Annotated in this window: 227 protein-coding genes, 4 tRNA genes and 1 other RNA gene (2 of these 232 cut by a window edge); 114 read left to right on the top strand and 118 right to left on the bottom strand. The window is 61.7% G+C overall.

The features are described 5' to 3' along the window. Window positions 1–207, bottom strand: partial view of a CreA family protein gene (locus tag LGQ03_RS02860; protein ID WP_090159573.1) — the start only. 249 nt of this gene lie to the left of the window's left edge; the window shows 207 of its 456 coding nt (coding positions 1–207); it begins with the start codon at window positions 205–207; the stop codon falls past the left edge of the window. 100 nt (window positions 208–307) lie between these two features. Between LGQ03_RS02860 and LGQ03_RS02855 the strand changes: the two genes are divergently transcribed. The 32 genes from LGQ03_RS02855 to LGQ03_RS02700 all read left to right on the top strand — a co-directional run bounded on the left by LGQ03_RS02855 (window position 308) and on the right by LGQ03_RS02700 (window position 29,327). Then, window positions 308–1,471, top strand: coding sequence for an isovaleryl-CoA dehydrogenase (locus tag LGQ03_RS02855; protein WP_226747152.1), 1,164 nt, complete (start codon window positions 308–310; stop codon window positions 1,469–1,471). Continuing rightward, complete coding sequence (locus LGQ03_RS02850) at window positions 1,468–1,755, top strand: hypothetical protein (protein ID WP_226747151.1); 288 nt, start codon at window positions 1,468–1,470, stop codon at window positions 1,753–1,755. The genes LGQ03_RS02855 and LGQ03_RS02850 overlap by 4 nt, the downstream gene beginning before the upstream one ends. Next, window positions 1,752–2,255: a lysozyme inhibitor LprI family protein gene (locus LGQ03_RS02845; RefSeq protein ID WP_090159570.1), complete on the top strand. Its 504-nt coding sequence runs from the start codon at window positions 1,752–1,754 to the stop codon at window positions 2,253–2,255. The genes LGQ03_RS02850 and LGQ03_RS02845 overlap by 4 nt, the downstream gene beginning before the upstream one ends. After that, the gene (locus LGQ03_RS02840; RefSeq protein ID WP_319004442.1) at window positions 2,252–3,811 is read left to right on the top strand and encodes a carboxyl transferase domain-containing protein; all 1,560 of its coding nucleotides are present in this window, start codon (window positions 2,252–2,254) and stop codon (window positions 3,809–3,811) included. Before LGQ03_RS02845 ends, LGQ03_RS02840 begins: the two co-directional genes overlap by 4 nt. Before the next feature lie 4 nt (window positions 3,812–3,815). Beyond that, window positions 3,816–5,738, top strand: coding sequence for an acetyl-CoA carboxylase biotin carboxylase subunit (locus LGQ03_RS02835; RefSeq protein WP_226747150.1), 1,923 nt, complete (start codon window positions 3,816–3,818; stop codon window positions 5,736–5,738). Further along, window positions 5,735–6,391 carry a glutathione S-transferase family protein gene (locus tag LGQ03_RS02830; protein WP_226747149.1) on the top strand — a complete coding sequence of 219 codons (657 nt, stop codon included), beginning with the start codon at window positions 5,735–5,737 and terminating at the stop codon, window positions 6,389–6,391. Before LGQ03_RS02835 ends, LGQ03_RS02830 begins: the two co-directional genes overlap by 4 nt. A gap of 120 nt (window positions 6,392–6,511) precedes the next feature. Continuing rightward, window positions 6,512–6,877 carry an NADH-quinone oxidoreductase subunit A gene (locus LGQ03_RS02825; RefSeq protein WP_090159566.1) on the top strand — a complete coding sequence of 122 codons (366 nt, stop codon included), beginning with the start codon at window positions 6,512–6,514 and terminating at the stop codon, window positions 6,875–6,877. Window positions 6,878–6,999: 122 nt separating this feature from the next. Beyond that, complete coding sequence (locus LGQ03_RS02820; protein ID WP_056034579.1) at window positions 7,000–7,533, top strand: NuoB/complex I 20 kDa subunit family protein; 534 nt, start codon at window positions 7,000–7,002, stop codon at window positions 7,531–7,533. Beyond that, window positions 7,533–8,003, top strand: coding sequence for a hypothetical protein (locus LGQ03_RS02815; protein WP_226747148.1), 471 nt, complete (start codon window positions 7,533–7,535; stop codon window positions 8,001–8,003). The genes LGQ03_RS02820 and LGQ03_RS02815 overlap by 1 nt, the downstream gene beginning before the upstream one ends. After that, complete coding sequence (locus LGQ03_RS02810; RefSeq protein ID WP_090159564.1) at window positions 8,000–8,635, top strand: NADH-quinone oxidoreductase subunit C; 636 nt, start codon at window positions 8,000–8,002, stop codon at window positions 8,633–8,635. The genes LGQ03_RS02815 and LGQ03_RS02810 overlap by 4 nt, the downstream gene beginning before the upstream one ends. Further along, on the top strand, window positions 8,632–9,870 hold the full coding sequence (locus tag LGQ03_RS02805; RefSeq protein WP_090159563.1) for an NADH-quinone oxidoreductase subunit D: 1,239 nt from the start codon (window positions 8,632–8,634) through the stop codon (window positions 9,868–9,870). The genes LGQ03_RS02810 and LGQ03_RS02805 overlap by 4 nt, the downstream gene beginning before the upstream one ends. Next, window positions 9,867–10,208: a hypothetical protein gene (locus LGQ03_RS02800; RefSeq protein ID WP_226747147.1), complete on the top strand. Its 342-nt coding sequence runs from the start codon at window positions 9,867–9,869 to the stop codon at window positions 10,206–10,208. Before LGQ03_RS02805 ends, LGQ03_RS02800 begins: the two co-directional genes overlap by 4 nt. A 47-nt stretch (window positions 10,209–10,255) precedes the next feature. Beyond that, on the top strand, window positions 10,256–11,665 hold the full coding sequence (gene nuoE, locus LGQ03_RS02795) for an NADH-quinone oxidoreductase subunit NuoE (protein ID WP_226747146.1): 1,410 nt from the start codon (window positions 10,256–10,258) through the stop codon (window positions 11,663–11,665). A 142-nt stretch (window positions 11,666–11,807) separates the two neighbouring features. Beyond that, window positions 11,808–12,716 (top strand): hypothetical protein, encoded by a 909-nt coding sequence (locus LGQ03_RS02790; protein WP_226747145.1) that lies wholly within the window; start codon window positions 11,808–11,810, stop codon window positions 12,714–12,716. 3 nt (window positions 12,717–12,719) lie between these two features. Then, entirely contained in the window at window positions 12,720–12,929 is a 210-nt protein-coding gene (locus LGQ03_RS02785) for a DUF5337 domain-containing protein (RefSeq protein WP_056034556.1), read from the top strand. A 39-nt stretch (window positions 12,930–12,968) separates the two neighbouring features. Continuing rightward, window positions 12,969–14,249, top strand: a complete 1,281-nt coding sequence (gene nuoF, locus LGQ03_RS02780; RefSeq protein ID WP_090159560.1) for an NADH-quinone oxidoreductase subunit NuoF — start codon at window positions 12,969–12,971, stop codon at window positions 14,247–14,249. Window positions 14,250–14,369: 120 nt separating this feature from the next. Further along, complete coding sequence (locus tag LGQ03_RS02775; protein ID WP_226747144.1) at window positions 14,370–14,639, top strand: hypothetical protein; 270 nt, start codon at window positions 14,370–14,372, stop codon at window positions 14,637–14,639. Continuing rightward, a complete protein-coding gene (locus LGQ03_RS02770) occupies window positions 14,639–15,121 on the top strand; it encodes a DUF3291 domain-containing protein (protein ID WP_226747269.1) in 483 nt (160 codons plus the stop codon). The genes LGQ03_RS02775 and LGQ03_RS02770 overlap by 1 nt, the downstream gene beginning before the upstream one ends. Window positions 15,122–15,170: 49 nt before the next feature. Continuing rightward, window positions 15,171–15,563 (top strand): DUF5333 domain-containing protein, encoded by a 393-nt coding sequence (locus LGQ03_RS02765; RefSeq protein WP_090159558.1) that lies wholly within the window; start codon window positions 15,171–15,173, stop codon window positions 15,561–15,563. A gap of 109 nt (window positions 15,564–15,672) precedes the next feature. Then, a complete protein-coding gene (gene nuoG, locus LGQ03_RS02760) occupies window positions 15,673–17,691 on the top strand; it encodes an NADH-quinone oxidoreductase subunit NuoG (protein WP_226747143.1) in 2,019 nt (672 codons plus the stop codon). Between the two features lie 5 nt (window positions 17,692–17,696). After that, the gene (locus LGQ03_RS02755; RefSeq protein ID WP_090159556.1) at window positions 17,697–18,071 is read left to right on the top strand and encodes a hypothetical protein; all 375 of its coding nucleotides are present in this window, start codon (window positions 17,697–17,699) and stop codon (window positions 18,069–18,071) included. Window positions 18,072–18,088: 17 nt separating this feature from the next. After that, the gene (gene nuoH / locus LGQ03_RS02750) at window positions 18,089–19,126 is read left to right on the top strand and encodes an NADH-quinone oxidoreductase subunit NuoH (protein WP_056035024.1); all 1,038 of its coding nucleotides are present in this window, start codon (window positions 18,089–18,091) and stop codon (window positions 19,124–19,126) included. Between the two features lies 1 nt (window position 19,127). Continuing rightward, window positions 19,128–19,616: an NADH-quinone oxidoreductase subunit NuoI gene (nuoI, locus tag LGQ03_RS02745; RefSeq protein ID WP_090159555.1), complete on the top strand. Its 489-nt coding sequence runs from the start codon at window positions 19,128–19,130 to the stop codon at window positions 19,614–19,616. Further along, entirely contained in the window at window positions 19,613–20,011 is a 399-nt protein-coding gene (locus LGQ03_RS02740; RefSeq protein WP_056034537.1) for a carboxymuconolactone decarboxylase family protein, read from the top strand. Before nuoI ends, LGQ03_RS02740 begins: the two co-directional genes overlap by 4 nt. Then, window positions 20,008–20,613, top strand: coding sequence for an NADH-quinone oxidoreductase subunit J (locus tag LGQ03_RS02735; protein ID WP_090159553.1), 606 nt, complete (start codon window positions 20,008–20,010; stop codon window positions 20,611–20,613). Before LGQ03_RS02740 ends, LGQ03_RS02735 begins: the two co-directional genes overlap by 4 nt. 76 nt (window positions 20,614–20,689) lie before the next feature. Continuing rightward, a complete protein-coding gene (nuoK, locus tag LGQ03_RS02730) occupies window positions 20,690–20,995 on the top strand; it encodes an NADH-quinone oxidoreductase subunit NuoK (protein WP_056034531.1) in 306 nt (101 codons plus the stop codon). Between the two features lie 4 nt (window positions 20,996–20,999). Further along, complete coding sequence (gene nuoL / locus LGQ03_RS02725) at window positions 21,000–23,129, top strand: NADH-quinone oxidoreductase subunit L (protein WP_226747142.1); 2,130 nt, start codon at window positions 21,000–21,002, stop codon at window positions 23,127–23,129. After that, window positions 23,129–24,679 carry an NADH-quinone oxidoreductase subunit M gene (locus LGQ03_RS02720; protein WP_226747141.1) on the top strand — a complete coding sequence of 517 codons (1,551 nt, stop codon included), beginning with the start codon at window positions 23,129–23,131 and terminating at the stop codon, window positions 24,677–24,679. The genes nuoL and LGQ03_RS02720 overlap by 1 nt, the downstream gene beginning before the upstream one ends. A gap of 1 nt (window position 24,680) precedes the next feature. Continuing rightward, window positions 24,681–26,114 (top strand): NADH-quinone oxidoreductase subunit NuoN, encoded by a 1,434-nt coding sequence (nuoN, locus tag LGQ03_RS02715; RefSeq protein ID WP_226747140.1) that lies wholly within the window; start codon window positions 24,681–24,683, stop codon window positions 26,112–26,114. After that, on the top strand, window positions 26,104–26,865 hold the full coding sequence (locus tag LGQ03_RS02710; RefSeq protein ID WP_226747139.1) for a biotin--[acetyl-CoA-carboxylase] ligase: 762 nt from the start codon (window positions 26,104–26,106) through the stop codon (window positions 26,863–26,865). Before nuoN ends, LGQ03_RS02710 begins: the two co-directional genes overlap by 11 nt. 12 nt (window positions 26,866–26,877) lie before the next feature. Further along, on the top strand, window positions 26,878–27,651 hold the full coding sequence (locus LGQ03_RS02705; protein ID WP_226747138.1) for a type III pantothenate kinase: 774 nt from the start codon (window positions 26,878–26,880) through the stop codon (window positions 27,649–27,651). Then, complete coding sequence (locus LGQ03_RS02700; RefSeq protein WP_226747137.1) at window positions 27,648–29,327, top strand: ribonuclease J; 1,680 nt, start codon at window positions 27,648–27,650, stop codon at window positions 29,325–29,327. Before LGQ03_RS02705 ends, LGQ03_RS02700 begins: the two co-directional genes overlap by 4 nt. 56 nt (window positions 29,328–29,383) lie before the next feature. Here the strand turns inward: LGQ03_RS02700 and LGQ03_RS02695 are convergent, their stop codons facing one another. Both LGQ03_RS02695 and LGQ03_RS02690 read right to left on the bottom strand, forming a co-directional pair. Continuing rightward, complete coding sequence (locus LGQ03_RS02695) at window positions 29,384–29,998, bottom strand: hypothetical protein (protein WP_226747136.1); 615 nt, start codon at window positions 29,996–29,998, stop codon at window positions 29,384–29,386. Between the two features lie 87 nt (window positions 29,999–30,085). Continuing rightward, window positions 30,086–31,690, bottom strand: a complete 1,605-nt coding sequence (locus tag LGQ03_RS02690; protein WP_226747135.1) for a DEAD/DEAH box helicase — start codon at window positions 31,688–31,690, stop codon at window positions 30,086–30,088. 180 nt (window positions 31,691–31,870) lie between these two features. Here LGQ03_RS02690 and LGQ03_RS02685 point away from each other — a divergent pair, with 180 nt between their 5' ends. Then, a complete protein-coding gene (locus LGQ03_RS02685; RefSeq protein WP_226747134.1) occupies window positions 31,871–32,299 on the top strand; it encodes an OsmC family peroxiredoxin in 429 nt (142 codons plus the stop codon). Here LGQ03_RS02685 and LGQ03_RS02680 read toward each other — a convergent pair. The 4 genes from LGQ03_RS02680 to LGQ03_RS02665 are packed head-to-tail and all read right to left on the bottom strand — an operon-like array spanning window position 32,247 to window position 35,727. After that, a complete protein-coding gene (locus tag LGQ03_RS02680; RefSeq protein WP_226747133.1) occupies window positions 32,247–32,960 on the bottom strand; it encodes a hypothetical protein in 714 nt (237 codons plus the stop codon). The genes LGQ03_RS02685 and LGQ03_RS02680 overlap by 53 nt on opposite strands. After that, entirely contained in the window at window positions 32,905–33,498 is a 594-nt protein-coding gene (locus LGQ03_RS02675; RefSeq protein ID WP_226747132.1) for an exopolysaccharide biosynthesis protein, read from the bottom strand. Before LGQ03_RS02675 ends, LGQ03_RS02680 begins: the two co-directional genes overlap by 56 nt. Before the next feature lie 23 nt (window positions 33,499–33,521). Then, entirely contained in the window at window positions 33,522–34,088 is a 567-nt protein-coding gene (locus tag LGQ03_RS02670; protein WP_226747131.1) for a hypothetical protein, read from the bottom strand. A gap of 40 nt (window positions 34,089–34,128) precedes the next feature. Further along, window positions 34,129–35,727 carry a peptide chain release factor 3 gene (locus LGQ03_RS02665; RefSeq protein WP_226747130.1) on the bottom strand — a complete coding sequence of 533 codons (1,599 nt, stop codon included), beginning with the start codon at window positions 35,725–35,727 and terminating at the stop codon, window positions 34,129–34,131. Window positions 35,728–35,886: 159 nt separating this feature from the next. Between LGQ03_RS02665 and LGQ03_RS02660 the strand changes: the two genes are divergently transcribed. The 3 genes from LGQ03_RS02660 to LGQ03_RS02650 all read left to right on the top strand — a co-directional run bounded on the left by LGQ03_RS02660 (window position 35,887) and on the right by LGQ03_RS02650 (window position 37,975). After that, window positions 35,887–36,573, top strand: coding sequence for a transferrin-binding protein-like solute binding protein (locus LGQ03_RS02660; RefSeq protein WP_226747129.1), 687 nt, complete (start codon window positions 35,887–35,889; stop codon window positions 36,571–36,573). Window positions 36,574–36,686: 113 nt separating this feature from the next. Beyond that, window positions 36,687–37,325: a HupA family protein gene (locus LGQ03_RS02655; protein ID WP_226747128.1), complete on the top strand. Its 639-nt coding sequence runs from the start codon at window positions 36,687–36,689 to the stop codon at window positions 37,323–37,325. Window positions 37,326–37,387: 62 nt separating this feature from the next. Beyond that, complete coding sequence (locus LGQ03_RS02650) at window positions 37,388–37,975, top strand: hypothetical protein (protein ID WP_226747127.1); 588 nt, start codon at window positions 37,388–37,390, stop codon at window positions 37,973–37,975. Window positions 37,976–37,981: 6 nt separating this feature from the next. Here the strand turns inward: LGQ03_RS02650 and LGQ03_RS02645 are convergent, their stop codons facing one another. Beyond that, window positions 37,982–38,983 carry a Hint domain-containing protein gene (locus tag LGQ03_RS02645; protein ID WP_090159536.1) on the bottom strand — a complete coding sequence of 334 codons (1,002 nt, stop codon included), beginning with the start codon at window positions 38,981–38,983 and terminating at the stop codon, window positions 37,982–37,984. Between the two features lie 157 nt (window positions 38,984–39,140). On the opposite strand from LGQ03_RS02645, the gene LGQ03_RS02640 reads away from it, so the two are divergent. Both LGQ03_RS02640 and LGQ03_RS02635 read left to right on the top strand, forming a co-directional pair. Continuing rightward, the gene (locus tag LGQ03_RS02640; protein WP_226747126.1) at window positions 39,141–39,920 is read left to right on the top strand and encodes an SDR family oxidoreductase; all 780 of its coding nucleotides are present in this window, start codon (window positions 39,141–39,143) and stop codon (window positions 39,918–39,920) included. 57 nt (window positions 39,921–39,977) lie between these two features. Then, window positions 39,978–41,054: an ABC transporter ATP-binding protein gene (locus LGQ03_RS02635; protein ID WP_226747125.1), complete on the top strand. Its 1,077-nt coding sequence runs from the start codon at window positions 39,978–39,980 to the stop codon at window positions 41,052–41,054. 54 nt (window positions 41,055–41,108) lie between these two features. On the opposite strand, the gene LGQ03_RS02630 is transcribed toward LGQ03_RS02635, so the two are convergent. The 5 genes from LGQ03_RS02630 to LGQ03_RS02610 all read right to left on the bottom strand — a co-directional run bounded on the left by LGQ03_RS02630 (window position 41,109) and on the right by LGQ03_RS02610 (window position 45,720). Continuing rightward, window positions 41,109–41,795 carry a M48 family metallopeptidase gene (locus LGQ03_RS02630; protein ID WP_090159533.1) on the bottom strand — a complete coding sequence of 229 codons (687 nt, stop codon included), beginning with the start codon at window positions 41,793–41,795 and terminating at the stop codon, window positions 41,109–41,111. Between the two features lie 52 nt (window positions 41,796–41,847). After that, a complete protein-coding gene (locus tag LGQ03_RS02625; RefSeq protein WP_226747124.1) occupies window positions 41,848–43,032 on the bottom strand; it encodes a vWA domain-containing protein in 1,185 nt (394 codons plus the stop codon). Beyond that, entirely contained in the window at window positions 43,032–43,202 is a 171-nt protein-coding gene (locus LGQ03_RS02620) for a hypothetical protein (protein ID WP_090159531.1), read from the bottom strand. Before LGQ03_RS02620 ends, LGQ03_RS02625 begins: the two co-directional genes overlap by 1 nt. Window positions 43,203–43,215: 13 nt before the next feature. Continuing rightward, window positions 43,216–44,565 (bottom strand): DUF2927 domain-containing protein, encoded by a 1,350-nt coding sequence (locus LGQ03_RS02615; RefSeq protein ID WP_226747123.1) that lies wholly within the window; start codon window positions 44,563–44,565, stop codon window positions 43,216–43,218. Window positions 44,566–44,880: 315 nt separating this feature from the next. Next, entirely contained in the window at window positions 44,881–45,720 is an 840-nt protein-coding gene (locus LGQ03_RS02610) for an AAA family ATPase (protein ID WP_090159529.1), read from the bottom strand. A gap of 186 nt (window positions 45,721–45,906) precedes the next feature. Between LGQ03_RS02610 and dksA the strand changes: the two genes are divergently transcribed. Both dksA and LGQ03_RS02600 read left to right on the top strand, forming a co-directional pair. Next, window positions 45,907–46,329, top strand: a complete 423-nt coding sequence (gene dksA, locus LGQ03_RS02605) for an RNA polymerase-binding protein DksA (RefSeq protein ID WP_090159661.1) — start codon at window positions 45,907–45,909, stop codon at window positions 46,327–46,329. Window position 46,330: 1 nt separating this feature from the next. Further along, window positions 46,331–47,428 (top strand): FAD-dependent oxidoreductase, encoded by a 1,098-nt coding sequence (locus LGQ03_RS02600; RefSeq protein ID WP_226747122.1) that lies wholly within the window; start codon window positions 46,331–46,333, stop codon window positions 47,426–47,428. On the opposite strand, the gene LGQ03_RS02595 is transcribed toward LGQ03_RS02600, so the two are convergent. The 3 genes from LGQ03_RS02595 to LGQ03_RS02585 all read right to left on the bottom strand — a co-directional run bounded on the left by LGQ03_RS02595 (window position 47,425) and on the right by LGQ03_RS02585 (window position 49,108). Next, complete coding sequence (locus tag LGQ03_RS02595; protein ID WP_226747121.1) at window positions 47,425–47,688, bottom strand: hypothetical protein; 264 nt, start codon at window positions 47,686–47,688, stop codon at window positions 47,425–47,427. The two genes, LGQ03_RS02600 and LGQ03_RS02595, sit on opposite strands and share 4 nt — an antisense overlap. 77 nt (window positions 47,689–47,765) lie before the next feature. Next, the gene (gene xth, locus LGQ03_RS02590; protein ID WP_226747120.1) at window positions 47,766–48,545 is read right to left on the bottom strand and encodes an exodeoxyribonuclease III; all 780 of its coding nucleotides are present in this window, start codon (window positions 48,543–48,545) and stop codon (window positions 47,766–47,768) included. A 239-nt stretch (window positions 48,546–48,784) separates the two neighbouring features. Next, window positions 48,785–49,108: a HesB/IscA family protein gene (locus tag LGQ03_RS02585; protein ID WP_090159660.1), complete on the bottom strand. Its 324-nt coding sequence runs from the start codon at window positions 49,106–49,108 to the stop codon at window positions 48,785–48,787. 71 nt (window positions 49,109–49,179) lie between these two features. Here LGQ03_RS02585 and LGQ03_RS02580 point away from each other — a divergent pair, with 71 nt between their 5' ends. The 7 genes from LGQ03_RS02580 to scpB all read left to right on the top strand — a co-directional run bounded on the left by LGQ03_RS02580 (window position 49,180) and on the right by scpB (window position 57,459). Then, the gene (locus tag LGQ03_RS02580) at window positions 49,180–50,352 is read left to right on the top strand and encodes a deoxyguanosinetriphosphate triphosphohydrolase (protein WP_226747119.1); all 1,173 of its coding nucleotides are present in this window, start codon (window positions 49,180–49,182) and stop codon (window positions 50,350–50,352) included. Then, entirely contained in the window at window positions 50,342–52,180 is a 1,839-nt protein-coding gene (locus LGQ03_RS02575) for a cation:proton antiporter (RefSeq protein WP_226747118.1), read from the top strand. The genes LGQ03_RS02580 and LGQ03_RS02575 overlap by 11 nt, the downstream gene beginning before the upstream one ends. 64 nt (window positions 52,181–52,244) lie before the next feature. After that, the gene (argS, locus tag LGQ03_RS02570; protein WP_226747117.1) at window positions 52,245–53,987 is read left to right on the top strand and encodes an arginine--tRNA ligase; all 1,743 of its coding nucleotides are present in this window, start codon (window positions 52,245–52,247) and stop codon (window positions 53,985–53,987) included. 60 nt (window positions 53,988–54,047) lie between these two features. After that, the gene (locus LGQ03_RS02565; protein WP_226747116.1) at window positions 54,048–55,073 is read left to right on the top strand and encodes an SPOR domain-containing protein; all 1,026 of its coding nucleotides are present in this window, start codon (window positions 54,048–54,050) and stop codon (window positions 55,071–55,073) included. After that, window positions 55,063–56,052 carry a glycoside hydrolase family 3 N-terminal domain-containing protein gene (locus LGQ03_RS02560; protein ID WP_226747115.1) on the top strand — a complete coding sequence of 330 codons (990 nt, stop codon included), beginning with the start codon at window positions 55,063–55,065 and terminating at the stop codon, window positions 56,050–56,052. Before LGQ03_RS02565 ends, LGQ03_RS02560 begins: the two co-directional genes overlap by 11 nt. Before the next feature lie 10 nt (window positions 56,053–56,062). Further along, entirely contained in the window at window positions 56,063–56,848 is a 786-nt protein-coding gene (locus tag LGQ03_RS02555; protein ID WP_090159520.1) for a segregation and condensation protein A, read from the top strand. Further along, complete coding sequence (gene scpB, locus LGQ03_RS02550) at window positions 56,845–57,459, top strand: SMC-Scp complex subunit ScpB (RefSeq protein ID WP_226747114.1); 615 nt, start codon at window positions 56,845–56,847, stop codon at window positions 57,457–57,459. The genes LGQ03_RS02555 and scpB overlap by 4 nt, the downstream gene beginning before the upstream one ends. 63 nt (window positions 57,460–57,522) lie before the next feature. Here scpB and LGQ03_RS02545 read toward each other — a convergent pair whose 3' ends face one another. From LGQ03_RS02545 to LGQ03_RS02510, 8 genes are all read right to left on the bottom strand, one after another. Next, window positions 57,523–58,605 (bottom strand): 2'-deoxycytidine 5'-triphosphate deaminase, encoded by a 1,083-nt coding sequence (locus tag LGQ03_RS02545; RefSeq protein ID WP_226747113.1) that lies wholly within the window; start codon window positions 58,603–58,605, stop codon window positions 57,523–57,525. 51 nt (window positions 58,606–58,656) lie between these two features. Then, a tRNA-Pro gene (locus LGQ03_RS02540) sits at window positions 58,657–58,733 on the bottom strand. Window positions 58,734–58,796: 63 nt separating this feature from the next. Beyond that, window positions 58,797–59,405, bottom strand: a complete 609-nt coding sequence (locus tag LGQ03_RS02535; protein WP_226747112.1) for a MerR family transcriptional regulator — start codon at window positions 59,403–59,405, stop codon at window positions 58,797–58,799. A 4-nt stretch (window positions 59,406–59,409) separates the two neighbouring features. Beyond that, window positions 59,410–59,712 (bottom strand): integration host factor subunit alpha, encoded by a 303-nt coding sequence (gene ihfA, locus LGQ03_RS02530; protein WP_083484339.1) that lies wholly within the window; start codon window positions 59,710–59,712, stop codon window positions 59,410–59,412. Between the two features lie 84 nt (window positions 59,713–59,796). Next, entirely contained in the window at window positions 59,797–60,768 is a 972-nt protein-coding gene (locus LGQ03_RS02525; protein WP_226747111.1) for a beta-ketoacyl-ACP synthase III, read from the bottom strand. Continuing rightward, the gene (gene plsX / locus LGQ03_RS02520; RefSeq protein WP_226747110.1) at window positions 60,765–61,847 is read right to left on the bottom strand and encodes a phosphate acyltransferase PlsX; all 1,083 of its coding nucleotides are present in this window, start codon (window positions 61,845–61,847) and stop codon (window positions 60,765–60,767) included. Before plsX ends, LGQ03_RS02525 begins: the two co-directional genes overlap by 4 nt. A gap of 21 nt (window positions 61,848–61,868) precedes the next feature. Next, window positions 61,869–62,069, bottom strand: a complete 201-nt coding sequence (rpmF, locus tag LGQ03_RS02515; protein WP_056034425.1) for a 50S ribosomal protein L32 — start codon at window positions 62,067–62,069, stop codon at window positions 61,869–61,871. A 162-nt stretch (window positions 62,070–62,231) separates the two neighbouring features. Beyond that, window positions 62,232–62,795, bottom strand: coding sequence for a YceD family protein (locus LGQ03_RS02510; protein ID WP_226747109.1), 564 nt, complete (start codon window positions 62,793–62,795; stop codon window positions 62,232–62,234). An 83-nt stretch (window positions 62,796–62,878) separates the two neighbouring features. On the opposite strand from LGQ03_RS02510, the gene LGQ03_RS02505 reads away from it, so the two are divergent. After that, window positions 62,879–63,352 carry an outer membrane protein assembly factor BamE gene (locus LGQ03_RS02505; RefSeq protein WP_226747108.1) on the top strand — a complete coding sequence of 158 codons (474 nt, stop codon included), beginning with the start codon at window positions 62,879–62,881 and terminating at the stop codon, window positions 63,350–63,352. Window positions 63,353–63,394: 42 nt separating this feature from the next. Here LGQ03_RS02505 and msrB read toward each other — a convergent pair whose 3' ends face one another. Continuing rightward, window positions 63,395–63,790, bottom strand: a complete 396-nt coding sequence (gene msrB, locus LGQ03_RS02500) for a peptide-methionine (R)-S-oxide reductase MsrB (RefSeq protein ID WP_226747107.1) — start codon at window positions 63,788–63,790, stop codon at window positions 63,395–63,397. Between the two features lie 67 nt (window positions 63,791–63,857). On the opposite strand from msrB, the gene LGQ03_RS02495 reads away from it, so the two are divergent. Beyond that, window positions 63,858–64,583 (top strand): GNAT family N-acetyltransferase, encoded by a 726-nt coding sequence (locus LGQ03_RS02495; protein WP_226747106.1) that lies wholly within the window; start codon window positions 63,858–63,860, stop codon window positions 64,581–64,583. Between the two features lie 69 nt (window positions 64,584–64,652). Further along, window positions 64,653–66,464, top strand: a complete 1,812-nt coding sequence (locus LGQ03_RS02490; protein WP_226747105.1) for an ABC-F family ATP-binding cassette domain-containing protein — start codon at window positions 64,653–64,655, stop codon at window positions 66,462–66,464. 99 nt (window positions 66,465–66,563) lie between these two features. Here the strand turns inward: LGQ03_RS02490 and LGQ03_RS02485 are convergent, their stop codons facing one another. Further along, entirely contained in the window at window positions 66,564–67,568 is a 1,005-nt protein-coding gene (locus LGQ03_RS02485) for a Fe(3+) ABC transporter substrate-binding protein (RefSeq protein WP_226747104.1), read from the bottom strand. Between the two features lie 60 nt (window positions 67,569–67,628). After that, window positions 67,629–68,447: a nucleoside triphosphate pyrophosphohydrolase gene (gene mazG / locus LGQ03_RS02480; RefSeq protein ID WP_226747103.1), complete on the bottom strand. Its 819-nt coding sequence runs from the start codon at window positions 68,445–68,447 to the stop codon at window positions 67,629–67,631. A 60-nt stretch (window positions 68,448–68,507) separates the two neighbouring features. On the opposite strand from mazG, the gene LGQ03_RS02475 reads away from it, so the two are divergent. The 5 genes from LGQ03_RS02475 (at window position 68,508) to LGQ03_RS02455 (ending at window position 72,919) form a co-directional block, all read left to right on the top strand. Continuing rightward, window positions 68,508–69,659, top strand: a complete 1,152-nt coding sequence (locus tag LGQ03_RS02475; protein WP_226747102.1) for a M20 aminoacylase family protein — start codon at window positions 68,508–68,510, stop codon at window positions 69,657–69,659. Between the two features lie 78 nt (window positions 69,660–69,737). Further along, entirely contained in the window at window positions 69,738–70,199 is a 462-nt protein-coding gene (locus tag LGQ03_RS02470; RefSeq protein ID WP_226747101.1) for a DUF1499 domain-containing protein, read from the top strand. Window positions 70,200–70,230: 31 nt separating this feature from the next. Next, the gene (gene prfA / locus LGQ03_RS02465) at window positions 70,231–71,292 is read left to right on the top strand and encodes a peptide chain release factor 1 (RefSeq protein WP_226747100.1); all 1,062 of its coding nucleotides are present in this window, start codon (window positions 70,231–70,233) and stop codon (window positions 71,290–71,292) included. Further along, the gene (prmC, locus tag LGQ03_RS02460; RefSeq protein WP_226747099.1) at window positions 71,289–72,137 is read left to right on the top strand and encodes a peptide chain release factor N(5)-glutamine methyltransferase; all 849 of its coding nucleotides are present in this window, start codon (window positions 71,289–71,291) and stop codon (window positions 72,135–72,137) included. The genes prfA and prmC overlap by 4 nt, the downstream gene beginning before the upstream one ends. Before the next feature lie 194 nt (window positions 72,138–72,331). Beyond that, entirely contained in the window at window positions 72,332–72,919 is a 588-nt protein-coding gene (locus tag LGQ03_RS02455; protein WP_090159503.1) for a DUF4167 domain-containing protein, read from the top strand. A gap of 22 nt (window positions 72,920–72,941) precedes the next feature. On the opposite strand, the gene rsmA is transcribed toward LGQ03_RS02455, so the two are convergent. The 6 genes from rsmA to lptF are packed head-to-tail and all read right to left on the bottom strand — an operon-like array spanning window position 72,942 to window position 80,351. After that, window positions 72,942–73,781, bottom strand: a complete 840-nt coding sequence (gene rsmA / locus LGQ03_RS02450) for a 16S rRNA (adenine(1518)-N(6)/adenine(1519)-N(6))-dimethyltransferase RsmA (protein WP_226747098.1) — start codon at window positions 73,779–73,781, stop codon at window positions 72,942–72,944. A 48-nt stretch (window positions 73,782–73,829) separates the two neighbouring features. Continuing rightward, entirely contained in the window at window positions 73,830–74,804 is a 975-nt protein-coding gene (gene pdxA, locus LGQ03_RS02445) for a 4-hydroxythreonine-4-phosphate dehydrogenase PdxA (protein ID WP_226747097.1), read from the bottom strand. Continuing rightward, the gene (locus LGQ03_RS02440; protein WP_226747096.1) at window positions 74,801–76,006 is read right to left on the bottom strand and encodes a peptidylprolyl isomerase; all 1,206 of its coding nucleotides are present in this window, start codon (window positions 76,004–76,006) and stop codon (window positions 74,801–74,803) included. The genes pdxA and LGQ03_RS02440 overlap by 4 nt, the downstream gene beginning before the upstream one ends. A gap of 27 nt (window positions 76,007–76,033) precedes the next feature. Next, window positions 76,034–78,139, bottom strand: a complete 2,106-nt coding sequence (locus LGQ03_RS02435) for an LPS-assembly protein LptD (protein ID WP_226747095.1) — start codon at window positions 78,137–78,139, stop codon at window positions 76,034–76,036. Next, entirely contained in the window at window positions 78,136–79,230 is a 1,095-nt protein-coding gene (gene lptG, locus LGQ03_RS02430) for an LPS export ABC transporter permease LptG (protein ID WP_226747094.1), read from the bottom strand. Before lptG ends, LGQ03_RS02435 begins: the two co-directional genes overlap by 4 nt. Beyond that, window positions 79,227–80,351 carry an LPS export ABC transporter permease LptF gene (lptF, locus tag LGQ03_RS02425; RefSeq protein WP_226747093.1) on the bottom strand — a complete coding sequence of 375 codons (1,125 nt, stop codon included), beginning with the start codon at window positions 80,349–80,351 and terminating at the stop codon, window positions 79,227–79,229. Before lptF ends, lptG begins: the two co-directional genes overlap by 4 nt. A gap of 132 nt (window positions 80,352–80,483) precedes the next feature. Here lptF and LGQ03_RS02420 point away from each other — a divergent pair, with 132 nt between their 5' ends. The 3 genes from LGQ03_RS02420 to LGQ03_RS16625 all read left to right on the top strand — a co-directional run bounded on the left by LGQ03_RS02420 (window position 80,484) and on the right by LGQ03_RS16625 (window position 82,657). Beyond that, a complete protein-coding gene (locus tag LGQ03_RS02420) occupies window positions 80,484–81,950 on the top strand; it encodes a leucyl aminopeptidase (protein WP_226747092.1) in 1,467 nt (488 codons plus the stop codon). Next, window positions 81,950–82,414 carry a DNA polymerase III subunit chi gene (locus tag LGQ03_RS02415; protein WP_226747091.1) on the top strand — a complete coding sequence of 155 codons (465 nt, stop codon included), beginning with the start codon at window positions 81,950–81,952 and terminating at the stop codon, window positions 82,412–82,414. Before LGQ03_RS02420 ends, LGQ03_RS02415 begins: the two co-directional genes overlap by 1 nt. A gap of 120 nt (window positions 82,415–82,534) precedes the next feature. After that, on the top strand, window positions 82,535–82,657 hold the full coding sequence (locus tag LGQ03_RS16625; RefSeq protein ID WP_264194468.1) for a hypothetical protein: 123 nt from the start codon (window positions 82,535–82,537) through the stop codon (window positions 82,655–82,657). 427 nt (window positions 82,658–83,084) lie between these two features. On the opposite strand, the gene LGQ03_RS02410 is transcribed toward LGQ03_RS16625, so the two are convergent. Next, window positions 83,085–83,531, bottom strand: a complete 447-nt coding sequence (locus tag LGQ03_RS02410) for an iron-sulfur cluster assembly scaffold protein (RefSeq protein WP_226747090.1) — start codon at window positions 83,529–83,531, stop codon at window positions 83,085–83,087. Between the two features lie 64 nt (window positions 83,532–83,595). On the opposite strand from LGQ03_RS02410, the gene hisI reads away from it, so the two are divergent. Next, window positions 83,596–83,949, top strand: coding sequence for a phosphoribosyl-AMP cyclohydrolase (gene hisI, locus LGQ03_RS02405; RefSeq protein ID WP_226747089.1), 354 nt, complete (start codon window positions 83,596–83,598; stop codon window positions 83,947–83,949). An 84-nt stretch (window positions 83,950–84,033) separates the two neighbouring features. Here hisI and gluQRS read toward each other — a convergent pair whose 3' ends face one another. The 7 genes from gluQRS to rocF form a co-directional block, all read right to left on the bottom strand. Next, window positions 84,034–84,831 (bottom strand): tRNA glutamyl-Q(34) synthetase GluQRS, encoded by a 798-nt coding sequence (gene gluQRS, locus LGQ03_RS02400; protein ID WP_226747088.1) that lies wholly within the window; start codon window positions 84,829–84,831, stop codon window positions 84,034–84,036. Next, window positions 84,828–86,189, bottom strand: a complete 1,362-nt coding sequence (gene trmFO, locus LGQ03_RS02395) for a methylenetetrahydrofolate--tRNA-(uracil(54)-C(5))-methyltransferase (FADH(2)-oxidizing) TrmFO (RefSeq protein WP_226747087.1) — start codon at window positions 86,187–86,189, stop codon at window positions 84,828–84,830. Before trmFO ends, gluQRS begins: the two co-directional genes overlap by 4 nt. 39 nt (window positions 86,190–86,228) lie before the next feature. Next, window positions 86,229–86,930: a porin gene (locus LGQ03_RS02390; protein ID WP_226747086.1), complete on the bottom strand. Its 702-nt coding sequence runs from the start codon at window positions 86,928–86,930 to the stop codon at window positions 86,229–86,231. Between the two features lie 138 nt (window positions 86,931–87,068). Continuing rightward, entirely contained in the window at window positions 87,069–87,821 is a 753-nt protein-coding gene (locus LGQ03_RS02385) for a hypothetical protein (RefSeq protein ID WP_226747085.1), read from the bottom strand. Between the two features lie 124 nt (window positions 87,822–87,945). After that, window positions 87,946–90,693 (bottom strand): DNA gyrase subunit A, encoded by a 2,748-nt coding sequence (gene gyrA / locus LGQ03_RS02380; RefSeq protein ID WP_090159492.1) that lies wholly within the window; start codon window positions 90,691–90,693, stop codon window positions 87,946–87,948. Between the two features lie 161 nt (window positions 90,694–90,854). Further along, on the bottom strand, window positions 90,855–91,898 hold the full coding sequence (locus LGQ03_RS02375; RefSeq protein ID WP_226747084.1) for an ornithine cyclodeaminase: 1,044 nt from the start codon (window positions 91,896–91,898) through the stop codon (window positions 90,855–90,857). Continuing rightward, window positions 91,895–92,824, bottom strand: coding sequence for an arginase (gene rocF / locus LGQ03_RS02370; RefSeq protein WP_226747083.1), 930 nt, complete (start codon window positions 92,822–92,824; stop codon window positions 91,895–91,897). Before rocF ends, LGQ03_RS02375 begins: the two co-directional genes overlap by 4 nt. A gap of 87 nt (window positions 92,825–92,911) precedes the next feature. Between rocF and LGQ03_RS02365 the strand changes: the two genes are divergently transcribed. Beyond that, window positions 92,912–93,331 (top strand): Lrp/AsnC family transcriptional regulator, encoded by a 420-nt coding sequence (locus tag LGQ03_RS02365; protein ID WP_226747082.1) that lies wholly within the window; start codon window positions 92,912–92,914, stop codon window positions 93,329–93,331. Here the strand turns inward: LGQ03_RS02365 and LGQ03_RS02360 are convergent. Beyond that, complete coding sequence (locus LGQ03_RS02360; RefSeq protein WP_226747081.1) at window positions 93,328–93,777, bottom strand: disulfide bond formation protein B; 450 nt, start codon at window positions 93,775–93,777, stop codon at window positions 93,328–93,330. The genes LGQ03_RS02365 and LGQ03_RS02360 overlap by 4 nt on opposite strands. Next, window positions 93,774–94,352: a YqaA family protein gene (locus LGQ03_RS02355; RefSeq protein WP_226747080.1), complete on the bottom strand. Its 579-nt coding sequence runs from the start codon at window positions 94,350–94,352 to the stop codon at window positions 93,774–93,776. The genes LGQ03_RS02360 and LGQ03_RS02355 overlap by 4 nt, the downstream gene beginning before the upstream one ends. Window positions 94,353–94,476: 124 nt before the next feature. On the opposite strand from LGQ03_RS02355, the gene ypfJ reads away from it, so the two are divergent. The 3 genes from ypfJ (at window position 94,477) to LGQ03_RS02340 (ending at window position 105,573) form a co-directional block, all read left to right on the top strand. Continuing rightward, the gene (ypfJ, locus tag LGQ03_RS02350) at window positions 94,477–95,331 is read left to right on the top strand and encodes a KPN_02809 family neutral zinc metallopeptidase (protein WP_226747079.1); all 855 of its coding nucleotides are present in this window, start codon (window positions 94,477–94,479) and stop codon (window positions 95,329–95,331) included. Between the two features lie 47 nt (window positions 95,332–95,378). Then, a tRNA-Leu gene (locus LGQ03_RS02345) sits at window positions 95,379–95,464 on the top strand. 623 nt (window positions 95,465–96,087) lie between these two features. Beyond that, window positions 96,088–105,573, top strand: a complete 9,486-nt coding sequence (locus tag LGQ03_RS02340) for an Ig-like domain-containing protein (RefSeq protein WP_226747078.1) — start codon at window positions 96,088–96,090, stop codon at window positions 105,571–105,573. Window positions 105,574–105,675: 102 nt separating this feature from the next. On the opposite strand, the gene LGQ03_RS02335 is transcribed toward LGQ03_RS02340, so the two are convergent. From LGQ03_RS02335 to hemB, 3 genes are all read right to left on the bottom strand, one after another. Further along, the gene (locus LGQ03_RS02335) at window positions 105,676–106,284 is read right to left on the bottom strand and encodes a nucleotidyltransferase family protein (RefSeq protein WP_226747077.1); all 609 of its coding nucleotides are present in this window, start codon (window positions 106,282–106,284) and stop codon (window positions 105,676–105,678) included. A gap of 4 nt (window positions 106,285–106,288) precedes the next feature. Further along, entirely contained in the window at window positions 106,289–106,852 is a 564-nt protein-coding gene (locus LGQ03_RS02330; protein ID WP_226747076.1) for a lipid-binding SYLF domain-containing protein, read from the bottom strand. A gap of 95 nt (window positions 106,853–106,947) precedes the next feature. Further along, window positions 106,948–107,952 carry a porphobilinogen synthase gene (gene hemB / locus LGQ03_RS02325; protein ID WP_226747075.1) on the bottom strand — a complete coding sequence of 335 codons (1,005 nt, stop codon included), beginning with the start codon at window positions 107,950–107,952 and terminating at the stop codon, window positions 106,948–106,950. A 150-nt stretch (window positions 107,953–108,102) separates the two neighbouring features. Here hemB and LGQ03_RS02320 point away from each other — a divergent pair, with 150 nt between their 5' ends. Together LGQ03_RS02320 and mfd are read left to right on the top strand one after the other, a co-directional pair. After that, window positions 108,103–108,600: a component of SufBCD complex gene (locus tag LGQ03_RS02320; protein WP_226747074.1), complete on the top strand. Its 498-nt coding sequence runs from the start codon at window positions 108,103–108,105 to the stop codon at window positions 108,598–108,600. Between the two features lie 37 nt (window positions 108,601–108,637). Then, window positions 108,638–112,087 carry a transcription-repair coupling factor gene (gene mfd / locus LGQ03_RS02315; RefSeq protein ID WP_090159482.1) on the top strand — a complete coding sequence of 1,150 codons (3,450 nt, stop codon included), beginning with the start codon at window positions 108,638–108,640 and terminating at the stop codon, window positions 112,085–112,087. Window positions 112,088–112,103: 16 nt separating this feature from the next. Here mfd and LGQ03_RS02310 read toward each other — a convergent pair whose 3' ends face one another. The 4 genes from LGQ03_RS02310 to LGQ03_RS02300 form a co-directional block, all read right to left on the bottom strand. Then, a complete protein-coding gene (locus LGQ03_RS02310) occupies window positions 112,104–112,748 on the bottom strand; it encodes a DsbA family oxidoreductase (protein ID WP_226747073.1) in 645 nt (214 codons plus the stop codon). A 221-nt stretch (window positions 112,749–112,969) separates the two neighbouring features. Then, window positions 112,970–113,314 (bottom strand): hypothetical protein, encoded by a 345-nt coding sequence (locus tag LGQ03_RS02305; RefSeq protein ID WP_090159480.1) that lies wholly within the window; start codon window positions 113,312–113,314, stop codon window positions 112,970–112,972. Window positions 113,315–113,608: 294 nt separating this feature from the next. Beyond that, on the bottom strand, window positions 113,609–113,737 hold the full coding sequence (locus LGQ03_RS16620; RefSeq protein ID WP_264194459.1) for a hypothetical protein: 129 nt from the start codon (window positions 113,735–113,737) through the stop codon (window positions 113,609–113,611). Further along, entirely contained in the window at window positions 113,734–115,539 is a 1,806-nt protein-coding gene (locus LGQ03_RS02300) for an extracellular solute-binding protein (RefSeq protein ID WP_404807326.1), read from the bottom strand. Before LGQ03_RS02300 ends, LGQ03_RS16620 begins: the two co-directional genes overlap by 4 nt. Window positions 115,540–115,915: 376 nt before the next feature. On the opposite strand from LGQ03_RS02300, the gene LGQ03_RS02295 reads away from it, so the two are divergent. Together LGQ03_RS02295 and LGQ03_RS02290 are read left to right on the top strand one after the other, a co-directional pair. Beyond that, window positions 115,916–116,695, top strand: a complete 780-nt coding sequence (locus LGQ03_RS02295) for a 3-hydroxybutyrate dehydrogenase (protein WP_226747072.1) — start codon at window positions 115,916–115,918, stop codon at window positions 116,693–116,695. Next, entirely contained in the window at window positions 116,692–117,723 is a 1,032-nt protein-coding gene (locus LGQ03_RS02290; protein WP_226747071.1) for a patatin-like phospholipase family protein, read from the top strand. The genes LGQ03_RS02295 and LGQ03_RS02290 overlap by 4 nt, the downstream gene beginning before the upstream one ends. On the opposite strand, the gene LGQ03_RS02285 is transcribed toward LGQ03_RS02290, so the two are convergent. The 5 genes from LGQ03_RS02285 to LGQ03_RS02265 all read right to left on the bottom strand — a co-directional run bounded on the left by LGQ03_RS02285 (window position 117,716) and on the right by LGQ03_RS02265 (window position 121,816). After that, a complete protein-coding gene (locus LGQ03_RS02285) occupies window positions 117,716–118,318 on the bottom strand; it encodes a LysE/ArgO family amino acid transporter (protein WP_226747070.1) in 603 nt (200 codons plus the stop codon). The genes LGQ03_RS02290 and LGQ03_RS02285 overlap by 8 nt on opposite strands. Further along, window positions 118,315–119,034 (bottom strand): DUF502 domain-containing protein, encoded by a 720-nt coding sequence (locus tag LGQ03_RS02280; protein WP_226747069.1) that lies wholly within the window; start codon window positions 119,032–119,034, stop codon window positions 118,315–118,317. Before LGQ03_RS02280 ends, LGQ03_RS02285 begins: the two co-directional genes overlap by 4 nt. A 137-nt stretch (window positions 119,035–119,171) precedes the next feature. Further along, complete coding sequence (locus LGQ03_RS02275; protein WP_226747068.1) at window positions 119,172–120,083, bottom strand: pseudouridine-5'-phosphate glycosidase; 912 nt, start codon at window positions 120,081–120,083, stop codon at window positions 119,172–119,174. After that, window positions 120,080–120,973, bottom strand: a complete 894-nt coding sequence (locus tag LGQ03_RS02270) for a PfkB family carbohydrate kinase (RefSeq protein ID WP_226747067.1) — start codon at window positions 120,971–120,973, stop codon at window positions 120,080–120,082. The genes LGQ03_RS02275 and LGQ03_RS02270 overlap by 4 nt, the downstream gene beginning before the upstream one ends. Before the next feature lie 39 nt (window positions 120,974–121,012). Next, window positions 121,013–121,816 (bottom strand): DUF4198 domain-containing protein, encoded by an 804-nt coding sequence (locus LGQ03_RS02265; protein ID WP_226747066.1) that lies wholly within the window; start codon window positions 121,814–121,816, stop codon window positions 121,013–121,015. Between LGQ03_RS02265 and LGQ03_RS02260 the strand changes: the two genes are divergently transcribed. From LGQ03_RS02260 to LGQ03_RS02245, 4 genes are all read left to right on the top strand, one after another. Next, complete coding sequence (locus LGQ03_RS02260; RefSeq protein ID WP_226747065.1) at window positions 121,815–123,149, top strand: HupE/UreJ family protein; 1,335 nt, start codon at window positions 121,815–121,817, stop codon at window positions 123,147–123,149. The genes LGQ03_RS02265 and LGQ03_RS02260 overlap by 2 nt on opposite strands. A gap of 174 nt (window positions 123,150–123,323) precedes the next feature. Then, on the top strand, window positions 123,324–124,115 hold the full coding sequence (rpsB, locus tag LGQ03_RS02255) for a 30S ribosomal protein S2 (RefSeq protein ID WP_056038556.1): 792 nt from the start codon (window positions 123,324–123,326) through the stop codon (window positions 124,113–124,115). 114 nt (window positions 124,116–124,229) lie between these two features. Further along, entirely contained in the window at window positions 124,230–125,102 is an 873-nt protein-coding gene (tsf, locus tag LGQ03_RS02250; protein ID WP_090159652.1) for a translation elongation factor Ts, read from the top strand. A gap of 208 nt (window positions 125,103–125,310) precedes the next feature. Beyond that, the gene (locus LGQ03_RS02245) at window positions 125,311–127,305 is read left to right on the top strand and encodes an RHS repeat domain-containing protein (protein WP_226747064.1); all 1,995 of its coding nucleotides are present in this window, start codon (window positions 125,311–125,313) and stop codon (window positions 127,303–127,305) included. Window positions 127,306–127,377: 72 nt separating this feature from the next. Here the strand turns inward: LGQ03_RS02245 and LGQ03_RS02240 are convergent, their stop codons facing one another. Together LGQ03_RS02240 and LGQ03_RS02235 are read right to left on the bottom strand one after the other, a co-directional pair. Continuing rightward, window positions 127,378–128,739: a TrkH family potassium uptake protein gene (locus LGQ03_RS02240; RefSeq protein WP_226747063.1), complete on the bottom strand. Its 1,362-nt coding sequence runs from the start codon at window positions 128,737–128,739 to the stop codon at window positions 127,378–127,380. Continuing rightward, the gene (locus LGQ03_RS02235; RefSeq protein ID WP_226747062.1) at window positions 128,739–129,401 is read right to left on the bottom strand and encodes a potassium channel family protein; all 663 of its coding nucleotides are present in this window, start codon (window positions 129,399–129,401) and stop codon (window positions 128,739–128,741) included. Before LGQ03_RS02235 ends, LGQ03_RS02240 begins: the two co-directional genes overlap by 1 nt. A gap of 219 nt (window positions 129,402–129,620) precedes the next feature. Between LGQ03_RS02235 and gndA the strand changes: the two genes are divergently transcribed. Next, window positions 129,621–131,021: an NADP-dependent phosphogluconate dehydrogenase gene (gndA, locus tag LGQ03_RS02230; RefSeq protein ID WP_226747061.1), complete on the top strand. Its 1,401-nt coding sequence runs from the start codon at window positions 129,621–129,623 to the stop codon at window positions 131,019–131,021. Window positions 131,022–131,027: 6 nt separating this feature from the next. Here the strand turns inward: gndA and phoB are convergent, their stop codons facing one another. From phoB to LGQ03_RS02175, 11 genes are all read right to left on the bottom strand, one after another. Further along, window positions 131,028–131,714, bottom strand: a complete 687-nt coding sequence (gene phoB, locus LGQ03_RS02225) for a phosphate regulon transcriptional regulator PhoB (protein WP_056038547.1) — start codon at window positions 131,712–131,714, stop codon at window positions 131,028–131,030. A gap of 3 nt (window positions 131,715–131,717) precedes the next feature. After that, window positions 131,718–132,431 (bottom strand): phosphate signaling complex protein PhoU, encoded by a 714-nt coding sequence (gene phoU, locus LGQ03_RS02220; protein WP_056038544.1) that lies wholly within the window; start codon window positions 132,429–132,431, stop codon window positions 131,718–131,720. A 12-nt stretch (window positions 132,432–132,443) separates the two neighbouring features. Further along, the gene (gene pstB, locus LGQ03_RS02215; protein WP_090159469.1) at window positions 132,444–133,208 is read right to left on the bottom strand and encodes a phosphate ABC transporter ATP-binding protein PstB; all 765 of its coding nucleotides are present in this window, start codon (window positions 133,206–133,208) and stop codon (window positions 132,444–132,446) included. A gap of 18 nt (window positions 133,209–133,226) precedes the next feature. Beyond that, window positions 133,227–134,549 (bottom strand): phosphate ABC transporter permease PstA, encoded by a 1,323-nt coding sequence (pstA, locus tag LGQ03_RS02210; protein ID WP_226747060.1) that lies wholly within the window; start codon window positions 134,547–134,549, stop codon window positions 133,227–133,229. Continuing rightward, entirely contained in the window at window positions 134,546–135,751 is a 1,206-nt protein-coding gene (gene pstC, locus LGQ03_RS02205; RefSeq protein WP_226747059.1) for a phosphate ABC transporter permease subunit PstC, read from the bottom strand. The genes pstA and pstC overlap by 4 nt, the downstream gene beginning before the upstream one ends. A 75-nt stretch (window positions 135,752–135,826) precedes the next feature. Continuing rightward, a complete protein-coding gene (locus LGQ03_RS02200; RefSeq protein ID WP_226747058.1) occupies window positions 135,827–136,858 on the bottom strand; it encodes a substrate-binding domain-containing protein in 1,032 nt (343 codons plus the stop codon). A 129-nt stretch (window positions 136,859–136,987) separates the two neighbouring features. Then, the gene (locus LGQ03_RS02195; RefSeq protein ID WP_226747057.1) at window positions 136,988–138,010 is read right to left on the bottom strand and encodes an ATP-binding protein; all 1,023 of its coding nucleotides are present in this window, start codon (window positions 138,008–138,010) and stop codon (window positions 136,988–136,990) included. 5 nt (window positions 138,011–138,015) lie between these two features. Beyond that, complete coding sequence (locus tag LGQ03_RS02190; RefSeq protein WP_226747056.1) at window positions 138,016–139,206, bottom strand: trans-sulfuration enzyme family protein; 1,191 nt, start codon at window positions 139,204–139,206, stop codon at window positions 138,016–138,018. Further along, the gene (locus LGQ03_RS02185; RefSeq protein WP_226747055.1) at window positions 139,203–139,727 is read right to left on the bottom strand and encodes a gamma carbonic anhydrase family protein; all 525 of its coding nucleotides are present in this window, start codon (window positions 139,725–139,727) and stop codon (window positions 139,203–139,205) included. The genes LGQ03_RS02190 and LGQ03_RS02185 overlap by 4 nt, the downstream gene beginning before the upstream one ends. Continuing rightward, window positions 139,724–140,365 (bottom strand): guanylate kinase, encoded by a 642-nt coding sequence (gene gmk / locus LGQ03_RS02180; RefSeq protein ID WP_226747054.1) that lies wholly within the window; start codon window positions 140,363–140,365, stop codon window positions 139,724–139,726. Before gmk ends, LGQ03_RS02185 begins: the two co-directional genes overlap by 4 nt. A 3-nt stretch (window positions 140,366–140,368) precedes the next feature. Then, window positions 140,369–141,259, bottom strand: a complete 891-nt coding sequence (locus LGQ03_RS02175; RefSeq protein ID WP_226747053.1) for a YicC/YloC family endoribonuclease — start codon at window positions 141,257–141,259, stop codon at window positions 140,369–140,371. 175 nt (window positions 141,260–141,434) lie between these two features. On the opposite strand from LGQ03_RS02175, the gene LGQ03_RS02170 reads away from it, so the two are divergent. Beyond that, window positions 141,435–142,064, top strand: a complete 630-nt coding sequence (locus tag LGQ03_RS02170) for a PAS domain-containing protein (RefSeq protein WP_226747052.1) — start codon at window positions 141,435–141,437, stop codon at window positions 142,062–142,064. 49 nt (window positions 142,065–142,113) lie between these two features. Here the strand turns inward: LGQ03_RS02170 and LGQ03_RS02165 are convergent, their stop codons facing one another. Then, window positions 142,114–143,484: a class II 3-deoxy-7-phosphoheptulonate synthase gene (locus LGQ03_RS02165; protein ID WP_226747051.1), complete on the bottom strand. Its 1,371-nt coding sequence runs from the start codon at window positions 143,482–143,484 to the stop codon at window positions 142,114–142,116. A 151-nt stretch (window positions 143,485–143,635) separates the two neighbouring features. Here LGQ03_RS02165 and LGQ03_RS02160 point away from each other — a divergent pair, with 151 nt between their 5' ends. From LGQ03_RS02160 to ssrA, 7 genes are all read left to right on the top strand, one after another. Beyond that, window positions 143,636–144,637 (top strand): GlxA family transcriptional regulator, encoded by a 1,002-nt coding sequence (locus LGQ03_RS02160; protein WP_090159650.1) that lies wholly within the window; start codon window positions 143,636–143,638, stop codon window positions 144,635–144,637. A gap of 204 nt (window positions 144,638–144,841) precedes the next feature. Further along, window positions 144,842–146,038: an ABC transporter substrate-binding protein gene (locus tag LGQ03_RS02155; RefSeq protein WP_090159458.1), complete on the top strand. Its 1,197-nt coding sequence runs from the start codon at window positions 144,842–144,844 to the stop codon at window positions 146,036–146,038. A gap of 56 nt (window positions 146,039–146,094) precedes the next feature. After that, window positions 146,095–146,880 carry an ABC transporter ATP-binding protein gene (locus LGQ03_RS02150; protein ID WP_090159457.1) on the top strand — a complete coding sequence of 262 codons (786 nt, stop codon included), beginning with the start codon at window positions 146,095–146,097 and terminating at the stop codon, window positions 146,878–146,880. Then, window positions 146,877–147,701 (top strand): ABC transporter ATP-binding protein, encoded by an 825-nt coding sequence (locus LGQ03_RS02145; protein WP_090159456.1) that lies wholly within the window; start codon window positions 146,877–146,879, stop codon window positions 147,699–147,701. The genes LGQ03_RS02150 and LGQ03_RS02145 overlap by 4 nt, the downstream gene beginning before the upstream one ends. A 62-nt stretch (window positions 147,702–147,763) precedes the next feature. After that, complete coding sequence (locus LGQ03_RS02140) at window positions 147,764–148,774, top strand: branched-chain amino acid ABC transporter permease (protein ID WP_090159455.1); 1,011 nt, start codon at window positions 147,764–147,766, stop codon at window positions 148,772–148,774. Continuing rightward, complete coding sequence (locus tag LGQ03_RS02135; RefSeq protein ID WP_226747050.1) at window positions 148,771–150,102, top strand: branched-chain amino acid ABC transporter permease; 1,332 nt, start codon at window positions 148,771–148,773, stop codon at window positions 150,100–150,102. Before LGQ03_RS02140 ends, LGQ03_RS02135 begins: the two co-directional genes overlap by 4 nt. Continuing rightward, window positions 150,103–150,452: a transfer-messenger RNA gene (ssrA, locus tag LGQ03_RS02130) on the top strand. 9 nt (window positions 150,453–150,461) lie between these two features. Here the strand turns inward: ssrA and LGQ03_RS02125 are convergent. Continuing rightward, window positions 150,462–152,099 (bottom strand): glycoside hydrolase family 13 protein, encoded by a 1,638-nt coding sequence (locus LGQ03_RS02125; protein WP_226747049.1) that lies wholly within the window; start codon window positions 152,097–152,099, stop codon window positions 150,462–150,464. A 93-nt stretch (window positions 152,100–152,192) separates the two neighbouring features. Here LGQ03_RS02125 and LGQ03_RS02120 point away from each other — a divergent pair, with 93 nt between their 5' ends. The 5 genes from LGQ03_RS02120 (at window position 152,193) to LGQ03_RS02100 (ending at window position 155,355) form a co-directional block, all read left to right on the top strand. Further along, a complete protein-coding gene (locus LGQ03_RS02120) occupies window positions 152,193–152,834 on the top strand; it encodes a DUF1194 domain-containing protein (protein ID WP_226747048.1) in 642 nt (213 codons plus the stop codon). A 63-nt stretch (window positions 152,835–152,897) separates the two neighbouring features. Continuing rightward, complete coding sequence (locus LGQ03_RS02115) at window positions 152,898–153,377, top strand: SspB family protein (RefSeq protein ID WP_090159648.1); 480 nt, start codon at window positions 152,898–152,900, stop codon at window positions 153,375–153,377. A 60-nt stretch (window positions 153,378–153,437) separates the two neighbouring features. Continuing rightward, window positions 153,438–154,829, top strand: coding sequence for a class II fumarate hydratase (gene fumC / locus LGQ03_RS02110; RefSeq protein WP_226747047.1), 1,392 nt, complete (start codon window positions 153,438–153,440; stop codon window positions 154,827–154,829). 117 nt (window positions 154,830–154,946) lie between these two features. Further along, window positions 154,947–155,129 (top strand): DUF4169 family protein, encoded by a 183-nt coding sequence (locus LGQ03_RS02105; protein WP_090159451.1) that lies wholly within the window; start codon window positions 154,947–154,949, stop codon window positions 155,127–155,129. After that, window positions 155,122–155,355, top strand: coding sequence for a ribbon-helix-helix domain-containing protein (locus tag LGQ03_RS02100; protein WP_090159450.1), 234 nt, complete (start codon window positions 155,122–155,124; stop codon window positions 155,353–155,355). The genes LGQ03_RS02105 and LGQ03_RS02100 overlap by 8 nt, the downstream gene beginning before the upstream one ends. Window positions 155,356–155,641: 286 nt before the next feature. Here the strand turns inward: LGQ03_RS02100 and LGQ03_RS02095 are convergent, their stop codons facing one another. The 3 genes from LGQ03_RS02095 to LGQ03_RS02085 all read right to left on the bottom strand — a co-directional run bounded on the left by LGQ03_RS02095 (window position 155,642) and on the right by LGQ03_RS02085 (window position 159,040). Continuing rightward, entirely contained in the window at window positions 155,642–157,000 is a 1,359-nt protein-coding gene (locus tag LGQ03_RS02095) for a cytochrome P450 (RefSeq protein WP_226747046.1), read from the bottom strand. Continuing rightward, the gene (locus LGQ03_RS02090; RefSeq protein ID WP_226747045.1) at window positions 156,997–158,223 is read right to left on the bottom strand and encodes a hypothetical protein; all 1,227 of its coding nucleotides are present in this window, start codon (window positions 158,221–158,223) and stop codon (window positions 156,997–156,999) included. The genes LGQ03_RS02095 and LGQ03_RS02090 overlap by 4 nt, the downstream gene beginning before the upstream one ends. 61 nt (window positions 158,224–158,284) lie before the next feature. Continuing rightward, a complete protein-coding gene (locus LGQ03_RS02085) occupies window positions 158,285–159,040 on the bottom strand; it encodes a cytochrome c biogenesis CcdA family protein (protein WP_226747267.1) in 756 nt (251 codons plus the stop codon). Window positions 159,041–159,133: 93 nt separating this feature from the next. Here LGQ03_RS02085 and LGQ03_RS02080 point away from each other — a divergent pair, with 93 nt between their 5' ends. Beyond that, window positions 159,134–159,361, top strand: a complete 228-nt coding sequence (locus LGQ03_RS02080) for a sulfurtransferase TusA family protein (protein ID WP_056038484.1) — start codon at window positions 159,134–159,136, stop codon at window positions 159,359–159,361. 55 nt (window positions 159,362–159,416) lie between these two features. On the opposite strand, the gene LGQ03_RS02075 is transcribed toward LGQ03_RS02080, so the two are convergent. The 8 genes from LGQ03_RS02075 to purC all read right to left on the bottom strand — a co-directional run bounded on the left by LGQ03_RS02075 (window position 159,417) and on the right by purC (window position 168,660). Beyond that, window positions 159,417–162,200, bottom strand: a complete 2,784-nt coding sequence (locus LGQ03_RS02075) for an Rne/Rng family ribonuclease (protein WP_226747044.1) — start codon at window positions 162,198–162,200, stop codon at window positions 159,417–159,419. 406 nt (window positions 162,201–162,606) lie between these two features. Then, window positions 162,607–163,242, bottom strand: coding sequence for a hypothetical protein (locus LGQ03_RS02070; RefSeq protein ID WP_226747043.1), 636 nt, complete (start codon window positions 163,240–163,242; stop codon window positions 162,607–162,609). Between the two features lie 74 nt (window positions 163,243–163,316). Beyond that, the gene (locus tag LGQ03_RS02065; RefSeq protein ID WP_056038479.1) at window positions 163,317–164,657 is read right to left on the bottom strand and encodes a sigma-54-dependent transcriptional regulator; all 1,341 of its coding nucleotides are present in this window, start codon (window positions 164,655–164,657) and stop codon (window positions 163,317–163,319) included. 10 nt (window positions 164,658–164,667) lie between these two features. Next, window positions 164,668–166,422, bottom strand: a complete 1,755-nt coding sequence (locus tag LGQ03_RS02060; protein WP_226747042.1) for a sensor histidine kinase — start codon at window positions 166,420–166,422, stop codon at window positions 164,668–164,670. A gap of 43 nt (window positions 166,423–166,465) precedes the next feature. Further along, window positions 166,466–167,131, bottom strand: coding sequence for a phosphoribosylformylglycinamidine synthase subunit PurQ (gene purQ / locus LGQ03_RS02055; protein ID WP_226747041.1), 666 nt, complete (start codon window positions 167,129–167,131; stop codon window positions 166,466–166,468). Further along, a complete protein-coding gene (locus LGQ03_RS02050; RefSeq protein ID WP_226747040.1) occupies window positions 167,128–167,658 on the bottom strand; it encodes a 5' nucleotidase, NT5C type in 531 nt (176 codons plus the stop codon). The genes purQ and LGQ03_RS02050 overlap by 4 nt, the downstream gene beginning before the upstream one ends. After that, on the bottom strand, window positions 167,658–167,888 hold the full coding sequence (gene purS, locus LGQ03_RS02045; RefSeq protein ID WP_090159442.1) for a phosphoribosylformylglycinamidine synthase subunit PurS: 231 nt from the start codon (window positions 167,886–167,888) through the stop codon (window positions 167,658–167,660). Before purS ends, LGQ03_RS02050 begins: the two co-directional genes overlap by 1 nt. Before the next feature lie 10 nt (window positions 167,889–167,898). Beyond that, window positions 167,899–168,660 carry a phosphoribosylaminoimidazolesuccinocarboxamide synthase gene (gene purC / locus LGQ03_RS02040; protein WP_090159441.1) on the bottom strand — a complete coding sequence of 254 codons (762 nt, stop codon included), beginning with the start codon at window positions 168,658–168,660 and terminating at the stop codon, window positions 167,899–167,901. Between the two features lie 132 nt (window positions 168,661–168,792). Here purC and LGQ03_RS02035 point away from each other — a divergent pair, with 132 nt between their 5' ends. Further along, window positions 168,793–169,110: a DUF1476 domain-containing protein gene (locus LGQ03_RS02035; protein WP_090159440.1), complete on the top strand. Its 318-nt coding sequence runs from the start codon at window positions 168,793–168,795 to the stop codon at window positions 169,108–169,110. A gap of 89 nt (window positions 169,111–169,199) precedes the next feature. Next, window positions 169,200–170,213: a betaine--homocysteine S-methyltransferase gene (gene bmt, locus LGQ03_RS02030; protein ID WP_056038457.1), complete on the top strand. Its 1,014-nt coding sequence runs from the start codon at window positions 169,200–169,202 to the stop codon at window positions 170,211–170,213. Here bmt and LGQ03_RS02025 read toward each other — a convergent pair. Together LGQ03_RS02025 and LGQ03_RS02020 are read right to left on the bottom strand one after the other, a co-directional pair. Continuing rightward, a complete protein-coding gene (locus LGQ03_RS02025) occupies window positions 170,210–170,809 on the bottom strand; it encodes a class I SAM-dependent methyltransferase (RefSeq protein WP_226747039.1) in 600 nt (199 codons plus the stop codon). The two genes, bmt and LGQ03_RS02025, sit on opposite strands and share 4 nt — an antisense overlap. 22 nt (window positions 170,810–170,831) lie before the next feature. Next, a complete protein-coding gene (locus LGQ03_RS02020; protein WP_226747038.1) occupies window positions 170,832–171,914 on the bottom strand; it encodes a PA0069 family radical SAM protein in 1,083 nt (360 codons plus the stop codon). A gap of 143 nt (window positions 171,915–172,057) precedes the next feature. Here LGQ03_RS02020 and LGQ03_RS02015 point away from each other — a divergent pair, with 143 nt between their 5' ends. After that, complete coding sequence (locus LGQ03_RS02015) at window positions 172,058–172,759, top strand: corrinoid protein (protein ID WP_226747037.1); 702 nt, start codon at window positions 172,058–172,060, stop codon at window positions 172,757–172,759. A gap of 236 nt (window positions 172,760–172,995) precedes the next feature. After that, window positions 172,996–173,625, top strand: a complete 630-nt coding sequence (locus tag LGQ03_RS02010; protein ID WP_226747266.1) for a DUF1638 domain-containing protein — start codon at window positions 172,996–172,998, stop codon at window positions 173,623–173,625. On the opposite strand, the gene LGQ03_RS02005 is transcribed toward LGQ03_RS02010, so the two are convergent. The 4 genes from LGQ03_RS02005 to purM form a co-directional block, all read right to left on the bottom strand. Next, on the bottom strand, window positions 173,622–174,026 hold the full coding sequence (locus LGQ03_RS02005; RefSeq protein WP_226747036.1) for a SufE family protein: 405 nt from the start codon (window positions 174,024–174,026) through the stop codon (window positions 173,622–173,624). The two genes, LGQ03_RS02010 and LGQ03_RS02005, sit on opposite strands and share 4 nt — an antisense overlap. A 51-nt stretch (window positions 174,027–174,077) precedes the next feature. Continuing rightward, window positions 174,078–175,235, bottom strand: a complete 1,158-nt coding sequence (gene rnd, locus LGQ03_RS02000) for a ribonuclease D (protein ID WP_226747035.1) — start codon at window positions 175,233–175,235, stop codon at window positions 174,078–174,080. Window positions 175,236–175,317: 82 nt separating this feature from the next. Further along, window positions 175,318–175,914 (bottom strand): phosphoribosylglycinamide formyltransferase, encoded by a 597-nt coding sequence (purN, locus tag LGQ03_RS01995; RefSeq protein WP_226747034.1) that lies wholly within the window; start codon window positions 175,912–175,914, stop codon window positions 175,318–175,320. Beyond that, window positions 175,911–176,951, bottom strand: coding sequence for a phosphoribosylformylglycinamidine cyclo-ligase (purM, locus tag LGQ03_RS01990; protein WP_226747033.1), 1,041 nt, complete (start codon window positions 176,949–176,951; stop codon window positions 175,911–175,913). Before purM ends, purN begins: the two co-directional genes overlap by 4 nt. Before the next feature lie 139 nt (window positions 176,952–177,090). Here purM and LGQ03_RS01985 point away from each other — a divergent pair, with 139 nt between their 5' ends. After that, window positions 177,091–177,366 (top strand): hypothetical protein, encoded by a 276-nt coding sequence (locus tag LGQ03_RS01985; RefSeq protein WP_226747032.1) that lies wholly within the window; start codon window positions 177,091–177,093, stop codon window positions 177,364–177,366. A gap of 40 nt (window positions 177,367–177,406) precedes the next feature. Further along, a tRNA-Ile gene (locus LGQ03_RS01980) sits at window positions 177,407–177,483 on the top strand. Window positions 177,484–177,566: 83 nt separating this feature from the next. Here LGQ03_RS01980 and LGQ03_RS01975 read toward each other — a convergent pair. From LGQ03_RS01975 to LGQ03_RS01935, 9 genes are all read right to left on the bottom strand, one after another. After that, window positions 177,567–177,643: transfer RNA gene (locus LGQ03_RS01975), tRNA-Arg, on the bottom strand. Window positions 177,644–177,688: 45 nt separating this feature from the next. After that, window positions 177,689–178,909, bottom strand: a complete 1,221-nt coding sequence (locus tag LGQ03_RS01970; RefSeq protein ID WP_226747031.1) for a cysteine desulfurase — start codon at window positions 178,907–178,909, stop codon at window positions 177,689–177,691. After that, entirely contained in the window at window positions 178,909–179,478 is a 570-nt protein-coding gene (locus LGQ03_RS01965) for a YIP1 family protein (protein ID WP_226747030.1), read from the bottom strand. Before LGQ03_RS01965 ends, LGQ03_RS01970 begins: the two co-directional genes overlap by 1 nt. Beyond that, the gene (locus LGQ03_RS01960; RefSeq protein WP_090159429.1) at window positions 179,475–179,972 is read right to left on the bottom strand and encodes a YIP1 family protein; all 498 of its coding nucleotides are present in this window, start codon (window positions 179,970–179,972) and stop codon (window positions 179,475–179,477) included. Before LGQ03_RS01960 ends, LGQ03_RS01965 begins: the two co-directional genes overlap by 4 nt. Then, window positions 179,972–181,258 (bottom strand): SufB/SufD family protein, encoded by a 1,287-nt coding sequence (locus LGQ03_RS01955; protein WP_226747029.1) that lies wholly within the window; start codon window positions 181,256–181,258, stop codon window positions 179,972–179,974. The genes LGQ03_RS01960 and LGQ03_RS01955 overlap by 1 nt, the downstream gene beginning before the upstream one ends. Continuing rightward, complete coding sequence (gene sufC, locus LGQ03_RS01950; RefSeq protein ID WP_090159427.1) at window positions 181,258–182,013, bottom strand: Fe-S cluster assembly ATPase SufC; 756 nt, start codon at window positions 182,011–182,013, stop codon at window positions 181,258–181,260. The genes LGQ03_RS01955 and sufC overlap by 1 nt, the downstream gene beginning before the upstream one ends. Window positions 182,014–182,071: 58 nt before the next feature. Further along, complete coding sequence (gene sufB, locus LGQ03_RS01945; protein WP_090159426.1) at window positions 182,072–183,595, bottom strand: Fe-S cluster assembly protein SufB; 1,524 nt, start codon at window positions 183,593–183,595, stop codon at window positions 182,072–182,074. Between the two features lie 21 nt (window positions 183,596–183,616). Then, window positions 183,617–184,651 (bottom strand): cysteine desulfurase family protein, encoded by a 1,035-nt coding sequence (locus tag LGQ03_RS01940; protein ID WP_226747028.1) that lies wholly within the window; start codon window positions 184,649–184,651, stop codon window positions 183,617–183,619. 64 nt (window positions 184,652–184,715) lie between these two features. Further along, complete coding sequence (locus LGQ03_RS01935; protein WP_090159424.1) at window positions 184,716–185,177, bottom strand: Fe-S cluster assembly transcriptional regulator IscR; 462 nt, start codon at window positions 185,175–185,177, stop codon at window positions 184,716–184,718. Between the two features lie 163 nt (window positions 185,178–185,340). Between LGQ03_RS01935 and LGQ03_RS01930 the strand changes: the two genes are divergently transcribed. The 7 genes from LGQ03_RS01930 (at window position 185,341) to LGQ03_RS01900 (ending at window position 190,210) form a co-directional block, all read left to right on the top strand. Next, window positions 185,341–185,994: an alpha/beta hydrolase gene (locus LGQ03_RS01930; protein WP_056032026.1), complete on the top strand. Its 654-nt coding sequence runs from the start codon at window positions 185,341–185,343 to the stop codon at window positions 185,992–185,994. Next, window positions 185,994–186,218 (top strand): hypothetical protein, encoded by a 225-nt coding sequence (locus tag LGQ03_RS01925; RefSeq protein ID WP_090159423.1) that lies wholly within the window; start codon window positions 185,994–185,996, stop codon window positions 186,216–186,218. The genes LGQ03_RS01930 and LGQ03_RS01925 overlap by 1 nt, the downstream gene beginning before the upstream one ends. 26 nt (window positions 186,219–186,244) lie before the next feature. Next, complete coding sequence (locus LGQ03_RS01920) at window positions 186,245–187,114, top strand: CPBP family intramembrane glutamic endopeptidase (protein ID WP_226747027.1); 870 nt, start codon at window positions 186,245–186,247, stop codon at window positions 187,112–187,114. 36 nt (window positions 187,115–187,150) lie between these two features. Then, window positions 187,151–189,313: a DEAD/DEAH box helicase gene (locus LGQ03_RS01915; protein ID WP_226747026.1), complete on the top strand. Its 2,163-nt coding sequence runs from the start codon at window positions 187,151–187,153 to the stop codon at window positions 189,311–189,313. 128 nt (window positions 189,314–189,441) lie between these two features. Further along, window positions 189,442–189,588, top strand: coding sequence for a hypothetical protein (locus LGQ03_RS01910; RefSeq protein WP_177172686.1), 147 nt, complete (start codon window positions 189,442–189,444; stop codon window positions 189,586–189,588). 68 nt (window positions 189,589–189,656) lie between these two features. Then, window positions 189,657–189,830, top strand: a complete 174-nt coding sequence (locus LGQ03_RS01905) for a YqaE/Pmp3 family membrane protein (protein WP_090159420.1) — start codon at window positions 189,657–189,659, stop codon at window positions 189,828–189,830. Beyond that, entirely contained in the window at window positions 189,827–190,210 is a 384-nt protein-coding gene (locus LGQ03_RS01900) for a DUF4112 domain-containing protein (RefSeq protein ID WP_090159419.1), read from the top strand. The genes LGQ03_RS01905 and LGQ03_RS01900 overlap by 4 nt, the downstream gene beginning before the upstream one ends. A gap of 33 nt (window positions 190,211–190,243) precedes the next feature. On the opposite strand, the gene ndk is transcribed toward LGQ03_RS01900, so the two are convergent. After that, window positions 190,244–190,666 (bottom strand): nucleoside-diphosphate kinase, encoded by a 423-nt coding sequence (ndk, locus tag LGQ03_RS01895; RefSeq protein ID WP_056032011.1) that lies wholly within the window; start codon window positions 190,664–190,666, stop codon window positions 190,244–190,246. A gap of 135 nt (window positions 190,667–190,801) precedes the next feature. Between ndk and LGQ03_RS01890 the strand changes: the two genes are divergently transcribed. Genes LGQ03_RS01890 through LGQ03_RS01870 form a run of 5 tightly spaced genes read left to right on the top strand, consistent with a single transcriptional unit; the run spans window position 190,802 to window position 195,490 of the window. Then, entirely contained in the window at window positions 190,802–192,241 is a 1,440-nt protein-coding gene (locus LGQ03_RS01890) for an alanine/glycine:cation symporter family protein (protein WP_226747025.1), read from the top strand. Between the two features lie 42 nt (window positions 192,242–192,283). Next, a complete protein-coding gene (locus LGQ03_RS01885; protein ID WP_226747024.1) occupies window positions 192,284–194,137 on the top strand; it encodes an ABC-F family ATP-binding cassette domain-containing protein in 1,854 nt (617 codons plus the stop codon). 23 nt (window positions 194,138–194,160) lie between these two features. Further along, complete coding sequence (locus tag LGQ03_RS01880; RefSeq protein ID WP_056032005.1) at window positions 194,161–194,787, top strand: MarC family protein; 627 nt, start codon at window positions 194,161–194,163, stop codon at window positions 194,785–194,787. A gap of 16 nt (window positions 194,788–194,803) precedes the next feature. Further along, window positions 194,804–195,382: a retropepsin-like aspartic protease family protein gene (locus tag LGQ03_RS01875; protein WP_226747023.1), complete on the top strand. Its 579-nt coding sequence runs from the start codon at window positions 194,804–194,806 to the stop codon at window positions 195,380–195,382. A 9-nt stretch (window positions 195,383–195,391) separates the two neighbouring features. Further along, window positions 195,392–195,490 carry a DNA polymerase III subunit chi gene (locus tag LGQ03_RS01870; protein ID WP_090159414.1) on the top strand — a complete coding sequence of 33 codons (99 nt, stop codon included), beginning with the start codon at window positions 195,392–195,394 and terminating at the stop codon, window positions 195,488–195,490. On the opposite strand, the gene recG is transcribed toward LGQ03_RS01870, so the two are convergent. From recG to sciP, 4 genes are all read right to left on the bottom strand, one after another. Then, on the bottom strand, window positions 195,487–197,577 hold the full coding sequence (gene recG / locus LGQ03_RS01865) for an ATP-dependent DNA helicase RecG (protein WP_226747022.1): 2,091 nt from the start codon (window positions 197,575–197,577) through the stop codon (window positions 195,487–195,489). The genes LGQ03_RS01870 and recG overlap by 4 nt on opposite strands. Next, window positions 197,574–199,835 (bottom strand): NAD-dependent DNA ligase LigA, encoded by a 2,262-nt coding sequence (gene ligA / locus LGQ03_RS01860; protein ID WP_226747265.1) that lies wholly within the window; start codon window positions 199,833–199,835, stop codon window positions 197,574–197,576. The genes recG and ligA overlap by 4 nt, the downstream gene beginning before the upstream one ends. 175 nt (window positions 199,836–200,010) lie before the next feature. Further along, entirely contained in the window at window positions 200,011–200,724 is a 714-nt protein-coding gene (gene ctrA, locus LGQ03_RS01855; RefSeq protein WP_226747021.1) for a response regulator transcription factor CtrA, read from the bottom strand. Window positions 200,725–200,813: 89 nt separating this feature from the next. Continuing rightward, window positions 200,814–201,092, bottom strand: a complete 279-nt coding sequence (gene sciP / locus LGQ03_RS01850; RefSeq protein ID WP_226747020.1) for a CtrA inhibitor SciP — start codon at window positions 201,090–201,092, stop codon at window positions 200,814–200,816. A gap of 123 nt (window positions 201,093–201,215) precedes the next feature. Here sciP and mnmA point away from each other — a divergent pair, with 123 nt between their 5' ends. From mnmA to LGQ03_RS01820, 6 genes are read left to right on the top strand one after another with little or no spacing between them, the layout of a single operon-like run. Continuing rightward, complete coding sequence (mnmA, locus tag LGQ03_RS01845) at window positions 201,216–202,355, top strand: tRNA 2-thiouridine(34) synthase MnmA (RefSeq protein WP_056031986.1); 1,140 nt, start codon at window positions 201,216–201,218, stop codon at window positions 202,353–202,355. Between the two features lie 50 nt (window positions 202,356–202,405). Then, a complete protein-coding gene (locus tag LGQ03_RS01840; RefSeq protein ID WP_090159643.1) occupies window positions 202,406–203,269 on the top strand; it encodes an ATPase in 864 nt (287 codons plus the stop codon). Window positions 203,270–203,306: 37 nt separating this feature from the next. After that, window positions 203,307–204,230 carry a homoserine O-succinyltransferase gene (locus tag LGQ03_RS01835; protein WP_090159409.1) on the top strand — a complete coding sequence of 308 codons (924 nt, stop codon included), beginning with the start codon at window positions 203,307–203,309 and terminating at the stop codon, window positions 204,228–204,230. Further along, window positions 204,214–205,215, top strand: a complete 1,002-nt coding sequence (locus LGQ03_RS01830; protein WP_319004438.1) for an alpha/beta fold hydrolase — start codon at window positions 204,214–204,216, stop codon at window positions 205,213–205,215. The genes LGQ03_RS01835 and LGQ03_RS01830 overlap by 17 nt, the downstream gene beginning before the upstream one ends. A 39-nt stretch (window positions 205,216–205,254) precedes the next feature. Beyond that, the gene (ppk2, locus tag LGQ03_RS01825; RefSeq protein WP_226747019.1) at window positions 205,255–206,136 is read left to right on the top strand and encodes a polyphosphate kinase 2; all 882 of its coding nucleotides are present in this window, start codon (window positions 205,255–205,257) and stop codon (window positions 206,134–206,136) included. Then, window positions 206,129–206,746: a TetR/AcrR family transcriptional regulator gene (locus LGQ03_RS01820; protein ID WP_090159642.1), complete on the top strand. Its 618-nt coding sequence runs from the start codon at window positions 206,129–206,131 to the stop codon at window positions 206,744–206,746. The genes ppk2 and LGQ03_RS01820 overlap by 8 nt, the downstream gene beginning before the upstream one ends. On the opposite strand, the gene LGQ03_RS01815 is transcribed toward LGQ03_RS01820, so the two are convergent. The 6 genes from LGQ03_RS01815 to LGQ03_RS01790 all read right to left on the bottom strand — a co-directional run bounded on the left by LGQ03_RS01815 (window position 206,743) and on the right by LGQ03_RS01790 (window position 212,293). After that, window positions 206,743–207,990, bottom strand: a complete 1,248-nt coding sequence (locus LGQ03_RS01815; protein ID WP_226747018.1) for an ABC transporter ATP-binding protein — start codon at window positions 207,988–207,990, stop codon at window positions 206,743–206,745. The two genes, LGQ03_RS01820 and LGQ03_RS01815, sit on opposite strands and share 4 nt — an antisense overlap. Continuing rightward, window positions 207,987–208,787 carry an ABC transporter permease gene (locus tag LGQ03_RS01810; RefSeq protein WP_056031971.1) on the bottom strand — a complete coding sequence of 267 codons (801 nt, stop codon included), beginning with the start codon at window positions 208,785–208,787 and terminating at the stop codon, window positions 207,987–207,989. The genes LGQ03_RS01815 and LGQ03_RS01810 overlap by 4 nt, the downstream gene beginning before the upstream one ends. Further along, window positions 208,784–209,659, bottom strand: a complete 876-nt coding sequence (locus LGQ03_RS01805) for an ABC transporter permease (RefSeq protein WP_226747017.1) — start codon at window positions 209,657–209,659, stop codon at window positions 208,784–208,786. Before LGQ03_RS01805 ends, LGQ03_RS01810 begins: the two co-directional genes overlap by 4 nt. A 94-nt stretch (window positions 209,660–209,753) precedes the next feature. Then, window positions 209,754–210,260: a 30S ribosomal protein S9 gene (rpsI, locus tag LGQ03_RS01800; RefSeq protein ID WP_226747016.1), complete on the bottom strand. Its 507-nt coding sequence runs from the start codon at window positions 210,258–210,260 to the stop codon at window positions 209,754–209,756. Next, window positions 210,260–210,721 (bottom strand): 50S ribosomal protein L13, encoded by a 462-nt coding sequence (gene rplM / locus LGQ03_RS01795; RefSeq protein WP_056031966.1) that lies wholly within the window; start codon window positions 210,719–210,721, stop codon window positions 210,260–210,262. The genes rpsI and rplM overlap by 1 nt, the downstream gene beginning before the upstream one ends. A 171-nt stretch (window positions 210,722–210,892) precedes the next feature. After that, entirely contained in the window at window positions 210,893–212,293 is a 1,401-nt protein-coding gene (locus LGQ03_RS01790; RefSeq protein WP_090159405.1) for an aminotransferase-like domain-containing protein, read from the bottom strand. Window positions 212,294–212,384: 91 nt separating this feature from the next. Between LGQ03_RS01790 and LGQ03_RS01785 the strand changes: the two genes are divergently transcribed. Further along, entirely contained in the window at window positions 212,385–212,612 is a 228-nt protein-coding gene (locus LGQ03_RS01785; protein ID WP_226747015.1) for a DUF1127 domain-containing protein, read from the top strand. A 6-nt stretch (window positions 212,613–212,618) separates the two neighbouring features. On the opposite strand, the gene LGQ03_RS01780 is transcribed toward LGQ03_RS01785, so the two are convergent. Beyond that, a complete protein-coding gene (locus tag LGQ03_RS01780; protein ID WP_090159403.1) occupies window positions 212,619–213,041 on the bottom strand; it encodes a PaaI family thioesterase in 423 nt (140 codons plus the stop codon). Window positions 213,042–213,092: 51 nt separating this feature from the next. Between LGQ03_RS01780 and LGQ03_RS01775 the strand changes: the two genes are divergently transcribed. Next, the gene (locus LGQ03_RS01775) at window positions 213,093–213,872 is read left to right on the top strand and encodes an enoyl-CoA hydratase (RefSeq protein ID WP_226747014.1); all 780 of its coding nucleotides are present in this window, start codon (window positions 213,093–213,095) and stop codon (window positions 213,870–213,872) included. 74 nt (window positions 213,873–213,946) lie between these two features. Here the strand turns inward: LGQ03_RS01775 and LGQ03_RS01770 are convergent, their stop codons facing one another. The 4 genes from LGQ03_RS01770 to LGQ03_RS01755 all read right to left on the bottom strand — a co-directional run bounded on the left by LGQ03_RS01770 (window position 213,947) and on the right by LGQ03_RS01755 (window position 217,880). Continuing rightward, complete coding sequence (locus LGQ03_RS01770; protein WP_226747013.1) at window positions 213,947–215,152, bottom strand: carboxypeptidase M32; 1,206 nt, start codon at window positions 215,150–215,152, stop codon at window positions 213,947–213,949. Beyond that, complete coding sequence (gene ctaA / locus LGQ03_RS01765; RefSeq protein ID WP_226747012.1) at window positions 215,149–216,294, bottom strand: heme A synthase; 1,146 nt, start codon at window positions 216,292–216,294, stop codon at window positions 215,149–215,151. Before ctaA ends, LGQ03_RS01770 begins: the two co-directional genes overlap by 4 nt. A gap of 77 nt (window positions 216,295–216,371) precedes the next feature. Next, a complete protein-coding gene (locus LGQ03_RS01760) occupies window positions 216,372–217,088 on the bottom strand; it encodes an SGNH/GDSL hydrolase family protein (protein ID WP_226747011.1) in 717 nt (238 codons plus the stop codon). 63 nt (window positions 217,089–217,151) lie between these two features. Further along, a complete protein-coding gene (locus tag LGQ03_RS01755; protein WP_226747010.1) occupies window positions 217,152–217,880 on the bottom strand; it encodes an RNA methyltransferase in 729 nt (242 codons plus the stop codon). Window positions 217,881–218,089: 209 nt separating this feature from the next. Between LGQ03_RS01755 and LGQ03_RS01750 the strand changes: the two genes are divergently transcribed. Further along, entirely contained in the window at window positions 218,090–218,713 is a 624-nt protein-coding gene (locus tag LGQ03_RS01750; protein WP_226747009.1) for a thiamine phosphate synthase, read from the top strand. Here LGQ03_RS01750 and LGQ03_RS01745 read toward each other — a convergent pair. The 3 genes from LGQ03_RS01745 to LGQ03_RS01735 all read right to left on the bottom strand — a co-directional run bounded on the left by LGQ03_RS01745 (window position 218,685) and on the right by LGQ03_RS01735 (window position 220,589). Further along, complete coding sequence (locus LGQ03_RS01745) at window positions 218,685–219,518, bottom strand: lysophospholipid acyltransferase family protein (protein WP_226747008.1); 834 nt, start codon at window positions 219,516–219,518, stop codon at window positions 218,685–218,687. The genes LGQ03_RS01750 and LGQ03_RS01745 overlap by 29 nt on opposite strands. Beyond that, window positions 219,502–220,272, bottom strand: a complete 771-nt coding sequence (locus LGQ03_RS01740; protein WP_226747007.1) for a GNAT family N-acetyltransferase — start codon at window positions 220,270–220,272, stop codon at window positions 219,502–219,504. Before LGQ03_RS01740 ends, LGQ03_RS01745 begins: the two co-directional genes overlap by 17 nt. Window positions 220,273–220,406: 134 nt before the next feature. Then, the gene (locus LGQ03_RS01735) at window positions 220,407–220,589 is read right to left on the bottom strand and encodes a DUF3553 domain-containing protein (RefSeq protein WP_056031934.1); all 183 of its coding nucleotides are present in this window, start codon (window positions 220,587–220,589) and stop codon (window positions 220,407–220,409) included. Window positions 220,590–220,621: 32 nt separating this feature from the next. On the opposite strand from LGQ03_RS01735, the gene LGQ03_RS01730 reads away from it, so the two are divergent. After that, complete coding sequence (locus LGQ03_RS01730; protein ID WP_226747006.1) at window positions 220,622–221,266, top strand: histidine phosphotransferase family protein; 645 nt, start codon at window positions 220,622–220,624, stop codon at window positions 221,264–221,266. Here the strand turns inward: LGQ03_RS01730 and LGQ03_RS01725 are convergent. The 3 genes in view from LGQ03_RS01725 to obgE are tightly spaced (each overlapping or abutting the next) and all read right to left on the bottom strand, a layout consistent with a single transcriptional unit that may run on beyond the window. Further along, window positions 221,226–222,482 (bottom strand): glutamate-5-semialdehyde dehydrogenase, encoded by a 1,257-nt coding sequence (locus tag LGQ03_RS01725; protein ID WP_226747005.1) that lies wholly within the window; start codon window positions 222,480–222,482, stop codon window positions 221,226–221,228. The two genes, LGQ03_RS01730 and LGQ03_RS01725, sit on opposite strands and share 41 nt — an antisense overlap. After that, window positions 222,479–223,603 carry a glutamate 5-kinase gene (proB, locus tag LGQ03_RS01720; RefSeq protein ID WP_226747004.1) on the bottom strand — a complete coding sequence of 375 codons (1,125 nt, stop codon included), beginning with the start codon at window positions 223,601–223,603 and terminating at the stop codon, window positions 222,479–222,481. Before proB ends, LGQ03_RS01725 begins: the two co-directional genes overlap by 4 nt. Next, a protein-coding gene (gene obgE, locus LGQ03_RS01715) for a GTPase ObgE (protein ID WP_226747003.1) crosses the window boundary here: on the bottom strand, window positions 223,591–224,509 show its 3' portion. 128 nt of this gene lie beyond the right edge of the window; 919 of the gene's 1,047 nt are visible here — the last part of the coding sequence; the start codon falls outside the window, past its right edge; its stop codon occupies window positions 223,591–223,593. Before obgE ends, proB begins: the two co-directional genes overlap by 13 nt.

The raw sequence follows: 224,509 nt of genomic DNA, 5'->3' as shown, positions 1-224,509 counted from the left end.
GTCCTCGAACCAGTTTCCGTTGGACAGACGGTCGATGATCGACCGTTCGAAATAGGCCAGGTGGCAGGTGACGCCCTGCACCTCGGGGTCGGTCAGCGCCTCGATAATGATGTCGTTGCCGACCCAGTCGACGCCGACCTTGCCGACTTCTTCTGCATGGGCGGTTGCGGGCAGGGCGAGCAGGGCAGCGGTGAGAATATGTTTCATGAGGTGCGACATATGGTGCAGGGTGAAAAGGGCAAGGCGCTTGACCGGAGTGGGGGCGCTGGATTAGGAATTGAACAAGTGTTCAATAAAGGGGCAGGTCATGTTCAACGCGTCGATGACTTTTGATCTGGGCGAGGATGTGAACGCCCTGCGTGACATGGTGCACGACTGGGCGCAGACCCGTGTCAAACCGATGGCCGCCGACATTGACCGCGACAACGCTTTTCCATCCGCGCTGTGGCGCGAAATGGGTGATCTGGGCCTGTTGGGTGTCACGGTACCAGAGGAATACGGCGGGGCGGGCATGTCTTACCTCGCGCATACGGTCGCGATCGAGGAAATCGCGCGCGCCAGTGCCTCGGTCAGCCTGTCCTATGGTGCACATTCCAACCTGTGCGTGAACCAGATCAAGCTGAACGGGACCGACGCGCAGCGGGCGAAATACCTGCCCAAGCTGGTGAGTGGCGAACATGTGGGCGCACTGGCGATGAGCGAGGCGGGGTCGGGGTCGGACGTCGTGTCCATGACCCTGACGGCGGAAAAGCGGAACGATCATTACCGTCTGAACGGCACGAAATACTGGATCACCAACGGGCCGGATGCCGATACGCTGCTGGTCTATGCCAAGACGGACCGCGACGCGGGGTCCAGGGGGATCACCGCGTTCCTGATCGAAAAGGACATGACCGGTTTCAGCACTAGCGCGCATTTCGACAAGCTGGGGATGCGCGGATCGAACACGGCGGAACTGGTGTTCGACGATGTGCAGGTGCCGTTCGACAACGTGGTGGGCGAAGAAGGGCGCGGCGTGGCCGTGCTGATGTCCGGGCTGGATTACGAACGCGTTGTGCTGGCGGGGATCGGGCTGGGCATCATGGCCGCCTGTCTGGATGAAATCATGCCCTATCTCGCGCAGCGCAAGCAATTCGGACAGCCCATCGGGTCGTTCCAGCTGATGCAGGGCAAGATCGCGGATATGTACACGGCGATGAATTCGGCCCGCGCCTATGTCTACGAGGTTGCGCGCGCCTGTGATCGTGGCACCGTCACGCGGCAGGATGCAGCGGCCTGCTGTCTGTATGCGTCAGAACAAGCGATGGTGCAGGCGCATCAGGCGGTGCAGGCGATGGGTGGTGCGGGCTTCATGGCCGATGCGCCCGTGGCCCGTCTGTTCCGCGACGCCAAGCTGATGGAGATTGGTGCCGGCACATCCGAGATTCGCCGGATGCTGGTGGGGCGCGAATTGATGAAGGCGATGGTGTGAACAGGTTGCTGTTCCTGCCCATGGCGGCCTTGACGCTCGCGGTGGGATACGTCGGGTTCCAACTGGGCCAGCCGGTGACCGAGACGGATATCATCACGCGCTATGCTGCCCGCTATGTGTCAGAGGCGCCAGCGGGTGCGGCCATGACCGATTGTCTGGCGACGCCGGGTGTGGGTGATGTGCGTCTGACCGTCATTTGCGCCCACCCGGGTGGTGACAGCTTCGTCTATCCCGCAGGACCGCGCGGCGGACTGATCCGCGATACCGGAGGACCCGACACATGAAATTTGTCTTGATCTGTGCCCTGGCGCTGTCGGGGGCCACGGCTGCGACCGCACAGGATCTGGTCTATTCCAACGCGGCGACCGAGGCCTGTCTGGCGACCGTCACCGGGCTGGATCGTCTGGGGTGTGTCGGTGCCTCTGCCGGTGCCTGCATGGTCGACACGCCCGGCGGTGATACGACCGTGGGCATGGGCGGCTGCTTCGACCGGGAACGGCAATTCTGGGATGACGCCCTGAACGAGGCCTATGCCGCGCTGATGGTGATCTATACCGAAAGCGATGCATTCGCCGCATCCGAGGGGATGAACCTGCCCGTCCAATCCGATGCGCTGCGCGACATGCAACGCGCATGGATCGGCTACCGCGATGCGCGGTGCGATTTCGAAAGGGCGAAATGGGGCGGGGGGACCGGCGGTGGACCGGCCACGATCCAGTGCCTGATGGGTTTGACGGCAGAACAGACCTTTGTGCTGCGCGATGGGATGGACGGTTTACAGTGACACGACAGGCACATGAAGAGGCGCTGGCGCTGGTGAAACACGCGGCTGCTGCGGCGGCGGCAGGCGGCGGGGCGCGGTCGCGCGAACGTCATGTCAGCCGGGGCAAGATGCTGCCGCGCGACCGGGTCGCGGGACTGCTGGACCCGGGTGCGCCGTTTCTGGAAATCGGGGCGACAGCGGCGCACGGCATGTATGACGATGCGGCCCCCGGCGCGGGTGTCATCGCGGGCGTGGGGCGGGTGCATGGCCAGCAGGTGATGGTCGTCTGCAACGATGCCACGGTAAAGGGCGGCACCTATTTCCCGATCAGCGTGAAAAAGCATCTGCGCGCCCAGGAAATCGCGGCCGCCTGCCGTCTGCCATGCGTTTACCTTGTCGACAGTGGCGGGGCGAACCTGCCGCAACAGGACGAGGTGTTTCCCGATCGCGACCACTTTGGCCGTATTTTCTACAATCAGGCGAATATGTCGGCGGCGGGGATTCCGCAGATCGCTGTCGTGATGGGGTCCTGTACGGCGGGTGGGGCCTATGTGCCCGCGATGGCGGATGTGTCGATCATCGTGCGCGATCAGGGGACGATCTTTCTGGCTGGTCCGCCACTGGTCAAGGCCGCGACCGGCGAGGTCGTCAGCGCCGAGGATCTGGGCGGCGGCGACGTGCACACGCGCCTGTCCGGTGTGGCGGATTATCTGGCAGAGGACGATGCCCATGCGCTGGCCCTTGCGCGGCAGGCGGTGGCGTCCTGTGCGCTGGGTGATCACGGCACGGTTCAGAGGATCGCACCCCGTCCACCCGTCGAGGACCCGGCGACCCTGTTCGACGTGGTGCCTGCCGATCTGCGCACGCCCTATGACATTCGCGAGGTCATTCGCCGCATCGTGGACGGGTCGGATTTTGATGAGTTCAAGGCCCGGTTCGGGGACACGCTGGTCACGGGCTTTGCCCATATCGACGGCTGGCCCTGCGGGATTGTCGCCAACAACGGCGTGCTGTTTTCCGAGGCCGCGCAAAAGGGCGCGCATTTTGTCGAACTGTGCAGCCAGCGGAAAATTCCGCTGATTTTCCTGCAAAACATCACCGGGTTCATGGTGGGTCAGCAGTATGAAAACGAAGGGATCGCACGCCACGGGGCCAAGATGGTGACAGCTGTGGCGACGACCCGCGTGCCCAAGATCACGTTGGTTGTCGGTGGCAGCTACGGGGCGGGCAACTATGGCATGGCGGGGCGCGCCTATTCACCTGATTTCATGTGGACATGGCCTACGTCGCGCACCGCCGTCATGGGCGGCGAACAGGCGGCGGGCGTGCTGGCGACCGTAACCCGCGACGCCAAGGAACGCCGCGGAGAGGCGTGGTCCGCCGCCGAGGAGGCCGCATTCAAACAGCCGACGATCGATCAGTTCGCACGGCAGTCGCACCCGCTCTATGCCTCGGCCCGGCTGTGGGACGACGGTGTGATCGACCCGCGCGACAGTCGCGCCGTGCTGGCCCTGTCGCTGGCCGCAAGCTGCAACGCGCCCGTAGAGGAGACACGTTTCGGCGTGTTCAGGATGTAATCGCATGTTCACCCGTCTCCTGATCGCCAACCGGGGCGAAATTGCCTGCCGGATCATCCGAACTGCGCGTGCGCTGGGTGTTGAAACGGTGGCCGTCTATTCCGACGCCGACGCAGACGCGCTGCATGTGCGCATGGCCGATACCGCCGTGCGGCTGGGGCCTGCGCCCGTGGCCGACAGCTATCTGCGCGGTGATCTGATCATTGCGGCGGCACGGGACACGGGCGCGCAGGCGATCCATCCGGGCTATGGATTCCTGTCCGAAAACCCCGATTTCGTGGATGCAGTGGTGGATGCGGGGCTGGTGTTCATCGGTCCCAGTGCCGATGCGATCAGCAAGATGGGACTCAAGGACGCGGCCAAGACTTTGATGGCCGATGCCGGCGTGCCGGTCGTGCCGGGCTATCAGGGTGACAATCAGGATGCGGATCATCTGGCCGGGCAGGCGGCTGACATCGGCTATCCGGTGCTGATCAAGGCGGTCGCAGGCGGTGGCGGCAAGGGGATGCGACTGGTCGAAAGTCCGGGCGATTTCGCCGAGGCGCTGGCCAGCGCGCAGGCCGAGGCGCGCACGGCATTCGGCAACGCGCGGGTATTGATCGAGAAATACATCCAGCAGCCGCGCCATATCGAGGTGCAGATCTTTGGCGACGGCACCGATGCGGTGCATCTTTTTGAGCGCGACTGTTCGTTGCAACGCCGCCACCAGAAGGTCATCGAGGAGGCACCAGCGCCCGGCATGACCGCGCAGGTGCGCGCCGCGATGGGCGATGCGGCGGTGGCTGCGGCCCGCGCGATCGGCTACGCGGGTGCAGGCACCGTGGAATTCATCGTGGACGGGGCAGGCGGGCTGCGCCCCGACGGGTTCTGGTTCATGGAAATGAACACGCGCTTGCAGGTCGAACACCCCGTGACAGAGGCGATCACCGGCGTGGATTTGGTCGACTGGCAGTTGCGCGTGGCGGCAGGTGCGCCGCTGCCTTGTGTACAAGACGATCTGACCATTACCGGCCATGCGTTCGAGGCGCGATTATACGCAGAGGATGTGCCAGCGGGCTTCCTGCCTGCGACAGGCACGCTGGATCATTTGCAGTTCCCCGCTGATGCCCGGATCGACAGCGGGGTCGCGGCCGGATCAGAAATTTCGCCTTGGTATGATCCGATGATCGCCAAGGTGACCTGCCATGGCCCTGACCGGGCAACAGCATTGGGGCGGTTGTCGCGGGCGCTGGCCGACACGCAGGTCGCGGGCTGCGTGACAAACCTGGGGTTTTTGCAGCGGCTGGCGGCGCAGCCGGATTTCGTGGCAGGGCGTGTCGATACCGGGTTGATCGCGCGGCACGATGACCTGACGGCGGCGGTCGTGCCGACGGCGGCCCATACGGCGCTGGCTGCCGTTCATGCCGCGGGTCTGGATGCAGTGGTGCCACACGGCGGTTTCACGCTGTGGCAGCCCCTGCGCCATCTGGTGAACCTGCGACTGGCCGAGGCCGATCTGAAGGTTGCGCTGACCGTTCAGCGCGACGGGATCGCGGCAGAGGTTGCGGGCGAGACGGTGATGCTGCGCCGGGTCGCGGACGGTTGGACCTGTGACGGTATGCGCATGCCGCAGGTCGCGGTCCACGCGCGGCAGATCACTGTGTTCGGTCGTGATCCCGTGACCTTTGACCATCCCGATCCGCTGGCGCGCAGGGGTGCGGGCGCGGGCGGCGACGCCGTATTGGCGCCGATGCCGGGTCTGGTGCAATCGGTCGCCGTGGCGGTCGGTGACAGTGTTCAAGAGGGCGCGCGGATGGTCGTCCTCGAGGCGATGAAGATGGAACACGTGTTGCGCGCGCCGCGTGACGGGATCGTCGCCAGCGTCACCGCAGCCCCCGGCGATCAGGTCAAGGCAAAGGCCACTCTGATCACGCTGGAACCGTCATGATCCGTCTGCACCATAGCCCCGGCACGCGCTCGGTCCGGACCCTGTGGCTGCTGGAAGAGCTGGGCGTGGATTACACGCTGGTGAACTACGCGCTGGACAAGAGCCTGCGCGAACCGGGCTACCTGTCGCTGAATCCCGCAGGCCGTGTGCCTGCGCTGGAAATCGACGGTGTTGCCCTGTTCGAGAGCGGGGCCATCGCCGAGGTATTGTGCGAACGGTTTTCGCCCGACAGCTTGGGCAGGCCTGCAGGCCACGCGCAGCGGGCGCAATGGCTGCAATGGGTGCATTACGCCGAAACGATCAGCCAGCACTGCGCAAATCTGACCCAGCAGCACCTGATGCTGCGCGAGGACCACATGCGCAGCCCGATCATCATGCAGCTGGAATCAAAGCGTCTGGCCAAGACCATCGGCGTGCTGGAGGACGTTCTGGCGCAGGGGGACTACATGCTGGGCACGTTTTCCGCCGCCGATATCGGCGTGGCACAGGCCGTGGGCATGGGGCAGAAATTCGTGCGGCTTGATCCGTTTCCCCATGTTGCAGACTGGATCGACCGATTGTCGCAGCGGCCCGCATGGGGCGTGGCGATGAAGGACGCCGATCTATTTTATCCGCAGGATTTCTATGACCCCTGGCCATTGCCGGACAGCTAGGTCGTGCGACGGTCTGCATGGAATTTGCGCGGCGGGTGCAGTTGACCCTGTCCCGGCAGCGGACTAAACCCTTGCCAACCAACCGGGCCAGTGGCCCGCAAGCCAAAGGGGCGTTCCGCAATGGAATTTCTGCTGTCCGAATATTTGCCGATCATGATCTTTCTGGGTCTTGCCATTGCATTGGGGCTGATCCTGATACTGGCAGCTGCCGTTGTTGCCGTGCGCAACCCGGACCCGGAAAAGGTGTCGGCCTATGAATGCGGCTTCAATGCCTTTGACGACGCACGGATGAAATTCGATGTGCGTTTCTACCTCGTGTCGATTTTGTTCATCATTTTCGACCTTGAGGTGGCGTTCCTGTTTCCTTGGGCGGTGGCGTTTCAGGATATCTCGATGACGGCGTTCTGGTCGATGATGGTGTTCCTCGCGGTGCTGACCGCAGGTTTTGCCTACGAATGGAAAAAGGGCGCGCTGGACTGGGAGTGATCCCGGCCCATGCGGCTGGTGCGGGACAGGGTGTCGCCTTGACCTCTGACAGCGCCGGTCATAGGTCCAAGGATGACGGGCGAGGGTGCCCAGCACGATCTTACTGGCAGGAGTGAGCGACCATGGGTATCGCGACAGGTGTTAACGATGCGGGTTTCGACCGCGAGGTCGGCACACAGGCCCTGAACAAGGAATTGACCGACAAGGGGTTTCTCGTGACCTCGACGGCGGACATGATCAACTGGGCGCGCACCGGATCGCTGCACTGGATGACATTCGGTCTGGCCTGTTGCGCGGTCGAGATGATGCACACCTCGATGCCGCGCTATGATCTGGAACGGTTCGGCACAGCGCCGCGGGCGTCCCCGCGTCAGTCCGACCTGATGATTGTGGCCGGAACCCTGACCAACAAGATGGCCCCCGCGCTGCGCAAGGTCTATGACCAGATGCCGGAACCCCGCTATGTGATCTCGATGGGGTCCTGTGCGAATGGCGGCGGCTATTATCACTACAGCTATTCCGTCGTGCGCGGATGCGACCGCATCGTGCCGGTCGACATCTATGTACCCGGATGCCCGCCAACGGCCGAGGCGCTGCTGTACGGTATCCTGCAATTGCAGCGCAAGATCCGCCGCACCGGAACAATCGTTCGCTGATGCTGCGTGCGGCCATACTGTCCGCGACCACCGTGTCGCTGGTCCCGGTGGCAGTGCAGGCCGGTGCCGCGCATGATGCCCGGCGGGCCTGTCTGGCAGCACAGGTGCCGTTGCAGAATGCGGCGCTGGTGCAGACCGAAGCGGGAACGCATCGTATCGCGGTTACCGTCAGGAACGATCTGGACTGGCCCATCAACGGCATCCGCATCGCATGGGATTTCAGTGTCGCTGGCGAAATCGTCCTGAGCGATGATATCGGATCGTACATCCCCGATACGATTGCCCCCGGCGAAAGCCGCGATTTCAGTTTCTACGCCCCCACGCCGCCGGTATCTGCAGACCGTGGCACATTGGCCGCTGTCACGATCGACGTGGCGGACACGCAGGGCAATCAATACGTCAACGACGTCCGTGTCATGGGCGGCGGCTGGACAAACCTCACATCCGCGATGGAGTGCAACCTATCATGAGCCAGACACCTGCAAACGCGCAGACCCAAGCCCTGAGCGAACTGGGCCAGCACCTGGAACTGAAACGCAATGACTGTGTGCTGTCCTGGGACGTGGCCTTTGGTGAACTGACGATCAAGGTCGCGGTGGCGAACATCGTGGGCTTTGTCGAGTTTCTGAAGAACGATCCGGCGTGCAAGTTTTCGACACTGGTCGATATCACCGCCGTCGACCACCCCGAGCGGCCCAAGCGGTTCGAAGTCGTCTATCATTTTCTGTCCATGTATCAGAACCAGCGTATCCGGTTGAAGGTCGACATCCGCGAAGAGGACATGGTGCCGTCGATCATTTCCGTGCACCCCAGTGCCAACTGGTTCGAGCGCGAAGTGTTCGACATGTTCGGCATCCTGTTTTCGGGCCATCCCGATCTGCGGCGCCTGCTGACCGACTACGGTTTCCGCGGCCACCCGCTGCGCAAGGATTTCCCGACCACCGGCTACACCGAGGTGCGTTATGACGAAAAGCAAAAGCGCGTCGTGTATGAACCCGTGAGCCTCGTGCAGGAATACCGCCAGTTTGATTTCATGTCCCCCTGGGAGGGGGCGGAATATATCATGCCCGGCGACGAAAAGGCCAAGGAGGCCGCGAAATGATGGACGGTGATATTCGTGTAAACACCTACGACGACGGGTCCACGGACGCGCGCACGGGTGAACAGCAAATCCGCAATTTCAACATCAACTTTGGTCCGCAGCACCCTGCGGCCCACGGCGTGTTGCGTCTGGTGCTGGAACTGGACGGCGAAATCGTCGAACGCTGCGATCCGCATATCGGTCTGCTGCACCGTGGCACCGAAAAGCTGATGGAAAGCCGGACCTACCTGCAGAACCTGCCGTATTTCGACCGGCTGGATTACGTCAGTCCGATGAACCAGGAACACGCCTGGTGTCTGGCCATCGAACGGCTGACCAAGACCGAGGTGCCGCGCCGGGCACAGCTGATCCGTGTCCTGTTTTCCGAGATTGGCCGCATCCTGTCGCACCTGCTGAACGTGACCACACAGGCGATGGACGTCGGCGCGCTGACGCCGCCGCTGTGGGGATTCGAGGAACGCGAAAAACTGATGGTGTTCTACGAACGCGCCTGCGGTGCGCGTCTGCACGCCAATTATTTCCGCCCCGGCGGCGTGCATCAGGACCTGCCCGACCAGCTGGTCGAGGATATCGACACCTGGTGTCAGGACTTCCCGCGCGTGCTGGCCGACATCGACGGATTGCTGACCGAAAACCGGATTTTCAAGCAGCGTAATGCCGACATCGGCATCGTGACCGAAGAGGAAATCCAGGAGTGGGGATTCTCTGGCGTGATGGCGCGGGGATCCGGCCTTGCGTGGGATTTGCGGCGTGCGCAACCCTATGAATGCTATGACGAATTTGAATTCCAGATCCCTGTCGGCAAGAACGGCGATTGCTACGATCGCTACCTCTGCCGGATGGAAGAGATGCGCCAGTCGATCCACATCATGCGTCAGGCCTGCGAAAAGCTGCGCGTGGAAAAGGGTGACGTGATGGCCCGCGGTAAAATGACCCCGCCGACACGTAGTCAGATGAAAACCGACATGGAAAGCCTGATCCACCACTTCAAACTTTACACCGAAGGGTTCCACGTGCCCGCAGGTGAGGTTTACGCCGCGGTCGAGGCCCCCAAGGGCGAATTCGGCGTGTATCTGGTGGCTGACGGCACCAACAAGCCCTATCGCGCAAAACTGCGCGCGCCGGGTTACCTGCACCTGCAAGCGATGGATCATGTCGCCAAAGGGCACCAACTGGCGGACGTCGCCGCGATTATCGGCACGATGGACGTCGTTTTCGGAGAAATTGACAGATGATCCGCTTTGTTATCGCAGCGACCGCATTGGCCGGTATGGCCGCCTGTTCACCTGGCATCCCGCGTTTGGGCAACAACATGCCGGCTGATCCGATGGACCGCGTGGCCCCGCCACCCACGATCCAGCAGCCCGCGTTGCTGACCGCAAAGGAACGTCTGGTGCAGGGCATCGAGGCCAATGGCTGCGAGCTGACCACTGCCAACGCCGGTGCCGTTCTGAATGACGCCACGATCAGCCAGGCAGAGCTGGGATCGCTTATTCCGCAACTCGAAAGCGAGGGCCGGGTCGAGGTCTCTGGCGACAGTTCCATCCGTGTGGTAAGCGACCGCTGCATTTGATCCGACCTCTGACGATCTGCCTGAAAAAGACCTGAAAGACCCTGACCATGCTGCGACGCCTGTATCACGACCAGCCTGAAACCTTTGCCTTTACCGACGCCAACAAGGCTTGGGCCGAAGGTCAGATGACCAAGTTTCCCGAAGGGCGGCAGGCGAGCGCGGTGATTCCGCTGCTGTGGCGCGCGCAGGAACAAGAAGGCTGGCTGACACGACCCGCCATCGAGTACGTGGCCAAATTTCTGGGCATGGAATATATCCGTGTCCTCGAGGTGGCGACGTTCTACTTTATGTTCCAGCTGCAACCCGTTGGTTCCGTGGCGCATATTCAGGTTTGCGGCACGCTGTCGTGCATGATCTGCAACGCCGAGGACCTGATCAGCGTCTGCAAGGACAAGATCGCCCCCAAGCCGCATCAACTGTCCGCTGACGGCAAGTTTTCGTGGGAAGAGGTCGAATGCCTGGGGTCCTGCGCCAACGCGCCGATGGCCCAGATCGGCAAGGACTATTACGAGGATCTGACCGCCGAAAAGCTGTCTGACCTGATTGACCGCATGGCCGCGGGCGAGGTGCCGGTGCCCGGCCCGCAGAATGGGCGTTTCGCGTCCGAACCGTTGTCCGGCCTGACCAGCCTCAAGGATCATGACAGCGGCAAGGCACAGTACAACGCCAGTGCGCAACTGGCCGTTGATATCGGTGACACGCTGAAACGCATCGACGGCACCGAAGTGCCGCTGTTGACGCCCTGGAACACCGCAAAGGCCGCAGACAAGAACACCAGGGCCGCTGCACGTGATGACCTGATGTCGCCCGAGGGGCCTGATGGCAAACAGGGTGGTCGGGTCAGCGGTGATGCACCCGCGCCGCGCAATGTGGGTGCTGCCTCTGACGGCACAGCCGAGGCCCCGGGCGAGTCGCCAGCCGATGCAACCGCGGCCAAACCGGCCGAAGGCAGCGTCGCCCCCAAGGTAAAGACCGATACCAAGGCTGCGTCCAAGCGTGCGTCCACCACCGATGCAAAAGGTGCCTCTGCAACCTTGAAAGGTGCGGCAGGCAAGGATGGGTCGGACACGCCCGCACCCGGACCCCGCAAGGCCGGTGCAGGGGCCGTGACGGGTGCCGCTGCATCATCTGCTGATAGGACGGATGGAACGGGTGTTCCCGGTGCGGCGACGGCCAAACCGGCGACAGCCGCTGATAACCCGCTGGAAGGCGTGGTCGAGGAAAAACCCGTGACCCTGGACGCGCCGCGCGATGGCGGTCCTGATGATCTGAAACGGATCAAGGGTGTCGGGCCCAAGATCGAAGGCATTCTGCACGAATTGGGTTTTTACCATTTCGACCAGATTGCGGCCTGGACGACCGCCGAAATGGCCTGGGTCGATACGCGGCTCAAGTTCAAGGGCCGCATTCTGCGCGACGATTGGGTCGGTCAAGCCAAGGTCCTTGGGGCCGAGTAAACCCTGCGGTTCGCAAAAATTCTATGTCTCACGTAAAAGTTGCTTTAAGACGGCCCTAGGGCCGTCTTTTTGCGCTGCGCGTTGACGGCATTTGAAAATACCGGACCTTGTGGGTTCGTGTGACTTGCAGGGGGAATTGCAAATGAAAACAACTGCACCAAAGGAATTGGGCATCCTGGTCGTGGCCGGGGTGTTTGGTCTGATCGCAGGTGGCGTCGCGCTGGCTGTTTTTAGCACGGGATTTATCGCGGCATTGTTCATCGCCGGACTGGTGGCGGTGATCGTGGCCGTGGTGCTGTGGTTGGGATGGCGTGAACCTGCGGGTCGCAACACCCAGCCCGGCCTCACATCCAAGGGCGAACCGATCGGCGCAGACGCAGCAGCGCGTGCCGCAGGTGCCGCAGCACATGGCGTTGGCCATGCGCCTGCAACCACGGCGACCTCTCCCGTGGTCGCGGCGGGTGCAACTGCCGCGACACCCGAAACCGCCGGCAAATCCAGCACTGCAGAGACCAAGGCCGTCAGTGCAACACCGGCCAACGAAAGCGCCGCTGCATCAGCCCCGAAGGCCGGAACATCGGTTGCAGGCGACCCGAATGCGCGGACAGTGCATGCAGGGGCTGGCGCCGCTGGCGGTATCGCAAGCGAAGTGTCCGGCGACGCAGGCGCATCGGTCGTCGAGGCCAAGCCCGCCGCTGCCGCACCCGTCAAGGCAAAGCCCGGCAAGCCCGGCACCGCATCGGTCGAGGCAGCGCCGTCTGATGCCGACAAGCCCAAGCTGCTGGATCAGGCGCGTGAAGGTGGCCCCGATAACCTGAAGGAAATCAAAGGCGTCGGCCCCAAGATGGAAACCATGCTGCACGGTATGGGCATCTATCACTTCGATCAGGTAGCGTCCTGGACGGACAAGGAACTGGCCTGGGTCGACAGCAACCTCGAAGGGTTCAAGGGCCGCGCGAGCCGGGACAACTGGGTGTCCCAGGCAAAGATCCTGGCCGCCGGTGGCGATACGGAATTTTCCAAGAAGGTCGACAAGGGCGGCGTCTACTAAACCATGTCGAATCACACAGACGATACAACGCGACAGGGGCGGATCGCCGCCCTTGTCATCGCTGGCGCGGGTTTGCTGGCGATCCTCGCGCCGTGGTTGGTGGCCGTGACGGGGCTGGCACCGCGGTTTGAAATCCTGTTCTACCTCATCTCCCTGGCTGCGTTCATTTGGTCACTGGTTGTCACCGTCAGAATCTGGCAAAAGACGCGGTAACGGGCGCAACACGCCAACCAGAACTTGAGGACCCGCACCATGTTGCAAGATCAGGACCGCATTTTCACGAACCTTTACGGGATGCATGACCGCTCGCTCAAGGGCGCGCAGGCGCGTGGCCATTGGGACGGAACCAAGGATATCATCGCCAAGGGCAAGGACTGGATCGTCGACGAGATGAAGGCATCCGGTCTGCGTGGTCGTGGCGGTGCGGGTTTCCCGACGGGCCTGAAATGGTCCTTCATGCCCAAGGAATCGGATGGTCGTCCCAGCTATCTGGTTGTGAACGCTGACGAATCGGAACCCGGCACCTGCAAGGACCGCGAAATCATGCGCCACGATCCGCATACGCTGATCGAAGGCTGCCTGATTGCCAGTTTCGCGATGCAGGCCCATGCTTGCTACATCTACATTCGCGGCGAATACATCCGCGAAAAAGAGGCGCTGCAAAACGCCATCGACGAAGCCTATGACGCGGGTCTGGTCGGACCGAACGCCTGTGGTTCCGGCTGGGATTTCGACATCTATCTGGCGCACGGTGCCGGTGCCTATATCTGCGGCGAGGAAACCGCGCTGCTGGAATCGCTCGAAGGCAAAAAGGGTATGCCCCGGATGAAGCCGCCCTTCCCGGCGGGCGCGGGTCTGTATGGCTGCCCGACCACGGTGAACAATGTCGAATCAATCGCTGTAGTGCCGACGATCCTGCGCCGTGGCGGTGCATGGTTCGCAGGCATGGGCCGACCGAACAACGCGGGCACCAAGCTGTTTGCGATTTCCGGTCACGTCAACAACCCCTGCGTCGTCGAAGAAGAGATGTCGATCCCGTTTCAGGAACTGATCGACAAGCACTGCGGCGGCATCCGTGGCGGGTGGAAAAACCTCAAGGCGGTGATCCCGGGCGGATCATCCGTGCCGTGTCTGACGGCGGAACAGATGGACGGCGCAATCATGGATTTCGACTGGCTGCGCGAACAGCGGTCCGGTCTGGGCACGGCGGCGGTCATCGTGATGGACCAGAGTACCGACATGATCAAAGCGATCTGGCGGCTGTCCAAGTTCTACAAGCACGAGAGCTGCGGCCAGTGCACGCCCTGTCGCGAAGGCACTGGCTGGATGATGCGCGTCATGGAACGTCTGGTCAAAGGCGAAGCGGCCGTCGAGGAAATCGATATGCTGCTGGACGTGACCAAACAGGTCGAAGGCCACACGATCTGCGCACTGGGCGACGCGGCGGCTTGGCCGATCCAGGGTCTGATCCGCAACTTCCGCGGAGAGATCGAGGACCGGATCAAGCACAAGCGCCCCATCGCGGCGGAATAAGGTCAAAGGATCACATCTGACGCTAAAAAAACACCGCTGCGGCGGTGTTTTTGTTTGTGGATGTTGCGTCACAGGCGCGTGAACGCCTAGCCTGACCCTACGTCGCCGTGAGGGGTTGTGATGGATTTTTTCGATTTCAGCAATTTGGCAGCCGAGGGCACGCCACGTTTGCGCCGGATAACGGCAGCGATCGGTGTCATTCCGGGTGCGGGGATGGGATATCTCTTCGCGGACGTGCAGAACGGGTCCGGTATTTTGTATACCCTGGCAGGGGCTGTGTTGGGTGCTGGGCTGGGCTGGCTCTTTGCTGCATTCGTCGTCTTGGCCGTCCTTGCACTTTCTGCCGCATGCGTCGTCATGGCTTATGTGTGGATCACAGCGGGACCATGATGCATCTTGCCGAACTCAACATCGGTCGCCTGATTGCGCCGACCGACGATCCGCGCGTGGCGGAATTCATGGACAACCTCGATCGGATCAACGGACTGGGCAAACGGATGCCGGGTTTTGTCTGGATGATGGAAGGGTCGGGCGAGCCGGGCACGGGCAACACGGAGGCCAAGATCGACGGCGACCCGCAGTTCGTGGCCAACCTGACGGTCTGGGCCGATTTCCCCAGCCTGCGCACTTACGTCTTTGATACGTTGCACGCGCGGTTCATGAACCGGCGCGCGGAATGGTTCAAACGGATGACCGACCAACATTTCGTGATGTGGCCTGTGCCCGTCGGTCATAAACCCACGCTGTCAGAGGCGCTTGCGCGGCTCGAAGACTTCAAACGTGACGGTGATACGCCAGCGGCCTTTGGCTGGACTTGGGCGCGGGCCAATCTGGGCGAGACATCGCCTGACGGTGCCCCTGATATTGCATAGCCGCCACTGCGGACCGATATCCTGATCAACAAAACAAAGGATTATCGAGATGCGCAACCTGATGATTGCCGCGATTGCCGCCACCGGGCTGACCGGTCCTGCAACCGCACAGGGGTTGGCCGACGAGGCAGAAATTACCAATGGCCTGCTGGTCGTAGGCATGGCCTATGAAATCAGCCGCCAGTGCGACGACATCGACGCGCGGACCTTTCAGGGAATCCGCACGTTGCTGAACCTCAAATCGCGGGCGCGCGATCTGGGCTATTCCAGTGATGAGGTGGACGCCTACATCGACGACGACGCACAAAAGGACCGCTTGGAAGCGATTGCGCGTCGCCAGCTTGTGCAACTGGGGGCCGTGACCGGCGATCCTGCAAGCTATTGCGCCGTGGGACAGGATCAGATTGCCAAGGGCAGCGGGGTCGGCAGGCTGCTGCGCTAGGTCGCGGTATCGCCTGCGAAAAAGTCGTCCGCGCGTCTGGCATCAGCCTGTCAGGCGCGTTAGAACCCCGGATAACGCACTTTGGTGCACTAGCTGTCCGGAGCCTCTCATGTCCGACCTCAAGAAAATCAACATCGACGGTCAAGAGATCGAAGTCGATGGTGCCATGACCCTCATTCAGGCCTGTGAACTGGCAGGGGTCGAAATCCCCCGGTTCTGCTACCACGAGCGTCTGTCGATCGCGGGCAACTGCCGGATGTGTCTGGTCGAGGTCGTGGGCGGCCCGCCCAAACCGACCGCGTCCTGTGCGATGCAGGTCCGCGACCTGCGCCCCGGCAAGGACGGCGAACCGCCCGTCGTGAAAACCAACAGCCCCATGGTGAAAAAGGCCCGCGAGGGCGTCATGGAATTTCTGCTGATTAACCACCCGCTGGATTGCCCGATCTGCGATCAGGGTGGCGAGTGTGATCTGCAGGATCAGGCGATGGCCTATGGCGTCGATTTCAGCCGTTTCCGCGAACCGAAGCGCGCGACCGAGGATCTGGATCTGGGACCGCTGGTCGAAACGCATATGACGCGCTGCATTTCCTGCACGCGCTGCGTGCGTTTCACGACCGAGGTCGCGGGCATTCACCAGATGGGCCAGACGGGCCGGGGCGAGGATGCGGAAATCACGTCCTATCTGGGCGAAACCCTGAATTCCAACATGCAGGGCAACATCATCGACCTGTGCCCCGTTGGTGCGCTGGTCAGCAAACCCTACAGCTTTACCGCGCGTCCGTGGGAGCTGACGAAAACCGAATCCATCGACGTGATGGACGCGATGGGGTCCAGTATCCGCGTCGATACCAAGGGTCGTGAAGTGATGCGCATTCTGCCGCGCAACCACGACGACGTGAACGAGGAATGGATCAACGACAAGACGCGCTTTGTCTTTGACGGCCTGCGCCGCCAGCGTCTGGACACGCCCTACATCCGCGAGAACGGCAAGCTGCGCAAGGCCGAGTGGCCCGAGGCACTGGCCGCCGCGGCAACCGCCATGCGCGGCAAGAAGGTCGCCGGTCTGATCGGTGATCTTGCCTCTGTTGAAGGTGCCTATGCGCTGAAACAGCTGGTCGAAGGTCTGGGCGGTGTCGTGGAATCGCGTGTTGACGGTGCTGCACTGCCTGCCGGCAATCGCGGGGCCTATGTTGGCAGCGCGACCATTGCGGACATTGATACGGCCGAAAATATCTTCTTGATCGGCACCAACCCCCGTGTCGAGGCCGCTGGCCTGAACAGCCGCATTCGCCGCGCCTGGTCGCGCGGTGCAACCGTGGGTCGGATCGGCACACCGGTTGATCTGACATACGACGTCGTCGAGCTGGGCACTGATCGTGCCGCGCTGGAAAAGATCGCGGCGATGGATCACAGCGACAAGGCCGACAAGGCCGGTGTCATGATCATCGGGCAGGGTGCCTTGACGGGTGATGACGGTGCCGCGGTTCTGGCACTGGCCCTGAAAACGGCGCAGGCGGCCAAGTCCAAGGTCATGATCCTGCACACGGCCGCCGGTCGCGTCGGCGCGATGGATGTGGGTGCCGTGACCGAAGGCGGGCTGTCCGCTGCATTGGACGGGGCAGAGGTGATCTATAACCTTGGCGCGGATGAGGTCGAAATCCCCGGCGGTGCCTTTGTCATTTATCAGGGCAGCCACGGTGACCGTGGGGCGCACCGCGCCGACGTGATCCTGCCCGCCGCCGCCTATACCGAAGAAAACGGCCTGTTCGTCAACACCGAAGGTCGCCCGCAGCTGGCGATGCGCGCTGCATTCCCTCCGGGGCAGGCCAAGGAAAACTGGGCGATCCTGCGGGCATTGTCCGCCGAACTGGACGCCACGCTGCCATTCGATTCGCTGGCCCAGCTGCGCCGGGCACTGGTCGCGGCGCATCCGCATCTGGGTCGCATCGACGAAGTGGCCGAAAATGCGATGGTGCTGCCGGAGACAGGCACGTTGGGGCAGGGTGATTTCGCCTATGCCGTGCAGGACTTCTACCTGACGAACCCGATCGCGCGGGCCTCTGGCCTGATGGCGGAACTGTCGGCCAACGCCAAGATGCGTCTCACGGACAAGATCGCGGCGGAGTAAGACCGATGCGCCGTGCTGCCGTGCTGATCCTGGGTCTGGCCGCATGCGCGCCAATGGCCTCGAATGCTGTGCGCCCCGACTATATGGGCGTGCAGACCGATCTGCTGGACGGCGATCTGGTGAACTTCCGTGTCGCGCTGCGTGGCACCGACGATCCGGCATTGGTCGAAAATTATGCAGAATGCGCCGCGGCACAGTATGCGCTGATCCGGGGGCAGGCTTTCACCCGATTGGTGCGGGTGAATACGTCCAAAGAGGGTGGCACTTGGCGGTCAGATGCTGTTTACACCATCTCGCCGGACCTGCCGCGCGGCCGCGCGTCGATTGACGCCGTGGTCAAGGTTGCAGATTGCGGCGCATCGGGTATTCCGACCGTCTGACGCTTGAGGAAACGGATATGATCAACTTCTTCACCACGACCAACACGGGCCAGGTCCTGTTGATCCTTGGCCAGTGTTTGCTGGTGCTGATTCCCTTGCTGCTGGCATTGGCGATGCTGATGTATGCCGACCGCAAGGTCTGGGCCGCCGTGCAGATGCGCCGCGGTCCCAACGTGGTCGGCCCCTGGGGCGTGCTGCAATCCTTTGCGGATTTCCTTAAATATATCGTCAAGGAAATCGTGGTGCCCGCCGGCGCGGACAAACCCGTCTATTTCATCGCGCCGATGATCACATTCGTCATGCCCGTCATCGCTTGGTCGGTCATTCCGTTCAACGATGGTTGGGTGCTGTCCGACATCAACGTGGCCATCCTGTTCGTGTTTGCCGTCTCCTCGCTCGAGGTCTACGGCGTCATCATGGGGGGCTGGGCGTCCAACTCCAAATATCCGTTTCTGGGATCGCTGCGGTCGGCGGCACAGATGATTTCCTACGAGGTGTCGCTGGGCCTGATCATCATCGGCATCATCATCTCGACGGGTTCGATGAACTTTGGTGCCATCGTCGAGGCGCAGCGCGGTGCGGGCATCTTTAGCTGGTACTGGGTCGCGCATTTCCCGATGATGTTCCTGTTCTTTATTTCGGCGCTGGCCGAAACCAACCGTCCGCCGTTCGACCTGCCAGAGGCGGAATCGGAACTGGTCGCAGGGTATCAGGTCGAATATTCATCCACGCCATTCCTGCTGTTCATGATCGGCGAATTGATGGCCGTCGTGCTGATGTGTGCGCTGGTGTCGCTGCTGTTCCTGGGTGGCTGGCTGTCGCCCATTCCCGGCCTGCCGGACGGCGTGCTGTGGATGGTGCTGAAAATGGTGCTGTGCTTCTTCATGTTCGCCATGGTGAAGGCCATCACCCCCCGCTACCGCTATGACCAGCTGATGCGGATCGGTTGGAAGGTGTTCCTGCCGATGTCGCTGGCTTGGGTCGTGATCGTAGCGTTCCTTGCGAAATTTGAAGTGTTTGGGGGCATGTGGGCCCGCTACACGATCGGAGGCTGATATGGACTATACCCGCGCCGCCAAATATTTTCTGCTGCAGGACTTCTGGAAGGGGTTCGGTCTGGGGATGAAGTATTTCTTTGCCCCCAAGGCGACCGTGAACTACCCCCATGAAAAGGGTCCGCTGTCGCCGCGTTTTCGGGGTGAACATGCGTTGCGTCGTTATCCCAATGGCGAGGAACGCTGCATCGCGTGCAAGCTGTGCGAGGCCGTGTGCCCCGCACAGGCGATCACGATTGACGCCGCACCACGCACCGATGACGGCAGCCGCCGCACGACGCGCTATGACATCGACATGACGAAATGCATCTACTGCGGCCTGTGCCAAGAGGCCTGCCCGGTGGACGCCATCGTCGAGGGGCCAAATTTCGAATTCAGCACCGAAACCCGCGAAGAGCTGTATTACGACAAGGAAAAACTGCTGGCGAACGGCGACCGCTGGGAAGCCGAGATTGCACGCAACCTTGAAATGGATGCGCCCTACCGATGAGCGACGAAAACCCCTTTGCCAAGATGATGCAGCAGGGTCAGGACTGGGCGCGCCAGTTCAACCCTGACATGTCGTCATTCGTGCCCAAGGGATTTGCCGATCTGTTTCCGACCATGTCAGCCGACATGATGGAGACTTTCTTTGGTAAGGGGTTGAACCCGGACGGGCTAGACGCCAAGACGCGGCTGCTGCTCACGCTTACGGGCTTGACCATCACCGGTGCTGCAGCCGAGGACCAGATCCGCATCACGGTGCGCCATCTGATCGCGGCCGGTGCCACACGCCAGGAAATCGCCGAGGCGATTGCGCAGGCAGGACTGTTCGGCGGTGTGCCGGCAATGACAACGGCGATGACCCTCGCCACCGAGGAACTGAGCAAGGACGACGACGCATGACGGTCATGGCCTTTACGTTTTATATGTTCGCGATCACCACGTTGCTGGGTGGTCTGATGACCGTGTTGTCACGCAACCCGGTCCATTCGGTCTTGTGGCTGATCCTGGCGTTCTTGTCGTCGGCGGGTCTTTTCGTGGTGCTGGGCGCGGAATTCGTCGCGATGCTGCTGATCATCGTCTACGTGGGCGCGGTCGCGGTGCTGTTCCTGTTCGTCGTGATGATGCTGGATGTGGATTTCGCCGTACTCAAGGCTGAAATGTCGAAATACCTGCCGATCGGTCTGCTGATCGGCATCGTGATCCTGATGCAGCTCGCCGTTGCCTTTGGCGTCTGGGAATTCTCGAACGAGGTTGAAACCCGGTTGGCGGCCCCCGCTGATATCGGTGAAAACACTGCCCTGATCGGCCTGCTGCTGTATGACCGTTACATTCTGCTGTTCCAGCTGGCGGGTCTGATCCTGCTGGTCGCAATGGTGGGTGCAATCGTGCTGACACTGCGCCACCGCGTGGACATCAAGCGTCAGAACGTCTTGGCCCAGATGCACCGCGATCCGGCCAAGGCGATGGAACTGAAGGACGTGAAACCGGGGCAGGGCCTGTAGGGCGCGCCACCACTAGACCACCGGGGCCCGGCCCCGACCCAAAGACTTAGCGGGGCGCCACCCCGGAGGGACGTATATGATCGGACTTGAACATTATTTGACGGTCGCCGCGGCGCTGTTCGTGATCGGGATCTTTGGCCTGTTCCTGAACCGCAAGAACGTGATCATCCTGCTGATGAGCATCGAATTGATGCTGCTGGCGGTGAACATCAACTTTGTCGCGTTTTCCAGTTTCCTCAACGACATGGTCGGGCAGGTTTTCACCCTGTTCGTGCTGACCGTCGCCGCCGCCGAGGCCGCGATCGGCCTTGCGATCCTTGTCTGCTTCTTCCGCAACCGCGGGACCATCGACGTTGAAGACGTCAACGTGATGAAGGGCTGAACACATGTTTTCGATCATCCTGTTTGCGCCGCTGGTCGGCGCGCTGATCTGCGGTTTCACCTGGAAGATCATCGGTGAAAAGGGCGCGCAGTGGACGGCGACCTCGCTGTTGTTCCTGTCCGCCGTCCTGTCGTGGGTGGCATTCGTGACCTTTGACGGAACGACCAATTCGATAAGCCTGCTGCGCTGGATCGAAAGCGGGTCGCTGGCGACCGATTGGGCGATCCGCGTCGACCGCCTGACGCTGATCATGCTGATCGTCATCACGACCGTGTCCAGCCTCGTGCACCTGTATTCCTTTGGCTACATGGCGCATGACGACAATTTCAACGACGACGAAAGCTATCGTCCCCGTTTCTTTGCCTATCTGTCGTTCTTTACCTTTGCGATGCTGATGCTGGTGACGGCCGACAACATCGTGCAGCTGTTTTTCGGCTGGGAAGGCGTGGGCGTCGCCTCCTATCTGTTGATCGGTTTCTACTTTAAGAAACCCAGCGCCAATGCCGCAGCCATCAAGGCGTTCGTGGTGAACCGCGTCGGTGACTTTGCCTTCTTGCTGGGGATCTTTGGCCTGTTCCTGTTGACCGACGGTATCAGCTTTGACGTGATCTTTGCGCAGGCACCGCAGCTTGCGGAAACGCAGATCCAGTTCCTGTGGCGCGAATGGAACGCGGCAGAGGTCATTGCATTCCTGCTGTTCATCGGCGCGATGGGTAAATCGGCGCAGTTGTTCCTGCACACCTGGCTGCCCGACGCGATGGAAGGGCCGACACCCGTATCCGCGCTGATCCACGCCGCAACCATGGTGACAGCCGGTGTGTTCCTGGTCTGCCGGATGTCGCCGATCATGGAATTCGCGCCTGTGGCGACAGGGTTCGTCGTGTTCCTGGGTGCGACGACCGCATTTTTTGCCGCAACCATCGGTCTGGTGCAGAACGACATCAAGCGGGTCATCGCCTATTCGACCTGTAGTCAGCTGGGCTACATGTTCGTGGCCGCTGGTCTGGGCGTCTATTCCGTCGCGATGTTCCACCTGCTGACACATGCCTTCTTCAAGGCGCTGCTGTTCCTCGGGGCGGGATCGGTCATCCACGGGATGCACCACGAACAGGACATGCGGAACTATGGCGGTCTGAAAGACAAGCTGCCCAAGACGTTCTGGGCCATGATGATCGGCACGCTGGCGATCACGGGCGTGGGCATTCCGCTGCTGTACGTCGGGTTCCCCGTCGGTTTCGCGGGTTTCGTGTCCAAGGATGCCATCATCGAGAGCGCCTATGCGGGCACCGCCGGTGGCTATGCGTTCTGGATGCTGCTGATCGCTGCGGGCATGACCAGTTTCTACAGCTGGCGTCTGATGTTCCTGACGTTCTACGGCAAACCACGTGGCGACAAGCATACGCATGAACACGCACACGAAAGCCCGACGGTCATGTTGGTGCCGCTGGCCGTGTTGGCGTTCGGAGCGATCTTTTCCGGCATGGTATTCTACAAGCCGTTTTTCTCCAACGACACCAATGTCGCGGTGTTTTTTGGCGCGGCTGACAAATCCGAGGTCCACGTCGAAGAAGATCACGCCGCTGGTTTCAGCCTGATTGCGCCAGCCTATGCGGCGACGGCAGAAACCGAGGGCGAGGGGGCAGGTGACGATCACGGTGCTGATGTCTGGCCTGCCGAACCGGGCAAGGGTGCGATCTACAAGGCCCCTGACAACCACGTCCTGCATGAGGCGCATCTGGTGTCCAAGTGGGTCAAGGTGTCGCCATTCATCGCGATGCTGCTGGGTCTTGGACTGGCCTATCAGATGTACATCCGGCGTCCCGATCTGCCTGCAAAACTGGCCGAACAACAGGCCCCGTTGTACAACTTCCTGCTGAACAAATGGTACTTTGACGAACTCTACGACTTTGTCTTTGTGCGTCCCGCAGTCTGGATCGGCGGGTTTTTGTGGAAACGCGGTGATCAGGGGACCATCGACGGCGGGATCAACGGTCTGGCCATGGGGATCGTGCCGTTCTTTACCCGTACCGTGAACCGGATGCAGTCCGGCTATCTGTTCACCTATGCCTTCGCCATGGTTGTCGGGATCGCGATCCTGCTGACATGGGTCACGTTCACCGGAGGGGCCAACTGATGGGCAACCTACTCTCGCTCACCACCTTTATCCCGCTGATCGGTGCGGCGATCCTGGCGCTGTTCCTGCGGGGCGATGACGCTGCCGCACAGCGCAACGCCAAGTGGGTGGCCCTGGCCGCGACCGTGGCATCGTTCCTGGTGTCGCTGTTCATCCTGGCGGAATTCGATCCCAGCGATACCGGTTTCCAGATGGTCGAACAGGCCGACTGGCTCTTGGGGATGCAGTACAAGATGGGCGTGGACGGCATTTCGGTGCTGTTCGTGATGCTGACCACATTCCTGATGCCGCTGGTGATCGCGGCCTGCTGGAACGTGGAAACGCGGGTCAAGGAATACATGATCGCCTTCCTCGTGCTGGAAACGCTGATGCTGGGCGTGTTCATGGCGCTGGACCTGATCCTGTTCTACCTCTTCTTTGAGGCAGGCCTGATCCCGATGTTTCTGATCATCGGGATCTGGGGCGGCAAGGATCGCATCTATGCCTCGTTCAAGTTCTTCCTTTACACCTTCCTCGGCTCGGTGCTGATGCTGGTTGCGATGGTGTCGATGTTCAGCATCGCTGGCACCACCGACATTCCGACACTGATGACGACCGAATTCCCGTCCGAAAGTTTCAGCCTGTTGGGCATCAACATCGTGGGCGGTGTGCAGACGCTGATGTGGCTGGCATTCTTTGCATCATTTGCGGTGAAAATGCCGATGTGGCCGGTGCACACCTGGTTGCCTGACGCACACGTGCAGGCCCCGACGGCCGGTTCGGTCGTGCTGGCGGCAATCCTGCTGAAAATGGGTGGCTACGGTTTCCTGCGGTTCAGCCTGCCGATGTTCCCCGTGGGGTCCGAAGTCATGGGGCCGCTGGTGCTGTGGCTGTCGGCCATCGCGATCGTCTACACCTCGCTGGTCGCCCTCGTGCAGCAGGACATGAAAAAGCTGATCGCCTATTCGTCGGTCGCGCACATGGGTTACGTCACGATGGGGATCTTTGCCGTCAACCAGCAGGGGATCGACGGTGCGATTTTCCAGATGATCAGCCACGGGTTCATCTCTGGCGCGCTGTTTCTCTGTGTTGGCGTGATCTACGACCGGATGCATACCCGCGAGATCGATGCCTACGGCGGTCTGGTGAACCGGATGCCGGCCTATGCGCTGATCTTCATGTTCTTTACGATGGCGAACGTCGGTCTGCCGGGCACCTCGGGTTTTGTCGGGGAATTCCTGACGCTGATGGGCGTGTTCCAGGTCAACACCTGGGTGGCATTGGTCGCCACGTCCGGCGTGATCCTGTCGGCGTCCTACGGGCTGTGGCTGTATCGCCGCGTCGTCATGGGCGACCTGATCAAGGAAAGCCTGAAGTCGATCACGGACATGAATGTGCGTGAACGCTGGATTTTTGCACCGCTGGTCGTGATGACCCTGCTGCTGGGCGTTTATCCGGTGCTGGTGACCGACATCATCGGGCCAAGCGTGACTGCGCTGGTCGATCAATACGAATCCGCGACGGCGGCGTTCAACGCCGCCAATGACGTCGCCGCAAGCGAGGTGAACTAAGATGGGTTCCGATATTTCCATCGCCCTGCCGGAAATCGTCCTGGCGCTCTATGCCATCGGCGCTTTGCTGGCGGCGGTCTATACGGTCAAGGACGCGGCGGCGGGCCTGCTGGTCTGGGTGACGGCTGCGGTTTTCGTGGTGTTGGCCTTCTGGATCGGCATGGATGACAGCGCGGCACAGACGGCGTTCAACGGCATGTTCGTGGCTGATGGGTTCGCCCGCATGGCCAAGGTCATGATCCTGCTTTCAGCGGCTGCGGTTCTGGTCATGTCCAAGGTCTACATGGAACAGCGCAACCTGCTGAAATTCGAATATCCCGTGCTGGTGTCGCTGGCTGTTGTCGGCATGATGGTCATGGTCAGTGCCAACGACCTGATGACCCTCTATATGGGTCTCGAGCTGCAATCGCTCTCGCTGTATGTCGTGGCGTCCCTGCGTCGGGACAGCGTCAAATCGACCGAGGCCGGGCTGAAATATTTCGTGCTCGGCGCGCTGTCCTCGGGCCTGCTGCTGTATGGTGCATCGCTGACCTACGGTTTTGCGGGCACCACCCAGTTCGAAGGCATCATCGTCGCCGTCCAGGATGACGTGTCGCTGGGTCTGCTGTTCGGCCTGGTGTTCCTGATCGCCGGTTTCGCGTTCAAGGTCTCGGCCGCGCCGTTCCATATGTGGACGCCTGACGTCTACGAGGGTTCGCCCACACCGATCACCGCGTTTTTCGCAACCGCGCCCAAGGTCGCGGCCATGGCCCTGTTTGCCCGCGTGATGTTTGACGCCTTCGGCGGCGTGACCGGCGACTGGCAGCAGATCGTGGCCTTCCTGTCGGTCGTGTCGATGTTCCTGGGCGCAATCGCCGGCATCGGTCAGCGCGATATCAAGCGTCTGATGGCCTATTCGTCGATCAGCCACATGGGGTTTGCCCTGATGGGTCTGGCGGCGGGTACTGCGTTCGGCGTGCAGGCAATGCTGATCTACATGGCGATCTACGTCACGATGAACATCGGGACCTTTGCATTCATCCTTGGCATGGAACGCGACGGGCGTCCGGTGACGGACATCCAGAGCCTGCGGATGTATGCGTCCCGCTATCCGACCCGTGCGCTTGCCATGCTGGTGCTGATGTTCAGCCTTGCGGGTGTGCCGCCACTGGTCGGTTTCTTTGGCAAGTTCTACGTGCTGCGTGCCGCTGTGGATGCAGGCCTGGGTTGGCTGGCTGTCGCAGGCGTGATCGCATCTGTCATCAGCGCGTTCTACTACCTGCGGATCGTCTATTTCATGTACTTCGGCGAAGAAACCGAGGCACTGGACGCGCCGTCCCAGCCGCTGCTGGGTGGGTTCCTGATCGCATCGGCCGCGATCATGGTCTTTGGCGTCGTGAACCTGTTCGGGATCGAACCCTGGGCCGCTGCTGCTGCAGGCACCCTTGTCAACTGATCCGACCCAGAACCCCCTCTGGCCAGAGGGGGTTTTGTGCCGTCATCTGCAATCGGTCGATTCCACAATGGCCGAGGCGGCGCGCATTGCGCCGACGCTGACGGCACCGACCTGGGTCGTGGCAGATACACAGACCGCATCGCGGGGCAGGCGGGGCCGCACCTGGGAATCGCCTGTCGGCAATTTTGCAGCCACTCTCGTCTACAAACCCAATTGCACGCCGCAACAGGCAGGCCTGCGATCCTTCATGGCTGCCAACGCCCTGTTCGAGGCGCTGGCCATGTCCGTGGACCGGACCAAGCTGTCGCTGAAATGGCCCAATGACGTGCTGCTGAACGAGGGCAAGGTCGCGGGGATCCTGTTGGAATCCGCTGGATCGGGCGCGTACGTCGATTGGTTGTCCATCGGGATCGGCGTGAACCTGTCGGATGTGCCGCCCGGCATTACCGACGCAGCCTTTGCGCCCGTTTCGCTGACGGGCGAGGGTGGTACGCCCACCGATCCGATGCAGCTCCTTGCCCGGCTCGCCGCAGATTTCGCCACTCAAGAGGCTAAGCTGTGGGAGTTCGGCTTTGACATCATCCGCGCCGATTGGCTGCGCCACGCCGCCCGTCTGGGCGAGGTCATCACCGCACGCAGCACCCGGTCAGAGCTGACAGGCCGGTTCGAGACCATCGACGCCGATGGCAATCTGGTCTTGATCACCACCGATGGGCCACAGGCAATACCGGCGGCGGACATCTATTTCTAGGGAACGCTGCCGATGCTGCTGACGATTGATTGCGGAAACACCAACACGACCTTTTCCATCTGGGACGGCGGTGCGTTTTTGGCGACCTGGCGCACCTCGACCGAATGGCAGCGCACGGCGGACCAGTATTACGTCTGGCTGTCTACCTTGATGAAGGTGCGCAATCTGGACGTGACGATCACCGATGTCATCGTCAGCTCGACCGTGCCGCGCGTGGTTTTCAACCTGCGTGTGCTGGCGGATCGCTATTTCAACTGTCGCCCGCTGGTGGTGGGAAAACCTGAATGCCGCCTGCCGGTCGCCCCGCGTGTGGATCAGGGCACCGCAGTCGGTCCGGACCGGTTGGTCAATACCGTTGGTGCGTTCGACCGTCACGGTGGCGACCTGATCGTCATTGATTTCGGCACGGCCACCACTGCGGATGTGGTCGACACCGACGGCGCCTACGTCGGTGGTGTCATCGCCCCCGGCGTGAACATCAGCCTGGAGGCGTTTCACATGGCAGCGGCTGCATTGCCCCATGTGGACGTCAGCAAACCCGACCGCGTGATCGGCACCAACACCGTGGCCTGTATGCAGTCCGGCGCGTTCTGGGGTTACATTGGGCTGGTGAAAGAGATAACGCAGAGAATTAAGAGTGAACGAGGACGCCCGATGACCGTGATCGGAACCGGCGGCCTCGCATCGCTATTCGCCCAAGGCGACACCCTATTTGACCGGGTCGAGGATGACCTGACGATGCACGGTTTGACCGTGATACACCGATACAACAAGGACACGACATGAGTGCTGCAAAAGCAAACGACAGACTGATTTACCTCGCCCTGGGTGGCGCAGGGGAAATCGGTATGAACTGCTACGTCTACGGATACGGCAAACCCGGCAAGGAGCGACTGATCGTCGTCGACCTTGGCGTCACATTTCCCGATATGGACGGCACGCCCGGTGTCGATCTGATCTTTGCCGACATTGACTGGTTGCGTGAACGCAAGGCGCAGATCGACGGCATTTTCATCACCCACGCCCACGAAGACCATGTCGGTGCCGTCGGCCTGTGCTGGGAAGAGTTGGGCGCACCGATCTATGCGCGCAAATTCACCGCCAACATTGCGCGCCGCAAGCTGCAGGAACGCGGTCTGCCCGACAACGTCGTGCAGGTCGTGGATGCCTGGCCTGCGGTGACGAAATGCGGGCCGTTCACGGTAGGCTATGTGCCGATCAGCCATTCCATCCCCGAAAGCGCGGGTCTGGTGATCGACAGCGACGGTGGCCGCATCGTTCACACCGGTGATTTCAAGGTCGATATGACACCCGTGGTCGGTGACCCCTTTGACACCGCCCTTTGGGAAGAGATCGCCAAGCCCGGCGTCAAGGCGCTGGTCTGCGACAGCACCAACATTTTCAGCCCGAACCCCGGCCGGTCTGAGATGTCGATCGGTCCTGCGATCACTGACCTGATGCGCGATTGCAAGGGCATGGTCGTCGCCACGACCTTTGCATCCAACATCGCACGTCTGAAAACGCTGGCCACCGCCGCGACAGAGGCGGGCCGCACGGTCTGTCTGCTGGGCCGGTCGATGCAGCGTATGACGCAGGCCGCGATGGAAACCGACCTGCTGCACGATTTCCCCGCGACCATCAGTGCCGAGGACGCGCAGAATATCCCGCGCGAAAACCTGATGCTGCTGGTCACCGGATCGCAGGGCGAACGCCGCGCCGCATCCGCGCAACTGAGCCAGGGCAGCTATCTGGGTCTGTCACTGAAAGAGGGCGATACGTTCCTGTTCTCGTCCAAGACGATTCCCGGTAACGAAAAGGGTGTCATCCGCATCATGAACCAGCTGTCAGAGCTGGGCGTGGACATCGTGGACGACGACGGTGGCAAATACCACGTGTCCGGTCACGCGAACCGTCCCGATCTGGAAACCATGCACCAGCTGATCAAGCCGCAGTTCCTGATCCCGATGCACGGCGAACACCGTCACCTGCGCGAACACGTCAAGGTCGCTGGCCTGCACGGTCTGCCGGGGATCGTCGCGGTGAACGGCATGATGGTGGACCTGTCAGGCAACCAGCCCAAGGTCGCAGAATACATCGAAACCGGTCGCACCTATCTGGACGGTGCCACGCATGTCGGTGCCATGGACGGCGTTGTGCGCGACCGGATCCGCATGGCGCTGAACGGTCTGGTCGTGGTCACGTTGATCCTGGACGAAAACGACGAATCGCTGGGCGACCCTTGGGTCGAACTGTCGGGTCTGGCCGAGGATGGCCGGTCCGATGCCAGCCTTGCCGAGATCATGGAAGAAGACCTGTCCCAGTTCATCAACCGCGCCAACAAAAAGACGCTGGCCGACGACGTGAAACTGGAAAAAGAGCTGAAAACCATCGCGCGCAAGACGGCGCAGGCCGAAATCGGCAAAAAACCCGAAGTCATCGTGGTCATCAGCCGTCTGAACTGATGCAGCATTAGCTTGCAAGACAGGCGCGGCCCAATGTGGGCTGCGCCTGTTTTGATTCAGTCGGCGCAGATGTAGATCGCGCCACCCACTGCCACGGCTGTGACAGCGGCAGCGGTCAGCGCGATTGGGGCACCGACTGCGGCCGTCACGCCTGTGACCGCACTTCCCAGCGCGCCGCTGATGGTTGCGCCTGTCCCGGACAGCACCATGGCACCGGTTGTATGCGTGACCTTGCTGAGGGTTGAATCACCCGTCCCCAATGCGACATCGGTGATGGCGACGGTCGCAGTCGCCACCGCATCGCGGGTGCCGTTCACCTTGGTGCAGACCGTGCTGGCGTTGCAGCGCCCGCGAAAATTGCGCGGGCCGGGTACCAGCAGAAACCCCGTTTCCGCATCGGTGTAGCTGAGACATTTGTCATCGACCGTTTCGACCTGCGCTAGAAAGGCAAAGACTTCTTGGCTGGTGCAGGCGCGCTGATCACGGGTGATGAAATCGAACGACCGCGCCGGAAAGTTCAGCAGACGTTCGCGCCGCGTCGTCGGTGCCGGGGCCACGGCCAGCGTTTCCGTGTCGATCTGGACGGTGATCGCCTCGATCGTGCTTTGGCAGATGTCTGCGGCGGCTGCCTGACCACATAGAATCAAGGCCGCAACGAATGGTCTGAACATGATAACACCTTGGTTTTCGGCCAAGGTGGCCGATGTGATCGCACCCGTCGAGGGGGGCGCGATCACATCGGCGAAATCAGGCGCGGCCTAGCTGTTGGCGCGCTCGGCAAAGCTTTTGGCGATGAACTCGGGCATGTCGTCGCCCATGCCGACCGGCGCGTCGTTCCGTCGGCCACCACGGTTGCGGTTGTCGTTTCCGCCACGCGGGGCGCGATCGTGATCTGCGCGCCGCTCTGTCGGGGCGGGTGCCTCGGGTTCCGGTGCTGTCGGTGCGGCGGCCTCGGTCTGTTCCTCTGCGGGTGCGTCGGTACGCCCACGGCCACGGCCACCCCGACGCGACCGCGATCTGCCGCCTTCGGCTGTGGGTTTTGCTGGCGTCTCGGGTGTCGCCTCGGCGGGCACCTCTGCGGGTGCGTCAGCCGCGACGGTGTCGGGCGTCGGGGCGTCCGTTTTCGGCTTGCGGCTGCGCGACCGGCTGCGGCGGGGCTTTTCTTCGCCCTGCGCTTCTGGTGTCGCGGCGTCCGACGTGGTGTCCGGTGTGCTGCCCAGCGGATTGTCGAGACGCGGGATTTCTTGCTGCACCAGACGTTCGACATCCTCGAGGTTCTTGGTATCGCGCGGGTTGCAGATCATGATGGCCACGCCTGACCGTCCGGCGCGGCCCGTGCGGCCGATCCGGTGGACGTAATCCTCGGCGTGGCTGGGCACGTCGAAATTGAACACGTGGGTCACGGCGGGAATGTCCAGACCGCGGGCGGCCACATCGGATGCCACGAGGAACCGGATTTCGCCATCTCGGAACCCTTCGAGCGTGCGGGTCCGGTGCGACTGGTCGAGATCGCCGTGAATGGGGGATGCGTCAAACCCGTGCTTTTTCAGCGACTTGGCGACCATATCGACATCGGATTTGCGGTTGCAAAAGATGATGGCGTTGGAACAGGCATCGCCTTCGGCCTCGATCAACTTGCGCAGCAGTGCGCGTTTTTCGGCGTCGGCCTTGGTCCGGTTGGACCCTTGGAACATCACCACACCCTGTTTGATGTTCTCGCTCGTGGTCGCGGCGCGTGCGACCTCGATCTTGGCGGGGTTCGACAGGAAAGTGTTGGTGATCCGTTCGATTTCCGGGGCCATCGTGGCCGAAAAGAACAGCGTCTGACGGGTAAACGGCGTGCGTTTGAAGATTTCCTCGATGTCGGGGATGAACCCCATGTCGAGCATGCGGTCGGCCTCGTCGATGACCATGACCTTGACGTCGGTCAGGATCAGCTTGCCGCGTTCGAGGTGGTCCAGCAGACGACCGGGGGTCGCGATCAGCACGTCCACACCCTTGTCGATCAGCTTGTCCTGATCCTTGAACGACGTGCCGCCGATCAGCAGCGCCTTGGTCAGTTTGGTGTACTTGGCATAGGCGTCAAAGTTTTCGGCGACCTGTGCAGCAAGTTCACGCGTGGGGGCCAGCACCAGGCTGCGCGGCATCCGCGCGCGGGCACGTCCACGGCCCAGCAGCGTGATCATCGGCAGCGTAAAACTGGCGGTTTTTCCGGTGCCCGTCTGCGCGATGCCCAGGACGTCGCGACCTTCAAGGGCCGGGGGAATGGCACCCGCCTGAATGGGGGTGGGTGTTTCATACCCGGTGTCGGCGATCGCTTTGAGAACCTTTGCATCGAGGTTCAGGTCGGAAAATTTGGTCATCAAGGGCCTTTCGCTGCGGCGGCTAGTTGGGCCGCAGTATTGCGCGGCCAAGGCCCGACCGGATTGTCGGGCGTATTGATAGCGTCGCGTTACGCCTTTGTGCGGTGTGGGTCAAGGTTTTCGGGGAACACATGCGGTTGCGGCGCGTTATCTGGTGAACCTAATGAAAGGATGATCACGATGATCAAGAAGTATGGCACAGCGAATTGGCAGGGCGCACTCAAGGACGGCATCGGCAAGGTGTCGACGGAAACGGCGGCGCTGACCGACCATCCCTACGGGTTTACCGCCCGGTTCGAGGGTGGCAAGGGCACCAACCCCGAAGAGCTGGTCGGTGCGGCCCACGCAGCCTGTTTCGCGATGGCGCTGTCGATGGGTTTGGGTGAAAAGGGTTTCACTGCTGACAATATCGACGCGAAATCGACGATTTCGCTCGAGCAAAAGGACGGCGGTTTTGCCGTGACCAAGGCGCATATCGAAGTGACGGCCACGATCCCCGACATTTCCGAAGCGGAATTCATGGAAATCGCCAAGGCAACCGAGACGGGTTGCCCGATCAGCAAGCTGCTGACGGCAGAGATCTCTTTGGACGCCAAACTGGTGTCATAAGTGTGTGATGCAGCGCCGGAGCATATCCGGCGCGCAGAATCTCCAGATGGGGGGCAGGGGTCAGGATGATCACCTCTGCCCCCTTTTTGCTGCGCGGCCCCTGATAGCCTGCGGGCGTATAGGGCCAGAGAGCTTCCTGCCAGATCAGATGAGGCTGACCGCCGGTCACGATCATTGTGCCGTCGGGCAGTGATGCAAGCGCGCCGTTCATGCGGGCCTGCCCCCGTGTCGCGGGATCGATGCGGGCAGTGTGCAACGCGTTATCCATCTGCGGGGCGCGCAGGTTGTCGCCCGTAGCCGTAGCCCAGGCATCGCGGTAGCGGTTATAATCGGCCCGCCTGCAATAGGCACATGGGCGATGGCCCGCAGCCAATGCCGTGGCCTCGTCCAGAAAAAACAGTTCCGTCCATTTGCGACCGGTCATCAGCTGACGCCTGCGGCCCTGCCAATCAAGCGTGCAGCAGATCCATGCCTTGGATTTCCAGCGGGCGCGGCCCATGACGCCGTCGGCGATATGCAGAATGCCGCGGTTCCCGGTCAGTGTGCCCCGCGCGGGGTCTGCAACGATCTCTTGGGTCGGTAGAACGCGGTTTTGCAGCGGCACATCAGCCTCCGGGCAGGGATACCCACCCGGTATAGACCCCGGCCAGACTTGCTGCATAGCCAAGACCGACCAGCACGCCGTCCCGGGCCGTGACACCGACACCCAGCAACAGCGTCGCCAAGCCAAGCAACGCAGGCACGAATGGAATGAACCCCAGCGGCACCATCAGACAGCCTGACAGGATGATGCACAGCGCGATGGCACGGGTGGCAATCGGTCCGTTTGTTAGCGGATCAAGGCGCGGGCCTATGATGCCTTCCAGCCGCTCTGCCCAGGGGCGCGCCTTGTCGACGGATTTTTTCAACGTCGCGCAGTCCAACTGAAAACGCTCGATCATGTCGGGGAACCACGGCCGATCCTTGCCGGCCAACATCTGAACGCCCTGCAGGACCAGGATGATGCCCACGACGGCGGGCACGCCCGGGATGGCGCCCGTTGGCAGGATGCAGAACGCGGACACAAGCGCGATCAGCGGTCCATAGCCGCGTTCCTGCACCCGGTCGAGCACATGGCCAAGCGCGATGCTGTTGCCGCCAGTCTGCTCGCGAACAGCGTCAAGCGTATCCAGCAGTGGGGCGTTTTCCTGTTTTGTCATGTTGCGACAACCCGCCGCAGGCCTCAGGGTTCCGTATCGATCGTGGGGACCATCACGTCACGGATCTGTTGCAGCGACCCTGGCGCATCCGCCGCCGCGCGCACGTGGGCAAATGCCTCTGCCGGGACAGTGCCCTCGTAGGACTGTCGCGCGCCATCAGCCAGAAGATAGAGCCCGTCGCGTTCGGCCGTGCGAAAGTCAGCCTCTGACAGGTAAATCGCGCCGATTTCAGCGCGTTGGCAGCCGTCGATGCAATGGGAATAGATACGATCATGCCTACGATAGTCCAGCAGGCGATCATGCGTTGCAACATGCACCAGCCGCGGCCCGTTCGGCGCGCGCCTGCGCACATTGGTTAGCACGGCGTACTGCCGCAGCGTGCCGCGTTGCAGGATCACGGGGCGCGCCGTCATGATCCCGGTCGCATCTCGATAGATTTCGCGTTCCTGCGTGGTGAACCGCTGGATACCTGATTGCGATCCCTGCTGCGCGATGACCTGCGACCCGACAGGCACGCCAAATCGCGCACCCGGATGGGGCGTATAGGTGCAGCCGGACAGGGCCAGCAAAAACAGAAAACCGCGCAGCATGCCCCCATGCTGCGCGGCAAAGGTTAACCGAGCGTTAGGATCAGCCGACCATCATTTCCTTGGTCGCGGACAGGGTCACGTCCGGATAGTCGCGCTGCACTCGGTCGATGTCCCATTGCAGGCGCGTCAGGAACACGGTGTCGCCGTCGTTGTCCAGCGCGATGTGCTGTTTGTTGGCGGCGGCAAATTTGTCGATCGCGTCCTTGGTCCCGTGGACCCAGCGGGCCGAGGTGAATTGCGACCCCTCGAACCGGACGGGCAGGCCGTATTCCAGTTCGATCCGGCTGGCGAGCACCTCGAATTGCAGCGCTCCCACGACGCCCACGATGAAACCGGAACCAAACGTCGGCTTGAACACCTTGGCGGCACCTTCTTCGGCGAATTGCATCAGCGCCTTTTCCAGGTGCTTGGCCTTCATCGGGTCGCCGGCGCGGCAGTTTTGCAGCAGTTCGGGCGCAAATGACGGGATGCCGCTGACGCGGATCGCCTCGCCCTCGGTCAGCGTATCGCCGATGCGCAGCTGTCCGTGGTTCGGGATGCCGATGATGTCGCCGGCCCATGCTTCTTCTGCCAATTCGCGGTCGGCGGCGAGGAACATGACCGGGTTGGTCACGGCCATCTGCTTTTTGCTGCGCACGTGGGTCAGCTTCATGCCGCGCGTGAAATGGCCCGAGGCCATGCGCACGAATGCGACGCGGTCACGGTGTTTGGGGTCCATGTTGGCCTGCACCTTGAACACGAAACCTGCGACCTTGTCTTCTTCTGGCGCGATGTTGCGGGGCTGGGCGGTCTGGATCTGCGGTTCCGGCCCGTAGGTGCCGATGCCGTCCATCAATTCCTTGACCCCGAAAGAGTTCATCGCGGAACCGAACCAGATCGGCGTCATCGAGCCGTTCAGCACGCTGGCCGGGTCGAGTTTCGGCAACAGCTCCATCGCCATTTCGATATCTTCGCGGAATTTTTCCAGCAAATGGGCGGGGACATGTTCGGACCATTTGGGATCGTCCAGACTGTTGATCGAAATGCTGGCGGCGACCTTGTTTCGGTCGGCGCGGTCCATGATTTCCAGCTTGTCGCGCAGGATGTCGTAACATCCCATGAATTCGCGACCCACGCCGATCGGCCAAGAGGCCGGGGTGACGTCGATGGCCAGGTTTTCCTGAATCTCGTCGATGATCTCGAACGTATCGCGGCTTTCGCGATCCATCTTGTTACAGAACGTCAGGATCGGCAAATCACGCAGGCGGCAGACCTCGAACAGCTTTTGCGTCTGGGATTCCACACCCTTGGCCCCGTCGATGACCATGACGGCGGCGTCGACAGCCGTCAGCGTGCGATAGGTGTCTTCGGAAAAGTCAGAGTGACCGGGCGTGTCGACCAGATTGAAGCGGAATTTTTCAAAGTCGAAAGACATTGCCGACGCGCTGACGGAAATGCCACGGTCCTTTTCCATCTGCATGAAATCGGACCGGGTGCGGCGTGCCTCGCCCTTGGCGCGGACCTGTCCGGCCATCTGGATGGCGCCACCATACAGCAGGAATTTTTCGGTCAGCGTCGTCTTGCCGGCGTCCGGGTGCGAGATGATCGCAAAGGTCCGGCGGCGGGCGATTTCAGCGGGAAGGTCGGGGCGATTTGACATGGATACGCCTTAGCCCGCGGCCCGCGCGGGCGCAATGACTGCCGGGGTGCTCGCTTCGTGAAATAGCCACGTTTGTGCAATCAGGCCGCCGCATTCACCACGCATTAACCAGGGTAAATCTCTTGTTGTCAGCGGCCTGCGTCGCAAAAGGATATCCGAATGCCCCTGTTTCGTTGTGTTGCCCTGTCTGCGATCTGCCTTGTGACGGCCTGCGGTGGTGGTGGTGGCGGCACGACCGAGGCGGCAGCCGCTGCCAGTGCAGCCGCAGGCACGACAGCGTCCAAGGCCGCCGAGACGACCAAGACCGCGACCGCGGTGAAATCCTACACGCTGCTGCGCAACGAGGGTGCGACACTCTTTGCGGCCTATGAGGACCAGTTGAACAGCGACCGGTTCACGGATCCGGGTGATTTGCCCGGTGGCGGCAAAGCTTCATTCGACGGTGTTGCGGGTTATGTCGTGGGCGCGGTGCAATCCCTGTCCGAAGAGGCGCTGATCGCAAATCCCGATTACCTGTCCCGCGTCGATCTGGCCATCGACTTTGGTGCGGACCGGATCACGGGGTCTTTTGACGACTTTGTCGATGCAAGGACGCAAAAAGAGATCAAGGGCGCGCTGGATATCGACGCACAGATCAACCGGTCCGCCAATCTGACATCAGAGGTCAGCGTGACCGGCTCGGCCGCGGGTCGTATCTCTGGCTCTGGTCTGAACGGTGATGTGACGCTGGACCTGAACGGTGATTTTCTGTCGGATGGTGCGGCCCTGTCCGGTCGTCTGGAAGGCACAGGCCAGACCAGCGATGGCTTGCGCAACGTGCAGGGCGCATTCATCGCCACCGACTAGGCTGTTATGCGATAACCGGCGGGTGTTTTTGTCTTGCCTGACCGCCTGATCCAGATGTGACCCAAGGCCCCGGCAACGCGTCAGGGCTATGGTCCATCTGAAAGGTCACTGCCATGAACATCCAATCGTCTCGTCCTGCTCTTGTTGCAATCGCGCTTGCCGCTCTGGCTGCCTGTTCGGGCGGTGGTGGTGGCGGGGCCGTCACGGGCGGTGCTGCTGCGGCACGCGCCCTGGATCCGCAAGTCAACGACCGTCTGGATTTCGCTGAAATCGCGCAGGTCGCCGAGGATGTGAACGACGGTTATGCCGCCGTGTCCATCTCACCCAAATCACTGGTGCCGACCGCCGGTCGGGCGACCTACAGCGGCGCTGTTGGCGGTGCGCTCAGCGTGCCGGGGCGCAGCACGGATGTGGCCGGCCTGATGCAATTGGGGGTCGATTTCGGCGCGAACCGCGTGGGCGGCACGCTGGGCAATTTCGTCACCCGTGACGGGTCCGAGATCGACGGCGTGCTGACGGTCAACAACGGTATTCTGAACCGGACGTCGAACAGCCAACAGGTCGCGATCTTTGGCGATGTGGATGGCAATCTGCGCAGCGCCAGCGGTGAGCGCATCGCGGTGGACGCCCGCCTGCGTGAAAGCGGGTTCAAGGGCCGCGATGTGGAATTCGTGGGCGGCAAGATTCAGGGCGACATCAACGTGGATGGTGTCCGTGGTGCAATCGACCTTGATGCGCAACTGGAGCGTTAACGCTTAACCAGCTGTTAACGATGATGCGGGATGCTGGGCAGGTTCTTTGACAGGGCCTGCCCATGCCGCGTTTCATCAGCCTGATCCCCTTCTTTATCTTTGCCGCCTGTGGCGGTGGCGGCGGCGGCGATGACGACGCCGGCCCTGACCGCTTTGCCGTGGCCGACCGGTTGGAAAGCCGCCTTGCCGAACAGGATGTATCTGACCCCGGAACGCTGCCTGTCACGGGGCGCGCCAATTATACCGGTTTCATGCGGGCAGGGTTGCCGACCGGGGCAGGCGGTGCGCGTGTCGAATACCTGGGCGATCTGCGCATGGACGTAAATTTCGGTGCGGCCCGCGACGAGGTGGCAGGCAGTGCTACCGGTTTCCAGACGGGCGCGGGCGACCGGTTGTCCGGCACGCTGACGATTTCGGATGGCGACCTGTTCCGCGACACCGACCCGGATGAAAACTACACCTTTACCGGCGATGTGGACGGCACATTGAAACGGGGTGCTGACAGCTACCGGATCGACGCCGAGATCGAGGGCGAATTCAAGGGGCGCGACCGTGAGGGCGTCAGCGGCCTGCTGTTCGGTGATGTGCGCGGTCCCGATGGTCAGGATGTGTTCGACGGATCATTCGCCGCGGTCAAGGAACAGGAATAAGGCAGCTCAGCTCATCGATGCCTTGCGCAGCATTTCGACCGCATCCGGCTGTGCCAGCAGGTTTTCGCGCACCTCGTAGTCCATGTGGTGCCTGTGGCTGTGGCCTGCGCGCGCAGGGCTGTCCAGATGGTCGGGCAGGGCGGCACGGGTGCGTGGATCGATCAGCAGGGATTCAGCGGCGATCCCTTCGGCATAGATGATCTGGTGCTGATCGAACAACAGCTGGAAATAATCCACGAACCCGCCGTCCTGCTGGTAGACGGTATCGCCGTTGATCAGGTGCCGCACCTTGACCAATACCTCTGGACGACCCGCCCCCAGACGGTCCTGTCTTTGGTACACGAACAGGCGGTGATCGGGGCTGAGCACCAGGTCGTCGTTGTTGTGCAACGCACCGGCCTTGATCACGACGGGTGCGAATTCACCCACTGCGCGCAGGGTGGTCTGGCCGATCCAGCGGACAGCCTGCGGACCATCGTCGCGGGTCAGGACCCGGTCGCCCACGCGAATATCCTCTATCGGCCGCTGCGCGCCGGATGCCAAGGTGATCTTGGTACCGCGGGTGAACGACACGCTGGCGACCTCGGCAAAGCGGGTGGTCGCGATCTGGCGGTCGACACCCACCAGCCGGTAGGGTGTCGCGGGAACGAGGTTTGCCAGCGGAAGCAGGTACACCGCCTCGACGCCGCCCGATACCACCTCGACCAGAACAAGCGCCTCATAGGTGCGGCTATCCTGGCCCATCAGCGTGATGCAGCAATCCAGATAGACATCGCTGCCGGTCAACCCCACATCAGATCCCGTCGCCACGCGGAATGCCTCACCGGCCTCGGGCAGTTCCAGCGCAAGGGACTTCGGATGGGCCTTGGACGACAATTCATAGCTGTCATCCAGGACCAACTCGTCGGCGAAACTGATGGCATCGCCATCGGCCACGCCATCCGTCACGCGGAAATGATCCGCGTGCCAGACTGAAACGCTTTGCACCTGTTTTCGAAGACCTGTCATCGCCTACCCGCTGCCCCGACAGAAACTAACGCGATTGACGCCAAGTGCAACGCCATCCGCACAGACTAGGACGTGTCTTTTTGAACCAAACGTCCTAACTTGCCTCGCACAGTGCAGGCGAACGGCCTGCTGCATCATAGACAAGTGAGGATTTTCAATGGATCTGGGCATTTTGGGAAAAACCGCGTTGGTTTGCGCGTCGTCGCGTGGTTTGGGACGCGCCTGCGCGCAGGCTCTGGCCGAGGCCGGCGTCAATCTGGTGCTGAACGCGCGCGGTGCCGAAGATCTTGAAAGGACCGCACAAGAGATCCGCGAAACCTACGGCGTGACCGTGACCTGCGTGGCGGCCGACGTGTCCGACCCCGACGGTCGCGCCGCCTTGCTGGATGCGGCCATGGGCGTCGATATCCTGGTGAACAACGCAGGCGGACCGCCGCCGGGGCTCTGGTCCGACTGGGACCGCGACGATTTCATCAAGGCACTGGATGCCAACATGCTGGCCCCCATCGCCCTGATCAAGGCGCTGTTGCCCGGTATGATCGACCGCGGCTGGGGCCGGATCGTCAACATCACCTCCGGGTCGGTCAAGGCACCGATCCCGCAGCTGGGTTTGTCGAATGCGGCGCGCGCAGGCCTCACGGGGTATGTCGCGGGCACGTCCCGTCAGGTTGCCCCGCACGGCGTGACCATGAACAACCTGCTGCCGGGAATCCACGCCACCGACCGCGCCGACTCGCTGGATGCCGGCGTGTCCAAGGCCGAAGGCATCTCCATCGCCGAGGCCAAGGCCAAGCGCGAGGCGACGATCCCCGCGCGACGCTATGGCACGCCCGAGGAATTCGGCGCGATGTGCGCATTCCTGTGTTCCAACAAGGCCGGGTTCATCGTCGGGCAGAACATTCTGCTGGACGGTGGCGCGATCAACGCGACGCTGTGACCTTGCAGGGGTGCGGCGGGCTTGCTACTCAGCCCTAGTATTTTGCTAAGGTATTCGATGACGCAACCGCCGCGCCTCGAGGTCACGCACCTCGCCAAGTCCTTTGACCGCCGTCGTGTGGTCGATGACGTCAGCCTCTCGGTGATGCCGGGGCAGGTGACCTGTCTGCTTGGCCCCTCGGGTTGCGGCAAATCCACGACACTGCGGATCATCGCCGGTGTCGACAGGCCCGACGCAGGCCGGATTGCGGTGGACGGTGCCCTGATCTGCGACTCCACGACCTCGGTCCCGCCAGAGGACCGGTCCATTGGCCTCATGTTTCAGGACTTCGCCCTGTTCCCGCATCTCAGCGTGGCGCAAAACGTGGCCTTTGGTCTGGGGCGCGGGCGCGATGTGGCACCACGCGTCGCCGAAATGCTGGCCCGCGTCGATCTGCCGGATTACGGCAATCGCTATCCGCACGAACTTTCGGGGGGCGAACAGCAACGGGTCGCACTGGCCCGCGCCATCGCGCCGCGTCCGCGGATCATGCTGATGGATGAACCGTTCTCGGGCCTTGATGACCGATTGCGCGACGAAATCCGCGACCAGACGCTCGACGTGCTCAAGGCCGAAGGCACAGCCGTCCTGCTGGTCACCCACGAACCCGGCGAGGCGATGCGTATGGCCGATGAAATCGCGCTGATGCGCGATGGCCGGATCGTGCAGCGTGGCGCGCCGTACAATATCTACAACACGCCCGTCGATCTCGCGGCCGCTGCATTCTTCAGCGATATCAACGTGATCCAGGGCAAGGTGCGCGGTGCGCTGACGGATACGCCATTCGGCCAGTTCCTGACGCCGGGTCTGCCCGACGGCACGCTGGTCGATATCTGCATCCGGCCGCAACATCTGAAAATCGACTTTGACCGTGCAGGCCGCGGCCCCAGTCCGACCCCGATGGAAGGCTCGCCCGCGCGGGGCATCGTGCAGCGCGCCCGGTTCATGGGATCAGAGAGTCTGGTCGAATTTCGCATGGACCATGACGGCACGATCCTGACGGCCAAGGTGCCATCCGTCTTTCTGCCGAAACCCGGGACGCCGCTGTGGCTGATGCTGCGGCGCGACCGCTGTTTCGTGTTTCCGCGGGCCTGACTTCTTCTGGTCAAAAATATCCCGGGGTCCGGGGCAGCGCCCCGGTTCCGACGTCTATTCCACGCGCCACTTCGCCTCGTTGCGCTCAATCGCGGCAATGCGGTCCGGCGTCTTGGGATGGCTCAGCATCCAGGCGGGGGTGCCGCGTCCCGCGCCACCGGTCAGCGCCTCCAGCTTTGTAAAGAGCGACTTTTGCGGTTCTGTCCCGATCCCCGCCTTGACCAGCAGCGCACTGGCATAGGCGTCGGCCTCGAATTCGTCGGCACGTGACAGGCGTGCGGCCAGCAGCGACATCAGCGCATTGGCAATCAGCGGACCGATGCCCGGCAGAAACCTGTTCAACACCATGGCGATGGCCGTCCGCATCGCGTTCTGCGCCGAAAAATCCGTCATCCGGCGGCGTGAATGACCCAGGGCCACGTGCCCCAGTTCATGGGCAATGACGCTTGCGATTTCGTCAGCTGTTACGTCCCCCGCGCGGTAGCGATCATAGAACCCCCGCGTGATGAAAATGCGCCCGTCGGGTGCGGCAAGGCCGTTGACCTGTGACACCTCGTAGATGTGGACACGAATGCGGTCGATCTCCAGTGCGCGGGCCATCTGGTCGCACATCCGGCGCAAGGTGCCATCGGCCAGTTCCGTGGACTGGCTGTTCAGCTCCTTGCGCGTGCGGTACGCGCTGAAGTGATACATCGCCAGACCATAGATGACGGCCAGCAGGATCGGGGTAAACTTGATCATTATCCGAATATGGGGGGTGCAGGGCCGTCGCGCAATCCGCGGCAGTTGACGATCAGGTCAACAGCCGCATGCCGCGGCTGATGCCTTCGAGTGTCATCGGCACCATGCGGTCCGCGCCGAATATCTCCTGGATCATGTGCAATGACTGGGTGTGCGGCCAATAGCGTTGGTCCATCGGATTGATCCACAGATGGGCGGGCCATTGGTCGCGGGCACGTGCCAGCCAGACCGACCCGGCCTCCTTGTTCCAGTGCTCGTTCGCGCCGCCGGGCATTGCGACCTCGTAGGGGGACATCGAGGCGTCACCGACAAAGATACATTTGTAGTCAGACCCATATTTGCGCAGCACGTCCCATGTCGCGGTCTGGTCGTTCCAGCGGCGTTTGTTGTCACGCCAGACGCCCTCGTAGAGACAATTGTGGAAATAGAAATGTTCGAGGTGCTTGAACTCGGCCTTGGCGGCGCTGAACAATTCCTCGACCACCTGCACATGCGGGTCCATGCTGCCGCCCACGTCCAGAAACAGCAGCACCTTGACCGCGTTGCGGCGTTCGGGCCGTGTCTGCACATCCAGATAGCCGTTCTGTGCTGTCTTGCGGATGGTGCCGTCGAGGTCCAACTCGTCCACGGCACCGTCACGCGCCCAGCGGCGCAGGCGTTTCAGCGCCACCTTGATGTTGCGGGTGCCCAGATCGACACTGTCGTCGAGGTTGCGGAATTCGCGTTTGTCCCAGACCTTGACCGCGCGCTGGTGGCGGGATTTGTCCTGACCGATGCGCACGCCCTCGGGGTTGTAGCCATAGGCCCCGAACGGTGACGTGCCCGCCGTGCCGACCCATTTGCTGCCGCCCTGGTGGCGTCCCTTTTGTTCCTCCAGCCGTTTTTTCAGACGCTCCATCAGCGCCTCGAACCCGCCCGTCGCCTCGATTTCGGCTTTCTCGGCGTCGCTCAGGTGCTTTTCGGCCATCTTGGCCAGCCAGTCGGCGGGAATGTCCACCGCCTCCATGACGGCGCTGTCAGGGATGGACTCCAGCCCTGCAAAAGCGCGCGAAAACGCGCGGTCATAGCGGTCGATATGGCGTTCGTCCTTGACCATGATCGTGCGGCCGAGGTGATAGAACGCGTCGATGTCATAGGTCGCCAGACCGGCGTTCATCCCTTCGAGAAACGCGAGGTATTCCCGCAATGACACCGGGACCCGTTCTGTACGCAGCGCGTCAAAGAACGGCAAAAACATCAGGCGACGGAGCGGCTGTAAAAGATCAGAACAAACAGCCCGACGATCCCGAACAAGATACCAAAGGACGCGGCCCATTGCGCCATGTCGCGCCAGTTACCGCCATTGGCCCGCGCGCGCCACATGCCCAGTGCCGCACCTGCCAGAAGGCTGCCGAGAGGTATAATCATTGGGTCAGCCCCTTTAGAAAGGGCGCAAACCCCGCACTTCGGCAAGGCGTGCGCGCACATTGTCATCAGAGCCGAATCCGTAACGCGCCCACGGCAGACTGTCCAGCCGCAGCGCCTCGGCTGCGACACTGCCGCCCTGCAGTTCCAGCGCCTCGGCCTTGAACATCATCAGGGTCGCCAGCAGGGCCGCGTTCTGATGTTCCCGCGCCAGCGGTATGGCAAGGTCAGCCAGTTCGATCGTCGTCATCGCGTCACCGGCGGACAATGCGAATGCGGCCTTTTGCACCGCGATATGGGCGGAATGGATCTGTGTGGCTTGCGATGCGCGATAAATTCTGTCCGCCGCCTCGAATGCGGCGAGTGCGGCACGGCTGTCGTTGCCGACCTCGAGCCGGCCCATGGCGTAATAGGCGAACCCCTCGCGCGGGCCGGTCCAGCCCAGCGTCTGACCGATCCGCACCGCACGGGCCGCGGCGGCGCGGCGGGTTGCAGGGCTGCTGCCTTCGGTCAGGGCGGTTTCCATTGCCCTGATCCAGTCGCGGGACGTGTCGGGGAAACTGGCGGTGCCACCCGACCCGCCACGCGGATTAAGGCGGGCGAGAATGGCAGGCAGTACGGATGCGACCTGCGCGCGGGTCATGCCGGATCGCAGTTCGGGCGCATAGGTCACGCGCAGCATCAGCATGTCGAACCCGGTCAGCACAGCATGGATGTTGTCGTCGTTGAACACGGAATCAGGCAGACGATAGAGGTCATTCAGCGGCCCCAGAACCTGTGCCAATTCCTCGTGCAGACAGTCGCGGATTTCCTGCGGTGCTGCATCAGCGGGCACAAAGATGGCGGCATGTTCGCGCTGCGTCAGTGTCGACCAGTCGACACGTCCACTGCTGCGGCTGGCCATGTATTCGTCCCAGTCGCGCACGCGCGGCACGACGAAACAGGCCGCCTTGGGCACAGCGCGTTGCAAGGTCCGCTGCGGGATGGCCTGTATCGTGATGCTGGCGTCAGACGACTGGGTGGGACGGATATCCAAATCCGCCTCTTGGCGCAGGCGCGACAGCAAGACATCCAGATCGGTCGCCAGCGTCGGTGCGGCACTGCCCAGCACACGCACTGTCAGCGGTCCTTCGAACCGGGTCATGGTGCTGATGGTCCGGCCGCTTTCCAGACGGAACGTCAGGTCCAGGAAATCCTGGGCCATTTCGGCATTCGAACGGGTGACGCGGACAGGCGAGGTATCGGCAAATCCCTGCATCGGCGGCAGGGCAGACGTGGTGGCGGCGCGGGTGATGGTATCCACAGGCTGCACCGGTGCGCAGGATGCAGCAAAGGCAAGCGCCCAGACGGCAAAGGTCTGTCTCATGAGTGGCACCAGTGACGGTGACGACTGGCGAATTTTGTCAAACATGGCGCACCGAGGTCTGATAGGTGGTCGCACGGCGTGCAGCGCCATGGGCAACCGACCGGAAAAACGGTCCTGATCACATCTGCTCTCCTCGGTTTGCGTCAGTACCGTCTGCCTGCGGACTGCGACCCCTTCTGGACCGGATTGCGACAAATTGACGGAATCAGGCGGGGGTCTGGTCAGTAGGTCAAAGCACCGCATGGAATGCGAGGAAAAAGTGGTCTGACGTTCAAGGTTGCGGCAGGCGTTGCCGCCGTGCCGCAACCTATGCGGTCATCTACGACCGCGCGCCATAAAGGCGAGGCGTTCAAACAGGTGCACGTCCTGTTCGTTTTTCAACAGTGCGCCATGCAGTTTCGGCAGCGCATCGGCACCGTCGCGGGCCAGATCTTCGGGTGTCAGATCCTCGGCCAGCAGCAGTTTCAGCCAGTCCAGCACCTCTGACGTCGATGGCTTTTTCTTGAGGCCTGCCGTTTCGCGCAATTCGTAGAACTGGGTCAGCGCGGTGGTCAGCAGCCGGTCCTTGATGCCGGGGTGATGAACCTCGACGATGCGGCGCATCGTGTCCATGTCGGGAAACCGGATGTAGTGGAAAAAACAACGGCGCAGAAACGCGTCCGGCAGTTCCTTTTCGTTGTTCGAGGTAATGATGACGATGGGGCGCACGTCCGCCTTGATCGTCTCTCCGGTCTCGTAGACGTGGAATTCCATCCGGTCGAGTTCCTGCAACAGGTCGTTGGGAAACTCGATATCGGCCTTGTCGATCTCGTCAATCAGCAGCACGACCTTTTCGCCCGCCGCGAACGCCTGCCACAATTTGCCGCGTTTGATGTAATTCCCGATGTCGTGAACACGCGCATCACCCAGCTGGCTGTCGCGCAACCGGCTAACGGCATCGTATTCGTACAAACCTTGCTGCGCGCGCGTCGTTGATTTGATGTGCCATTCGATCATCGGCAGGCCCAGACCGGCGGCAACCTGCCGCGCAAGTTCGGTTTTCCCGGTGCCTGGCTCGCCTTTGACGAGTAGCGGACGTTCGAGCGTCACGGCGGCGTTGACGGCCATCGTCAGGTCGTCGGTGGCGATGTAGCTGTCAGATCCGGTGAATTGCATGGCGGTTCCCTATGGTCATTTCAGCCAAGGTTATGTGTGCATCGCGCCGGCCACAACCACATGGGGGTCCTTAAAAAACAAGTGACACCGCCAGGGCGAGCGGCTAAGTGATGCCCAGCCGACACGAAGGAGAGTCGAATGTCAGGAAACGACGCTATGACAATCGACAACTTGGAGGGGACCCCGATGAAAGCCGAAACATTTCTGCCAGATGACTATCGTCCGGCCGAAGATGAACCGTTCATGAACGAACGTCAGACAGAATATTTCCGCCGCAAGCTGCTCGACTGGAAGGCCGAATTGCTGGAGGACACGCGCGACACCGTCGCCGGCATGAAGGACCAGACCCGCAACATCCCCGACGTGGCCGATCGTGCGTCCGAGGAAACCGACCGCAGCATCGAATTGCGCACCCGCGACCGTCAGCGCAAGCTGGTTGCGAAAATCGACGCAGCCCTGCGCCGTATCGACGATGGTGAATTCGGGTATTGCGCGATCACGGGCGATCCGATCAGCCTCAAACGTCTGGACGCGCGCCCCATCGCCACCATGACGCTCGAGGCGCAGGAACGCCACGAGCGTGGCGAACGGGTGCACCGCAAGGACTGACATGATTGCCAAACGCGACGTCGCCGTCATCGGCGGCGGCCCGGCAGGACTGACCACGGCGCTGGCCCTTGCGATGCAAGGGGCCAGCGTTCGTGTTTTTGAACAGGCCGAAACGCTGGGCGACATCGGCGCGGGGTTGCAGATCAGCCCCAATGGTGGACGCGCACTTGCGGCGCTGGGGCTGACGGATGCGCTGGACCGGATCAGCCTGCCGTCAGAGGCGGTGGTGCCGACTAATGGTGTGACGGGACGGACCGTCACCCGGTTCGACCTGACGGGGCAGGTGCCGCGCTACCGCTTTGTCGCACGCCCCGACCTGATCGCCATGCTGGCCGAGGCCTGCCGTGCGCGTGGCGTGGAACTGTGCCTTGGGACGCGGGCGGATGATCCGCGTGCCGATCTGGTGGTGGGGGCCGACGGGATCAAATCGCAGGTGCGGGCGCGACTGAACGGCGCTGATGCGCCCGCGTTTTCGGGACAGGTGGCCTGGCGTGCCGTCGTGCAGGCCGAGGCACCGCCGCAGGCGCGGATCTGGATGATGCCGGGCCGTCATGTGGTCACCTATCCGCTGCCCGGCAACCGCCTGAACATCGTGGCCGTGCAGGAACGCAACGACTGGGCCGCCGAAGGCTGGCACCACGCCGATACGCCGCAGGCCATGCGCGATGCCTTTGCCGATGCCTGTCCTGCCTTGCACGATATCCTCTGGGCGGTCGAAGTGCCCTTGCTGTGGGGATTGTTCCGTCATCCCGTAGCGGCCCGGTGGCATGACGCATCCCATGTGCTGGTCGGCGATGCCGCTCATCCGACACTCCCGTTTCTGGCGCAGGGGGCCAATCTGGCGCTGGAGGACGCGGTCGTGCTGGCCCGATGTGTGGCACGGCACGGGATCGCGGCTGGGCTACCGCGCTATCAGGCCTTGCGCGCGCCGCGCGTCACGCGTGCTATTGCTGCGGCGGATGCGAATGCGGTCAATTACCACCTGTCAGGCGTCAGACAGCGCGCAGCACATCTGGGACTTGCCGCGCTGGGTCGGATGGCACCGGGCGCGTTCATCAACCGGCTGGACTGGCTCTATGGCTACGATCCTGCGGGTTAGGGCCAGTTGCGCGCGGTCTCGTCGGTTGCGCGTTCCAGAACGGTCAGGGTGCGATAATCCACACGGTAAACGTCGCGGCTGATCCTGAAATACACCCAGCCGTCGCGCGGCAGCGGCAGGCCGTAATAGGCCGCGTTCATGACCATGGAATATTGTCCGGGTTCCAGCACGTCGCCGATATTCACCGGGGCCGGTTCAGTGGGTGGCGGCGTCACCTTGCGAACGGGTGCCGTCGCACAACCCGCACCGATCGCCGCCATGCGACACTGCGCTGTCGCCGTATCCGATATGAGGATAAAACCGAGGGCGAACAACACACTGCGGGGTGAAATGACTGTCACGCGGCCAGATCGACCCAGACGGGTACGTGGTCTGATGGTTTCTCGCGCGCGCGTAGATCCTTTTCGATCCAACAGTCCGACAGCAGGTCCGCGCATTGCGGCGTCAGCAGAAAATGGTCGATACGGATGCCGTCGTCCTTGTCAAACGCGCCTGCCTGATAATCCCAGAACGAATAATGTCCGCCGCCATGGGTGCGGGCGCGGAATGCCTCGGTGAACCCCAGGTTTTGCACGCGCCGCCAAGCCGCACGGCTGTCCAGCCGGAACAGCGCGTCATCGCGCCATGCCTTGGGACGGGCGGCATCCTCTGCCTGCGGGATGATGTTGTAGTCGCCCGCCATCAGCGCCGGCATCTCGGACGCCAGCAGATCCTGTGCGCGGGCGCGCAGCCGTTCCATCCACGCCAGTTTGTAATCGTATTTCGGGCCGGGCGCGGGATTGCCGTTGGGCAGATACAACCCGCAGATCCTTACGCCCGTTTCGCCCACGACGGTGGCCTCGATCCAGCGAGCCTGTTCGTCCGTATCATCACCGGGCAGGCCGCGCGACACATCCTCGAGTGGCAGTTTCGACAGGATCGCGACGCCGTTGAAACCCTTTTGCCCGTGGGTTTCGACGTTGTACCCAAGGTCTGTGATCAGATCGCGTGGGAAACCCTCGTCAACGGATTTGATTTCCTGAAGGATGGCGACGTCGGGCGCACTGTCCTGCAACCAGTGCAGCAGACCGTCGATCCGCGCCTTGACGCCGTTGATGTTGAATGTCGCGATTTTCATTGGTGTGCCTCTTTTGCGGCTAGGCTAAAAGCCCGGCCGCGCAGGCACAAGGGGTCAGCGGTCGTCGCGGACCTTGACCGGGATTGCATCGGGTTGATCGGCCGTCTGGCCTGCGGCCGCGGCGGCAGCAAGCCCGGCAAGGATCATCGCAATCAGGTAAATCATGACTCGTTCCTTTTTGTTCGGCTTCAGACTAGCAACGGTGCAAGACGAAAGAAAGTTCCAATTCGTCGCAGGTTTCAGATGGAAAAAGACGTACCGCAGCCGCAGGACGACGTGGCATTCGGGTTCTCGATGACAAATCGCGCGCCGATCAACTCTTCGGAAAAGTCGATGACCGCATCGGTCAAAAACGGCAGGGACACGGAATCGATCACTACCGTTTCGCCACGGTCCGACAGTTTCAGGTCGTCCTCGCGTGGGTCATCCAAGGCGATTTCGTATTGAAAACCGGAACATCCGCCACCTTCGACGGCGATGCGCAGGGCCTTGCCCTGTTCGGCGGCACCGATTTCAGCAAGCCGTTCAAACGCACGGCTGGTCACTTTGGGGGGCAGGGTCAGCATATCATACCTATCGGTCTTGGCTTGTCTGAAATATAGGGAGGGCAGGCAACAGGCACAAGACGGGCAACATGGCGGCAAGATACGCGACCGATCCCGCGTCACCGCGCGGGCGACTTTATGCCGAAGAGGAAAGCGCGCATCGCTCTCCCTTTCAGCGCGACCGTGACCGGATCATTCATTCCAGCGCGTTCCGGCGGCTGAAACACAAGACGCAGGTGTTCATCGAACATGAGGGCGATTATTTCCGCACGCGCCTGACCCATTCGATCGAGGTCGCACAAGTAGCGCGAACGGTGGCGGCGGCGCTGGACCTGAACGTGGAGCTGACCGAGGCCATCGCGCTGGCCCATGATCTGGGTCACACGCCCTTTGGCCACACGGGCGAAGAGGCACTGGATCGTCTGATGCAGCCCTACGGGGGGTTCGATCACAACGCGCAGGCCTTGCGGATCGTGACCGACCTGGAACGGCACTATGCCGAATGGGACGGGCTGAACCTGACCTGGGAAACTTTGGAAGGGATCGCCAAACACAACGGTCCCGTCCCCCAGCCCTGGCCCTATGCGCTGGCCGCCTACAACACGCGGCACGATCTGGAACTGCACACACACGCGGGGCCAGAGGCGCAGGTCGCCGCCCTGTCGGACGATATCGCCTATAACAACCACGACCTGCACGATGGTTTGCGGGCAGAATTGTTCAGCACCGATGAACTGGCTGAACTTCCAGTGCTAAGCGACTGTTTTGCAAGGGTCGATGTGAAATATCCCGGTCTGAACTACTATCGCCGTAGGCACGAGGCCTTGCGCCGGTTCTTTGGCGTGCTGGTCGAGGACGTGATTGCCGTCAGCCGCAGGAACCTGACCGATCTGGACGCGCAGAACGTGGCAGAAGTGCGCCATGCGGGCCGCATGATGATCCAGTTCACGCCCGCCCTGTGGGAGGACCTCAAGGTGATCCGCGCATTCCTGTTCACCCGCATGTATCGCGCGCCCGCCGTGGTCGAAATGCGCCATGTGGTGACCAGCATGCTGGACGAACTCTTTGCCTATTATATCGACACGCCGACCGAACTACCAAAGCAATGGCGCAAGGAAGTTGCCGAGGCAGAGGATCGTCAGACCTTGGCGCGGATCGTGGCGGACTATATCGCGGGTATGACGGATCGTTTCGCAATTCAGGAACACGAACGGCTGATTGGTGGCCGGGCTGTTCCGCCGGGGGTGATTGATGGCAATTGAAACAGCAGCCGGGGCGATGAACCCCGTGATCGCGATCGCCCTTGTGGGTGGTCTGGGTGTTGGCAGCCAGTGGCTGGCGTGGCGCATGCGGATGCCGGCCATCGTGTTGATGCTGCTGGCGGGCGTCATCATCGGGCCGGTATTGGGCGTGTTCGATCCCGCCCGTGATATCGGGCCGCTGATGGGGCCGATCATCGCCATCGCCGTTGCGATCATCCTGTTCGAAGGCGGCCTGACGCTGAACTTTCACCAGTTGCGCGATGCGGCCATCGGCGTGCGGCGTCTGGTGTTCGTGGGTGCCCCGGTGGGCTGGGTCGCGTCTGCGCTGACGCTGCACTACGCCGCAGGGCTGTCGTGGTCTTCGTCGTGGGTGTTTGGCGGTATCCTGATCGTGACGGGGCCAACCGTGATTGCGCCATTGCTGCGCACCGCACGCCTGTCGCGCAGGCCAGCGCAACTGCTGCAGTGGGAGGCGATCGTCAACGACCCCCTTGGCGCCCTGGCCGCCGTGCTGGCGTTCGAGGTGGTGCTGGTGCTGAACACAGCCACCACCGTGGGCACAGCCGTGCTGGCGCTGATCTGGGGCATCGGTGCTGCCATCATTCTGGGTCTGGCGGGTGGTTTCGGCCTCGCTTGGGCGTTCCGCAACGGCCATGTGCCCGAATACATGAAGGTCAGCATCCTGTTCGCGCTGCTGCTGGGGATTTTCGGCATTTCCGACGCGATCCTGCATGAAAGTGGGCTGTTGGCCGTGACCGTCATGGGAATCGTGATCGCCAACGCGAACCTGCCCAGCTATGCCGAGCTGCGCCGTTTCAAGGAACATGCCACCATTCTGCTGGTGTCCGGGGTGTTTATCCTGCTGGCCGCCAATCTGGATTTTGCGCAGCTTGGTCAGTTATCGGGCAGGGCGGTCGTGTTCGTCCTGCTGATCATCCTCGTCGCGCGCCCGCTGACGGTATTCATATCGCTGATCGGGACGGGCCTGCCGTGGCAGGAAAAGGTGCTGGTGGCCTTTACCGGGCCGCGCGGCGTGGTGCTGGTCGCCGTGGCGGGGCTGTTTGCGGAACGGCTGATCTCTCTGGGGTTCGAGGACGCCAACCTGATTGCACCGCTGGCCTTTGTGCTGGTGGCGACCACCGTGGTTCTGCATGGATTCACGCTGAAACCGATGGCGCGCTGGCTGGGCCTTGCGGGGGCGGGTAACCCCGGTGTCATCATCGTCGGCGGCTCGGACTGGACGACCGCCTTTGCCGAGGCGCTGATCAAGGCGGATGTACCCGTTCTGATGACCGACCCGAACTTTGGCCATCTGCGGGCGGCGCGTTCAGCCGGGATCACCACCTATACCGGCGATATCCTGTCCGAAGGCGCCGAACAACGGCTTGAACTGGTCAGCTATGACAAGCTGTTGGCCGCGACCGACAACGATGCCTACAACACGCTTGTGGCCACGGACCTTGCGCCTGAATTCGGGCGGGAAAACGTGTTTCAGGTCGCACGGGTGAAAAACGACGGCGCGCGTCACACATTGCCCGCGACGCTGGGTGGCAGGCCATTCGGCCATGCGGTGACCCATGATGAATGGAACAGCCTGATCCGGCAGGGTTGGACGTTCCGCGTGACCCGCCTGACCGAGGAATTCACCCTTCAGGAGTGGCGCGAGAAACGCCCGCGCTCGCATCTGGTTGGGCGCATCCTGCCGAATGGCGATTTCAAGCTGCTGCACGAGGATGAGGAAATCCGCGGTGTTCCGGATACCCGCCTGATCGCACTGCGCCCGCCCGAAACCACTGGATCGACCGTGCAACCGCCCGCCAGCGCCTAAGGGACGTTGACGCTGGGCGGCGGGGTGGTAAACCGCAAGCCGCACAAACCGAAAGACAGGTCCCATGAACATTTTCGCCGATATCCGCACCCTCGTCATCGACGCGCTTGCTGATCTGGTGCGAGACGGTGTGTTGCCTGACGGGTTGTCCACGGATGCGGTCACGGTCGAGCCGCCCCGCGATCCCGGCCACGGTGACATGGCGACCAATGCGGCCATGGTGCTGGCGAAACCCGCTGGCCTGAAACCGCGTGACATCGCTGATGCGCTGTCCGCGCGGCTGGTGGCCGATGACCGGATCGCCAGTGCCGATGTGGCAGGTCCGGGTTTCCTGAACCTGCGGCTGGACGCGGGCATCTGGCGCGGCGTGGTGATCGCGGCACTGACCGATCCCGGCTATGGTCGGTCAAAAATGGGCAATAACCAGCGCACGCTGGTCGAATACGTCAGCGCCAACCCCACGGGTCCGCTGCACGTGGGTCATACCCGTGGCGCGGTCTTTGGCGACGCGCTGGCCAGCCTGCTGGACTACGCAGGCTATGATGTGACGCGCGAATATTACATCAACGACGGCGGCGCGCAGGTCGATGTCCTCGCGCGGTCGGTCTATCTGCGCTACCAAGAGGCGCACGACCTGAGCGTCGACTGGCCCGAAGGCACATACCCCGGCGACTATCTGATCGAGGTCGGTGAGGCGCTCAAGGCCAAGGTGGGCGATGCCTATCTGGACCAGCCAGAGTCCGTCTGGCTGGAAGAGGTGCGCAGCTTTGCCACCGATGCCATGATGGACCTGATCCGGGGTGATCTGGCGCTGCTGGGCATCGAGATGGACGTCTTTTTCTCGGAAAAATCGCTTTATGGTTCCGGCAAGATCGAAAAGGCCATCGAACGGCTGGATGCGGCTGGCCTGATCTATCGCGGCACGCTGGAACCGCCCAAGGGCAAGATGCCCGACGATTGGGAACCCCGCGAACAGACCCTGTTCAAATCCACCGCCCACGGCGACGACGTGGACCGGCCCGTGCAGAAATCCGACGGGGCCTGGACCTATTTTGCGCCTGACATCGCCTATCACTATGACAAGGTCGAGCGCGGCTTTGATGCGCTGATCGACGTGTTCGGCGCCGATCACGGTGGCTACGTCAAACGGATGAAGGCCGCTGTCAGCGCGCTGTCCAACGGTCGTGTGCCGCTGGATATCAAGCTGACCCAGCTGGTGAAGCTCTATCAGAACGGCGAGCCGTTCAAGATGTCCAAGCGGGCAGGGACATTCATCACCCTGTCGGACGTGGTCGAACAGGTCGGCCCCGACGTGACCCGGTTCCACATGCTGACGCGCAAGAACGACGCGCCGCTGGATTTCGATTTTGCCAAGGTCACCGAACAGTCCAAGGACAATCCGGTGTTCTACGTCCAATACGCCCATGCGCGGGTGAATTCGGTCCTGCGCAAGGCGCGTGAGGCAGAAATCACGGTGGATGATGCGACGCTTGCCGGGGCTGATCTGTCGGCGCTGTCCCATGCGGCGGAAACGGCGCTGGCGGCAAAGATCGCAGAATGGCCGCGTCTGGTGGAAATCGCGGCCCGGACGCATGAACCCCACCGGGTGGCGTTCTACCTCTATGATCTGGCCTCGGATGTGCACGGGCTTTGGAACGCCGGGAACACCGATACGTCCTTGCGGTTCTTGCAGGATGGCGACAATGCCACATCGCAGGCAAAGATCGCCCTGATTCGTGCCGCGCAGGTTGTGATTGCGGCAGGCCTTGGTATCCTTGGAGTCACACCGGTCGAAGAAATGCGCTAAGCATTCGCGGCCCCGAGGCAGAGCAGCGGACCCGTCAGAGGTCCGGGACAAGAGGCAGTGATGGCAGTTTACGAAGATTTGGGCGCACCACAGGTGCGTGACGCGTCGCGCTACACGCAGATGGCGGGTGCTGCGTTGAGTCTGACGCTGATGATCGGTGTGGGTGTCTGGGGCACGCATTCGATCATGCGCGATGTATCGGGTGTTCCGGTGGTGCGCGCGGTCGAAGGCGAGATGCGCCGCGCCCCCGATCATGCAGGCGGTAACGTGGCAGACCACCGTGGCCTGTCGGTGAACGAAGTCGCAGCCCTGGGCGAGGCTGGCGGCCCCGAGGATCTGTTGCTGCTCGCTCCCAGTGGCACCGGCCTTGCGGCCGAGGATCTGGATGCGGAACCCATAGCACCGTCACTGGCCGCGACCGAGGTCGAGATCATCCCTGAGGACACGCAACAGGCGCAGGCCATGTCGGCTGATGATGTGCTGGCGCTGGCCGATCAGATTGCTGCCGGGGCTTCACCGCTGACCGCGCTGAGCGACGGTGAAACCGTGGACCCCGTCCTGACCGTCGATGGCGCAGAGCAGGCATCAGTCGCCCCTGTTGAACCAGTCGATCCCGTCGCTGCCGCCTTGGCCGAAGCCTTGGGTCTGGATACGACCGTTGTCGCCGGTGCATCCATGACGCAGGTCCTGCGTCCGATGCTGCGTCCCGGCACGCAGCAGGCCGCAGCCGCACCGCAGGCCACTGCCCCCGCAGAGGCGGTTCTGACACCCGTTGCCCTGACCACGGACACGATGCCCTTGCCCAGCGAGGCGCTGTTGACCGACGAACTGCCTGTCGGGACCAAGCTGGTGCAGCTGGGGGCTTTTCCATCGGCGGATGCCGCCAGTGCGGAATGGGACCGCCTGACCACGCGTTTCGTCGATTTCATGGCCGGTAAATCACGGGTGATCCAGCAGGCATCATCGGGCGGGGCCACGTTCTTTCGTCTGCGTGCCAGCGGTTTTGACGATCTGGCCGATGCACGCCGGTTCTGTGCCACATTGGACGCGGCCCGTACGGCCTGCATTCCCGTCGTTGTCCGCTAACGCCACGATCCTGGGTCTGTCGGGCACGCGCCTGACAGAGAATGAACGCGCCTTTTTCGCTGATGCGGACCCCTGGGGGTTCATTCTGTTCGCGCGGAACGTCGAAACGCCGGACCAGTTGCGCGCCCTGACCGCCGATCTGCGTGACACATTGGGCCGCGATGCACCGATCCTGATCGACCAGGAAGGCGGGCGGGTCCAGCGCCTGCGCGCGCCCCATTGGCGCGAATACCTGCCGGCATTGACCCAGATGGAACGTGCCAGTGATCCGATCCGTGCCCATTGGGTCCGCAACCGCCTGATCGCGCATGAATTGCATGACGTGGGGATCGACGTGAATTGCGCCCCGCTGGCCGATCTTGTCGAGGCGCAGACCCATCCGGTCCTGCGCAACCGTCTGTCAGGGGAAACAGTCCCGCTTGTGACCGAATGCGCCCGTGTCTGTGCCGCGGCCTTTCTGGACGGGGGTGTGTTGCCGGTGTTGAAACATATCCCCGGCTACGGGCGTGCGGCTGTCGACAGCCACAAGTCGCTGCCGACGGTCACGGCACCACGGGCCGATGTGTTGGCGCGCGATTTTACGCCTTTTGTTGCGCTGAACGATATCGCGATGGGCATGACGGCCCACATCGTCTTTGCCGATATCGACGCTGACCTGCCCGCCACAACCTCGCCTGTTATGATGCAGGTGATCCGTGATCAGATCGGCTTTGGCGGATTGATCATGACTGACGACATCTCGATGGAGGCGCTGTCCGGCACCACGGCCGAACGGTCTGCTGCGGCGATTGCGGCGGGTTGCGATATCGTGCTGCACTGCAACGGCGACCGCGCCGAGATGGAACAGGCCGTGACCGCAGCCGGGACGATGACAATCATGGCGCAGGCCCGCGCGGCCACTGCCTTGGGGCAGCGCCGTCCGCCCGTCAGCGTTGACATTGCGGCGCTTGCGGCGGAACTTGAGACGCTTTTGTCCTGAGGGTCGCCCCATGTCGCAAGACACCACGCCAGAAACCAGCGTTGCCGATCGTGTCGCCGCCGAGGCGCTGATCGTCGACGTCGACGGTTTTGAGGGGCCGCTGGACCTGTTGCTGACCCTGTCGCGCACGCAAAAGGTGGATCTGCGTGAAATATCGATCCTGGCGCTGGCACGGCAATATCTGGCTTTTGTCGAACGCGCACGACAGCTGCGGCTGGAACTGGCCGCTGATTATCTGGTGATGGCCGCATGGCTGGCGTTCCTGAAATCGCGTCTGCTGCTGCCACCCGACCCCGAAGAGGATGGCCCGTCAGGTGCGGAACTGGCGGCACATCTGGCCTTTCAGCTGGAACGGCTGGAGGCGATGCGCAAGGCATCCGCCCGGCTGATGGCGCGTGATCAATTGGGGCGGGATTTCTTTGCGCGTGGGATCACGCAGGATGTGACGCGCGTGCGGCGTGTGACCTATACGGCCACGCTGCTGGACCTGATGCAGGGCTATGCGCGGATCAGGACACGCGACGATTTCCGGCCCTTTGTGATGGACCGCGAAAACCTGATGACCATGGAAGACGCGCTGGGGTCCTTGCGCAAACTGATCGGATTTGCGGGCGACTGGACCGATATTGCCAGTTATCTGCCGCCGGGCTGGACCGATGACCCCCAGCGCAGGCGCACGGCGACCGCCGCCACCTTTGCCGCGTCGCTTGAACTGGTCAAGGAAGGGCGGCTGGAACTGCGCCAAAGCGAGACATTTGCCCCCATCCAACTGCGCGCGCGCGAGGGGCGGACATGACTGATGAACCGGGCCTGTTCAAGGCACCACCGATTGCCGAACAGGAACGCATGGTCGAGGCGCTGTTGTTCGCCACTGCCGATCCGATGACGCCGGCCCAGCTGGCGGGCCGGATGCCGCATGGTTGCGATCCGGCATCGGCACTGGCAGGCCTGCGCAAACGCTATGACGGGCGCGGTGTCCAACTGGTACGGGTGGGTGATGCATGGGCCATGCGCACGGCCCCCGATCTGGGCTACCTGATGAGCCACGAGGTGACCGAGACCCGCAAACTGAGCCGCGCGGCCATCGAAACGCTGGCGATCATCGCCTATCACCAGCCCACAACCCGCGCCGAAATCGAGGAAATCCGCGGTGTGAGCGTGTCGCGCGGCACCATCGATCAGTTGATCGAACTGGATTGGGTGCGGCTGGGACGGCGTCGCATGACACCGGGCAGGCCGGTCACATTCATCGTGACACAGACCTTCCTCGATCACTTTGGGCTGGAAAGCGCGCGTGATCTGCCGGGGCTCAAGGAACTGCGGTCCGCCGGATTGCTGGATAACCGCCCATCGCCCGGGGCAGAACCCGAAGAAGACGACGGTCAGGAACAATTGTTCGGCGATTAGCGCCAGTCGGCAGCGGCAGGACGCCTGCGGCGGGCGAGTATTTCTGGCAAGATGATACGGCTGTCAGGTCCTGAAATGCTTGGACAGTTTCAGACCCTGGCCCTGGTAGTTTGATTTGATGTCCTGCCCGTAGAGCGCCTGCGGATGACTGGACATGTGTTCGTAGACCAGCCGTCCCACGGTTTGTCCGTGTTCCAGCACGAAGGGCGCCTCGTGGCAGCGCACCTCGAGCACGCCACGCGAACCTGTACCGCCGGCGGCGGCCCAGCCGAAACCGGGGTCGAAAAACCCTGCGTAATGGACCCGGAATTCACCGACCATCGCGATATAGGGGGCCATTTCGGCCGCCTGCATCGGGGGGATGGCAATGGATTCGCGGCTGACGAGGATATAGAACGCTCCGGGGTCGAGGATGATCCAGCCACTGTCGGTGTGGACCTCTTCCCAGTAGTCGCGCGGATCATAATGCGCGAGACGCGACAGATCGACGACGCCGGTATGCGGTTTGGCGCGATAGCCAACGCGGGTGCCGCTGTCGGGGCGCAGATCGACGGAAAACCCCAAGCCGTCCGAAATCACGGGGTCGCAGTCCACGATCGGCGATGCGGCATGGAGCGCGCGCAGATCGTCGTCCGACATCCGTGTCTGGCCGTTGCGGAAAATGATCTGGTTCAGCATCTGTCCGGGCTGCGCCACCACCGAAAAGCTGCGTGGGCAGATTTCAACATAAAGCGGGCCGTCGTATCCCGCAGGCACGCGGTCGAATTCGGTCCCCCGGTCGGTGATGATCCGGGTCAACAGGTCCAGCCGCCCGATCGAGGATTTGGCACTGGCTGCGGCCGTCATGCCGGCCGGCAATGACAGCGATTCCCGCAATGGCACGACATAGACGCAGCCTTTTTCCAGCACCGCGCCGCCGGTCAGTGGCACCTCGTGCATGGTGAAATCCGCAAGGCGGTCCGCGACGCTGCGGGTCTTGCCCGGCAGGAAGGACGCGCGCACACGGTAGGCCACGTCACCGAGGCGCAGATCCAGTGATGCAGGTTGTATCTGTCCGGTTTCGAACGCGGGGGCCTGCACATGCCCCGCATCGATCAGGGCCCTGATTTGATGATCCGCCAGAACGCCAGTGTCGAAATCAGTCATGGTCACCCCCCATAGCAAAACGCCCGCCGCAAGAGCGGGCGGGCGATTTGTTGGTCGGGCTAGCAGGACTCGAACCTGCGACCTTCCGTCCCCCAGACGGACGCGCTACCAGGCTGCGCTATAGCCCGACTGAGCGCTTAATTACCCGAATGACGGTCGAGGGCAAGGATCGTTTTCGCTGTTCTGCGGATTTATTGCGTGACCGTCATCCGGCGGTGCAGATCATCCAGTCGGGTCAACAAGGGGGCCAGCCGCTGGGGATGCGCGATACCGGTCCGGGCTGCCCGCGCCGCAAGTCCCAGCACGCGCGGGCCGGGATCCGGACGCGCCGCGACAGGCATGGGCAGGCGCGTCGTCGCCTGTCGCGGCAAGGCCACGACATTGGCCTGCGCGGATGCGGGTGACGCGCTATCGGTCTGTCGCAGGTCATCCGGTGGTAACGTATCAGTTGACGGTGTTTCGCGCGACGGATGGGGTGGGGCGGTGTCATGATCGATCACGTTCGCGCCGTCATCCAGGTCGATCAGACTGTCGGAATAGAGCTTGCTGACAGATTTGATTCCCAGTTCGCGCAGGGTTTTCTGTGCCGCCTTGATCGTCATGCCCTGTTCGTGCAGCAGGATCTTGATTCCGCCGAGCAAAGCAAGGTCGTCGGGACGATAATACCGACGACCGCCCGCGCGTTTGACGGGTTTGACCTGGGTGAATTTGCTTTCCCAGAACCGCAGGACGTGGGTCGGCGTATCCAACGCCTCGGCCACTTCGCTGATGGTGCGAAACGCGTCAGGGGCCTTGGCCATGCGATCAGGCCTTGTTTCCGGCCGCGACCTTTTCCTTCATCAGGTGGCTGGGACGAAACGTCAGCACCCGACGCGGATGAATGGGCACTTCTTCGCCGGTCTTGGGGTTGCGGCCCACGCGGGCCGCCTTGTCCCGGCAACTGAATGTGCCAAAGGACGAAATCTTGACCTGTTCGCCTGCGACCAGCGCGTCGGAAATATGCGTCAGCACGCTTTCCACCAGATCGGCGCTTTCGTTGCGCGACAGACCGACCTGTTCGTGGACCGCATCGGACAAATCCATGCGCGTCAGAGTCTTGTCAGACATTTTTCTTCCCCCGAAGCATTCGGCAAAACTTTAAGTAGAGTTCCGCGCAAGTCAACCTTGTGCAGACGCAAGCGCAAAGAATCGCTACCAGCGCAGGATGACCGATCCCCAGGCAAGCCCGCCGCCGATCGCCTCGGTCACAAGCAGATCGCCGGGTTTGATCTGGCCGCGCTGTTTGCCGACCGACAGCGCCAGTGGAATGGACGCGGCAGAGGTGTTGCCATGATCCTGCACGGTGACGACGACGCGGTCCATGCCGACGCCCAGTCGTTTCGCGGTGGACTGGATGATGCGGATGTTTGCCTGGTGCGGCACGACCCAGTCGACATCGTCGGCACCAAGGCCGACCTTTTCCAGTGCCGTATGGGCTGTCTTGGCCAGCTTTTCGACGGCATGGCGGAACACTTCCTTGCCTTCCATGCGGAGCTGTCCGGTGTTTTGCGTGGCGACACCGCCATCGACATACAGCAGATCGCGATAACGCCCGTCCGAATTCAGGTCGGTCGCCAGGATGCCACGGTCGTCGGTCGTGCCCTGTCCATCCTCGGCCCGCAGCACCAGCGCACCGGCGCCGTCACCGAACAGCACGCAGGTGCTGCGGTCGGTCCAGTCCATGATCCGGCTGAATGTCTCGGCGCCGATTACCAATGCGGTATTGGCCTGACCCGACTGGATCAATGCATCGGCATTGGCCAATGCAAACACGAAACCCGCGCAGACGGCCTGCACGTCAAAGGCAAATCCGCGCGTCATGCCCAGTTTGTTCTGCACCATCGTTGCAGCCGACGGGAACGTCATGTCGGCGGTCGATGTCGCCACGATGATCAGGTCGATGTCGTCGGCGGTCATGCCGGCATCATCCAGCGCCGCCTGTGCCGCAAAGGCTGCCAGATCCGACGTAGCCTGATCGTCAGCCGCGAAATGGCGGCGTTCGATCCCGGAGCGTTCCCGGATCCAGGCGTCGGAAGTATCGAGTGTTGCCTCGAAATGGCTGTTTTCAACCACCCGGTCAGGCAGGTAGTGGCCGACACCTTGAACAACGGCGCGTCGTGTCATGTGTCGGATCCTTTCGTGTCGTCATGGGGCAGGGCGGCGGCCAGACGTGCGGCCAGACGGTCCGAGAATCCCTGATCGGCCAGCCTGTGCGCCAGTGTGATCGCCGCGGCGACCCCGGTGGCATCGGCGGACCCGTGGCTCTTGATCACTGTTTTCGTCAGGCCCAGAAAAACGCCGCCGTTGACGCGGCGTGGATCGACCTTGCGCTTTAACTGACGCAATGCGCCACGGGCGAGCAGCGCCCCCAGGATCGAGAACGGAGTCTTGCGCAGGTTTTCACGCAGAAGATCCGAAATCAGGTTGGCGATTCCCTCGCCTGTTTTCAGCGCGACATTGCCGGTAAAACCGTCCGTCACGATCACGTCGCAAACATCGCCGGGCAGATCACCGCCTTCGACGAAACCGGTATAATCGAATTCGCCCGCGGCAGCGGTGGCCGCGATCAGCTCGTGCGCGACCTTCAGTTCAGCCCGGCCCTTGTGTTCCTCGGTGCCGACGTTCAGCAGACCGACCCGCGGCTGTGCGAGGTCAAAGGCATTGCGCGCATAGGATGCGCCCATCAACGCATAGGTCAGCAGGTCGTCCTGATCGGCGCGGATATCGGCACCTGCATCCAGCATCACGTTGAACCCCTGCGGGTTCCGTGATGGCCACAGGCAGGCAATGGCCGGACGGTTCACGCCGTCGATCTTGCGCAGGCGCAACATCGACATGGCCATCAGCCCGCCGGTGTTGCCGCAGCTGACGACGACGCCCGCCTCGTCGTTGCGTACGGCGTCGATCGCGGACCACATCGAGGTCTGTTTGCCCCGGCGCACCACCTGGCTGGGCTTGTCGTGCATGGTGACGACATCGGGTGCATCGCGCAGGGTGACCTGACCCGCCAGCCCGTGGGTTGCCAGCAGGGGGCGCAATTCATCCGTGCGTCCGTGCAACAAAACAGGAGTTCCGGGGTGCACCTTTAGAAAAAGTGCAAGGCCTGCAACGACAGTTGCAGGCCCATTATCGCCGCCCATGGCGTCGATGGATAACACGCGGGTTGCGTCGTCTGCGGTCGTGACGGTGTCCGTCGCTACCATGCGAGCCCCCTACAACGCTGCTTAAGCGGCGTCTTCGTCCAGGTCAATGTCGGCAGTGACCACTTCTTTGGTCGCATAGTGACCGCAGGACGGGCAGATGTGGTGCGGGCGCTTCAGCTCACCGCAGTTATCACATTCGTTGGGGTTAGCCGCCGACAGCGAATCGTGCGCACGACGATTGTTGCGGCGGGACTTGGAGACTTTATTCTGCTGGACGGCCATGGCGCACCCTATTTTACGTTGGGGGGCCGTGACGTGGCCCGGTGTTCGAATGATTTGCGCGGTCCTAGGACATTCACGCTGCCCTGTCGAGGGGGCACGGATAAGGCCGCCTACATACTGCGAAATGACGCCAGTGCAACCGATATATGTGGTTTTTCGGACCTATTCCCCGTTGTCCTGACCCTTGGCCAGTTTGTCACGCAGCGCACCCAGCCCCGCAAAGGGTTTGGTATCCTCGTCCGTCAATGGCGTCACACCGTCCTCGGCGACCAGAACCTGACCCACCTCTGCCCCTGGCGTACGGGGAAAGGGCGGCAGTGCCAGGCTCAATTCCTCGATCATCAGGGCGGCCACGTCGATCGACTGCGGCAGCGGCTCGACGGTGTCATCCTCGGGCATCTCGGTTTCGGCCCCTTCGGGATAGGCGAAATCGGCGGCGTATGTGCGCGATACGTCCTCATCCAGCCGGGTCGTGACAGGGGCGAGCGTGGCGACGCAGGCCTGCACGACCGTCGCACCAAGGCGTGCAGTCAATCGCCAATCCGTCTGGCCCAAGGGCGCAATCTGTCCCGCAAACGTCAGCTTTTTCACACCAATGATATCCAGCGACGTCGCAATGGCCTCTCGCTGCGCTGGCGTTGGCGTCACCTCAAAGTTTGTTGCGCTGCGGTTGCGCAAATCCGACAAGCGCATGATCTGGGCGGGCAGGGCGGGATCTGACGACATGAGGGCATCCATTCTTGGCAAGTGCGGCTGGCTTCGTTAAGGGGAATACAAGGGCGCACTGCGCCAACGCAAGGGGGCGGGACATGACCAAGACGACCACGCAACGCAAGGGTTTCATGCTGATTGCAGGGGCCTGTCTGGCCCTGTCGGCGGCCTGTAGCCCCATCGTGCGCAATCATGGCTATATCCCCGTGCCAGAGGATCTGGCGCTGCTCAGCGTCGGGCAATCCACGCGCGCCGAAGTGATCGAAACCGTGGGTCCCCCCGTGACGGGCGGTGTGACCAGCGACGATGCGCTCTATTATGTCCAAAGCCGCTTTGTTACCCGCGGGGCGGCGGCCCCGGTCGAAACCGACCGGCAGGTATTGGCGATCAGTTTCACCCCCAATGGCACGCTGGAAAATATCGAACGTTTCGGGCTGGAGGATGGTCGTGTGGTCACGCTGTCGCGCGAAGTCACGTCTGATAACGTGCGCGACAGCACGTTCTTGCGTCAATTGATGGGTAGTGTCGGTCGTGTGACGGCCTCTGATCTGATCAGCCAGCCCGGACAATAAGCGACACACCCGCCGCGGCCTGTGCCGCGACGGGTGGCGATGTCAGTCGGCGTCCGGCTCGAACGTCATTGCGACGCCGTTCATGCAGTAGCGCAGGCCGGTCGGTGCCGGACCATCGGGAAACACGTGCCCCAGATGCCCTTCGCAGCGGGCGCAATGCACCTCTGTACGGCGCATGAACAGGCTGCGGTCCTCGCGTTCGCCCACGGCCTCGGGGTCGATCGGGGCATAGAATGATGGCCAGCCCGTGCCGGATTCGAATTTCGTGTCCTGTTCGAACAGCGCATTGCCGCAGGCCTTGCAGCGGAATGTTCCCGCATCCTTGGGAAAGTCGTCGTGTGTGCCGGCGCGTTCGGTCCCATGCTTGCGCAAGACCTTGAAGGCCTCGGGGCTCAGTTCCTGCTTCCACTCGGCGTCTGATTTGATGATCTTGTCCATCGTGTCGTCCTGTTTGTCATGTTAAACTGTCATGTAGGGTGTCAGAACGCTGTGCCAAGGAGAGGCCATGAACGTCGCATACGACACACAGCCCCCCGCACTGACTGTGCGGGCTGCTGCGGGGCCGATTGATCTGCTGGCCTGTCAGACGCTGCGGCACCGCTGTTTTTTCGGCACGGGCGGTTGCGACAGCGACGCCCATGACGCGGTCTGCAATCACCTGATGATCGAACAGGACGGTGTCCTGCGGGCCACCCTGCGCACGTTGATGGTGGAAAATGGGCGCGATCTGGACCGGACCCTGACGGCGCAGAGCTATGATCTGTCACCCTTGCGTGATTATCCTGCGCCAGTTCTGGAAATCGGGCGATTCTGTATCGGTCCCGGTGCGCTGGACGCCCATGTGATGCGGGTGGCACTGGGCGCGCTGGCAGGGCTGGTGGACCGTGCGGGCATCGGTTTGATGATCGGCTGCACATCCTTGGCCGGGTCCGATCCTGCGCGCCATGCCGCGGCGTTGGCGGTGTTGGGCCGCCATCATGTCGGACCTGACGGGATGCGCCCCCTGCGTGCGGCGACGACCACCGTGCCGTTGGGCGGGCAGGTAGCCGACCGCCGGAGTGCCATTGCGGCCCTTCCGCCACTGTTGCGCAGTTACCTGGGGCTGGGTGGTTGGGTCAGCGATCACGCCGTCATTGATGCGGCGATGGACACCGTGCACGTCTTTACCTGCGTCGAGGTGGACCGCATTCCTGCCACGCGTGCCAGTGCCTTGCGCCGCCTCGTGGTCTGACACCAGAATTTGCGCGCGAACCAGACAGGCCCCCTTGCACGTTACCGCAACCGTGCGTAGCTGGCAGCCATGGCACGCACACCCTTACTCCAGCTCTCCGAGATCGCCCTGACATTCGGCGGCGATCCCATTTTCGAAGACCTTTCACTGGTGGTCCAACCCGGTGACCGGGTCGCCCTTGTCGGGCGCAACGGGTCTGGCAAATCCACCCTGATGAAGGTCATGGCCGGCCTGGTCGAGGCCGATTCCGGTACCTGCGTATCCGCTCCCGGCGTCAGCGTGGGATACATGGAACAAGACCCGACGATGGAAGGGTTCGAGACGCTGGGCGAATACGCCGCATCCGGCATGGACCCCGACGAAGCTTACCGCGTCGACATGGTGGCCGAAGGTCTGAAATTCGACCCCAACGGGTTGGTTGCCACCGCATCGGGTGGTGAACGCCGTCGCGCGGCCCTGGCCAAGCTGATGGCCGAGGCGCCGGAACTGATGCTGTTGGACGAACCGACCAACCACCTTGATATCGAGGCCATTGCCTGGCTCGAAAACGAGCTGAAGTCGACGCGGGCGGGATTCGTGCTGATCTCGCACGACCGGGCATTTCTGCGCAATCTGACCCGTGCCACGCTCTGGATCGACCGCGGGCAGGTGCGCCGCGCCGAAGAAGGGTTCGACGGTTTTGAGGCCTGGCGCGACAAGATCTGGGAAGACGAGGATCAGCAGCGCCACAAACTGAACCGCAAGATCAAGTCAGAGGCCCGCTGGGCCGTCGAAGGCATTTCCGCACGTCGCAAACGCAATCAGGGCCGTGTGCGCGCGCTGCAGGAACTGCGCGCCGAAAGGGCCAGCCAGATCAAACGGCAGGGCACCGCCGCCATGGCGTTCGAAGGCGGCCCCACATCCGGCAAGAAGGTGATGGAGGCGTTCGGCCTGCACAAGGCATTCAACGACAAGACCATCGTGCAGGGCCTCGACCTGACCGTGCAGCGGGGCGACCGGATCGCCTTTGTCGGACCGAACGGTGTCGGAAAAACCACGCTGATCAAGATGTTGCTGGGTCAAGTTGAACCCGATCAAGGTCAGGTCAAACTGGGCACCAACCTCGAAATCGCGGTCTTTGACCAGTCGCGTGCGCAGCTTGATCCTGACATGACGCTTTGGGACAACCTGGTGAACGACCCCGAAATGGGTGTCAGCGGCAAGGCCGATCAGATCATGGTGCGTGGTACGCCAAAGCACGTGGTCGGCTACCTAAAGGAATTCCTGTTCGACGAGGCGCAAGCCCGCGCGCCGGTGCGGGCGCTGTCAGGTGGTGAAAAGGCGCGTTTGTTGCTGGCCCGCCTGATGGCGAAACCGTCGAACCTGCTGATCCTCGACGAACCGACCAACGATCTGGACATCGAAACGCTGGATCTGTTGCAGGATCTGCTGGGCGAATACGACGGCACGGTGCTGTTGGTCAGCCACGACCGTGATTTTCTGGACCGGACCGCCACCACGACAGTCGCCATGGAAGGCGACGGTCGGGCGACGGTCTATGCGGGCGGTTGGACTGATTATCAGGCCCAACGCGGCGACCGCGTCAAAGCGCCAAGTTCGGTGGGCAAGCCGTTGTCCACCAAGGGAAAACAGAACCAGCAGGTCACGCGCAAGACGGGCCTGTCATTCACCGAAAAGCACCGCCTGGAAGAGCTGCCCGCCGTGATTGCACGGCTCGAGGCCGAGATCGCCAAACTGGAAGAACTGATGGCCGACCCCGATCTGTTCACCCAGAATCCGGTCAAGTTCGAAAAGGCCACGGACGCGCTGACCGACCGCCACGCCAAGCTGGAAGAGGCAGAGGCGGAATGGCTGGAACTGGAAGAGAAAGCGCAGGAATAACATCGCCGTCCGACCCGACCACGACGCCGTTTGACAAATAACGAAAAAGGCCGCGCAGGATGATCCTGCGCGGCCTGTTTTCATAGATATACTGGCTATTTAGCCGTCAAAGTTCACTTCTTCGACGATGCGCAGTGCCGTCGCGCGGTGGCCTGCAAGCTCGCTCAGGTCGACGTCGTCGGCGGTGTATTCACCCCAGGATGCTACCAGGTCCGACAACTCGGCCGAGGCCAGCACAGGGTATTCGTGGTTTTCCTCTGCATAGATTGCCTGTGCGGCGGGGCTGACGAGGTATTCCATCAGTTGCAGCGCCTCTTCCTTGTTCGGCGCGCTTTGCGTCATCGCGATGCCGGAGACGTTGACGTGGGTGCCGCCTTCCTCAAATTCGGGGAACACGATCCGCACGGCATTGGCCCATTCGGTCTGCTCTGCATCCTCGAGCATCTTGCCCATGTAGTAGGTGTTGCCCAGGCTGATGTCGCACTCGCCGGCCCAGATTGCCTTGACCTGTGCGCGGTCATTGCCTTCGGGCTTGCGGGCGAGGTTCGCCTTGATGCCTTCGGCCCATTCCTTGGCCGCTTCTTCGCCGTGGTGCGCGATGACAGCCGACAGCAGCGCCAGATTATAGTTGTTCAGGCCCGACCGGGTACAGATGCGGCCAGCCCACTTTGGGTCGGTCAGGTCCTCGTAGGTGGTGATTTCACCATCGGCCACGCGGTCCTTGCTGGCATAGACGATGCGGGCGCGGGTCGTCAGGCCAAACCACTGGTTGTCGTCGCTGCGCAGGCTGGCGGGGATGGCGTCCATCAGCACCTGGCTATCGACTGACTGCGTCACGCCTTCGTCCACGACGCGCTGCAGGTTGGCGATATCGACGTCCATGACCAGATCGGCAGGGGAACGCGCGCCCTCGGCCTTGAGCCGTTCGATCAGGGCTTCGTTCACGAACTCCAGGTTCACGGCGATGCCGGTGTCGGCGGTAAAGGCGTCCATGACCGGCTGGATCAGCTCGGGCTGGCGGGTGGTGTAGATGGTGACATCAGCCAGCGCGGGCGCGGCAATCGCCGTTGCTGCGGTGGCCATCAAAAGGGTGCGGATCGTCATGGGTCTCTCCTTGCGTTGATGCCGCTTTCTAAACCCGACTCTTTTGATCGGGTCAATACCCTATTCTTTTACTCGGGATCTTTCCGCCACTTTTGCCGCATCCCATAGCGCGTCCATTTCGGCCAGGTCACTGTCGCCCGGCGTCCGTCCACTTGCCGCAAGAGCATCCTCGATCATGTTGAACCGCCTTGTGAATTTTCCGTTGGCGGCACGCAGTGCCTCTTCAGGGTCGACGCCCAGATGACGACCAAGGTTGGCCATGACAAACAGCAGGTCGCCGTATTCCTCGGCCACCTTTTCCTGTGTCAGCGTGTCGCGGGCCTCGACCAGTTCGGCGGCTTCTTCTGCGATCTTGTCCACGACCTGGGCTGTATCGGGCCAGTCGAACCCCACACGCGCTGCACGTTTTTGCAGTTTGACGGCGCGCATCAGGGCAGGCAGGCCCAGCGCCACACCGTCCAGCGTGCGGGCATTGCCGCGTTCGGCGGCCTTGACCCGTTCCCAGTCGACGGTCTGCTGTTCGGCGGATTTGTCCCGTGATTCGTCGCCAAAGATATGCGGATGCCGCGCCACCATCTTGTCCGCGATGTTGCGCACCACGTCGTCGAAATCGAAATGCCCCGCCTCTGACGCCATTTGGGCGTGGAACACGGATTGAAACAGCAGATCGCCCAGTTCGCCTTCCAGTTCGGACCAGGCATTGCGTTCGATGGCATCCGCCACCTCGTAGGCTTCCTCGATGGTGTAGGGCGCGATGCTGGCGAAATCCTGCGCGATGTCCCAAGGACAGCCCGTTTCGGGGTCACGCAAGCGGCGCATGATTTCCAGCAGGCGCGGCATTCCGCCGTCGGGGTCGTTGATCAATCTGTCGTCGGGCATTGCAGGGGCCTTTGTTCTGGTCGACAACACCGTAGGTTCCCCCAGCGCAGAGTGCCAGCCATGCCCGTCCTCAATTCCATCGCCGATTTCCAGCCGACACTGACCATCTGGCGGCGACACCTGCACAGCATCCCCGAGGTGCGGTTCGATTTGTACCAGACCGCAGCCTTTGTCGCGGACAGACTGGCAGAGATCGGCGTGGATGAGGTGCACACGGGCATCGCGGAGACCGGCATCGTGGCCATCATCAACGGGCAGGGTGCCGGGCGCACCATCGGCCTGCGCGCGGATATGGACGCCCTGCCAATGGCCGAGGAGACGGGTCTGGATCACGCCAGCACCCATGCCGGCGCCATGCATGCCTGTGGTCACGACGGCCATACGACGATGCTGCTGGCGGCGGCAAAGTATCTGGCCGAGACGCGCAATTTTGCGGGGCGTGTCGCATTGATCTTTCAGCCTGCCGAAGAGGGCGGATCAGGGGCCAAGGTCATGTGTGATGCCGGAATCTTTGACACCTTTGATATTTCAGAGGTTTACGCCCTGCATAATGCGCCGGGCATTCCGGTTGGCGCATTCTACACGACGCCGGGACCGATCATGGCGGCGGTGGATGAATTCAGCATCCACATCAGTGGCAAGGGCGGTCACGCGGCAATGCCGCATGATACCGTCGATCCGATAAGTGCTGCTGTCAGCATGGTGCAGGCGATCCAGACCATCGTCAGCCGCAACCATTACGCGCTGGACGATCTGGTGGTGTCGGTGACGCAGATCCACGCGGGTTCCGTGTTCAACGTCATTCCCGATACGGCCATGATCAACGGCACCGTGCGGACCTTTGATCCAGTGGTGCAGGCCATGGTGATGACGCGGCTGCAGGATATCGTGACAGGGCAGGCGGCCAGTTTCGGTGTCACCGCCACCCTTGAATACGGCAACGGTGATCCTGCCACGATCAATGATCCCGGCTGTGCTGCCTTTGCCGCAAGCGTCGCGGCAGAGGTCAGCAAGTGCGACGCCAATGCCACGCGCGAGATGGGCGCCGAGGATTTTTCCCATATGCTGCAGGCGCGGCCGGGTGCCTACCTCTTCGTCGGCAATGGCGACAGCGCGGGACTGCATCACCCCAAATACGATTTCAACGATGAAACAACAGCCTATGGTGCGTCGTTCTTTGCGCGGCTGATCGAACGCGCCTTGCCACTCTGATGCCTTGGCGTACATGCTTCGCTGCTTTATGTCTGTGCCAACGCCAGATCCGTGGCCCGTCGTCCTGAAAGGCACCCCATGCTGAAAACTGCTATTCTCGCCATTGTGGTCGTCATCTTTGTCGCGGTCCTGGCTTTTGCCGCCTACGTGCGGCTGTCCCCGACGGATGTGGCGCGGTTTCATGTGGCACCTGCCGCGACCGAACCCACGGACATGACCGGGGAAAACAGCTTTACCGCTGCGCGTTTCATAACGACCGCGCCGCAGGGAATGCTTCAGGCGTTTGTCACCTTGTCCGAAACCCGCGACGACACGACCCTCGTGGCGGGCAGTGTCGCGGAAAACCTGCTGACCTTCGAGACGCGCTCTCGGCTGATGGGCTATCCCGACTATACAACCGTGACCGTCACCGACGATGCCGAACCGCTGCTGGTGATCCACGCGCAGTCGCGTTTCGGCAAGAGTGACATGGGTGTGAATCAGGCGCGTGTGCGCGATTGGCTGAGCCTTATGGGCAATCTCGTAGTACCACTCTCTTGACGATGGCCGCGAAACCCGCCACCTCACGGGCATGATCCCGACAGACCGCATGGCCCAGATTATCGACCGGTTCCAGTTTCTGGAGGCGCGGATGTCAGGCGACATGGCCGGTGCCGATATCGCGGCCTTGGCCAAGGAATACGCCGACCTCAAACCGGTCGTCGATACGGTGCAGCAATACCAGTCGCTACTGACGCAGATCGCCGACGCCGAGGCCATGCTGGCGGACCCCGAAATGCGTGAACTGGCGGAAATGGAATTGCCTGACCTGCGCGCGGCACTGGCCACATCGGAACAGGATGTGCAGCTGGCACTCTTGCCCAAGGATGCGGCGGATGCACGCCCGGCGCTGCTGGAAATCCGGCCCGGCACGGGCGGGGACGAGGCATCGCTGTTCGCGGGCGACCTGTTGCGGATGTATCAACGTTATGCCGAGGCGCGCGGCTGGAAATTCGAGATCCTCGAAGAAAGCCAGACGGAACTGGGCGGGATCAAGGAAGTGACCGCGCGGATCGCGGGCGAGGGTGTCTTTGCCCGCATGAAATACGAATCCGGCGTGCACCGCGTGCAGCGCGTGCCCGAAACCGAAAGCGGGGGGCGAATCCACACCTCTGCTGCAACTGTGGCCGTGCTGCCAGAGGCCGAAGAGGTCGATGTGCAGATCGCGCCGAGCGATATCCGCATCGACACGATGCGCGCCAGTGGCGCGGGTGGCCAGCACGTGAACACCACGGATTCCGCCGTGCGCATCACCCATATTCCCACGGGAATCATCGTCGTCAGCGCCGAAAAATCCCAGCACCGCAACCGAGAGATCGCGATGCAGGTGTTGCGGACGCGGCTGTTCGACCTCGAACGCCAGCGCATTGATGGTGCCCGGTCTGCCGACCGCAAGGCGATGGTGGGCACGGGCGATAGGTCCGAGCGGATTCGCACCTATAATTTCCCGCAAGGTCGCCTGACGGATCATCGCATCAACCTCACGCTCTATGCGCTGGGGCAGGTGTTGCAGGGCGATCTGGATACCGTGATCGACGCGCTGCAATCGGATGCGCAGGCGACATTGCTCGCTGAAATGGGCAATGGGGCATGACCTGGGATCAGGTCCTGCGGCAGGCAACGGCGAAACTGACTTTGGGTGGCATTTCCGACCCCGCGCGCGATGCGCGGCGTCTGTTGGCCCACATCCTGGGGGTCGAGACGGCACGCCTGTCGCTGATCGGTGCGGATACGGCACCAGCCGGCCTGACGCGCCTGTTCGATGACCTGATCGACCAGCGCAGCAGGCGTGTGCCTGTGTCCCATCTGACCGGCGTGCGCCAGTTCTACGGTCGGCGTTTCGCCGTCACCCCCGATGTGCTGGACCCGCGCCCCGAGACCGAGGTTCTGATCGCACAGGCGCTTGCCTTGCCCTGGACCCGCGTGCTGGATCTTGGCACCGGATCGGGCTGTATCTTGTTGACTTTGCTTGCAGAACGCAGGGCGGGGACCTTTGGTATCGGCACCGATCTGTCCCGTGCCGCACTTGCCGTGGCGATGCGCAATGCCGGTGATTTGCGACTGGGCGACCGGGTCCAGTTCCACGATGGCGACTGGCTCGAGGCGCTGCCGGTCAGTTGTGCGGCCTTTGATCTGATCGTATCGAACCCGCCCTATATCGCCCTGGACGAGGTCGCGGACCTCGCACCGGATGTGGGCCTGTACGAGCCGCGCATGGCACTGACAGACGAAGGTGACGGCTTGGGTGCCTATCGCGCCATCATCCGCGCGGCACCGGCACATCTGACCGGAGGCGGCGCATTGCTGGTCGAAATCGGACCGACGCAGGCGCAGGCGGTGTCCGACCTGATGACGGCGGCCGGATTGACGGGAATCGCCGTGCACCGTGATCTGGATGGCCGCGACCGTGTCATTTTCGGCCGGAAACCGCGAAATTAAGGGCTTTTCTTCGGTTTCCACCGAATCTGCTTGTCACACGCGGCACAACATGGTTTGTGACAGGCACCGCGGGGACGAGTGCGCAGCATTCCCCCCGGTACGTCGTCAGACACCGCCCGGTCCCGAAATCGCGCTTTTGCGCGGCTGGATCGATAAGCGTAACGAAGCCTATCCGGCTTGCTGAGAGTTCACACATGAGATCTTCGAAGTCCCGTTCGCGGAACAATAAGAACCGCAACTCCCGTCCGTCCGGCGGCAGCCTCATCAACCGCGTCTTTGACAGCAGCGGTCCCGACGGCAAGGTACGCGGTACCCCGCAACAGATCATCGACAAATACAATCAGCTGCACCGCGACGCGCAGCTGTCCAATGACCGGGTGAACGCCGAAAATTTCGCCCAGCATGCAGAACATTACACGCGCATGTTGTCGGAGGCCCAGAAAGAGGTCGATCGCCAGCGCGAGGAACAAGAAGAACAGAATCGCCAGCGTCAAGCCGAACGCGACAAGGAACGCGCCGAACAAGAAGAGCTGAACCGCCAGCGCCAGGCCGAACGTGATCGCGAACGCAACGAACGCCTGCGCGCGCAGGAAGACGCAGCAAATGGCGGTGACGACAGCGACAGCGCAGACAGCGGCCTGGTCGATACGCCAGAGGCGAAATCCGACGACCAGCCTGCGCAGGACAAACCCAAGCGCAAACCGCGTGCCCCGCGCAAGCCCAAGCCCAAGCCCGAGGCGACAGAAGACAACGGCAGCGCCGACGCGGCACCGTCCGAATAACGTTTTTACGTGAGCTGTGCGCCTAGGCCGTATAGGCCCGGGCCAGCGCGCAGAACCCTTCCAGATCTATTTCCTCGGCCCGCGCCGTGGGTTTGATCCCTGCGTGGTTCAAACGATCCTCTGCATCCGGGCCCAGCGGTTTCAGCGCCGACCGCAGCATCTTGCGCCGCTGGTTGAACGCTGTGGCCACCACGCGGTTCAGGACATCGGGATCAGCCGGATAGCGCGGTGCGGGCAGGGCGCGCAGGTGCACCACGGCTGAACTGACCTTGGGCGCGGGCGTGAATGCCTCTGGCGGCAGGTCCAGCACGATCGCGGGATCGGTGCGCCATTGGGACAGGATCGCCAACCTGCCATAGGTCTTGGATCCCGGTGCGGCCACGATACGTTGCGCCACCTCGCGCTGGAACATCAGCGTCAGACTCTCCCAGAACGGTGGCCAGGCAGGCGGCGTCAACCAGCGCACCAGCAGTTCCGTGCCGACGTTATAGGGCAGGTTGGCCGCAATCTTGATCGGCGGGGTCAGCAGGTCCGTGGTATCCACCTCCAGCGCGTCACCGTTCACGATCTGCAACTGGCCGGGATAGATCGCGGCGATGTCTTCCAGTGCGGCGATGCAACGGCTGTCCTTCTCGATCGCGACAACCCGGCGCGCGCCTTCGGCCAGCAGACCACGGGTCAGACCGCCCGGACCCGGCCCGATTTCCAGCACATCCGCGCAGGTCAGATCACCGGCCAGACGGGCAATCTTGGCCGTCAGGTTCAGGTCCAGCAGGAAATTCTGCCCCAGGGATTTCTTGGCCGCGATGCCGTGACGCGCAATCACGTCACGCAGTGGTGGCAGTCCATCAATCTGGCTCATCGTATCATCTTGCCTTAAATACTCGCCCGCGGCAGGCGTCCCGCAGGGTCAAATTGCACGGGCGTCGGCCATGCTGCGCGCCATCCGCAAGGCCGCGATCATCGAGGTCGGATCAGCCACACCCTTGCCTGCGATATCGAACGCGGTGCCGTGGTCCGGCGAGGTCCGTACAAAGGGCAGGCCCAGCGTCACATTCACGCCGCCCGCGAAGTCGATCGTCTTGATGGGGATCAGCGCCTGGTCGTGGTACATGCATACGGCGGCATCATAGTGCTTGCGCGCTGCCGCGTGGAACATGGTATCCGCAGGCAGTGGGCCCGTCAGCTTGATACCATCAGCGCGTATCTCGTCCAGCACGGCGGTGATGAAATCCAGCTCTTCGGTGCCGATCTTGCCATCCTCGCCTGCGTGGGGGTTCAGCCCTGCGACGGCGATGACCGGATCCGCGATGCCGAAATCGCGGATCAGCCCGCTGTGCGTGACGGTGATGACACCGCGCAGCAGGTCCGGGGTCAACGCGGCAGGGACCGCCCGCAGCGGGATATGTATTGTGGCAGGTACCACGCGCAGACTGTCGCAAGCCAGCATCATGACGACAGGCACGTCTCCGGCAAGCGCTGATAGAAATTCCGTATGGCCCGGATAGGCAAAATCGGCGCCGTCGATCAGAGCCGCCTTGTGGATCGGCGCCGTGCAGATGGCGTCCGCCTGACCGCTTGCGGCAAGTGTCACGCCCTCTGCAATCGCGTTCAGAACACCTTTGGCATGGGCAGGGTTGGCGCGGCCCGGGGTGCGCGGACTGCCGAAATCACGCGCCAGGACCGGCAGCGCATCGGCGCAGGGACCGACCACCGCTGACAGATCGGCGATGACCCTGACAGGCGTGCCCTCGGGCAGATGCGCGGGGTCACCGATCCAGGCCAGCGGCATGTCGCGCCCCAGGGCGGCCCAGGCCTTGGCCGCGACCTCTGGTCCGATGCCAGCAGGTTCGCCGCAGCTGATGACGATGGGTCTGGCGGTCACGGACGGATCGTGGCCGCGGCCCGCAGATCCGCCAGCAAGGCATCGGCAAATCCACCCAGACGCTGGCTGCGCAGCGCGTTGCGCACCGCCTCGGGGTCGTTGTTTTCGGCACCGGCCAGGGTGCGATCACACAGCATCAGGTAAATGCGGGTCTGCCCGTTGTCACGGGTCAGGTTCCAGGATGCCTCGCCCGGATCCAGTCGCGCCAGTTCCAGTGCCACATCCTGCGGAATGCTGTCGGGGCTGACGGTCTGGCGTGCCAGCACATCCTGCGGCAGGCCGCGCGCCGCCCCATAAAGATCGTCACAGGTGTCGGTGCGGGCATCCAACGACTGAGCGGCGGCCAGACCGGCCTCGGTCGTGCCACCGGGAAGGCCGAATATCGCATAGTCGATCGCAGTCGGGGCGGGGCGCGGTTGCGGCACCTCGCGGATGCCACGCGACTGGAACAGGGCCACACCGTTGGGAATCAGGATCGGTTGCGTCACCTCACCGGGGGCGAGGCTGCCCAGCAGACCCTGAAGTGCGGGGGGATAGTTTGACAGCGGCAGCCAGTTCAGGCGGCCACCGTTGTTTCGGCTGGGCAGCGCCGAATACTGGCGCGCCGCGTTTTCGAACACAGCCGTCGACCGGGTTTGCGAGATCTGGTTCGCGATGGCATTCGCGCGCGCTGCCTCGGGCGGTGGTGCAGGAATGATGATTTCCGACAGCAGTACCTCGATCGCATCGGGGTTGCTGCCCGGCTGGCGCATCGCGCGACGGACTTCTTCTTCCGAGATTTCGGCCTGATTGCCGAACCGCAGACGGATGTAGTCGCGCCAGCTGACGCCGATGGCCACGAATTGTTCCAGTGTCGCACGGTCGACGCCGTTCTGGTTCAACAGTTGGATGAACTGGTCGGTGGTCAGATTGGCCCGCGCGGCAAAGGCGTCGACCTCGGTCGCCAGGTTTTCGGCCGACAGGCGAATGCGGCGGCGGTCCAGCTCGGCGGCCTTGAGCCGTTCTTCGATCAGCTGCTCGCGCGCGAGTTCCGTCAGATTGCCGGGCGTGCGGAACAACTGCAGCATCCGTGCACGCTGGTCCAGCTCGTAGGCGGTGATCGCCGCATCGTTGACCGTGATGACCGGCGCAAACCGGTCCTGTGCAATTGCGGGCGTGGCACATGCCAGAACAAGGCTGGTCAGGATTGTGGTCAGGCGCATGGTTGCGGTCCCCCGTCTAGTGTCATCTTACGCATCGCAGCGTTTCGCGGAACTGACGCCACCTGCATTGGATGCGAACCCCAGCAGATCGACCGACAGCCCGTAATCCGTCGTTGGCTGCACCGTAGTGGAAGTCGCATAGCGGCGCGAGACCGAAAGCGTGACATTGACGCATTCGTTGGACCATCCCAGGCCAATCCCGGCCCGTGCGGGGCTGTCCTGCGCAATGTCGTAGCGGGCGTCAAAGCCCACGTTCCAACGCGGAGAAACCTGAAACTGCCCGTCAAAGGAATATTCCGAAATCGCATCCGGACGGCCGATCGCGGCATCTGCGCGCTGATAGATATATCCCGCCGCAAGCTGCACGGCGGCGGTTGTCCAATAGGCCCGCGCGGTCGTCATGTTCGTGCTGCCGTCATCCCCGAACAGGGTTCGCCCGTCCAGCGTCAGCCCGCGCGGCAACGTCAACTGTCCCGCCACCAGCCAGTCCGATGCCTTGGACGACAGCCCTGACGTGACGGTAAAGGCCGAATTGTCGCGGGTCTTGACCAGACGACCAAAGGTGAGGCGCGACTGGATGCCTTCGGCACCTTGCCGTGTCCAGGTCACACCGGCGGCCAGCCGCACCCCGGTTTCGACGGTATCGTCACCCGGAAAACGCGAACTTGCCAGCAGGTTGGCATCATCCAGCTCTTGTCTGGTGCTGTCCTCGTTGGGTGGTGATTTGCCGAACGCGTCCGAGATGGTCAGCGCGATTGCGGGTTCGATCAGGTTGCGGGTGCCTGCACTGTCACGCACCAGTGGATAGCGCAGGACGATCTGTGCCGACGGCACGGCCCGGCTGAACCCTGCATCACGCGCGGCGGGTCCGTCACCGATCTGGAACTTGTCCGCGCGCAGCGCGGCAGTGGCGCGTGCCTCAATCCCGCCGGGACTGACCCAGGCCTGCGTCCAGCCCAGACCCAGACCCACGCGCGACAGATCGCGCGACAGATCCGTCGTTTCCTTGGCATAGCGCAGCAGGCTGTCGGTGCTGGCGGTCAGCGTCAATTGACCACCCGATGACAGCTGGAACTGCCGCAGATAGCCTGCGGTCAGCACCGCAGGTGGCAGCGTGGCGTCGGTTTCATCGTCGCGCAGCGTTTCATAATAGCTGCCCGAAATCGAAAACAGGCTGTCGTCCTTGACCCGTGTCAGCGCCACGATGCTGGCCAACCGGTCGGCATCCGAAATATTGTAGTCACTCAGATAGCTTTGGTCCGAGGTGTCCTGCACGTCAAAACTGAGAGTCAGGTCCGGTGCGATCAGAAACGACCCTTGCGCATTGAGGTAGCCGCGCAGGCCGCCGTCGTTCAGGTCGTCATCGGATAATGCGCCCTCGATTTCAAAACCGCCCCGGCCAAAGGCCTGCCTGTAGCGTGCGCCCAATGTGCGGGTCCCGGCCGCAAGATAGGGGCTGAGCGTCAGGTCACGGCTATCGCCCAGCGTGATGAAATAGGGCAGGCGCAACCCGAACCCCAGACGGTCGGTGGTCACGAAACGCGGTGTCAGCAGGCCCGTTGAGCGTCCGTTGTCGGGGGCGGGCAGGCGCAGTTGCGGGAGATACGCGATGGGCACGCCTTTGACCCGGAACGACGCAGCCGTCAGATAGATCTGCGCTTCTTGTTCATCCAGAATGACACGCTCCGCCCGGATCGACCACAGCGGTTCCTCGGTGCCGCAGACCTGACAGGACGTGATCGCCGTCTTGTAGAGCTGGTTGAACCGACCCTCGCTGCGGTCGATCTGGGCTGCCGCAAGTTGCAACTGCTGGTTCAGCACCAGGCGCGCCCCCAATAGCAGGCCGTTTTCCAGACGCGGGTCCAATGTGGCCTGATCGGCCGTCAGGATTTCGCCCGCAGGTCCGGTGATCAGGATGGGGCCGTCGATGGTCAGACGGTCACTGGTCTGATCGTAGATCACCCGGTCCGCACGCAGGCGGGTCCCGTCGGCCAGTGCCTCGACATTGCCGCTGGCGATCAGGCGGTTGTCAGGCGTGACCACCACATCATCCGCGATCAACGTGGCGGCCATCTGTGCCTGCACGGCGGAGGCCGGCAACAGCATCAGGATCAGGGCAAGCGCGCGGATCATGCTTCCTCTCTTTCCAGCAAAAGGCCCAGCGCCAGCGCCGTCGCCGCAAGTGTCGGTGCCCAGGCCGCGAGGGCTGCGGGAATATCACCATTGTCGCCGAGGATTTGCGCGAAATTGCGCACGAAATAAACGCCAAAGGCCACAAGCACGGCCAGCATCACGTTCAGACCCGTCTTGCCGCTGCGTTGCGGCCGCATGGTGAACCCGGCCCCGGTCAGCAGCATGGTCACGAAAAAGACCGGTTGCGACAGCTCCATCTGGAACCACACCTGGTGGCGCTGCGCCGAAAACCCGGCCGCTTGAAGCCGGTCGATAAAGGCAGGCAGTTCCCAGATCGGGATCGAGGAGGGCGTGCCGAAACTGTTGCGGATTTCATCCGCTGTCAGCGACGACGGGATTGCGGCGGTAACGGCCAGTGTGGCCAGCGCCTCGGGGTTGCCGTCGCCCGACAGGGGCCAGGATTTGGCATCGGTCAACTGCCACATGCCGTCCGCCAACTGTGCTGTCGCTGCCTTGATCCGCGCCTGCGGCAACCCGTCAGGGCCAAAGTTCAGAAACGTCACATCCGACAATTGGGTGCCCGACAGGTCGGCCCCGTTGGCGTGAATGACCGTCTGTCCCGCAGCGTTGCCCTGTCGCAGCCAAAGCCCCGTATCGCTGAAGGCCAGCACCGATCCGGTGCCTTCGATCGCGGCCACGTCGGCCTCGTACTGGCGCGAGGTGGCGGCGACGATCGGATTGAACACCGTGACCACGATGATGCCCAGCGCCAGCGCGACGATGCAGGGGGCCACCAGCAACCGCAGCCCGGCCCGTCCGGCAGCACGGGCGACCACCAGTTCGGATGTACGCGCAAGGCCTAGAAACATCGAGATCGCGGCGATGATCACGATCAGCGGCAGAATCTGATACAGGCTCTCGGGCGCGCTAAGCAGCGACAGGCGCAGGATCTGGCCGAATCCTGCCGCGTCATCGGCGAACCGGCGCAGCGTGTCGGCCATGCCGATGAACACCACGAGCAGCGCAAAGATGCCGAACACGGTCACAAAAGCGCGGGCGAACCGCCAGCCAAAATAGCGATCCAGTATCATGCGACCTGTCTCGGTTTGCGGTGAAACAGGTAGGGACGCCCCGCGATGAACAAGAGCACGGCAACGATCAGTAGGCCGACCCCCACCGCCAGATAGGCCAGCGGCCAATGCGCCGCCGATGTCTGCGCCGCATCCAGCCCGATGGTTTCCAGCGCCTTGACCACCACCAGCAGCACCACGGCGAGGATGATCTGCGGCCATACCCCGAACCGGCTGAAACTGCCCAGCATCAGCGTGGCATAGCCCAACAGCGCCCCCACGATCCCGAACAGTGCCTGGCTGTTACGGTCGTGAAATTCGGCCATGACGCTGGCCTGTGTGGTGTCGGTTTCCGTGGCCACGGCTGCGGTGTCGGTCCACAGTTCCTGGCTGGTGATCTGGCGCAGGTTACGGGGGCCGGGGTCCCCGGTGGTGATCAGATCACCGATGCCATAGGAAAAATCCGCGAATTCGGTGACGAACAGGCGCTGGGTGTCGGCACGCAGCGTCTGTGCCATGCCGTCGACCATGACCAGTTGCGTGGTGTCTCCGGTGTTGACCAGATAGGCGCGGCTAGCTGTATAGGTCACGCTGGTATCCGCATCGCGCATGTCCGACAGCATCACGTCGCGCAATTCCCCGTTGGGGGCGATGTCGCGGATATAGATGGTGATGCCCGTCGCGGGTTCGATGAACTGGCCTTCGGCCAGAATACGGGCGGTCACGGAACGTGCGATTTCCGCCTGCCTGTCGTTCAGCACAGCCGCCGAAAGCGGGGTCAGCACATGCACCAGCAGCGACATGCCGACAAAGACCATCAGCCCGAAATAGATGAACGGTCGCGCCAGCCTGCGGCCCGAAAACCCGGTCGCCTGGATCACGACCAGTTCGGAATCCTGCGACAGACGGTTCGTGACATAGATGGCGGCGGCAAATGCGGCGATCGGCACCACAGCGCGGATCACGTTGGGCAGCGTCAGCACCAGCAGCTGACCGATGACCGAGGCCGACTGGCCATCCGCGATCAACTGGTCGAACAGGCGCACCGCTGCGTTGATCCAATAGACCATCACCAGCACCAGGCCAAAGAAGTTGAAGACCAGCACGAGCTGTCTCAGCAGATATCGGTCGATCCGTCCCAAACATTCTGTCCTTCGTGCCTTGCGGCAAACTAGACCAAGGGCCGGCAATCCGAAACTGGAAACTGGCCATTCCGGCACATCGTCGCTACCTGTAGGGAAATTCGTTCCGCTTGCCCGAAAGGCCCCGTGATCATGACTGATATCGCTGACATCCGCTTTGTGCCCAATAACCATGATGGTCTGGAAAAGACCGCAGGTCTGATCGCCGTTTTCGTGGGACCAGATGGTCAACTGTCGACCGCTGCGCAGAAACTGGACGCCACAACCCACAAGGCCGTGTCGCGCGCGTCCAAGGATGCGGCCTTTGACAAGGCGGAACCGGGTCACGTCGTGCGGCTGAACTATGCCGCCGGGACCGCCGCCGATGCGGTGCTGGTGGTCAAGGCCCCCGCCGATTCTGATGCCGTGACCGCGCGCAAGATCGGCGCCGCCCTGGCCAAGGCGCAGGGCAGCGATGCGCTGACGGTTCTGGCGGGCGACATTGGCAACGCCGAAAACATTGCACTTGGGCTGGCGCTGCGCGGCTACCGGTTCACCGATCACAAGACCGACAAAGGCAAGCCGCAGGGCCCGATCACGATCCAGTCCGACGATCCCGAGGCGCTGGCTTCGGCGGCACGGGTCGGCATGGCCATCGCCGAAGGGATCTTTTTCACACGCGATCTGACCAATGCGCCGGGCAATGTGCTGACGACCGATGATTTCGCGGCCCGTCTGGCAGGCATGCAGGAACTGGGGCTGGAGGTCGAAATCCTCGAAGAGGCCGACCTGGAAAAACTGGGAATGCGGGCGCTGCTGGCCGTGGGGCAAGGGTCTGCCGCACCGTCCAAGGTGGTGGTGATGCAGTGGAACGGCGGCGGCGACGAGGCCCCCTTTGCGCTGGTAGGCAAGGGCGTGACGTTCGACACGGGCGGGATTTCGATCAAGCCAGGCGCCAGCATGGAAGACATGACCATGGACATGGGCGGCGCGGGCGTCGTGTCCGGTGTGATGCGCACGCTGGCCTTGCGCAAGGCAAAGGCGAATGTCGTGGGTCTGGTCGGGCTGGTGGAAAACATGCCCGACGGCAAGGCCTACAAACCGGGCGATGTCATCACCTCGATGAAGGGCGACACGATTGAGGTCATCAACACCGATGCCGAGGGACGCATGGTGCTGGCCGATGTGCTTTGGTACGCGCAGGACCGTTTTGCGCCCACGGGCATGATCAACCTTGCGACCCTGACAGGGGCGATGCTGGTCGCGCTCGGCAACGAAAACGCGGGCGTGTTCAGCAATTCCGATGATCTGGCAGGTGCGTTCCTGGACGCCTGCGCGTCCGAGGGCGAAGGCGCATGGCGGATGCCGATGGGCAAAGCCTATGACAAGCTGATCGACAGCCCTATCGCGGACATGAAAAACACCGGTGGTCGCTATGCGGGGTCCATCACCGCGGCGCAATTCCTGGGCCGGTTCGTCAAGGACGATACGCCTTGGTGCCATCTGGATATCGCAGGCACGGCATCGGTCAAATCCGAAACGGCCCTGTCACCCAAGGGTGCAACAGGCTGGGGTGTCATGGCGCTGAACCGTCTGATCGCGGATCGCTACGAGTCCTGATGGGGGCCGTCTATTTCTATCACCTGACGGACAGTCCGCTGGAACAGGCGCTGCCGATGCTGTTGGACCGGGCGCGCGGGCAGGGATGGCGCGTGCTGGTGCGCGGGACTGATCCCGACCGCCTCGCACGGCTGGACGAGGTCTTGTGGCAGGGGCCTGCGGATGGCTTTCGTCCGCATGGGCTGGCGGGTGGTCCGCATGATGCGGACCAACCGATCCTGCTGGGGGTGGATAACCCGGCAGGCGGGTTCGCTTGCGTGATGAGCATCGACGGCGCGCCGCTGAACGCAACTGAGGTCGGGTTGTCGGACCGGGCCTGCGTGCTGTTCGACGGCCACGACGGTGACGCACTGGCGATTGCGCGCGAACAGTGGAAAACCCTGACGGCCGCAGGCTGTACCGCGCAATACTGGGCGCAGGACGGCGGGGCCTGGTCCAAGAAAGCGGAACACCCAAAGCCCTGATTTTGAGGGATGTTCCGCGCGCTGATCACTTTTGTTCACGTTTGTTCTCATAAAGTTCTTTACATGGCGCATGTGTTATGGAACAAAGAGGCAACACAGCGAGATGAAAGGAGCCAGACGATGAGCCAGCAAATCAAATTAGTGATTGTCCGCAACAGCGACACGATCCTGTCGGATGCCTTGGGTGTTCTGGCCCTGACCGTCATGCTGTGTGTTGGATTGTCCTTGCCCGGATTTGTCTGACACCTGCCTCGTATCCAACGGCGCGCGTCATTGCCTGTCCCACACAGCAATCACGACTTGCCTGTCCACAGCGTCCGGGATTTGCCTGATCCCATCGACGCCGCGCGCCACACAGGATGCATCACTGCCCGCCGCCGCTGCCACAGCGTGCGGCGGTTTTTTTTGGGCAAGATCGCAAGGCGTGTGAATTGGCGCGTTGTCGCTGCGACGGATCACGGCCGGGCAGGGTCCGGGTCCGCGGTTCCGATGCAAATGCCCTTGAAATCGCAACCGGCTGGTCTGTTGCCCCATGGCGAAACAACCGTGATGCGCCAAGCGCACAGGAACCGGCGACTTGCACCCGGATAGCCAACCAAAGGCTGAAGGCGCGCTTGTCTTGACGATCTACGTGGTTTTTCACGGCCCGGCGTTCGGCCGTGCGGTGGTGTCAGGCGCTCACCTGCACTGCGTCCAGGGCCGCAAGCGTTGCATCAAAGCTGAGCAAGATCGAGGCGTGGCGGTTCTTATAATCCTTGGCGGGTTCAAGAACGGCCAATCCGTCAAAGGGTGCGGTCGGCACGGGACCGTTGTCCTTGAGCATGGCCGCCATTTCATCGCGTCCACGCTGAACGGTGGCACGGTCCAGACCGATGATCGCCGCACCGACCACGGCAGCGGCCGCCTGACCCAGCGCGCAGGCCTTTACGTCCTGTGCGAATTGCGAAATCACGCCGTCCTGCACCACTACGTCCACTGTCACCGTCGAGCCGCACAATGGCGAGCGCTGACGGGCCGTGCCGTCCGGCGCATTCAACCGGCCGACATGGGGCACCTGCGCGGCCAGCGCCAGAATGCGCGTCGAATAGAGTTTCATCATGTCGGCTTCTGCGGTCATGGTTTGCCCTTTCATCGCTTGGCCCTTAATTAGGGCCCTGCATCCCCATTGGAAAGATACGGCCATGACATTCGACCCCGCAAGCCTGCGTTACAATGACGCCGGGCTGATTCCCGCGATCGCCCAGGACAACACATCCGGCGAGGTGCTGATGATGGCCTGGATGAACCGTGATGCGGTGGAACGGACATTGCGCACGCGTGAGGTCACCTATTGGTCGCGGTCGCGGTCCGAGCTTTGGATCAAGGGCAAGACATCGGGCAATGTGCAGGAGCTGGTGGAATTCCGGCTGGATTGCGACCGGGATTGCCTGTTGGTAGCCGTGCGCCAGACGGGGCCGGCCTGTCACACGGGGCGAAGGTCGTGTTTTTACACGACGGTCGAGAATGGGGCGGAAGTTGTCGAGGACGGTGCGTAACCGTCCGATGGTAGTCTGATTGCTGCTGCGGGACGCCTCGCCGGCGGGGCGGATATTTTTGACCAGAAGAAACCTGGACAGGCGTCAAATGCCGACCATGTGCCTGATATCGCGGGGGGTCGCCCCCTGCGCACGGTAGAGTGACAGGGCGCGGGCGTCGTCGCGTTTCGCCAGACGCTTGCCCTGATCATCGCGGATCAGTCGATGGTGGTGGTACTGAGGTGTGGGCAGGCCGAGCAGGTGTTGCAGCAGAATGTGGATTGGCGTTGCATCTGCGAGGTCCTGACCGCGCACCACATCCGTGACGCCCTGAGCCGCGTCATCAACGACGACCGAGAGGTGATAGGATGTGCCCATATCGCGCCGGGCAAGGACGACGTCCCCGATGGCCTCTACCGTTTCTTTGGACAAATAATTGTTTTCAACGGTTTGACAGGCGCGCTGCATGTCGAGCCGGAGTGCTGTATCTGTCGGGCGCGGCCCCGTGCGGGACATTTGACGGCAGGTGCCGGGATAGACCACCCCGTCTGGTCCCATCGGCGCACCCTCTTGCGGCGCGCTGGCGGCAGCAAGGATATCACGACGGTTGCAGGTGCAAGGATAGAGCAGACCACGATCCCACAGATGGTCGAGTGCGTCTGCGTAGGTGTCCAGCCGGTCGGATTGGCGCATCACGGGGGTCGGCCAGGTCAGGCCCAGCCACCGCAGGTCGTCGTAGATCTGTGCCTCCCACGCTTGACGGGCGCGGGACTGGTCGATGTCCTCGATCCGCAGCAGAAACGTGCCGCCCACCGCCTGTGCCATGTCCCATGCGGTCAGCGCCGAGAAGGCGTGACCAAGGTGCAGCGGCCCGGTGGGCGACGGGGCAAAGCGCGTGATCACGCAGGTACGGGGACCGTTCGTGCCAGCCAGTCGGTCCAATCGGCCTTGGCCCGGTCGGTATAGGCCTTGTAGCGGTCCTTGCGGTTGCGGCGTCCGCCTTTGATCCCCGTGCCTTCGAGCGGGGGAAAGAGGCCGAAATTCACGTTCATCGGCTGGAAGGTCTTGGCGTCGGCACCGCCCGTGATGTGGGTGACCAGTGCGCCCATCGCGGTGGTGGCAGGCACGTCGGGCAGGGTCAGCCCGTGCGCCTGTGCCACCGCCATACGCGCGGCCAGCAAACCCATCGCGGCGGATTCAACATAGCCCTCGACGCCCGTGATCTGCCCGGCAAAGCGGATATTGGGCCGCGATTTCAAACGCATCTGGCTGTCCAGCAACGTGGGCGCGTTGATGAAGGTGTTCCGGTGAATCCCGCCAAGACGCGCGAATTCGGCATCCTCCAGACCGGGAATTGTTTTGAAAACAGCCTTTTGTGCGCCGTATTTCATCTTGGTCTGAAAACCTACGATATTGTAAAGCGTGCCAAGCGCATTGTCCCGGCGCAACTGCACCACCGCGTAGGGTTTGGTCGCGGGGTCATGGGCATTGGTCAGACCTACCGGTTTCATCGGGCCAAACCGCAGGGTTTCGCGGCCGCGTTCGGCCATCACCTCGATGGGCAGGCAGCCGTCAAAATATTTCGCGGTTTCGCCCTCTTTGAATTCGGTTTTGTCAGAGGCGAGGAGGGCGTCGATGAATGCCTCGTACTGGTCGCGGGTCATCGGGCAGTTCAGATAGGCGGTGCGCTCGTCCTCGGTTTCGCCCTTGTCATACCGCGACTGCATCCACGCCACGTCCATGTTCACGGTATCTGCATAGACGATGGGGGCGATCGCGTCGAAAAAGGCCAGCTGATCGGCACCGGTTTCCACGCGGATCGCCTCGGCCAGGGTACCGGAGGTCAGCGGGCCAGTCGCGATGATCCAGTCGCCGCTGTCGGGCAGCGCGGTGATTTCTTCGTAGCTGACGCTGATGTTGGGATGCGCAGTCAGGGCGGCGGTGACGCTTTCGGCAAAGGGGTCGCGGTCCACGGCCAAGGCACCACCGGCGGGCAGGCGGTGTTTCGCGGCGGTCTGCATGATAAGGCCGTTTGCTGCACGCATTTCCCAATGCAGCAGGCCCACGGCGTTCTGTTCGTGGTCATCGGACCGGAACGAGTTGGAACAGACCATTTCGCCCAGATGGCCGGTCCGGTGGGCAAAGGTTTCGACCTTGGGCCGCATTTCATGAATGACGACCTTGAGGCCCGCATTCGCGGCCTGCCAGGCGGCCTCTGATCCGGCCATGCCGCCGCCGACGATGTTCAGTGTATGTGTCATGCCCGCGATGTAGGACATCGCGGGCAATTGTGCAAAGGGTCAGAAGCCCGGCAGGATGTCGAAAATGCTGCGCGTGTCAAAGGTCGTGCCGCGTTCCGCGCCAAAAGCCACATCCACGCCGATCGACACGAAGCCCGCGCTTTCGTCGATGGTGCCGTCATCGTAGCGGGCGTTACCGATCTTGGCGTAGAACGTGGGGCCGCCGTTCAGGTCATAGGCTGCGCCAATCCCGAACTGGCTGATGGAACCACCATCAAGGTCGGCATAGTCCAGATCGCCGATGACCGAGATCGCATCACGGATGGCGTATTCGCCGGCGAAACCGATGACGGTCACATCGTCGTCGTTGGACCGGGCGAGATAGGTGGTCAGGTCGCCACCGTAGATGTCGGTGCCGCCTTCGATCCCGACCAGCGTGATGCTCTCGTCGTCGAGGTCGTCATGCGAGACAAAGATGCCGGCAGAGCTGAAGTCGTCGAAATGATAGGTGCCGTGCAGAGTGACGTTGGTGGCGTCGGTGTCGAAATTGTCAGGGCGGTATCCCGCCGCGTTCAGCGACAGAGCGTAGGACCGGTTGATCCCGTATTCGATGCCGCCCGAATAGGTGGTGCCACCAAAATCGCTGCCGTCAATCGGCGCATTGTATTCGATGCCAAGCTGTCCGCCGGTGATGCCCTGTGCGGAAGCTGTCGTTGATGCGACCGCACAGAGTGCGGCAGCGATTGCTGCGGATGATTTCATTCTACTCGCCTCTAGATTATTCATTGCCGCTTGGTGCGACATTGGGGGCGAGTATCGACGCAAGGGGCGCGTCGGACAAGTTTGATTGCGGCGCATCTGGTCACAACGCCGCAATCTGTTGCTTCAGGGTTTCAGGATTTAGAAACCAAGGATGGTGTGGGCCAGACCGCGACGGTCGAATGTGGCACCGCGTTCCGCACCAAAGGTGTAAGAGGCGGTGACGTTCGCATAGGTCTGGTTGTCGTCGCCCAAGGCCACGATGTCGACGCTTTGACGGCCAAGTTCAGCCGAAACGCCAAAGCCATTGCCCAGCGATGCGCCAAGGCCCAGGCCGAAACGGTCCACGCTTGCCACATCCGAGAACCGCAGGTTGTCATAGCGACCGGACACGGCAAAGGTTTCGGTGATGTCGAACGAGACGGAGGCACCGTATTGGTTCAGGTCGATGTCGCCCAGGTCGATGCCGTCGAACTGGCCTGCATCCACTGCGGTCAGACCGAAATAGCCCTCGACGTCGCCACGGGGCAGGTCATAGCCCGCCTCGACACCATAATATGCGATATCGTCGGATCCATCACTGTCGATGCCGTAGTAGGCACCAAAAGAGGCCAGTTCATTGGCGTGATAGATCGCGTGACCGGCCAGCGACAGGATGTCACCGTCAAGGCCAAACACCTCGCCGTCGGTATAGCTTAGGTCGCCCTGGAACGCGAGTTCACTGCTTGCCGCGAATTCGGCGCTGCCGCCAAGTGTCAGGCCGGACGAATCCAGATCACTGTCGGTGGCGGTGGTATAGCCAATCGACAGATCGCTGCCGGTCAGCGATTGCGCCATGACGCCGGTGGCTGCGAATAGCGGCACGATCAACGCGCCGCAGAAAATCTTGTTCATGCTCTTCCTCATCTTATGCGCGACTCGAATGATGCCGCGTAACCCTTGGGTAGTCCCGTTTCAAAGGTGAGAAAAGGGTCCCAAGGGTTTGAATTTATTAAGATAAGTCAAGTTAAAGTGAAGATCAGGACTCACCTGCTTCGGGCTGTTCGTCGGCCTCGCCCTGATCGGCAATCCATGCAACAGACACGACATATTCGCCCTTGGCCGTGTCAAACACCTTGACTCCGCCAGCGCCCCGCGAACGGAAGCTGATCCCATCGACAGGCACCCGGATCGACTGGCCGGTCGAGGTGACCAGCATGATCTGGTCCGACAGATCGACAGGGAAGGACGTCACCAGCGGACCGCCGCGCATCGCCTTGTCCATCGCCGTGACGCCCAGACCGCCACGTCCACGCACGGGGTAGTCGTGGCTGGACGACAATTTGCCGGATCCTTGCGCCGTGATGGTCAGGATCAGGTTTTCGGCTGCGGACATTTCGGCGTAACGCTCTTGGCTGATGGCACCTGGTGCGACGTCGTCCTCGTCCTCGGACGTTTCCGCATCATCAGACAGACCAGCCATCGCACGGCGCATTTTCAGATAGGCCGCGCGTTCGGCCGGGTCCGCCTCGAAATGGCGGATGATCGACATCGACACGACCTCGTCATCGCCGGTCAGGCGGATGCCGCGCACGCCGGTCGAGGCGCGCGAATTGAAGATTCGCACATCCGTGGCGGGGAAACGGATGGCCCTGCCAGAGTTTGTGACCAGCATCACATCGTCGTCGTTGGACGCGATGCGGGCGTTGATCATGCGGATATCCTCGCCGTCCTCGAATTTCATGGCGATCTTGCCGGCGCGGTTCACATTCGTGAAATCCGACAGACGGTTGCGGCGCACGGTGCCCTTGGACGTGGCGAACACCACCTGCAGATCGTCCCATTCGGATTCGTCGCGGTCCACAGGCATGATCGCGGCGATGGAGACGCCCGGATCAATCGGCAGGATGTTGACGATCGCCTTGCCCTTGGCCGTGCGGCTGCCCAGCGGGAGCTGCCAGCACTTGAGCTTGTAGACCATGCCGGAGGTCGTAAAGAACAACAGTTGCGTATGCGTATTGGCGACAAAGAGGGTCGTGACAACGTCCTCTTCCTTGGTCTGCATGGACGACAGACCCTTGCCGCCGCGCCGCTGCGCGCGGAAATCGGCCAGGGCCGTCCGTTTGATGTAACCGCCAGAGGTAACGGTCACGACCATGTCCTCGCGTTCAATCAGGTCCTCGTCGTCCATGTCGCCAGCCCAGTCGACGATCTCGGTGCGACGGTCGACGGCGTGGTTGTCGCGGACCTCTTTCAGCTCGTCCCGGATGATCTGCATGATCCGGTCGCGTGACCCCAAGATATCGAGGTAGTCGCGGATCTTGGCCGCCAGTTCCTTGAGCTCGTCCGTGACCTCTTTGACGCCGATCTGCGTCAGGCGTTGCAGACGCAACTCAAGGATCGCGCGGGCCTGCGCCTCTGACAGATTGTAGGTGCCGTCGTCATTGGCGGTATGGGTCGGATCGTCGATCAGCGCGATGTATTCGAGGATGTCTTGCGCGGGCCATTTGCGGGTCATCAGTTTTTCGCGGGCCTCGCCAGCGTCGGCAGAGGACCGGATCGTGGCGACGATTTCGTCGATATTCGTTACGGCCACGGCCAGACCACACAGGATATGCGACCGTTCACGGGCCTTGCGCAGCAAAAACGCCGTGCGGCGGGCGACAACATCCTCGCGGAAATCGACAAAGGCCGTCAGGAACCGGCGCAGAGTCAGTGTTTCAGGTTTGCCGCCGTTCAGGGCCAGCATGTTGCAGGCAAAATTGGTCTGCATCGGGGTGAATCGGAACAACTGGTTCAGCACGACCTCTGCCGTAGCGTCGCGTTTGAGTTCGACCACGACCCGCACACCGTTGCGGTCGGATTCGTCCTGCACATGGGCGATGCCTTCGATCTTCTTGTCGCGGGCAGCCTCGGCGATGCGGTCGATCATAACCGATTTGTTCACCTGATAGGGCACGTCGTCGATGACGATGGCCCAGCGGTCCTTGCGAATTTCCTCGGTATGGGTGCGCGAGCGCATGATGACGGAACCGCGCCCTTCCAGATAGGCCTTGCGCGCGCCGGACCGGCCCAGAATGATCCCGCCGGTGGGGAAATCGGGGGCCGGGATATAGTCGATCAGCTCCTCGGAGGTGAGGTCCGGATTGTCGATCAGCGCCAGCGTGGCATCAATGACCTCGCCTAGGTTGTGGGGTGGGATGTTGGTCGCCATGCCCACGGCGATACCGCCTGCGCCGTTGACCAGCATGTTGGGATATTTTGCTGGCAGAACAGAGGGTTCGCGGTCCTTGCCGTCGTAGTTGAGCTGGAAATCGACCGTATCCTTGTCGATGTCGTCCAGCAGATAGTTCGCGACCTTTTGCATCCGCACTTCGGTATAGCGGTAGGCGGCGGCGCGGTCCCCGTCCATGGAGCCAAAGTTGCCCTGACCGTCAAGCAGCACCAGCGACATGGAAAAATCCTGCGCCATGCGCACCAGCGCGTCATAGATCGCGCTGTCGCCGTGGGGGTGGTATTTGCCCATGGTTTCGGCCACGGGGCGGGACGATTTGCGGTAGGGTTTGTCGTAGGTGTTGTTGGTGTCGTGCATCGCATAGAGGATGCGGCGGTGCACCGGTTTCAGGCCATCGCGCAGATCGGGGATCGCCCGGCTGACGATGACGGACATGGCGTAATCCAGATAGGCTGTTTTCAGCTCTTCCTCGATGCTGACCGAGGGGCCGTCATAGACGTAGCGCGCCGGCTGGTCGTCGTCGGAATCGGGGATGTCCGGAGTGTCGGTCATATCGCCTGCTCACCTTGTTGGTCTGCGCCATAGATTGGTCGCGTTAACCTACACGATACAGGATATAGTGTGCAACGGTCGGGGGCCGCTTTGGTCCGCATTTCATGCGGAACGGGGGCGCTGCCCCCGCGCCCCCGGGATATTTCCGACCAGAAGAAGGGTCAGGCCGCGCGCGCGAGCATCCCGAACAGGTCGCGCGGGTCATCGGGATCGGCGATGAAATCGAGATTCTCGACGTAGTCGGTGCCGCTTGCGCGGTCATAGACATAGCGCAGGGCGCTGAAATCCTCGATCGCGAAACCAACGCCATCGAACAGTGTGATCTGATCGGGGCGGCTGCGTCCCGGTGCCTGTCCGGTGAGGACCTGCCACAGTTCGGTGTAGGGATGGTCCAGCGGCATTTGCTGCAATTCACCCTCGATCCGGGTCTGGTCTGGAAATTCGACAAACATATCCGCACGGGCGACGATGTCGCGGTGCAGTTCCGTCTTGCCCGGGCAATCGCCGCCGATGGCGTTGATGTGCACGCCTGCGCCCACCATGTTGTCGGTCAGCACCTGCTGGTTGCGTTTGTCTGCCGTGGCGGTGGTGATGACATCAGCCCCAAGCACGGCATCCTGAGCCGATGTGCAGGCCGTCAGGTTGAGACCGGTGTCGCGCAGGTTCGCCATGACCTTGGCGGTGGCAGCGGGATCGACGTCGAACAGGCGCACGTCCGTGATGCCGCAGACCGCCTGAAGGGCGATGATCTGGAATTCGGACTGCGCGCCGTTGCCGATCATCGCCATGGTGCGAGCGTCGGGCCGGGCCAGCGCGCGGGTTGCCATGGCCGAGGTGGCCGCCGTGCGCAGGGCGGTCAGCAGCGTCATTTCCGACAGTAGCAGCGGATAGCCCGAGGCCATATCGGCCAGCAGACCGAACGCGGTGACGGTTTGCAGCCCTTCGGCCATGTTTTTCGGATGGCCGTTGACGTATTTGAATCCATAGAGCGTGTCGTCGGCGGTGGGCATCAGTTCGATCACGCCGCCGGGCGAATGGGCAGGTACGCGGGGCGTCTTGTCAAAGGCAGGCCAGCGTTTGAAATCATCAGTCACGGCCTGCGTCAGTTCGGCCAGAAACACTGGCAAGCCAACATGATGAACGAGGCGCATCATGTTGGCCACGCTGACGAAAGGCACCATGGCCAGTTTTGATGGAGGTGTCATCCGTGGCTCCTTGTGGGGCGATCAAAGACGCGGCGGCCCAGCAGCGACGCGGTCAGGTCGACCATGAGCGACGCTGTCTTGCCCCGGTCATCCAGAAAGGGGTTGAGTTCGACCAGATCCAGTGACGTCACGCTGCCGCTGTCGCACAGCATCTCCATCACCAGATGGCCTTCGCGGACGGTGGCACCGCCCGGCACGGTGGTGCCGACGGCAGGTGCGACAGAGGGATCGAGGAAATCCACATCAAGGCTGACGTGCAGCATGCCGTCCACAGCCGCCACACGGTCGAGAAAGGCCGCAAGCGGTGCGCGGATGCCTTCTTCGTCGATGCGGCGCATGTCGACCACGTCCACATCCATATCCAGCAGCGCGGCATGTTCGGGGCCGTCCACGCTGCGCAACCCGATCATGCAGATATGTGCGGGATCGACTTTTGCCGTGACGGGGGGAAACCCGTCGAAACCGTCACGTCCGATGACATAGCCGACCGGTGTCCCGTGCAGATTGCCGCTGTCGGTCGTGTTGGGCGTGTGAATATCGCTGTGCGCATCGAGCCACAGCGCAAAGAACGGCCGTCCTGCCGTCTGCGCATGGGCGGCCATCCCGGCTACGGTGCCCAGCGCCAGTGCATGGTCGCCGCCCAGAAAGATCGGCAGCCCATGCGGAGCCGCGTCCCGCGCGGCCTGCGCAAGCGTCTGGGTCCAGCCGATGTTTTCCGCCAGTTTGTAGACGGCGGGGTTGGGGTGGTCCGGCACCGTGACGCTGTCGGGTGTCAGGTTTCCACGATCCTCGACAGTGTGGCCAAGGGCGGTGATCGCCTCGGCCAGACCTGCGGTGCGGTAGGCGTCCGGGCCCATCAGGCAGCCCCGGCGGCGTTTACCGCAGTCCACTGGTGCGCCGATCAAAATGCAATGTGTCTGTTTCATGCGGCCAAGTCTTGCGGATCGCGCCCCTTGTCACCAGCACACAGTTTGCGCAAATTGTGTTCGGAATATACAAAGTGGACTGCCGTAATGGACGAATTGGATAATCGCCTCATCCGGGCCCTGAAACGCGATGGCCGTGCACCGGTGCAGACGCTGGCCGCGGATCTGGGAGTGACCCGGGCGACCGTACGGGCGCGGCTGAACCGGCTGGAGGCGGGTGGTGAAATCGTGGGCTACAGCGTGCTGACCCGCGCCGATGTGGCACCGCATCCGGTGCGGGGTCTGATGATGCTCGAGGTGCAGGGCCGGGGTTCTGACAAGATCAGTCGCGCCTTGCGGGCCATGCCTGCTGTCGCGCGCGTACATGCGACCAACGGCACCTGGGACCTGATCGCGGAAATCGGCACGGCGTCACTGGAGGCATTCGACACGGTGTTGACGGCGATCCGGCAGATCGACGGGATCACCCGGTCGGAAACATCGCTGCTGTTGTCGACGCGGGCCTAGGCCCGGCGAGCGGCCATGATCCAAAGGATGCACAACAGCGCCGAGAACAGGGCGTTCCAGCTGGCCATCGAGAGGGAGAACAATTCCCAGCTGACCTGATCGCACATGATCAGGCGCGGCCCGTCGGTCGACAACAAATCGCCTGTCAGGGAGCTGCCGCCACTGCCCGAACAGCTGCTTGGACCTTCCCACCAGTCGCGTTCGACGCCGGTGTGAAAAACGCCGATGCCTGAGGTGATCGCGGTGGCCAGCGCACCCAGCCACGCCCAGACGCGCAACGGCAGAGTAAAGGCGAGGACGCCGATGGCAATGGCGGCCATATGCGGCCAGCGCTGCCACAGGCACATCTGGCAGGGCAGGTATCCCAGGAACTGGAACAGATAGGCACCGGCAAGCAGCAGGGCCGAGCCGCTGGCGGCGGTCAGAATGAGAATTTGACGCGTCATACGACCCCCAGCAGGACAAAGCCGCCGATCAGCAGCACACAGAACAAAACGAACACCAGACCAAGCCGCCGTTCGATGAAATCGCGGATCGGTTCGCCGAATTTCCACAACAGCAGTGCCACGAGGAAAAACCGGAACGCCCGCGCGATGATCGACGAGAGGATGAAGACGGGCAGCGACAGGCCGGTGACGCCGGATGCGATCGTGATGACCTTGAACGGGAACGGCGTGATGCCGGCCACCAGCACGGCCCATGCCCCCCATTCGTTGTATTTCAGCGCAAAGGCGGCGAAATCCTCGGACTTGTGATAGAATTCTAGCACGGGCTGACCCACTGTTTCGAACAGGGCGGCACCGATGTAATAGCCCAGCAGGGCACCCAGAACCGATCCGATCGTGGCGATCCCGGCGATCACAAAGGCCCGGCGTGGGGCGGCGATGATCATGGGGATCATCAGCACATCGGGCGGAATGGGGAAAAAGCTGCTTTCGACAAAAGCCACGATGAACAGCGCCCATAGCGCGTAGGGCGAGCGCGACAGCGCCATGGTCCAGTCGTAAAGCGAACGAAGCATCATCATGCCTTTCAGGTTATGCGCCCACATGCACGCAGCGACGACAGTGCGTCAAGGTGCAGGACCGTTGCGGGGCGACACTTTGACGCTATGGTGGCGGTGTCAAAACCGGGGGAGAGCCGCGATGCAGTGGAGAGGTCGGCGCAGCAGCCGCAATATCGAGCGTCGCGGACGCAGTGGCGGCGGGCGTGCCGTGGGTGGTATCGGTGGGATCGGCGCGATCCTCGTTCTGCTGATCGGCTGGTATTTCGGGGTCGATGTCTCGCCTTTGTTGAATGGTGGCGGGCAGGGCGGGTCCCAGCAAATCGACACCAGCGCCATCGATGCGGACGATCCCGAAATGGAACAATTCGTCGCCGCCGTGCTGGGTCTGACAGAGGATGTCTGGGCGCAGACCTTTGACCAGCAGGTGGGCCAGCCCTACCAGCCGCCCGTTCTGGTGCTGTTCGACGGGATCACCCAATCGGCCTGCGGGACGGCGGATGCGGCCACCGGACCATTCTACTGCCCGGCCGAGGACCGGATTTTTCTGGACACGGCGTTTTTCCGTACGCTGGCGCAGCGGTTGGGCGCAGGCGGTGATTTTGCGCAGGCCTATGTGATCGCCCACGAGGTCGCCCATCACGTCCAGAACGAACTGGGTATCCTGGGGCAGGTGAACCGGTTGCGCGCGCAGGTCAGCCAGGCCGATTCCAACGCGCTGTCGGTGCGCACGGAATTGCAGGCAGATTGCTATGCCGGGATCTGGGCGCGCGGGGCACAGGCGGCATTCGGCGTTCTGGAACGCGGCGACCTGCAAGAGGCGATGAATGCCGCCGCTGCCATTGGTGACGATACCCTGCAGGGCAATGCAGGCGGTGTCGTGCGGCCCGACAGTTTCACCCACGGCACCAGCGCGCAGCGCCAGCGCTGGCTGGCGCGCGGGTTCGACAGCGGCCTGTTGACCGATTGCGATACATTTTCCGCACCGCAGCTGTAACCTGCGATTGACGCGGTCGCCGGGCGGGGGTAACAGCCTGCGCACCGGCCGGTGTGGCGGAATGGTAGACGCAGGGGATTCAAAATCCCCCGCCCGCAAGGGCTTGTCGGTTCGAGTCCGACCACCGGTACCAAGCGCATTGGCGCTGCCCCGAATTCCCCTGACTGACTGCTGTCGCGCCACATTATGCCCTGATTCCGCCGTAACGCGTGAACAGTGGTGCGGGCATGGCCTGTTTGTTTCCTGATCGAGATTTGGTTTTGGTTGATCTGGAAAATATTTTGGCCGAAATGTGGCGACGGTATGACTGTTTCGCATTCTGCAACTGACTGGCGAGTCATTTTCCGAAACTTGCCCTAAAAGGCGCAAAATGGGCGTGAAACAGGTCGTTTGGCCCGACATCACACCAGCCACCCGAATTGGCGTTTCTATTTTGGAAACAATGGGGTTGGACGTTGTCGCTGGACAAGCCGTGAATGCCTGCAAAGTCGCACAACTCTTACGTGTAAAGCGTGCATATACTCTTTTTTTACTTTCTCACGCACGCTGCTGTGGGTATTCATATTGTGTCCTTGGGGGGGCAACCGGTTGTTTGGGGACGACCGGCCCACGTTGATCGTGGGGAATGTGGTGTCTGCTGGCAGGGTCCAATCCCTGATCTTGCAGTTTTATTTAGTCGGCTGACGCCGATTTCGCGTTTTCGCCCTGGTGGGCGGGAGCCTGTGTCTGCGCACAGTTTGGCTTTGGAGAGCTATCATGACTGCTATTTCGAACGTAAATCTGATTTATCTCGGCAATTACGCTGACGTCGATGTCAGCGAGTTCACCACATCCCTTTTGCTGTTCAAAACCGTCAATTACGACGCAGAGCATGCAGCCAACCTGGAAGGTATTACGCGTACGTCCAGCCAGCTCTCGCTGGTCCAGGCGACGCTGCGGGACGCAGAGCATGACGGCGTGATCTCTGACAACGAGAACAGCCACGACACGGTCGCCTACACGATCAACGGCACATCCTATCACAACAAGACCGACAGCACGCTGACCGGTACGCTGCGCGTGACGCTGTCGGATGGTTCCGTGCGCGACATCGACGCCCTGCTGGTCCAGCAGGACAACGGTGACCTGTTCGTCAGCGACCTGCTGAACGGCGGCACCCTCGACAATCTCTCCATCGCGCAGATCGAAATCACCGACATCAAGACGACCGATTCCAGTGGCTGGTTCTCTAACCAGTCCGTCGACAACACCACTTTCGCCCCCGTCGTCGTCACGCCGCCGGCCCCCGATGGCGATGGCACCGTGCTGGGCACGGACGGCGACGATGTGATCAATGGTGCCTACAATGGCGACCCCGAAGGTGACCGGATCGACGCTGGCGACGCGATTGCCGCTGGCGCTGGTCCTGACGATGATATCGTGGTTGCAGGTCTGGGCGACGACACTGTGCTGGCCGGTCTGGGCGAGGACACCGTGTTTGGCGACACAGCCGGCGGCGGCGAAACCGCAGCTGATGGCGACGACCTGCTGTTTGGTGGTGCCGGCGACGATACCGTGTTCGGCCAGGGCGGCGACGACACGATTTTCGGCGATGCAGGCGGTGACGTGATTGCTGTCGGCGCGCGTGAATCGTTCGAATGGAACAAGGCCCCCGGCATTGCCACGAATGGCCATCTCCAGCATTTCACGCAGGATACCGGCACGGTCAACGTCAGCTTTACCTTCAGCGAAAACTACCCGCACGAGATCGACACCACGCTGGCTGGCAATGTCCAGAACATCAACGGGATCGATGCCGATGGCGAGGCGATCGACGGCACCAGCTCCTTGTCGTCGGAACTGCCTGCATCGCACAAGAATGCGCAATACAACCTGGCGTTCGATACGCCGGTGACCAACGTGTCGTTCAACATCAACGATGTGGACGGTGACGGCGTGGTACGGGTGCAGGCGTTCGACGCCAACGGCCAGCAGATAACCGTCAATCTGGACGGCGGATCGCATGTCACGCTGAAAAACACCGACAGTGTGGCCGGTGCGGATACCATCGACAGCAACGGCGGCTACCAAGAAGACACCTCTGACGCCTATTCGACGACCGTGACCATTCCCGGTCCCGTGTCCCGCATCGAGGTGTTCCATTCGCAGGATGGCTACAACAATTCCGGTATCAACATCACCGATGTGTATTTTGACGGCGCGTCCACCATCGTGGACGAAGGCGTGGCAGGCGACGACGTCCTGTTCGGCGGGTCCGGCAATGACGTGATCGAAGGCAACGGCGGCGACGACAGCATCTTTGGCGGTTCGGGCAACGACACGATCGACGGTGACACCTCTGGTCAGGCTGGCGGCACGCCGGGCCCCGTGGTGCGTGAATCCTTCAACTGGGACCTGGTGACCGATGCAGAGGTCGATTCGACCGTGACGCAGAACACCGGTGCCATCGACGTGACCTACACGCGCACCATCGACACAGGCGCGCACTTCTCGGAACTCAGCCATGATGCGCTGAACACCCAAGGCATCCTGTCGGGTGGCGAGGTCGTGGACAACGACACGTCGCTGGCGTCGGAAACCAGCGGTTTCGGCAACACGGGCCAGTTCCAGTGGGCGTTCTCGGCACCAGTCGAAAACGTGTCGTTCAACGTCAATGACATCGACGGCGACGGCGTGGTCAAGATCGAGGCCTTTGACGCGAACGGTGTCGCGATCCCTGTGACCCTGACCGGCGGAAGCCATCTGACACTGAAGGACACGGACTCCGTGGCCGGTGCGGACACGGCCGACAGCAACGGTGGGTATCAGGCCGACACGTCCCCCAATTATAACCTGAATGTGCTGGTGCAGGGCCCGGTGTCGAAAATCGTGTTGACCCACACGCAGGACGGGCACGACAATTCCGGCATCAATGTCACCGACATCTACTTCAACGCGGCACCCGATCTGGCGGGCGGCGACAATGCCGATGCCGGCAATGATTTCATCGACGGTGGGGCAGGTGACGACATCATCGCCGGCAACGGCGGCGATGACAGCATTCTGGGCGGTTCCGGCGACGACGTGATCCGTGGCGACAATGGCGTTGTCACGGACCCGGTCGATCCGACCCCGCCGCAGACCGACGACACCGTGCAGATCGCACCTGTTGCGGGTGCCAAGTTCACACTGGCTGTCTGGGACCTGTCGACGGTCGATCAGACCACGGCGGCTGGAAAGCATCCGACATTCCCCGACGGCACGTCGGGTAACAGCAATGTTGTGGGCAATACGTTTACCATCCCCGTCGGCACGCAGCCGGTTTCGGTTGGTGTCAACGACAATGACCTGCTGTTCGGCGATGGCGACACGTCGCAGGTACTGGCGCAGAGCGTCACCATCGACGGCGAGTTCGGCAAGGCCGGGACACGCTTTACCCCCGAATACGCGTATTCGGTACGTGACAGCGCAGGCAATGTGATCGACGTCTATGCGGTCGAGCTGAATGGCAACGAGACCGTGGGTTTCGTGACCGACAAGCCGCTGACCCAGGACGAGACCTATGAGGTCATCGGCCGCATCAGCACCCATCCGCACATCCCGTTCAACGAAATCGCGACCAGTTACAACGTGCCGGCAGGCACCGGGACGCCCATCGGTGGCGGCAATGGTGGCACGCCCATCGTGGCTGTTGACGGCGACGACGTGATCGACGGCGGTGCTGGCAACGACATCATCGAAGGCAACGGCGGTCAGGACTTTATCGACGGCGGCGAAGGCAACGACGTGATCACTGCCGGTGTCGGTGACGAGGTTGATCCGTCAACCGCGCCCGCATCGGGTATGCGGCCCGCAGACGATTACCAGAACGCCTATGCTGGCGGTGCTGGCGACGACCTGATCGTGGGCGGCGTCGGTGACGACATCATCACGGGTGATGACGACAGCCGCGTGTCCGAAAAGACGGGCCAAGGCTTTGACGCGGGTGCAGACGGGTCCGACACGATCTTTGGTGGCGAAGGCAACGACGAAATCCACGTCGGCACCTGGGCCGATGGCGAGCAGGATCTGGCGAATGAATCGCTGGGCAATGCCGCAGACACCGCATTCGGTGGCGCTGGTGACGACATTCTGGTCGGCGACAACGGCGACGACGTGCTGGTCGGTGACGAAGGTGACGACCGCATCATCGCGGGCGGCGGTCAGGATTTCGTCAGCGGCAGCGCTGGCAATGACACGATCACCGCAGGTGCGGGTGATCCCGACGGAACCGGTGGTCAGGCCGCATCCGGCGCGCGTCCGGCAGATGAATACGACAACGCCTTTGCGGGCGGGTCGGGCGACGACACCATCACGGGTGGTGCCGGCGACGATATCATCACCGGTGACGACGACAGCCGCGTGTCCGACAAGACAGGCGAAGCCTTCGATCCGAACGCTGACGGGTCCGATGTCATCTATGGCGGTGCGGGCGATGACGAAATTCACGTGGGCTCCTGGGCTGACGGTGAACAGGGTCTGGCAAATGAATCGCTCGGTTTTGCCGACGACACGGCCTATGGCGGTGACGGCAACGATATCCTTGTGGGTGATCTGGGCAACGATACGCTGTACGGCGATGCGGGCGACGATCTGATCATCGGTACAGGTGGCAACGACAAGATCTTTGGCGGCGACGATGCCGATACGATCCGCGCCACGGCAGGCGATGTTGTCGACGGCGGCACGGGCACGACGACCGGGACCGATTTCGACGTGCTGGAAATCCCGGCGGGTCAGCCGTTCATCAACGCAGGTCCGGGCGGCGTAGGTCTGCCCGTGCTGGATGCGGATGGCGACAGCTTCTCGGGTCGGATCATCTTTACCGATGGAAACGGCAACCCGACCGGCGGCGTCATCGACTACACCGAGATCGAGGAAATCCGCGGTGGTGAGCCTGAAAATGGTGCGCCGGTTGCGGTCGAGGACCTGCTGACCGCAGGCGAGGACGACCCAAGCGGCATCATCGGCAATGTGCTGGGTAACGATACCGATCCCGACAATGACACGCTGACGGTATCCGCCGTCAACGGCGTGCCGGGTGATGTCGGCCAGCCGGTCGATCTGCCGGACGGTGGCACCGTGACCATCGCGCCTGACGGCACGGTCACATTCGACCCCGCTGGCGATTTCGAAGAGCTGGGCGAGGGCGAAACTGCCACGACCACCTTTACCTATACCGTGACCGACCCTGACGGGGCTGAGGACACGGCGACGGTGACGATCACGGTGACGGGAACCAATGACGCCCCCGTGGCGGTCATGGATGAATTCCCGGTGTCCGAGGATCAGGATCCGACGACAGTGATCGGCAACGTTCTGGACAACGACAGCGACCCCGAAGGCGATCCGCTGACGGTCGGTTCCGTGAACGGCGATCCGGCAAATGTCGGCCAGCCTGTCGCAGGCGACAACGGTGGTCTGGTGACCATTAATCCCGATGGGACGGTCACCTTTGATCCGAACGGTGAATTCGATGATCTGGCGGAGGGCGAAGAAGCCACCACGACGGTCACCTACACACCCCAGGACGACTCTGGCCTGCCGGGCGATCCCGTGACGGTCACCCTGACCGTGATCGGCACCAATGACGGTCCCGTGGCCGTCGCGGATGATCTGGGTGCGGGTGAGGATGACGCGAATGCCGTCATCGGCAACGTGCTGGGCAACGATACCGACCCCGAGAATGATCCTCTGACGGTGTCTGCGGTGAATGGTGATTCCAACAGCGTGGGCGTGCCTGTGGCCGCCGACAACGGCGGCACGGTCACCATCGCGCCGAACGGCACGATCGCATTCGACCCCAACGACGATTTCGAGCAGCTGGGCGAGGGCGAAACCGCGACCACGACGGTCACCTATACCGTGACCGACCCCGATGGGGTCGAGGACACGGCAACGGTGACGATCACCGTGACCGGGACCAACGACGCGCCAATTGCGGTCGCGGATACCGGTGTGTCGTCGGCGGATATGGTTCAGCCGCTGGACAACGTGTTGGGCAACGATACCGATCCGGACCTCAACGATGTCCTGACGGTGGGTGCGGTCGATGGCGATCCGGCGAAGGTGGGTCAGCCCGTGGCTGGCGACAACGGCGGTCTGGTCACGATCAACCCCGACGGGTCTGCTTCCTTTGATCCGAACGGTGAATTCGACAACCTGGCCGAAGGCGAAGAAGTCACGACAACGGTCACCTACACGGTCATCGACGGCAACGGCGGCGAGGACTCCACGACGGTGACCATCACCGTGACGGGCACCAATGGCGCACCGGTGGCGACGAATGATCCGCTGACCGCGGGCGAGGACGACCCAAGCGGCATCATCGGCAATGTGCTGGACAACGACGTTGATCCGAACGGCGATCCGCTGACGGTTGCGGCCGTGAACGGAGTGCCGGGCGACGTGGGCCAGCCTGTTGACCTGCCCGATGGCGGCACGGTCACCATCGCGCCGGACGGCACGGTCACCTTTGACCCGGCCGGTGATTTCGATGACCTGGGCGAGGGCGAAGAGCGCACCACGACCGTGACCTACACCGTGACCGACCCCGCCGGGGCCGAGGACACGGCGACGGTGACGATCACGGTGACGGGAACCAATGACGCCCCCGTGGCGGTCATGGATGAATTCCCGGTGTCCGAGGATCAGGATCCGACGACAGTGATCGGCAACGTTCTGGACAACGACAGCGACCCCGAAGGCGATCCGCTGACGGTCGGTTCCGTGAACGGCGATCCGGCAAATGTCGGCCAGCCTGTCGCAGGCGACAACGGTGGTCTGGTGACCATTAATCCCGATGGGACGGTCACCTTTGATCCGAACGGTGAATTCGATGATCTGGCGGAGGGCGAAGAAGCCACCACGACGGTCACCTACACACCCCAGGACGACTCTGGCCTGCCGGGCGATCCCGTGACGGTCACCCTGACCGTGATCGGCACCAATGACGGTCCCGTGGCCAGTGACGATATCTTTGTGGTTGCGGCAGACGAAACCGCCGGCGATGTCGACGGGAATGTCATTACCGGTGACAACGGCGCAGGCGTCGATACCGACCCCGAGGGCGACACGCTGACCGTGGTCGGTGTCAATGCAGCCCTGGGTGGCGTCGGCACGCCTGTGGCCGGTGACAACGGTGGTCTGTTCACCATTGCCGCCGACGGTACGGTCGATTTCGATCCGAACGGTGATTTCGACAATGTCGGCCTGAACGACGTGGTCGAGACATCGGTCACCTATACCATCAGCGACGGGAATGGCGGTACCGATACGGCGACCGTGACCTTCCGCGTGGGTGGTGACAACGACGGTACCATTCAGGGCACCGCCGGTGACGACATCATCAACCCCGACATTCCCTATGTGGATGCGGATGGCGATATCGTCGACGGCAACGATGCCAAACTGCCCGGCGATACCGGCAACGACGACCTGATCCTCGGGTTCGAAGGTGACGACAGCATCGACGCCGGTGACGGCAACGACGAAGTCTTTGGCGGAGCCGACGATGACACAATCGACGGTGGTGTCGGCGACGACACGCTGAGCGGTGACGCTGGCAACGACAGCATCTTTGGCAACGACGGGGATGATAGCATCCTCGGCGGTGAGGGAGACGACTCGATCCGCGGTGGCGACGGCGTCGATACCATCGAGGGCGGTGCCGGCAATGACACCATCAACGGCGGTGACGACAACGACACCATCGACGGTGGCGCTGGCAACGACGTGCTGGACGGCAACCTGGGCGACGACGTCGTCGCTGGTGGTGACGGCAACGACACCATCCAAGGCGGTGCCGGCAATGATACGCTGGCCGGTGACGCAGGCGACGACAGCATCACGGGCGGGGTCGGCAGCGACTCTGTCACGGGTGGTGACGGCAACGACGTCATCAACACGGGCAACCACGCCAACCCGGCGACCGACTACGACTATCCGGGTGCCACGGTGCCGGGTCTGCCGATCGGCGACAACGATCCGTTCCCGAACGATGACCGCGACGTGGTCGACGGTGGTGCAGGTGATGACATCATCACAACCGGCGACGACGACGATATCGTGTTCGGTGGCACGGGCAACGACACGATCGACGCGGGTATCGACGATGACTTTGTCAGCGGCGGTGCAGGCAACGATACGATCATCGGCGGGCAGGGCGTTGACACCCTGCAGGGCGATGACGGTGACGACGTGATCTTTGGCGGTCTGGAAACGGATACCTTTGATCTGCCCGATGCCATTGATCCGGCACCCGACGACAACCGCGACACCATCTTTGGCGGCGCTGGCAACGACACGATCTATGGTCGTGACGATGCGGACAGCATCTCTGGCGGGACCGGTGATGACCTGATCTTTGGCGGTATCGACGACGATACGATCGCCGGGAACCAAGGCAACGACACGCTGTATGGCGATCAGGGCAATGATACCCTGACCGGCAGCCTGGACGACGACCTTGTCTATGGCGGCACTGGCGATGACTTTATCCAGGGCGGTAGCGGTTTCGACACGCTGTACGGCGATGAAGGAAACGATAGGATCCAGGGTGGCAACGACGACGACCAGATCTTTGGTGGCGTCGGTGACGACAGCATCCAGGGCGGTGGCGGCAACGACACCATCGACGGTGGCGAAGGGAACGATCTGATCGGTGCCTTTGACGGCGACGACAGTATCCTGGGCGGTGAGGGTGACGATGTTATCCGCAGTCAGGGCGGCGACGATTCGATCTTTGGCGGTGACGGCAATGATCAGATCTTTGCAGGGGCCGGAAACGACACGGTTGCGGGCAACATGGGCGACGACACCATCTTTGGTGGCGACGGCGATGACAGTCTGACCGGCAGCTTTGGAAACGACTCTGTCTATGGCGGGGCCGGCAACGACTTTATCCAAGGCGGTGCGGATACCGATCTGCTTGACGGTGGCGACGGCGACGATCGTATCCAGGGTGACAACGGTGACGACCTGATCTTTGGTGGGGCTGGCAACGACAGCATCCAGGGTGGCGGCGGCAACGACGTCATCGATGGCGGCACCGGGGACGATATCATCGGCGGGTTTACCGGCGACGACAGCATCCTGGGTGGTGACGGCAACGATGTCATCCGCTCCGGCGGCGGGTCCGACACGGTCGACGGTGGTGCTGGCAACGACCAGATCTTTACCGACGAGGGTAACAGCAACCTGCCGGACAAGGATTATCCGGGCGACGGTCTGGCCGCTGATCCCGATCCGTTCGACAACCGCGACACAGTGTTCGGTGGTGACGGCGACGATACGATCCGGACGGGCGACGATGCGGATACCATCTTTGGTGGTGACGGGTCGGACAACATCGATGCGGGTGTCGACGATGACGTCATCAGCAGCGGTGACGGTGCTGACGTGGTTCGCGGCGGGTTCGGCAACGATACCTTTACCGACGTATCCTCTGGCGATGTCATCTTTGGTGGCGAAGACCCGGACGACGGTGATATCGACCGGTTCAACTTTGACCAGGCGACCCTGGACAAGATCGACCGGATCGAAACCAACGGCGGTGCAGGTGATGCGGAAGAGCTGCGCGAAAGCGGTACCATCTTCTTCAAGGATGGCACGACCGCGACCTTTGAGGAGATCGAGGCACCCTGCTTTACGCCGGGCACCCTGATCGCCACGCCAAAGGGCGAGCGTCTGGTCGAGGACCTGCGCGTGGGTGACAAGATCATCACCCGCGACAACGGCATCCAGGAAATCGCCTGGTACGGTCAGAAGGAGTTCACCGGCAAGGAGCTGGCGGCGAAACCGCACATGAAGCCGATCCTGGTCAAGGCCGGATCACTGGGCCACGGTCTGCCAGAGCGCGACATGATGCTGTCTCCGAACCACCGCCTGCTGGTGTCCAGCGAGAAGACGCAGCTCTACTTTGAAGAGCGTGAGGTTCTTGCGGCGGCCAAGCACATGGTGGGTGCGCAGGGGATCCATACGGTGGATGTCATGCGGACGACCTACATCCACTTCATGTTCGAACAGCACGAAGTCGTGCTGTCGAACGGGGCATGGACCGAAAGCTTCCACCCGGGTGACTATTCACTGAATGGTCTGGGCAACAGCCAGCGGAACGAGATCTTTGAACTCTTCCCCGAGCTGAAGACCGAAGCCGGTCTGCAAGGTTACCAGTCCGCCCGCAAGGCACTGAAAAAGCACGAAGCCAAGCTCTTGATGAAGTAAGCGACATGCAGCCAATTCCCGTGCCAGTGAGGCACGGGAATGCGAAACAGGGGCCCGCGCGGGCCCCTGTTTTCGTTTTATCGACCGCTTGGTCCTGGCTGATCAGCGCGCCGCGCGCCAGGCCGCCCATGCCTCTGGCGTATCGAGGTCCAGACGGGCACGATCATCTGAAAATCGCACCAGAACCGTCTGATCTGTAAACGTTTTCATGATTTCGCTGCCGCCAGAATCGCCGGTCAGATGTGCAAATTTCGGACGCAGGCTTGCATCGCACAGGATCGGGTGTCCGGGGAGACCTTCTGCGGTCGCCCCGCGCCAGGTCAAGGCGTCCGGTCGGGTGTTGCGGGCGTCGATCAGTGATTGCATGTCAGCACCGGTGATGTCCGGCATGTCCGCCAAGATGATCATGAACGCCGGACAGGCAGGCAGTTGTGCGATTGCGTCGCGCATTGTGCCGGACAGACCATCGGCGGCGTTCGGCGTCTGCAGCACCGTCACGGCAAGCCCATCCAGCGTCGCGCGGCGCGCCTGCGCGTTGTGATGCAGTGCCACATGGACCGGGCCAACGGATGCAGCGCGGCCCACCACGATACGCAAAAGCGGCTCACCGTCGATCAATGCAGTCAGCTTGTCCGCGCCGCGCATCCGCGACGCAGCACCAGCCGCGAGGACAACGATCGGGATATTTTCGATTTTATCCCGGTTTGCCATATCGTTACGGGATGATCCTTGTGTATTTTGTGCCTTCGAGCGTGGCACCGATACGCAGGCCCGATTGGGCAAACAGGATCGCGATCACGGGGGCGAGCGATGTAATCGTCTCGGCGCGCAGCACCTCGCCACGTTCCGGGACGGCATATTCCAGATCACCGCCCGCGGCCCATCCGGCACTGGCACGGAAATCTGCAAGCGCGTTTTGCGTCATGAAAAACAGGACGTGGCTGTATTGCTGCGCACCGATCTGAAAACCGGCGGATGCACTGGCGGCGGAATAGTAATCCACGGTCAAGCCATTGACCTGCAATGCGCCGCGCCCAAAGGATCCACCGATCCCCAGACCGGCCTCGGTCACGACGGGCATAACCAGCCGACCGGCGCAGCGTTGGCTCAGGTCGCGGGTGCCGGGATAAGTATCGTGCATGAATGCCACAGTGCTGGCCACGCGCGCATCAATCGTCGCGGCAGCCCCGTTTCCAACGCCATTTCCGCAGCCCGCTAGCCCGGCGGTGGCCGCAGCCGCACCCGTCAACAGCACGCGCCGTCTGTTCAATATTGTCATCTGAGTTGCCCTTTTACTGCCGATGAGACGTTTTCCGCCTTCTGTCGCACAAGTATAGGCGCATTGTGCAAATCTGTCACACCCTTAATGCAGCCTTAGGCCATATTACGCAGCATCCGGGCGGCGGCTGGGGCAAAATATGTGAGGATACCGTCGCAACCTGCTCTTTTGAATGACAAAAGGCTTTCCATCATGACCTTGTCACCATCCAGCCAACCGTTTTGTGCAGCCGCCTGCAACATCGCGTATTCGCCCGATACCTGATAGGCGAACACCGGGACGCTGAACATCTCCTTGGCGGCACGGCAGATATCGAGATAGGGCATGCCGGGTTTCACCATGATCATGTCCGCACCTTCTGACAGGTCGCGTTCGACAAGGCGCATCGCCTCGTCAGCATTGCCGGGGTCCATCTGATAGGTGTTCTTGTCGCCCGTCAGTGCGGCAGAGGCACCGACCGCGTCTCGGAACGGCCCGTAAAAGGCGCTGGCGTATTTCGCGGTATAGCTGAGGATCGCCACGTTGTGATGACCGTTGGATTCGAGTGCGGCGCGAATGGCCGCGATCCGGCCGTCCATCATGTCGGAGGGCCCAAGGATATCGGCGCCGGCCTCGGCCTGTGCGATGGCCATTTTCACCAGTGCTTCGACGGTCCGGTCATTCACGATCTGGCCGTCCTCGACGAAACCGTCGTGGCCATTGATGTTGTAGGGGTCCAGCGCGATGTCGGTCATGATTGCCATTTCGGGCACCGCGTCCTTGATCGCCCGGATCGTCTGGTTGCTGATGTTGTCCGGCGACCAGGCCAGCGCGCAATCTTCGGTGCGGGCGTCCATGCTGGTGTAGGGAAAAATGCAGATTGCCGGAATCCTCAGGGCATGGGCCTCTTTGGCGGCGGCCACGGCGCGGTCCAGTGTCTTGCGTGTGACACCGGGCATGGAAGGGATCGCCTCTTCGGTGTCGGTGCCGTCCATCACGAAAATCGGCCAGATCAGGTCATCCACGCTTAGCCTGTGTTGCCGCGACAGCCGCCGCAGGGCATCGGTGCTGCGCAGGCGGCGCAGGCGTGTGGCGGGGAAGGGTGCAACGGTGGGTTTCATGGGCGGGCCTTTCTTGTCACACCTGATGGGTCGCACGGAAATGCGATGCTCACAAGTCTGGGCATTCCCCGGCACGGGCCATAGTGTCCGCCCAACAAATGACTGCCAAGCAAGCGAGATCCCGTGAACTGGAATGCGACAATTCTGCAAGTGATCGATTTTCGATCGTTCAGTTCGATCTGGTATTGGGTCGTGCTGGCCCTGATGTGGTCCTCGCTCAGCTATTATGTGATCGGCGTTCCGTATGATCTGGTGCAGCGCGCCAGGCGCAAGCCCGGCCAGGCCCGTGATGATCTGGTCGATGCAACGCGGATCAGCGTCACGCGGCTGTTGTCACTGGCCGGTTCGGCGGGTGTCGCGATGACCGCAGTCATCTGTTTCTTTTTGTCGTCATTGGCGATCCTGGGATTCTATTACTGGATCCAACTGGCGCAGGCGTTGTTTTTCCTGTCCTTTCCACTAACGATCGTCGGGGCCGTCAGCCTGTCCACCGCGAACAAGATTTATGCGTTGGAACCGGAACATGACGCATTGATCAAGATCCTGATGCGCCACCGCCTGTGGGTGCAGATCGTCGGCATGATCTCTATTTTCATCACCGCGATGTTCGGTATGGCGCAGAACCTGATGGTCGTGCGCGCCTTGTGACCTTGACACCGGCGGGGTGCAGCGTAGTTCCGCAACCATGTCAGATACATCGCACATCACCGTCAGCGGCGCACCCGAAGGGTTTGACGCCAGACTGATCCTGTCAGAGCTGGAAAAGTCGGGCCGACCCGTCGTTCATGTCGCGCGCGATGACAAACGATTGGCCGCGATGCAGGCAGCCCTTGCGTTCTTTGCCCCCGATATGCCGGTTTTCACCTTTCCGGCGTGGGATTGCCTGCCCTACGACCGGGTGTCGCCCAACGCCGATATCTCGGCGCAGCGGATGGCGACACTGGCCGGACTGGTGCACGGGATGCCCGACCGGTTCGTGCTGCTGACCACGCTGAATGCGGCGACCCAGCGCGTGCCTGCCCGTGCAACCTTGCGCGAGGCGGCATTCACCGCACGTGTGGGGGCCCGCGTTGACGAAGGCGCGTTGCGCCAGTTCCTGACACGCATGGGTTTCACCCAAAGCCCTACAGTCATGGAGGCGGGCGACTATGCCGTGCGCGGCGGCATCATCGACATCTATCCACCGGGACAATCCGGCCCGATCCGGCTGGATCTGTTCGGTGACGTGCTGGACGGCGCGCGACGGTTTGACCCGATCACGCAGCGCACCACCGAAAAACTGTCCGAGATCGAACTGGCCCCGGTGTCAGAGGTCATTCTGGACGAGGCCGCGATCACGCGGTTCCGGCAGAACTATCGTATCGAATTCGGCGCGGCGGGCACGGATGACCCGCTGTACGAGGCGGTCAGCGCCGGGCGCAAACATCAAGGCGTGGAACACTGGCTTGCGTTTTTTCAGGACGATCTGGAAACGCTGTTCGATTATCTGCCGGGTGTGACGGTCACGCTGGACGATCAGACCAGCGCGCAGCGCATTGCGCGCTGGGACAGTATCGCGGATCAGTACGAAACCCGGATGCACGCGCTGAAACAAAAGGGCCGGATGGATTCGGTCTATAAACCTGCACCGCCGCAGGGATTGTATCTGGATGATGCGGCCTGGGATGCGGCGCTGGCCGCGCGGCGGGTGTTGCAATTCAACCCCAACCCCCAGGCCACTGGTGTGGGCGTCATCAATGCGGGCGGGCGCCCGGGTCGCAATTTCGCGCCGGAACGCCAGCAGGAAAACCTGAGCCTTTTCGGTGCTTTGGCCGGTCATGTCAGGGCAAAGGTGGCCGAGGGTCCGGTCGTCATCGCCAGCTATTCCGAAGGTGCGCGTGAACGCCTGACCGGGCTGATCGAGGATGAGGGGATCGGCGAGGTGATCCCGGTCAGCGATTTCACCCGTGTCGGAAAATCCGGCGTGCATCTTGCGGTCTGGGCGCTGGATGCAGGGTTCGAGGCACCGGGCATCACGGTGATTTCCGAGCAGGATGTGCTGGGTGATCGGCTGATCCGCCAGACCAAGCGCAAGCGCCGCGCCGATAATTTCCTGACCGAGGCCAATGCGCTGGCCCCCGGTGATCTGGTGGTCCATGTCGATCACGGTGTAGGGCGGTTCATCGGGCTGGAGGTCGTCACCGCACTGGGGGCGGCGCACGAATGTCTGACGCTGGAATATGCCGAAAATTCAAAACTGTATCTTCCGGTCGAGAATATCGAACTGCTGTCGAAATACGGCCATGACGAAGGTCTGCTGGACAAGTTGGGCGGCGGCGCCTGGCAGGCGAAGAAGGCCCGCCTGAAGGAGCGCATCCGCCAGATTGCGGAACGTCTGATCCGGGTCGCGGCCGAACGCGCGCTTCGCACGGCACCCGTATTGGAACCGACGGACGGGCTGTGGGACCAGTTCCTCGCGCGTTTTCCCTATGCGGAAACCGATGATCAGCTGTCGGCAATCGACGATGTGCTGACGGACCTAGAGGCGGGCACGCCGATGGATCGTCTGATCTGCGGCGACGTCGGGTTCGGCAAGACCGAGGTCGCGATCCGTGCGGCATTCGTCGCGGCGTTGTCGGGGGTGCAGGTCGCGATCATTGCGCCGACAACCCTGCTTGCACGTCAGCATTATCAAAGCTTTGCCGAGCGTTTCCGGGGTTTTCCGGTCAACGTGCGGCCCCTGTCACGGTTCGTCAGCGCAGGCGACGCCGCCAAGACCCGTGCGGGCATCGCCGACGGATCGGTAGATATCGTCGTTGGCACCCATGCGCTGCTGGCTAAGTCGGTCAAATTCCGCAACCTCGGCCTGCTTGTCATTGATGAGGAACAGAAATTCGGTGTTCAGCACAAGGAACGGCTGAAATCGTTGCGCACGGATGTGCATGTGTTGACGCTGACGGCCACGCCGATTCCGCGCACGCTGCAACTGTCGCTGTCTGGCGTGCGCGATCTGTCGATCATCGGCACACCGCCGATCGACCGTCTTGCGATCCGCACCTATGTGTCAGAGTTCGACACGATCACCATCCGCGAGGCGCTGCTGCGTGAACACTACCGCGGCGGGCAGTCGTTCTTTGTGGTGCCGCGCATTTCGGACATGGCCGAAATGGAGGACTGGCTGAAACGCGAGGTGCCGGAGGTCAGCTATGTCACCGCGACGGGCCAGATGGCAGCGGGCGAACTCGACGACCGGATGAACGCGTTCTACGATGGCAAATACGATGTGCTGATGGCGACCACGATCGTGGAATCCGGCCTGGATATCCCCACGGCCAATACGATGATCGTCTGGCGGTCGGATATGTTCGGCCTGTCGCAGCTCTATCAGATCAGGGGGCGTGTGGGTCGGTCCAAGACCCGCGCCTATGCCTATCTGACGACGAAGCCCCGTCAGAAACTGACCGATACGGCCCAGAAACGGCTGCGGGTGCTGGCCAGCCTCGACAGTCTGGGGGCCGGGTTCACGCTGGCCTCGCAGGATCTGGACATCCGCGGCGCGGGCAACCTGCTGGGCGAGGAACAGTCAGGCCAGATGCGCGAGGTCGGCTACGAGCTGTACCAGCAGATGCTGGAGGACCAGATCAATGCGATCAAGTCGGGTCAGGCCGAAGGATTGCAGGATGATGGCGAATGGTCGCCGCAACTGAACCTGGGCCTGCCGGTGCTGATACCAGAGGATTATGTCCCCGATCTGGATGTGCGTCTGGGCCTGTACCGTCGTCTGTCTGACCTGACGACCAAGGTCGAACTCGAAGGGTTTGCAGCCGAACTGATCGACCGGTTCGGGCCGCTGCCCAAGGAGGTCAACACCTTGCTGTTGGTCGTGCGGATCAAGGGCATGTGCAAGAAGGCCGGGATCGCGTCAATGGATGCAGGTCCCAAGGGTGCCACGATCAGGTTCCACAACGACAAATTCGCCAATCCCGCCGGGCTTGTCGAATTCATCGGCGACTACAAGGGGCAGGCCAAGGTCAAGGACAACAAGATCGTGGTCATGCAGGACTGGTCCAAGGAAAAGACCAAGGTGCAGGGTGCGTTCAATATCGCACGCGATCTGGCGGCCAAGCTGGCCAAGGTGGCGCAGGCCAAGTCCTGAAGCGGGGCGGATGCCGTCAGGCGTCCGTCGCGATGGCCTGTTGCAGGTCGGTGATGATCTGTACCCAGGTGTCGACAGGCTGGGCGCCGGGAACCGCGTGCTGATTGGCCACGATGAACGTCGGCACGGCGCTGACCCCCATTTCGCGGCTATGCGCGTCACGCTTGCGAATGTCGTCTGTGTCGGCGTCTGACGCCAAGAGCTTGCCCACCACGCTGGCGTCCATCTCGGCGGTATCCGCGATGTCGGTCAGCACCTCGTGATCGCCGATATCGCGGCCATCCATGAAATAGGCCTTGAACAACAGGTCCACCACAAAGGTCTGACGCTGTTCGATGCCCGCCCAATGGATCAGGCGGTGGGCATCCAGCGTATTTGGGGTGCGGGTCATGGCGTCGAAATTGATCGTCAGACCAGCTTTTTGCGCGTGTTCGACGATGGGGGCGTAGGCCTTGACCGCGCCCTCCTTGCCGCCGAATTTCGTTTCCAGATAGGTGCGGCGGTCCATGCCTACCGCAGGCATGTCCGGGTTCAACTGGAACGGATGCCACTCCAGTACAAGGGGGTGATCCGGGACCTGCGCCAACGCTGCAAACAGATTTGCCTTGCCGATGTAGCACCACGGGCAAATCGGATCTGACATGATATCAAGCTTGATCATGGCGGGTCTCCCAGTCTGGGCGCGAATGGCACCGTGAATTCTGTATGCGCGGACGCCTGCACGGTCTAGCAGGTCTGACGCAACATAAAAGACCGCAGCCCCCGGTTTGGGATGTGCGGCGATGGTTGATGCGGTGAAATCTGGGGGTGCGGATCGATCCTGCACAGGGGCCATCCACAAGATACGTCAGGGCCGGAACATATCCGGCCCCGCGTTGTCGATCAGGTGCGGCCGACGGGGGTCGCATTGGCGTTTTCAGCGCCGAATTTCGCGTCGTCGGACAGCGTGTCTTCGCCTGCGGGGACGTTTTCCGCGCTGGACATGATCTGCGCGTTGTCATTTTGCGCGTCCATGGTGACATCGATCGGCTCTCCGCCCATCAGCCAGTCGGCCAGTTCCATCTGGGCTGCGACGCGGTCCTCGCCCTTGGATTTGGACAGATAGTCGATAAAGGCATCCTGGTCGCCGTCAAGGCTTTGGACCTCTGCCTCGTTCAGGCCGGGCCACTGCGTCAGAATGCGGGGGATGTATGCGGTCCAGTTATCGGAAACGTCTCTCCATTGCATGTGAAAACTCCTTGAATTGTGTCGTTACGGGACCAACCGTCGGCGGACGTTTCAGTTCCGTTCCGTTCGCGCAAAGCGTGGACAGAACGATCCGGTCACTGCGGTCCGGCGTGGTGCGTCACCAAAAGGATCATCGCGTCGGCCGGGTGAAACCCGGCAAACGCGGCGGTCGTGGGTGACAGCCGGTACGTTGAGCTGGTCAATGAACGGCACGCATAGGCCGCATGGATCACAAGTGCAACCGCAACCCGCCATCTGCACGCAGCTGTGTCCCGGTGGATCCGCGGCCCGGGGTCAGATCACGATGTCGGCCGCCCCAAGTGCCACTTGCCCTGCGCCGATGGCGGTGTTGCCGACGATGCGTGCCGGTGTGCATGCGTTGGCGGCCACGACCGCCAGCAACAACAAGGTGCGCAGCTTCATTCCGCCGCGTTCCACCACCAGACGTCAGGCTGCCAGCCGGGCCAGTCGCCAAAGATCGGCAGCGTTTCGGGATAGCTCAACTCCTTGGCATGGGCGATCCGGCTGATGTTCCACTGGTAGATCGGGATCACGTAGCGCCCGCTGGTCAGGATGCGGTCCAGCGCCTTGACCGATGCGACAAAGTCATCCTGAGATTCAGAGGTGAGCAGGTTGCCGATCATGGTATCGACGGCATCGGATTTGATGCCCATCAGGTTGCGCGTGCCCGGTTCGTCGGCTGTCGCCTGACCGAAATAGAAATACTGTTCGTTCCCGGGCGAAAGTGACAGGCCGACACGGTAGTAGGTCATGTCGAAATCAAGCGCGTCGGTCCGTTCTTTGTACTGGGCGCCGTCAACCACGCTGATCGTCGGCGTGATCCCGATGCGTCCCAGCGACTGGGTGTACATGTCGATGATGGCCTGATTTTCGGAAGCACCGGTTTCCAGCAGGATTTCAAAGCTGAACGGATTGCCGTCCGCGTCCGACATCACACCGTTCTGGATGGTATAGCCTGCGGCCTCCATCTGGGCCAATGCGGCTGCGGTGCCTGCGCGGTTGCGTTCGGTTCCGTCCGACACGGGCAGGGTATAGCCGTCCAGCGCGCCGGGCAGCAGGTCGTCTGCGAAAGGTGCAAGCAATTCGGCCACGCGACCGGTTGCCGGACCGTCAGCCATGCCCAGCGGTGAATTCGACCAATACGAGGTGATGCGCGGCTGCGCGCTGCCGGTCATGGTTTCATTGATGAATTCGAAATTGAACGCGTGCAGCAAGGCGTCGCGCACGCGCCAGTCCGCAAACTGCGGTTGGCGGCTGTTCATCACGAAACCGGTCATGCCGGAAGGACGTGCATGCGGCAAGATGGATTTGACCACATCGCCCGCTTGTGCTGCCGGGAAATCATACTGACTGTCCCAACGGGCGACGTTGAATTCGCGGTTGGAATTGACCTCTCCGGTCTTGAACGCCTCGAATGCGGCGGTTTCATCGCCAAAGAATTCCAGCCGGATTTCATCGAGATTATGCAATCCCGCCTCGGTCGCCAGCACATCGGCACCCCAGTAATCCGGGTTGCGTTTGAACGAGACGAAACGGCCAACCTCGAAATCGTCGATCACGTAGGGACCGGAGGTGATTGGCACGATATCGATACCGGATTCAGCGAAATCCACACCGTCCCATTGCGCCTTTTTCAGGATGGGACGCATGCCGGCCAGCAGGGCAAGTTCGCGATCCTCGGTGTTGAAGGTGAACCGGATCGTGCCGGGCGATACTTCTTCCAGGCTTGCGACCTTTTCCCAGAACCCCCGGTAGCGACCGTGGCCTTGGGTGCCGAGGATTTCAAACGACCAGATCACGTCTTCGACCGTGACCGGGCTGCCGTCCGAAAACATGGCGGCGGGGTTTAGGGTAAATTCGACCCATGAACGATCATCGGCGGTCTGGACACCCGACGCAAGCTGACCGTAGAGGGTGAAGGGCTCGTCCAGACTGCGGACCATCAGGCTTTCACCAATGATATAACGCAGTTGCCAAGGCACCGATCCCTTTTGGATATAGGGATTCAGGCTGTCAAAGGTGCCGACCTCTGCCGTGACGATCCGGCCACCCGTCGGTGCATCCGGGTTTGCATAGGGAAAATGTGTGAAATCGGCGGGCAGGGCGGGTTCACCATACATCGCAATGCCGTGTCCGTCGGCCATAGCCCCAGTCGCGGCCCAGGCGAGTGCCAGTGCGGTGGTTGCTGAAAATAGTCTGCTCATGCTGGTTGTCCCCTGCGAAACCTATTGTTGCAGATATTGCTAAAGAGGGTTTCCAGCTAATTCAAACTTTTAGCTTCCACCCCGGCGCAGAATCTCCTATACAGAGGTCACTGCTCGATAGGTTTCTTGCCTGTATGAAACCTGCCTCAATAACTACACCCCGGCTTCGGCCGGGGTTTTTTTTGGTTTGAGGCAGCTGTTGCGAGGGGTTTAGCGGGTGACGAATCATCCGGCAACCCGATGATTCGGCCTTTTTGCAAAAGTCTTTGAGGGTGAGTCGCAAAAGACTCACTTTACGGTTCGGCATCGCGGACTTGGTTCTGTTGCCTGAGCGCATTATCTTTGCTGCAACTGCAAAATGGATGAGGGAATCACCATGAATAGGCCATTGACCGGCAAGACTGCCGTCGTGACGGGATCGAATTCCGGGATCGGGCTTGGCGTCGCGCGCAGCCTGGCAGAGGCAGGGGCAGCAGTGGTGCTGAATTCCTACACGGATAACGCCGAGGATCACCAGTTGGCCGCCGATATGGCAGCCGAATTTGATACGACCGTGCGCTACATCAGCGCCGACATGAGCAAGCCGGACGCCTGCCGCGATCTGATCGCGCAGGCGGGTGAATGCGATATTCTGGTCAACAACGCGGGCATTCAGCATGTCGATCCGATCGAGGATTTCCCGACTGCGAAATGGGACGCGATCATCGCCATCAACATGTCCAGCGCGTTTCATACCACGGCGGCGGCGCTGCCGATGATGCGCAAGGCAGGGTGGGGACGGGTGGTGAATATCGCCAGCGCCCACGGTCTGACCGCATCGCCCTACAAATCAGCCTATGTCGCGGCAAAACACGGCATCGTCGGTCTGACCAAGGTGACGGCCCTGGAAACCGCCAAAGAGGACATCACCGCCAACGCGATCTGTCCGGGCTACGTGCTGACCCCGCTGGTCGAGGCACAGATCCCCGACACGGCCAAGAAATACGACATGACCGAGGACGAAGCCAAGGAGAAGGTCATTCTGGACCGTCAGCCGTCCAAGGAATTTGCCACGGTCGAACAGATCGGTGGCACCACCGTTTTCCTGTGTTCGGACCATGCCGCACAGATCACCGGCACGACCATCAGCGTGGATGGCGGCTGGACGGCACTGTGAGGCGGATCAACCTCGCGCTGCAGGGCGGTGGCGCGCATGGCGCGTTCACCTGGGGTGTCCTCGACCGCATCCTGGACGAGGACGACATTGAGGTGGCGGCCATTACCGGCACCTCGGCCGGGGCGCTGAACGGTGCTGCGTTCAAGGCTGGTATGGTTCAGGGTGGGCGCGATGCGGCGCGCGCCAATCTGGATTGGTTCTGGGAACAGGTTGGTGCGGTCAATGCACCTGATGCGCAGGCCTGGTTGCAGGCATTGGGTCCGGCGGCCGGGGTGATTGCGGCCACGACTGCGATATCACCCGCCTACATGGCCTTTGACGCCATGGCACGCATGACCTCGCCCTACCTCTACGGTGATATCTTTGCCAATCCGCTGGCGCGGATTGTTCGCGACATGCGGTTCGACGATATCTGCAGCGACAGGGGGCCCGCGCTGTACGTGGGGGCCACCAACGTCCGCACCGGCAAGATCCGTGTTTTCAGCGCGGCAGAGCTGACACCAGAGGCGCTGATGGCCTCGGCCTGTCTGCCCACACTGTTCAAGGCGGTCGAGATTCACGATCCGAAAACCGGCCGGGTCGAGGCCTATTGGGATGGCGGCTATACTGGCAACCCGGCGCTGTTTCCGCTGTATCAGCCCACATTGCCCGATGACATCGTGATCGTGAACATCAACCCGCTGGTGCGGGGAGACGTGCCAAAGACCGCCGAGGCGATCAGCAACCGGATCAACGAAATCGGGTTCAACACATCGTTGTTGGGTGAATTGCGGGCCGTGGCCTTTGTGCAGCGGCTGCTGGCACAGGGCGCGTTGCAACGTGGCACGATGAAGGCCGCGAATATCCACATGATCGAGGATGATGCGCTGATGAACAATCTGAACGTGGCGACCAAGACGATCCCGCAACCAATCATCCTTGCCCGGCTCAAGGCGGCGGGACGGGCGGCGGCGGATGCGTTCCTCGCCGATCACAAGGACGATCTGAACCAGCGCAGCACCGTCGATCTGGAAGCGATGTTCAACTGATCAGCTTGATCGCCAAGGCCCACATCACAAGGCCGATCAACGCATCCAGGATACGCCAGGCGCGCGCGGACTGCATCACGGGACGCAGGAAACGGGCCCCGTATCCAAGCGAAAAGAAAAACACATAAGAGGCCAGAACCGCACCGGCACCGAATGCGGCCTTGTCCACGGAGGCGGGGTAATTGGTGGAATAGGCCCCGACCAGGCCCAGCGTATCCAGATAGACGTGGGGATTGAGCCAGGTAAAGGCGGCAGCGGTTGCCAGCGTGGGCCAAAGCGCCAATGTCCGGCCTGACAGCACCATTTCGTAGTCGCCACGCCATGCCGCGATGAACCGCGTCAGACCGTAGACAAACAGAAATGCCGCTCCGGCCAGCGCCATGACTTGGGGCAATGCGGGCCAGGCTTCGGTGATGGCGGCAAATCCCAACACGCCTGCGCTGATCAGGATCGCGTCCGAGGTCGCGCACAGCAGGCACAGCCAGAGCACATGCGCGCGCGCCAGACCCTGACGCAACACGAATGCGTTCTGTGCGCCGATGGCGAGGATCAGCGAAAACCCGGTGGCAAAGCCGGTCAGCGCGGCTGCAATCACGCTTCGGGTGCCTGTTTGACCGGCGGGTCCTGCGGATAGACCAGACCGGCCGAAATCACGAGCTTGGCCGCGGCCTCGACGCTCATGTCCAGCACGATGATGTCGCGGCGCGGCAGGAACAGCAGGAAACCCGAGGTGGGGTTCGGGGTGGTCGGCAAAAAGACGGTGATGATATCCTCACCGGGCAGTTTCGTTTGCACCTCGCCCTTGGCGTCGGTCGAAACAAAGGCGACGGCCCAGATGCCCTTGCGCGGGTATTCAATGAGACAGGCCTGATCGAACGATGTGTCGCGCTGGGAAAACACGGTTTCCGCGATCTGTTTTGCACCGTTGTAGACGGACCGGATGACAGGCATCCGGTCGACCAGCCGTTCGGCGATGCGCAGCACGCTGCGGCCCAGGAATCCCTTGCCCAGCCAGCCGATGATGACGGTGAACACAAGAAAGATCACGACGCCCACGCCGCGCACGTCCATCGTGATCGGCGGCCCGTCCGGCGATCCGAACCAACGGTTCAGCAGCGCGTTGGGTTGATACTGGTCGGGCACGAACGGCCAGACCCAGCCGTCGATCAGACCCACCACGGAATAGATCAGCCACAGCGTCAACGCGATGGGGGCGATGATCACCAGACCTGCGATGAAATTGCTGCGCAGCCGACCAATGATCCCCGGTCTGCGGGGTGGCTGGATCAGTGGATCGGTGTCGAGGGGCATGGTCCGCCTTCCGCATATGGGGATACGCTACACTTATGCCGCACCCTGTTGCTGCACAAGCGACACAAACCATCGCTGCGCGATTGCCCATCCTGGTGAACAATCGCGCAGCAGACTGCTTGCGGGCTTGGCAGTGATCAGACGAGATGGGCCGCGATGGCGGCGGCAAGACGCGCGTTGTTGCGCACCAGCGCGATATTCGCATCCAGTGATTTACCGTCTGTCAGTTCAAAGATGCGACCCAGCAGAAAAGGCGTCACGCCCTTGGCGGCGATGCCTTCAGCATGTGCGTCGGCCAGCGCCTGCGCAATGATCGGTGCCAGTGTCTCTGCGGGAATTTCGGCCTCTGCGGGGATCGGGTTGCAGACCAGCTGGCCGCCGGGCAGGCCCATGCGGTTGCGCACCACCTGCGCTGTGGCGATTTCGCGCGCGCTGTCCATGCGCAAGGGCGCCACCATGTCGGACGTGGCCGACCAGAAGGCGGGCAGGTGGTCCTGACCGTAGGCAATGACCGGAACGCCCAGCGTTTCCAGCACCTCGAATGTCGCGGGCAGATCGAGAATCGCCTTGGCCCCGGCAGCCACGACCGTGACGGGGGTCTGCGCCAATTCCTGAAGGTCGGCAGAAATGTCCAGCGAGGTTTCCCAGCCGCGATGCACGCCACCGATACCGCCTGTGGCGAACACCGCGATCCCCGCCAGATGCGCCGCGATCATGGTGGCTGCCACCGTCGTGGCCCCGGTGCCACCCAGTGCGATGCAGACGGGCAGGTCGGCGCGGGACAGTTTTGCGACACCTTCGGCCTGACCCAGCTGGTCCAGTTCCGCATCCTCGAGCCCGATGTGCAATGTGCCGTCAAGCACCGCGATGGTCGCGGGTGTGGCGCCTGCGTCGCGCACGTCCTGTTCGACCAGACGCGCGGTTTCGACGTTCTGCGGAAACGGCATCCCGTGCGTGATGATCGTGCTTTCAAGGGCGACCAGCGGTGTGCCGGCCTCCAGTGCGGCGGCGACCTCGGCGGAATAGGCCATGGGGATGGGGGATGTCATAGGGGGGTGTCTCCGGAAACGTAGGTTGCCGCGGCCTGAAGCGCGCGGGCAAGTGAGGCAGGGCGGTCAAGGCCCTGCCGTTCGGACGCGATATGCGCGGCCATGAAGGTGTCGCCAGCGCCCGTCACGCGGGTGACGAGGACGGGTGGCGGGGCTGCGGTGATGACATCTCCGCCCAGCGCCTCTGATGCGGCATCGCCGCCGTCGGTGACCAGCACACGGTGCGCGCCACGGGCGATCAGGGCGCGGGCGGCGGCTGCGCTGTCGTCAAATGCGGTCTGGCACAGCAGCCCCGCCTCTTCGAGGTTGACATAAAGCGTGGCGGACGGATGTCCGATCAGGGCCAGCAGGCGTTCCGCCTTGCCCGGCGAGGCAGGGGCCACACGCAGGTCAGCAGCAGCGAACAGCGGTGATGTGGCGATGGTGCGCAACAATTCTTCGGTCAGGTTGCCGTCCAGTGCGATGGACCCGGCAAAGGGCGCATCTGCACGGCCCAGCCTGCCGTCAGCGAGTGGGCGCAGGATCTTGTCCCCCGCAGCCTCGAGCGAATGGGCATCGGCAATGGCGGCGATCAGGCCGTTGGCGGCCTCGATCGCCATGTAGATGTCGGTGGGCAGGTCGTCCGACCGGTAGAGGTGATCGCAGATCAATCCCAGCGATTGCGCCTCGTCGATCAGGGCGTTGCCCTGTGCATCACGTCCGACCACCGACAACAGGGCTGGTTGCAGGCCAAAGCGTTTCAGCGTCATCGCGATATTCATGGCGACGCCACCGGGGATGCGGCTGATGCGGCCGGGCACATCGGACCCGGCGCGCATGTGGCTGGCGGTGCGACCGATCACGTCCCACAGGACGGAACCGATGCACAGGATGTCAGGTGTCTGTGTCATGTCCCGCTTGTGGCGCGGGTCGCAGACATGCGCAAGCCGTCAGGGCGCGGGAATGCCCCATGTCATGTTTGCCCACAGCGTTTCCCACGCGGCGTTGTTTGCCTCGGCCAGTTGCGGGCTGGGTTCGCGGATCAGCACCGCATCGGCCATGTAGTCATGACCGGGCTGGACCGGAACACTGACCATGCCCTGCGCATCGGTGACATAGAATGTCTGGGTCACGCGGCCGTCGGGGGCGCGGTCGAACACCTCGAACCGGACGTTGGCGCGGGGCGCATCACGATACCACAGCTGAAACCGCATCCCGTCCGACAGATCGTCTGTGTAGGGGTTGGTCAGGGCCACGATTTCGGTTTCCAGCCCGGTGCGCTGGTCGGACCCTTGGGCATTCCCCACGCCGATCAGTGATTTGGAATAGCGCGAATAGACTTCGGTAAACGGCTCTTGGGCAAAACCGCGGGCGGCATGCGCCTCGAGAAAGCCCGTCAGGTCCTTGTGTTCGACAAAATCGAGGATCGTTTGCCAGTCATCATATGTCACCAGATTCTCGCGTGACTGATAGGCCAGCACGTTCAGCCCCTCGGCCGGGGGCTGGGACTGGACGGCGGGTTGGTCGCCGATCCGGCCTGGCACGTTCGATGCGCCCTCTGGTGTAAAGTTCATGAATGCTGCAAACCGCTGCGGCAGATAGGGCAATGACTGCCCGACAAAGTCCGAGCCGTTGACAATCTCGACCGTCATCGTAGCTTCGGGCGCTATGGTGAAATCCTCTGGCTCAAGCCAGAGTTCGTGGGCCGATACCGGACCGGCGATAAGTGCAAGAGCGAGGACGATACTGCGCATGACGAGTTCCTTATTTACTGGCCCGAGGGTGTTGTTTCTGGGCTTGTTGTCAAGTCTGGCGCTGGTGTTCATCACGCTGGCGTCACCGCTGCGCGCTCACGAGGTGCTGCCTGCCATTGCGGACATGACGCGCGATGGTGACAGGCTGATCTTTTCGGTCGATGCCAACATCGAGGGTTTTCTGGCTGGGATCGACAAGAGCGCGGTCACGGATACGGACACCGCCCCGCAGGCCGCGCGTTACGACGCGCTGCGCGCGCTGCCACCACAAGAGATCGCGGCAGAATTCACGGCGTTTTTCCCCACCATGGCCGAGGGAATCATGGTGATGGCGGACGGACAGGCGCTGCCGCTTGTGCTGGAATCGGTGACGACGGAACCGGTGGACGACCCGGAGGTGCCGCGCGTATCGACCTTTGTGTTCACAGCCGATCTGCCTGCGGGTGCGGACAGCGTCACCGTCGGCTGGGATCGTAGCTATGGTGGGCTGGTGCTGCGGCAGCAGGGGGTGGATCAACCCTATGACGCGTTTCTGCAGGGCGGGGCCACGTCGGATGTGATCGCGTTGGGCGGTGGTAACGCCAAAGGGACGATGGCCACGTTTTTCAGCTATATTCCCACCGGGTTCGATCACATCGTGCCGCTCGGTCTGGACCATATCCTGTTCGTGTTGGGGCTGTTTTTCCTGTCCACCCGGCTGGCACCGCTGCTGTGGCAGGTGTCGGCCTTTACGCTGGCGCATACGATCACGCTGGCGCTTGCCGCACTGGGCTATGTCACCGTGCCTGCCAGCATCGTGGAACCGCTGATCGCGCTGTCCATTGCCTATGTCGCGATCGAGAACCTGTTTTCGCGCGGGCTGTCGCCCTGGCGGCCAGTCATCATTTTCGGCTTTGGTCTGCTGCATGGGTTGGGTTTTGCATCTGTGTTGGCCGAATTCGGATTGCCCGAGGGCCAGTTCGTACCTGCGCTGATCGGGTTCAACATCGGGGTTGAGATCGGGCAGTTGTCCGTGATCGCGCTGGCGTTTCTTTGCGTCTACAAGGCGCAGGACTACAGTGCGGCTGGCACGCGCAGCATCACGGCGGCGGCGGCCTATCTGGTGGCGGTTGTCGTGCTGCTGGCCATGCTGGTGCCGCTGGCGGCCTATGCGCCGGGCTGGACCGGTGACCTGCTGCCCGTGATGGCGACATTCGCCGTGCTGCTGGGCCTGTGTGCGGTGGCCGTGAACGTCGGGCGCTATGACAGCTATTCGGATGTCGTGGCGCAACCTGCGTCGGTTCTGATCGCGCTGGTGGCGATTTACTGGACGATCGAGCGCGTGTTCCTGTAATCCGCGGCGCACGCGGCCCATCCCCGCTTGCATTGCGTCGCAAAGCCCACTAAGGGACGCGCACGTATCCCGCAGGCGGGGGCGGGTCGGTTGGGGAGAAATCCCAAACGATCCACCGGTTGGACCATTCGGTCTGATACCCCCGCTGAGGCTAAACCGGAAAAGGATAAGACCATGGCTCTTCCCGAGTTCTCCATGCGTCAGCTGCTGGAAGCTGGCGTTCACTTCGGCCACCAGACCGCACGCTGGAACCCGCGCATGTCGCCCTTCATTTATGGCGCGCGCAACGGCATTCACATCATGGACCTGACGCAGACCGTCCCGATGCTGGACCAGGCGCTGCAAGTCGTGCGCGACACCGTCGCCAAGGGCGGCCGCGTGCTGTTCGTCGGCACCAAGCGTCAGGCACAGAACCCCATCAAGGACGCCGCAGAGAAATCCGCGCAGTTCTACATGAACCACCGCTGGCTGGGCGGCACGCTGACCAACTGGCAGACCGTGTCCCAGTCGATCAACCGTCTGAAGCAGATCGACGAAGCCTCCGAGAACGGCTTTGCCGGTCTGACCAAGAAAGAGCGTCTGGGAATGGAGCGTGAGCAGGGCAAACTGCAAGCCTCGCTGGGCGGTATCCGCGAAATGGGCGGCGTGCCCGACCTGTTGTTCGTCATTGACGTCAACAAGGAAGACCTCGCCATCCTCGAAGCACAGAAACTGGGTATCCCCGTGGTTGCTGTCGTTGACACCAACTGCTCGCCCAAGGGTGTTGACTATGTCATCCCCGGCAACGACGACGCAGCCCGCGCGATCCAGCTGTACTGTGATCTGGCAGCCCGTGCCGCCCTTGACGGCATGCAGGCGCAGTTAGGTGCAGCAGGCGTCGACATGGGTGCCATGGAAGAGCTGATGGCAGAAGAAGATGCTGCCGCAGCTGCCGCCGCCAGCGAAGAAGCTGCCGCAGAGGCCTGAGCCTTGCGTCACCCGGGCGTCATGCCCGGGTGAGACAACCTGCACCAGAACCAGGGCCCGGGCCGTGCTGTGCGCACGCCCTGGCCCGGTCCCGAATATATCAGGAGAATGATCATGGCTGTTACTGCAGCACAGGTAAAAGAGCTTCGCGACACGACTGGCGCGGGCATGATGGACGCCAAGAAGGCGCTGACCGAAACCAACGGCGACATGGAAGCCGCGGTTGACTGGCTGCGCACCAAGGGTCTGGCCAAGGCCGCCAAGAAATCCGGCCGTACCGCCGCCGAAGGTCTGGTCGCCGTGGCAACCGAAGGTGGCAAGGGCGTCGCCGTCGAAGTGAACTCGGAAACCGACTTTGTCGCAAAGAACGCTGATTTCCAGAAAATGGTCGGCAAGATCGCAACGGCAGCCGTGACCGTCGATGATGTCGACGCGCTGAAGGCAACCGTAGTCGATGGCAAGACCGTCGAGCAGACAGTGACCGACGCCGTCGCCGTGATCGGTGAAAACATGTCCGTGCGTCGCATGGCGACCGTCAACGGCAGCACCGTCGTGTCCTATGTCCACAACTCGGTCGCACCCGGCATGGGCAGCATCGGCGTTCTGGTGGCCATGGACGGCGACAACGAGGCGTTCGGCCGTCAGGTCGCGATGCACATTGCCGCTGCGAACCCTGCCGCTCTGAGCGAGGCTGATCTGGACCCGGCGATCGTCGAAAAGGAAAAGCAGGTCCAGATGGACATCGCGCGCGAATCCGGCAAGCCCGAGGCCGTCATCGAAAAGATGATCGTCGGCCGCATGGCGAAATTCCTGGCTGAATCCACGCTGCTGGGTCAGGCATTCGTTGTGAACCCCGACCTGACAGTGGCCAAGGCCGCCGAAGAGGCCGGCGTGACCATCACCGGTTTCCAACGCCTGGAAGTCGGCGAAGGCATCGAAGTCGAAAAAGAAGACTTTGCCGCAGAAGTGGCCAAGATGAACAAGTGATCCCGTTCGGGATCTGACGAAAGGCCCCGCAATTTGCGGGGCCTTTTGCGTTTCGGGGGCAGGGGACGTTGCCACTGCAATGCCACGGATTGTGGCAGATCACCCGGCGTGCCGTGACCAATGAACGAAATTAATCATTAATGTTTTCCAAATCAGAACACATTTGACACCTATCCGGGCTCTCGAGGATTTGATCGAGGAGCTGAAAATGCCAACCATTACCACTGAAACCCGCACCGACCCGGACAACCTGTCCAACTGGAACACTATCGTCATCACACGGACCGACGGGGTCGAAACCAGCCGCACGACGACCTATGACGTGTCGTCGAAACCGACGTCCGGTCTGGTCATCACCGATGACCGTGACGACATCGGTCTGACACGCAGGCTGTCTGTCGATGCGCAGAACGTCAACAGTTGGTCCAGCATCGAGGTGATCTACGATACCTCGTCAGGCGCATCGCTGCCCGTAACCAAGACGACGAATTTCGATAACGGTCAGTCGGTCGTCGATACCTATGACGCGTCAGGCACCGTGGTGTCGACGCTGCGCACCGACGCTGACCCCAGCCAGGATGACTGGTCCACCATCTCCACGACACTGGACACGGAAACCGGTCGCACGACGGTTCTGACGCAACTGGACGACGGATCGTCCGTGCAGGAAACGACGGCGGCAGACGGCACGCTGATCCAGCGCGTTCGGACCGATGGTACTGGCGACGACAACACGTCCAGCTACAGCACGATCACAACCGATTACGATAGCGACGGGAACGTCCAGCAGATCACCTATGACTATGACAACGGGCTGGAACGCGTCGAAACCTATGCCACCACGGACGGCACCACCTACATGACGGGCGCAGTTCAGAGCGATCTGGGTGATGCCTATTCCTGGCTCTCGATCACCGAGACGATGAATGCGGACGGCAACGTCACCTCGCGCGCGCAGGTCAATGACGACGGCAGCAGTCGGACCCAGACTTTCGACGCGACAGGCGTCATGTTGTCTGACGAAAAGACCGATGCGGATGGCGTGGTTCAGCTGGATACCTATGTCGCGGGTGTGCTGACCTCGACCACGCTGACCGACAGTTCGACGGATGGCGCAGCCGAAGCATGGGCCAGCAAGACCGTGACCTTTGCGGGCGGCGAAAAGACAGGCGATGCGATCGTCTATGACAACGGCACCAGCGTGACCAAGACCTATACCGAGGGTGTCCTGAGCCGTCATGAATTCACCGATGGTGCAGACGGCACGGCAGCGGATACACGGTCCTACGACAGCATCGTGACCACCTATGCCGCCGATGGCGACCGCATTTCGTCGGTCACGACGATGGACAACAGCGACACGATCAGCCGGACCTACAACGAGGACGGTTCCATCGCGCAATACGTCCGTGCCGATGTGTCCGACAGCAAATCCTTTGCCACGATCACCCGAGATTATGATGCGGACGGCGACCTGTCCGCGACCACATTGGTCAAGGACGACGGCGTGACTTCGGTCAACAGCTTTGACACCACCACCGGCCTGCGCACGTCTTCGGTCGTGACGGATGCCAGCGGCACGGACAGCACACAGTCCTGGTCCGAAGTGGCGAAAACCTATGACGCGGCGGGTAACCTGACGCAGCACCAGACCACCTACGACAACGGCAACGTCAAATCGACCAGCTACACCTATACCGACGGAGAGCTGACTGCGGTTTCGACAACGCAGGACGGCCCGGCCAGCGGTACGGGTATCTTTGTGGCTGAACTGTCCAAGACATATGCCGAAGATTCGGGTGGTGAGCTGTATCTGTCCGAGGTGTCGAAAACGCTGAGCAACGACAAGCAGGTCGTCCAGACCTATGCCGAGGACGGTGACATCGCGAGCCGTGTCACCACCGACATCAGCGCCGACGGCACCGGGTTCAAATGGGACATGATCGAGATTCAGCATGACGACGCAGGTCGGGTCGATTCCAAGCTGACGACATACGATACAGGCGATGAAATCCTGGTCCTGTTCGACGATGCAAACGCCAAGACCGCGCGGGTTCAGTTCGACGGCAACGAAAGCAACAGCTGGCAGTTCCGGGTGACCGAATACGACGCAGAGGGCAACGGCACCACGTCCTATGCCACAGCAGCGGATCTGGACAACGCATATCGCGATTTCTTCGACCTCGCACCGATCGTTGTTTGATCGGCGATCCTCAACCGAAGAAATTGGCCTCGCACACACGTGCGGGGCCATTTTCGTTGTCGGGGCAGGGGGTTAGCCCAGATAGATCTGGCCCGGTGCGAATTTGACCCGTGGTGCGCTGCGGGTCGCGAGGAAAAACCCAAGCGCCAGCGGTCCGACCCGGCCTGCAAACATCATCAGCATGATGAACGATAGGCCGATGCCGTCCAATTCAGCCGTCGCACCGCGCGACAAGCCGACCGTGCCAAAGGCCGAAACGACCTCGAAGGCGAGGTCCAGAAATTCACCGTCATGCGAAATCGACACGAAAAACAGACCGACAAACACAAGGATGATGCTGACCGTGGTCAGGGCAAGGACCTTCATCACCTCTTCCATCTTCAGCGATCGTCCAAAGATGTTCAGCCCGGAGGTTCTGCGGAAAAAGGCAATTGTCGCAACGATCAGCACGATCAGCGTCGTGACCTTGATCCCGCCCGCGGTCGAAGTGCTGCCACCGCCGACGAACATCAGCAGCATGGTCAACATCGTGGTGCTGTCATGCATGGCACCCGTGTCCAGCGTGTTGAAACCAGCCGTGCGTGGCGTGACGGCCTGGAACCATGATGCCCACAGCCGCTGACCGGACGAGGGCAGGGCGCCCAATGTCCCCGGATTGGTCCATTCCAGCAGCGCAAAGGTGACAAAACCGAACACGATCAGGCAGGCCGATCCTGACAGCATCAATTTCGAGTGCAGTGTCAGGCGTTGCCACGACCGTTTTTGATAAATGTCGCCCACCACGACGAATCCCAGACCACCCAGAATGAACAGCACCGGAATGACGATATTCACGATCGGATCGGCGACATAAGGAACAAGCCCGGTCGGCAGGAGTGAAAAACCTGCATTGTTGAATGCTGAAATGGCATGGAACAGCGCCAGCCACATTCCGTGGGCCACGCCGAATTCCGGTATGAAGACAAAGCTGAGGATACATGTCGCCACCAGTTCGCAGGTCAGTGCGACAACCAGAATGATCCGCACCAACACCGTCAGATTGTTCAACGTGGTCTGGCCCAGATCCTCGCGCAGGATCAGGCGTTGCGGCATACCGACCGGGATGCCAAGCGCGGACAGGACCATAACGGCAAAGGTCATCAGCCCAAGACCGCCAAGCTGGATCAGGGCGGCAATCACGACTTCGCCGAACAAGCTGAAGGTTGCGCCGACGTCGACTGTCGAAAGGCCTGTCACCGTGACTGCCGAGGTCGAAATGAACACCGCCGTCATCAGGCCGATGTCCACGTCTGGCGCGGTGGCAAAGGGCAGGGACAGCAGACCCGCACCAACGATGATTGACGACAGATAGATCAGGCACAGGGTCGCCGGTGGCGGCATACGGAAACTGCGCATGCCGAACCGTCCACGGCGCTGAAGTGGCGATGATGGCATTACAGATCCTCGGCGAACTCGCGCAAATCGTTCCTGGTGCCCAAAAGCAACAGTAAATCATCGGGTTGCAAGGTAAAGCTGCTGCCGTCATGGCCCAGATATTCGGTGCCACGCATGACACCGATACATCGCAGATTGTGTTCCTTGGCGTGGCTCAGGTCTTCGAGCTTGCGATCCTCGAGGCTCTTTGGGATGCGGAAATTCACCACGTGATAACCGTTGCCGAGGCTGACGTAGTCGCGCACCAACGGGTTGTGCATGACCTGTGCGATGTGCTGTCCGACTTCGTGTTCAGGATGGATGACCCGGTCCACACCAAGCTTTGACAGGATGCGGTGATGGGTTTTGGTACGGGCCTTGGCCCAGACGGTCCGCACACCAATGAGCTTGAGATTCATCACGGCGAGGATCGACGCTTCCAGATCGCTGCCCATCGCGACCAGAACGAAATCACAATCTCCCATGCCAGCCTCGCGCAATGCCGCTTCGTCGCGGGCATCGACGATCATGGTTTGCGTCAAGGTGTCGACCATGTCGCTCACGGCTTGCGGGTTGGTGTCAATTCCGATGACGTGGTTGCCAAAGCGTGTCAGCTCGTTCGCGACAGCCCGTCCAAAGATACCAAGTCCAACGATTCCGAATGTACGACGTCCGCGTGCCATAACCATTTCCTGCAACTACCAGAATGACATTAGTGCGCTTTGCACGGATGAGAAGCGGTGACGGTGCATTGGCTGCTGGAATAAAGCGACGGGCCGGGATTTGATCCACTCCTTTAATTACATAATACCAATTACAAGCAAACGATCATGTGCTTGCAGCCGACTGGCCTTTGCCGTGTCCGTGACTATACAGACCTCAATTGAAAAATGGAGGCTGGCATGAGCAAGTCAGAAATCGGCCTGTTGGGTCTGGGTACCATGGGTGCTGCCCTTGCGTTGAACATCGCTGACAAGGGTTTCGATATCGCGGTGTTCAATCGCACGACGCAGGTCACGCGAGATTTCGCCAAGGATGCCGGTGATCTGGCACAGCGGATCACCCCGACGGAAAATCTGAAGGATTTTGTTGCTGCCATCGCAACACCGCGCACGATCATTCTGATGGTGCCCGCCGGCGATCCGGTTGACCAGCAGATCGCGGCGCTGCGTCCCTTGCTGGATGACGATGATCTGATCATCGACGCCGGCAACGCGAATTTTCACGACACCAACCGCCGCGCGGCCGAGGCTGATGGCAAGCCGTTTCTGGGCATTGGCGTGTCCGGTGGCGAAGATGGTGCGCGCCATGGCCCGTCCATCATGGGTGGCGGTCCGCGCGCGGCATGGGATCGTGTGGCGCACATCCTGACGGCAATCGCGGCACAACACGACGGCACAGCCTGTGCGACATGGATGGGTCAGGACGGCGCAGGTCACTTCGTCAAGGCCGTTCACAACGGTATCGAATACGCCGATATGCAAATGATTGCAGAGGTTTACGGCGTGATGCGCGATGGCATGGGGTTGGATTACACCCAGATTTCCGATGTTTTCGAGGCCTGGAACAATGGCCCGCTGGCGTCCTATCTGATCGAGATTTCGCACAAGGTCGCAGGTGCAAATGACAGTCTGACGGGTGCACCGCTGCTTAGCGTCATCCGCGATGCGGCTGGGCAAAAAGGAACCGGACGCTGGACCGCCATCGAGGCGCAGCATCTCGCAGCCCCCGTCCCGGCCATCGAAGCAGCCGTTGCCGCACGCAATATCTCGGCCCGGACCGCGCTGCGCGCGCAGGGTCAGGACATTTTTGGTGCAGCACCCGTCAGCCTGAACGGTGCGCTGGATATCGACCAGTTGGAGCAGGCGCTGATCGCGGGCAAGATCCTGTGCTATGCGCAGGGTTTCGACATGATTGCGCGTGCCTCTGACGATTTTAGTTGGGCGCTGCCTCTGCCGGACATCGCGAGGGTCTGGCGCGCGGGCTGTATCATCCGGTCCGTGATGCTGGACGACATGGCCACGGCGCTGGCGGAAAACCCAGATGAAAACCTGATGTTTTCCAAACGGTTCGCCGGTGATCTTCGGGAAAATCACATGGCGCTGCGACAGGTCGTGGCACAGGCGGCGCTGCATGGCTTGCCGATGCCTGCGCTGTCATCGGGCCTTGCGTATTTCGATGCGATGCGCACGGCGCGTGGTACGGCTGACATGATCCAGGGCCAGCGCGATTATTTCGGGCGCCATGGTTTCATGCGGCTGGATCGCGACGGGACTGATTTCCACGGACCTTGGGCGGATTGAACCACCCTACCCCAGTGCGTATCCCGCCCCACGGACCGTACGCACTGGGTCAGTCCCGCCTTCGGCGGTCAGCACCTTGCGCAAACGACCCACGTGCACGTCCACCGTGCGGGTATCGACATAGATATCGCGGCCCCAGACCCGGTCCAGCAGCTGATCGCGTGACCAGACACGACCGGGCTTTTCCATCAGCGTGGACAAGAGCCTGAATTCGGTCGGTCCCAGTTTCAGCGCATTGCCGTCGCGGGTGGCGCGGTGTGTCTCGGCGTCCAGCAAAATGTCTTCGTAGACCAGAACCTGACCCACGGAGGTGGGCCGCACGCGACGCAATTGCGACCGGACCCGCGCCATCATTTCCGACATGGAATAGGGTTTCGTGACATAATCATCCGCCCCGGTTTCCAGACCGCGCACGCGGTCCACCTCTTCGGTGCGGGCCGACAGCATGATGATCCCCACCGACCGGGTCGCGGGGTCCATCTTGATCCGGCGACAGACCTCGATCCCGGTCACACGCGGCAGCATCCAGTCCAGCACCATGACGTCCGGCGGGTCCTCAGCGACGACCATCATCGCCTCTTCACCATCGGCGGCCCCCGAAACACGAAAGCCCTCTGCCTCGAGGTTATAGGTCAGAACCTCGCGGATCGCGTGTTCATCTTCGACGACTAAGACATGCGGCTGGGTGGACATGGATCATTCCGGTTCTGTTGTATAGGCCGTGCGGTCCGATTTCGGACGCGCCTCGTCTGGCATGTCACCGGTGACCAGATAGATAACCTGTTCTGCCATATTGGTCGTCAGATCGCCCATGCGTTCGATGTTCTTGGCCATGAAATGCAGATGCATGCAGGCGGTGATGTTGCGCGGGTCTTCCATCATGAAGGTCAGGAATTCGCGGAACAGCGCGTTGTACATCTGGTCGACATCCTGGTCGTGCTGGCGCACGTCCTCGGCCAGTTCGGCATCGCCGCGGATATAGGCATCCAGCGTGTCGTTCAACATGCCCTGGACCTCGCGGGCCATTCGTTTCAGCGCCACCTCTGACCCGCTGATGACCGGCATGTCGATCAGGACCGACGTGCGTTTGGCGATGTTTTTTGCATAATCGCCGATCCGTTCAAGCGAGGCCGCCAGTCGCAGCACGGTCAGGATGGACCGCAAATCCTTGGACACCGGCGCACGCAGGGCGATGGTACGTGCCGCGGAATCGTTGATCTCGATTTCCAGCGCGTCGATGGCCTTGTCACCATTGCGGACCTTTTCGGCCAGTTCCAGGTCACGGGTCGCCATCGCCTCGGCGGTCTGCAGGATCGCTGCCTCGACCATACCACCCATTTTCATGATCAGTGTCGTGATCTCTTCGAGGTCGCGGTCGTAGGCGGATGAAATGTGTTGTTGATCGCTCATGGTCGCCGCTCCTTATCCGATCCGGCCCGAGATATAGCTCTCGGTGCGCGGGTCTTCGGGGTTGGTAAAGATTTTGTCCGTCTCGTCGTATTCAACCATGTTGCCGAGATGGAAAAACGCGGTTTTCTGACTGACCCGCGCAGCCTGCTGCATCGAGTGGGTCACGATCACCACTGAAAAGCTTTGGCGCAGTTCGTCGATCAGTTCCTCGACCTGGGCCGTGGCGATGGGGTCCAGCGCGCTACACGGCTCGTCCATCAGCAGCACTTCTGGTTCGGTGGCAACAGCGCGTGCGATGCACAGGCGTTGCTGCTGGCCGCCCGACAGGCCGGTGCCCGGTTCGTGCAGACGATCCTTGACCTCTTCCCACAGGGCCCCGCGGCGCAGGGATTTTTCCACGATCTCGTCCAGCTCTGCCTTGTTGCGTGACAGGCCATGGATTTTCGGGCCGTAGGCCACGTTGTCATAGATGGATTTCGGAAACGGGTTCGGTTTCTGGAAAACCATGCCGACCTTGGCGCGCAGCTGCACCGGATCAACGCGGGGATCATAGATATCCTCGCCGTCGATGGCGATGTGGCCGGTGACACGCGCGATATCGATCGTGTCGTTCATCCGGTTGATGCACCGCAGAAACGTGGATTTGCCGCAGCCGGATGGGCCGATGAACGCCGTGACGGTCTTGTCCTCGATCTGGACGGACACGTCCTTGATCGCGTGTTTGTCGCCGTAATACACGTCGATATTGTTCGCCGAGATCTTGATGTTCTTGGTCATTGAGGTGTCTTTCATGGCTTACCAGCGGCGTTCGAATTTGCGGCGCAGGATGATGGCGGCGGCGTTCATGATCAGCAGGAACACCAGCAGCACGATGATCGCACCCTGGGCCCGTTCGACAAAGGCCGGGTCGGATCGCTGCGTCCAGTTGTAGATTTGCACGGGCAGTGCGGTTGACGGGTCTCCGAACAGGCCGGCGCTGTCGGAAAAGGCCTGCGGGTAATCCCGCACAAAGGCCACCATACCGATCAGCAGCAGCGGTGCGGTTTCACCCAGCGCCTGCGCCAAACCGATGATCGTGCCTGTCAGGATACCCGGTGCCGCCAGTGGCAGCACGTGGTGAAACACCGACTGCATCTTTGACGCGCCGACACCCAATGCCGCATCTCGGATCGACGGCGGCACGGATTTCAATGCGGCACGGGTCGAAATGATGATGGTCGGCAACGTCATCAGGGTCAGCACCAGCCCCCCCACCAGCGGCGAGGATTGGTTAAATTCCATGAAGTTGATGAAAATCGCAAGGCCGAGGATCCCGTAGACGATGGACGGAACGGCCGCGAGGTTGGCGATGTTGACCTCGATGATGTCGGTCCAGCGGTTTTTCGGGGCGAATTCCTCGAGGTAGATGGACGCCGCGACTGCAATGGGCAGCGCCAGCACCAGCACCACGATCATCATGTAGAGCGATCCCAGGATTGCCACGCCCAGCCCTGCAGCCTCTGGTCGCTGGTCAGATGCATCAGGCAGCGACAGGAATGCCCAGTTGATGCGGGTCTCGATGATGCCCGCCTCGGCCATCTGTTCGGCCAGGACCAGTTGTTCGGGGCTGACGTTCTGGTCGCGCGATGCAGTTTCCATCGTCACGCGGCCCTTGAAAAATCCGTCGATCCGCCCGTCGGCCAGCAGATTGAAATTGACCGTCTCGCCAATCAGGTCCGGGTTCGCCAGCACGCGGTTGCGGACGGTGGCCGATGCCTCCTTGGAAATCATGTCGCCGATATCCTTGGCGCTGACCTCGGTTTCGATCCCGGCAGCGGCCAGCGTGTCGATCAAACCGTCGCGCAGGACAGAGGCATAGCCGATGGTCGTCGTCTTGGCCATTTCGGCAGGGTCGCGGTTACCTTCCTTGTCCAGCCTGTCAGCAGGGAGGGTAATGTCGATGGTCACATAGGTCTGGCTGAATGCGCCGATCCCCTTGACGATCACGCTGGTCAGCAGGATCGCAAGCGCCATCATGGCAACGGCGATGGCCGCGACACCGTATGATTTGAACCGACGTTCAGCGGCGTTGCGCGCCTTGGTCCGCTTGTCTTCGGTTAGCAGGGATTTCGAGGTCATTCGTATTGCTCCCGGTAGCGGCGCACGATGTAGAGGGCGAGGACATTCAGCGCGAGGGTGATGACAAACAAGGTCAGGCCCAATGCGAATGCCACGAGTGTTTCGGGGGATGCGAAATCCGTGTCACCGGTCAGCTGGCTGACGATCTTGACGGTCACGGTTGTCATCGCCTCGAACGGGTTCAGGTCCAGACGGGCCGCGGCCCCTGCCCCCAGCACCACGATCATCGTCTCGCCGATGGCGCGGGATGCAGCCAGAAGGATGGCACCGACGATGCCGGGCAAGGCGGCAGGCAGAACAACCTGCCGGATGGTTTCCGAATGGGTCGATCCCAACCCCAGACTGCCGTCACGCAGGGATTGCGGCACGGCGTTGATGATGTCGTCCGAAAGCGACGACACAAAGGGGATCAACATGATGCCCATGACCAGCCCTGCAGTCATCACCGACGACGCGCTGTCGCCAAAACCAGTCGGCTGGGCAAAGTAGTCGCGCAGGAAAGGTCCCACGGTGACCAGGGCAAACAGACCGTAGACGATGGTCGGAATACCAGCGAGGATTTCGATCAGCGGCTTGAACACGCTGCGCGTCCGGCGGCTGGCGTATTCGCTGAGGTAAACAGCGGCGAACAAACCGATCGGCACCGCAAAGATCAGGGCGATGACGCTGATATACAACGTGCCCCAGAGCAGCGGCAGAATGCCGAGGTCAGAGTTGCCGCGGAAATTGGGCGACCAGTTGGTCGAGAAAAAGAAGTCCTGCCAGCGATATTGGCTGAAAAAGTTGATCGACTCGAACAGCATCGAAAAGACGATTCCGACCGTGGTCAGAATGGCGATGACAGAGGCACCGATCAGCAAGCTGCGGATCCAGCCTTCGGCAGCGGTGCGGGCGCGGAACGTCACCGACACACGCATCACCGACAGGATGAAACCCAGTGTCGCAATCACGATGATGGCCAGCGGCACCCAGATTGGCGCGGCCTCGCGGTAGCTGAGAAGGCGCGCCGCAAACAGCCATGCCAGAATGGCGAACAGGGCGGGAATGGCGGTGGACAGGGCTGTGTTCAGCCCGTGCTGGCGCGGCAGGGACGCCAGTTTGCGGATATCACCGCCAGCGGCACTTTGTGCACGACTGCGGGCGATGAAAAACCCTCCGACGCTGAGTGCAGCAATAAAAAAAAGGGGCAACGTCAGCGACATGTGGCAGCTTTCACTTCGTTCAAATGACCGGGGGCAGTGGCCCTGCCCCCGGTCGTAGCATGAGTTTACGCAAACTTACATCGTGGTTTCGTCGGCGATCTTGGCTTGGGTGTCGGCCAGTTCGGGGTCGGACACCAGGCCATATTCGGCCAGCGGGCCGTCGGGGCCTGCCATGTCGTCAGACACGAAGAACTCTGCGTATTCCTTCAGACCGGGGATGACGCCGATGTGCGCCTTCTTGACGTAGAAAAACAGCGGACGGGACACGGGGTAATCACCAGCCGAGATGGTTTCCGTCGTAGGTTCGACACCGTTCATGGTGGCGACCTTCAGGACACTGGTGTTGTTTTCGTAAAATGCCAGACCAAAGACGCCGACACCGTTGGGGTTCGCGTCGATGCGGGCCAGCGTTTCGGTGTAGTCGCCGTCGATGTCCACGGACATGCCGTCGGTGCGGATCGCCATGCAGGCGGATTCGGCAGCATCTTCGTCACCGCCGTTGATTTCCATGATCGCAGCCATGGCACCGCTGTCTTCGCAGCCCTGCAGGATGACCTTTTCCTCGAACACTTCACGGGTGCCGTGCTTGGTGCCCGGGATGAACGTCATGATGTCGGCGTCGGGCAGTGCGGCGTCAACCTGCGACCAGTTGGTGTTCGGGTTGGAAACCATGGCACCGTCGACGGGCAGTTCGGCGGCCAGTGCATTGTACCACTGTGTCGGGGTGAACTCGGTAAAGGCCGGGCCGTCGGTCTGGCTGGCGAACACGATGCCATCATAACCGATACGGACTTCCATGATGTCGGTCACGCCGTTCGCGGCGCATTCCTCGATCTCTGCGGGGCGGATCGCGCGGGATGCGTTGGCGATGTCGACGGTGTTTTCACCAACGCCTTCGCAGAAACGCTTCAGACCAGCAGAAGAACCGCCGGATTCAACGACGGGTGTCGGAAAATCAAAGTTTTCGCCGAACAGTTCGGCAACGATCGTGGCATAGGGCAGCACGGTGGACGAGCCTGCAACCTGCACGTTGTCACGGGATTGGGCGGTGGCGGCGGATGCGGCAGCGATGGCAACGGCAGAGGTGGCCAGTTTGATGAACGACATATTTTTGCTCCTGTCAGTCATATGCGGACGGCGTTTCCTACGCCCCCGTCGCGGCCCTGCTAATCGGCCCGCACAACGCTTTTGTGACACTTATGTAAAAGTAATATGACAGGTGCCGAAATCGCGGATTTAGTCTGCCAGCGGCAGAACCACGGTACAGGTTGTGCCTGATCCGACCGTACTGGTGATATGCAACCGCCCGCGGTGACGGTTCAGGATGTGTTTCACGATGGCCAATCCCAGTCCCGTGCCACCCTGCCCGCGCGCCCGGTGGGAATCGACGCGGTAGAATCGCTCGGTCAGGCGCGGCAAATGGTGTGCCGCGATACCGGGGCCATGATCGCGCACATGAAACGCCAGCCCCAACCCGCGCAGTTTGCGAAATGCGGCAGGCGGGTCGACGGTAATCTCGACCTTTTCGCCGTCGGCACCGTATTTCAGCGCGTTCTGCACCAGATTGGCGATGACCTGCCGCAACTGGTCAGAATCGCCCAGCACGTGCACGCCCGCGCTGTTGTCCTCCAGGGTCACCTTCATCCCCGAATCCGAGATGATCGGACCCAGATCCTCAAGCGTGCCCGCGATCAGCGCACCCAGATTGACGGCCGTGTTGGGCCGCAGGCGTTCCGCCTCCTCGACCCGCGACAACGACAAAAGGTCGGTGACAAGCTGGGTCATCCGCGTGGTTTCACGCTCCATGATTCCCAGAAAACGTTCACGGGCCTTGGGGTCGTCGCGGGCGGCACCGCGCAGCGTTTCGATGAATCCCTGCAGTGCGGTCAGCGGCGTGCGCAGCTCGTGACTGACATTGGCCACAAAATCCCGGCGCAACTGTCCGACGTCCTGTGCCGCCGTCCGATCCTCAAAGGTCAGGATCACGCTGCGCCCCTCGGGTACGATGGTCACATCCCAGGTCGTGTCCCGCGCACCGTCGCGCCCCAAGTATTGCGATTTGTTCGGTGCGCCGGATTGCATCACAGTCTCGATCGCCTCCAGCAGGGTGGGTTGCCGCAAGGCCGTGATGAAATGGCGTCCAACCAGTTTCGGACCCAGCAGTGCCGTCAGTGCAGGACTGACGGCACCCACCATCTGATCCGCGTCGATCAGCATCACCGGGATCGGCAGGGCGTCGACGGGGATCAGACGGGTCATGGTCCCTACCCTTGGGTCGCGGCCGCGACGGCAGCACTCAGTTCGGAAATCAGCAGATCGGCATCCTCGACCCCGACCGATACGCGAAAGAATCCTTCGCTGATGCCCAGTGCGGCGCGCCCCTCGGGCGTGAGCCCGCGATGCGACGATGAAGGCGGGTGCGACAGCGTGGTGCCGATATCCCCCAGCGTCGGGGCAAAGGCGATGTTGGGGGCGGCCCGGGTCAACGCATTCGCCGCCTCACGACCGCCGTCCAGCACAAAGGACAACATATGTCCGCCCTGCCCGCCCAGCAATGCCACGGCGCGGTTATGGTCGGGATGATCAGCGCGCGTGGGATAGAGAACCTTGGTCACGCCGGGCATCTCTGCCAGCGCATCTGCCAGCCGGGTGGCATTGTCCTGTGTCGCGCGGTGGCGCAGGTGGAACGAATGCAGCCCCCGTTCCGCCAGCCAGCAATCGAACGGGCTGGGTGTCATGCCCCAGGTCACATTGGCATCGTTGATCTGGCGGCGCAGGTCCGGGTCATTGGTCCCGACATACCCCAGGGTCGCATCCGAATGGCCCGCCAGCAGCTTGGTCACCGAATGGATCGTGATGTCGGCACCCGCTACAAGCGGCTGATAGGCCGCGGGCGTGGTAAAGGTATTGTCGACCATCAGCAGAATGCCGCGGTCACGCGCCAGTTTCACGATCCCGTCCATGTCGGCCACGCGGATCGTGGGGTTCGATACGACCTCGACCAGGATCATGCGGGTATTGGGGCGCAATGCGGCCTCCATCGCGGCCAGGTCCGTGGGGTCCGCCAGCGAGGTCTCGATCCCCAGACGTGGCAGGTCTTGGGTCATCAGGCGCAGCGACCGCCCATAGAGCTGGTCACCGCCCAGCACATGATCGCCCGCCTGGAGCACGCCCAGGAAAACAGCGCCGATCGCCGACATGCCTGACCCGGTGATGATCCCGCCGCCAGAGGCCGGATCGACAGCTTCGAGCATGTCGATCTTTTCGGCCAGAACCTGCGCGTTGGGGTGCCCCTCGCGCGCGTAGGTATAGCCAGAGGCGTCGGCATATTGCGCGTCCAGCGCATCGGGATCGGGTGAAGAATAAACGACACTGGGCTGCAGCGGCGTCACGACGGGCCGAGAGACGGATGTGGGCCAGCCGGTGCGGCGCACGATGGATGTGGGACGGGTCATTCGATTTCCTTCAGGTCGCGGGCAAAACGGGCCGCGTTTTCGACGTAATGGCGGGCGGACAGGCGCAGGCCCGCGATAGCCGTGTCGTCCAGTTGGCGCACCACCTTGCCGGGTGCCCCCATGACGAGGCTGCCGTCCGGGATGGTCTTGCCTTCGGTGATCAGCGCGCCCGCGCCGATCAGGCAATTCTTGCCGATCACGGCACCATTCAGCACGGTTGCACCCATCCCGATCATGGTGTTGTCACCGATGGTGCAGCCATGCAGCATCGCCTTGTGGCCGATGGTGCAACCCTGCCCCACGGTCAGCGGAAAACCGGGATCGTTGTGCAGAACGGCGTTTTCCTGGATGTTGCTGTCCGCGCCGATGGTGATCGGGTCGTTGTCGCCCCGGATCGTGACGTTGAACCAGATGTTGACCCGGTCCCCCAGATCGACCCTTCCCATGACGTGCGCGCCGGGGGCGATCCAGACGCCGTCCCCCAGCGTCGGGCGGATATCGTTGAGTGCATATAGGGTCATAGCGGGCGTTCCTCGAATTCGGATTGCAGGCGGCGCACCACATCCAGCAGGCCGGGCTGTTGCGCACGGCGCAGGCGTTCGGCGCTGATGATGGTTTTCAGACGGTCCTCGGTTTCGTCCAGATCGTCATTGACCAGCACGTAGTCGTAGCCGTCCCAATGACTGATTTCGTCCCAGCTCTTGCGCATCCGCTTGGCAATCACGTCCGGACCGTCCTGCCCGCGATTGACCAGCCGGCGGTGCAGTTCGGTGATCGAAGGCGGCAGGATAAAGATCGACAGCACCGAATCCTGCAGGTCGGAATTGCTGATCTGCTGCGCGCCCTGCCAGTCGATATCGAACAGCACGTCGCGCCCTGTCTCGATGGCGGCCTGCACGGGTGCCTTGGGGCTGCCGTAGTAATTTTCGAACACACGGGCGTGTTCCAGCATGCCACGATCATCCACAAGGCGGCGGAATTCGGCCTCTGACACGAAATGATAGTCGGTGCCGTCCACCTCTCCCGCGCGGGGCTGGCGCGTGGTGGCGGACACCGAAAACCGCAGCGTGTCGTCCCATGTCATAAGCCGTTTGGCGAGGGTCGATTTACCCGCACCCGAGGGTGAGGACAGGATGATCAGCAGGCCACGACGCGTCATCACTCACTCCACATTCTGAACTTGTTCGCGCATCTGTTCCAGCGCGGTCTTGATCGTGATCCCGATTCCCGAGAGGGCCGCATTCTGCGATTTTGAACACAGCGTATTCGCCTCGCGCAGCATCTCCTGAATGATGAAATCCAGCTTGCGGCCGACAGGGCCGTCTTCGTCCATCAGGTCCCATGCCGCGACAAGATGCGTGTTCAGCCTGTCCAGCTCTTCGGTCACGTCCTGCTTGACCGCGATCAGCGCCAATTCCTGCGTCAGGCGCGCGCCGTCCGTGTCGGTGATTTCGCCCATCACACGGGCATAGGCGTCGCGCAGGGCGCGGCGGGCGTGTTTTTCGCGTTCGGGTAGCAGGGCGCGGGCGGCCTCGATCTGGTCATGGACGGTGTCGAGCTGCGCGCAGATCAGTTTCTGCAATGCCGTGCCTTCCTGGGCGCGCATCGCGGTCAGATCCGCCAACAGCGGACCGATTGCCGTGGTGGCCGCAGCGATCAGGTCATCGGATGCTGCGCCCGCTGAACCGGGCTCCAGCACGCCGGGTTGCATCAGCACGTCGGCTGCGGTGGGCTGTCCCAGCGTGACGCCCAGCGAAAACGCCCGGTCCTGCACCTGATCCAATGCACGCAACACCTTGTCCAACCGGTCGGGATCAATGTCGCGCCCGCCCTGCCCCTGATCCATCCGGCAGGTCAGCGTCACGGTGACCGTGCCACGATGCAGCGCCTTGCGCAGGGCCGTCCGAAGTGTGGTTTCAAGACGATCGCAACCGTCCGGCAGGTTCATCCGCAGATCCAGCGTGCGGCCGTTCACGGATCGCAGGGTCCATTCCCAGCGCCCCGCATCGGAATGTCCGGTCCGGGTCGCAAAAGCAGTCATCGAGTGGGTCATGGTCGTCCTGTCAGGTCGTTGCCGGCCCATGTAACGTTTCCAGCGCCGGAGGGACAAGGGGCGGCGCGCCGCCGGGCGGCTGTTAACCGTTTGATCCTATTTTGGATGAAGCATCGGTCCTTTGCGGGTTAAGGTTTCCTTAATTCTGCCACGTTTTTGCCACCGGATCGCCGCCATGCACCCTGTTCCACCCCCTACCGGACCCTCGCCTGATCCCTTGGCGCACCTGTCGCCGCAGGCCGCCCGGCTGTTATCCGTGCTCGAGGCGGATTGGCGCACCATCAGCCGCACCAGCCCCGTGCCGCGCCATGCGGATATCGACCCGTTGGCGCTGCATGCGGCATTGCCCCATGCCTTTGTCGCACAGCGGACCGGGCTGGATGCGTTGCGCATCCGCGTGGCGGGTCAGGCATTACATGATGGTTTGGGATTCGATCCGCGGGGCATGTCGGTGGGCTGCTTTTTCACCGATGACGCCGGAGCGCGGGTGGTTGCGTTGGTGCAGGACTGCCTGGCCGATCCTGCGATCCTTGGCGTGCCGTTGATCGGAACGCGTCGGTTTGGCTGGCATCCGGTGCGTGGGCATTTTCTGGCGCTGCCCTTGGCGGATGCGACGGGTCAGGTGACCAAAGTCATGGGTGCGATCGTCAGTCACGACACACGGACAAGGTCCGGTCTGCGGTGGGATATGGCAGCAGCACCGGCGATCCGGCGTCAGGTGCTGGGCAGGCAGTTTGCCGACAGCCGCGCCAGCGATCCTGCGCATCCGGGCCTGCGTCTGGTCGTGGACAATACCCGCACATGAAAAGGGGCACCGATCCGGTGCCCCCCCTCGCAGTCAATGGTGCGCGCGATCAGCTGGCCTTGGCGTCGGCCATTGCGGTGCGGCGGTTGCTGAGCTGTTCGGCCACAAGGAACGCCAGTTCCAGCGACTGACTGGCATTCAGGCGCGGATCGCAGGCCGTGTGATAACGATCTGACAGATCCTCGTCGGTCACGGCACGCACGCCGCCGGTGCATTCGGTCACGTCCTTGCCGGTCATTTCGAAATGGACACCGCCGGGGATCGTGCCCTCGGCGTTGTGCACGCCAAAGAATTCGGTGACCTCACGCAGCACGCTCTCGAACGGACGGGTCTTGTAGCCGGTCGAGGATTTGATCGTGTTGCCGTGCATCGGGTCACAGGTCCAGACGACGTTTGCGCCTTCTTCCTCGACGGCCTTGATCAGACGCGGCAGGTGTTCACCCACCTGGCCCGCACCAAAGCGTGCGATCAGCGTCAGGCGGCCAGCCTCGTTGTTCGGGTTCAGCGAGGCCATCAGCGCCTTGAGGTGACCAGAGGTCATCGTCGGACCACATTTCAGGCCAATGGGGTTCATCACGCCCTTGCAGTATTCGACATGCGCGCCGTCTGGCTGACGTGTCCGGTCACCGATCCAGATCATGTGACCGGACCCGGCCAGCATGTTGCCGGATGTGCTGTCCACCCGGGTCAGCGCCTCTTCGTATTCCAGCAACAATGCCTCGTGGCTGGTGTAGAATTCGACGGTCTGCAATTCGTGATTGCGGTCGGTGGTCAGACCGGCGGCATTCATGAAATCCAGCGTATCGCTGATACGGCTGGCCAGTTCGCGATATTTTTCGGCCTCTGGCGCATCGGTGAATCCCAGCGTCCACTGGTGCACCTGATGCACGTCGGCATAGCCACCCGTGGAAAAGGCACGCAGCAGGTTCAGCGACGCCGCCGCCTGCAAATAGGCCTGTTCCATGCGTGCGGGATCGGGGATCCGGCTGTCAGGCGTGAAATCGAACCCGTTGATGATGTCACCGCGGTAGCTGGGCAATTCCACGCCGCTGACGGTTTCGGTGGGGGCGCTGCGTGGCTTGGCCATCTGGCCTGCCATGCGGCCCACCTTGACCACGGGCACCTTGGCTCCGTAGGTCAGGACCATCGCCATCTGCAACATCACCTTGAACGTGTCGCGGATCGTGTCGGCGCTGAATTCGGCAAAGCTTTCGGCGCAATCGCCGCCCTGCAAGAGGAACGCTTCGCCTCGGCTGACCTTGGCCAGGTGGCTGCGCAGGCGGCGGGCCTCGCCGGCAAAGACCAGCGGGGGATAGCTGGCCAGTTTCGCCTCGACCGCCTGCAGTGCGGTGGCGTCGGTATATTCGGGCATCTGCACGCGTGGTTTGCTGCGCCAGTCGGATTTGGTCCAAGTGCTCATCGTTTCCCCTTCCCCGGCAATCCGGGTTCTTGCTGTCGGACGCGGCTTATAACGTGCGACCCCCAGAGGTCCAATGCAAATGTCGGTGCGGCACTTGTTTCCGGGCGATTAGTAGCGTTTGGTCCGCGGAAGCGTTTTTCGGAGTATGGTCATGCCACCATCATCATCCCCCCGTGCAGTCGCAGCCGAACAGCGGCCCCGGCATTTCGTGTTTGTCCTGCTGGATCAGTTCACGATGCTCTGTTTTTCCGCCGCCATCGAAAGTTTACGGATCGCCAACATGACCGCAGGACGGCAGCTGTACAGCTGGTCGCTGCTGGCCGAGGGCGGTGTCAGCGCGACCTGTTCCAATGGATGCGTGTTCACGGTGAATGGCGATCTGTCGGAACTGGACCGCGAAGATACCATCATGCTGTGTGGCGGGCTCGAGATTCAGGAGGCCACGACCAAGCGCGTGCTGAACTGGCTGCGCAAGGAGGCCCGGCGTGGCCTGCCCGTCGCGGGCCTGTGTACCGCCGGCTATACCATGGCGCGGGCGGGCTTGCTGGATGGCAAACGCGCGACGATTCACTGGGAAAATCAGGACAGCTTTATCGAGGAATTCGAAGAGGTCGACCTGACCCGGTCCGTGTTCGTCATTGATGGCAACCGCATCACGACCGCTGGGGGCACTGCATCCATCGACCTGATGCTCAAGCTGATTGCGGATGACCACGGCGAGGAATTGGCCAACAATGTCGCTGATATCCTGATTTATTCGTCGATCCGCACCGATCAGGACACGCAGCGGCTGTCGATCCCCACCCGTATCGGCGTCAGGCATCCGAAACTGTCGCGCGTCATCAAGTTGATGGAACAGAACATCGAGGATCCGATCAGCCCCGCGCAACTGGCCAAGGAGGTGGGGATGTCGACACGCCAGCTGGAACGGCTGTTCCGCCGCTATCTGTCGCGCAGCCCCAAGCGGTATTACATGGAACTGCGGCTGGCCAAGGCGCGCAACCTGCTGATGCAGACCGACATGACGGTGATCAATGTCGCACTCGCCTGCGGATTTGCGTCGCCGTCACATTTTTCGAAATGCTACCGCGCACATTATGATACGACGCCCTACCGCGAACGCGGATCGCATGCGGCGCGGACAGGGCCGTAGGGCCTGCGATTCTCTTGTCCGCGATGACGTAGCGGCAGCGGGCACTTTGCAAATCAACCTCAGGTTGCGGCATGTCGCAAAGTCGCGATTTTGACCCGGTACGACTGGTTTTGCAGGTCGAACGACCTGCCGGTTGGCGCTTTCTTTCTGCAACACGCCTGCTAATCTGCGTCCACCAACAACAAAAACGTTAGGGAGTTACCAATGAAACATCTGATGATGGCCACCGCGGCCACCGCCCTGTTTGCCGGCCAGGCCTTTGCTGCCGCGCATACGGGCGACGTCAAGATCGGGATCGTGCTGGGCTTTACCGGCCCGCTGGAATCCATCACCCCCGCCATGGGCGCTGGCGCTGAGCTGGCCATTGCCGAAGTCAACGCAGCAGGCACCCTGCTGGACGGCGCGACCGTGACCGGCATCCGCGCGGATTCCACCTGCATTGACGCCGGTGCAGCCACCGCCGCCGCCGAAGGTCTGGTTACCGGTGACGGCGTGAACGCCATCATGGGTGCCGATTGTTCCGGCGTGACGGGTGCGATCCTGCAAAACGTCGCACGCCCCAACGGCGTCGTGATGATTTCGCCCTCCGCCACCTCGCCGGGCCTGTCCACCGCAGAGGATGACGGCCTGTTCTTCCGCACCGCACCGTCCGATGCCCGTCAGGGTGTCGTGATGACCGAGATCCTGAACGATCGCGGTATCACCGAGGTCGCGCTGACCTATACCAACAACGACTATGGCAAGGGTCTGGCTGACGCGTTCCAGGCGGCATTCGAGGAATCAGGCGGCACCGTCACGATTTCGGCCGCACACGAGGACGGCAAGGGCGACTATTCCTCCGAAGTCGCTGCACTGGCAGCCGCCGGTGGCGAGGTTCTGGTCGTGGCCGGTTACACCGACCAGGGCGGCAAGGGCATCATCCAGAACTCGATCGACACGGGTGCATTCGACACCTTCGTCCTGCCCGACGGCATGGTCGGTCAGCAGCTGGTCGATGACATCGGTGACGCGCTGAACGGGTCGTTCGGTCAGTTCCCCGGCACCGACAGCGCGGGCGCTGAAATGTTCCAGGCCCTGGCAGCCGAGGCTGATTTCGATGGCACGGGCGCATTCGCACCCGAAAGCTATGACGCAGCAGCCCTGATCATGCTGGCCATGGAAGCAGCGGGTTCCAACCAGTCCACTGATTTCATGGGTGAAGTCATGAATGTGGCCAACGCCCCCGGCACCGAGATTTTCCCCGGTGAACTGGGCAAGGCGATTGAGCTGCTGAAGGCTGGCGAAGACATCGACTATGTCGGTGCCACGGCGGTTGAACTCATCGGTGAAGGCGAATCCGCCGGCAACTACCGCGAGATCGAGATCCAGGACGGCGAAATCGTCACCGTCAACTTCCGCTAAAACCTGACCTGCCCCGGCGCCATCGCGCGCCGGGGCACCCAACGGATTGAAAATCAATGATCGTTGTCGAAAATCTCGTGAAGACCTTTGGTGGTTTTCACGCCGTGGACGGGGCAAGCCTGACGATCCGTGAAGGATCGATCACCGGGTTGATCGGTCCGAATGGCGCTGGAAAAACCACGCTTTTCAATGTGATCGCGGGCGTTCTTGAACCGACGTCGGGGCGCGTGACCATGGCGGGCGAGGATATCACCGGTCTGCCGCCGCATGAATTGTTCCACAAGGGGCTGCTGCGCACCTTTCAGATCGCGCATGAGTTTTCGTCGATGACCTGCCGCGAGAACCTGATGATGGTGCCGGGCAATCAGGCGGGCGAAACGCTGTGGAATACGTGGTTCGGGCGCAAACGCATCGCTGACGAAGAACGCGCCCTGCGGGCCAAGGCCGACGAGGTGCTGGAATTTCTGACCATCACCCATCTGGCCGATCACAAGGCCGGGCAAGTCTCTGGCGGACAAAAGAAATTGCTGGAACTGGGCCGCACCATGATGGTCGACGCCCGGATCGTGTTCCTGGACGAGGTCGGTGCGGGCGTGAACCGCACGCTGCTGAATACCATCGGTGACGCGATCCAGCGTCTGAACCGCGAGCGCGGCTATACATTCGTCGTAATCGAACACGACATGGATTTTATCGGCCGCCTCTGCGACCCCGTGATCTGCATGGCCGAAGGCAAGGTGCTGGCTGAGGGCACGCTGGACGAGATCAAGGCCAATGAACAGGTGATCGAAGCCTATCTGGGCACGGGTCTGAAAAACAAGGATCAGGTGGCCACAGCATGAGTGACAGCGCATACCAGGACGACCGCGGCAACAAGGACCGGTCGATCACCAAACCCGGAGGCAGCACGACGCAAACCGTCCGCAAGGGCGGCAAGGCTGTGCCAGCAAACAGCAGGGCGTTTCTGATCGGCGAGGCCATGACAGGTGGCTATGGCAAGGGACCGGACATTCTGCACAGCTGCACCATCGCCGTTGATCCAGGCGAAATCGCCGTGATCGTCGGCCCTAACGGTGCAGGCAAATCCACCGCGATGAAGGCGATGTTCGGCATGCTGGACGTGCGCTCGGGCCACGTGATGCTGGACGGTGAGGATATTACCGCGCTGACGCCGCAGGACCGCGTGATCAAGGGCATGGGATTCGTGCCGCAGACCCACAACATCTTTACCTCGATGACCGTCGAGGAAAACCTGGAGATGGGTGCGTTCATCCGGCGCGATGATTTCCGCGATACGATGACCAAGGTGTATGACCTGTTTCCGATCCTCAAGGAAAAGCGGAACCAGCCTGCGGGTGAATTGTCGGGTGGTCAGCGTCAGCAGGTCGCTGTGGGACGTGCATTGATGACACAGCCCAAGGTTCTGATGCTGGACGAACCGACCGCCGGCGTCAGCCCGATCGTCATGGATGAACTCTTTGACCGCATTATCGAGGTGGCCCGCACGGGTATCCCGATCCTGATGGTAGAGCAGAACGCCCGCCAAGCGCTTGAAATCGCTGACAAAGCTTATGTTCTGGTTCAGGGCGCGAACGCGCATACCGGCACCGGCAAGGAATTGCTGGCTGACGACGAAGTGCGCCGCAGCTTCTTGGGCGGGTGATGCCCGCATTGATCTTGACGACCACCGTGCCCGCGTATCGCGGCCGGACTGGGGGATATTGAATGGAATTTCTGAACGGTCTCGTCTTCTTGACGAACTTTGTGATCATACCGGCTGCTGCCTATGGTGCGCAGTTGGCACTGGGGGCGCTGGGGATCACGTTGGTTTACGCAATCTTGCGGTTTTCCAACTTTGCCCACGGCGACACGATGGCGCTGGGAACAGGCATCACGATCAAGCTGACAGCGGTGCTGGTGGCTTTCGGCATCACGCTGGGACCACTGCCGACCGCCCTGCTCGCCCTGCCGATCGGAATCGCAGCGACAGGTGTAATTCTGCTGGTGACCGACTGGTTGGTCTACAAATTCTACCGCGAACAAAAGGCCAAACCGGTGATCCTCGTGATCGTGTCGCTGGGTGTGATGTTCGTCATGAACGGCCTGACACGTGTGTTTTTCGGCGTGCGCGACATCCAGTTCGCCGATGGTGAGCGTTTCCTGATCACCGTGCGCCAGTTCCGCGACATGACCGGTCTGGACGAAGGTCTGGCCATTCGGACGACGCAGGCCATCACGCTGGTCACCGCCGTCATCGTCATGATCGCGTTGTTCTGGTTTCTGAACAAGACGCGCACCGGCAAATCCATGCGCGCCTTTTCCGACAACGAGGATCTGGCGCTGCTGTCCGGCATCGATCCCGACCGCGTGGTGCGTGTGACATGGCTGCTGGTCGGCGCACTGGCAACCACGGCGGGTGTGCTTTACGGCCTCGACAAATCGTTCAAGGCGTTCACCTATTTCCAGCTGCTGCTGCCCATGTTCGCGGCGGCCATCGTCGGCGGGATCGGCAACCCAAAGGGTGCGATTGTCGGCGGTTTCCTCATTGCCTTTGCCGAGGTAACGGTCACCTATCCTTTGAAAAAGGTGCTGACCTACTGGCTGCCTGAAAGCATGGCGCCAGAGGGCCTCGTGCAGCTGCTGAGCGGTGACTACAAGTTTGCCGTCAGCTTTATCATTCTGATCATCGTTTTGTTGTTCCGGCCGACCGGACTGTTCAAGGGGCAATCCATATGACCGATACATTGCGCACCGGCCTTTTCGCGGGCCTTGTCGTGGCCCTGATCGTGGGCACCGGTGTCCTGGACAACTGGAACCTGGCGTTGATTATTGTCAACTATGGGCTGATTTCGGCGATCATGGCGCTGGGGGTGAACCTGCAATGGGGCCTCGCCGGGCTGTTCAACGTCGGCGTCATGGGGTTCGTGGCACTGGGCGGTCTGGCCGCTGTGCTGATTTCGATGCCCCCCGTGCCAGAGGCCTGGGCCGCCGGTGGCGGTCAGGTGCTGGGCGCGCTGGCCATTGGCGCCGCCGTGATCGCGGGTCTGATCGCTGTTTACAAACGCACCGCCGGGCGTGTCCGGGTGATTGCGATGGTGGTCCTCGGCATCGTCGGATTTTTCCTGTTCCGCAGCGTGTTCGACGCCGGGGTGCAGGCAATCGAGGCCGTGAATCCCGCCAGCACCGGTTTTCTGGGTGGTCTGAACTTTGGCGGTGATTCCGGTCGTGACTGGCCGATCATGGCTGTCATCGCCTGGCCTGTCGGCGGGATGCTGGCCGCGGGTGCGGCCTGGATTATCGGCAAGACGGCACTGGGCCTGCGGTCAGACTATCTGGCGATTGCCACGCTGGGCATTGCGGAAATCATCATCGCGATCTTGAAAAACGAAAACTGGATGAGCCGGGGCGTCATGAACGTCATCGGCCTGCCGCGCCCTGTCCCCTACGAGACAGACCTGCAGGCAGATCCGAATTTTGTGGCCACGGTCACCGATCTGGGGCTGGACCCCACGCTTGCATCCACCCTCTGGGTCAAGCTGCTGTATTCCGGCCTGTTCGCGGCATTCCTGATCGTGCTGCTCATCCTCGCGCAGCGCGCGCTGCACAGCCCCTGGGGCCGCATGATGCGTGCGATCCGCGACAACGAGGTCGCGGCCCGCGCCATGGGCAAGAACGTGACCGCCCGCCATCTGCAGGTGTTTGTCATCGGGTCGGCCATCTGCGGTCTGGCTGGTGCAATGATGACAACGCTGGACGGTCAGCTGACACCAGCCGCATATCAACCGCTGCGGTTCACGTTCCTGGTCTGGGTGATGGTGATTGTCGGCGGGTCCGGCAACAACTTTGGCTCTGTGCTGGGTGGTATGCTGATCTGGTGGCTGTGGGTGGCCGTGGGTGAATACGGACCCGACCTGATGATTTGGGCCACCGCCTGGATGAGCGATGACAGCACGTTCAAGGCCAACCTGGTCAATTCCGCACCGCAGATGCGTTTCTTGGTCATGGGCACCGTTCTGCTGCTGATCCTGCGGTTTAGCCCGCGCGGTATCCTGCCCGAAAAGTGACCCCTTGCCACAGCTCGATGGCCCCCCTATCTAAAGGGTGTCCTTCGGGACTATGGACATAAACGCGCTCGTAATAAGCGGATCGGACCCGGGGGCGGTACCCGGCGGCTCCACCAACATCTGGTCATTTGCCAGCGATGGGGCCGAAATAGGATCGACGAACGTCTAAAGGGGTTTGCTTTGTCTCGGTGAGTTACCACCGTTATCGGTACAAATTGTATAGTTGCAAATGACAACCATGCTCCGGTCGCAGTTGCCGCGTAAGCGGTAACTAACACCGAAACCTTAAGTCCTCTGGCCTAGCAGCCTTGGGCGGGGTCCGCAGGTACCTGGCAACAGAAACCTGCACCTTTCCCCTCTCAGCCAGTGACGACGATGTCTTCCCAAGGTGCCAGTGTTTCCTGCGATGCGACGTCGATGATGCGTCCGGTGAAGGCGCAGACGCCGGACAGACGCAGATCTTGCGGCACGTCGTAGGTGACACTCTGCGAGGAGAGGTTGCAGATTACCGTGATCTGTTGCGAGCCCAGCCGCCGCGCGTAGGCCATGATCTGGGGGTGGTCCAGATCAAACGGCACGAAATCCCCGAAGCGGATCAGATCGTCGTTCCGTCGCAGCGTGGCCAGCGCCTTGTAGCGGGCCATGACACTGTCCTGACTGGCGCGGTCGGAGGCCACATTGATCTGACGATAGTTCGGGTTGACCTCGATCCAGGGCGTGCCAGTGGTGAATCCCGCGTTTTCGGCGTCAGACCATTGCATCGGCGTGCGCGCGTTGTCACGGCCGTTTAGGTTTGCACCGGCGAGGAAGTCCTCTGTACTCACGCCTTGCGCGGTCTGGATGCGGTGAAAGTTCAGCGTCTCGACGTCGCGGAACTGGTCGATCCGCTCGAAGACCACGTTGGTCATGCCGATCTCTTCGCCCTGATAAATATAAGGCGTTCCCTTCATCAGATGGAGTGCCGTGGCAAGGCATCGGGCCGAGTCCGCACGATGTTCTGGACTGTCGTCGCCGTATTTCGAAACCGCGCGCGGTAGATCGTGATTGCCCCAGAAGAGCGAGTTCCAGCCGTCCTCGGCGCAGACCTCCTGCCAACGCGCGAGGCTGTGCTTGAGCACCGGCAGCGCGACGGGTTTACGCGTCCATTTGCCCAGCGTTTCGTCCCAGCCGGCCATGACGTGAGAGAACTGGAATACCATCGACAGCTCGTTTCGGTCGCGCCCGCAGTAGAGCAACGCGTTCTCCGGCGTGGCGGACCAGCATTCGCCGACCGTGACGACATCGCGGTGCGCGAGAGTCTGTTGGTGCATCTCTTGCAGGTAGTCGTGCAGTTTCGGGCCGTCGGCGGTGATGCCGCGATCGGGCTCTTTGCCAATCAGGTCGATGACATCCATCCGAAAGCCCGCGACGCCCCGGTCGAACCACCAGTTCATCATGGCGTAGACCTCGGCGCGGACGCGCGGGTTCTCCCAGTTCAGATCGGGCTGTTTCGGGTCAAAGAGGTGAAAGTAATACTGACCCGTCGGCTCGTGGAAGGTCCAGGCAGGCCCGCCGAAATTCGACTGTATGTCGTTGGGCAGGCCGCCGTCGGGACCGGGATCGCGCCAAATGTAGAAATCGCGCATCGGGTTGTCACGGCTTTCGCAGGCGGCACGGAACCAGGCGTGCTCGTCCGAGGTGTGGCTGACGACGAGGTCCATGACGATGCCGATGTTGCGGCCCTTCGCCTCGGCAATCAGCCGGTCCATATCATCCAGCGTGCCGAACTCGGGCGCGATATCGCGATAGTCGGAGATATCGTAGCCGTTGTCCGCCATCGGCGAGGCAAAGACCGGCGACAGCCAGACGAAGCCCACGCCAAGATCCGACAGATGATCGAGGCGCGAGATGATGCCGGGGATATCGCCGATGCCGTCGCCGTTGCTGTCCTGAAAACTACGGGGATAGATCTGGTAGGCGGTGGCGGCAGTCCACCAGGGCGCGGTCTGGTCTGTCATGGCGTATCCTTCTGTTAAATTCAGACTTTGCGCAAAAACGGCGCGCGGTCAAATCAGTTGCCCCGGAAGTTGAACCTGTCGCAATGTACGGGCATGCTGCGTGCTCTTGTCCTCGCCCTCTGCCCCCTGCCCGCCATCGCCTGCGAAACGGCGTTGATGTTGACCATCGACGTCAGCAATTCTGTGGATGTGGCAGAGTACAGGCTACAGACAGACGGTCTGGCCGATGCGCTGAACGATCCCGATATCATTGATGCGCTGGTGCAGGGGCAATCCGCCATTTCGGTGGTGCAATGGTCAGGGATCGACCGCCAGTCGGTCGTGATCCCCTGGACCCGCATCCGCGCCGCAACAGACGTGGCGCAGCTGTCGGACCTGGCCCGTGCTCAGGACCGCAGGTTCGTTTTGTCGGATACGGCACCTGCACAGGCAATCCTGTTTTCGCTGCGCAACTTTGACGCGGTGTCGGACTGCAAGCGCCGGGTCATCGACATCTCTGGCGATGGGACACCGAACGCCATCGGCGATATCGGCGCCGCCCGCAGACAGGCAGAGCGCGATGGCATCACGATCAACGCGATCGCCATTGAATCCATGGGCCTGGCCATCACGAATTTTTACCGCGAACAGGTCATCACACGCGACGGATTCGTCATGACCGCCCGCAGACACAGCGATTATCCACGCGCAATCCGGGCCAAGATTATCCGCGAATTGGCGCAAATCATCGGCTAGGACGCCCTTTTACTCGCGGACGAATAGGATATGTTGACCATACGCAAATCAGAGGACGGCCAGATGTCACAAAAGATCGACTACGGAAATCTGATGCACCGTGCGATGCGCACGCTGATCCGTGACGTGCTGGCCGACGTGCAGAAAACCGGTAAATTGCCCGGCGATCATCGGTTCATCATCACCTTTGACACGCTGCACCCGGATGTGGAAATGGCCGACCACCTGTCGGACCGCTATCCCGGCGACATGACGATCATCATGCAGCACTGGTTCGACAACCTCGATGTCTCGGAAGAGGGATTCGCCGTCACGCTGTCGTTCGGAAACGTGCCGGAGCCGCTATATATCCCCTATGATGCGATCACGACCTTTGCCGATCCTTCGGTCGAATTCGGTCTGCGGTTCGAAACACAGGCGTCTGACATCGATCACGACGACGACGATGATGAGGCGCCGATGGATGAACTGGTTGAACCAGACGCCGACGACACCCCGCGCCCGGCCGCAGAGGTCGTCAGCCTCGACAAGTTTCGCAAGTAAGATTGATGCGCGCGTAAGGTCACGCTACTGAAGGGCAACCATTTGACCGGGAGGCCCGACATGACCAAGACACGCACCGAAACCGACAGCTTTGGCCCGCTGGAGGTCGCCGCAGACCGCTATTGGGGTGCGCAAACACAGCGTTCCTTGATGAATTTTCCCATCGGCTGGGAAAAACAGCCCGTGGCGATCGTGCGCGCGCTGGGTGTGATCAAGCAGGCTTGTGCGCAGGCCAATCTGGCCCGTGGCAAACTGGACAAGACGCTGGCCGACGCCATGATCGCGGCTGCCTCCGAAGTCGTGGCTGGCAAACTGGACGATCACTTTCCGCTGGTCGTCTGGCAGACCGGGTCCGGCACCCAGTCGAACATGAATGCCAACGAGGTGATCAGCAACCGCGCGATCGAAATTCTGGGTGGTGAGATCGGGTCGAAAACACCCGTCCACCCCAACGATCACTGCAATATGGGCCAGTCGTCCAACGATACCTTTCCGACCGCGATGCATATCGCCGTTGCCCGCACCGCGCATGACGTGTTGCTGCCGGGTCTGGAACATCTGCACAAGGCGCTGGAGGCAAAGCAGGCCGAGTTCGACGACATCATCAAGATTGGTCGCACGCATACGATGGATGCGACACCGCTGACCCTGGGTCAGGAATTTTCCGGCTACGTGCATCAGGTCGCGATGGGTATCCGCCGGATCAAGGCCGCCCTGCCCGCGATCTATGAACTGGCGCAGGGCGGCACGGCTGTCGGCACCGGTCTGAACACGCCAAAGGGTTGGGGCGAAACCGTCGCGGCCAATATCGCTGACATCACTGGTCTGCCCTTTGTCACGGCCCCCAACAAGTTTGAGGCGCTAGCCGCCCATGATGCATTGGTCGAAATGTCGGGTGCGCTGCGCGGCGTCGCGGCCAGCATCTATAAAATCGCCTGTGACATTCGCATGTTGGGGTCCGGCCCCCGCTGCGGTCTGGGCGAACTGATGCTGCCCGAAAACGAGCCAGGATCGTCGATCATGCCAGGCAAGGTGAACCCCACACAGGTCGAGGCGATCACCCAGGTCTGCGCCCATGTCATGGGCAATGACGCAGCCGTCGGATTCGCCGGGTCACAGGGCCATTTCGAGCTGAACGTGATGAAACCGATGATGGCCTACAACGTGTTGCAATCCATGCAACTGCTGGGCGACAGCGCGGTGGCATTCACCGACAACTGCGTGGCAGGCATCCGGGCCGACCGGGACCGGATCGAAAAATTGATGCGCGAATCCCTGATGCTGGTGACGGCATTGGCCCCCGAAATCGGCTATGACAATGCGACCACGGTTGCCAAGACCGCGCACAAGAATGGCACGACCCTCAAGCAAGAGGCCATCGCCCTCGGCTTTGTCGACGCCGAAACCTTTGACCGTGTGGTGCGTCCCGAGGACATGATCGGCCCGAAATAATAGGGTCGCCGTCAAGCAAACAATTCACCGCCGCGCAGGGAAATTTGCGCGGCGGTCTCTTGTCCGGGCAAGCGCAACTTGTCACCGTAAGAGTCCATCTGTCACAGGATTCCGCGCATGACGTCCAAGGTTATCTCACTCAATCAGGTCCGCAAAAAACGCAGCCGCGCCGAGGAAAAGGCCGAGGCAGATCAGAATGCGGTCAAGTTCGGACGGACCAAGGCGCAGCGTCTGCTGGAGGCAGCACAGGCCGAACAGGCCAGACAGCGCCTGGACCAGTCACAGTTCGAAGATGACTAGCCCGCCGGCCGGGCGACCGGTCAAGCATTCGCTGACATTGCGTGGCCACAGGACCAGCGTTTCGTTGGAACGTGAATTCTGGGATGCGTTTCGTGCACTCGCTCTGGAACGGGGCGTGGCACTGAACGCCCTGGCCGCCGAGATCGACGCGTCACGGGGCGACGTGGGGCTGGCGTCCGCGATTCGGGTCGCGGTGTTGACCGACCTGCAATCCAGACTGGACTAGCGGCGCGGCGCACTGTCCGGTTTGCAGCGTGCAGATTGCGGCACGGTCATGACATCGTGCGAAACGGGATTCGCGACACAGCGCAGCCAGTCCGCGAAACGCGACATGACGCCCTGCTTTTGGCTGTCCTGATATGGCATCTTGCGTGTTCCGATCCTGTGTCGTCCCCAAAGCGACACTAGGATCTGTGGCAGCAAAATGTCACGATTTATGCAATTTGGGCGCGACGCTGGTCATGGACCTGCACCAATGCACCCCAGGCACACAGATTGTCGCCCGCCTGCGATCAATCGTTGCGTTGCGTGATTCGCAGCCACATGCCCGAACGGGTCCGGACCGTCAAATGTGCGACCGGCACGGGAAGGCGATCCGGGACAAGCTCGAACTGATAGGCGCGTAGCAGTTGCGCCAGAATGACCACACCTTCGAGCATGGCGAAACCCGCACCAGTGCACACACGGGGTCCGGCTGAAAAAGGCATATAGGCCAGCCGTTGTTGCGCCTTGCCGTCCTTGGTTTGCCAGCGCGCCGGATCGAAATCATCGGGGCGGTCCCAGATCCGGGTCTGACGATGCAGGTGCCAAGGCGACAGAACCACCTGTGAACCGGGTCGCACGGGCCGGTCCCGAAACACCTCTGGCGTTGTTGTCTGGCGCACCATCATCGGCACCGGCGGGTACAGGCGCAGGGCCTCGCGGAAAACGTCACGGGTATCGCGCAGGGACGACAGGGTTGCAAAACCGCCGTCCCAGGTCTGCGCCTCGGTGGCGACCCGGTCCTGCCAGTCGGGGTTCAACGCCAGCAGATACAGGGTCCATGCCAGCGCAGCGGCCGACGTTTCGTGTCCGGCAAGGAAAAAGATCGCGACCTGATCCACCATTTCATCCAGATCAAAGGTTTCACCTGTTTCGGGATCAGCGGTCGTCATGATCTTGGTCGCGAGATCATCCGGCGCGTGGCCCGCGGCAATCGCAGTCAGGCGGTCCTGCGTTAGCCCGGTAATCAACGCCCTGATCCGCTGCGCCGTGCGCCGCGTGTCCGATTTGAAGAACCGCGGCATCCAGCGCGGACCCGGGACAAAGGCCGCAAGATTCAAGATCGGCTGGCTGCGTTGATAGCGTCGAAATTCGTCAAAGACTTCTGTCGCGACTTGGTCGTCGATCGGGATCGAAAAGAGCGTCCGAAAGATGACATCAGCCGCCGCATGACTGGTTTCCGGCTCGATATCCTGTGGCTGTCCGTCGGCCAGCGGCGCCAGCCGCGACACCGCTGCCTGTCCTGCGGCATGCATCGCCGCAAAACTGTCGCGCAGGCGTCCGCCTTCGAATGCGGGATCAATGATCCGGCGTTGCCGTTTCCAGGTCTCCCCGTTGGTCAGGAACACCGAATTTCCCAACAGTGGTCGCAGACCCGCGCCAATCCGTTCAGATTTTGGAAAATCGTCAGGGCGCTCCTTGAGGACCAGATCAATCAGTGCGGGATCGTTGATCATGTAGCTGCGAAAAAACGGCGTGCGAAATTCGGCCATCCAGGCGCGGTACAATTTGGCAGGTTGTGCCGACAGGATGTCGGCGCGGAACAGACGCATGTAGCGCCACAGCGATACCTTGTCAGGGCGGCTGGCAGGTTTGACCGGCTGGGTCATGCAGCGATCGAGGTATATTTCGACACCGCCTGCGTCATCCGCGAGGCCGAAGGATTGCGCCCCCGGAAACGGGCACCCAGCGTCTGTGGCCCGGCGGTAATCCGGAAATAATCATAGTCACCAGGCCGGTCAAAGGCGCAGAGATATTGAAAATGCAGCCGAAAGAATTGCCAGCGCAACTCCGCCCAGCGTGCCTCTGACAGGGTCTGGGTAAAGGCTGCGGAAATCACCAGCGGCCAGCGTTGCGCCGGCGTGGCGACCCCCGAAACAGCCACAGGATCGCACAGCGCGAATGCGCAACCATCGCCGGGGGCCGTCACATCGACCCAAGCAATGTTCTGCTCGCTCAGGAATTGCAGATCGGCCCGCAGCCGATGTGCATCGGGCAGAAAACTGACCATCGGCACGACCTGCCCAAGGGTCAGAAACGACAGGACCGGACCGCGTGCGGGCACGCGTGCATCACGGATCAGATCTGCCAGGATCGACACCCCCAGATGTGCGCCCGACGAATGGCCGACGACCAGCACCTCGTCCACGTCATCGGTCAGCGCTTGCGCGATGATATCGGCAAATTCGGCCATCCGTTTTTCTAGCGGCGCTGGATTTGCCCCGCGCCACCGGGCGGAATAGCTGTAATCATGCATGAGGTAATAGGCAAAGAGCTTGCCATCACGCGACTTGAACCAGCGCAGGATCAGGGCCGTCACCGCCGTCAGCACGGCAAAGCGCGCCATGGTGTCCCAGCCGCTGCCCAAGGGCAGAAGGAGAACCGCAAACCAACCGGCCAGCGCACCAAGGCCAAGCGCGATCAGGAGTTGCAGCAGCAGCATCCCGACGGGATACAGGGCCGCAATCACCGGCCCCTTGCGCAGTTTCATCAACCGCCCCAATGCGCCGCTCGCAATATAGGTCCAGGCCGTCCGCACCAATTGCGCATAGGTCGCGGGGATCGTGTTCGACATGCTGTCACGCACGATGTCGGACCACACCAGCACGTCTACCTCTGCGCTAACCTCGGCATCCTCGATCCGGGCGGCCACGCGCCAGCCATATGTCTTACCCTTTGGTTTCGGACTGAGTGTCAGATCGTAGCCGCTGATCTCCGCCTGCGCGCGCCCTTCGGTGCGATACAACTCGCGGTAGCGTCGGGCATGGATCGGGTCATAGCCGGGAATGTAGAAAACCCGGCGCGTCCGAACCTGAAGGTCTGCCTGTGTCATGGACGATGCCCGTCGCTGTTTGCGCAAGTGTGACACGCAATGGCGGCGAAATTAAGAAAAATCACCCAATCGCGGCGAGCGCGGGAAAACGTTCCAGCAGCCAGAAACTGAACGCCGTGAATTGTCCCGTCACCATCATCAGCCCGACGGTCCACAATAGCAGGCCGGATGTGCGTTCGATGCGGTCCATGTGACGTTTCATCCAGGCCATCGGCCCCTTGAGCCGTGGAAAGAACGCAGCCACCAGCAGAAACGGAATCCCAAGCCCCGCTGCATAGGCCGCCAGCAACACCGTGCCACGGCTGATGCTCGCCTCTGATGCCGCAAGGCCGAGGATCGTGCCCAGAATGGGGCCCAGACAGGGTGTCCAGCCAAAGGCAAAGGCCAGACCCAGAACATAGGCCCCCAGCGCGCTGCCGCCCTGACTGCCGGTGTCCATCCGCGCCTCACGGTCCAGAAACCCGATGCGGAACACGCCGATGAAATGCGCACCGAATATCATCACCACGATGCCCGCAATCGGCACGAACCAGCCCTGCCATTGCAGCAAGGCGCGGCCCAGCGTCGAAAACGCCATCCCGAGCAGCAAAAAGACCGTGGACAGGCCCAGGACGAACATTGCGGCAGCAACCATCACCTTGCGTCGCGCGGCGGCAGTCTCGTCCAGATCCGTGACGCTGACCCCGCCCATATAGGCCAGATACGGCGGCACGATGGGCAGCACACAGGGGCTGAGAAACGACAAAAGACCCGCAGTCACCGCAATCAGGATTGCAGGTAGCAGGCTGGCATCTAACAGGGTCAACGGTTCGATCATGGCAAGGATGTAACCCGGAACAGCAGCGGCGTCACGCCCTGCCCGCGTCACGAGACCGTTTACAACCTGCAACATCCGCAATACCCAATGGGCATGGAATATGATGCCGATCTTGATGCCGTGGGGCTGCTTTGTCCCCTGCCCGTTCTCAAGGCGCGAAAGCGTCTGCAACCGTTGCAATCCGGGCAGGTCCTGCGCGTCCGCGCCGATGATCCGGCAGCAGTCGTCGATGTGCCGCATTTCTGCGCCGAGGCTGGCCACCGCCTGATCGGGTCAGAGGATGACGGCCCGGTGCAGACCTACTACATCGCCAAGGGCTGACATGAAAAAGGCGGGCCATCTGGCCCGCCTTTTGTCTGCGCATCGTGATCCAGACCTAGCGGCCCAGTGACCACCAGCCCTTGCGACGGGGCTTCTTTTCGTCGCTTTTCTCGTCAACGGTATCGGCCTCTGCCGCGGCCTGCACAGGTTCAGCTTGTGGCGTGGCCTCGGTTTCGGCGTCCGGCTCTGACGTCGTTTCGGACACAGGCTGCACCACGGGCACATCAATGACGCTCTTGGTTTCGGGGGCCGGTTCGGCCACCGCTGCCGGTGCGTCGGGTGTTGCCACGTCGTCGGTCGCGGTCGTTTCCGATGCGGCGTTTGACGCCTCTGGCGCTGCTGCGACCGCATCTGCGGATGCCGCGACCGGATCGGCCTTTTTGGCACGACTGCGGCGCTTGGGCTTTGGCTTTTCAGCCGGGGCGTCGGCGTCATCGGTTGGGGCGGCTTCGGCGGGCGCCTCTGCAGCGGTCGTATCCGCTGCGTCAGTGGCCTCTGTCACCTTTGCTGCGGGTTTGCGACGGCTGCGTGTCCGCTTCTTGGGTGCCTCTTCGGCCTCGGGCGTCGCGGCCTCTGCATCCGTTTGCGGTGCATCCGCTGCGACGGCGTCGGCAGGCGCGTCCGCGTCGTCGGTCTTGCGGCGGCGGCTGCGCGTCCGGGTGCGCTTGGGCTTGTCGGCTGTGGTGTCTTCCGTTTCCGGCTGATCTGCAGCCTTGTCCGTATCCGCACTGTCGTCTTCGTCAGCAGAGTTGCCGTTCTCGTCCTGATCCTGACGGTCATCGCTTCCCTGACCGCCCTTGCGACGACGACGACGACGGCGTTTCTTGCGCGGCTGGCCTTCGCCATCCTCGGGCGTTGCCTGTGTTGGCGTCGCCTCGGCCTCGTCCTCTTCGGGTGTCTCCTCGACGATATCCTCGTCTTCGTCCTCGATCATCGCGGATTCGGCCTGGATAAAGGTTCCGGCCTCGGGAACGACGCGCGTCGCACTCTTGAACTTGTCGATCGCGAATTCGGGTGACACCAGTTTCAGGTCACATTCGACCCGCACCGCCATGCCATAACGACCCTCGATCGCGGCGATATGTTCGCGTTTGCCGTTCATGAGGAAGTTGGCAATGGACACCGGGGCCCTCACCAGAACCTCTTTGCTGCGACCGCGTACGCCCTCTTCTTCGAGCTGGCGAATGATGTTCAATGCGACGTTGTCATCAGACCGCAACAGGCCTGTGCCGTGGCAATGGACGCAAGGTTGGGTCGTAGCCTCCAGCATGCCGGGGCGCAGGCGCTGACGCGACATTTCCATCAGGCCAAAGCCGGAAATCCGGCCAACCTGGATACGCGCACGGTCGTTTTTCAGCTTGTCCTTGAACCGCTTTTCAACGCTGGCGTTGTTGCGGCGTTCGTCCATGTCGATGAAATCGATCACGATCAGGCCTGCAAGGTCACGCAGACGCAGTTGGCGTGCCACCTCGTCAGCGGCCTCGAGGTTGGTTTTCAGCGCGGTCTGTTCGATTGACCCTTCCTTGGTCGCGCGGCCAGAGTTCACGTCGATGGCGACCAGCGCCTCGGTGATGCCGATCACGATGTAACCACCCGACGGTAATTGAACCGTGGGGCTGAACATACCCGCAAGGTAGCTTTCGACCTGATAGCGCGCATAAAGCGGCATCTGCTCGGCATAGAGTTTCACGTTTTTCGCATGGGACGGCATGATCATCTTCATGAAGTCCTTGGCCGTGCGATAGCCATCGTTGCCCGCCACGATGACCTCGTCGATCTCCTTGGAATATAGATCTCGAATCGTGCGCTTGATCAGGTCACCTTCCTCGTAAATCTTGGCCGGTGCGGTGGATTTCAGCGTCAGCTCGCGAATCTGTTCCCACATGCGCTGCAGGTATTCGTAGTCACGCTTGATCTCGGTGCGGGTGCGTTGGCTGCCGGCGGTGCGGATGATCAGGCCAGCACCCTGCGGCACCTGCATTTCATTCGCGATTTCCTTCAGCTTCTTGCGGTCGGCTGCATTGGTGATCTTGCGCGAAATGCCACCGCCGCGTGCGGTGTTGGGCATCAGCACGCAGTAACGACCCGCCAGCGACAGGTAAGTGGTCAGTGCAGCACCCTTGTTGCCGCGCTCTTCCTTGACGACCTGCACCAGCAGGATCTGGCGAACCTTGATGACTTCCTGGATCTTGTAGCGTTTGGGACGGGGCTTGCGGACCGGACGCACATCATCGTGGTCGTGATCCGCGATCTGTTCGATCTGGTCGTCCTTGTCGGCGGCGTCGGGGCCATCATCTTCGTCGTCATGGCCGTTCTCGTCGTCGATGTCCTCATCGGCGGCGGGCGTTTCCACGGGCGTTTCACGACCGCGTTCCATCGGGCTGGACCCCTCTTCGTCGTCCAGGTCGATGGTTTCCATGCCTGCGATTTCGACATCCTCGACCGCGACGGCGTCGTCGTTTGCGACGTCTTCGGCGGCGGAACGGCGCGACCGGCGGCGACGCGGCTTGGGCGCTTCCTCTTCTTCTTCGGCGGCTTTCTGGCTTTCGGCGTAGGCACGCTCTTCTTCCATCAGGGCCTGACGGTCCGCGATGGGGATCTGATAATAATCCGCGTGGATTTCAGAGAACGCGAGGAATCCGTGGCGATTGCCACCGTAATCCACGAACGCAGCCTGCAACGACGGTTCAACCCGTGTCACCTTGGCCAGATAGATGTTCCCAGCAAGCTGTCGCTTGAACTGGCTCTCGAAATCAAATTCCTCGACTTTGTTTCCATCCACCACGACGACGCGGGTTTCTTCCGCGTGCGTGGCGTCGATCAGCATTTTCTTTGGCATTGTATCCATTCGCATCACACCCGATGCCCGACCCTGGCGGGGCGGCTGTCAGGATGTCATGTCTATAAAGGGCGTGCCGCACAGTGCCGACCGCTGCACCCCAGAGGGTGTCATCAAGCGGTCTGTTGTCACTAGCGCGTAGCATCGCGGTTTTTCTCCGACCCCGGGGGGCCTGTTCAGGTAACCCGGTCAGGTCCGTGGGACCGACAACGGGCATTTTTCTGATCCGTTTGCGGGATCAAATCAGCTGCGGTGGCATCCTGCCGCCCACAGAGAATCTCACCGGGCCTTTGCGCAAAGCGTCATGGCAACAACCCGTATGCCATACATAAGGGTGCAGACGGCCATAAGACAACGACAAAGTGTAGGATCATCAGACGCAGCGCCGTTTCCGGATTGGCCCGTCTCAGGGTGCTGTGGCGGCAAAACGGCCCAAAACGGCCGTGTCAGCGTTCTCGCCAGCGAAATCGGCCTGGATATTGCTGGTTGTCACCGTCCCGTTGAACGGCCCGACCAAGCCATCGAATTCCACGGCGCCATCTACGATGCCCCCGTTGATGGGACGTGCGGCACGCCCGATGACCAGGCGATTGTCAGAGGAGCGCCCGCTGATTTGTCCGCTGTCGAGGTCCACATCGATCACGACAGGACCCTCTGCCTTGGTGAAAACCCAACGCGTCGTGTCGGGATTGTCGATATTCTCAATCTTGTCCGCAAAATAGGTGCCGGAATAGCTGGCTGATCCGGGCACACTCGTGTCGATGGGATCAAACGTGCCTGCCGGCGCGGAAAAGCTGCGCAACTGACTCGCATCGGTGCCTTGCGGAAACTGGCGATTGGCAGGACGCGGGGTGCCGTTCACCAACACGATGCGTGTTGCATCGGTCTGCTGAACCAGTGGCGCTGCCTCATCCTCTGCCTCATCTGCCGCAGCGCTCGCCGTCGTCTGGTCTATTGCAAACCGGTCCGCAAATTCCGTGCTGTCGCCGCCACAGCCCGCCAGTGCGGTCAGGCAGAAAATCAATGCGAGGCTGCGATGCATGGCGTGCTCCTGTCGTCGTTGGGTCCATTAAGCAAGGACGCCAACGCCGATCAAGACCCGGTTGCACCGCAGGTTCAGATATAATCCGACCGTTGCAATTGATACTTGGCCATCTTTTCGTTCAGGGTCCGGCGCGGCAGGCAAAGCTCTTCCATCACCGCGACGATGCTGCCCTTGTGGCGGCGCATGGTGTTGTCGATCAGCATGCGTTCAAAGGCTTCGACGAATTCCTTGAGGGGCTTGCCTTCGGTCGTCATCGCCGGGCGGTTGCCGTCGTCGTCGTCCCCGTCGGTCATCAGCAGCGATGCGATGGACCCCGATCCGCGACGATTTTGCAGCACGGCCCGTTCGGCAACGTTGATCAACTGCCGCACATTGCCCGGCCAGGGTGCCTGCAACAGCTGTGCGGCCTCCTGGGCGCTGACTTGCGGGGCCTCGCAGCCGTATTCCTCGGCGAATTGTTCGGACAGATGGGTGAACAGCGTCAGGATATCCTCGCCACGCTGGCGCAGCGGAGGCACCACGATCCGCATTGCCGAAATCCGGTAATACAGGTCCGGGCGCAGCACGCTTTCGCAGGTCTTGTCCTGTTCCTGCAGGTTGCAGATGGCGACCAGACGGGTTTCCGCAGGCGTGCCCTGTTCGTTGATCGCCGTCAGCAGACGCGACTGCTGCGCATGGGTCAGCGCCTCGATATCCTCCAGCACCAGCGTGCCGCCGCGCGCCTCTTCCATGGCGGGGATCGGCTCGCCTTCTGCTGCCGGGCCAAACAGCCTGCGGTTCAGGCTGTCCTCGTCCAGTGCAGAGCAGGAGATCAGCACGAATTTGCGGGCGGACCGGGCACCAACCGCATGCAGCGCATGGGCGACCAGCGTCTTGCCGGTGCCGGTTTCGCCCTCGATCAGGACATGCCCGTCGGCCTGACCCAGGTCCAGAATGTCCTCCTTGAGACGTTCCATCGCGTCAGAGGATCCGACCAGTTTTTTCATCAGGGATGTGCCGTCGGACAATTCCTTGCGCAGGGCGCGGTTGTCCAGCGTCAGGCGGCGGACATTGCAGGCCTTCTTGGCCAGTTCCGTCATCCGATCGGGATTGAACGGCTTTTCCAGAAAATCGAATGCGCCCACGCGCATCGCTTCGACCGCCATCGGCACGTCGCCGTGACCGGTTATCATGATGACCGGCAGCGCGGAATCCACCCCGCGTAATTTCTTCAGGAATTGCATGCCGTCCATGCCGGGCATTTTCACGTCGCTGACGACGATCCCCGGAAAGTCGGATGTCAGCGCACTGAGCGCATCCTCTGCGCTGGCATAGGCCTCTGTCTCGAACCCAGACAGGGCCAGCCACTGGCTGATCGACTGACGCATGTCCTTTTCGTCGTCGACAATCGCGATCTTCATGGCCTTGTTCATCTTGTCGTCCTTATTCTGCGGCCTTGAGGGCCGACTTGAGCAGCGGCAACTGCACTTCGAAAACAGCGCCACCCTGTGCCCCGTTGCGCGCGATCATGCGCCCCCCGAGGTCGTTGACGATCCCCGAAGAAATCGCAAGTCCGAGGCCGACACCGTCGCCAGCCTGCTTGGTTGTGTAAAATGGTTCGAACAGTTCATCGAGGTCCTCGATCCCCGTCCCGTTGTCCCGCACCGTCAGGGTCACCGTTTCACCCACGGCGAGGATCACGTCGATGCGCGGATTCTCGGCCGTCTTGGTGGCGTCCAGCGCGTTGCGCAACAGGTTGATGATGACCTGTTCCAGCCGCAGGCGGTCCCCGTAGATCAGCGCGGGCGCACTGGGAAGCGTGCGACTGATTTCCACGTCGCGCGTCTTGAGCTGGGGTTCCATCAGCGACAGGGCGGATGATACCGCGGCACGGGCATCGACCGCCTCGAACGCGTCGGACCCCTTGCGGGCGTAGGATTTCAACTGCCGCGTGATCGCGCCCATACGGTCGATCAGGTCGTCGATCCGTTGAAATGACGACAGCGTTTCCTCGGGGCGTTTGCGTTGCAGCAACAGCCGCGCCCCTGCCAGATAGGTTTTCATGGCCGCCAGCGGCTGGTTCAATTCATGGCTGACGGCCGCCGACATTTCGCCCAAGGCGGCCAGTTTCGAGGTCTGTTCGACCGTCTGTTCCGCCACCTGAAGGCTGCGTTCCATCTGTTTGCGCGCCGCGATTTCACGCTGAAGTGCTGCGTTGAGGGCGCGCAATTCGTTGGATTCCTGTTCATAGACCGCCACACGTGTCGCGGCCCTGCGCGAAGCATACCAGAACAACAGCGCCAGCAGGATCGCAAATCCCATCACCTCAAGCGCCAGAACACCGTTCACCCGTTCGCGCACGCTGGCGTAGCTGGTGAAACTGACCATGCGCCAGCCCTGGAACGGCACGCGCGCCTCGCGGCGCAACACCGCCTCGCCCCTGAAATAGGCGTCAATCGGCAGTTCGGTCCATTCCTCGGTCGCGCGCAGCGCACGCTCGATGGCACCCGATGCAGGTTCAATGGCAAGGGCGACCGATTCCTCCTGACCGCGCCAGCGCGGTTCGGTCGACAAGATGATCCGACCCTCGCTGTCTGCCACATAAACGGCGTCCGACACACCAACCCAGCCGCGTTCGATCTTGGCCAGATCAACCGCCACCAGGATCGCGCCCAGATTGGACCCGCTGTTGTCCAGCCTGCGCGAGTAGATGAAATTGAACCCGCCCTGTGCTGTCTCGCCACGGGTGAACACGGTGGCGTTGCTGCGCATTGCGTTTACGAACTGCGGGGCTGAACGGAAACTTTCGCCCAGACGGTTGCGATCGGTGGCCGCGACAACACGCCCGTCACGATCCAGCAGCATCAGCGATGCCGCGCCGATTTCATCCACAAAAGACAGCAGGCGCTGCGTCGATAGCGAAAAATCACCGTTTTCCAGCGCCGCGATCAGCGCGGGGTCACGCGCAAGCAGCTGTGGCACGATGGAATTGCGCTGTAGCTCGCTCATCAGGTTGGCCACAAACAGTGTCAGACGCACCTCGGCCCTGTTTCGGGTCGATTCCGTAAAGCGTTCTGTCAGCAGAATGTTCGTGACATAGATCGTGCCGGCGCCCAGCAGGCATAGGGCGATGACCGCAAGACGCAGACGCCAGCGGTTCAGCGCCGTCCGGACGGCCGGAATGGTCACGTTTTCCATGACGCTTAAATATGTCGCGCGCCGCCATGCGGCAAGCGGACGCTCAGGCGTCGGCAAGTTGCCGCACAAGGCCCCTGAACAGCGCCATGCCCTGCGTGCTGCCGGTTGCGGCATCCACGGCCCGTTCGGGATGGGGCATCATGCCCAGCACGCGACGGTTTTCAGAGAAGATCCCCGCGATGTCATTGCGGCTGCCGTTGAAATTGTCGGCGTAGGTGAATGCGATCCTGTCCTGATCCGCGAGCATCGCCAACGTCTCGGCATCGGCAAAATAATTGCCGTCGTGATGTGCGACAGGCAATGCGATGGTGTCGCCGGCTGCGTAACCTTCGGTAAAGGCGCTGTCGGTCGTAGCCACGCGCAACGGCGTGGATTTGCAAACGAATGTCAGGCCGCCGTTGCGCATCAGCGCACCTGGCAACAGCCCGGTTTCGGTCAGCACCTGAAACCCGTTGCAGACCCCCAAGGCATATCCGCCGCGTTCCACATGGGCGCGCAGTGCCGCGCAGACCGGGGATTGCGCGGCAATCGCACCACAGCGCAGGTAATCACCGAATGAAAACCCGCCCGGCACGGCAACCAGATCGACATCGCCGATATCGGCGTCCTTGTGCCAGACCATCCGAACATCGGCCCCTGCGGCGCGCAGCGCCTCGGCCATGTCGCGGTCACAGTTGGACCCGGGAAAAACGAGAACGGCGGCCTTCATCTGGCGATCCTTTCAAGCGTGGTGTGGACATCGGCCCAATCCGTCAGCCGGTGCGGCCAATCGGTCGTTTTGTTGTGCAGCGCGTCGAACAGGACACCCTGCCCTGCGAAATGCGTGAAATGACGGCTGTGATCGTCGATCAGTACGTCGGCGTTGATGATGCTCTTGTCGCCGCACAGCACGATCCTGTCCTTGGCGATAAACGGGAAATGCCGGTCCAGCCACGCGATCTTGTGCGCGCAGGATGCCGGGTAATCCATCGCAGCTGTGGCGATGAACACCTCGTGCGTGGCATAGAGGTCCGCCATCGCATCGACGGCCCCCGCGATGACATCGAGGTTTGCGAAAAATGATCCTTCGGACATCTGCAACTGGACCTGCTGCACGGCATCCGACGGTGCCAGATCGCGCAGATGTTTGCCATGCAGGTCGGCATCGGACGCAGTGAATCCCGCCTGTGCATAGGCCGCGCGTTGTGCCGCATGGGTGTCGGCGATCACCTCGTCCATGTCGACGGCGATGCGCATCAGGCGATTTCGATCCGGTACGATTCGATCACGGTGTTGGCCAGCAGACGTTCGCACATGTCATTGATCTGCGCCTCGGTGGTGCCGTCGGCCAGATCCAGTTCGATGACCTTGCCCTGACGCACGCCGTTCACGCCGTCAAACCCAAGCGATCCCAGCGCGTGGCGGATGGCCTCGCCCTGCGGATCGAGAACACCATTTTTCAGCGTCACATAGACTTTGGCCAGCATGAGCGATTCCTTAGTTGATCAGTGTCGGCTTGGGGCGGTGGGTCACGTTGCTGGGCAGCACGCCCAGACGGCGCGCCACCTCTGTGTAGGCATCCGAGAGCGATCCCAGATCCTGACGGAACACGTCCTTGTCCAGTTTCTGGCCGGATTCGATGTCCCACAGGCGGCAGCTGTCGGGGCTGATTTCGTCGGCCACGACCAGACGCATGAAGTCATTGTCCCAGATGCGACCGATCTCGATCTTGAAATCCACCAGTTTGATGCCGACGCCGTACATGACACCGGAGAGGTAATCATTGACCCGCAGCGCCATGCTGACGATGTCGTCCATGTCCTGTTGCGATGCCCAACCAAAGGCGATGATGTATTCCTCGGGCACCAGCGGATCGCCCAGCTTGTCGTCCTTGAAGCTGAATTCCACGATCGGGCGCGGCAGTGGTGCGCCCTCCTCCATGCCCAGACGCTTGGCCATGGACCCGGCGGCAAAGTTGCGCACGATCACTTCCAGCGGGATGATCTCGACCTGCCGGATCAGCTGTTCGCGCATGTTCAGGCGGCGGATGAAATGGGTCGGAATGCCGATATTCGCCAATCCGGTCATAAAGAATTCGGACAGGCGGTTGTTCAACACGCCCTTGCCCTCGATCACATCCTTTTTGGCACCGTTTCCGGCGGTGGCATCGTCCTTGAAATACTGCACGAACGTGCCCGGTTCGGGGCCCTCGTACAGAATTTTCGCCTTGCCTTCGTAGACCAGTTTACGACGTGCCATGGGTGCCCCGCAGTATAATGCGTGCCACAACGACGGCCCGCTTTGCCGCGTCTTACGACACCGCCCCCTTGCGGGCAAGCATGTCGGGCCGCATATCTACGTCCACGCCAACACAAAACAGGGGTTTGACCGATGGCCAGCATGAAAGATCGCGAAAACGCGTTCGAGAACAAATTCGCCCATGATGCCGAAATGCAGTTCAAGGCCGAGGCACGCCGCAACAAGTTGCTGGGTCTGTGGGCCGCAGGCCTGATGGGCAAATCCGGCGAGGACGCCGATGCCTATGCCAAGGAGGTCATCAAGGCCGATTTCGAAGAAGCCGGCGACGAGGATGTTTTCCGCAAGGTGCGCGCCGATCTGAGCGATGACACCAGCGACGCCGAAATCCGCGCGAAAATGGCCGAACTGACCGCCACCGCCAAGGCGCAACTGCTGGACGAGCAAGGCTGATATTGCCGCCCCGGCGCGTGCCGGATACAACACCGCCAACGGGGCACCGGTCACAGGCCGGTGCCCCTTTTGCATTGAAGGGAACAACCATGACCACCGCTTTTGCCGATCTGCTAGCACAGCGTGACTGGATCCTCGCCGACGGGGCGACGGGTACCAATCTGTTCAACATGGGACTGTCGTCCGGCGACGCGCCGGAAATGTGGAACGTGGAACATCCCGACCGCATCACGGCGCTGTATCAGGGGGCCGTGGACGCAGGGTCCGACCTGTTCCTGACCAACAGCTTTGGTGGCAACGCCAGCCGGTTGAAACTGCACGACGCGCAGGACCGTGTGCTGGAACTCAACCGCGCCGCCGCCGAGATCGGTCGCAACGTGGCCGATAAATCGGACCGCACGATCATCGTTGCCGGATCGGTTGGTCCGACCGGCGACATCATGGCACCGATGGGCACGCTGACCCACGAACTTGCCGTCGAGATGTTCCATGAACAGGCCGAGGGCCTGAAGGCCGGTGGCGCCGATGTGCTGTGGGTCGAAACCATTTCCGCATTCGAGGAATACAAGGCCGCCGCCGAGGCGTTTCGCCTCGCCGGGATGCCTTGGTGCGGCACCATGAGTTTCGACACCGCGGGCCGCACGATGATGGGTGTGACCAGCCGCGACATGGTGAAATCCGTGGCCAAGCTGGATTATCAGCCGCAGGGATTCGGTGCCAACTGCGGCACGGGCGCGTCTGACCTGCTGCGCACGATCCTTGGCATGGCGGATGCAGACCCGGGCCAGCCGCTGATTTCCAAGGGCAACGCAGGCATCCCGAAATACCACGACGGCCATATCCACTATGACGGCACGCCGGAACTGATGGCGGATTACGCCGAACTGGCTCGCAACTGTGGCGCGCGCATCATCGGCGGGTGCTGTGGTACGACGCCCGAACACCTGCGCGCCATGCGCGAGGCGCTGGAAACCCGGCCCAAGGGCGACCGCCCGTCGCTGGACGATATCACGACGGCGCTGGGTGCGTTTTCCTCTGAGAGTGACGGCACCGACGGCAACGGTCCGGTCCGCGCCGAACGTCGTGGTCGCCGCCGTCATTAACCCGGTTTTTGTGCAATCAATTCGACCAGGGCCGCGACACCGTCGTGGCCCGGTCCTGACGCCACGGGTGCATCATGATCGCGCAGGTGATGCAGCGTCCAGCCACTGAACTGCTGTTCCAGAAAATCCGTCGTGTACATGTTTTCGCGATCCGATGGGCCACCCGTCCCGTAGTCGACCTGCCGCGGTGCGAACCCTTGCAGGATCACGTGGCCGCTAGGCCGTGTGGCCTGCCGCAGACGTTCAAATGTGGGCAAGCGTGCCTCTGGTCCCTGAAATTGGATGAACATCGCGACCACTGCGCCGTAGGACTGCATCCAGTCCCAGTCATCCAGACTGGCCTGATGCCGTGCGACCGTGACACCCTTTGCCACGTCCAGACGGCGTGCCTTTTGCAGCGCCGTCGGTGCGGGATCAAAGGCCGTCACATCAAAGCCGCGCTGTGCGAGGTAGGCGGAATGACGCCCCTCGCCGTCCGCAACACACAGTGCATCGGTCGCCGGCACACGGTCGGCCGCCGTGACTAGGAATTCGGTCGGTTCCATCCCGAACAGATAGTCGGGCCGGTCGTAACGCTGTGTCCAGATCTCGCTCATGCCTGCAGCATAGTCGGGACCGTCAAAATAGCGATAGCTGATCGCCCGGTCGTGGCGGCACCGCGAACAGGTCGCTGCGCAGCGGTGGCAGATGTCGCGCCAGTCCCAGACGACGCGCGGCCAGATCGAAACGTTGCCGTATCAAACGGGCCCATTCGCCCTGCCCGGTCATCCGCGTGCCGAACGCCGGGTCGTAATCCTGCCCGCCATGAAGCTCACGCACGCGTGCCATGATCCGCGCGGCCCGGTCAGGATAGGTCTGTTCCACCCAGTCGCGAAACAGGCCCGATACCTCGCGCGGCAGACGCAGCACGATGGAATTGGCAGCAACAGCCCCGGCATCTGCTGCCGCCGCAAGGATACGTTCCATTTCGTGATCGGTCAGCGCAGGCACGATGGGCGACACCATGACGCGCACGTCGATCCCGGCGTCGGTCAACTGCCGGATCGCGCGCAACCGCGCGGCTGGCAGCGGCACGCGCGGTTCCATCGCGCGGCTGGTGGCATTGTCCAGTGTCGTGATGGAAATTCCGACGCGCGCCAGCCCCTTGGCCGCCATCGGGGCAAGGATGTCGATGTCGCGACTGATCAACGCCCCCTTGGTCACGATGCCGACGGGATGATTGAAATCGGACAAGACCTGCAAGATCTGCCGCATAATTCTGCGATCGCGTTCGATCGGCTGATAGGGGTCGGTGTTCGTCCCGATCGCGATGGTCTGCGGCACATAGCCCCGGGCGCGCAATTCCTTTGCCAGCACGGTCGGCGCATCGGGGCGCGCAATCAGCCGTGTTTCGAAATCCAGTCCCGGTGACAGGCCCAGATAGGCGTGACTGGGTCGCGCAAAACAGTAAATGCAGCCGTGTTCGCACCCCCGATAAGGATTGATCGACCGGTCAAAGCTGATGTCCGGCGAGGTGTTGCGCGTGATGACGCGGCGCGGCACCTCGTCCGTGACGGATGTGCGCAGAACCGGCAGGTCATCATCCATGTGCCAGCCGTCATCGACACCCTCTGCTGTGATCCGGTCAAAACTGTTGTCGGGATTGGACAGCGCCGCCCGCCCGGGTGTGCGCTGTCGTGGCGGTGATGATGGCAAATCCATTGTGCATATATAGAACAAATGCAGAACACCTGCAACTGCGTCGGCGCAAACCCCTGATATGTCGCAATTCACCCCGTGACAGTCTGTCTGACGCGCCATAGATACGGGCAAAGACAGATCAACTGCCCATAGGGATTGCTTCCATGTCAGAAGACGACGACATCATCCTTGCTGAACTCAACGACGAAGACCTTGTCGCGCAGATGTTCGACGACCTCTATGACGGCATGAAAGAAGAGATCGAGGAAGGTGTCACGATCCTGCTGGATCGCGGCTGGCAACCCTACCAGATCCTGACCGAAGCGCTGGTGGGCGGCATGACGATCGTCGGGGCCGATTTCCGCGACGGGATCCTGTTCGTGCCAGAGGTTCTGCTGGCCGCCAACGCGATGAAGGGCGGCATGGCCATCCTCAAACCGCTGCTGGCCGAAACCGGCGCACCGCGTGTGGGCAAGATGGTCATCGGCACGGTCAAGGGCGACATCCACGACATCGGCAAGAACCTCGTCGGGATGATGATGGAAGGTGCCGGGTTCGAGGTTGTCGATCTGGGAATCAACAATGCGGTCGAGGCCTATATCGAGGCGCTGGAGGCCGAAGGTGCCGACATCCTGGGCATGTCCGCCCTGCTGACAACGACAATGCCCTACATGAAGGTCGTGATCGACACGATGGTCGAAAAAGGCATGCGTGAGGATTACATCGTGCTGGTGGGCGGTGCCCCCCTAAACGAGGAATTCGGCAAGGCCATTGGCGCTGATGCCTATTGTCGTGATGCGGCTGTCGCAGTCGAGACGGCCAAGACGTTCATGGCGCGTAAACACAATCAAGCGAGCATGTCCTAAACTGCATTATCTTTGGCGTAGCCTGGGCTAGACAGGTGTTGTTTTTGTCTTCACTGATGAAACAGCAGCCATCCGAGGATTGCCGTGCCCCTACAACGTTTCGCCATTCTGATCGCAGTCGTTATCGCCTTGGCGGGCCTGACAGTGTGGATCGCCAATTTTTCGATGGGTTGGGCCTTGCTGCCGGCCCTGTCGACGGTGGCGCTGATCCTGACCGTATTGACCCGCCGATCCGGGTGACACCGCGCGACACCGATCTGACCCAGGCGGGGCTTGCGCCGTCGGGCAGAGGGCGTGTGCTGTTGCTGGCCTGCGGCGCGCTTGCCCATGAAATCATCGCATTGCGGCGTATGAATGGGTGGGATCATCTGGATCTGCAATGCCTGCCTGCGATCTGGCACAATCACCCCGAACGGATCGTGCCTGCGGTGCAAGACATCGTCGCAGCGCGGCATGGCGATTACGACCGGATTTTTGTGGTCTACGCCGATTGCGGCACGGGCGGGCAGTTGCAGGCCGCTTGCGATTCGCTGGGCGTGCGCATGATCGCAGGACCCCATTGCTACAGCTTTTTCGAAGGGAACACGCGGTTTGCCGAACATGCCGACGAAATCACGGCGTTTTACCTGACCGATTTTCTGACGCGGCAATTCGATGCCTTTGTCTGGAAACCGTTGGGACTGGATCGGCATCCCGCGCTGCTGGACATGTATTTCGGCAATTACGAAACCCTGGTCTATCTCGCTCAGACGGATGACGCTGACCTTACGGCCCGTGGGGCGAAAATTGCCGCGCGGATGGGGCTGACCTTCGAGAGGCGGTTCACAGGCTACGGCGATCTGGCGAAAGCCTTGGCGCAAGCCTAGCCGACGGGCGTTTCGCGAATCCGTTCCACCATCGCGCGCAAGCCGTTTGACCGTTGCGCGGACAAATGATCGTTCAAGCCCAGACGTCCCAGTTCCGCCCGCGCGTCGATGCTGTGCAGATCGTTCAACGGGACACCGTCGTAAAGCGCCCCCAACACGGCAATCAGCCCGCGCACGATCATCGCGTCGCTGTCACCGCGGAAATGAAACGTGCCATCCTCGGGTGCGGGCACCAACCAGACCTGGCTTGCACAGCCGTCCACCTTGGTTGCCGGCACCTTGAGTGCATCTTCCAGTGCAGGCATCGCCTTGCCCATGTCGATCACATGGCGATAGCGATCTTCCCAATCGTCAAGAAAGGCAAAGGTTTCAACGAGGTCTTCGAATTGTTCGGTGGCCATTGTCTTCTCCTTGTGCGTTGCCCCCCATCTATGGAACGCAGCGCCAAAGGTCTAGCGCGGCACTGTGACCACATGTGCGCCATCAACGGCCAGCGCGACCTTGCCTTCTGTCAGCAGGATTGCATCGCGGCCAAAAACCTCTTTGCGCCAGCCCTTGAGCGCGGGCAAATCGCGTTGACCGGCAGCCAGCGCATCAAGGTCGGCCGAATTCGCAATCAGCTTTTGCGCGACGTCGGCCTGTTCGGACTTTGCCTTGAGCAGCACCCGCAGCATATCCGCAATCGCCGGATTGACCTGAAGCCGTTCGGCACCGGCAGCAGGTTTCGGCAACCGGTCATTGGGCACGGCGATCCCAGCCTTGACGGCGGCAAGGATTCCCGCGGCGATGTCACCCTTGCGGGCCTCGCGTTGCAGCAGGCGGGACCGCGACAGGTCCTTTTCGTCGGTCGGTTTTGTGGATGCCAGCTCGACCAGCACATCGTCCTTGAAAACCCTGTTGCGCGGGATGTCGCGGGTCTGGGCGTATTCCTCGCGGAACCGGGCCAGTTCGCGCACGATCGCCAGAAAACGGCCAGATGTGGTGCGCGTCTTGACCCGCTGCCAGGCATCGTTGGGGTTTGTCTGATAGGTGGCCGGATCGTTCAGAACCGCCATTTCCTCTTGGACCCACTTTTCCCGCCCGGTGCTGCGTAGCCGGTCTGACAGCACCTCGTAGATTTCGCGCAGATAGGTGACATCGCCCAAGGCATATGTTTTCTGCGCATCCGTCAGCGGACGGCGCGACCAGTCGGTAAACCGGCTGGATTTATCCAGCTGTGCCTTTGAAATCTTGCGCACCAGGGTCTCGTATCCGGCCTGATCGCCGTAACCGCAGACCATCGCCGCGACCTGCGTGTCGAACAGCGGCGTCGGGATCAACTGGGCATCGACCCAAAAGATCTCGAGATCCTGACGTGCCGCATGGAACACCTTGACCACACCGGGATCACGGAACAGATCATACAGCGGTTCCAGTGACAGCCCGTCGACCAGTGGATCGACCAGAACCGCATCCTCGCCTGCCGCATCGCGGTAAGCGAGCTGCACAAGGCACAGTTTCGAATAATAGGTGCGTTCGCGCAAAAATTCCGTATCGACGGTCACATAAGGACGCTTGGCCGCCTCTGCACAAAAGGTGGCGAGTTCTGTCGTCGTCGTGATGGTCTGCATGGCGCCTCGTGGCTGTTCGGCCTTGCGGCGCAAAATACTGTTGCACCTGACTAAGGGATCGCCAGCGATTCGGAAAGCGCGGTCAATCCCGTGCGTCGATTGTCACCGGCGTGGTATCTCCGGCCAGAAACCGGCGCAGCACGGCCGGATACAGCCGATGTTCCAGCGGCAGGACGCGTTCGGCCAGGGTGGCGGGTGTGTCGTCAGCCCGCACGCTCAACACCGCTTGGCCCAGGACGGGGCCATCATCCAGATCGCCCGTGACCATGTGGACGCTGGCACCGTGTTCGGTATCACCGGCCTCGATCGCGCGTCTATGGGTGTGCAAGCCCTTGTATTTGGGCAGCAGCGACGGGTGGATGTTGAGTATCCTGCCCGCCCAGCGGTGGGTGAATTCCGGCGTCAGGATCCGCATGAAACCCGCCAGACAGATCAGGTCGATCCGGGCGGAATCCAGTTCTGCGTTGATTGCGGCCTCGAATGGCAGACGCCCGTCGTGATCGCGATGATCCACGACGGCCGTAGGAATACGCAGTGCGCTTGCCTTGAGCAGTCCACCCGCCTGCGGGACATTCGACAGAACCAGTTTCGCACGCCCCGGATGATCGCCGGTCATGTCGCGCGCGAGGGCGACCATGTTCGATCCGCCGCCCGAAATCAGTAGGGCAACGCGTGTCACGCAAGCGTCCCGGTATAGCGGACACCTGCGCCGGGGGTCACATGGCCCAGGCGGTGCACACGTTCGCCCTGTTCGACCAGCAGCGATTCCAGCGCCTCGGCGCCGGCCGCGTCAACGACCAGCACCATGCCGATGCCTGCGTTGAATGTTTTCAGCATTTCGGACGTCTCGATGCTGCCAGTGCGTGCCAACCAGTCGAACACCGGTGGCAACGTCCAGGATCCAAGGTCGATCTGTGCGCCCAGATCATCCGGCAGCACGCGCGGCAGGTTTTCGGTCAGGCCGCCACCCGTGATGTGCGCCAGCGCATGCACGCCACCCGCGCGGATCGCGGCCAACGCCGGTTTCACATAGAGCCGGGTTGGTGCGAGCAATGCCGCCCCCAGATCGCCGTCACCAAAGGGGGAATCGTCCGACCATGTCAGCCCTGCGTGTTCCACGATCCGGCGCACCAAAGAATAACCATTGGAATGCACGCCGTCGCTGCCCAGCCCCAGCAGCACATCGCCATCGGCCACGCCTGCGGGCAGGTCGGCGCCGCGCTCCATCGCCCCGACGCTGAAACCCGCCAGATCGAAATCACCACCGTGATACATGCCCGGCATTTCCGCCGTCTCGCCCCCGATCAGCGCGCAAGCCGACAGTTCGCACCCCTGCGCGATGCCGTTGATGATGCGGGTTGCCGCGTCCAGATCCAGTTTGCCCGTGGCAAAATAATCCAGGAAAAACAGTGGTTCTGCCCCTTGGCAGACCAGATCGTTAACACACATCGCCACCAGATCGATGCCGATGGTGTCCAGATTGCCGGTGTCGATGGCGATCCGCAGTTTCGTGCCCACACCGTCCGTGGCCGCAACCAAAATGGGGTCGTCATAGCCAGCACCCTTGAGGTCGAACAAGGCGCCAAACCCGCCAAGCCCGGCCATCGAACCGGACCGTTGCGTCCGCTTGGCCGCCGGTTTGATCCGTTCGACCAATGCGTTGCCTGCGTCGATATCAACGCCAGCCTGTGCGTATGTCAGCCCGTTTTTGGTCATGGATCGCCCCCAACAAAATCTGCCTGCGAGGTAACCGAAGATGCCTGCCTGTGCAACGCAGCATGACGGGCCAAGCAATAAGCGGATTCCTGCCATGCTTTAGGAAACCTTTTACCCGCAGCGGTGTTCTATCCATGTCATGAATAAATACTTTGCATCCATCGCCACGGCATTTGCCGTATTCGCATCCCCCGCCGCGGCAGAGGTTGTTCCACTTGTGGCCGCGCAGGATATTGCTGACGGTCCCTATATCGACGTGGCACAGACCGTGTCCTACTCTGACGCGCCGACAACCTTGGATGACATTCACGCGCTTGCCGACCTGGACGGCGACCCAGGTGTCGTAACTGATCGGGAACGCGAAATGATCGCATTGCTGTCAATGATGCTGATCGGCACGCCCGTCCAGAACTGATGCTTGACCGCCTCGTCTGAATGGCTATTCAGACCGCAGCGGGCCTGTAGCTCAATTGGTTAGAGCAGAGCGCTCATAACGCTTTGGTTGCGGGTTCAAGTCCTGCCGGGCCTACCAAATTCCGCACCGCTGAACACAGTTTTTCGAGCATCCCACTGACCAAGTGTGATGCAAGCAATGTGCTGATCAAATGTAGTAAATGGCGGTCCGTAGAGGATTCGAACCTCTGGCCTCTGCCTTCGGAGGGCAGCGCTCTATCCAGCTGAGCTAACGGACCGTTGCGCCTGCTATAGCTGCGGGGCTGCGGCCCCGCAACGGGAAATCAGGCGAAAAGTTCGTGACAAAGTTCCAATGCCTCGACGAGGACGTCCACTTCGTCGCGTGTGTTGTAAATGCCGAACGACGCGCGACAGGTCGCCGGAACACCCAGATGATCCATCAACGGCATGGCGCAATGCGACCCGGCCCGGACGGCAACACCTTTTTTGTCCAGCACGGTGGATATGTCATGCGCATGGGCCGCACCTTCGATCTTGAACGAAAAGATCGCACCTTTGCCCGGTGCGTTGCCCTGCACCTGCAACCAATTCAACCCGCGCAGGCGCGATTGCGCATAGTCGCGCAAATCCGCCTCGTGGGCTGCGATATTGTCCATGCCAACGTCCATCATCCAGTCCAGTGCCACGCCCAGACCGATCGTCTGCACGATACCGGGGGTGCCGGCCTCGAACATCATGGGCGGATCGTTGTAGGTAACCGCATCGCGGCCCACCTCGCGGATCATGTCGCCGCCCCCCATGAATGGACGCATTTCCCGCATCCGGTCGGGATGAACCCAGATCGCACCAGATCCCGAAGGACCATACAGCTTGTGCCCCGTGATCGCATAGAAGTCACAGCCGATATCCTGCACATCGACCGCCATGTGAACGGCGGCCTGTGACCCATCAACCAACACCGGCACGCCCCGCGTGCGGGCAGCAGCACAGATGGATTTCACATCAACAACGGTCCCCAACACATTGGACATATGGGTAATTGCGACCAATTTGGTCTTGGGGCCGATGGCGTCGATCACCGCCTGCGGATCCAGGTTGCCATCCGCGTCGCAATCAACCCACTTGATGACGACACCCTGTCGTTCACGCAGGAAATGCCACGGCACGATATTGGCGTGATGTTCCATGATCGACAGGACGATCTCGTCCCCCGGCTGAAGCCGGGGTGCCGCCCAGCCGTAGGACACCATGTTGATCCCCTCGGTCGTGCCGGAATTGAGCACGATATCATCCTCGGAGGCGGCGTTCAGAAACCGTGCCACAACGCCGCGTACGGATTCGTAGCGGTCGGTCGCGAGATTGGACAGATAGTGCAGCCCACGGTGTACGTTGGAATATTCCTCGGCGTAGCCGCGCGTCACGGCATCAATGACGACCTGCGGTTTCTGCGCAGAGGCGCCGTTGTCCAGATAGACCAGCGGCTTGCCGTTCACCTGACGGGACAGGATCGGAAACTGCGACCGGATATCAGCGATATCGAACATCAAATGGATCCCCCTTGGAACCCGACGCCAATCAGCGTCAGAAAAAGTGCAATGCCAAACGAGAATCCGATGATCCCCAAGGCAACGGTGCCAAGCGATTTGAGCAGGCTGTCAAACCCATGCAAGACATTCACGAAATGCAGCAGGGCAAAGAGCAGCCAGGCAAAACCGGCCAGCGTGACAATTCCGGAAAGCGGCGGCAGCAGAACCATCACAAACGTCTGGAACAATTGGATAACAAGACCGATGCCCTGCCACCATGCGACCAAAAGGATCGTCTGATCCAACCGTCCCTGCCCGCCCAGACTGCGGCCGGTCAGGTAAATGGCAAAGATCAGCACCACCAGCGACGAGGCCAGCACGATGGCAACGACAAAGGGCATCATGGCCATCGTGTCAGGCGCACTGCCCAGGATCATACTGCCGACCCCGACGAGGATGGTGGAACAGATCGCCACGACCGCAAGGATCGACCACAACGTCAGGGGTGCCAGATGATATGACATCAGCCCGCGCGCCGTCCCCGCAGGGTCGATCAATGACCGCTTGAGAAAGTCAGCGTTGATCACTTTTCCGCCTCGCGCAGGGACTGCAGCCAGATGTAGCCAAAAATCAGCAGCCAGACCGCACCCACCAGTTGCGTCCCCGCAGCTGGCCCCAGAAATCCGGCCATCAGACCATACAGCAGCAGCAGCGGCACGCTCGCTAACAGCGACCAGAACAACGCCAGTCTCGCGCTGTAGAAACTGCCCTGACCGCCAAAGAGCCGTGCGACCAGATGAGAGAGCGCAGCGAGACCATAAAGCACAAGAGGCCAGACCATCAGCCAGGCAAAGAGTTCATAGGTCATCAGCTGCGACAGCTCTGGCGGCTCTGCCCCCGGTGCCAGCTCGAACCCGGCTGCCCTGCGTGACAGACGTGGCCACTGCGCGATGAAAACCAGAATGCAGAACACAAAGAGATAGGCAATCGCCCGATCCTCGCGTTTGCCCTGATCCAGCAACTCTCGCATGACCTGGCGCGGTCTGCGCCAGGCCCGCATGATGTTCGTCGAAACGGCCATCAGCCTGCGTGGCGGTCCAGCCAGCCTGCCAGACGATCGCGCAGATCATCTGCCAGACCTTCGTCTGCGATTTCTTCCAATGCCTCGGCAAGGAAAGCCAGCGTCAACAGGTTGGTTGCCGCCTTTTCCGACACGCCACGGGACCGCAGATAGAACAGCGCCTCTTCGGAAATTGCACCAGAGGTGGACCCGTGCGAACACGCGACATCATCGGCATAGATTTCCAGTTCCGGCTTGGCCAGAAACTGGCTGTCGTCGTCCAGCAGCAGCGACTGGCTGATCTGATAGCCGTCGGTCTTTTGCGCGCCTTCCTTGACGAGGATCTTGCCTTGGAAAACGCCAACCGCACCGTTGCGCAGCACCTTCTTGAACACCTGACGTGACTCGCCGCGCAGGGCATCGTGGGTGATGAACACGGTGTCGTCGTGGTGAAAACCTTCGCCGTCACCGACACAGGCACCCGCGACATGGGCCACGGCATCGTCCCCCAGCATCTCGATCACGCAATCATTGCGCGTCAGTACGCCGTTCAGCGACAAGGTGAACGATTTGAATACAGAACCTTCACCGATCCGGGCAAAGGTATGAGTGTTCATCCGGCGCGCATGATCGCGGCCCTGTTGGCGCACGTGATGAAATTCACCACCATCGGCAACCGACACTTCGGTGACCGTGGACAGTCGCGCAGCCGCCGATCCGGTTTCCAGCAACGTGACCTTTGCCCCGGCCTCGACCCGGACAACATGATGCAAAACCGCGTCTGCGGCGGACTCCTTGCGGCGATACCGCAGGCAGATGGGGCGATCCACCGGACCCGTGGCGCGGATCAGCACACCATCCGTCGCGGTCGCGGTATTCAGCGATGCCAGCGGACGTTGCACCGGGTTTTGTCCGGCCAGTTCCAAGACGCCGTAGAGATCCTTGGCCCAGTGAATATCCTGCGCACCGGCCTCTGCCAGACGCCCGATTTCCAGATTCTCACCCTTGAGGTCATCAGATGCAGCGGCATCAAAGACACCGTCGACGAACACAAGCGTCAGGGGATTTGCGTCTGAAAAGATCGCGTCATCATCGTCCAGAACCTCTGCCGCAGGGGCATCGGCAGCCACAAGCTTCGCAGGATCAGTGTATTTCCAATATTCGTCACGCCGATGCGGCAGGCCCATCGTGGCCGTGCGGGTCATTGCGTCCTTGCGCGCCTGCGTCAGCCACGCAGCACCGTCAGGCACCGTGACCGCATCCAGCCGCGCATCGGTCGCGTCCTGTTTGAATTGCGGCAAGGCCATTACTCGGCCTCCGCCAACAGGTCCGCGTAACCGTTGTTCTCGACCTCAAGCGCGAGATCGGGACCGCCGGTCTTGATGATGCGACCGTTGGACATGATGTGCACGACATCAGGTTTGATATGGTCCAGAAGCCGCTGATAATGCGTGATAACAAGGAACGAACGTCCTTCGGACCGCAGTGCGTTCACGCCTTCGGAGACCAGTTTCATGGCGTCCACATCGAGGCCAGAGTCAGTCTCGTCCAGGATGCACATCTTGGGTTCGAGCATGGCCATTTGCAGAATCTCGTTCCGCTTTTTCTCGCCGCCCGAAAAACCGACGTTGACCGGACGCTTGAGCATTTCGGCATCGATCTTCAGATCCTTGGCGCGGGCGCGCACTTCCTTGAGGAAATCACCGGCAGACAATTCGTCCTGACCGCGCGCCTTGCGCTGTGCGTTCACCGCGGTGCGCAGGAACGTCATGTTGCCCACACCGGGAATTTCAACAGGGTACTGAAACGCCAGGAACAGGCCGGCAGCCGCGCGCTCCTCGGGCTCCATGTCCAGCAGGTCGGCGCCATCCAACGTCGCAGACCCTTCCGTCACCTCATAACCGTCCTTGCCGGACAGCACGTAGGACAGGGTGGATTTGCCCGACCCGTTCGGACCCATGATCGCATGGACCTCGCCTGCGCCGACGGTCAGGTCGACACCCTTGAGGATCGACTTCTCTTCTTCTTCAAGATCGACCTTCAGGCCTTTGATTTCCAGCATCTTTTCTTCCTTCAGTATTCCTTTGCGACAATCGTCGCATTCCCTAAGGTGCAGCTGTTTAGCCGACCGATCCTTCGAGGCTGATCGCCACCAGCGCCTGTGCTTCCATCGCGAATTCCATCGGCAGCGCCTGCAGCACTTCCTTGCAGAACCCGTTCACGACCAAAGCCACGGCCTCTTCCTCGTCCATCCCGCGCGAGCGGCAGTAGAACAGCTGATCGTCGTCCACCTTGGACGTCGTCGCCTCGTGCTCGACCCGGCTCGAGTTGTTCTTGACCTCAATATACGGGACCGTATGTGCCCCGCACTGCGACCCGATCAACAGGCTGTCGCACTGGGTATAGTTGCGCGATTCCTTGGCCTTGGGGTGCATAGACACCAGCCCGCGATAGGTGTTCTGGGCGTGGCCTGCGGAAATCCCCTTGGACACGATGCGCGACTTGGTGCGTTTGCCCAGGTGCACCATCTTGGTGCCGGTATCCGCTTGCTGATAGTTGTTCGCGATGGCGATGGAATAGAACTCGCCCTGACTGTCGTCACCGCGCAGAATGCAGGACGGGTATTTCCACGTCACCGCAGACCCGGTTTCAACCTGTGTCCACATCACCTTGGACCGCGCGCCACGGCAGTCGGCACGTTTGGTCACAAAGTTATAGATGCCACCCTTGCCTTCTTCGTCGCCCGGATACCAGTTCTGGACCGTCGAGTATTTCACCTCGGCGTCTTCTTCGATGATGATCTCAACCACCGCCGCGTGCAGCTGCGCCACATCGCGTTTCGGTGCCGTGCACCCTTCGAGATAGGACACATAGCTGCCCTTGTCCGCGATGATCAGTGTGCGTTCGAACTGGCCGGTATTTTCGGCGTTGATGCGGAAATAGGTCGACAGCTCCATCGGGCAGCGCACGCCGGGCGGAACGTAGACAAACGACCCGTCGGAAAACACGGCGGAGTTCAGCGTCGCGTAGAAATTGTCGGACGGCGGCACCACGGTGCCGAGGTATTTCTTCACCAGCTCGGGATACTCGCGGATCGCCTCCGAGATGGAACAGAAAATCACGCCGGCCTTTTTCAGTTCGGCCTGGAATGTCGTACCGACGGATACGGAATCGAACACCGCATCCACGGCGACCTTGCGCTCTGGCAGATCGTTTTCGGCACCTTCGACACCGGCCAGAATGGCCTGTTCCTTCAGTGGGATACCCAGCTTCTTGTAGGTTTCCAGCAGCTTGGGGTCGACCTCGTCCAACGACTTGGGCTTGACCTCCATACTCTTGGGCCGGGCGTAGTAATACAGATCCTGAAAATCGATATCCGCCACCTTGAGCATGGCCCAATTCGGCACGGACATGCCTTCCCAGCGGGTGAACGCAGCCTGACGCCAGTCCAGCATCCACTGCGGTTCTTCGTTCTTGGAGGAAATCAGCGCCACGATATCGGGGTTCACGCCCTTGGGCGCATAATCCATCTCGATGTCGTCGTCGTTCCAGCCGTATTTATACGCGCCAGAGAGTTGGGCCACCGCATCCACGGTTTCCTGATCGACGCCCTCTTTGACCTCTACCTGATCCAAAGCTGTCATGTCCTTACCTCTCTTGCGGCGTCATGCCGCCTGCATCCGTTTGATTTTCCGGCCCCACGCCTCGGCAAAGCGCAAGACCGTATCTTCTGTTGTCTCGGGTCCCAGCGACACCCGCAACGCGCAACCCGCCTGGTCATCGTCGAACCCCAGCGATTGCAGCACCCGGCTGGCCTTGACCTTGCCGCTGGAACAGGCCGATCCTGCGCTGACGGCAAATCCGGCAAGGTCCATCGCCATGACCTGTGTTTCACCCTTCCAGCCAGGCGTGATGAAACACGACGTATTGGGCAGCCTGCGCAGGTCATTCCCTACAAAAATAGTCTGCGAAGACTGCTCTGCAATGGCCTTTTCTAGAATATTTCTAAGTTGCGCAACCCGGTCCCAGACCCCATCTGCCAAATCTTTTTGTGCCGCAGCGGCCGCGGCCCCCATGCCGGCGATCGCGATGACATTTTCGGTCCCGGACCTGCGGCCCATCTCTTGGCCGCCACCACGAATTTGTGCGGCAATCTCAGCACCTTGCGGCACGATCAATGCGCCCACGCCTTTTGGTCCGCCAAATTTGTGGGCTGACAGGAACACCATGTCGACCTCTGCCCAGCCATAGGCAAATGGCACGCGCCCGAACCCTTGGGTGATATCGCTGACGGCCAGCCCCTGCGGCAAATCCTGCAGGATTCCGGTTTCCGAATTGGCAAGCTGGACCGTCGCACGCGCAGGATCGTCACAGATCACCTGTCCGGCCGACAGGCTCAGCGTCGCGTCGCACCAGACGCGCACGGCCTCGTGCTCGATGCCCGCACAGCGCAAACCACGACCGGCCAGCGACAGCGCCGCCGCCTCGGTTGATCCAGACACGAAAACGATGTCGGCGTTGGACGCACCCAGCGCCTCGGCCAGTTGCCCCCGCGCGCGTTCAACCAGCCCTTTCGCCGCGCGCCCCTCGGCGTGGACAGACGACGGGTTGCCCGCCACATCCATCGCCGCAATCATCGCGTCACGGGCTTCGGCCCGCAGCGGTGTCGTGGCGTTATGATCCAGATAGCTACGGGTCATGCGGTCCTTGATATCATCTTGCCAAAAATACTCCGGGGTCCGGGGCAGCGCCCCGGTCCGGCGTTCAGGTCTCGTCGACCACTTCGAATAGCGCGGGCACAGCCGGACAGGGAGCCATCGCATTACCGACCACATCCGACAGCCGGGTCTGGTGCAGGAACACATAGACATGTGCACTCAACCCTTCCCATAGGCGATTGGTCAACGACTGCGCACGGCTGCCGGATGTTGCACCGGACGCCCCCGCGCCCTTGTGCATTGCACTGACCGTTTCATCCACAGCCCCCAGAATGTCAGCCACGCGAATTTCGGACGGGGGCCGCGCCAGGCGGTAACCGCCACCCGGCCCGCGCACCGATTCAACCAATTCCGCGCGCCGCAGTTTCACGAACAACTGTTCGAGGTAGGGCAGCGAAATGTCCTGCCGCTTGGATATTTCGGTCAGGCTGGTCAGCCCGTCCCCCGGCTGCAAAGCGAGGTCCGCCAATGCGACCATGGCGTAACGTCCCTTGGTGCTTAACTTCATTCCAACCCCTGACCGACCCGCTGGGTCGTAAATTCATTGACGAAAAGCCGTAGCCTGATTAGGTCACGTCAACCCGCGCAGCACCTCTGCCGCGCATTTAGAATTATTCTAAGGTGGTGCCCGGCAATCGTCAAGCGCCCCTCCCAAAGCAGGTAAGACCCAAATGCCCGAAGTCATTTTTCCCGGCCCCGAAGGTCGCCTCGAAGGTCGCTACCATCCGCAAAAAGACCGCGACGCGCCCATCGCCATCGTGCTGCATCCGCACCCGCAGTTCGGCGGCACGATGAACAACAAGGTTGTCTACAACCTGCACTACGCCTTTTACCAGATGGGTTTCACCGTTCTGCGGTTCAATTTCCGTGGCGTCGGGCGCAGTCAGGGTGAATACGATCAGGGTATCGGGGAACTGTCGGACGCGGCCTCGGCGCTGGATTACCTGCAATCCATGAACAGCAACGCGAAACACTGCTGGGTTGCGGGCTTCAGCTTTGGCGCGTGGATCGGGATGCAATTGCTGATGCGCCGCCCTGAAATCACGGGGTTCATCAGCGTATCCCCCCCCGCCAACATGTATGATTTCAGCTTTCTCGCACCCTGCCCGTCTTCGGGTCTGATCATCAACGGTGCAGCTGATCGCGTGGCCCCGCCTGCCGATACCGTGAACCTGGTGAACAAGCTGCACGAGCAAAAGGGCATCACCGTCACCCACGAAGAGGTCCCCGGTGCCGGACATTTCTTTGAAGATCCGCATATGGACCCGATGATCGACAGTGTGAAAACCTATGTGCGTCGCCGCCTGACAGAGAACACGCGCTGATGGTATCCTACGTTGACGAAGTGGCCAACGAACTGGCCGCCAAAGCGCTCGAGGACGAGGCCCGCACGGGTGACGAAAAGATTGTGGACCAGATCTCGGAAATCCTGGGCACATCTTCTCAGACCCTTCAGGAAAGCTACATGACGTTCATCAGGGTGCGTCGCGCGGAAAAACGTGCGCGGACCCTGCTGGCCAGCCGCGCGGACAAGGGGTCCGCGGACTGACGCCACAGCGAATGGATGGATGACAGATGCGGCCGTTTTCGACATTTGCTGACAAACGGCCGCTGACAGCGGCGATCGTGGGCACGCTGTTCCTGACCGTATTGTTCGCGTGGCCGCTGATCGTCTTTGGCGCTGTCGATGTGACGGGCGGCACAGGCGAGATCACTTATACCCCCGACCTGACGACCAGTCTTTTCCAGGCGATTTCCGCGCTGATTGTCGTTCTTGTGGTCGCCCTGTTCGGCTGGACCCGCGCGGCGGGGCTGATCGCTGCACCTGACTGGGCCGGTGTCCGGTTATGGCTCTGGATCATGATCGTGCCTGCGTCGCTCTATGTCACGCTGGTAGCGGCTGTGATCGTTTACCCCCTGCCCGATCAGGTCGGCACGACCATTCTGGCCGCGATCCTCTTTGCCCTGTTCATCGGGCTGAGCGAAGAACTGATGTTCCGCGGCCTGCTGATGCATGGTCTGCGGCACAGGTTGTCGCCGGGCTGGGCGCTGATCGTCTGTTCGGTCCTGTTCGGAATCTATCACGGTGCCAATGCATTGTACGGTCAGGACGTGATTCAGACCGTGTTGCAAATCGTCTTTGCCACCGCCTTTGGCGCCTTGCTGGGCGCGATCACGTTGCAAGCCGTGAACCTGTGGCCCGCGATCATTCTGCACGCGCTCTGGAACCTCAATGTCTTTACCGCTGGCATGATCGACAGCGATGCGATTGACGGCACAGCGGTGGCGGAGGCGGGTGAAACGGCCGCACAGAATGCAAACGCCGTGCTGCCGCTAGTCGCCGGTGTCTCGGTCCAATTTGTCGTTTTTTCCGTTCTCGCATGGGTGATCTACCGCCGATGGTTGCGGCGAATGGCGCTGGACAGTGCGGCGCAACAAGCCTAAGGCGCGGTCTGACCCATTAGCCGGACGCAATTTATTATGATCTCGACCCTCGCCAAAGCCCTTGCAGACAAGGGCTATGATAGCCTGACCCCCGTACAGGAGGCCGTCACCGACGACGCGCTGACGGGTCAGGACCTGCTGGTGTCGGCACAAACCGGGTCCGGCAAGACGGTCGGATTCGGCCTTGCGATCGGTTCGACCATCCTGGCAGAGGACGGCACGTTTGGCCCCGCAGGACGCCCGCTGGCGCTGATCGTGGCGCCGACACGCGAACTTGCCATGCAGGTCAAACGCGAACTGACGTGGCTATATGCGCCGACGGGTGCGGTACTGGCATCCTGCGTGGGTGGCATGGATGTGCGCGACGAACGCCGCGCACTGGATCGCGGCGCGCATATCGTCGTCGCCACACCGGGCCGTCTGCGCGACCACATCACCCGTGGCAATATCGACCTGTCCGACACCCGCGCCGTGGTGCTGGACGAAGCGGACGAGATGCTGGACCTTGGGTTCAAGGAAGATCTGGAATTCATCCTTGGCGAGGCACCGCCAGACCGTCGCACGCTGATGTTCTCGGCCACCGTTCCGCCGATGATCGAACGGCTGGCCAAGGAATACCAGACCGACGCCAAGCGGATCGTCACCGCCAGCAAGGAAAAGCAGCATTCCGACATCGAATACCGCGCGCTGAGCGTCGCACAGCATGATGCCGACAACGCCATCATCAACCTGCTGCGCTATTACGAGGCACCCAATGCCATCGTGTTTTGCAACACGCGTGCGATGGTCACCCGACTGACGACGCGTCTGTCGAACCGCGGTTTTGCCGTTGTGGCCCTGTCCGGGGAATTGTCGCAGCAGGAACGCACACACGCGCTGCAAGCCATGCGCGACGGGCGTGCCCGCGTCTGCGTGGCGACCGACGTGGCCGCGCGCGGCATTGATTTGCCGAACCTCGAACTGGTGATCCACGCCGAACTGCCGACCAATGCGGAAATCCTGTTGCACCGGTCGGGTCGGACGGGACGTGCCGGGCGCAAGGGCGTCAGTGCGATGGTCGTGCCGCCCAAGATGTTCCGCCGTGCGCAGAACCTGCTGACATGGGGCAAGCTGAACGCCGACTGGGGCAAGGCTCCGACCGCAGACGAGATCCTGCAAAAGGACGAGGAACGTCTACTGGCGGACGATATCTGGTCCGAAACCTTTACCGATGGCGAAACGGCATTTGCCGCGCGCCTGCTGGAACAGCATTCGCCCGAACAGATTGCTGCGGCCTATCTGCGTCTGTATCAGGGTCGCCAATCCGCGCCCGAAGACCTGTCAGAGGCACCGACCCCCGGCGCACCGCGCGACGACCGCCCCCCGCGCGAGCGCAAAGAGGCATTTGGCCCGTCCAAGTGGTTCCGCGTCGACGTTGGCCGTGAACAAAAGGCAGAGGCACGCTGGCTCTTGCCGATGCTGTGCAAGGCCGGTGACATCACGAAAAAGGAAATCGGCGCTATCCGCATTCAGCCCGACGAAACCTTTGTCGAGATTTCCGAAGGCGCCGTGGCCGGTTTCCTGCGGTCGATCGGGTCGGACATGACACTGGAAAATCAGGCGAAACTGTCTGCCGTTGACGGCGTGCCAAACATCGGCAGCCGTGGTCCGCGCCCCAGCAAGCGCGACTACGACAGCCCGCGCGACGATCGTCCCGCATATAAAAAAGACAAGCCGCGCAGCGACAAACCGCGTGATACAGCGCCGCCGCCGCCGTCCCGTCAGGACGATGTGGCCGCGATCGCGCCGCGCAAGCCGCGGTCAAAGCCGGAAAAGCGTGATTACGACGGCGCTGTCACCCCGGCAAAACCGCGCGCGAAACCCGTCTGGAAGGACAAGGGCGGCACCGGTGACGCAGGCACCAAGAAACCCTACGCTGGCAAGGGCGATGCAAAACCTTACCAAGGCAAATCCGACGGCAAACCCTACAAGGGCAAGTCCGATGACAAGCCATTCCGTGCAAAATCCGACGGCAAACCTGCCTACAAGGACAAATCCGACGGCGGTGGTTTCAAGGGCAAAACAGGCCCTGGCGGCCCCAAGCCCAAGGCCAGTGCCTCTGACACGTCCAAGCGGTTCACGCCTCCCGGTGGCAAGCCTACGGGCCCACGCAAGGGCGGTGCCAGCACGCTGAAACGCAGTGGACCGAAAAAGAAATAGGACCGAATCGACACAACCGGCCCGAAAACACCTGAATTCCGCCCTCAAACCCTGAATTTGCTTTGGGACGCTGTCCAGATCCCACAGGCTGTGCCTGTGGGGGGTAACAGCGGCCGAAAGGGACACCAATGGCTACGCACACAGATACCAACACCACGACATCCAATGAAAAATCCGCGCAGGCTGGTCAGACACAGACCGCCGCACAGCGGCAGGCACCGACGGGCAAGCCTGCGCCGGTCACATTCCGGTTTCAGGACTTTGCCAGCATCTGAGATGTGACACGATCTGGAACCGATTGGGGGGCTCACGCATTGGTGAGGTGAACCAACGGAGACCAATCATGAAACTTCTCAAGATTTTGCTCGCAATTATTCTGCCCCCACTGGCCGTCCTGATCCAGGAAGGCTTTGGCAAGGCGTTCCTGATCAACGTGCTGCTGACGATCCTGGGCTACGTGCCCGGACTGGTACATGCGATCTGGCTGATGGCCCGGACCGAACCGGTTGGCGCATGACCCGGACGCACACACAGCGGCTGGCGCGGTTGGAGAAACTGGCGCACAGCATGGACAGCGCGTTCCGCATCCCTGTGATCGGGATGCGCGTCGGGTATGATGCGATCATCGGCCTTGTGCCGGGGATCGGTGATGCACTGACTTTGATCCCTGCCCTGATCATTCTGGCCGAGGCCAAACGCCTGGGCGCTGCCCCGCACGTGATGGGACGCATGGGATTGAACACCGCACTGGATGTTCTGGTCGGGTCAGTGCCTGTCATCGGCGACCTGTTCGACGCCAAGTTCAAGTCCAACCGCCGCAACGTCGCAATTCTGCGCGCACATCTGCATGAAAAAGGGGCCGTCCCAGAACGGAACAGCCCCCTTCAAACAGCCTGAAAAGGGCGGACCATTGCGTCCGCCCTTTTTAATTTAGCCAACCAGTTCGAGGCCGGAGAAGAAGAATGCGATCTCTTCTGCTGCTGCCTCGGGAGAGTCAGACCCATGGACCGAGTTTTCGCCGACGGATTCAGCAAACTCTGCACGAATGGTACCCGCTGCTGCGTCTGCGGGATTGGTTGCACCCATGACTTCGCGGTTCTTGGCGATTGCGCCTTCACCTTCGAGGACCTGCACCACAACCGGGCCGGACGCCATGAATTCGGTCAGCTCACCAAAGAACGGACGCTCGGAATGGACGGCGTAGAACTTGCCGGCCTGCGCCTGCGTCAGGTGGATACGCTTGGATGCGACAACGCGCAGACCTGCGTCTTCGAACTTGGCGACGATCTTGCCGGTCAGGTTGCGCTTGGTGGCATCGGGTTTGATGATGGACAGGGTACGTTCGACAGCCATGTTTAGCCTCTTTCAGATGAAATGCATTTCTGGCGCGGCCCTACCATGCAGCCGCCCCGCTGAAAAGCGGGCAATCACATTTCCATGGCAGCCCCGATGTGCCATGCGATGGAAAACAACCAAAGGGAGAAAACCATGACCTTAATCGTCGATTTTTTGAATAGTATCCTGTGGGGCTATGTCCTGGTCTGGGGGTTGCTAGGGGTCGGTGTGTTTTTCACGATCCGACTGGGGTTTATCCAGTTTCGCCATTTTCCCGAATACTTCCGTGTCATCATCGGATCGAACAATACCTCGCCCTCTGGCATCTCGCCGTTGCAGGCGCTGACAATTTCACTGGCAAGCCGCGTCGGAACGGGCAACCTGGCCGGTGTGGCCGTCGCGATCTATCTGGGCGGACCGGGTGCGATTTTCTGGATGTGGATGGTGGCACTGGTCGGCATGGCCACGGCCTATGCGGAATCGACGCTGGCGCAGCTCTACAAAGTCCGCAACGCCGATAGCCAATACCGTGGCGGCCCTGCGTTCTACATGGCCAACGGCGTTGGCAGCCGCGCGATGGGATATGCGTTTTCGATCTGCCTGATCCTGTCCTTTGGCCTGATCTTCTCGGCCGTGCAGTCCAATTCGATTTCCGAATCGATGACCGCCGCCTTTGGTGTGCCGGGGATCGCCACCGGTGTGGGCCTCGCGGCCGTGGCCGGTATCGTGATCTTTGGCGGGATCCGGTCGATTGCAAAGGTTGCGGAACGCATCGTGCCCGCCATGGCGGGGATCTATATCCTCGTGGCGCTTTACGTGCTTGTTGTGAACATCACCGAGGTGCCGGCAATGTTCGCCCTGATCGTCAAATCGGCATTCGGGTTTGAACAGGCGGCTGGCGGTTTCACCGGCGGAATCATGGCGGCCCTGATGAACGGCGTGAAACGCGGTCTGTTCAGCAACGAGGCTGGTATGGGGTCTGCGCCCAACATCGCTGCAACGGCTGTGCCGGACCCGCATCACCCGTCCAGTCAGGGTCTGGTGCAGGGGCTGGGTGTGTTCATCGACACGCTGGTGATCTGCACGGCAACCGCGCTGATGATCCTGTTGTCCGGCGTCGTCGACTATGGCCCCGATGGTGCACAGGGCATGGTGCTGACGCAAAATGCACTGTCCGCCCACATCGGTGCCGCCGGACCTGCGTTCATTGCCATCGCCATCCTGTTCTTTGCCTTTACCTCGATCATCGGCAACTACTCTTATGCCGAAAACGCGATGGAGTTTCTGGGGCTTGGCGGGCGGATGCCATTGCTGATCCTCAAGGTCGCGGCGATGGCGATGGTGATCTGGGGGGCCGTGCAGCCGGTCTCGACGGTGTTCAACTTTGCCGATGCCAGCATGGCCGTCATGGCGACGATCAACCTGGTCGCCATCGTGATCCTGTCCGGCACCGTGCGCGCGCTGACCATCGACTATTTCAAACAGCGTAAGGCGGGCAAGGAACCGCTGTTCCGGTTTGCCGATCATCCCAATCTGGACAAGGGGATCGACCCCACGATCTGGAACCGCGACGTCGCTGCCGAACGCGAATGATGACCACTTTCACATGGGCGGGGCCTCTGCTATGCGCCGCCCATGCTGAAAATATCTGACATCACATACTCCGTCGAAGGCCGCACCCTGCTGGAGGGCGCGACCGTCACCATTCCCACTGGCCACAAGGTGGGATTGGTGGGGCGTAACGGCACCGGCAAGACCACGCTGTTCCGCATCATTCGCGGTGAAATGGTGCTGGATACCGGGACCATCGACATGCCGCGCGGCTGGAAGATCGGCGGCGTCAGCCAAGAGGTTCCCGGCAACGAGGTCAGCCTGATCGACACGGTGCTGCGCGCCGATACCGAACGGGAATCCCTGCTGGCCGAGGCGGAAACCGCCACTGACCCGACCCGCATCGCAGACATTCAGGTCCGTCTGACCGATATCGACGCTTGGAGCGCCGAAGCCCGCGCAAGCACCATCCTCAAGGGGCTTGGGTTCACCGACGAAGAACAGCGTATGCCCTGTTCTGCGTTTTCGGGTGGTTGGCGGATGCGCGTGGCGCTGGCCGCTGTGCTGTTTTCCGAACCCGATCTGCTGTTGCTGGACGAACCGACAAACTACCTCGACCTTGAAGGTGCGCTGTGGCTCGAAGCCTATATCGGCAAATACCCCCACACCGTGCTGATCGTCAGCCACGACCGCGAGTTGTTGAACCGGTCTGTGGGCGGGATCCTGCACCTCGAAAACAAGGGGCTGACCTACTACACTGGCCCCTACGACCAGTTCGCCCGCCAGCGCGCTGAAAAGATCGCGCTGCTGACCTCCGCTGCGAAAAAGCAGGATGCCAAACGCGAACACCTGCAAGCCTTTGTCGACCGGTTCAAGGCCAAGGCCTCCAAGGCGAAACAGGCGCAATCGCGCGTCAAGGCGCTGGAAAAGATGGAAACCATCCGTGTGCCTGCCGACGCGGCACGCACCGTGTTCACCTTTCCTGAACCCGAGGAACTGTCGCCCCCCATCATCGCAACCGAAGGTGCTGCCGTTGGCTATGGCAACCAGATCATCCTGCATGACCTGAACCTGCGCATTGACCAAGACGACCGGATCGCCCTGCTGGGCCGCAACGGCGAGGGCAAATCCACCCTGTCCAAGATGCTGTCAGGCCGCCTGGAGGTCGCGCGCGGCAACATGGTCTGTTCCAACAAGCTGCGCATCGGTTTCTTTGCCCAGCATCAGGTGGACGAGCTGCGGATCGAAGAAACGCCGCTGGACCACCTGTTCCGCGAACGCCCCGAAGAAGGTCAGGCGAAACTGCGCGCGCGGCTGGCAGGCTTTGGTCTGGGCGCCGATCAGGCGGAAACCGCCGTGGGGCGTCTGTCAGGCGGGCAAAAGGCACGTCTGTCGCTGCTGCTGGCCACCCTGCCCGCGCCGCATCTGCTGATCCTTGACGAACCGACCAACCACCTCGACATCGAAAGCCGTGAGGCGCTGGTCGAGGCACTGACCGCCTACACCGGTGCGGTCATCCTCGTCAGCCACGACATGCACCTGTTGTCGATGGTCGCCGACCGTCTGTGGCTGGTTAAAGGCGGGCACGTCAAACCCTATGACGACGACCTTGCCAGCTATCGCAAACTGCTGTTGACCCCGGACAAACCCGCCAAGGTCGAAAAGCCGGTCGCCCCCAAGGTGCGCAAACCCACACGCGACGAAATCCTCGCGCTGCGCGCAGAGGCACGCAAGGCGGAGGAACGCGTGACGAAAATCAACGACATGCGCGACAAGCTGGCCAAGAAGCTGGCCGATCCTGCCCTGTATGATGATACGCGCATTGGCGAACTTGCGACCTGGAACAAGAAATACGCCGAGGTCATGGACGGCCTGTCCCGCGCCGAGACGATGTGGATGCAGGCCTTGGAAAAACTGGAAAAGGCCGAAAAGGCCTGAAACGCGACCTGCGAGGGTGAGACATGACTGATATTCCCACGCTCATCACGGCCTTTACCGCCATGTTCATCGTGATCGACCCGCTGGGACTGGCACCGCTGTTCGTTGCCATGACCCAAGGCATGACCCGCCGTCAGCGGCAGGCCATCGCGATCCGCGCCTGTCTGGTATCGATCGGATTGCTGCTGATCTTTGCCTTTTCGGGCGAGGCCTTGCTGGATTTCATCGGCATTTCCATGCCTGCCTTTCGGATTGCTGGTGGCGTTCTTCTGTTTCTGACCGCGCTCGACATGTTGTTCGAACGCAGGCAGGCCCGCCGCGAAGACAATTCGTCAGACCATGTCGACCCTGATTCCGACCCGTCGATCTATCCCATCGCCATTCCATTGATCGCGGGCCCCGGCAGTATTGCGACGATCATTCTGTTGACCGGCCAGACCGACAGCGCACTCGGTTTCGGCGCAGTACTGGGCATCATGGTGTTGGTGATCGGCATCGTCTTTGTGTTGTTCATGGCCGCAGGATTGCTGGAACGACTGCTGGGCAAAACGGGTATCAACGTGGTGACCCGCCTGCTGGGGATGCTGCTGGCCGCCTTGGCCGTGCAGTTCATTCTGGACGGTCTGCGGGGTTTCGGTCTGGGCGGCTGAGCCCTATATCTGCGACATGAGCACTGACCAGATCATGCAGGCGACCTTTCTCACCCTCATGGGTGGCGCAATTTTTGTCAGCTACCTCGTCAGTCAACGGGGCCGCATGGGCAAGGTTGCCCAACAGGCCAGCATCTGGGGCCTGATCTTTATCGGTGTGATCGGCGCGATCGGGCTGTGGGGTGATATCAGCCGTGACGTGCTGCCCCGGCAATCGGTGACCAGCGGCGGTGACATCGTGCTGCCCCAACAGGCGGACGGGCATTATTACATCCGGCTGGACGTGAACGACGTGCCCGTGGATTTCGTCATCGACACCGGCGCATCGCAGATCGTCCTGAGCCAGCAGGACGCGCAGCGCATCGGACTGGACCCCGATACACTTCGGTATCTGGGCAGTGCCAGCACCGCGAACGGCATCGTGCAAACCGCCCCCGTGACGCTGGACCTGGTCACGCTGGGAGATGTGACCGAAACCCGCGTGCCCGCCGTGGTCAATGGTGGGGACATGTTCGGGTCTCTGCTGGGCATGTCCTACCTCAGCCGATTTTCAAACATCCAGATTCGCGATGGCGAACTGGTCCTGACGCGATAGGATATTCCCATGCGCCTGTTCTTGCCCCTAACCCTGCTGATTTGCCTCGCGGCCTGCGCCCCGCAACCCGAACTACCAGAGGATTTCGACGCGACTTTCGCGTTCTAACCCACTGATATCAGACGGATCGCCCGGTCCTGTTCCATTAGCCACAACAAGACACGCGCAGCCTTGCCGCGTGGCGTGTCGAGGGTGGGATCGTCATGCAACAGCTTGCGTGCGTCTGACCGGGCCAGTTCCAGAAGCGCTGTCTGCCGTTCCAAATCGGCGATACGAAATCGCGGCAGGCCGGATTGTGCGGTTCCGATCATGTCGCCCGCCCCGCGCATCGCTAGGTCCTCTTCGGCGATGACGAAACCGTCCTCTGTTTCGCGCAGGATCGCGAGGCGCCGTTCACCGGTTTTCGACAGCGGCCCCTGATACAGCAGCAAACAGGTCGAGGCCGCCGCACCGCGCCCGACCCGCCCACGCAACTGGTGCAACTGCGCCAGACCGAAACTTTCCGCGCGTTCGATCACCATGATCGACGCGTTGGGCACATCGACGCCAACCTCGATCACCGTGGTCGCAACCAGCACCTTGGTTTCGCCCGCAGCGAACCGCGCCATCGCCGCGTCCTTGTCCGCCGGTGGCATCTGACCATGCACCAGCCCCACAACGCCCTCGCCAAGTGCGCTGCGCAATCGTTTGAACCGTTCTTCGGCGGCGGTCATGTCGCTGACCTCTGATTCCTCGACCAGCGGGCACACCCAATAGGCCTGACGCCCCTCTGCCACGGCGGTGCGCAGGCGATCCACCACCTGGTCCAACCGCTCTGTCGAGACGAGAGCCGTTGTTACCGGTGTGCGCCCGGGAGGTTTTTCGTCCAGCACACTCAGGTCCATTTCACCAAATTGGGTCAGCGACAGTGATCGGGGGATCGGCGTTGCGGTCATCACAAGTACATCAACCGCCTGCCCCTTGGACCCAAGTTCCATCCGCTGGGTCACGCCGAACCGGTGCTGTTCGTCCACCACCGCTAGGCGCAGATCGTGAAACTGCACATCAGGCTGAAACACCGCATGGGTGCCGACAAGGATCTGGATATCGCCCGCCGCAAGGGCCGCAAGTTTTGCCTGCCGTTCACGTCCCTTGTCGCGGCCGGTCAGAATTTCCAGCACGACGCCGGCCTTTTCGGCCAATGGCCGCAACCCCTGCAAATGTTGCCGGGCGAGGATTTCGGTCGGGGCCATCATGACACCCTGCCCGCCTGCCTCAACAGCGACGAGCAAGGCCATCAGCGCGACCAGCGTCTTGCCGGCACCCACATCACCTTGCAGCAGGCGATTCATCCTCTGCGGTGTTCCGAGGTCAGCGGCGATTTCGGCAATGGCGCGGGTCTGTGCCCCCGTCGGACGATAAGGCAAGGCCGCAAGGACGCGCTTGCGCAACCTCCCATCGCCCGCGCTGACGCGGCCCGGTTTCTGCCGCACCTGCGCCCGCGCCAGCGCGAGTGTAAGTTGGTGGGCGAACAACTCATCATAGGCCAGACGCACGCGCGACACGGCCATGTGTGACAGATCTGTCGTTGCCTGCGGTGCATGGGCGGCGGTCAGGGCGCTGTGCCAATCCGGCCAGCCTTCTCGCTGTTTGAGTGGTGGATCAATCCATTCCGCCAATTCGGGTGCCTTGGACAAAGCATCGCGCGTCGCCTTGAACATCAGCTTTTGCGTCACACCAGCGGTCAGCGGATAGACTGGTTCGAACGCGGGCAGATCGTCCCCCGCATCAGGCAGGACCACATGGTCAGGATGGGTCATCTGCGCGATCCCGTCGAACAATTCGACCTTGCCCGACACGATGCGCCGTTGTCCCGTCGGCAAGAGTTTCTGAAGATAATCACCGCGCGCATGAAAATAGATCAGCGTGAAATCCACAGCCTCGTCACGGACCGCGATCCGGTAGGGGCGCCCCTTGGTGCTGGGCGGATGATGCTGGCCGATCATCACCTCGACCGTAGCGACAGCCGGTGGGACCACCTCTTCGATACTGGCGCGCCGGTGGCGGTCGACCCCCGAGGCCGGCAACGTCATCAGCAGGTCGCGCGGGGTCCGGACACCGATCTGTTCCAACGCCTTGGCCGACTTTGGCCCGATCCCCGCAAGAGTCGGCAGGGCGGCAAACAGCGGAAACAGGCTCTCTGGGCGTTGACTCATGCGTCGCCGATCAGCGCGAGCCAGGCGTCCTCGTCGATGGTCTCGACACCCAGTTTGGCCGCCTTGTCGGCCTTTGATCCAGCACCCGGCCCTGCGATCAGAATGTCGGTCTTGGCACTGACCGATCCTGCAACCTTGGCGCCCAACGCCTCGGCGCGGGCCTTGGCTTCGGCGCGGGTCATCTTTTCCAACGTGCCGGTAAAGACGACGGTCTTGCCTGCAACGGGGCTACCTGTGGTTACCGGCGCTGCAACGGGCACGATGTCGGTCAGCTGCGCAACAAGCCGTACAATCGACGCCCTCTCCTTTTCTTGCTGAAATGTCGTGACAAGCGATACGGCAACGGACGCACCGATGCCGTCGATCCCGACCAGATCGTCCCAAGCTGAACGGGCTTGCGTGTCTACATCAGTCCAGACGGCATCCCGCACGGGTTTGACCCGTGCCCGGCGATTTTCTGCGGCCGCGGCCTGCCGTTCCGCCTGTTCTGCGGCATCGGCCGCCAGATGCGCCTGTGCGGCTGGCCCGGCCTGATCGACCGCCTGCATCAACGCGTCCCACGTCACGAAATGGCGCGCCAGATCAGCGGCAGCCACCTCTCCGACATGGCGAATTCCAAGCGCAAAGATCAAGCGGTTCATCGGGATCGCGCGTTTCGCATCAATGGCGTCAAAGAGGTTGTTCGCACTTGTCTTGCCAAAGCCCTCGCGGTTTTCGAGCTTGGCCAGGTTTGCCGCATTGCGGGCACGCAAGGTAAAGATATCCGCAGGCTCGTGCACAGGCAGCGTCTCATCGGCAAAGAAATATTCGACCTGTTTGGCCCCGAGCCCTTCGATGTCAAAGGCAGAGCGACTGACAAAATGTCGCATCTTTTCAATCGCTTGTGCGGGGCAGATCAGACCGCCCGTACAGCGACGGACCGCATCGCCGTCATCGCGCACGGCATCTGATCCGCATTCCGGGCACCGCGTCGGGAAAACGTAGCGCGTTGCATTGTCAGGCCTGCGGGACAGATCGACACTGGACACCTTGGGGATGACGTCGCCTGCGCGATAGACCTCGACCCAGTCGCCAACGCGAATATCTGTTCCACCGCGTATTTCGCTGCCGTCGGCGCTGCGCCCTGCGATGTAATCTTCGTTATGCAAGGTAGCGTTCGACACCACGACGCCACCGACCGTGACAGGTGTCAGCCGCGCAACCGGCGAAAGCGCACCGGTGCGGCCCACCTGGATGTCGATGGATTCGACCTGCGTCCAGGCTAGTTCGGCGGGAAACTTGTGCGCGATGGCCCACCGCGGCGTGGTGGATCGAAACCCCAGACGGCGCTGATAGTCGAGATCGTCAACCTTGTAGACGACGCCGTCGATATCATAGCCTAGGGCGGCCCGGTCGGCGGCGATGCGGTCGTAATGTGCCACCAGCTCATCGGGATTTTCACATGTCAGTGTCAGCGGATTGGTCGCAAAGCCCAGCTCAGCCAGCCGCGCAATCGCGCCCGATTGTGTCTGCGCCAGCGGGGCCGACACCTCGCCCCAGGCGTAGGCGAAAAAATGCAACGGGCGTGATCGTGTGATATCTGGATCCAGCTGGCGCAGCGATCCTGCCGCTGCGTTGCGTGGATTGGCGAATGGTTTCGCCCCGGCGGCTGTCTGCCGGTCGTTGAGAGCCGCAAAATCCGCGTGGGTCATATAGACCTCGCCACGCACCTCGATCACGGCCGGCGCACCAGTCAACCGGTGAGGTATCGACGAAATCGTCCTTGCATTTTCGGTCACGTTTTCGCCGACCGCACCGTCACCGCGCGTGGCGGCCTGCACCAGATGACCATCCTCGTAACGCACGGACAGTGACAAACCGTCGATCTTGGGTTCGGCGGTGTAGCGTAACGCTGCATCCACACTCAAGTTCAGATAGCGCCGGATGCCTGCGTCGAAATCGGTCACATCCTCGGTCGCAAAGGCATTGCCCAACGACATCATCCGGACCGCATGCGTGACCTTGCCGAATCCGTCGGCGACGGTGGCACCAACAGCCTCGCTGGGGCTGTCAGCGCGTTTGAGGTCGGGAAATACAGCCTCGATTTCAGCATTGCGACGTTTGAGCGCGTCATAGGCGGCATCGTCGATCGCAGGTGCATCGTCACGGTGATAGGCCAGATTGGCTTGCGCAAGTGTCTGGGCCAGTTCCGCCAGTTCGCGCGCCGCATCATCCGCCGTCAGGTCGCCGACCGGAACCGCCGTGATCGAGTTGGCCATTCCAGCCGTATCGCGCTGTCCCATCGGACCCCCTGTCAAACTGGTTGCCCGTCATCGCGGACCTGCCCGTGAACCTAGGGGGCGCGATGCATGACGTCCAGATTTGACGCGCCGGTTCAGGGCATTTCAGGGCCTTCCTGTCTGCGATCAGCAGGCGCCGGCACAGCACCCGCCATCAGGCACCGACCGCGACCGCCGCGTGATCCTGGCGCACCTCCGGATCGCGCAGGACATATCCGCGACCCCAGACGGTTTCGATGAAATTGTCGCCACCGGTCGCCTCGCTCAGCTTCTTGCGCAGCTTGCAGATGAACACGTCGATGATCTTGAGTTCCGGCTCGTCCATGCCGCCATACAAATGATTGAGGAACATCTCCTTGGTCAGGGTCGTGCCTTTGCGCAGCGACAGCAATTCCATCATCTGATATTCCTTGCCGGTCAGATGGACCGTCTTGCCATCAACATCGACAGTCTTGCCGTCCAGATTGACCGCAATCGAACCGGTCTTGATGATGGATTGGGCGTGCCCCTTGGACCGCCGAATGATCGCATGAATCCGCGCGACCAGTTCCTCGCGGTGGAAGGGTTTGGTCAGGTAATCGTCAGCACCAAAACCGAAACCTTTGAGTTTGCTGTCGGTGTCATCATCGCCGGACAGGATCAGGATGGGGGTTTCGATGCGCGCCAGGCGCAATTGGCGCAACACATCGTAACCGGTCATGTCGGGCAGGTTCAGGTCCAGCAGCACAAGGTCATAGTCATAGAGTTTTGCCAGATCGATCCCCTCTTCGCCCAGATCGGTCGCGTAGACGTTCAGATTGGCATGGCTGAGCATCAGTTCGATGCTTTTGGACGTGGTGGGGTCGTCTTCGATCAGTAGGACTCGCATACGGTTCTCCGTTCATCTGTGCACCAGCAACTTGCCCCGGAATCGTTAACGAGCGATTAGCGTATCCTTAAAAGTGTGCATCACGCACGTCATGGTTGTCTATATTTTTGCAAGGCGGTGGTTTTCAGGGCATCCTTGCCATAGACGGTCAGGGCGTTTTCCCATTCCGTGAATTCCTCGTCCGACAGGTCATACATGGTCAGCGCATCCGCGCGCGTCAGCAGCCCGTGGGTCACGGCGGACACGACCTTGGCCTTGCGCGAGGCCACCCAGCGGCGCGTGCGTGCAGGCGGCAGGTCGGCCCGGGTCAGAATGGAACCGTCAGGCAATGTCACTGACCGCGGGCCGTTGATTTTGCGTAGATACATCGCGTTGTCCTTTTGTTGATCGCGCAGAGACTGGGCGAAAACATTTAAAGACTGGTAAGCCAGCGCAAGCGGGTGTAGGGCCAAGGCCCTATTGACAACCCTTGTCCATACAGGTGGTCCGACATGCCTCTCGATCAGACGCTCAACAGCCTCGGTTTTGCCAAGCCGCCCGCACAGACCCGCGTGGTCGTCGCGATGTCCGGTGGTGTGGACAGTTCCGTCGTGGCAGCACAACTGGCCGAAGAAGGCTACGACGTCGTCGGCGTCACGCTGCAACTCTATGATCATGGCGCGGCCTTGGCGAAAAAAGGGGCCTGTTGCGCGGGGCGTGACATCCATGATGCGCGCCGCGTTGCCGAAGAAATGGGGTTCCCCCACTACGTTCTGGATTACGAAAACACCTTTCGCGAGGCGGTGATGGATGAATTCGCCGACAGCTATCTGGCCGGTGCGACCCCTGTCCCCTGCATTCGGTGCAACGAACGGGTGAAATTCAAGGACCTGCTGGAAACAGCCCGTGATCTGGACGCCGATTGCATGGCGACCGGGCACTACATCCAGCGCAAGATGGGTGCGCAGGGTGCGGAATTGCATTGCGCGGCGGATGCGGCCAAGGATCAAAGTTATTTCCTGTTTTCCACCACCCCCGAACAGCTGGACTACCTGCGGTTCCCCTTGGGGCATCTGAAATCCAAGGAAGAGACCCGCGCATTGGCCGCTAAATACGGGCTGAGCGTGGCGGACAAACCCGACAGCCAGGACATCTGTTTCGTGCCCAACGGCAACTATGCTGCCGTGATCGAAAAACTGCGCCCCGGTGCGGCTGAACCGGGTGATATCGTCGACACGGACGGCCGCGTACTGGGCCAGCACAACGGCGTGATCCACTATACGATCGGCCAACGCCGTGGTCTTGGAATTGGTGGTCTGGCCGACCCGCTGTATGTGGTGAAACTGGATGTCGCGGCCCGGCAGGTGATCGTCGGCCCCAAGGACCTGCTGGCCACCCGCAAGGTGCCGCTGCGTGAAATCAACTGGCTGGGGGACGGCGGTTTTCTGGCCGGTGGCACGCGCCAGATCGCGGTGAAATGCCGGTCCACCAAGCCGCCGACCGACGCGATCCTGCGCCCGATTTCCGATACAGAGGCGGAGATCGAACTGCTGGTCGCCGAAGAAGGCATCAGCCCCGGTCAGGCTTGCGTGTTCTATGACCCCGACAGCACCCGTGTGCTGGGCGGCGGCTGGATCTGGCGGGGCTACTGACACCCCGATCAGGTCTGGCATCCGCGGCTTGCGTGAAATATGCCAAGGCCATGATTTACAAAACCGCATCCGATTGGCTGAACGCCCCCCAGAAACGTGTCCTGTTTTTCGGGATGTCCGGTCTGGGTAAAACCTATCTGTCCTCCATGCTGCGCGCGACGGGTGACTGGTTTCACTATTCCATCGATTACCGCATCGGCACCCGCTACATGGGCGAGCTGATCGCGGACAATGCCAAGCGCGAGGCGATGAAGGTGCCGTTTCTGCGCGACCTCTTGCGGTCGGACAGCATCTATATCGGGTCGAACATCTCGTTCAACGATCTCAAGCCGATGTCGTCCTATCTGGGAAAACCCGGTGATCCTGACCGTGGCGGCCTGCCCTGGGACGAATACACCCGGCGTCAGGATCAGTTCCAGCGGGCCGAGGTCGCGGCCCTGATGGACACGGGCCATTTCATCGACAGGTCACACGATCTGTACCAATATCCCCATTTCGTCTGCGACACGGGCGGGTCGATCTGTGAATGGGTCGATGCGCACAATCCCCGCGATCCGATCATGACCGCCCTTTCGGCCCGCACGCTGATGGTCTGGATCGAAGGATCGGACGAGCATATCGACGAACTGGTGCGCCGCTTTGATCGTGAACCCAAACCGATGTCCTATGACCCGGTCTTCTTGTTGGAAACATGGAACGCCTATCTGTCCGAATTTGATGTGGCGCCGGACAAGGTTGATCCCGATACGTTCATCCGCTGGGCCTTTGCCAAGGCGCTGAATCATCGCCAGCCACGCTATCGCGCGATGGCCGATAACTGGGGCCTGACGGTTGGCATGTCGGATGTGATGCAGGTGCATGACGCGGCCAGCTTTGACGCGATGATTGCCACAGCCCTTGAGGCGCGCGGCTGACGCGCCTATCTGTGCCGCCTTCACCGGGGATAAGACAATGCCGATCAAACTGCCATCCAATCTGCCCGCCTACAGCGTTCTGAATGCAGAAGGCGTGATGGTGCTGGCCGATGACGCCGCAGACCGTCAGGACATTCGCCCGCTGCGCATCGCCCTGCTGAACTTGATGCCGAAAAAGATCGCGACCGAAAACCAGTTCGCCCGGCTGATCGGGGCAACCCCCTTGCAGATCGAACTGTCGCTGATCCGTATGTCGGAACATCAGACGAAAAATACCGCCGCTGATCACATGGAAACCTTCTACCGTCCCTTTTCGGAAGTCGCGGCCAGCGGCGAGAAATTCGACGGCCTGATCATCACCGGTGCCCCGATCGAGCATCTGGATTTTACCGATGTGACCTATTGGTCGGAATTGCAGCAGGTGTTCGACTGGACCCAGACGCATGTGCATTCGACATTTGGCGTCTGCTGGGGCGGCATGGCGATGATCAACCACTTTCACGGCGTGCCCAAACACCTGCTGGACACCAAGATGTTCGGCTGTTTCCGCCATACCGTCACCGATCCGGCCTCGCCCTATCTGCGCGGGTTCTCGGACGATTGCGTGATGCCGGTCAGCCGCTGGACCGAAATGCGGCAGGCCGACGTGGACGCGGCAAACGGATTGCGCACGCTGATCACCAGTCCGCATGCCGGTCCCGCGCTGGTCGAGGACCCGGCCCATCGCGCGCTCTATGTGTTCAACCATTTCGAATACGACACCGACACGCTGAAACAGGAATACGACCGCGACGTGGCACAGGGCACCCCGATCAACGTGCCGGTGAACTACTATCCCGATGACGATCCGTTGAGGGCGCCGCAAAACAGGTGGCGGTCGCATGCGCACCTTCTATATGGCAACTGGATCAACCAGATTTACCAGACGACGGAATATGACCTGAATGCAATTGGCCGTTAAAGCACTGACGTGGGCGGCCCTTGCGGTCGGGTTTGGCAGCATCGTGACGGGATGCACATCGACCATGCGCACCGCCGCGGCAGAGCGCGACTACCCGCCCTTGGGCGAATTCGTCACGGTCGATGGCGGCGCGCGGGTGCATTACCTTCAGGCAGGCAGCGGACCCGATGTGGTCCTGATCCACGGGGCTGGCGGCAACCTGCGGGATTTCAAGTTCGACCTGTTCGACAAACTGGCACAAAACTACCGCGTAACGGCGTTTGACCGTCCGGGTCTGGGATACACCGACCGTTTTCCGGGCCTGCCCGACGGGGCGCTGGCCAGCGCCGGAGAAAGCCCCCTGCAACAGGCCATGATGCTGCGTCAGGCGGCAGGACAACTGGGCATCAATGATCCGGTTGTCGTCGGCCATAGCTTTGGCGGGATCGTCGCCTATCAGTGGTCGCTGATGGGGCTGGATGGCGATGACCCGGTGAATGCCGCGGCGATGGTCAGCTTTGCCGGCGTCACGATGCCATGGCCCGGTGATCTGGGACTTTACTACACGATCAACGGGTCAGCATTTGGTGGTGCCGTGGTCGTGCCACTGATTTCGGCGTTCGTGCCGAATGGGACGGTGGACGATGCAATCACCGCGACATTCGCGCCGAACCCCGCCCCCGAAGGCTATGGCGCATTCATCGGCGCCCCTCTGACGTTGCGGGCTGAATCGTTCCGCGCCAATGCGCGACAGGTCAATACACTGCGTCCCCATGTCGTCGAAATGGCGCAGCGCTATCCTGAACTGACGCTGCCGATCGAGATTTTGCACGGGCTCGAGGACACGACAGTTCCCATCGACATCCACGCCGAAGAAGTCATCAAGATTGTGCCATCCGCCAATCTGACCCGCCTGCCCGGCGTTGGACACATGCCGCATCACGTCGATCCCGACGCAGCGATTGCCGCGATCAACCGGGCCGCCAGCCGCGCTGGATTGCGCTGACACCCGACACCGGGCAATGTGGGCCAAAAGGATATGGCCATGACACTTCCCTTTGACGGCGCAATCAGCGCATTCCACGAAAACGAGGCGCCAGAGGCCGTGCGCGCGGCCATTGCCGAAAGCGACGGTAAGCCCATCCTGACCGCTGGATATCCGCATGACGACCGGATGGACAAATCCGACTACGAGGACCAGCTGCATCTGTTGCAGATCGAATTGGTCAAGATGCAGACCTGGGCCAAGGCCACGGGCGCACGCATCGCCGTCGTATTCGAGGGCCGCGACGCGGCAGGCAAAGGCGGCACCATCGGCCGTTTCCGCGAAAACCTGAACCCGCGTTCCGCCCATACCGTGGCCTTGTCCAAACCGAACGAGGATGAAGCGTCGCAGTGGTATTTTCAGCGTTATATCAAGCACCTGCCCGCCGCAGGTGATGTCACTTTCTTTGACCGGTCCTGGTACAACCGCGGCGTGGTGGAAAAGGTGTTCGGGTTCTGCACCGACTCGCAACGCGCCCATTGGTTCGATCAGGTCAATCCGTTCGAGGAAATGATCGTCGATGACGGCGTGCAGCTGTTCAAACTTTGGCTGACAGTGGGTCGCGCTGAACAATTGAACCGTTTTCTGGCCCGCGAAAGCGACCCGTTGAAACAGTGGAAACTGTCCGGCATCGACGTCAAGGGATTGTCGCGCTGGGACGACTACACCACGGCCATCGGTGAAACGCTGGACAGGACCCATACCACCGCAGCGCCCTGGACCGTCATCATGACCGACGACAAACGCCGCGCGCGCCTGAACGCGATCCGCGCCGTGTTGTCAGGGATCAACTACGACCAAAAGGATATGGCCGCGCTGGGAGAGATCGACCAAGCCATTGTCGGCGGACCCGACCTGTGGCACGCCCGTGGTCATGGCTAAACGCGGATATCACCACGGCAACCTCGCGCAGGCACTGGTCGAAGCCTGTCTGGACCTGATCAAGGTCAAGGGACCCACGGGATTCACCCTGTCAGAGGCTGCGCGCGAGGCAGGCGTCACGCCCGCAGCCGTCTATCGCCATTTTGAAGGGCGCGAGGATCTGATCGCAGAGGCTGCCTTGCAAGGCTATGCGATCTTTGCCGACCGCATGGAAACCGCATACGACAACGGTAAGCCATCGGCGCTGACAGCGTTCCTGAACACAGGTCAGGCCTATCTTGCCTTTGCCCGTGAACACCCCGGTCACTACGTCGCCATGTTCGAAAGTGGCATTTCGATCAATCGCTCGACCGAACTTTATAAAACCGCCAGTCGCGCGTTAGGTGTGATGGAAACCGCCGCCGCCGTGCTGTCACAGCATGTGCCCGCCGACCGCAGACCGCCACCACAGATGTTCGCGGCCCATATCTGGGCCCTGTCGCATGGAGTGGTCGAATTGTTCGCCCGTGGCGCGCCCGGCACGCAAAGCCCCTATCCACCGGACGATCTGCTGGAAACCGGGATCGGCATTTACCTGCGCGGTTTGGGTATCCTGCCGCCGGACGCCTAGAACAGCACCAGCGCCCGGTCATCCCAGGCGACACGGCAGGCGGCGCCAACCTCCAGCACAGGCCTGCCGATCAGGTTTTTCATCGCAATCGTAAGTGGTTGCGGCACGTCTTTGATCCGCACATCGTAATAGGTCATATCGCCGTAATACACGACCTCGTCCACGACACCCGGGCATTCATGGCGTTTCGGCATTTCGCCTTCGAACAGAATGGCAAGCGTTTCAGGACGGATACCCACGGCGACCTCGCCCAGTTTTGCGCCCTCGGGTGCCTGATCCACGCTGATCTGAGCCGCGCCCAGACCGGCGATGTCCACCGTCATCACCTCCGGTGAAGCAGCGGCCTCCTCGGCCGTGTCCGTGTCTGCATTTGCCTCTGTCCCCGGTGCGATCTTGTCCATCAGGTCCGTAAGCAGGCGGTTTGTCCGGTTCGGCGGCACCGTACCGGGCGCATGGCCTGCAAGGGGTGCGCCACTGGACGCCTCGCCCGCCGCCGACAGTGCGGTCACCTGCCCTGGCAAAAAATTCATCTTGCCGATGAATTCCGCGACGCGGCGGCTCTTAGGGCGACGATACAGCGTTTCAGGATCGTCCATCTGGCCGATCTCGCCTGCGAACATGACCGCAATCCGGTCAGACATCACCAGTGCCTCTTCCTGGTCATGGGTCACAAGGATGAACGTGATGCCGACATGGCGTTGCAGGCGGATCAATTCCACCTGCATGTGTTCGCGCATTTTCTTGTCCAGCGCCGACAGCGGTTCGTCCAGCAGCAAAACCTTGGGCTTCAGGATCAAGGCCCGTGCAAGGGCCACGCGCTGACGCTGACCGCCCGACAGGGCGTGTGCGGCCCGTTTGCCGTAGCCGCCCAATCCCACCATTTCCAAGGCTTCTTCGACCAGACCGGCGCGCGCAGATTTAGCGATGTCCGAACGCTTGCGCAGGCCAAAGGCCACGTTCTCCGCGACCGTCAGATGCGGAAAGATCGCATAGGACTGGAACACCATATTTGTCGGGCGCTGGTTTGGCGGCACATTGGCCATGTCCCGATCTGATATCATGACCGTCCCGTCAGACACCCCCTCGAAACCGGCGATGACCCGCAGCAAGGTCGTCTTGCCACAGCCCGACGGGCCGAGCAGGGAAAAGAATTCACCCGCACGGATCGTCAGGTCGATATCGCGCAAGGCGTGATAGGTACCGTAATACTTGTTTACGCCACGCAGCTTGATCAGGTCGGTCACAGGAAACCCCCGGTGTCTTTGGCGCCGGACCGTTTGATCCCACGGCGGCGGAATAGTTCTGCAATCGTCAGCAGGATGATGGACAGCGCCACAAGGATCGTCCCCAGCGCCATGACGACGGGCAGCTGTGCCGGGAACCGCAGCAATCCCCAGATATAGACGGGCAAGGTCGGGTCAGACCCGGTCAGGAAAAACGCGATGATGAATTCATCCAGCGAAATGGTAAAGGAAATCAGCATGGATGAAATGATGCCCGGCATGACCAGCGGCAGCGTCACCAGCCGGAACGCAGACCAGCGGGATTCGCCCAGATCCAGCGCCGCTTCTTCCATCGACGGGTCGAGGTTGCCGAATGCACCGTTCAGGATGGCGATGGAAAACGGCGTGCAGATCAGCACATGAGCCATGATGATGGTCCAGTTCCCCAGATCAAGGCCCAGCACCTGCCGCAGGATCACCAGCAAGGACACCGCCACAATGATTTCAGGCAGCACCAGTGGCAACATGACGAACCCGGTGATGCCCCCCTTGCCCGGAAAATGCGACATGGCGGCCGCCCGCGCCGCGCACATGCCCAACAGCGTGGAAAAGACAGCCGTACAGCCCGCGATGATCAGGGAATTCGTCAGCGCCCCATGCAACGATCCATTTGTTTTCAGCGCGGAAAACCATTCCGTCGTGAACCCCGACAGCGGAAAGGCGATGATGGTGGCGTCGTTGAACGCAAACAGCGGCAACAACACGATCGGCGCATAGAGAAAGATCAGATAGGCAATGGCATAGACGCGCAAACTCATCGGCGACCCCTCAGCCAGCGGCGGTTCAGAAAGACGAACACCAGCGCGATGGCCGTGACACAAAGCATCGCCACGATGGCCAGTGCAGCGCCCAGCGGTGCGTTGTTCAATTGCAAAAACTGGGTCTGGATCATGTTGGCAATCAGTTTGCCGCCCGCACCGCCCATCAGTTCGGGCGTCACGTAATCACCCACTGTCGGAATGAATACGATCAGCACGGCACCCACGACACCGGGCATCGACAGCGGCAAGGTCACGCGAAAAAACGTCGACAACCTGCTCTCGCCCAGATCCTGGGACGCCTCCAGCAGGGACCGATCGATTTTCTCCAGCACGACAAAGATCGGCAGGATCGCGAATGGCGCAAAGGCATGGGCCAGCGTGATGATGACTGCGTTGACGTTATACAGGATGAACGTCAGCGGCTCTTCGATCAGGCCGACCTGTATCAGGCCAGAGTTGATGACCCCGTTGTAGCCCAGGATCACCTTCCACAGGAACACCCGGATCAGATAGCTGGTCCAGAACGGAATGGTGATCAGAAACAGCCACAGCGACTTTTTCGACGGGGTCACATGAAAACTGATGAAATAGGCGACCGGATAGGCGAGCACGACCGTCACGACCGTCACGATTCCCGACACCATCAATGACCGCTGCAACAGCATCGCGTAGATCGGGCTGTCCGCAATTTCGCGGTAGTTATCGAGAGTGAACGTCGTATCGACGGCCATGAAATCCTGCGTCCAGAAACTGAACAACACGATCGCACCCAGCGGTACCGCCAGCAGCAGCACCGCATAGACGAATGGCACGCCAAGCAGGCGAATCGCCCGTGACTGATCCTGTGTAAGTGAAGTTCCCACGCTCATGTTTTCATGTTCAAAGCGTTCACGCGAAAGATCAATGGACAAAACAAAAGGGCGGCCCGATAGGACCGCCCTTTGCACAATTTTGCAGCAAGGCTTAACGCTTGGAGAACTGGAAGCTCTTGCGGGCCTTGGCTTTGCCGTACTTCTTGCGCTCGACGACGCGGCTGTCGCGGGTCAGGAACCCTGCGGCCTTCAGGGCCGGACGCAGCGACGGGTCGAACAGTTGCAGCGCCTTGGACACGCCATGCTTGACCGCACCGGCCTGACCGGACAGGCCGCCGCCCTTGACGGTGGCGACAACGTCGAACTGACCAGCAACGCCGGCGACAGAAAACGGCTGTGCCAGGATCATCTGCAGCACGGGGCGTGCAAAATAGGCGTTCATCTCTTTGCCGTTGACGGTGACCTTGCCGGAACCCGGCTTAATCCAGACGCGTGCAACGGCGTCCTTGCGCTTGCCGGTGGCATAGCTGCGGCCGAACTCGTCCTTGACTGATTCACGCGGTGCAACGACGGTTTCCGCGTCAGTGCCCTGCACGCCGCCGATGTCAGCGGTGACTGCGCCGCCCAGCTCTTCCAGAGAATTGATCTGATCGGCCATTATGCGGTCCTCGTGTTCTTTTTGTTCATGGACGCGACGTCCAGAACTTCGGGCTTTTGGGCTTCCATGCCGTGCTCTGCACCAGCAAAGATACGCATGTTGGTCAGCTGCTTGTTGCGCAGCTTGTTGCCGGGCAGCATGCGCTTGACGGCCTGGAACAGAACGCGCTCGGGGTGATCACCCTCGAGGATGTCAGCCTTGGTCTTGGACTTGATCCCGCCGGGGTGGCCGGTGTGCCAGTAGAATTTCTCTTCACGCTTTTTGCCGGTCATCTGCACCTTGTCGGCGTTGATGATGATGACATTGTCGCCCATATCCATGTGCGGTGTGAAGGAAGGCTTGTGCTTGCCACGCAGGCGCATGGCCACGATGGATGCAAGACGGCCCAGAACGAGGCCTTCGGCGTCGATCAGGATCCATTTCTTGTCGATATCCGCCGGGGTCGCGGTATAAGTTTTCATTAATCTCACCAGAGGTCTAAGGGGCCACGCGGGGCCCGTCATTCGGATGAGCGGCTTATACGGCAGCTGCAAGCCACGTCAAGCGCCAGATATCCGGCAAAACATAGCAAAATCAACACCTTGAAATTAAGGTATCTATTTACCCCACAAATTCCTCACACTTACCCCCTATCAGACCGAGATCCGTGCCGCCGGCGTGTCCATCAGATCCCGCAGGTCCGCAATTGCCGCATCAAATCGGTCGGGTGCCAGCAGTCCATTCACTGCGATCCGCACCGCATGCACCATCCGGCTGTCACGATGCAGGAACGATTCCGACGATTTCAGATGAATGCCGCGCGCCTTGGCCGCTGCTACGAAATCATTGGCCCGCCATGTCCGCGGCAACACGAGCCAGACAAACGGAATGCCCGGTGCATAGCCCGGCGCGCAATCGGCAAAGGTTGTCACGACCACACCCACATCCCGATCGATCCGCGCCCGGACCGCCTGCACGATTCCGTCAATCTCGGGCGACCGCATCAGAGCCGCATAAAGATCTGTCAGCAAGGGAGAGACACCGAACGACTGCCCGATGGCAGACCGGACCAGCGCTGCCGCATGCGCCTTGGGTGCCACTGCGAACCCGATCCGCAAGGCAGGCGAAATCGTCTTGGACGGACTGGCCACATGCCAGCCCAGATCAGGCAGCAATGCGCGATAGCTGGGGCCCACGCGGTCGATCCTTGCGTAACAATCGTCGTCGATCACATGAACACCGTGAACCTTGGCAATCGCTGCAATCTGCTGTCTGCGCGCAAATGATGTGGCCTGACCTGTCGGGTTGTTCACCTCTGACGCCGTGCAATAGACCTGTGCGCCATGCTGCCGCACCAGATTTTCAAAAACCTGCGGATCGGGACCTTCGTCATCCCAAGGCACGGCCATCAGCTCTGCCCGGCACATTTCGGCGGCACTGCGAAACCCGTTGTAGCTGATCGCATCGCCCAGCATCACGGGTGCAGGACCGCGCAGGATGGTTTGCAAGATCAGGACAATCGCGTTCTGACCGCCGTTGGTCGCGACGATATCTTCCACATCGGCAGGCCCCACATCAGCGTGCAGCCCCGCGAGGCAGGCCTGACGCGCCGCAAGATCGGTGACACGGCTGGGGTAGCGCATCAAACGGTCCGCAGGCATCTGTGCGACCACCTGCGCGGCCAGCGTCGCAATCAGGTGTCCCTGCCCCAGATCCGGCATTTTCGGGCTGAACAGGTTCACGTCGCCACTTGCATCAAAGACATGCTCGGCCAACAGCACCGGGCTTGGCGGGGATTTGGTTTCGGCCACATAGGTGCCGCGCCCCACGCCTGCCGTCAGCACCCCGGCATCCGTCAGCAATCGATATGCACGCGCGGCTGTACCGGGTGTCACCCCGACCTTCCACGCCAGATCCCGCACCGGGGGCAGCTTTTGCCCCGGCACCAGATCACCGCCCGCAATACCCGTACGGATCGCTGCAGCCAGACGGTCGTATTTCGGGCGCCGGTCCGGCAGCGCGTCAAGATCGGGAACCCAAGTTGTATCGGTCACAATGTTTCTCTGGAACAGATTGTATTCAATTTGTATCCCTGACCTATGCAGATTAGCATATTGTGTCAATACAATTAGAAAAGGTCACGTCATGTCACATGCGATAAACCCTGCCCAGCTTGCCCTGTTGAACGGTCAGACCGTTTTGCCAAAGGCCGCACAGGTTTGCGTGTCGCTGGCCGTGATGCTGACGATCTGGGATCTTCGACACCGCACCCGCAAACATCTGCGCAAACTTGACCCGGCGCAGCTGCGCGATATCGGGTTGACCGCCACAGCGGCGCGGCGCGAGGCGGCCAAGCCGTTCTATCAGCCCTGAGTTGGCCTAGCGTGCGGGCGGAATGGCGTATGTCAGCGTCGCCCGCGCCACAGGCGCATCCAGCCCGTCGGAATAGATCAGCGCATCACCGACAGCGAGGGATCGCCCCAATTTCAGCAGCTTGGTCCGACAGATCAGATCGACACCCGCCGCAGGCTTGCGCATGAAGTCGATGGAACAATTCGTCGTCACCGCCAATGCCACCGGTCCCAGACGGGCCAACACGGCCAGATAGACCCCCACGTCTGCCAGCGCAAACATCGACGGCCCAGATACCGTGCCGCCGGGCCGCAAATGGCGGTCGCCCACGCGCAGCCGCACGGTCAACTGATCCTCTGTCAGCGCATCAATCGCAAAATCTGCGCTCACCTGCGGAAATTCCCGGTCCAGAAACGCGCACAGATCATCCGGCGTCATCTTCAGTTCCATTCGCGCGTCCCCTCACCTAGTCTGGGGACAGGCAACCACGGACACATCCCCATGACAATCCTGCTGCGCACGGATCAAGACCAGATTGCAACCCTGACCCTGAACGATCCGGACAAGCTGAACGCGCTCTCGGTCGCGATGCTGACGGCACTGCACGCGGAACTGGACCGGATCGCAGCAGATGACGCGATCCGGGTGGTGATCATCCAGGGCGCGGGCCGTGCGTTTTGTGCGGGCCACGACCTGTCGGAAATGCAGGCCATGCGCGCCAGCGCGGTTGGCCCCGCGCAATTGCGCGCCCTGTTCGACCGCTGCACGGCCATGATGACCCGTATCCAGTCCCTGCCCCAGCCCGTCATCGCGCAGGTCCACGGCCTGGCCGCCGCTGCCGGATGCCAGCTGGTCGCGACCTGCGATCTTGCGACAGCCAGTGTGGATGCGCGCTTTGGGGTGAATGGTGTGAACATCGGGTTGTTCTGCTCGACGCCGATGGTGGCACTGACCCGCAATATCGCGGCCAAACCCGCCTTCGAGATGCTGACAACCGGACGCTTCCTCTCAGCTGACGAAGCCCAGCATCTGGGCCTCATCAACCGTACGGCCAAACTGGACAACCTGACCCGCGACACACGGTCATTGGCTGGCGGGATCGCCAAGAAACTCAGCACTGCGGTGCGCATTGGCAAACAGGCCTTTTACGCGCAGGCCCAGATGCCCACTGCGCAGGCCTATGCCTATACGGGCGATGTCATGGTGCAGAACATGGCCGATGACGACACGGCAGAAGGCATCGCGGCGTTCTTGGAAAAACGTGACCCCGACTGGTCCTGATTGGCATCGCTGTTTTGCAAATATCCCGGGGGGCTGCGGATGAAATCCGCAGTGGGGGCAGCGCCCCCTCGCCGCTATAATCCGTAGATGCCGCCGAATTTCTGCTCCAGATATGCCAGCAAGGGTGCCTCGGACGGTGCCTGCCCCGCAGCGCGGGTGATCAGATCGACGGGCGCGAACAGACTGCCGAATTGCTGCACATTGGACCGCAGCCAACCTGTGGCCCCTGACGTGTCACCGCGCGCCAGATCATCATCCAGCGTCGGCACGTCTGCGCGCAACGCCTGATACAGGCATCCGGCATAGACATTGCCCAAGGTGTAGGTCGGGAAATAGCCGAACAGCCCTTCGGACCAATGCACATCCTGCAAAACGCCGTTTGACGGCTTGTCCACGGCAAATCCGAAATCGGCCATGAAACGATCGTTCCACGCGGCCTCCAGATCAGTCACGGCCAGATCGCCACTGACCAGCGCGCGTTCCAGATCGAACCGCAGCAGGACGTGCAAATTGTATTGTACCTCGTCCGCCTCGGTCCGGATAAAGCCGGACCCGACACTGTTCACGCAGGCGTAGAAATCAGCTGGGTTCGTGATACCAATATCGCCAAAGGTGTCGCGCATCCGACCATAGAGCCATCCGGTGAATGCCTCTGACCGACCAAGCTGATTTTCATAAATCCGGCTCTGGCTTTCATGCACCCCCATGGACACGCCCCCGCCGACCGGGGTCAGCAGATGGGTGCGGTCGATCCCTTGCTCGTAGCAGGCGTGACCGACCTCGTGGACGGTGGAATAGAAACAGTTGAAAGGATCATCCGCCGCCGTGCGCGTCGTGATCCGCACGTCCAGTCCGGACCCGCTGGAAAACGGATGCACGGCCTTGTCGATCCGGCCAAGGCTCAGGTCATAGCCAAAGGCCAGCGCAAGTTCCCTGCTCAGCGCCAATTGGCCTGCCTCCGGGAAATCACCTGAAAGTTTCGGCGCTGCGGGTCGGTCCAGAATGGCGGCGCGCAGTGCGGCCAGCCGTGGGCGCAGCGCGCCAAACATCGCGGACAACTGCGCACCTGTCGCCCCCGGCTCATAGTCGTCCAGCAGCGCATCATAGGGATCGGCGTTGCCGGCAATGCAGGCGGCCTCTTCGCGGCGCAAATCCAGCACCCGCGACAGCGCAGGCAGAAACGCGGCCACGTCCTCGTCGGCACGGGCCTGTGCCCAGATGCGGTGCGCGCGCGATGTTTCGCGCTGGAACGCCATCAGGTCATCGTAGGCAGTGGTCATGCGCGGGCCTCTCGGACGGATTGGGCAAAGGGATAACGCGACACGAACCGCGTGCGCAGCACCAGCACCCACAGAACCACCGCGCCGAACTGGTGCAGAATCGCGATATGCGCGGGCGCCATCATCATGACGGTCCAGATCCCGATGACCATCTGCACCACCATCATCCCCATCATCAGGGCAAAGGCCTGCCGCGTACGTGTATTCGCGCTGCGGCGACTACGCCACCAGACGAACAAGGCAAAGACGAACAAGAAGTAACCGCTCATCCGGTGGATGAACTGCACCGTGCCGTTGTTTTCGAACAGGTTGCGCCAGACGGGCGACAATTCCCACATCTGGGGCGGCAGGAACCCACCGGCCATCAGGGGCCAATCGGGATAGGCGCGACCCGCGTCGATGCCTGCGACCAGCGCACCCAGGATGATCTGCAGAAACGTCAGACCGATCAGAACGGTCGTGAGCCGCACCAATGTCGCATCACTGGCCCGCCGCGCCGTCAGCAGATCCGCGCTGCGCCGCGCGATTTTCATGATGTACCACGTGATGAACCCAAAGATGACAAAGGCCAGCCCCAGGTGCGTCGCAAGGCGGTAAGATTTCACGTCCAACTGTTCGCCCGTCAGACCGCTGGACACCATCCACCAGCCAATCGCCCCTTGCAGACCACCCAGCGCACCGATGAAAAACAACCGCCCCGTCCAGCCCTGCGGGATCTTGCGCGCAGCCAAGAACCCGAAAAAGCCCATGGCCCAGACCAGACCGATCACCCGCCCCAGCTGACGGTGGCCCCATTCCCACCAGTAGATCACCTTGAATTCCGCCAGCGACATGCCGGCGTTTTGCAACTGATATTCAGGGATTTGCTTGTAGGCCTCGAATTCCGCCTGCCAGTCGGCGTCATTCAAGGGCGGCACGGCACCCGATATCGGGGCCCATTCGGTAATCGACAGCCCCGAATCCGTCAGGCGGGTCAGGCCACCCACGGCGATCATCACAACCAGCAGCGCAAACAGCATCATCAGCCAGATGCGAATTGCGCCGCGCGCACCCTGTCCGCGGGCATCGATGCCGCCGGGTGTTGCGACCTGCTTTTGGGTGGTGCCCACCTCTTCGAAAATACTGCGGGTTTTTTGTGCCATGTCGGCCTCCGGTTCGTGCTGCGCGCACCCTATGTAGGGGGACCGCCGGGGGCAAGGTGCACGACTGTCGCGGGTCGTCAGTGGCGTGGCAAGTGAACAGCATCACGGTGAATGGCAGTCGCGGCCAGTGACGCCCATTCCGCATACATGCGCGGGCCGGGATGAAACCGGTCGGGTGCCATGAGATATGGGTCTCGCGTCACGTCGAACGGCAGATGAACGGCTGTACCACCCCGCTCTGCGGCGATGCGTTGCAACATCTGGTCAAAGTGTTCGAGCCTGCCGATCAGCAGGTCACGCAACGGGTTGGGCATCATGGGGACCAGATCACCGGGCGGCATGCCGCTGAGATAGACGCGTCCTACGCCGAAATCATCACGTAGCTGGTCCAGAATACGGTGATAGCGCGTCTCGAACGCGCCTGCGCGGACACCGTTCTTGGCGTCATTGACCCCAAGCGCCACCAATGCCACGTCAAACGCCCGTTTCGGCACCAACCGCATGCGTCGCAGCGTCGAGGCCGTCGTCGCACCGGATTTAGCGTGCAGGAACCAGTCGACACGGTGATGGCGCGACAAGGCAGCGGTCAGCTGTCCGGCCAGGGCCTCGGCCTGCGTACGTACACCGACACCGGCTGCAGAACTGTCGCCCGCAATCAGAATGCGCAGGGCCGGTCCTGTCCCGATTTCGCCGTGACGCGGACCTTCGGCTTCTGGCATGCGGGACGCCAGCGCCTTGACGGCCAGGGCCTGAACGGCAACGAGTGGAGCAATGGCAAGATCGGCGGGTTTCATGCCCTGAAGTTAGGCGCAGATCAGACCCCGGCAAGTCCGCCCGTAATGACGTGGCGTCTGATGTTATTCACTCCGACCGCGCACAAGCTGGCGCAGCATACCGTGCAACATCCGCACGTCATGCGATGTCAGGGACATCCTGCTCCACATGTTGCGCAGGTTCAGCTTCATGCTCTCGGCCTTGTGGTCGGGGTAGAAAAATCCTGACGTGTCCAGCTGGTCCTCGTAGTGGCGCGACAGCGCCTCGATTTCCTGACCCGTGGCCAGATCGGGCTGCGCAAAGGCGTCGCGCAGGCTGTCGTCCCTGACGCGTTGCCATTCGTAGGCCGTCAGCAGCACACATTGCGCCAGGTTCAACGACGGAAACTGCGGGTTCACCGGCACTGAAATGATCGCATTCGCCTGCGCGATATCGGCATTTTCCAGCCCTGCACGTTCCGGTCCGAACATGACCGCGACCCTTTCACCCCGTCCCAGTCGCGCGGCGGCATCCTGCATCGCCTGTTCGGGGGTCATCACAGGCTTGGTCAACTCGCGCGGGCGGGCCGTGGTCGCATAGGTGTAATGGCAATCCTTCAGCGCTTCAGCGGTGGTGTCGAACAACCGGGCTGCATCCAGCAGGCGCCCTGCCCCGGATGCCAAAGCATTTGCCGCCGGATTCGGCCAGCCGTCGCGGGGTGCGGTCAGCCGCATCCGGTCCAACCCGAAATTCCACATCGCGCGCGCAGCGGCACCGATGTTTTCGCCCATCTGAGGACGGATCAAAACGAATGCGGGTTGTGGATCGGTCATTGCGATTTTCCGGTTGGGTCGCGCCCCTGTAAGGGAGACGCAAGCCGCGAACAAGCACCGTGCAAGGCCCGAGGCGACGGATCAGACAGCAACGGGATGCCTGGCGCGATGCGTTTCGGCGCATCACCATCACCGAAATGGCGGTCCGGCATGGACAGACAGGGGCCAATCACCCTAAGTGTGCGCGACATCCGCAAGGGACACACGCCATGACCGACGCCGAAGACTTTCCGCAGATTTACCTGATCACGCCGACCGAAATCGATCTGATGACCTATCCCGACCGGCTGGCGGCCTGTCTGGATGCCGTGCCGGTCGCCTGCCTGCGCATGGCGCTGGCCACCCGCGACGAGGACCGTCTGGGTCGCGCCGCCGATGCGCTGCGTGCGGTCACCGAAACCCGTGATGTGGCGCTGGTGATCGAACGCCACACCGGGCTGGTTGCGCGGCACGGTCTGGACGGGGTCCACCTGCTGGATGGGTCGCGGGGAGTTGCTGCTGCACGCAAGACGCTGGGCGAGGACGCCATCGTCGGTGCCTACTGCGCGCAGTCGCGCCACGACGGCATGACAGCCGGAGAGCTGAACGCCGACTACGTCAGCTTTGGCCCGGTGGGGCAGACCGCACTGGATGACGGTGCGCGCGCCGAATTGGAACTGTTCGACTGGTGGAGCCAGATGATCGAGGTGCCGGTCGTAGCCGAGGGCGCATTGGACGCGGCGTTGATTGCGCAGATCGCACCGCATACCGATTTCTTTGGCATCGGCGACGAAATCTGGTCCCAGGATGACGCGGCGGCGGCGCTCAGAACCCTTCAGGCAGCGTTCCGCTGACCGGTTGCGCGGTCAAGGCAGACCGGACGGTGTGTTCCATCTGACGCGCGATGACTTTGCGATCGGTCCCGGCGTCCGCAATGACGGGGGCATGATACGTCACTGTCACCTGCCCCTGACGGCGCAGTGCCAGCGTGGCCAGCAGATGCGGGGCGAAATCCATGTCGCCCCACCAGCCGTAGGATCTTGGGTCGCCCCCCGCCGGGGCGCGGTAATCCAACGTGACCGGCTGCAATACCGTCCCTGACCCGATGAACGGGGCAAACAGGGTGGGCTTGAACGGCAAGACGCGCAGACCGTCGCTGGACGTGCCTTCGGGGAAAAACACCAGCGTCTGACCCTGCGACAGCCTGCCCGCAATGGCATCGACGTGATCGCGCGCCCGCCTGCGGTCCCGCGCGATGAACAGGGTCCCCGTCGCGCGGGCCAGCCAGCCGATACCCGGCCAGCCTGCGACCTCGGATTTGGCGACAAAGGCCACGCAACTGCCGGCATTCAACGCAAAGATATCAAGCCAGCTTGCGTGATTGGCGACCAATGCGCCAGCGCCGCGCATGGGCGTGCCCACCTGCACCCGCCTTAATCCCATCAATGCCAACGCGCCGACGCAGACCACACGGGTCAAATGCGGCGTCCAGGGGCGTTCATGTCCATGAAGTGGACGCTCGATCACGCGGATCAGCAACAGCAATGCCAACCCGCCGAACACCAGAGCTGCCATCGGCACTCCGCGCCGCAGCACCCGCAACCAGTCGCGCAGGTCCAAGCGTACAGGCTCCGGTGCAGGTTCAACGGCCCAGGTCACCGTGCCGTCCGTATTGCGCCGCCACCTGAGGCGGCAGGGTCGTGACATCAAGGATCATGCAAACATCGGTCGTACCGAAATGACGATCGACATAGGCATCCTGCCCCACGACCCCGCCAATGCGCAGATAGGCCTTGATCAGTGGCGGCGTGGCACGCAGCGCGGCCTTGCGGTCGCCCTGTCCTGCAGGTGTCACCCTGACGGCACCCGGCCCCCATGCTCGGGTGCGCAGCTCGGATGGTGCAAGGTGATCGGCCATCAACATCTGCAAAGGCCCCGACAGGGCATCGGGATCAGTCCCCGCAAACGATGCGGCACCAAACAATACCTCGGCACCCGTTGTCCGGATATGGGCGGCCAGGCCGGCCCATAGCACGTGCATCGCGCGTCCACCGCGATATGCGGGGCGCAGGCAGGACCGCCCCAATTCCAGCAATGGCCGACCACTGTCGATCAGCGGTCCAAGGTCGAATTCCGCAGCAGAGGAAAAGCCACCCGCCGCCGCGGCCTGCGTGCGGTCCATGATCCGGTAGACACCAGCGAGATGAGGACGATCGCCTGCGAGATCCTCGAGCATGAGATGGCTGGCAAAGGGATCGAACGCATCCGCTTCGCGCTGGGCGACATGGCAGATCCCCGGACCGGCCGCACCCAGTTCGGCGGCAAAGACCTCGTATCTCAACCGTTGCACGGCAGCGAGATCATCAGCGCCACGCGCATAACGCAATGCAAAGGATGGCGCGATTGCCAGCATCAAATCCCCCTTTGTTCAAAGCCATTCCGCACGCCGGACATATAGGCACCGCTTAACCAGTTGGAAACCATTTGCTTGCATGCTGTGCGTGGCAGGGTTGATCGATTTCAGCACCCTGCTACCAATGATTGCAGCTATTCATAGACCGGGATCAGCATGACCTGCTTTGCGTCGATCACGACCTTGCCCTCTTCGCGGAAATTGACCGTGACCTTGCCGTTGATGTTGGACTGCACCTGGCCGGTGCCCCAATGCGGCGCGTCCGGGTTCTGGACCAGCATCCCCGGTTCCAGCATGTCGTTCAGGTCGTGCGGCATGGTCCATCATCCTGGGCTTGGGGGACGATCCCGTGTCGCGTGATCTGGCAACACTGGTGGGATCGCGTATTTGCCACGACCTTATCAGTCCGATCGGCGCGATCGGCAATGGGGTCGAACTGCTTTCGATGGGCGGCGGCGGCGGGGCAGATGAAATGGACCTGATCAGCGGGTCGGTCGGACAGGCCAGCGCGCGCATCCGATTCTTTCGCATTGCCTATGGTGCTGCGCATGCAGACCAGACCGTCGCCGGGACAGAGGTGTCGTCGATCCTGCGGGACATGGCCGCTGCAGGACGTATGCAATACGACTGGACCATCACGGGACAAATGTCGCGGCCCTTGGCGCGGATTGCCCTGTTGTCCGCACAATGCATGGAATCCGCGATGCCCGGGGGTGGCAAGATTACCGTGATGCTGGACGATACACTTCACGTGATCGCGAATGCAGACCGCATCGCCGCCGATCCTGCCCTGTGGTTGCCGCTAGAGGATCTGGCGACGGAACATGTTCATTCCGCAGCACAGGTCCAGTTTGCCTTGCTGCCGCGTGCTGTTCTCGAGGCGGGTCTGACGCTGACAGTCATGCAGTCGGACACCACGATATCCATGCAATTTCGCGAACCGGATGCGGCAATCAGCCCCGGACCGTCCCGTCACCTGTCACCAGATATTTGAAACTGGTCAGTTGCACAGCCCCCACCGGGCCGCGCGCATGCAGTTTGCCGGTGGCAATCCCGATTTCGGCCCCCATGCCGAATTCGCCCCCATCGGCGAATTGGGTCGAGGCATTGCGCATCAGGATCGCGCTGTCGAGGCCCCGAAAAAACGCCTCTGCCGTCGCATCGTCCTCGGTCAGGATCGCGTCGGTATGACCCGACCCGTAGGTGCGGATATGGTCCATGGCGTCTTCGACACCATCCACAATCTTGGCCGCGATGATCATGTCCAGAAACTCGCGCCCGAAATCTTCGGCCACGGCCTTGACCGTGCCGGTGATCGCTGCGTCGCCTTCGGCATGGACCTCGACACCAGCCTCCATCAATGCCCGGATCAGGTCGGGGCCTTGAGCATCCCAATAGGCGCGATCGATCAGCACACATTCGGCAGAGCCACAGATTCCGGTCCGGCGGGTCTTGGCATTCAGCACCACAGCCGTGGCCTTGGCCGGGTCGGCTGCAGCATCGACATAGACGTGACAGATCCCTTCGAGATGCGCAAAGACAGGCACACGCGCCTCACGTTGCACCAGCCCGACCAGACCCTTGCCACCACGCGGCACGATCACGTCGATATGGTCAACGGCTGCCAGCATGGCCGACACTGCAGCCCGGTCGCGAGTCGGCACCAGCTGGATCGCAGTCTCGGGCAGTCCCGCAGCCCGCAGGCCCGCCACAAGACAATCATGGATCGCGCCGGATGAATGAAAACTCTCGGACCCGCCGCGCAGGATGACGGCATTGCCAGACTTCAGGCACAGCGCGCCCGCATCCGCGGTCACATTGGGCCGCGATTCGTAGATCACGCCGATCACGCCAATGGGTGTGCGCACGCGGCGAATATTCAGGCCCGATGGCTGGTCCCAGTCCGCGATGACCTCTCCGATCGGGTCATCCTGTGCCGCGACGGCCCGCAGACCAGCGACGATGCCCGCGATCCGGTCCTCATCCAGCATCAGGCGGTCCAGCATGGCATCCGACAGGCCCTTGTCCCGGCCAAACGCCATGTCCTTGGCATTGGCTGCGATGATCGCATCGCGCTGGGCCCATACCGTATCGGCGGCAACCGTCAGCGCGTCGGTCTTGGCCTGTGCGGAGGCCATGGCCAGACTGCGGGCCGCGATGCGCGCGGCGGTGCCAATGCGGTTCATCATGTCTGTGGCGTTTTCGGTCATGTCGTTCCCCTGTCTGACAGCACCATGTCGTCGCGGTGAACCAGCGCGGGGCGTCCCTTGTAGCCCAGCAAATCTGCGATTTCACCGCTTTGATGACCTGCGATGATCCGTGCCTCGCTGGCGGCATAGGCCGACAGGCCGATCCCCAGATGCACCCCGGTTGGCCCGTCCAGATCGACAGGGTCGCCCCGTTCGAAATCACCTCTGGCCGCCGTGACCCCGGCAGGCAGCAGGCTTTTGCCGCTGTTCAGGGCTGCGATGGCGCCTGCGTCCAGGACCAGCGTGCCACGCGGTTTCATCGCCGCAATCCAGCGTTTGCGCGCGGCCTGCGGCGTGATCTGGGCTGTGAACCATGTGCTCCGCGCACCATTTTCAAGCTGCAACAAAGGGTTAAGAGGTGAACCCAATGTGATGGCCAGCGCGCAGCCTGCCTCGGTCGCCACCCGCGCGGCCATGACCTTGGTTTTCATGCCACCTTTGGACAGCCCCGAAACCGCGTCACCCGCCATGGCAAGGATGTCGCTGTTCAACGCCGCGACGATGGGAATATGCCGGGCCGTTGCATCGGTATTCGGGTTTGCCGTGTACAGCCCATCCACATCCGACAGCAGCACCAGCTGATCGGCCCCCACGGTCACCGCGACCTGTGCGGCCAACCGGTCGTTGTCGCCATAGCGAATTTCATCGGTGGCAATGGTGTCGTTTTCGTTTACGATCGGCACCACCCCCAGCGACAGAAGCGTTGCCAGCGTGGCGCGCGAGTTGAGATAGCGACGCCTGTCGCTGCTGTCGTCCAGGGTCACCAGCACCTGCGCCGTGGTGATCCCCAGCGGCGCCAGTACATCCTGATAGGCCTGCGCCAGCTGGATCTGACCCACGGCAGCGGCGGCCTGGCTCTGTTCCAGCGGCAGGTCGCCTGCCGGCAATCCCAGCACGCCGCGCCCCAGCGCGATTGATCCCGATGAGACGAGGATCACATCGGTTCCACGTGCGCGAAGCCTGGCAACATCCTGCGCCAGCGAGGCAAGCCAATCCCTGCGCAGACCGTTTGTCGCGCGGTCCACCAGCAGGGCAGACCCGATCTTGACGACCAGCCGCTTTGCGTCGGTCAGGGCTGCCACGTGTCGTCCTCTTGGGGGGTCTCCTCGGCGATCTTGTGGCGCAGACGGCCCTCGTCGATCTGGGTGCGCAGGGCGCGCAGGACCTCGACCACACCTTCGCCACTGACGGCCGACATCATCAGCACCTCGGTGCCAAGCGCCGTTTCCATCTCTTCCTTGAGAAAGGCGCGTTCCTCGTCGTCCAGCGCGTCGATCTTGTTCAGGACCGTCACGCGCGGCTTGTAGGCCAGTTCCGTCGCATAGGACTGGATTTCGTGAATGATCGTCTTGGCGTCGCCCATCGGATCGCCGCTGGTGCCATCAACCAGATGCAACAGCACGTTGCACCGTTCCACATGCCCCAGAAACAGGTCACCCAGACCGCGCCCTTCGGATGCGCCTTCGATCAGGCCGGGGATGTCCGCGACGACGAATTCGACACCATCCACACCCACGACGCCCAGGTTCGGCACCAGCGTGGTAAAGGGATAATCCGCGATTTTCGGGCGCGCATTGGACGTCGCCGCAAGAAAGGTGGATTTGCCCGCGTTCGGCATCCCCAGCAATCCTGCATCCGCAATCAGTTTCAGCCGCAGCCAGAGCGTCCGTTCAACGCCCTCCTGGCCGGGGTTTGCACGGCGCGGCGCCTGATGGGTCGCGGATTTGAAATGCAGGTTGCCCCAGCCGCCGTTGCCGCCCTTGGCCAGGACGACACGCTGACCGACCTCGGTCATGTCGGCGATCATGGTTTCCTGATCCTCGTCCAGGATCTGCGTGCCGACGGGAACCCGCAGGATCACGTCCTCGCCGGATTTGCCGGTTTTCTGGCTGCCCATGCCGTGCTGGCCGGATTTGGCGAACCAATGCTGCTGATAGCGAAAGTCGATCAGCGTATTCAGACCGTCCACCGCCTCGGCGATGACCGAT

Source organism: Loktanella gaetbuli, from assembly GCF_020531945.1.
GTDB classification, from domain to species: domain Bacteria; phylum Pseudomonadota; class Alphaproteobacteria; order Rhodobacterales; family Rhodobacteraceae; genus Loktanella; species Loktanella gaetbuli.
Note: the sequence above shows the minus strand (reverse complement) of the source record. Positions and strands in the feature narration are given on the sequence as shown.

What these genes read in the sequence shown, in the direction of transcription:
- phoB (WP_056038547.1), bottom strand. Translation starts at nt 131,714, where the DNA reads ATGTCCACCCAGCCGCATGTCTTAGTCGTCGAAGATGAACACGCGATC.
- purC (WP_090159441.1), bottom strand. Translation starts at nt 168,660, where the DNA reads ATGGCACGTCGTAAACTGGTCTACGAAGGCAAGGCGAAAATTCTGTAC.
- hemB (WP_226747075.1), bottom strand. Translation starts at nt 107,952, where the DNA reads ATGAAACCCACCGTTGCACCCTTCCCCGCCACACGCCTGCGCCGCCTG.
- nuoN (WP_226747140.1), top strand. Translation starts at nt 24,681, where the DNA reads ATGGGTTCCGATATTTCCATCGCCCTGCCGGAAATCGTCCTGGCGCTC.
- LGQ03_RS02155 (WP_090159458.1), top strand. Translation starts at nt 144,842, where the DNA reads ATGAAACATCTGATGATGGCCACCGCGGCCACCGCCCTGTTTGCCGGC.
- LGQ03_RS02295 (WP_226747072.1), top strand. Translation starts at nt 115,916, where the DNA reads ATGAATAGGCCATTGACCGGCAAGACTGCCGTCGTGACGGGATCGAAT.
- LGQ03_RS02830 (WP_226747149.1), top strand. Translation starts at nt 5,735, where the DNA reads ATGATCCGTCTGCACCATAGCCCCGGCACGCGCTCGGTCCGGACCCTG.
- LGQ03_RS02075 (WP_226747044.1), bottom strand. Translation starts at nt 162,200, where the DNA reads ATGCCAAAGAAAATGCTGATCGACGCCACGCACGCGGAAGAAACCCGC.
- bmt (WP_056038457.1), top strand. Translation starts at nt 169,200, where the DNA reads ATGACCACCGCTTTTGCCGATCTGCTAGCACAGCGTGACTGGATCCTC.
- LGQ03_RS01725 (WP_226747005.1), bottom strand. Translation starts at nt 222,482, where the DNA reads ATGACCGAAAACGCCACAGACATGATGAACCGCATTGGCACCGCCGCG.
- ihfA (WP_083484339.1), bottom strand. Translation starts at nt 59,712, where the DNA reads ATGTCTGACAAGACTCTGACGCGCATGGATTTGTCCGATGCGGTCCAC.
- LGQ03_RS02690 (WP_226747135.1), bottom strand. Translation starts at nt 31,690, where the DNA reads ATGACCAAATTTTCCGACCTGAACCTCGATGCAAAGGTTCTCAAAGCG.
- LGQ03_RS02510 (WP_226747109.1), bottom strand. Translation starts at nt 62,795, where the DNA reads ATGTCGTCAGATCCCGCCCTGCCCGCCCAGATCATGCGCTTGTCGGAT.
- trmFO (WP_226747087.1), bottom strand. Translation starts at nt 86,189, where the DNA reads ATGACACATACACTGAACATCGTCGGCGGCGGCATGGCCGGATCAGAG.
- LGQ03_RS02790 (WP_226747145.1), top strand. Translation starts at nt 11,808, where the DNA reads ATGAAAACAACTGCACCAAAGGAATTGGGCATCCTGGTCGTGGCCGGG.
- LGQ03_RS01735 (WP_056031934.1), bottom strand. Translation starts at nt 220,589, where the DNA reads ATGCCGCACGACCTGAACGACATGCTGGAACCGGGGATGCTGGTCCAG.
- LGQ03_RS02260 (WP_226747065.1), top strand. Translation starts at nt 121,815, where the DNA reads ATGACGAGTTCCTTATTTACTGGCCCGAGGGTGTTGTTTCTGGGCTTG.
- LGQ03_RS02635 (WP_226747125.1), top strand. Translation starts at nt 39,978, where the DNA reads ATGACGCAACCGCCGCGCCTCGAGGTCACGCACCTCGCCAAGTCCTTT.
- rpmF (WP_056034425.1), bottom strand. Translation starts at nt 62,069, where the DNA reads ATGGCCGTCCAGCAGAATAAAGTCTCCAAGTCCCGCCGCAACAATCGT.
- purM (WP_226747033.1), bottom strand. Translation starts at nt 176,951, where the DNA reads ATGACCAAAAACGGGCTGACATACGCACAGGCTGGCGTTGATATCGAC.
- LGQ03_RS02475 (WP_226747102.1), top strand. Translation starts at nt 68,508, where the DNA reads ATGCCCGTCCTCAATTCCATCGCCGATTTCCAGCCGACACTGACCATC.
- sufB (WP_090159426.1), bottom strand. Translation starts at nt 183,595, where the DNA reads ATGACAGCTTTGGATCAGGTAGAGGTCAAAGAGGGCGTCGATCAGGAA.
- LGQ03_RS16620 (WP_264194459.1), bottom strand. Translation starts at nt 113,737, where the DNA reads ATGAAGCTGCGCACCTTGTTGTTGCTGGCGGTCGTGGCCGCCAACGCA.
- LGQ03_RS01805 (WP_226747017.1), bottom strand. Translation starts at nt 209,659, where the DNA reads ATGAGCGTGGGAACTTCACTTACACAGGATCAGTCACGGGCGATTCGC.
- LGQ03_RS01940 (WP_226747028.1), bottom strand. Translation starts at nt 184,651, where the DNA reads ATGACCCGTAGCTATCTGGATCATAACGCCACGACACCGCTGCGGGCC.
- LGQ03_RS02175 (WP_226747053.1), bottom strand. Translation starts at nt 141,259, where the DNA reads ATGACCCACTCGATGACTGCTTTTGCGACCCGGACCGGACATTCCGAT.
- LGQ03_RS02105 (WP_090159451.1), top strand. Translation starts at nt 154,947, where the DNA reads ATGACGTCCAAGGTTATCTCACTCAATCAGGTCCGCAAAAAACGCAGC.
- LGQ03_RS02615 (WP_226747123.1), bottom strand. Translation starts at nt 44,565, where the DNA reads ATGAGACAGACCTTTGCCGTCTGGGCGCTTGCCTTTGCTGCATCCTGC.
- LGQ03_RS02815 (WP_226747148.1), top strand. Translation starts at nt 7,533, where the DNA reads ATGCTGCGTGCGGCCATACTGTCCGCGACCACCGTGTCGCTGGTCCCG.
- msrB (WP_226747107.1), bottom strand. Translation starts at nt 63,790, where the DNA reads ATGGACAAGATCATCAAATCAGACGCCGAGTGGAAGCAGGAACTGAGC.
- LGQ03_RS02095 (WP_226747046.1), bottom strand. Translation starts at nt 157,000, where the DNA reads ATGACCCAGCCGGTCAAACCTGCCAGCCGCCCTGACAAGGTATCGCTG.
- gndA (WP_226747061.1), top strand. Translation starts at nt 129,621, where the DNA reads ATGAGCAAGTCAGAAATCGGCCTGTTGGGTCTGGGTACCATGGGTGCT.
- LGQ03_RS02680 (WP_226747133.1), bottom strand. Translation starts at nt 32,960, where the DNA reads ATGCAGCAAGTCTGGCCGGGGTCTATACCGGGTGGGTATCCCTGCCCG.
- LGQ03_RS02705 (WP_226747138.1), top strand. Translation starts at nt 26,878, where the DNA reads ATGCTGCTGACGATTGATTGCGGAAACACCAACACGACCTTTTCCATC.
- LGQ03_RS02835 (WP_226747150.1), top strand. Translation starts at nt 3,816, where the DNA reads ATGTTCACCCGTCTCCTGATCGCCAACCGGGGCGAAATTGCCTGCCGG.
- LGQ03_RS02160 (WP_090159650.1), top strand. Translation starts at nt 143,636, where the DNA reads ATGCCACCATCATCATCCCCCCGTGCAGTCGCAGCCGAACAGCGGCCC.
- phoU (WP_056038544.1), bottom strand. Translation starts at nt 132,431, where the DNA reads ATGAGCGATCAACAACACATTTCATCCGCCTACGACCGCGACCTCGAA.
- dksA (WP_090159661.1), top strand. Translation starts at nt 45,907, where the DNA reads ATGAAAGCCGAAACATTTCTGCCAGATGACTATCGTCCGGCCGAAGAT.
- LGQ03_RS02165 (WP_226747051.1), bottom strand. Translation starts at nt 143,484, where the DNA reads ATGAGCACTTGGACCAAATCCGACTGGCGCAGCAAACCACGCGTGCAG.
- LGQ03_RS02720 (WP_226747141.1), top strand. Translation starts at nt 23,129, where the DNA reads ATGGGCAACCTACTCTCGCTCACCACCTTTATCCCGCTGATCGGTGCG.
- nuoK (WP_056034531.1), top strand. Translation starts at nt 20,690, where the DNA reads ATGATCGGACTTGAACATTATTTGACGGTCGCCGCGGCGCTGTTCGTG.
- LGQ03_RS02660 (WP_226747129.1), top strand. Translation starts at nt 35,887, where the DNA reads ATGCCCCTGTTTCGTTGTGTTGCCCTGTCTGCGATCTGCCTTGTGACG.
- LGQ03_RS02090 (WP_226747045.1), bottom strand. Translation starts at nt 158,223, where the DNA reads ATGACACAGGCAGACCTTCAGGTTCGGACGCGCCGGGTTTTCTACATT.
- sciP (WP_226747020.1), bottom strand. Translation starts at nt 201,092, where the DNA reads ATGTATCTACGCAAAATCAACGGCCCGCGGTCAGTGACATTGCCTGAC.
- LGQ03_RS02555 (WP_090159520.1), top strand. Translation starts at nt 56,063, where the DNA reads ATGTCGCAAGACACCACGCCAGAAACCAGCGTTGCCGATCGTGTCGCC.
- LGQ03_RS02015 (WP_226747037.1), top strand. Translation starts at nt 172,058, where the DNA reads ATGTCAGAAGACGACGACATCATCCTTGCTGAACTCAACGACGAAGAC.
- LGQ03_RS02390 (WP_226747086.1), bottom strand. Translation starts at nt 86,930, where the DNA reads ATGAAATCATCCGCAGCAATCGCTGCCGCACTCTGTGCGGTCGCATCA.
- rpsB (WP_056038556.1), top strand. Translation starts at nt 123,324, where the DNA reads ATGGCTCTTCCCGAGTTCTCCATGCGTCAGCTGCTGGAAGCTGGCGTT.
- LGQ03_RS02505 (WP_226747108.1), top strand. Translation starts at nt 62,879, where the DNA reads ATGACCAAGACGACCACGCAACGCAAGGGTTTCATGCTGATTGCAGGG.
- LGQ03_RS02200 (WP_226747058.1), bottom strand. Translation starts at nt 136,858, where the DNA reads ATGTCGTTCATCAAACTGGCCACCTCTGCCGTTGCCATCGCTGCCGCA.
- LGQ03_RS01830 (WP_319004438.1), top strand. Translation starts at nt 204,214, where the DNA reads ATGCAATTGGCCGTTAAAGCACTGACGTGGGCGGCCCTTGCGGTCGGG.
- LGQ03_RS01900 (WP_090159419.1), top strand. Translation starts at nt 189,827, where the DNA reads ATGACCCGGACGCACACACAGCGGCTGGCGCGGTTGGAGAAACTGGCG.
- LGQ03_RS02695 (WP_226747136.1), bottom strand. Translation starts at nt 29,998, where the DNA reads ATGTTCAGACCATTCGTTGCGGCCTTGATTCTATGTGGTCAGGCAGCC.
- rplM (WP_056031966.1), bottom strand. Translation starts at nt 210,721, where the DNA reads ATGAAAACTTATACCGCGACCCCGGCGGATATCGACAAGAAATGGATC.
- rocF (WP_226747083.1), bottom strand. Translation starts at nt 92,824, where the DNA reads ATGAAACAGACACATTGCATTTTGATCGGCGCACCAGTGGACTGCGGT.
- LGQ03_RS02065 (WP_056038479.1), bottom strand. Translation starts at nt 164,657, where the DNA reads ATGAACAAGGCCATGAAGATCGCGATTGTCGACGACGAAAAGGACATG.
- LGQ03_RS02135 (WP_226747050.1), top strand. Translation starts at nt 148,771, where the DNA reads ATGACCGATACATTGCGCACCGGCCTTTTCGCGGGCCTTGTCGTGGCC.
- LGQ03_RS01905 (WP_090159420.1), top strand. Translation starts at nt 189,657, where the DNA reads ATGAAACTTCTCAAGATTTTGCTCGCAATTATTCTGCCCCCACTGGCC.
- LGQ03_RS01875 (WP_226747023.1), top strand. Translation starts at nt 194,804, where the DNA reads ATGAGCACTGACCAGATCATGCAGGCGACCTTTCTCACCCTCATGGGT.
- LGQ03_RS02420 (WP_226747092.1), top strand. Translation starts at nt 80,484, where the DNA reads ATGACTGATATCGCTGACATCCGCTTTGTGCCCAATAACCATGATGGT.
- ndk (WP_056032011.1), bottom strand. Translation starts at nt 190,666, where the DNA reads ATGGCTGTCGAACGTACCCTGTCCATCATCAAACCCGATGCCACCAAG.
- LGQ03_RS02085 (WP_226747267.1), bottom strand. Translation starts at nt 159,040, where the DNA reads ATGATCGAACCGTTGACCCTGTTAGATGCCAGCCTGCTACCTGCAATC.
- LGQ03_RS01930 (WP_056032026.1), top strand. Translation starts at nt 185,341, where the DNA reads ATGCCCGAAGTCATTTTTCCCGGCCCCGAAGGTCGCCTCGAAGGTCGC.
- rsmA (WP_226747098.1), bottom strand. Translation starts at nt 73,781, where the DNA reads ATGAGCCAGATTGATGGACTGCCACCACTGCGTGACGTGATTGCGCGT.
- LGQ03_RS02675 (WP_226747132.1), bottom strand. Translation starts at nt 33,498, where the DNA reads ATGACAAAACAGGAAAACGCCCCACTGCTGGATACGCTTGACGCTGTT.
- rpsI (WP_226747016.1), bottom strand. Translation starts at nt 210,260, where the DNA reads ATGGCCGATCAGATCAATTCTCTGGAAGAGCTGGGCGGCGCAGTCACC.
- LGQ03_RS02275 (WP_226747068.1), bottom strand. Translation starts at nt 120,083, where the DNA reads ATGACATCCCCCATCCCCATGGCCTATTCCGCCGAGGTCGCCGCCGCA.
- LGQ03_RS02855 (WP_226747152.1), top strand. Translation starts at nt 308, where the DNA reads ATGTTCAACGCGTCGATGACTTTTGATCTGGGCGAGGATGTGAACGCC.
- LGQ03_RS01785 (WP_226747015.1), top strand. Translation starts at nt 212,385, where the DNA reads ATGTCACATGCGATAAACCCTGCCCAGCTTGCCCTGTTGAACGGTCAG.
- LGQ03_RS02410 (WP_226747090.1), bottom strand. Translation starts at nt 83,531, where the DNA reads ATGACCGCAGAAGCCGACATGATGAAACTCTATTCGACGCGCATTCTG.
- ligA (WP_226747265.1), bottom strand. Translation starts at nt 199,835, where the DNA reads ATGGCCAACTCGATCACGGCGGTTCCGGTCGGCGACCTGACGGCGGAT.
- LGQ03_RS01820 (WP_090159642.1), top strand. Translation starts at nt 206,129, where the DNA reads ATGGCTAAACGCGGATATCACCACGGCAACCTCGCGCAGGCACTGGTC.
- LGQ03_RS02700 (WP_226747137.1), top strand. Translation starts at nt 27,648, where the DNA reads ATGAGTGCTGCAAAAGCAAACGACAGACTGATTTACCTCGCCCTGGGT.
- LGQ03_RS02575 (WP_226747118.1), top strand. Translation starts at nt 50,342, where the DNA reads ATGGCAATTGAAACAGCAGCCGGGGCGATGAACCCCGTGATCGCGATC.
- LGQ03_RS02440 (WP_226747096.1), bottom strand. Translation starts at nt 76,006, where the DNA reads ATGCGCCTGACCACAATCCTGACCAGCCTTGTTCTGGCATGTGCCACG.
- LGQ03_RS02580 (WP_226747119.1), top strand. Translation starts at nt 49,180, where the DNA reads ATGGCGGCAAGATACGCGACCGATCCCGCGTCACCGCGCGGGCGACTT.
- LGQ03_RS01750 (WP_226747009.1), top strand. Translation starts at nt 218,090, where the DNA reads ATGACCGACGCCGAAGACTTTCCGCAGATTTACCTGATCACGCCGACC.
- LGQ03_RS02185 (WP_226747055.1), bottom strand. Translation starts at nt 139,727, where the DNA reads ATGACCCTATATGCACTCAACGATATCCGCCCGACGCTGGGGGACGGC.
- nuoH (WP_056035024.1), top strand. Translation starts at nt 18,089, where the DNA reads ATGATCAACTTCTTCACCACGACCAACACGGGCCAGGTCCTGTTGATC.
- LGQ03_RS02060 (WP_226747042.1), bottom strand. Translation starts at nt 166,422, where the DNA reads ATGGAAAACGTGACCATTCCGGCCGTCCGGACGGCGCTGAACCGCTGG.
- LGQ03_RS02535 (WP_226747112.1), bottom strand. Translation starts at nt 59,405, where the DNA reads ATGGCCAAGGCCCCTGACGCGTTTCGCACCATCAGCGAAGTGGCCGAG.
- LGQ03_RS02755 (WP_090159556.1), top strand. Translation starts at nt 17,697, where the DNA reads ATGCGCCGTGCTGCCGTGCTGATCCTGGGTCTGGCCGCATGCGCGCCA.
- LGQ03_RS02190 (WP_226747056.1), bottom strand. Translation starts at nt 139,206, where the DNA reads ATGACCCGTCCCACATCCATCGTGCGCCGCACCGGCTGGCCCACATCC.
- tsf (WP_090159652.1), top strand. Translation starts at nt 124,230, where the DNA reads ATGGCTGTTACTGCAGCACAGGTAAAAGAGCTTCGCGACACGACTGGC.
- LGQ03_RS02670 (WP_226747131.1), bottom strand. Translation starts at nt 34,088, where the DNA reads ATGCTGCGCGGTTTTCTGTTTTTGCTGGCCCTGTCCGGCTGCACCTAT.
- LGQ03_RS01775 (WP_226747014.1), top strand. Translation starts at nt 213,093, where the DNA reads ATGACAATCCTGCTGCGCACGGATCAAGACCAGATTGCAACCCTGACC.
- LGQ03_RS01910 (WP_177172686.1), top strand. Translation starts at nt 189,442, where the DNA reads ATGGCTACGCACACAGATACCAACACCACGACATCCAATGAAAAATCC.
- LGQ03_RS02765 (WP_090159558.1), top strand. Translation starts at nt 15,171, where the DNA reads ATGCGCAACCTGATGATTGCCGCGATTGCCGCCACCGGGCTGACCGGT.
- LGQ03_RS02640 (WP_226747126.1), top strand. Translation starts at nt 39,141, where the DNA reads ATGGATCTGGGCATTTTGGGAAAAACCGCGTTGGTTTGCGCGTCGTCG.
- LGQ03_RS02665 (WP_226747130.1), bottom strand. Translation starts at nt 35,727, where the DNA reads ATGTCAAATCGCCCCGACCTTCCCGCTGAAATCGCCCGCCGCCGGACC.
- LGQ03_RS02035 (WP_090159440.1), top strand. Translation starts at nt 168,793, where the DNA reads ATGGCCAGCATGAAAGATCGCGAAAACGCGTTCGAGAACAAATTCGCC.
- LGQ03_RS02685 (WP_226747134.1), top strand. Translation starts at nt 31,871, where the DNA reads ATGATCAAGAAGTATGGCACAGCGAATTGGCAGGGCGCACTCAAGGAC.
- LGQ03_RS02435 (WP_226747095.1), bottom strand. Translation starts at nt 78,139, where the DNA reads ATGATCCGCGCGCTTGCCCTGATCCTGATGCTGTTGCCGGCCTCCGCC.
- prfA (WP_226747100.1), top strand. Translation starts at nt 70,231, where the DNA reads ATGATCCCGACAGACCGCATGGCCCAGATTATCGACCGGTTCCAGTTT.
- pstC (WP_226747059.1), bottom strand. Translation starts at nt 135,751, where the DNA reads ATGTCGCTGACGTTGCCCCTTTTTTTTATTGCTGCACTCAGCGTCGGA.
- nuoL (WP_226747142.1), top strand. Translation starts at nt 21,000, where the DNA reads ATGTTTTCGATCATCCTGTTTGCGCCGCTGGTCGGCGCGCTGATCTGC.
- LGQ03_RS01770 (WP_226747013.1), bottom strand. Translation starts at nt 215,152, where the DNA reads ATGACCACTGCCTACGATGACCTGATGGCGTTCCAGCGCGAAACATCG.
- LGQ03_RS01755 (WP_226747010.1), bottom strand. Translation starts at nt 217,880, where the DNA reads ATGACCGATCCACAACCCGCATTCGTTTTGATCCGTCCTCAGATGGGC.
- LGQ03_RS01740 (WP_226747007.1), bottom strand. Translation starts at nt 220,272, where the DNA reads ATGCTGGCAATCGCGCCATCCTTTGCATTGCGTTATGCGCGTGGCGCT.
- LGQ03_RS02385 (WP_226747085.1), bottom strand. Translation starts at nt 87,821, where the DNA reads ATGAACAAGATTTTCTGCGGCGCGTTGATCGTGCCGCTATTCGCAGCC.
- LGQ03_RS02080 (WP_056038484.1), top strand. Translation starts at nt 159,134, where the DNA reads ATGGAATATGATGCCGATCTTGATGCCGTGGGGCTGCTTTGTCCCCTG.
- ppk2 (WP_226747019.1), top strand. Translation starts at nt 205,255, where the DNA reads ATGACACTTCCCTTTGACGGCGCAATCAGCGCATTCCACGAAAACGAG.
- LGQ03_RS02170 (WP_226747052.1), top strand. Translation starts at nt 141,435, where the DNA reads ATGCACCCTGTTCCACCCCCTACCGGACCCTCGCCTGATCCCTTGGCG.
- prmC (WP_226747099.1), top strand. Translation starts at nt 71,289, where the DNA reads ATGACCTGGGATCAGGTCCTGCGGCAGGCAACGGCGAAACTGACTTTG.
- LGQ03_RS02140 (WP_090159455.1), top strand. Translation starts at nt 147,764, where the DNA reads ATGGAATTTCTGAACGGTCTCGTCTTCTTGACGAACTTTGTGATCATA.
- rnd (WP_226747035.1), bottom strand. Translation starts at nt 175,235, where the DNA reads ATGCAGACCATCACGACGACGACAGAACTCGCCACCTTTTGTGCAGAG.
- LGQ03_RS01840 (WP_090159643.1), top strand. Translation starts at nt 202,406, where the DNA reads ATGATTTACAAAACCGCATCCGATTGGCTGAACGCCCCCCAGAAACGT.
- LGQ03_RS02020 (WP_226747038.1), bottom strand. Translation starts at nt 171,914, where the DNA reads ATGGATTTGCCATCATCACCGCCACGACAGCGCACACCCGGGCGGGCG.
- nuoF (WP_090159560.1), top strand. Translation starts at nt 12,969, where the DNA reads ATGTTGCAAGATCAGGACCGCATTTTCACGAACCTTTACGGGATGCAT.
- LGQ03_RS02280 (WP_226747069.1), bottom strand. Translation starts at nt 119,034, where the DNA reads ATGCCCCTCGACACCGATCCACTGATCCAGCCACCCCGCAGACCGGGG.
- nuoE (WP_226747146.1), top strand. Translation starts at nt 10,256, where the DNA reads ATGCTGCGACGCCTGTATCACGACCAGCCTGAAACCTTTGCCTTTACC.
- LGQ03_RS01915 (WP_226747026.1), top strand. Translation starts at nt 187,151, where the DNA reads ATGATCTCGACCCTCGCCAAAGCCCTTGCAGACAAGGGCTATGATAGC.
- mnmA (WP_056031986.1), top strand. Translation starts at nt 201,216, where the DNA reads ATGCCTCTCGATCAGACGCTCAACAGCCTCGGTTTTGCCAAGCCGCCC.
- ypfJ (WP_226747079.1), top strand. Translation starts at nt 94,477, where the DNA reads ATGCAGTGGAGAGGTCGGCGCAGCAGCCGCAATATCGAGCGTCGCGGA.
- scpB (WP_226747114.1), top strand. Translation starts at nt 56,845, where the DNA reads ATGACTGATGAACCGGGCCTGTTCAAGGCACCACCGATTGCCGAACAG.
- LGQ03_RS02070 (WP_226747043.1), bottom strand. Translation starts at nt 163,242, where the DNA reads ATGCATCGCAGCCTCGCATTGATTTTCTGCCTGACCGCACTGGCGGGC.
- LGQ03_RS01890 (WP_226747025.1), top strand. Translation starts at nt 190,802, where the DNA reads ATGACCTTAATCGTCGATTTTTTGAATAGTATCCTGTGGGGCTATGTC.
- LGQ03_RS02235 (WP_226747062.1), bottom strand. Translation starts at nt 129,401, where the DNA reads ATGGCACGCGGACGTCGTACATTCGGAATCGTTGGACTTGGTATCTTT.
- LGQ03_RS01780 (WP_090159403.1), bottom strand. Translation starts at nt 213,041, where the DNA reads ATGGAACTGAAGATGACGCCGGATGATCTGTGCGCGTTTCTGGACCGG.
- ctaA (WP_226747012.1), bottom strand. Translation starts at nt 216,294, where the DNA reads ATGGCACAAAAAACCCGCAGTATTTTCGAAGAGGTGGGCACCACCCAA.
- LGQ03_RS01885 (WP_226747024.1), top strand. Translation starts at nt 192,284, where the DNA reads ATGCTGAAAATATCTGACATCACATACTCCGTCGAAGGCCGCACCCTG.
- LGQ03_RS02625 (WP_226747124.1), bottom strand. Translation starts at nt 43,032, where the DNA reads ATGTTTTTGCCGTTCTTTGACGCGCTGCGTACAGAACGGGTCCCGGTG.
- LGQ03_RS01955 (WP_226747029.1), bottom strand. Translation starts at nt 181,258, where the DNA reads ATGGCCTTGCCGCAATTCAAACAGGACGCGACCGATGCGCGGCTGGAT.
- LGQ03_RS02650 (WP_226747127.1), top strand. Translation starts at nt 37,388, where the DNA reads ATGCCGCGTTTCATCAGCCTGATCCCCTTCTTTATCTTTGCCGCCTGT.
- LGQ03_RS01925 (WP_090159423.1), top strand. Translation starts at nt 185,994, where the DNA reads ATGGTATCCTACGTTGACGAAGTGGCCAACGAACTGGCCGCCAAAGCG.
- LGQ03_RS02630 (WP_090159533.1), bottom strand. Translation starts at nt 41,795, where the DNA reads ATGATCAAGTTTACCCCGATCCTGCTGGCCGTCATCTATGGTCTGGCG.
- LGQ03_RS02565 (WP_226747116.1), top strand. Translation starts at nt 54,048, where the DNA reads ATGGCAGTTTACGAAGATTTGGGCGCACCACAGGTGCGTGACGCGTCG.
- LGQ03_RS02300 (WP_404807326.1), bottom strand. Translation starts at nt 115,539, where the DNA reads ATGAGCAGACTATTTTCAGCAACCACCGCACTGGCACTCGCCTGGGCC.
- LGQ03_RS01880 (WP_056032005.1), top strand. Translation starts at nt 194,161, where the DNA reads ATGACTGATATTCCCACGCTCATCACGGCCTTTACCGCCATGTTCATC.
- LGQ03_RS01810 (WP_056031971.1), bottom strand. Translation starts at nt 208,787, where the DNA reads ATGAGTTTGCGCGTCTATGCCATTGCCTATCTGATCTTTCTCTATGCG.
- gmk (WP_226747054.1), bottom strand. Translation starts at nt 140,365, where the DNA reads ATGACGCGTCGTGGCCTGCTGATCATCCTGTCCTCACCCTCGGGTGCG.
- LGQ03_RS02265 (WP_226747066.1), bottom strand. Translation starts at nt 121,816, where the DNA reads ATGCGCAGTATCGTCCTCGCTCTTGCACTTATCGCCGGTCCGGTATCG.
- LGQ03_RS02195 (WP_226747057.1), bottom strand. Translation starts at nt 138,010, where the DNA reads ATGACCCGTCTGATCCCCGTCGACGCCCTGCCGATCCCGGTGATGCTG.
- LGQ03_RS02770 (WP_226747269.1), top strand. Translation starts at nt 14,639, where the DNA reads ATGCATCTTGCCGAACTCAACATCGGTCGCCTGATTGCGCCGACCGAC.
- LGQ03_RS02825 (WP_090159566.1), top strand. Translation starts at nt 6,512, where the DNA reads ATGGAATTTCTGCTGTCCGAATATTTGCCGATCATGATCTTTCTGGGT.
- LGQ03_RS02240 (WP_226747063.1), bottom strand. Translation starts at nt 128,739, where the DNA reads ATGCCATCATCGCCACTTCAGCGCCGTGGACGGTTCGGCATGCGCAGT.
- LGQ03_RS02655 (WP_226747128.1), top strand. Translation starts at nt 36,687, where the DNA reads ATGAACATCCAATCGTCTCGTCCTGCTCTTGTTGCAATCGCGCTTGCC.
- LGQ03_RS02335 (WP_226747077.1), bottom strand. Translation starts at nt 106,284, where the DNA reads ATGGCAAACCGGGATAAAATCGAAAATATCCCGATCGTTGTCCTCGCG.
- LGQ03_RS02025 (WP_226747039.1), bottom strand. Translation starts at nt 170,809, where the DNA reads ATGAGCGAGATCTGGACACAGCGTTACGACCGGCCCGACTATCTGTTC.
- LGQ03_RS02620 (WP_090159531.1), bottom strand. Translation starts at nt 43,202, where the DNA reads ATGATTATACCTCTCGGCAGCCTTCTGGCAGGTGCGGCACTGGGCATG.
- LGQ03_RS02470 (WP_226747101.1), top strand. Translation starts at nt 69,738, where the DNA reads ATGCTGAAAACTGCTATTCTCGCCATTGTGGTCGTCATCTTTGTCGCG.
- LGQ03_RS02360 (WP_226747081.1), bottom strand. Translation starts at nt 93,777, where the DNA reads ATGACGCGTCAAATTCTCATTCTGACCGCCGCCAGCGGCTCGGCCCTG.
- LGQ03_RS02775 (WP_226747144.1), top strand. Translation starts at nt 14,370, where the DNA reads ATGGATTTTTTCGATTTCAGCAATTTGGCAGCCGAGGGCACGCCACGT.
- LGQ03_RS02810 (WP_090159564.1), top strand. Translation starts at nt 8,000, where the DNA reads ATGAGCCAGACACCTGCAAACGCGCAGACCCAAGCCCTGAGCGAACTG.
- LGQ03_RS02245 (WP_226747064.1), top strand. Translation starts at nt 125,311, where the DNA reads ATGCCAACCATTACCACTGAAACCCGCACCGACCCGGACAACCTGTCC.
- plsX (WP_226747110.1), bottom strand. Translation starts at nt 61,847, where the DNA reads ATGGTAGCGACGGACACCGTCACGACCGCAGACGACGCAACCCGCGTG.
- pstA (WP_226747060.1), bottom strand. Translation starts at nt 134,549, where the DNA reads ATGACCTCGAAATCCCTGCTAACCGAAGACAAGCGGACCAAGGCGCGC.
- LGQ03_RS02820 (WP_056034579.1), top strand. Translation starts at nt 7,000, where the DNA reads ATGGGTATCGCGACAGGTGTTAACGATGCGGGTTTCGACCGCGAGGTC.
- LGQ03_RS02845 (WP_090159570.1), top strand. Translation starts at nt 1,752, where the DNA reads ATGAAATTTGTCTTGATCTGTGCCCTGGCGCTGTCGGGGGCCACGGCT.
- LGQ03_RS02150 (WP_090159457.1), top strand. Translation starts at nt 146,095, where the DNA reads ATGATCGTTGTCGAAAATCTCGTGAAGACCTTTGGTGGTTTTCACGCC.
- LGQ03_RS02050 (WP_226747040.1), bottom strand. Translation starts at nt 167,658, where the DNA reads ATGCGCATCGCCGTCGACATGGACGAGGTGATCGCCGACACCCATGCG.
- LGQ03_RS02545 (WP_226747113.1), bottom strand. Translation starts at nt 58,605, where the DNA reads ATGACTGATTTCGACACTGGCGTTCTGGCGGATCATCAAATCAGGGCC.
- LGQ03_RS02305 (WP_090159480.1), bottom strand. Translation starts at nt 113,314, where the DNA reads ATGCAATGGAGAGACGTTTCCGATAACTGGACCGCATACATCCCCCGC.
- recG (WP_226747022.1), bottom strand. Translation starts at nt 197,577, where the DNA reads ATGAGTCAACGCCCAGAGAGCCTGTTTCCGCTGTTTGCCGCCCTGCCG.
- mazG (WP_226747103.1), bottom strand. Translation starts at nt 68,447, where the DNA reads ATGCCCGACGACAGATTGATCAACGACCCCGACGGCGGAATGCCGCGC.
- LGQ03_RS02595 (WP_226747121.1), bottom strand. Translation starts at nt 47,688, where the DNA reads ATGGCGGCGATCGGTGCGGGTTGTGCGACGGCACCCGTTCGCAAGGTG.
- sufC (WP_090159427.1), bottom strand. Translation starts at nt 182,013, where the DNA reads ATGCTGGAAATCAAAGGCCTGAAGGTCGATCTTGAAGAAGAAGAGAAG.
- purQ (WP_226747041.1), bottom strand. Translation starts at nt 167,131, where the DNA reads ATGAAGGCCGCCGTTCTCGTTTTTCCCGGGTCCAACTGTGACCGCGAC.
- gyrA (WP_090159492.1), bottom strand. Translation starts at nt 90,693, where the DNA reads ATGACCGACACTCCGGACATCCCCGATTCCGACGACGACCAGCCGGCG.
- LGQ03_RS02740 (WP_056034537.1), top strand. Translation starts at nt 19,613, where the DNA reads ATGAGCGACGAAAACCCCTTTGCCAAGATGATGCAGCAGGGTCAGGAC.
- LGQ03_RS01970 (WP_226747031.1), bottom strand. Translation starts at nt 178,909, where the DNA reads ATGTTCGATATCGCTGATATCCGGTCGCAGTTTCCGATCCTGTCCCGT.
- fumC (WP_226747047.1), top strand. Translation starts at nt 153,438, where the DNA reads ATGACCAAGACACGCACCGAAACCGACAGCTTTGGCCCGCTGGAGGTC.
- pstB (WP_090159469.1), bottom strand. Translation starts at nt 133,208, where the DNA reads ATGACCAAGAACATCAAGATCTCGGCGAACAATATCGACGTGTATTAC.
- LGQ03_RS02340 (WP_226747078.1), top strand. Translation starts at nt 96,088, where the DNA reads ATGACTGCTATTTCGAACGTAAATCTGATTTATCTCGGCAATTACGCT.
- LGQ03_RS02525 (WP_226747111.1), bottom strand. Translation starts at nt 60,768, where the DNA reads ATGACACGACGCGCCGTTGTTCAAGGTGTCGGCCACTACCTGCCTGAC.
- LGQ03_RS02415 (WP_226747091.1), top strand. Translation starts at nt 81,950, where the DNA reads ATGGGGGCCGTCTATTTCTATCACCTGACGGACAGTCCGCTGGAACAG.
- LGQ03_RS02120 (WP_226747048.1), top strand. Translation starts at nt 152,193, where the DNA reads ATGCTGCGTGCTCTTGTCCTCGCCCTCTGCCCCCTGCCCGCCATCGCC.
- LGQ03_RS01835 (WP_090159409.1), top strand. Translation starts at nt 203,307, where the DNA reads ATGCCGATCAAACTGCCATCCAATCTGCCCGCCTACAGCGTTCTGAAT.
- mfd (WP_090159482.1), top strand. Translation starts at nt 108,638, where the DNA reads ATGTCAGATACATCGCACATCACCGTCAGCGGCGCACCCGAAGGGTTT.
- LGQ03_RS02310 (WP_226747073.1), bottom strand. Translation starts at nt 112,748, where the DNA reads ATGATCAAGCTTGATATCATGTCAGATCCGATTTGCCCGTGGTGCTAC.
- LGQ03_RS02115 (WP_090159648.1), top strand. Translation starts at nt 152,898, where the DNA reads ATGTCACAAAAGATCGACTACGGAAATCTGATGCACCGTGCGATGCGC.
- LGQ03_RS02490 (WP_226747105.1), top strand. Translation starts at nt 64,653, where the DNA reads ATGGCACGCACACCCTTACTCCAGCTCTCCGAGATCGCCCTGACATTC.
- LGQ03_RS16625 (WP_264194468.1), top strand. Translation starts at nt 82,535, where the DNA reads ATGAGCCAGCAAATCAAATTAGTGATTGTCCGCAACAGCGACACGATC.
- LGQ03_RS02610 (WP_090159529.1), bottom strand. Translation starts at nt 45,720, where the DNA reads ATGCAATTCACCGGATCTGACAGCTACATCGCCACCGACGACCTGACG.
- LGQ03_RS02455 (WP_090159503.1), top strand. Translation starts at nt 72,332, where the DNA reads ATGAGATCTTCGAAGTCCCGTTCGCGGAACAATAAGAACCGCAACTCC.
- LGQ03_RS02365 (WP_226747082.1), top strand. Translation starts at nt 92,912, where the DNA reads ATGGACGAATTGGATAATCGCCTCATCCGGGCCCTGAAACGCGATGGC.
- LGQ03_RS02800 (WP_226747147.1), top strand. Translation starts at nt 9,867, where the DNA reads ATGATCCGCTTTGTTATCGCAGCGACCGCATTGGCCGGTATGGCCGCC.
- LGQ03_RS02805 (WP_090159563.1), top strand. Translation starts at nt 8,632, where the DNA reads ATGATGGACGGTGATATTCGTGTAAACACCTACGACGACGGGTCCACG.
- lptG (WP_226747094.1), bottom strand. Translation starts at nt 79,230, where the DNA reads ATGATACTGGATCGCTATTTTGGCTGGCGGTTCGCCCGCGCTTTTGTG.
- hisI (WP_226747089.1), top strand. Translation starts at nt 83,596, where the DNA reads ATGACATTCGACCCCGCAAGCCTGCGTTACAATGACGCCGGGCTGATT.
- LGQ03_RS02145 (WP_090159456.1), top strand. Translation starts at nt 146,877, where the DNA reads ATGAGTGACAGCGCATACCAGGACGACCGCGGCAACAAGGACCGGTCG.
- LGQ03_RS01920 (WP_226747027.1), top strand. Translation starts at nt 186,245, where the DNA reads ATGCGGCCGTTTTCGACATTTGCTGACAAACGGCCGCTGACAGCGGCG.
- LGQ03_RS01985 (WP_226747032.1), top strand. Translation starts at nt 177,091, where the DNA reads ATGAATAAATACTTTGCATCCATCGCCACGGCATTTGCCGTATTCGCA.
- LGQ03_RS02100 (WP_090159450.1), top strand. Translation starts at nt 155,122, where the DNA reads ATGACTAGCCCGCCGGCCGGGCGACCGGTCAAGCATTCGCTGACATTG.
- LGQ03_RS01960 (WP_090159429.1), bottom strand. Translation starts at nt 179,972, where the DNA reads ATGGCCGTTTCGACGAACATCATGCGGGCCTGGCGCAGACCGCGCCAG.
- purS (WP_090159442.1), bottom strand. Translation starts at nt 167,888, where the DNA reads ATGCTGGCCAAAGTCTATGTGACGCTGAAAAATGGTGTTCTCGATCCG.
- ctrA (WP_226747021.1), bottom strand. Translation starts at nt 200,724, where the DNA reads ATGCGAGTCCTACTGATCGAAGACGACCCCACCACGTCCAAAAGCATC.
- LGQ03_RS02785 (WP_056034556.1), top strand. Translation starts at nt 12,720, where the DNA reads ATGTCGAATCACACAGACGATACAACGCGACAGGGGCGGATCGCCGCC.
- LGQ03_RS02270 (WP_226747067.1), bottom strand. Translation starts at nt 120,973, where the DNA reads ATGACACAGACACCTGACATCCTGTGCATCGGTTCCGTCCTGTGGGAC.
- xth (WP_226747120.1), bottom strand. Translation starts at nt 48,545, where the DNA reads ATGAAAATCGCGACATTCAACATCAACGGCGTCAAGGCGCGGATCGAC.
- LGQ03_RS02375 (WP_226747084.1), bottom strand. Translation starts at nt 91,898, where the DNA reads ATGACACCTCCATCAAAACTGGCCATGGTGCCTTTCGTCAGCGTGGCC.
- LGQ03_RS02495 (WP_226747106.1), top strand. Translation starts at nt 63,858, where the DNA reads ATGAACGTCGCATACGACACACAGCCCCCCGCACTGACTGTGCGGGCT.
- LGQ03_RS02645 (WP_090159536.1), bottom strand. Translation starts at nt 38,983, where the DNA reads ATGACAGGTCTTCGAAAACAGGTGCAAAGCGTTTCAGTCTGGCACGCG.
- LGQ03_RS02485 (WP_226747104.1), bottom strand. Translation starts at nt 67,568, where the DNA reads ATGACGATCCGCACCCTTTTGATGGCCACCGCAGCAACGGCGATTGCC.
- LGQ03_RS02735 (WP_090159553.1), top strand. Translation starts at nt 20,008, where the DNA reads ATGACGGTCATGGCCTTTACGTTTTATATGTTCGCGATCACCACGTTG.
- LGQ03_RS01760 (WP_226747011.1), bottom strand. Translation starts at nt 217,088, where the DNA reads ATGAAACCCGCCGATCTTGCCATTGCTCCACTCGTTGCCGTTCAGGCC.
- LGQ03_RS02125 (WP_226747049.1), bottom strand. Translation starts at nt 152,099, where the DNA reads ATGACAGACCAGACCGCGCCCTGGTGGACTGCCGCCACCGCCTACCAG.
- LGQ03_RS01870 (WP_090159414.1), top strand. Translation starts at nt 195,392, where the DNA reads ATGCGCCTGTTCTTGCCCCTAACCCTGCTGATTTGCCTCGCGGCCTGC.
- LGQ03_RS01935 (WP_090159424.1), bottom strand. Translation starts at nt 185,177, where the DNA reads ATGAAGTTAAGCACCAAGGGACGTTACGCCATGGTCGCATTGGCGGAC.
- LGQ03_RS02005 (WP_226747036.1), bottom strand. Translation starts at nt 174,026, where the DNA reads ATGGCCACCGAACAATTCGAAGACCTCGTTGAAACCTTTGCCTTTCTT.
- argS (WP_226747117.1), top strand. Translation starts at nt 52,245, where the DNA reads ATGAACATTTTCGCCGATATCCGCACCCTCGTCATCGACGCGCTTGCT.
- nuoG (WP_226747143.1), top strand. Translation starts at nt 15,673, where the DNA reads ATGTCCGACCTCAAGAAAATCAACATCGACGGTCAAGAGATCGAAGTC.
- nuoI (WP_090159555.1), top strand. Translation starts at nt 19,128, where the DNA reads ATGGACTATACCCGCGCCGCCAAATATTTTCTGCTGCAGGACTTCTGG.
- LGQ03_RS02355 (WP_226747080.1), bottom strand. Translation starts at nt 94,352, where the DNA reads ATGCTTCGTTCGCTTTACGACTGGACCATGGCGCTGTCGCGCTCGCCC.
- LGQ03_RS02600 (WP_226747122.1), top strand. Translation starts at nt 46,331, where the DNA reads ATGATTGCCAAACGCGACGTCGCCGTCATCGGCGGCGGCCCGGCAGGA.
- LGQ03_RS02330 (WP_226747076.1), bottom strand. Translation starts at nt 106,852, where the DNA reads ATGACAATATTGAACAGACGGCGCGTGCTGTTGACGGGTGCGGCTGCG.